Annotated in this window: 209 protein-coding genes and 3 tRNA genes (1 of these 212 only partly in view); 112 read left to right on the top strand and 100 right to left on the bottom strand. The window is 56.3% G+C overall.

Translation table 11 applies throughout. The features are described from left to right. Positions 1-3: 3 nt before the first annotated feature. Genes ACZ495_RS01555 through ACZ495_RS01545 form a run of 3 tightly spaced genes read left to right on the top strand, consistent with a single transcriptional unit; the run spans position 4 to position 1,452 of the window. Positions 4-291, top strand: coding sequence for a hypothetical protein (locus tag ACZ495_RS01555; RefSeq protein ID WP_464262521.1), 288 nt, complete (start codon positions 4-6; stop codon positions 289-291). Next, positions 281-967 carry a nucleotidyl transferase AbiEii/AbiGii toxin family protein gene (locus tag ACZ495_RS01550; RefSeq protein WP_407844079.1) on the top strand — a complete coding sequence of 229 codons (687 nt, stop codon included), beginning with the start codon at positions 281-283 and terminating at the stop codon, positions 965-967. Before ACZ495_RS01555 ends, ACZ495_RS01550 begins: the two co-directional genes overlap by 11 nt. Continuing rightward, the gene (locus ACZ495_RS01545) at positions 964-1,452 is read left to right on the top strand and encodes a hypothetical protein (RefSeq protein ID WP_407844078.1); all 489 of its coding nucleotides are present in this window, start codon (positions 964-966) and stop codon (positions 1,450-1,452) included. Before ACZ495_RS01550 ends, ACZ495_RS01545 begins: the two co-directional genes overlap by 4 nt. Before the next feature lie 5 nt (positions 1,453-1,457). Here ACZ495_RS01545 and traI (ACZ495_RS01540) read toward each other — a convergent pair whose 3' ends face one another. The 6 genes from traI (ACZ495_RS01540) to ACZ495_RS01515 all read right to left on the bottom strand — a co-directional run bounded on the left by traI (ACZ495_RS01540) (position 1,458) and on the right by ACZ495_RS01515 (position 7,083). Next, entirely contained in the window at positions 1,458-3,107 is a 1,650-nt protein-coding gene (gene traI, locus ACZ495_RS01540) for a TraI/MobA(P) family conjugative relaxase (protein WP_407844076.1), read from the bottom strand. Further along, positions 3,104-3,355 carry a plasmid mobilization protein gene (locus tag ACZ495_RS01535; RefSeq protein WP_464262520.1) on the bottom strand — a complete coding sequence of 84 codons (252 nt, stop codon included), beginning with the start codon at positions 3,353-3,355 and terminating at the stop codon, positions 3,104-3,106. The genes traI (ACZ495_RS01540) and ACZ495_RS01535 overlap by 4 nt, the downstream gene beginning before the upstream one ends. A 67-nt stretch (positions 3,356-3,422) precedes the next feature. Continuing rightward, positions 3,423-4,028 carry a hypothetical protein gene (locus tag ACZ495_RS01530; protein WP_407844074.1) on the bottom strand — a complete coding sequence of 202 codons (606 nt, stop codon included), beginning with the start codon at positions 4,026-4,028 and terminating at the stop codon, positions 3,423-3,425. Beyond that, positions 3,950-4,309 (bottom strand): Rha family transcriptional regulator, encoded by a 360-nt coding sequence (locus tag ACZ495_RS01525; RefSeq protein ID WP_407844073.1) that lies wholly within the window; start codon positions 4,307-4,309, stop codon positions 3,950-3,952. The genes ACZ495_RS01530 and ACZ495_RS01525 overlap by 79 nt, the downstream gene beginning before the upstream one ends. Before the next feature lie 401 nt (positions 4,310-4,710). Next, entirely contained in the window at positions 4,711-5,571 is an 861-nt protein-coding gene (locus ACZ495_RS01520) for a tyrosine-type recombinase/integrase (RefSeq protein ID WP_407844072.1), read from the bottom strand. Between the two features lie 327 nt (positions 5,572-5,898). Further along, positions 5,899-7,083 carry a hypothetical protein gene (locus tag ACZ495_RS01515; protein ID WP_072312161.1) on the bottom strand — a complete coding sequence of 395 codons (1,185 nt, stop codon included), beginning with the start codon at positions 7,081-7,083 and terminating at the stop codon, positions 5,899-5,901. A 331-nt stretch (positions 7,084-7,414) separates the two neighbouring features. Between ACZ495_RS01515 and ACZ495_RS01510 the strand changes: the two genes are divergently transcribed. The 5 genes from ACZ495_RS01510 (at position 7,415) to ACZ495_RS01490 (ending at position 12,909) form a co-directional block, all read left to right on the top strand. Next, on the top strand, positions 7,415-8,059 hold the full coding sequence (locus ACZ495_RS01510) for a GntR family transcriptional regulator (RefSeq protein WP_012625341.1): 645 nt from the start codon (positions 7,415-7,417) through the stop codon (positions 8,057-8,059). Then, positions 8,056-8,367, top strand: coding sequence for an apoptosis regulator Bcl-2 (locus tag ACZ495_RS01505; RefSeq protein ID WP_296983700.1), 312 nt, complete (start codon positions 8,056-8,058; stop codon positions 8,365-8,367). Before ACZ495_RS01510 ends, ACZ495_RS01505 begins: the two co-directional genes overlap by 4 nt. Before the next feature lie 33 nt (positions 8,368-8,400). Then, positions 8,401-9,804, top strand: coding sequence for a hypothetical protein (locus ACZ495_RS01500; protein ID WP_072312158.1), 1,404 nt, complete (start codon positions 8,401-8,403; stop codon positions 9,802-9,804). A gap of 19 nt (positions 9,805-9,823) precedes the next feature. Further along, positions 9,824-10,972, top strand: coding sequence for a twin-arginine translocation signal domain-containing protein (locus ACZ495_RS01495; protein WP_012625344.1), 1,149 nt, complete (start codon positions 9,824-9,826; stop codon positions 10,970-10,972). Between the two features lie 89 nt (positions 10,973-11,061). Beyond that, positions 11,062-12,909, top strand: a complete 1,848-nt coding sequence (locus ACZ495_RS01490; protein WP_072312157.1) for a CobW family GTP-binding protein — start codon at positions 11,062-11,064, stop codon at positions 12,907-12,909. A gap of 683 nt (positions 12,910-13,592) precedes the next feature. Here ACZ495_RS01490 and ACZ495_RS01485 read toward each other — a convergent pair. Further along, positions 13,593-13,787 (bottom strand): twin-arginine translocase TatA/TatE family subunit, encoded by a 195-nt coding sequence (locus tag ACZ495_RS01485; protein ID WP_012625346.1) that lies wholly within the window; start codon positions 13,785-13,787, stop codon positions 13,593-13,595. A 256-nt stretch (positions 13,788-14,043) separates the two neighbouring features. Here ACZ495_RS01485 and ACZ495_RS01480 point away from each other — a divergent pair, with 256 nt between their 5' ends. Both ACZ495_RS01480 and modD read left to right on the top strand, forming a co-directional pair. Continuing rightward, a complete protein-coding gene (locus tag ACZ495_RS01480) occupies positions 14,044-15,831 on the top strand; it encodes a DEAD/DEAH box helicase (RefSeq protein WP_012625347.1) in 1,788 nt (595 codons plus the stop codon). Positions 15,832-16,457: 626 nt separating this feature from the next. Beyond that, a complete protein-coding gene (gene modD / locus ACZ495_RS01475; RefSeq protein WP_464262519.1) occupies positions 16,458-17,330 on the top strand; it encodes a ModD protein in 873 nt (290 codons plus the stop codon). A 106-nt stretch (positions 17,331-17,436) separates the two neighbouring features. On the opposite strand, the gene ACZ495_RS01470 is transcribed toward modD, so the two are convergent. The 4 genes from ACZ495_RS01470 to ACZ495_RS01455 all read right to left on the bottom strand — a co-directional run bounded on the left by ACZ495_RS01470 (position 17,437) and on the right by ACZ495_RS01455 (position 23,516). After that, entirely contained in the window at positions 17,437-17,931 is a 495-nt protein-coding gene (locus ACZ495_RS01470; protein ID WP_012625349.1) for a hypothetical protein, read from the bottom strand. Between the two features lie 18 nt (positions 17,932-17,949). After that, positions 17,950-19,395 (bottom strand): vWA domain-containing protein, encoded by a 1,446-nt coding sequence (locus ACZ495_RS01465; protein ID WP_464262518.1) that lies wholly within the window; start codon positions 19,393-19,395, stop codon positions 17,950-17,952. 2 nt (positions 19,396-19,397) lie between these two features. Beyond that, positions 19,398-20,390, bottom strand: a complete 993-nt coding sequence (locus ACZ495_RS01460; protein WP_464262517.1) for a MoxR family ATPase — start codon at positions 20,388-20,390, stop codon at positions 19,398-19,400. A gap of 201 nt (positions 20,391-20,591) precedes the next feature. Further along, positions 20,592-23,516: a tetratricopeptide repeat-containing diguanylate cyclase gene (locus ACZ495_RS01455; RefSeq protein WP_464262516.1), complete on the bottom strand. Its 2,925-nt coding sequence runs from the start codon at positions 23,514-23,516 to the stop codon at positions 20,592-20,594. Between the two features lie 413 nt (positions 23,517-23,929). Between ACZ495_RS01455 and ACZ495_RS01450 the strand changes: the two genes are divergently transcribed. The 12 genes from ACZ495_RS01450 to ACZ495_RS01395 all read left to right on the top strand — a co-directional run bounded on the left by ACZ495_RS01450 (position 23,930) and on the right by ACZ495_RS01395 (position 36,363). Further along, entirely contained in the window at positions 23,930-24,556 is a 627-nt protein-coding gene (locus tag ACZ495_RS01450) for an MBL fold metallo-hydrolase (protein WP_464262515.1), read from the top strand. Then, the gene (locus tag ACZ495_RS01445) at positions 24,553-25,248 is read left to right on the top strand and encodes a flavodoxin family protein (RefSeq protein WP_012625354.1); all 696 of its coding nucleotides are present in this window, start codon (positions 24,553-24,555) and stop codon (positions 25,246-25,248) included. Before ACZ495_RS01450 ends, ACZ495_RS01445 begins: the two co-directional genes overlap by 4 nt. A 63-nt stretch (positions 25,249-25,311) precedes the next feature. Further along, positions 25,312-26,175 carry a ComF family protein gene (locus tag ACZ495_RS01440; protein WP_232088683.1) on the top strand — a complete coding sequence of 288 codons (864 nt, stop codon included), beginning with the start codon at positions 25,312-25,314 and terminating at the stop codon, positions 26,173-26,175. 145 nt (positions 26,176-26,320) lie between these two features. Beyond that, positions 26,321-27,460, top strand: coding sequence for a DUF4198 domain-containing protein (locus tag ACZ495_RS01435; protein WP_464262514.1), 1,140 nt, complete (start codon positions 26,321-26,323; stop codon positions 27,458-27,460). A gap of 72 nt (positions 27,461-27,532) precedes the next feature. Further along, positions 27,533-28,369: an aminoglycoside adenylyltransferase family protein gene (locus tag ACZ495_RS01430; RefSeq protein WP_464262513.1), complete on the top strand. Its 837-nt coding sequence runs from the start codon at positions 27,533-27,535 to the stop codon at positions 28,367-28,369. A gap of 412 nt (positions 28,370-28,781) precedes the next feature. After that, entirely contained in the window at positions 28,782-29,708 is a 927-nt protein-coding gene (locus ACZ495_RS01425) for a Tim44 domain-containing protein (RefSeq protein WP_012625358.1), read from the top strand. Between the two features lie 92 nt (positions 29,709-29,800). Continuing rightward, positions 29,801-30,196, top strand: a complete 396-nt coding sequence (locus tag ACZ495_RS01420; RefSeq protein ID WP_394027252.1) for a PaaI family thioesterase — start codon at positions 29,801-29,803, stop codon at positions 30,194-30,196. Between the two features lie 580 nt (positions 30,197-30,776). Further along, positions 30,777-31,043 carry a DksA/TraR family C4-type zinc finger protein gene (locus tag ACZ495_RS01415; protein ID WP_012625360.1) on the top strand — a complete coding sequence of 89 codons (267 nt, stop codon included), beginning with the start codon at positions 30,777-30,779 and terminating at the stop codon, positions 31,041-31,043. Between the two features lie 102 nt (positions 31,044-31,145). Further along, entirely contained in the window at positions 31,146-32,480 is a 1,335-nt protein-coding gene (locus ACZ495_RS01410) for a bifunctional folylpolyglutamate synthase/dihydrofolate synthase (RefSeq protein ID WP_464262512.1), read from the top strand. Beyond that, positions 32,473-33,900, top strand: coding sequence for an L-seryl-tRNA(Sec) selenium transferase (gene selA / locus ACZ495_RS01405; RefSeq protein WP_394027250.1), 1,428 nt, complete (start codon positions 32,473-32,475; stop codon positions 33,898-33,900). The genes ACZ495_RS01410 and selA overlap by 8 nt, the downstream gene beginning before the upstream one ends. Positions 33,901-33,960: 60 nt before the next feature. Further along, positions 33,961-35,346, top strand: coding sequence for an aminopeptidase (locus ACZ495_RS01400; RefSeq protein ID WP_296983724.1), 1,386 nt, complete (start codon positions 33,961-33,963; stop codon positions 35,344-35,346). Between the two features lie 246 nt (positions 35,347-35,592). Continuing rightward, entirely contained in the window at positions 35,593-36,363 is a 771-nt protein-coding gene (locus ACZ495_RS01395) for a DNA alkylation repair protein (RefSeq protein WP_072311643.1), read from the top strand. Between the two features lie 207 nt (positions 36,364-36,570). On the opposite strand, the gene ACZ495_RS01390 is transcribed toward ACZ495_RS01395, so the two are convergent. Beyond that, entirely contained in the window at positions 36,571-38,016 is a 1,446-nt protein-coding gene (locus ACZ495_RS01390; RefSeq protein ID WP_081428300.1) for a GNAT family N-acetyltransferase, read from the bottom strand. Between the two features lie 252 nt (positions 38,017-38,268). Next, positions 38,269-39,129 (bottom strand): PHP domain-containing protein, encoded by an 861-nt coding sequence (locus ACZ495_RS01385; protein ID WP_012625366.1) that lies wholly within the window; start codon positions 39,127-39,129, stop codon positions 38,269-38,271. Positions 39,130-39,262: 133 nt separating this feature from the next. Here ACZ495_RS01385 and ACZ495_RS01380 point away from each other — a divergent pair, with 133 nt between their 5' ends. The 4 genes from ACZ495_RS01380 to acs all read left to right on the top strand — a co-directional run bounded on the left by ACZ495_RS01380 (position 39,263) and on the right by acs (position 43,679). Next, positions 39,263-39,484, top strand: coding sequence for a Trm112 family protein (locus tag ACZ495_RS01380; protein WP_012625367.1), 222 nt, complete (start codon positions 39,263-39,265; stop codon positions 39,482-39,484). Next, on the top strand, positions 39,484-40,050 hold the full coding sequence (yfcE, locus tag ACZ495_RS01375; RefSeq protein WP_012625368.1) for a phosphodiesterase: 567 nt from the start codon (positions 39,484-39,486) through the stop codon (positions 40,048-40,050). Before ACZ495_RS01380 ends, yfcE begins: the two co-directional genes overlap by 1 nt. 45 nt (positions 40,051-40,095) lie before the next feature. Next, positions 40,096-40,827, top strand: a complete 732-nt coding sequence (locus tag ACZ495_RS01370; protein WP_012625369.1) for a Maf family nucleotide pyrophosphatase — start codon at positions 40,096-40,098, stop codon at positions 40,825-40,827. A gap of 803 nt (positions 40,828-41,630) precedes the next feature. Beyond that, complete coding sequence (gene acs, locus ACZ495_RS01365; protein WP_394027249.1) at positions 41,631-43,679, top strand: acetate--CoA ligase; 2,049 nt, start codon at positions 41,631-41,633, stop codon at positions 43,677-43,679. 137 nt (positions 43,680-43,816) lie between these two features. Here acs and ACZ495_RS01360 read toward each other — a convergent pair whose 3' ends face one another. Continuing rightward, positions 43,817-44,386, bottom strand: coding sequence for a hypothetical protein (locus ACZ495_RS01360; RefSeq protein WP_072311623.1), 570 nt, complete (start codon positions 44,384-44,386; stop codon positions 43,817-43,819). Between the two features lie 214 nt (positions 44,387-44,600). Between ACZ495_RS01360 and ACZ495_RS01355 the strand changes: the two genes are divergently transcribed. The 4 genes from ACZ495_RS01355 (at position 44,601) to ACZ495_RS01340 (ending at position 48,024) form a co-directional block, all read left to right on the top strand. After that, positions 44,601-44,849 carry a FeoA family protein gene (locus ACZ495_RS01355; protein WP_012625372.1) on the top strand — a complete coding sequence of 83 codons (249 nt, stop codon included), beginning with the start codon at positions 44,601-44,603 and terminating at the stop codon, positions 44,847-44,849. Positions 44,850-45,136: 287 nt separating this feature from the next. Continuing rightward, on the top strand, positions 45,137-45,391 hold the full coding sequence (locus ACZ495_RS01350; protein ID WP_012625373.1) for a hypothetical protein: 255 nt from the start codon (positions 45,137-45,139) through the stop codon (positions 45,389-45,391). A 211-nt stretch (positions 45,392-45,602) separates the two neighbouring features. Continuing rightward, positions 45,603-47,759: a heavy metal translocating P-type ATPase gene (locus ACZ495_RS01345; RefSeq protein ID WP_464262511.1), complete on the top strand. Its 2,157-nt coding sequence runs from the start codon at positions 45,603-45,605 to the stop codon at positions 47,757-47,759. Then, positions 47,737-48,024: an HMA2 domain-containing protein gene (locus ACZ495_RS01340; protein ID WP_012625375.1), complete on the top strand. Its 288-nt coding sequence runs from the start codon at positions 47,737-47,739 to the stop codon at positions 48,022-48,024. The genes ACZ495_RS01345 and ACZ495_RS01340 overlap by 23 nt, the downstream gene beginning before the upstream one ends. Before the next feature lie 253 nt (positions 48,025-48,277). Here the strand turns inward: ACZ495_RS01340 and ACZ495_RS01335 are convergent, their stop codons facing one another. From ACZ495_RS01335 to wbaP, 3 genes are read right to left on the bottom strand one after another with little or no spacing between them, the layout of a single operon-like run. Continuing rightward, positions 48,278-49,441 (bottom strand): aminotransferase class I/II-fold pyridoxal phosphate-dependent enzyme, encoded by a 1,164-nt coding sequence (locus ACZ495_RS01335; protein ID WP_296983746.1) that lies wholly within the window; start codon positions 49,439-49,441, stop codon positions 48,278-48,280. 59 nt (positions 49,442-49,500) lie between these two features. Continuing rightward, positions 49,501-50,661 carry a glycosyltransferase family 9 protein gene (locus ACZ495_RS01330; RefSeq protein WP_012625377.1) on the bottom strand — a complete coding sequence of 387 codons (1,161 nt, stop codon included), beginning with the start codon at positions 50,659-50,661 and terminating at the stop codon, positions 49,501-49,503. Next, positions 50,661-52,061: an undecaprenyl-phosphate galactose phosphotransferase WbaP gene (wbaP, locus tag ACZ495_RS01325; protein ID WP_012625378.1), complete on the bottom strand. Its 1,401-nt coding sequence runs from the start codon at positions 52,059-52,061 to the stop codon at positions 50,661-50,663. The genes ACZ495_RS01330 and wbaP overlap by 1 nt, the downstream gene beginning before the upstream one ends. Before the next feature lie 370 nt (positions 52,062-52,431). Between wbaP and ACZ495_RS01320 the strand changes: the two genes are divergently transcribed. The 5 genes from ACZ495_RS01320 to ACZ495_RS01300 all read left to right on the top strand — a co-directional run bounded on the left by ACZ495_RS01320 (position 52,432) and on the right by ACZ495_RS01300 (position 58,720). Beyond that, a complete protein-coding gene (locus ACZ495_RS01320; RefSeq protein ID WP_012625379.1) occupies positions 52,432-53,175 on the top strand; it encodes an ABC transporter substrate-binding protein in 744 nt (247 codons plus the stop codon). A 90-nt stretch (positions 53,176-53,265) separates the two neighbouring features. After that, positions 53,266-53,958 (top strand): amino acid ABC transporter permease, encoded by a 693-nt coding sequence (locus ACZ495_RS01315; RefSeq protein ID WP_012625380.1) that lies wholly within the window; start codon positions 53,266-53,268, stop codon positions 53,956-53,958. Positions 53,959-53,961: 3 nt separating this feature from the next. After that, positions 53,962-54,720 (top strand): amino acid ABC transporter ATP-binding protein, encoded by a 759-nt coding sequence (locus tag ACZ495_RS01310; RefSeq protein ID WP_012625381.1) that lies wholly within the window; start codon positions 53,962-53,964, stop codon positions 54,718-54,720. Between the two features lies 1 nt (position 54,721). Then, entirely contained in the window at positions 54,722-55,390 is a 669-nt protein-coding gene (locus ACZ495_RS01305; protein WP_072311627.1) for an amino acid ABC transporter permease, read from the top strand. A gap of 231 nt (positions 55,391-55,621) precedes the next feature. Next, a complete protein-coding gene (locus ACZ495_RS01300) occupies positions 55,622-58,720 on the top strand; it encodes a bifunctional diguanylate cyclase/phosphodiesterase (protein ID WP_464262510.1) in 3,099 nt (1,032 codons plus the stop codon). A 369-nt stretch (positions 58,721-59,089) separates the two neighbouring features. On the opposite strand, the gene ilvA is transcribed toward ACZ495_RS01300, so the two are convergent. Next, complete coding sequence (gene ilvA / locus ACZ495_RS01295) at positions 59,090-60,628, bottom strand: threonine ammonia-lyase, biosynthetic (protein ID WP_012625384.1); 1,539 nt, start codon at positions 60,626-60,628, stop codon at positions 59,090-59,092. A gap of 200 nt (positions 60,629-60,828) precedes the next feature. Between ilvA and ACZ495_RS01290 the strand changes: the two genes are divergently transcribed. From ACZ495_RS01290 to ACZ495_RS01245, 10 genes are all read left to right on the top strand, one after another. Then, entirely contained in the window at positions 60,829-61,527 is a 699-nt protein-coding gene (locus ACZ495_RS01290) for a class I SAM-dependent methyltransferase (protein WP_012625385.1), read from the top strand. 68 nt (positions 61,528-61,595) lie between these two features. After that, positions 61,596-62,012 carry a nickel-responsive transcriptional regulator NikR gene (gene nikR, locus ACZ495_RS01285; RefSeq protein ID WP_012625386.1) on the top strand — a complete coding sequence of 139 codons (417 nt, stop codon included), beginning with the start codon at positions 61,596-61,598 and terminating at the stop codon, positions 62,010-62,012. Next, positions 62,012-62,794, top strand: a complete 783-nt coding sequence (gene folE2, locus ACZ495_RS01280) for a GTP cyclohydrolase FolE2 (protein WP_012625387.1) — start codon at positions 62,012-62,014, stop codon at positions 62,792-62,794. Before nikR ends, folE2 begins: the two co-directional genes overlap by 1 nt. Before the next feature lie 141 nt (positions 62,795-62,935). After that, positions 62,936-63,337, top strand: a complete 402-nt coding sequence (locus tag ACZ495_RS01275; protein ID WP_464262509.1) for a flagellar basal body rod C-terminal domain-containing protein — start codon at positions 62,936-62,938, stop codon at positions 63,335-63,337. Between the two features lie 137 nt (positions 63,338-63,474). Then, positions 63,475-64,452, top strand: coding sequence for an NlpC/P60 family protein (locus ACZ495_RS01270; RefSeq protein WP_464262508.1), 978 nt, complete (start codon positions 63,475-63,477; stop codon positions 64,450-64,452). 319 nt (positions 64,453-64,771) lie between these two features. Next, entirely contained in the window at positions 64,772-65,767 is a 996-nt protein-coding gene (gluQRS, locus tag ACZ495_RS01265; RefSeq protein ID WP_464262507.1) for a tRNA glutamyl-Q(34) synthetase GluQRS, read from the top strand. Positions 65,768-65,883: 116 nt separating this feature from the next. Next, on the top strand, positions 65,884-66,264 hold the full coding sequence (locus tag ACZ495_RS01260; protein WP_041724234.1) for a hypothetical protein: 381 nt from the start codon (positions 65,884-65,886) through the stop codon (positions 66,262-66,264). 170 nt (positions 66,265-66,434) lie between these two features. Continuing rightward, positions 66,435-66,510 (top strand) — tRNA-Thr (locus ACZ495_RS01255). Between the two features lie 448 nt (positions 66,511-66,958). Further along, the gene (locus ACZ495_RS01250) at positions 66,959-67,441 is read left to right on the top strand and encodes a hypothetical protein (protein ID WP_464262506.1); all 483 of its coding nucleotides are present in this window, start codon (positions 66,959-66,961) and stop codon (positions 67,439-67,441) included. 331 nt (positions 67,442-67,772) lie between these two features. Further along, positions 67,773-68,579, top strand: coding sequence for a DUF1016 N-terminal domain-containing protein (locus ACZ495_RS01245; protein ID WP_464262505.1), 807 nt, complete (start codon positions 67,773-67,775; stop codon positions 68,577-68,579). Here ACZ495_RS01245 and ACZ495_RS01240 read toward each other — a convergent pair. Next, a protein-coding gene (locus ACZ495_RS01240) for an IS5 family transposase (protein ID WP_154511312.1) occupies positions 68,572-69,329 on the bottom strand; the annotation gives its coding sequence in 2 pieces (ribosomal slippage) (positions 68,572-68,996 and positions 68,996-69,329; 759 coding nt in all). The genes ACZ495_RS01245 and ACZ495_RS01240 overlap by 8 nt on opposite strands. A gap of 57 nt (positions 69,330-69,386) precedes the next feature. Between ACZ495_RS01240 and ACZ495_RS01235 the strand changes: the two genes are divergently transcribed. After that, positions 69,387-69,821 (top strand): PDDEXK nuclease domain-containing protein, encoded by a 435-nt coding sequence (locus ACZ495_RS01235; RefSeq protein ID WP_464262905.1) that lies wholly within the window; start codon positions 69,387-69,389, stop codon positions 69,819-69,821. Positions 69,822-69,861: 40 nt separating this feature from the next. On the opposite strand, the gene ACZ495_RS01230 is transcribed toward ACZ495_RS01235, so the two are convergent. The 5 genes from ACZ495_RS01230 to ACZ495_RS01210 all read right to left on the bottom strand — a co-directional run bounded on the left by ACZ495_RS01230 (position 69,862) and on the right by ACZ495_RS01210 (position 75,221). Continuing rightward, complete coding sequence (locus tag ACZ495_RS01230) at positions 69,862-71,766, bottom strand: UvrD-helicase domain-containing protein (RefSeq protein WP_336311077.1); 1,905 nt, start codon at positions 71,764-71,766, stop codon at positions 69,862-69,864. Beyond that, complete coding sequence (locus ACZ495_RS01225) at positions 71,756-73,978, bottom strand: ATP-dependent nuclease (protein WP_336311076.1); 2,223 nt, start codon at positions 73,976-73,978, stop codon at positions 71,756-71,758. The genes ACZ495_RS01230 and ACZ495_RS01225 overlap by 11 nt, the downstream gene beginning before the upstream one ends. Before the next feature lie 119 nt (positions 73,979-74,097). Continuing rightward, positions 74,098-74,331, bottom strand: a complete 234-nt coding sequence (locus tag ACZ495_RS01220) for a hypothetical protein (RefSeq protein ID WP_336311075.1) — start codon at positions 74,329-74,331, stop codon at positions 74,098-74,100. Positions 74,332-74,663: 332 nt separating this feature from the next. After that, the gene (locus ACZ495_RS01215) at positions 74,664-75,017 is read right to left on the bottom strand and encodes a competence protein CoiA family protein (RefSeq protein ID WP_464262504.1); all 354 of its coding nucleotides are present in this window, start codon (positions 75,015-75,017) and stop codon (positions 74,664-74,666) included. Between the two features lie 84 nt (positions 75,018-75,101). After that, on the bottom strand, positions 75,102-75,221 hold the full coding sequence (locus ACZ495_RS01210; RefSeq protein WP_464262503.1) for a hypothetical protein: 120 nt from the start codon (positions 75,219-75,221) through the stop codon (positions 75,102-75,104). A 704-nt stretch (positions 75,222-75,925) separates the two neighbouring features. Between ACZ495_RS01210 and ACZ495_RS01205 the strand changes: the two genes are divergently transcribed. From ACZ495_RS01205 to traI (ACZ495_RS01195), 3 genes are read left to right on the top strand one after another with little or no spacing between them, the layout of a single operon-like run. Then, a complete protein-coding gene (locus ACZ495_RS01205; protein ID WP_336311073.1) occupies positions 75,926-76,573 on the top strand; it encodes a lytic transglycosylase domain-containing protein in 648 nt (215 codons plus the stop codon). Next, positions 76,467-76,727 carry a plasmid mobilization protein gene (locus ACZ495_RS01200; protein WP_435375447.1) on the top strand — a complete coding sequence of 87 codons (261 nt, stop codon included), beginning with the start codon at positions 76,467-76,469 and terminating at the stop codon, positions 76,725-76,727. The genes ACZ495_RS01205 and ACZ495_RS01200 overlap by 107 nt, the downstream gene beginning before the upstream one ends. Then, positions 76,724-78,400: a TraI/MobA(P) family conjugative relaxase gene (gene traI / locus ACZ495_RS01195; RefSeq protein WP_336311072.1), complete on the top strand. Its 1,677-nt coding sequence runs from the start codon at positions 76,724-76,726 to the stop codon at positions 78,398-78,400. Before ACZ495_RS01200 ends, traI (ACZ495_RS01195) begins: the two co-directional genes overlap by 4 nt. 123 nt (positions 78,401-78,523) lie before the next feature. Here traI (ACZ495_RS01195) and ACZ495_RS01190 read toward each other — a convergent pair whose 3' ends face one another. The 6 genes from ACZ495_RS01190 to ACZ495_RS01165 form a co-directional block, all read right to left on the bottom strand. Beyond that, on the bottom strand, positions 78,524-78,715 hold the full coding sequence (locus ACZ495_RS01190) for a hypothetical protein (RefSeq protein WP_462513230.1): 192 nt from the start codon (positions 78,713-78,715) through the stop codon (positions 78,524-78,526). 242 nt (positions 78,716-78,957) lie between these two features. Continuing rightward, a complete protein-coding gene (locus ACZ495_RS01185) occupies positions 78,958-79,728 on the bottom strand; it encodes a TonB family protein (RefSeq protein ID WP_336311071.1) in 771 nt (256 codons plus the stop codon). Further along, entirely contained in the window at positions 79,725-80,192 is a 468-nt protein-coding gene (locus ACZ495_RS01180) for an ExbD/TolR family protein (protein WP_336311070.1), read from the bottom strand. The genes ACZ495_RS01185 and ACZ495_RS01180 overlap by 4 nt, the downstream gene beginning before the upstream one ends. A 2-nt stretch (positions 80,193-80,194) precedes the next feature. Next, positions 80,195-80,884 (bottom strand): MotA/TolQ/ExbB proton channel family protein, encoded by a 690-nt coding sequence (locus ACZ495_RS01175; RefSeq protein WP_336311069.1) that lies wholly within the window; start codon positions 80,882-80,884, stop codon positions 80,195-80,197. A gap of 202 nt (positions 80,885-81,086) precedes the next feature. Then, entirely contained in the window at positions 81,087-82,187 is a 1,101-nt protein-coding gene (locus tag ACZ495_RS01170; protein ID WP_336311068.1) for a hypothetical protein, read from the bottom strand. Positions 82,188-82,206: 19 nt separating this feature from the next. Next, positions 82,207-82,632 carry an FAD-dependent oxidoreductase gene (locus tag ACZ495_RS01165; RefSeq protein ID WP_464262502.1) on the bottom strand — a complete coding sequence of 142 codons (426 nt, stop codon included), beginning with the start codon at positions 82,630-82,632 and terminating at the stop codon, positions 82,207-82,209. 11 nt (positions 82,633-82,643) lie between these two features. Between ACZ495_RS01165 and ACZ495_RS01160 the strand changes: the two genes are divergently transcribed. After that, positions 82,644-83,401 (top strand): IS5 family transposase gene (locus ACZ495_RS01160; RefSeq protein ID WP_154511312.1). Its coding sequence is split into 2 segments (ribosomal slippage): positions 82,644-82,977 and positions 82,977-83,401, totalling 759 coding nucleotides; the frame shifts between segments, so codons are not numbered across the junction. On the opposite strand, the gene ACZ495_RS01155 is transcribed toward ACZ495_RS01160, so the two are convergent. From ACZ495_RS01155 to ACZ495_RS01120, 8 genes are all read right to left on the bottom strand, one after another. Continuing rightward, entirely contained in the window at positions 83,398-84,330 is a 933-nt protein-coding gene (locus ACZ495_RS01155) for an FAD-dependent oxidoreductase (protein WP_464262501.1), read from the bottom strand. The genes ACZ495_RS01160 and ACZ495_RS01155 overlap by 4 nt on opposite strands. A gap of 30 nt (positions 84,331-84,360) precedes the next feature. Continuing rightward, complete coding sequence (locus tag ACZ495_RS01150; RefSeq protein WP_302785522.1) at positions 84,361-84,621, bottom strand: hypothetical protein; 261 nt, start codon at positions 84,619-84,621, stop codon at positions 84,361-84,363. A gap of 685 nt (positions 84,622-85,306) precedes the next feature. Then, positions 85,307-85,954 carry a DUF6064 family protein gene (locus ACZ495_RS01145; RefSeq protein ID WP_291330933.1) on the bottom strand — a complete coding sequence of 216 codons (648 nt, stop codon included), beginning with the start codon at positions 85,952-85,954 and terminating at the stop codon, positions 85,307-85,309. Next, positions 85,911-86,588 (bottom strand): ABC transporter ATP-binding protein, encoded by a 678-nt coding sequence (locus ACZ495_RS01140; protein WP_462513229.1) that lies wholly within the window; start codon positions 86,586-86,588, stop codon positions 85,911-85,913. Before ACZ495_RS01140 ends, ACZ495_RS01145 begins: the two co-directional genes overlap by 44 nt. Beyond that, positions 86,585-87,337, bottom strand: a complete 753-nt coding sequence (locus tag ACZ495_RS01135) for an ABC transporter permease (RefSeq protein WP_291330935.1) — start codon at positions 87,335-87,337, stop codon at positions 86,585-86,587. Before ACZ495_RS01135 ends, ACZ495_RS01140 begins: the two co-directional genes overlap by 4 nt. Further along, entirely contained in the window at positions 87,324-88,142 is an 819-nt protein-coding gene (locus tag ACZ495_RS01130) for an ABC transporter substrate-binding protein (RefSeq protein WP_464262500.1), read from the bottom strand. The genes ACZ495_RS01135 and ACZ495_RS01130 overlap by 14 nt, the downstream gene beginning before the upstream one ends. A gap of 173 nt (positions 88,143-88,315) precedes the next feature. Next, complete coding sequence (locus ACZ495_RS01125) at positions 88,316-89,380, bottom strand: class I SAM-dependent methyltransferase (protein ID WP_336311067.1); 1,065 nt, start codon at positions 89,378-89,380, stop codon at positions 88,316-88,318. 1 nt (position 89,381) lies between these two features. Continuing rightward, a complete protein-coding gene (locus tag ACZ495_RS01120) occupies positions 89,382-91,454 on the bottom strand; it encodes a TonB-dependent receptor (protein WP_464262499.1) in 2,073 nt (690 codons plus the stop codon). Positions 91,455-91,597: 143 nt separating this feature from the next. Here ACZ495_RS01120 and ACZ495_RS01115 point away from each other — a divergent pair, with 143 nt between their 5' ends. Beyond that, a complete protein-coding gene (locus ACZ495_RS01115) occupies positions 91,598-92,542 on the top strand; it encodes a helix-turn-helix transcriptional regulator (RefSeq protein ID WP_291330939.1) in 945 nt (314 codons plus the stop codon). 242 nt (positions 92,543-92,784) lie between these two features. On the opposite strand, the gene ACZ495_RS01110 is transcribed toward ACZ495_RS01115, so the two are convergent. The 19 genes from ACZ495_RS01110 to ACZ495_RS01020 form a co-directional block, all read right to left on the bottom strand. Further along, positions 92,785-93,204 (bottom strand): DNA N-6-adenine-methyltransferase, encoded by a 420-nt coding sequence (locus ACZ495_RS01110; protein ID WP_302785533.1) that lies wholly within the window; start codon positions 93,202-93,204, stop codon positions 92,785-92,787. Continuing rightward, the gene (locus ACZ495_RS01105; RefSeq protein ID WP_336311065.1) at positions 93,201-95,432 is read right to left on the bottom strand and encodes a zincin-like metallopeptidase domain-containing protein; all 2,232 of its coding nucleotides are present in this window, start codon (positions 95,430-95,432) and stop codon (positions 93,201-93,203) included. The genes ACZ495_RS01110 and ACZ495_RS01105 overlap by 4 nt, the downstream gene beginning before the upstream one ends. Continuing rightward, on the bottom strand, positions 95,422-95,628 hold the full coding sequence (locus tag ACZ495_RS01100; RefSeq protein WP_291330942.1) for a hypothetical protein: 207 nt from the start codon (positions 95,626-95,628) through the stop codon (positions 95,422-95,424). Before ACZ495_RS01100 ends, ACZ495_RS01105 begins: the two co-directional genes overlap by 11 nt. Before the next feature lie 314 nt (positions 95,629-95,942). After that, on the bottom strand, positions 95,943-96,515 hold the full coding sequence (traF, locus tag ACZ495_RS01095; protein ID WP_336311064.1) for a conjugative transfer signal peptidase TraF: 573 nt from the start codon (positions 96,513-96,515) through the stop codon (positions 95,943-95,945). Then, positions 96,493-98,529: a type IV secretory system conjugative DNA transfer family protein gene (locus ACZ495_RS01090; RefSeq protein WP_336311063.1), complete on the bottom strand. Its 2,037-nt coding sequence runs from the start codon at positions 98,527-98,529 to the stop codon at positions 96,493-96,495. Before ACZ495_RS01090 ends, traF begins: the two co-directional genes overlap by 23 nt. Positions 98,530-98,606: 77 nt before the next feature. Further along, entirely contained in the window at positions 98,607-99,830 is a 1,224-nt protein-coding gene (locus ACZ495_RS01085) for a TrbI/VirB10 family protein (RefSeq protein ID WP_302785539.1), read from the bottom strand. A 7-nt stretch (positions 99,831-99,837) separates the two neighbouring features. Next, positions 99,838-100,386 carry a hypothetical protein gene (locus ACZ495_RS01080; protein ID WP_302785540.1) on the bottom strand — a complete coding sequence of 183 codons (549 nt, stop codon included), beginning with the start codon at positions 100,384-100,386 and terminating at the stop codon, positions 99,838-99,840. After that, complete coding sequence (trbG, locus tag ACZ495_RS01075) at positions 100,386-101,306, bottom strand: P-type conjugative transfer protein TrbG (protein ID WP_302785541.1); 921 nt, start codon at positions 101,304-101,306, stop codon at positions 100,386-100,388. Before trbG ends, ACZ495_RS01080 begins: the two co-directional genes overlap by 1 nt. An 8-nt stretch (positions 101,307-101,314) precedes the next feature. Then, entirely contained in the window at positions 101,315-102,043 is a 729-nt protein-coding gene (locus tag ACZ495_RS01070) for a VirB8 family type IV secretion system protein (RefSeq protein ID WP_291330947.1), read from the bottom strand. A gap of 10 nt (positions 102,044-102,053) precedes the next feature. Beyond that, positions 102,054-103,166, bottom strand: coding sequence for a P-type conjugative transfer protein TrbL (gene trbL, locus ACZ495_RS01065; RefSeq protein ID WP_291330948.1), 1,113 nt, complete (start codon positions 103,164-103,166; stop codon positions 102,054-102,056). A 9-nt stretch (positions 103,167-103,175) separates the two neighbouring features. Further along, positions 103,176-103,976 (bottom strand): P-type conjugative transfer protein TrbJ, encoded by an 801-nt coding sequence (trbJ, locus tag ACZ495_RS01060; RefSeq protein WP_291330949.1) that lies wholly within the window; start codon positions 103,974-103,976, stop codon positions 103,176-103,178. A gap of 12 nt (positions 103,977-103,988) precedes the next feature. Next, positions 103,989-106,415: a VirB4 family type IV secretion/conjugal transfer ATPase gene (locus ACZ495_RS01055; RefSeq protein WP_464262498.1), complete on the bottom strand. Its 2,427-nt coding sequence runs from the start codon at positions 106,413-106,415 to the stop codon at positions 103,989-103,991. Next, positions 106,409-106,705, bottom strand: coding sequence for a conjugal transfer protein TrbD (trbD, locus tag ACZ495_RS01050; RefSeq protein WP_291330951.1), 297 nt, complete (start codon positions 106,703-106,705; stop codon positions 106,409-106,411). The genes ACZ495_RS01055 and trbD overlap by 7 nt, the downstream gene beginning before the upstream one ends. Further along, positions 106,702-107,046 (bottom strand): TrbC/VirB2 family type IV secretion system protein, encoded by a 345-nt coding sequence (locus tag ACZ495_RS01045; RefSeq protein WP_302785545.1) that lies wholly within the window; start codon positions 107,044-107,046, stop codon positions 106,702-106,704. Before ACZ495_RS01045 ends, trbD begins: the two co-directional genes overlap by 4 nt. After that, on the bottom strand, positions 107,018-107,245 hold the full coding sequence (locus ACZ495_RS01040) for a Com family DNA-binding transcriptional regulator (protein WP_464262497.1): 228 nt from the start codon (positions 107,243-107,245) through the stop codon (positions 107,018-107,020). Before ACZ495_RS01040 ends, ACZ495_RS01045 begins: the two co-directional genes overlap by 29 nt. Beyond that, a complete protein-coding gene (gene trbB, locus ACZ495_RS01035; RefSeq protein WP_336311059.1) occupies positions 107,242-108,228 on the bottom strand; it encodes a P-type conjugative transfer ATPase TrbB in 987 nt (328 codons plus the stop codon). The genes ACZ495_RS01040 and trbB overlap by 4 nt, the downstream gene beginning before the upstream one ends. Beyond that, entirely contained in the window at positions 108,228-108,671 is a 444-nt protein-coding gene (locus ACZ495_RS01030; protein ID WP_464262496.1) for a hypothetical protein, read from the bottom strand. Before ACZ495_RS01030 ends, trbB begins: the two co-directional genes overlap by 1 nt. A 9-nt stretch (positions 108,672-108,680) precedes the next feature. Continuing rightward, complete coding sequence (locus tag ACZ495_RS01025; protein ID WP_291330956.1) at positions 108,681-109,406, bottom strand: nucleotide-binding protein; 726 nt, start codon at positions 109,404-109,406, stop codon at positions 108,681-108,683. A 19-nt stretch (positions 109,407-109,425) separates the two neighbouring features. Next, entirely contained in the window at positions 109,426-109,893 is a 468-nt protein-coding gene (locus ACZ495_RS01020) for a TraK family protein (protein ID WP_336311058.1), read from the bottom strand. 186 nt (positions 109,894-110,079) lie between these two features. Between ACZ495_RS01020 and ACZ495_RS01015 the strand changes: the two genes are divergently transcribed. From ACZ495_RS01015 to ACZ495_RS01005, 3 genes are all read left to right on the top strand, one after another. Next, entirely contained in the window at positions 110,080-110,370 is a 291-nt protein-coding gene (locus ACZ495_RS01015) for an immunity protein (RefSeq protein WP_291330958.1), read from the top strand. Between the two features lie 25 nt (positions 110,371-110,395). Further along, on the top strand, positions 110,396-110,608 hold the full coding sequence (locus ACZ495_RS01010) for a hypothetical protein (RefSeq protein WP_291330959.1): 213 nt from the start codon (positions 110,396-110,398) through the stop codon (positions 110,606-110,608). Between the two features lie 131 nt (positions 110,609-110,739). Then, positions 110,740-111,129, top strand: coding sequence for a hypothetical protein (locus tag ACZ495_RS01005; RefSeq protein WP_302785553.1), 390 nt, complete (start codon positions 110,740-110,742; stop codon positions 111,127-111,129). On the opposite strand, the gene ACZ495_RS01000 is transcribed toward ACZ495_RS01005, so the two are convergent. Then, complete coding sequence (locus ACZ495_RS01000; RefSeq protein WP_464262495.1) at positions 111,126-112,553, bottom strand: tyrosine-type recombinase/integrase; 1,428 nt, start codon at positions 112,551-112,553, stop codon at positions 111,126-111,128. The two genes, ACZ495_RS01005 and ACZ495_RS01000, sit on opposite strands and share 4 nt — an antisense overlap. 375 nt (positions 112,554-112,928) lie before the next feature. Between ACZ495_RS01000 and ACZ495_RS00995 the strand changes: the two genes are divergently transcribed. Further along, positions 112,929-114,209 (top strand): molybdopterin molybdotransferase MoeA, encoded by a 1,281-nt coding sequence (locus ACZ495_RS00995; protein WP_012625392.1) that lies wholly within the window; start codon positions 112,929-112,931, stop codon positions 114,207-114,209. 32 nt (positions 114,210-114,241) lie between these two features. Further along, positions 114,242-116,191 carry a molybdopterin biosynthesis protein gene (locus ACZ495_RS00990; RefSeq protein WP_012625393.1) on the top strand — a complete coding sequence of 650 codons (1,950 nt, stop codon included), beginning with the start codon at positions 114,242-114,244 and terminating at the stop codon, positions 116,189-116,191. A 138-nt stretch (positions 116,192-116,329) separates the two neighbouring features. Here the strand turns inward: ACZ495_RS00990 and ACZ495_RS00985 are convergent, their stop codons facing one another. From ACZ495_RS00985 to ACZ495_RS00945, 9 genes are all read right to left on the bottom strand, one after another. Continuing rightward, complete coding sequence (locus ACZ495_RS00985) at positions 116,330-117,385, bottom strand: HesA/MoeB/ThiF family protein (protein ID WP_072311634.1); 1,056 nt, start codon at positions 117,383-117,385, stop codon at positions 116,330-116,332. A gap of 13 nt (positions 117,386-117,398) precedes the next feature. Continuing rightward, on the bottom strand, positions 117,399-117,638 hold the full coding sequence (locus ACZ495_RS00980; RefSeq protein ID WP_012625395.1) for a MoaD/ThiS family protein: 240 nt from the start codon (positions 117,636-117,638) through the stop codon (positions 117,399-117,401). 230 nt (positions 117,639-117,868) lie between these two features. Continuing rightward, positions 117,869-119,608 (bottom strand): aldehyde ferredoxin oxidoreductase C-terminal domain-containing protein, encoded by a 1,740-nt coding sequence (locus ACZ495_RS00975; protein ID WP_464262494.1) that lies wholly within the window; start codon positions 119,606-119,608, stop codon positions 117,869-117,871. 469 nt (positions 119,609-120,077) lie between these two features. Then, complete coding sequence (locus ACZ495_RS00970) at positions 120,078-120,737, bottom strand: energy-coupling factor ABC transporter ATP-binding protein (RefSeq protein WP_296983774.1); 660 nt, start codon at positions 120,735-120,737, stop codon at positions 120,078-120,080. Beyond that, complete coding sequence (locus ACZ495_RS00965) at positions 120,734-121,429, bottom strand: ABC transporter permease (RefSeq protein WP_012625398.1); 696 nt, start codon at positions 121,427-121,429, stop codon at positions 120,734-120,736. Before ACZ495_RS00965 ends, ACZ495_RS00970 begins: the two co-directional genes overlap by 4 nt. Before the next feature lie 109 nt (positions 121,430-121,538). Continuing rightward, entirely contained in the window at positions 121,539-122,366 is an 828-nt protein-coding gene (locus ACZ495_RS00960; protein WP_012625399.1) for an ABC transporter substrate-binding protein, read from the bottom strand. Between the two features lie 312 nt (positions 122,367-122,678). Next, positions 122,679-123,674: a TOBE domain-containing protein gene (locus ACZ495_RS00955; protein ID WP_464262493.1), complete on the bottom strand. Its 996-nt coding sequence runs from the start codon at positions 123,672-123,674 to the stop codon at positions 122,679-122,681. Between the two features lie 26 nt (positions 123,675-123,700). Next, the gene (locus ACZ495_RS00950) at positions 123,701-124,816 is read right to left on the bottom strand and encodes a LacI family DNA-binding transcriptional regulator (protein ID WP_394027241.1); all 1,116 of its coding nucleotides are present in this window, start codon (positions 124,814-124,816) and stop codon (positions 123,701-123,703) included. Between the two features lie 524 nt (positions 124,817-125,340). Continuing rightward, positions 125,341-126,036: a hypothetical protein gene (locus tag ACZ495_RS00945; RefSeq protein ID WP_012625405.1), complete on the bottom strand. Its 696-nt coding sequence runs from the start codon at positions 126,034-126,036 to the stop codon at positions 125,341-125,343. A 381-nt stretch (positions 126,037-126,417) separates the two neighbouring features. Between ACZ495_RS00945 and ACZ495_RS00940 the strand changes: the two genes are divergently transcribed. From ACZ495_RS00940 to ACZ495_RS00870, 15 genes are all read left to right on the top strand, one after another. Beyond that, entirely contained in the window at positions 126,418-128,481 is a 2,064-nt protein-coding gene (locus ACZ495_RS00940; protein ID WP_012625406.1) for an elongation factor G, read from the top strand. Between the two features lie 672 nt (positions 128,482-129,153). Next, entirely contained in the window at positions 129,154-129,402 is a 249-nt protein-coding gene (locus ACZ495_RS00935; protein WP_012625407.1) for a helix-turn-helix domain-containing protein, read from the top strand. 377 nt (positions 129,403-129,779) lie between these two features. Then, entirely contained in the window at positions 129,780-132,470 is a 2,691-nt protein-coding gene (locus ACZ495_RS00930) for an ABC transporter permease (protein ID WP_464262492.1), read from the top strand. Between the two features lie 7 nt (positions 132,471-132,477). Next, positions 132,478-133,560, top strand: coding sequence for a 4'-phosphopantetheinyl transferase superfamily protein (locus ACZ495_RS00925; protein ID WP_464262491.1), 1,083 nt, complete (start codon positions 132,478-132,480; stop codon positions 133,558-133,560). 102 nt (positions 133,561-133,662) lie between these two features. Next, a complete protein-coding gene (gene trmD, locus ACZ495_RS00920) occupies positions 133,663-134,970 on the top strand; it encodes a tRNA (guanosine(37)-N1)-methyltransferase TrmD (protein WP_296983791.1) in 1,308 nt (435 codons plus the stop codon). A 76-nt stretch (positions 134,971-135,046) separates the two neighbouring features. Continuing rightward, positions 135,047-135,394 carry a 50S ribosomal protein L19 gene (gene rplS, locus ACZ495_RS00915; RefSeq protein ID WP_012625411.1) on the top strand — a complete coding sequence of 116 codons (348 nt, stop codon included), beginning with the start codon at positions 135,047-135,049 and terminating at the stop codon, positions 135,392-135,394. Positions 135,395-136,165: 771 nt separating this feature from the next. Then, positions 136,166-136,834: a ribonuclease HII gene (locus ACZ495_RS00910; protein ID WP_072311247.1), complete on the top strand. Its 669-nt coding sequence runs from the start codon at positions 136,166-136,168 to the stop codon at positions 136,832-136,834. A 65-nt stretch (positions 136,835-136,899) separates the two neighbouring features. Continuing rightward, positions 136,900-137,382: a YraN family protein gene (locus tag ACZ495_RS00905; RefSeq protein WP_012625413.1), complete on the top strand. Its 483-nt coding sequence runs from the start codon at positions 136,900-136,902 to the stop codon at positions 137,380-137,382. Continuing rightward, positions 137,324-138,175, top strand: a complete 852-nt coding sequence (gene rsmI / locus ACZ495_RS00900) for a 16S rRNA (cytidine(1402)-2'-O)-methyltransferase (protein WP_012625414.1) — start codon at positions 137,324-137,326, stop codon at positions 138,173-138,175. Before ACZ495_RS00905 ends, rsmI begins: the two co-directional genes overlap by 59 nt. A 108-nt stretch (positions 138,176-138,283) precedes the next feature. Further along, positions 138,284-139,033, top strand: a complete 750-nt coding sequence (locus ACZ495_RS00895) for a PTS system mannose/fructose/sorbose family transporter subunit IID (protein WP_072311237.1) — start codon at positions 138,284-138,286, stop codon at positions 139,031-139,033. A 1-nt stretch (position 139,034) separates the two neighbouring features. Further along, on the top strand, positions 139,035-139,433 hold the full coding sequence (locus ACZ495_RS00890) for an HPr family phosphocarrier protein (protein WP_464262490.1): 399 nt from the start codon (positions 139,035-139,037) through the stop codon (positions 139,431-139,433). A 1-nt stretch (position 139,434) separates the two neighbouring features. After that, positions 139,435-141,207, top strand: coding sequence for a phosphoenolpyruvate--protein phosphotransferase (ptsP, locus tag ACZ495_RS00885; protein ID WP_296983796.1), 1,773 nt, complete (start codon positions 139,435-139,437; stop codon positions 141,205-141,207). Continuing rightward, entirely contained in the window at positions 141,204-141,659 is a 456-nt protein-coding gene (gene smpB / locus ACZ495_RS00880) for an SsrA-binding protein SmpB (RefSeq protein ID WP_012625418.1), read from the top strand. The genes ptsP and smpB overlap by 4 nt, the downstream gene beginning before the upstream one ends. Before the next feature lie 243 nt (positions 141,660-141,902). Continuing rightward, positions 141,903-144,716 (top strand): ComEC/Rec2 family competence protein, encoded by a 2,814-nt coding sequence (locus ACZ495_RS00875; RefSeq protein WP_464262489.1) that lies wholly within the window; start codon positions 141,903-141,905, stop codon positions 144,714-144,716. A gap of 276 nt (positions 144,717-144,992) precedes the next feature. Further along, positions 144,993-145,643 (top strand): flavodoxin family protein, encoded by a 651-nt coding sequence (locus ACZ495_RS00870; protein WP_464262488.1) that lies wholly within the window; start codon positions 144,993-144,995, stop codon positions 145,641-145,643. Between the two features lie 322 nt (positions 145,644-145,965). Here ACZ495_RS00870 and mutM read toward each other — a convergent pair whose 3' ends face one another. The 5 genes from mutM to ffh all read right to left on the bottom strand — a co-directional run bounded on the left by mutM (position 145,966) and on the right by ffh (position 149,847). Then, positions 145,966-146,907 carry a bifunctional DNA-formamidopyrimidine glycosylase/DNA-(apurinic or apyrimidinic site) lyase gene (gene mutM, locus ACZ495_RS00865; RefSeq protein ID WP_394027233.1) on the bottom strand — a complete coding sequence of 314 codons (942 nt, stop codon included), beginning with the start codon at positions 146,905-146,907 and terminating at the stop codon, positions 145,966-145,968. Between the two features lie 135 nt (positions 146,908-147,042). Beyond that, positions 147,043-147,570 carry a ribosome maturation factor RimM gene (rimM, locus tag ACZ495_RS00860; protein WP_072311231.1) on the bottom strand — a complete coding sequence of 176 codons (528 nt, stop codon included), beginning with the start codon at positions 147,568-147,570 and terminating at the stop codon, positions 147,043-147,045. A 12-nt stretch (positions 147,571-147,582) separates the two neighbouring features. Continuing rightward, a complete protein-coding gene (locus ACZ495_RS00855; protein ID WP_464262487.1) occupies positions 147,583-147,813 on the bottom strand; it encodes a KH domain-containing protein in 231 nt (76 codons plus the stop codon). A gap of 155 nt (positions 147,814-147,968) precedes the next feature. Further along, a complete protein-coding gene (rpsP, locus tag ACZ495_RS00850; RefSeq protein WP_012625424.1) occupies positions 147,969-148,208 on the bottom strand; it encodes a 30S ribosomal protein S16 in 240 nt (79 codons plus the stop codon). A 118-nt stretch (positions 148,209-148,326) separates the two neighbouring features. Next, the gene (ffh, locus tag ACZ495_RS00845; protein ID WP_464262486.1) at positions 148,327-149,847 is read right to left on the bottom strand and encodes a signal recognition particle protein; all 1,521 of its coding nucleotides are present in this window, start codon (positions 149,845-149,847) and stop codon (positions 148,327-148,329) included. A gap of 356 nt (positions 149,848-150,203) precedes the next feature. Here ffh and guaB point away from each other — a divergent pair, with 356 nt between their 5' ends. The 10 genes from guaB to ACZ495_RS00795 all read left to right on the top strand — a co-directional run bounded on the left by guaB (position 150,204) and on the right by ACZ495_RS00795 (position 159,130). Beyond that, on the top strand, positions 150,204-151,661 hold the full coding sequence (gene guaB, locus ACZ495_RS00840) for an IMP dehydrogenase (protein WP_394027231.1): 1,458 nt from the start codon (positions 150,204-150,206) through the stop codon (positions 151,659-151,661). Positions 151,662-151,747: 86 nt separating this feature from the next. Then, positions 151,748-153,283, top strand: coding sequence for a glutamine-hydrolyzing GMP synthase (gene guaA, locus ACZ495_RS00835; protein ID WP_012625427.1), 1,536 nt, complete (start codon positions 151,748-151,750; stop codon positions 153,281-153,283). Between the two features lie 9 nt (positions 153,284-153,292). Beyond that, on the top strand, positions 153,293-153,874 hold the full coding sequence (gene tatB / locus ACZ495_RS00830) for a Sec-independent protein translocase protein TatB (RefSeq protein ID WP_464262485.1): 582 nt from the start codon (positions 153,293-153,295) through the stop codon (positions 153,872-153,874). Between the two features lie 605 nt (positions 153,875-154,479). Next, the gene (tatC, locus tag ACZ495_RS00825; RefSeq protein ID WP_049757423.1) at positions 154,480-155,277 is read left to right on the top strand and encodes a twin-arginine translocase subunit TatC; all 798 of its coding nucleotides are present in this window, start codon (positions 154,480-154,482) and stop codon (positions 155,275-155,277) included. After that, the gene (locus ACZ495_RS00820) at positions 155,274-155,870 is read left to right on the top strand and encodes an imidazoleglycerol-phosphate dehydratase (RefSeq protein WP_012625430.1); all 597 of its coding nucleotides are present in this window, start codon (positions 155,274-155,276) and stop codon (positions 155,868-155,870) included. Before tatC ends, ACZ495_RS00820 begins: the two co-directional genes overlap by 4 nt. After that, positions 155,870-156,529: a hypothetical protein gene (locus ACZ495_RS00815; RefSeq protein WP_012625431.1), complete on the top strand. Its 660-nt coding sequence runs from the start codon at positions 155,870-155,872 to the stop codon at positions 156,527-156,529. The genes ACZ495_RS00820 and ACZ495_RS00815 overlap by 1 nt, the downstream gene beginning before the upstream one ends. Further along, a complete protein-coding gene (hisA, locus tag ACZ495_RS00810) occupies positions 156,526-157,278 on the top strand; it encodes a 1-(5-phosphoribosyl)-5-[(5-phosphoribosylamino)methylideneamino]imidazole-4-carboxamide isomerase (RefSeq protein ID WP_296986280.1) in 753 nt (250 codons plus the stop codon). The genes ACZ495_RS00815 and hisA overlap by 4 nt, the downstream gene beginning before the upstream one ends. A gap of 379 nt (positions 157,279-157,657) precedes the next feature. Then, on the top strand, positions 157,658-158,092 hold the full coding sequence (locus ACZ495_RS00805) for a DMT family transporter (protein WP_012625433.1): 435 nt from the start codon (positions 157,658-157,660) through the stop codon (positions 158,090-158,092). Further along, on the top strand, positions 158,092-158,430 hold the full coding sequence (locus ACZ495_RS00800) for an SMR family transporter (protein WP_012625434.1): 339 nt from the start codon (positions 158,092-158,094) through the stop codon (positions 158,428-158,430). Before ACZ495_RS00805 ends, ACZ495_RS00800 begins: the two co-directional genes overlap by 1 nt. 148 nt (positions 158,431-158,578) lie before the next feature. Continuing rightward, complete coding sequence (locus tag ACZ495_RS00795) at positions 158,579-159,130, top strand: hypothetical protein (protein ID WP_012625435.1); 552 nt, start codon at positions 158,579-158,581, stop codon at positions 159,128-159,130. 75 nt (positions 159,131-159,205) lie between these two features. Here the strand turns inward: ACZ495_RS00795 and ACZ495_RS00790 are convergent, their stop codons facing one another. From ACZ495_RS00790 to ACZ495_RS00745, 10 genes are all read right to left on the bottom strand, one after another. Then, on the bottom strand, positions 159,206-159,787 hold the full coding sequence (locus ACZ495_RS00790; protein ID WP_012625436.1) for a histidine phosphatase family protein: 582 nt from the start codon (positions 159,785-159,787) through the stop codon (positions 159,206-159,208). 177 nt (positions 159,788-159,964) lie between these two features. After that, positions 159,965-161,236, bottom strand: coding sequence for a DVU_1551 family NTP transferase (locus tag ACZ495_RS00785; RefSeq protein ID WP_464262484.1), 1,272 nt, complete (start codon positions 161,234-161,236; stop codon positions 159,965-159,967). Beyond that, on the bottom strand, positions 161,233-162,630 hold the full coding sequence (locus ACZ495_RS00780) for a phenylacetate--CoA ligase family protein (protein ID WP_407844045.1): 1,398 nt from the start codon (positions 162,628-162,630) through the stop codon (positions 161,233-161,235). Before ACZ495_RS00780 ends, ACZ495_RS00785 begins: the two co-directional genes overlap by 4 nt. Continuing rightward, a complete protein-coding gene (locus tag ACZ495_RS00775) occupies positions 162,627-164,186 on the bottom strand; it encodes a radical SAM protein (RefSeq protein ID WP_296986264.1) in 1,560 nt (519 codons plus the stop codon). Before ACZ495_RS00775 ends, ACZ495_RS00780 begins: the two co-directional genes overlap by 4 nt. Next, positions 164,183-164,647 (bottom strand): DVU_1555 family C-GCAxxG-C-C protein, encoded by a 465-nt coding sequence (locus ACZ495_RS00770; protein WP_296986261.1) that lies wholly within the window; start codon positions 164,645-164,647, stop codon positions 164,183-164,185. The genes ACZ495_RS00775 and ACZ495_RS00770 overlap by 4 nt, the downstream gene beginning before the upstream one ends. Further along, positions 164,644-165,591, bottom strand: a complete 948-nt coding sequence (gene trsM / locus ACZ495_RS00765; protein ID WP_464262483.1) for a DVU_1556 family methyltransferase — start codon at positions 165,589-165,591, stop codon at positions 164,644-164,646. The genes ACZ495_RS00770 and trsM overlap by 4 nt, the downstream gene beginning before the upstream one ends. Then, positions 165,588-165,803 carry a DVU_1557 family redox protein gene (locus tag ACZ495_RS00760; protein WP_012625442.1) on the bottom strand — a complete coding sequence of 72 codons (216 nt, stop codon included), beginning with the start codon at positions 165,801-165,803 and terminating at the stop codon, positions 165,588-165,590. Before ACZ495_RS00760 ends, trsM begins: the two co-directional genes overlap by 4 nt. Then, positions 165,800-168,208, bottom strand: a complete 2,409-nt coding sequence (locus ACZ495_RS00755) for a pyridine nucleotide-disulfide oxidoreductase/dicluster-binding protein (RefSeq protein WP_012625443.1) — start codon at positions 168,206-168,208, stop codon at positions 165,800-165,802. The genes ACZ495_RS00760 and ACZ495_RS00755 overlap by 4 nt, the downstream gene beginning before the upstream one ends. A gap of 247 nt (positions 168,209-168,455) precedes the next feature. Continuing rightward, entirely contained in the window at positions 168,456-171,179 is a 2,724-nt protein-coding gene (locus ACZ495_RS00750) for a molybdopterin-dependent aldehyde oxidoreductase (RefSeq protein ID WP_296986247.1), read from the bottom strand. Between the two features lie 142 nt (positions 171,180-171,321). Next, a complete protein-coding gene (locus tag ACZ495_RS00745) occupies positions 171,322-172,347 on the bottom strand; it encodes a molybdopterin-binding protein (protein WP_041724959.1) in 1,026 nt (341 codons plus the stop codon). 318 nt (positions 172,348-172,665) lie between these two features. Here ACZ495_RS00745 and ACZ495_RS00740 point away from each other — a divergent pair, with 318 nt between their 5' ends. The 5 genes from ACZ495_RS00740 (at position 172,666) to hcp (ending at position 177,708) form a co-directional block, all read left to right on the top strand. Continuing rightward, a complete protein-coding gene (locus ACZ495_RS00740; protein ID WP_012625446.1) occupies positions 172,666-173,049 on the top strand; it encodes a DVU3141 family protein in 384 nt (127 codons plus the stop codon). A gap of 84 nt (positions 173,050-173,133) precedes the next feature. Further along, positions 173,134-174,684: a polysaccharide biosynthesis/export family protein gene (locus tag ACZ495_RS00735; RefSeq protein WP_012625447.1), complete on the top strand. Its 1,551-nt coding sequence runs from the start codon at positions 173,134-173,136 to the stop codon at positions 174,682-174,684. A 151-nt stretch (positions 174,685-174,835) separates the two neighbouring features. Continuing rightward, the gene (locus tag ACZ495_RS00730; RefSeq protein WP_012625448.1) at positions 174,836-175,525 is read left to right on the top strand and encodes a Crp/Fnr family transcriptional regulator; all 690 of its coding nucleotides are present in this window, start codon (positions 174,836-174,838) and stop codon (positions 175,523-175,525) included. A 65-nt stretch (positions 175,526-175,590) separates the two neighbouring features. After that, the gene (locus ACZ495_RS00725; RefSeq protein WP_012625449.1) at positions 175,591-175,932 is read left to right on the top strand and encodes a cupin domain-containing protein; all 342 of its coding nucleotides are present in this window, start codon (positions 175,591-175,593) and stop codon (positions 175,930-175,932) included. A 150-nt stretch (positions 175,933-176,082) separates the two neighbouring features. Further along, a complete protein-coding gene (gene hcp / locus ACZ495_RS00720; RefSeq protein ID WP_197971538.1) occupies positions 176,083-177,708 on the top strand; it encodes a hydroxylamine reductase in 1,626 nt (541 codons plus the stop codon). 363 nt (positions 177,709-178,071) lie between these two features. On the opposite strand, the gene ACZ495_RS00715 is transcribed toward hcp, so the two are convergent. The 7 genes from ACZ495_RS00715 to ACZ495_RS00685 form a co-directional block, all read right to left on the bottom strand. Beyond that, complete coding sequence (locus tag ACZ495_RS00715; protein WP_464262482.1) at positions 178,072-178,860, bottom strand: hypothetical protein; 789 nt, start codon at positions 178,858-178,860, stop codon at positions 178,072-178,074. Between the two features lie 107 nt (positions 178,861-178,967). After that, positions 178,968-180,080, bottom strand: coding sequence for a cyclopropane fatty acyl phospholipid synthase (gene cfa, locus ACZ495_RS00710; RefSeq protein WP_012625452.1), 1,113 nt, complete (start codon positions 180,078-180,080; stop codon positions 178,968-178,970). 295 nt (positions 180,081-180,375) lie between these two features. After that, positions 180,376-180,882: a metal-dependent hydrolase gene (locus ACZ495_RS00705; RefSeq protein WP_464262481.1), complete on the bottom strand. Its 507-nt coding sequence runs from the start codon at positions 180,880-180,882 to the stop codon at positions 180,376-180,378. 220 nt (positions 180,883-181,102) lie between these two features. Next, positions 181,103-182,017, bottom strand: coding sequence for an IS481 family transposase (locus tag ACZ495_RS00700; protein ID WP_464262035.1), 915 nt, complete (start codon positions 182,015-182,017; stop codon positions 181,103-181,105). 233 nt (positions 182,018-182,250) lie between these two features. Next, entirely contained in the window at positions 182,251-184,596 is a 2,346-nt protein-coding gene (locus ACZ495_RS00695) for a vitamin B12-dependent ribonucleotide reductase (protein WP_464262480.1), read from the bottom strand. A 423-nt stretch (positions 184,597-185,019) separates the two neighbouring features. After that, the gene (locus tag ACZ495_RS00690) at positions 185,020-186,999 is read right to left on the bottom strand and encodes a small ribosomal subunit Rsm22 family protein (protein ID WP_464262479.1); all 1,980 of its coding nucleotides are present in this window, start codon (positions 186,997-186,999) and stop codon (positions 185,020-185,022) included. Continuing rightward, positions 187,000-188,916: an ASKHA domain-containing protein gene (locus ACZ495_RS00685; RefSeq protein ID WP_464262478.1), complete on the bottom strand. Its 1,917-nt coding sequence runs from the start codon at positions 188,914-188,916 to the stop codon at positions 187,000-187,002. Between the two features lie 183 nt (positions 188,917-189,099). On the opposite strand from ACZ495_RS00685, the gene fliM reads away from it, so the two are divergent. Continuing rightward, complete coding sequence (gene fliM / locus ACZ495_RS00680; RefSeq protein WP_012625457.1) at positions 189,100-190,080, top strand: flagellar motor switch protein FliM; 981 nt, start codon at positions 189,100-189,102, stop codon at positions 190,078-190,080. Positions 190,081-190,296: 216 nt separating this feature from the next. On the opposite strand, the gene gmhB is transcribed toward fliM, so the two are convergent. The 3 genes from gmhB to purM all read right to left on the bottom strand — a co-directional run bounded on the left by gmhB (position 190,297) and on the right by purM (position 192,654). Then, complete coding sequence (gene gmhB / locus ACZ495_RS00675) at positions 190,297-190,902, bottom strand: D-glycero-beta-D-manno-heptose 1,7-bisphosphate 7-phosphatase (RefSeq protein ID WP_012625458.1); 606 nt, start codon at positions 190,900-190,902, stop codon at positions 190,297-190,299. A gap of 41 nt (positions 190,903-190,943) precedes the next feature. Next, positions 190,944-191,408 (bottom strand): YccF domain-containing protein, encoded by a 465-nt coding sequence (locus tag ACZ495_RS00670; protein WP_072311215.1) that lies wholly within the window; start codon positions 191,406-191,408, stop codon positions 190,944-190,946. Positions 191,409-191,586: 178 nt separating this feature from the next. Continuing rightward, a complete protein-coding gene (gene purM, locus ACZ495_RS00665; RefSeq protein WP_464262477.1) occupies positions 191,587-192,654 on the bottom strand; it encodes a phosphoribosylformylglycinamidine cyclo-ligase in 1,068 nt (355 codons plus the stop codon). A gap of 567 nt (positions 192,655-193,221) precedes the next feature. On the opposite strand from purM, the gene ACZ495_RS00660 reads away from it, so the two are divergent. The 4 genes from ACZ495_RS00660 to ACZ495_RS00645 all read left to right on the top strand — a co-directional run bounded on the left by ACZ495_RS00660 (position 193,222) and on the right by ACZ495_RS00645 (position 196,346). Continuing rightward, the gene (locus tag ACZ495_RS00660; protein WP_394027218.1) at positions 193,222-194,214 is read left to right on the top strand and encodes a hypothetical protein; all 993 of its coding nucleotides are present in this window, start codon (positions 193,222-193,224) and stop codon (positions 194,212-194,214) included. 1 nt (position 194,215) lies between these two features. Then, positions 194,216-195,238 carry an AmmeMemoRadiSam system radical SAM enzyme gene (gene amrS, locus ACZ495_RS00655; protein ID WP_464262476.1) on the top strand — a complete coding sequence of 341 codons (1,023 nt, stop codon included), beginning with the start codon at positions 194,216-194,218 and terminating at the stop codon, positions 195,236-195,238. Continuing rightward, a complete protein-coding gene (locus ACZ495_RS00650; protein ID WP_012625463.1) occupies positions 195,238-195,741 on the top strand; it encodes a cob(I)yrinic acid a,c-diamide adenosyltransferase in 504 nt (167 codons plus the stop codon). The genes amrS and ACZ495_RS00650 overlap by 1 nt, the downstream gene beginning before the upstream one ends. Positions 195,742-195,842: 101 nt before the next feature. After that, positions 195,843-196,346: a hypothetical protein gene (locus tag ACZ495_RS00645; RefSeq protein WP_012625464.1), complete on the top strand. Its 504-nt coding sequence runs from the start codon at positions 195,843-195,845 to the stop codon at positions 196,344-196,346. A gap of 262 nt (positions 196,347-196,608) precedes the next feature. On the opposite strand, the gene ACZ495_RS00640 is transcribed toward ACZ495_RS00645, so the two are convergent. Together ACZ495_RS00640 and murA are read right to left on the bottom strand one after the other, a co-directional pair. Continuing rightward, a complete protein-coding gene (locus tag ACZ495_RS00640) occupies positions 196,609-197,316 on the bottom strand; it encodes a BON domain-containing protein (protein WP_012625465.1) in 708 nt (235 codons plus the stop codon). 17 nt (positions 197,317-197,333) lie between these two features. Continuing rightward, the gene (murA, locus tag ACZ495_RS00635) at positions 197,334-198,587 is read right to left on the bottom strand and encodes a UDP-N-acetylglucosamine 1-carboxyvinyltransferase (protein ID WP_394027215.1); all 1,254 of its coding nucleotides are present in this window, start codon (positions 198,585-198,587) and stop codon (positions 197,334-197,336) included. Between the two features lie 269 nt (positions 198,588-198,856). On the opposite strand from murA, the gene ACZ495_RS00630 reads away from it, so the two are divergent. Continuing rightward, positions 198,857-198,932: transfer RNA gene (locus tag ACZ495_RS00630), tRNA-His, on the top strand. 434 nt (positions 198,933-199,366) lie between these two features. Next, positions 199,367-199,443, top strand: a tRNA-Pro gene (locus tag ACZ495_RS00625). 486 nt (positions 199,444-199,929) lie between these two features. Here ACZ495_RS00625 and ACZ495_RS00620 read toward each other — a convergent pair. The 4 genes from ACZ495_RS00620 to ACZ495_RS00605 all read right to left on the bottom strand — a co-directional run bounded on the left by ACZ495_RS00620 (position 199,930) and on the right by ACZ495_RS00605 (position 203,938). Continuing rightward, complete coding sequence (locus tag ACZ495_RS00620) at positions 199,930-200,502, bottom strand: hypothetical protein (protein ID WP_464262475.1); 573 nt, start codon at positions 200,500-200,502, stop codon at positions 199,930-199,932. Further along, positions 200,495-201,883: a hypothetical protein gene (locus tag ACZ495_RS00615; protein ID WP_464262474.1), complete on the bottom strand. Its 1,389-nt coding sequence runs from the start codon at positions 201,881-201,883 to the stop codon at positions 200,495-200,497. Before ACZ495_RS00615 ends, ACZ495_RS00620 begins: the two co-directional genes overlap by 8 nt. Positions 201,884-201,903: 20 nt before the next feature. Then, positions 201,904-203,154 (bottom strand): DNA cytosine methyltransferase, encoded by a 1,251-nt coding sequence (locus tag ACZ495_RS00610; RefSeq protein ID WP_464262473.1) that lies wholly within the window; start codon positions 203,152-203,154, stop codon positions 201,904-201,906. 511 nt (positions 203,155-203,665) lie between these two features. Next, positions 203,666-203,938, bottom strand: a complete 273-nt coding sequence (locus ACZ495_RS00605; protein WP_464262472.1) for a hypothetical protein — start codon at positions 203,936-203,938, stop codon at positions 203,666-203,668. A 156-nt stretch (positions 203,939-204,094) separates the two neighbouring features. Here ACZ495_RS00605 and ACZ495_RS00600 point away from each other — a divergent pair, with 156 nt between their 5' ends. From ACZ495_RS00600 to ACZ495_RS00550, 11 genes are all read left to right on the top strand, one after another. Next, positions 204,095-204,334, top strand: coding sequence for a hypothetical protein (locus ACZ495_RS00600; protein ID WP_464262471.1), 240 nt, complete (start codon positions 204,095-204,097; stop codon positions 204,332-204,334). A gap of 299 nt (positions 204,335-204,633) precedes the next feature. Continuing rightward, the gene (locus ACZ495_RS00595) at positions 204,634-204,969 is read left to right on the top strand and encodes an ArsR family transcriptional regulator (RefSeq protein WP_464262470.1); all 336 of its coding nucleotides are present in this window, start codon (positions 204,634-204,636) and stop codon (positions 204,967-204,969) included. A 494-nt stretch (positions 204,970-205,463) separates the two neighbouring features. Then, on the top strand, positions 205,464-205,856 hold the full coding sequence (locus tag ACZ495_RS00590; RefSeq protein WP_464262469.1) for a DUF6573 family protein: 393 nt from the start codon (positions 205,464-205,466) through the stop codon (positions 205,854-205,856). Positions 205,857-206,100: 244 nt separating this feature from the next. Beyond that, entirely contained in the window at positions 206,101-206,958 is an 858-nt protein-coding gene (locus ACZ495_RS00585; RefSeq protein WP_464262468.1) for a hypothetical protein, read from the top strand. Beyond that, entirely contained in the window at positions 206,958-207,917 is a 960-nt protein-coding gene (locus tag ACZ495_RS00580; RefSeq protein ID WP_464262467.1) for a hypothetical protein, read from the top strand. The genes ACZ495_RS00585 and ACZ495_RS00580 overlap by 1 nt, the downstream gene beginning before the upstream one ends. A 475-nt stretch (positions 207,918-208,392) precedes the next feature. Further along, on the top strand, positions 208,393-210,258 hold the full coding sequence (locus ACZ495_RS00575; RefSeq protein ID WP_464262466.1) for a P-loop NTPase family protein: 1,866 nt from the start codon (positions 208,393-208,395) through the stop codon (positions 210,256-210,258). Positions 210,259-210,975: 717 nt separating this feature from the next. After that, positions 210,976-211,389 carry a hypothetical protein gene (locus ACZ495_RS00570; RefSeq protein ID WP_209818696.1) on the top strand — a complete coding sequence of 138 codons (414 nt, stop codon included), beginning with the start codon at positions 210,976-210,978 and terminating at the stop codon, positions 211,387-211,389. Between the two features lie 236 nt (positions 211,390-211,625). After that, complete coding sequence (locus ACZ495_RS00565; protein WP_464262465.1) at positions 211,626-212,186, top strand: tyrosine-type recombinase/integrase; 561 nt, start codon at positions 211,626-211,628, stop codon at positions 212,184-212,186. Between the two features lie 204 nt (positions 212,187-212,390). Continuing rightward, the gene (locus tag ACZ495_RS00560) at positions 212,391-213,470 is read left to right on the top strand and encodes a tyrosine-type recombinase/integrase (RefSeq protein WP_464262464.1); all 1,080 of its coding nucleotides are present in this window, start codon (positions 212,391-212,393) and stop codon (positions 213,468-213,470) included. A gap of 731 nt (positions 213,471-214,201) precedes the next feature. Continuing rightward, positions 214,202-215,443 (top strand): type III sulfide quinone reductase, selenoprotein subtype, encoded by a 1,242-nt coding sequence (gene sqr / locus ACZ495_RS00555; RefSeq protein ID WP_464262463.1) that lies wholly within the window; start codon positions 214,202-214,204, stop codon positions 215,441-215,443. A 13-nt stretch (positions 215,444-215,456) separates the two neighbouring features. Next, positions 215,457-216,125: a DUF1641 domain-containing protein gene (locus tag ACZ495_RS00550; RefSeq protein WP_012625468.1), complete on the top strand. Its 669-nt coding sequence runs from the start codon at positions 215,457-215,459 to the stop codon at positions 216,123-216,125. A gap of 195 nt (positions 216,126-216,320) precedes the next feature. Here the strand turns inward: ACZ495_RS00550 and ACZ495_RS00545 are convergent, their stop codons facing one another. Then, a complete protein-coding gene (locus tag ACZ495_RS00545) occupies positions 216,321-217,256 on the bottom strand; it encodes a CYTH domain-containing protein (RefSeq protein ID WP_012625469.1) in 936 nt (311 codons plus the stop codon). Positions 217,257-217,498: 242 nt separating this feature from the next. On the opposite strand from ACZ495_RS00545, the gene ACZ495_RS00540 reads away from it, so the two are divergent. The 6 genes from ACZ495_RS00540 (at position 217,499) to ACZ495_RS00515 (ending at position 223,108) form a co-directional block, all read left to right on the top strand. After that, positions 217,499-217,963, top strand: coding sequence for a CYTH domain-containing protein (locus ACZ495_RS00540; protein WP_012625470.1), 465 nt, complete (start codon positions 217,499-217,501; stop codon positions 217,961-217,963). 14 nt (positions 217,964-217,977) lie between these two features. Then, entirely contained in the window at positions 217,978-218,616 is a 639-nt protein-coding gene (locus ACZ495_RS00535) for a hypothetical protein (RefSeq protein ID WP_464262462.1), read from the top strand. A gap of 108 nt (positions 218,617-218,724) precedes the next feature. Further along, positions 218,725-220,290 (top strand): SLC13 family permease, encoded by a 1,566-nt coding sequence (locus ACZ495_RS00530; protein ID WP_012625472.1) that lies wholly within the window; start codon positions 218,725-218,727, stop codon positions 220,288-220,290. Positions 220,291-220,327: 37 nt separating this feature from the next. Then, positions 220,328-221,257: a hypothetical protein gene (locus ACZ495_RS00525; protein WP_464262461.1), complete on the top strand. Its 930-nt coding sequence runs from the start codon at positions 220,328-220,330 to the stop codon at positions 221,255-221,257. 24 nt (positions 221,258-221,281) lie between these two features. Beyond that, positions 221,282-222,127, top strand: a complete 846-nt coding sequence (locus ACZ495_RS00520) for a hypothetical protein (RefSeq protein WP_464262460.1) — start codon at positions 221,282-221,284, stop codon at positions 222,125-222,127. A gap of 225 nt (positions 222,128-222,352) precedes the next feature. Then, the gene (locus ACZ495_RS00515) at positions 222,353-223,108 is read left to right on the top strand and encodes an inorganic diphosphatase (RefSeq protein WP_464262459.1); all 756 of its coding nucleotides are present in this window, start codon (positions 222,353-222,355) and stop codon (positions 223,106-223,108) included. Between the two features lie 349 nt (positions 223,109-223,457). Here ACZ495_RS00515 and ACZ495_RS00510 read toward each other — a convergent pair whose 3' ends face one another. Further along, positions 223,458-224,384 (bottom strand): LysR family transcriptional regulator, encoded by a 927-nt coding sequence (locus tag ACZ495_RS00510; protein ID WP_407844030.1) that lies wholly within the window; start codon positions 224,382-224,384, stop codon positions 223,458-223,460. A 323-nt stretch (positions 224,385-224,707) separates the two neighbouring features. Between ACZ495_RS00510 and ACZ495_RS00505 the strand changes: the two genes are divergently transcribed. After that, the gene (locus tag ACZ495_RS00505) at positions 224,708-226,339 is read left to right on the top strand and encodes an outer membrane homotrimeric porin (protein WP_012625477.1); all 1,632 of its coding nucleotides are present in this window, start codon (positions 224,708-224,710) and stop codon (positions 226,337-226,339) included. A gap of 167 nt (positions 226,340-226,506) precedes the next feature. Continuing rightward, positions 226,507-228,819, top strand: the 5' portion of a protein-coding gene (locus ACZ495_RS00500; protein WP_464262458.1) for a hypothetical protein. The gene runs 750 nt beyond the window's last position; the window shows 2,313 of its 3,063 coding nt (coding positions 1-2,313); the start codon lies at positions 226,507-226,509; the stop codon falls past the right edge of the window.

The raw sequence follows: 228,819 nt of genomic DNA, 5'->3' as shown, positions 1-228,819 counted from the left end.
CATATGAAACTCAAAGAGAAAAAATACACAGCATGCGCATTAATATCATGTAATGTTTCATATAAAAACGAAATCACAGAGAAAAAACTTTTAGATATCCTTTTGGGGAAAGAAATCCCAGGGAAGTGGATCGGGCATATAGATTGCTTTTTTAATGAGATACCAAAAAAAATTTTATTGGGCTTCATGAGTGAAAACAAAATCTCATATTCAGACCTTAAATCAACATATTATAGCCTTCCAAAGGTAGTACAAGGTAAGAACTTTCTGGAGATTAGCAATGCCCAATGACATCTGGAAGAAACTGTTTTCCTGCGCAATGGAGCAAATTGAGCAGGCAAATATCTCTCACACCTCATGGAGCTTTGGGGGTGGGACAGTTTTAATGCACAAATTCAATCATAGAATGAGTAAAGATATAGACATATTTTTCAGAGATAAACAGCTTTTTGCCTACATCTCACCTCGAGTAAACGATGCACTTGAAAACGAACTAATTGATTTTGTTGAACAGGATAACTTTACAAAAATATATCTACAACAAGGTGAGATTGATTTTATTTATTCACCACAAATAACTAACTGCATACCAACTCTGCAAAATATTAATGGAAAAGATATTTATGTTGATGATCCTGTAGAGATTATTGCCAAAAAAATTTACTATAGAGCTGAAGAATTTAGAGCTAGAGATGTTTTTGACATGTCTCTTGTATTTTTTAAATGCAAGGATGAGCTACTAAAGAATTGCCTTTTCTCGGAAGAAAAGATTCAAATTTTAAAAAGAAGGATACTCGAACTAAACGAGTCGGGAGTCCTTGAATCTGAACTTAATAATATTGCTACGCTTTCTGGGGCAAAGGAAGTTAGAGGGAAAGAAATTTTACTTTCGCAAGATTTTTTCAGATGCTTGGAGAGACGCTTTTTTCTTAAAAAAAAATCATTCGATGCAGGATTTGAGTTGTGAGGCACCCAAAAATAGATTGCCTTTCATTTGCCACGCATCTTCTCCTAATTTTGAAGCAGATTAACAAAGATAAAGACCTTCTACTCCTTCTTGCTGTAGAGGGCTTATCACTCACCCAAGAAAGAGAGCTTCGTGCAAACTCGCCCGAAGAGGTTAATAGTATAAATGCAGCACAGCTTCAGTTACAAGAAGCCAATAATGCATTAAATGTCGTCAAAGATCCCTCCGCTTATAAAGCTGCCACTGAGACCTATTCAAGCAAACAGCGTGAAGCCGGGCTTCCGCTTGATGCCTTCCGTGAGTTTATAAAAAGCCATACAACGAGGCTAAGTAATAGGCTTTCGGCTCCCCTTTCCGTGCAAGAAAAAAATATTTTGCGCCAGCGTAAAGAAAACTTAAGAACAGCCAAGGACATCTATATCGCTTTGCAGCGCAAAGCGTTAAGCCTGTCGACCCTTGAGACAGGACATGCATATGAGAGGTAGCTGTTTTAAAACTCCAGCACTGCCCCACTCTCCCGCTGAAACATATTCCCGGCTTCTTGAACATCACGCCCAAACTTCAGCTTGGCTAGCCTACGCGCGGCGGCTCTGGACACAGGATCACTGACGCTGTACGTAATTTCCGAGCCACTGTCCCGGATAAGCCCACCGGAGGGCAGCTTGAACAGTACCGTCCCCTTGGTATCGACCGTCCAGGTGAACCCATCCAGTTCAGAAGTCCCCTTCAAAAGCTTGTCCTCGGAAATAATTTGATACATCCGCGACGATGCCAAGAGTCCCTTTTTGTCCCCACTGGTCAAATCATAACGTCCTCGCGTCTTCCGCCGGTCTTCTTTCCAAAATTCGCGCATTTTTTTTAAGGCCTCGGCTTTTGGATTAAGTGGCTTGTCAGCCTCCCCTTCAGGTTTTACCTCTTCCCCACGAGATCGCAGGATGGCCAGAGCCATTTCGTCGCCCTCACGCGCTTTGCCCTGGAGAAAATCGGCCCAATTCCAAAAGGGAGCCTGCTTGCGAATTTCCTCCCGCCGGGCTTTCATCTCTCCCTGTAATTTCTTCAGCGCTGCGGCCTCACGCTGACTGGCGCTTATCAGCAAATCCATCCTGTCTTTTTTGATCAGCCCGTCCATTGTTTCAGCTCGATGCCGATGTCCCGCCCAAATTTTTCGAATTTGGGCTTCCCGTGTTTTTTGCTCTTCTGCCAGAGCGGCCAATGCGATTTTCTTTGCCTCCATCCGCTGCTGGAACTCTTGATACAACCCATCCCGGTCAGCGCCCTTTTGTAGCGGAGCTGCGATATATCGCTCCTTCTCTTCAAATGTTTGCTCCGGAGCGGTTTCAAATGGCCCAAGACGTTTCTCCATTGCAGCCTTGGAAAACTGACGATCAACACTGCTGGCCTTGGCAGCATGCTTGCCATGCTTGTCTTTAAAAATACAGCCATTGCCACGAAGAGAAAATGTGAGACCAAACCGAGCGCACAACTTATGAAAGTCTCGCCACAATTTAATTTTTCCCAACTCTTCAAGAAGCACCTGCTTTCTCTCCTTCAGGTAACTGTCAAATGATTGCTGGCCGGTATGGGCCTCGACAGTGCGGGCTTTGTCATTGCCGCGCACCGGCGCTCGTGGTCCCGGCTTTTCCTCTGTCGCTTCCTGCTCCTGGACATCAATGGCCAGACCGTATTTCTTCTCCAACTCACGACAAACCTGGTCTCGCTTGTCATAGTCTCGGTATGGCTCATGTCGGGTGAACTTTCCAGGATGAATCATATTATATGCAACGTGCATATGAACATTTGCGGTATTTTTATGCACACCGCAATGACGTTGATGCTCTTCAAACCCAAGCGCCTCAGCAAAAGAGCGCTCAATATCTTTAAAGACCTCCTCGGTCAGCTTGGATTCATCTTCAGGACGAAAGGAAACAATCATGTGATATGTTTTCTCTTTGGTTGTACGTGTGTTCAAATCCTGCACGGCCTCCACCTCACGTATGGCCAGATCAAACTCTTCACTCGCACAACCCTCATGCCAGCGAAACAGCAGCTTCTCTTCCTCGTGGTCCGCAGCGCCGACATAGAAGGCTAAAAGCCGATAATTATCATTCTCCTGCTTACGATCCACTTTTCTGCTGATCATAGTTGATCAACCTTCGCCACCAGGGCATCCTTGGCATCCATAATATCTCTGAGCAGTTTGCGCACATCAGTGGCATGCTGATCCGGCTCCGTGAGCCACAGCTTCAGCAGTCCTCCGAGTCTCCCCAGGTCGGCATTGATTTTAAGCAGGTCCAGTACCGCCCTGGAGTCAATCTTGCTCTCCACTACTTGCCCCAGACAGACACGGCGAACAAATTCAGACATGGACAATCCGGCTTGCTCACTCATTTGGACAACCCGGGTAAATTCCTCGGGCTGCACATATGCATTTAATCTGGCCGTGCGCTTAATTTTTTTACGCATTTTCTTCACTGCCTTTTGCTATTTTTTGGGTAGAACGACCAGGAAAATTCCCAATAAGCCCCCTGAAAGCAGCAAAAAATAATTTTCTCATATCCTTTGGAGCAACTTTTTCAATAGAGGTGGCCTGGCAGCTTCTGTAAACATAGTCTTCAAAACTTTCTGGATGTTCCCCACAAAGAAATCCAGACATTCTTATAAGTGACTTAAATGCATTGTAATCCCCATCATTTTTAGCTACATTTGTAAAGTCAGTCAGTTGAAATGTGAACCTCCAAACCATATTTACTGCTTCAACAAAATACTCCTGCTGAAGATGCTTTAATGATGGAAGACGTAACGCGCTTAACAACGTTTTCAGTGCATAATCGTGGGAACATCCTTCAACGTAGCACCAAAAAACAATCATGTCCTCCAATGCCATAATTTGTTCATCTGTGCAGGGACCAATCCCTAAATCCTTCAGGCAAGGATAGTCCCTCAAGGGCTCAGCAGAATCGTCTTTTATTTCTGCCTTTTTAGTTAAGGCGCACTCCATCGCATTGAAGGCTGCCAAAAACTTCTCTTTCCATGCCGCCGCCTTCTTCCCCGTGAAGCCCATTGCCAGGAAGGCGAAACCGTCACGGGGAGCTGGTGGGCAGGATATTCCCGGACGGTTCCATTGCCGGTTTGAGCCGTGTAGGACGAGAGCTGAAAATTGAGCCGATGGAACTCTGGCGAGCACTCCAGATTCTCAATCGCCTGAAGCACATTTTTATGGTCTTTCCCAAAGGCCTGAGCGACAATCAAAGATGTGGTGAACATTCCAGATTCATCATGCTGTACAAGGGTTTCAGGGGATTGAACTTCATTTTTCAAGGAGGAATTTTGCTTGTTTTCCATGACATTCTCCGTTTGCAGTTTGCGTTGAGCCGTAGGCGAATAAGCCTCGCCCCCGGCAGGGCAGGACGTAAACTACGCCACGAAGTGACGCGAGTTTACCTGTCCTGCTTTCTGACTCCATGAAAGAATAATACATTTAATGATGTTTTATGCAATAAAAAGAAATTCGAGTGATAATTTCATCTGAACTTCATTAAATATCCTTAAGTTTCATTAAGTATCCTAAAGTATCCTTAAGTTTCATAACTCACTACAGTTTAAATATGCCACTTAGAACTATGAACATAGTTAATAATTTATTTTTTACATTAAAAAAGACCGGACACAATTCATACCCATTGAAGCAACAGTCTATGCTTCAAATAAATATGAACCGAATCCGGTTTTTGTGCCTTTGGCGTTTATATCTGCGGCAGGATGTTTACAGCGTGGTGTCCTTGCTCAGGTGCTAAGTGCGCGTACCGTTCTGTGACTTTAATTGAGCTATGCCCCAAGAGCCTACTGACAACAAACAAAGGGGTTCCTTTCTGCACCAGCCAACTTGCAAATGTATGTCGAAGGGTATGAAAAACGACCCGATGTCTATTGTCCGTGATACCGTCATTCAATCCACTCTTCTCAACAGTTTGACGAAAAACTTTGGAAACTTTTTCATATTTTTTACTGGGTGAGCCTAACTGACCAAACAGCAAATTTTCACCCCCTGATACTTTACCCTTTACAATTTCCATAGCCTGTTCATTAAGAGGCACAATTCTTTGCTTTTTATTTTTTGTCTCATGAAGGATGATACTTTTTTGATGAAAATTTACATTTTTTCCTCTTAAACTGAAAATTTCACCTGAACGCATCCCGGTGTATAAAGAAAGAGATGCTATTTGATACCAAAATTCAGATGTATTTTTTAACTCTATAAACAAACGCTTTGCTTCATTTTCTGATAAAAACCTGTATCTAACACTCTCAAAATTTGGCATTTCAAAATAAGGTATTGGCCCGCTGTATAAGTCAAGTATTACTGCCCTTTTCATAATTCTTCTCATTTGTGAAAGACACAACTTAACTGTTTGATGCCCAATACCTTTCTTATAAAGATCAAAAGTAAATTTTTGAACATCCACTGTCCTTATTGACGCTAAATTTTTTCCATGCCAATATGGCCCCAGATGAACGCGATACCTGCTGACATCTGTCAGATAACCAGCTCTGGTCAACTGACGTGTCGAAAGATAAGAATTCCAAGCGTCATCTAAAGTAAGCATAGCATCCTCCAAGGCATTATTTTAATGGCCTTATTGGATACGCTTTTTTTATATCATATGCGAATTCCGGTCTTCAAAACCGGTGGCAGGCTTTACGGTCTGCGGTAGGTTCGACCCCTATACGTCTCCGCCAACTATCATACTGCCGGTTCCCCGATACAGTTGACCAGAAAAACCCCTTTGAGGCGCGGCTTCAAAGGGGTTTTTGCATACATTTTTTACCTGCCCGCTGCCAAAACACAAACCGCCCCGTCCGGCAAGCCGAAAGCAGCACGACGCTGGTCGGCAAGGCGCTTCGCAGCGCCTCCGGATCCTCCTGCAAGGCTGTCACCCCCGCTGCCTCCAGCGTTGCATCAGCCTGCCGAAAGATTCGGCTACACAGGCATAGCGCGCATCCGCATCCGTACCGAATGTTTTTGCCTTACGGCTGGCCAGGATGAGCACGGCATGCAGGCCGTGCTCCGCATAAAAAGGGCATGCATAATATGAACGTACGCCCAGGGGCGTAAACAGCGCCCAGTCTACAGATTTTACGCTGTCCAGCGTATCTTCGACCAGCAGCGAACTCAGATCAAAACGTTCTATGTCTTGCGCGATGGTTCCTTCGTAGGCATGAACGGCGCCCCATTCCAGACTGTCAAATGCGCGCCCCACACCGTAGACTGTTACCTTGCCGCTACCGGACTGAATGTGCGACAGCATAAGCCCGTCCACCTCCGGGCCGCATGTGTTCCAAAGTTCTTCCAGGGCGGGGCGCAGGTCGCCCGGGCGCAAGGCCCCATCGCTGTCTGTACCAAAGGGACGCATCATGGTTTTGGCGTCCACACGCACCAGGGCAGCCCGCACTACCCGGCCCTGTGCCCCGCCCCAGGGGGTCAGTCGCACGTAGGTTGAAAAAAGCCCGCGCTCCGCATTGCCCAGCATGAGTTTTCCCGACCACGCATCTTCCCGTACAGCCTGGCGTGCGGCACTGAGAAGCTGCTCCCCCAGATTCTGCGGCGCGATATCTTCCAGCGACAAAAGGCTGCAGCCCTGCCCCTGACGCATGAACAGCCTGCTCGCGGCCGTATTCGCTTCCTTGAGGCGGCAGTCTTCCAGATCAATGGTAAAGACCGGATAATCCACATCGCCCACACGCATGCCAAGCTGCGCGTTATAGCATGCCGATCCGTAGCCGCCGGGCAAAAAAGCGCTTTTAAGCAAGCCGCTGTACACGTCCTGCCCGGGTTCGGGCCAGCCCTGCAGAATGAGCGGCTTACGCCCCCCGTCCGCCCGCAGGCGAAAAATGGCCGCAGCAGGCCGCGCGGCATGAATCATATCCCAGAATTCCACCAGAAGAGGATAGTCTTCCGGCATGACAACCTGCTTGCGGTACGTGGCATTCTTCAGCAACTGAGGAGCATCCAGCCCCTCCACCTGCCAGCGCGTAAAAAGCTTGAGCCGAGACTCACGCTGCCGAATGCTCCACAACAATCCGGGAAATCCGCTCCGCCACTGCGAAAAACGCGGCATACAAACTCCTTCAGCCTTTTGGGCACAACCGGTTGCTGCCGGTCTGCTTGCCAGTAAAATAGATATATTTGCAGGGCAAGCCCTTTTTCACAGTATAATTGGTCATACCAATCTTTATTTTTTTCTGAAAATGCCACAAAAATCTGCATAATATACGATTAACTGTATACTTTAAAGCGGAATACAAATCTTTGGTATGACCAGAAAATATGGAAAAAACGTATAAATACAGTGCAATAAAAGAAATATATACAATATTTTCCGGAATATTGTCATAAAAATCCCAAAGGGACAGAATCAACACAACAAGACAAACCTGCAGGGGAAGGCCATGACTACACCTGCCACTACGGAACGACGTCTGGAACAGGCACTGCTGAAAGGGCACTGGAACCTTTTTGAACGGCTGCCCGCAGAGCGCCTGCTGGCGGAAAAGCTCGGCGTGAGCCGGGCCACACTGCGCACGGCGTTGCGCACCCTGGTGGGCCGCGGAATACTGGAAACCAGGCGCGGCAGCGGCACCTTCGTAAAAGCACTGCCCTGCCGCTCCGACAATGCCAGTCTGGCGGACAGCCTGCGGGCCTTCCGCATTGTGATGCCGCACCTGCTTATGACGGCACAGCCATCTTTCGCCCCTTCGGCCATATTCACGCTGGAGCGCCAGCTATCTGCTGCCGGCATGGCGCTGCATGCGGACGACATGCGGCTTTTCGCGCAATATCACCTGCAGTTTTTTTCCGCCTTGCTACAGGGACTTTCCAATACCCGTCTGGCCCAGGCCGGAGCGGCAACCCTGCCGGATGCCCACGCCCTCGCGCGGCTTTTGCAGGACTGCCCGCCCATACGCCTTGAGGAAATATTCAAGCATCTTGCCCGCACCCTGCATGGCCTGCGCCACGCAGATCCGCAGGCATCATCTGCCGCCCTGTCGGCTTACGCTGCCTGCCTTTTACAGGGCATGGGAGAAGAAGCATGACCGGCACGAGCAGAAGAAATTTCTTGCGGGGGGTGTGGCGCGCGCGCCCTCTGTCTGTGACGGATGAAGCCCCCTTTTCGGCGGCCGCTCCTGATGGGCCGCGTGCCCTCCAGGCTCTGCCGCCGGAATTTTCGTCCGCCATGCTGCGTATGGAAGGGCAGCGCCTGGGACTGCCTGCAGAGGCAATGGAAGAGGAAGAACTGGCCCGGGCCGTTTTGCGGGCCATGCACGCCGGAGCACCCCTGCCCCACGCGCCCTGCCCTGACGCACCGCCGCAAGGCGACGCCGACAGACACGGGCGCCCCTGATCCGGCAACGGCCATAACCCTGTGGAGGAAGAGATGGCTGATCACGACATCCCCTATCTTGAGGAACGCAAACTCCTCAAACGCTGGCGCGGCCCCCTGCCCATGCTGGCAAACCTGGCCCTTACGCTGGTCATTTTTGCCGTGACCTGGTGGGTGTTTCAGGATCCACGCGGCATCATGCGCTTCTACACGCCCTATGTGGGCTACAATTACTGCCGGTGGTGGCTGGTTATCCTGATCTGGATGGCCTATATTTTCGATTTCTGGCCCTTTAAAAAGAACTGGATACGCAACGCCCACCCCCTACAGAAAGGCATCGTGCTTTCCCTGGTCTCGGTGGGACTGATGATTGTGCTGATTCACGGTTTTTTTGAAGGCGTACTGGGCAATCTGGCTTTTGCCTATTTCAGTCCTGCCCAGTTGCAGAAGCTACCCGGACTCACGGAATTTTATGCTGTGGAGTACGCGGCCCAGGCCTGCATGATGTTTGCGGTCATCGCTTCGTGGATCAGTCCGGCCTGGCTGGTGGCCCTTGAAGGCCGCCCCTGGGAAAACCAGAAGCAGCCCGTCCGGGGATTCAGCATCTGGCTCGGCACGTTCTGCCTGAGCCTCGTCATCTATTTCATGACCATGCACAACCACATGGGCATCCTGTATTACCCCTGGCAATACTTCACCGCCATTACGCCGCCCTACTGGGAAGACTTCGCCCAGACTGTTTCTGCCAACTTCCATGTGGCATGGATCATGTGCTGCACAGTGGTGGTCTGGTTTATGGAAGGCATATGGGAACGCTATCCCTTCTGCCTGATAAAAACGCCGTGGCTGCGACGCTTCACCACGTTTTTCGGCATTATCGCCATTTCCCTCGCCCTGTGTTTCTTCTTCTGGTTCATGCAGGAACTGGTATGGGGTGATGCCATCCGCGGGCACAAGCGTGATGCCGCTCCCGACTGGCGCTGGCTGCACGTGGGTGAAACCGCGATATTCTTTCTTGTTCCGGCCCTGTTCCTTCAGTTTTATGGCGGCAACTGGCCCAACAAGTTCAGCACTCCGGTGAACGTGCTGCTTCGCACACTCATTGTCATCGTTGGCGGCATCGTCATTTACTGCCTGTATTATCAGTACGCCCATCTGGTGCTGGGTACGCAAAAGGGCTTTTCCCATCCGCAGCAGTTTCCGATGATTCCCATGATCTGGCTCATCAATATCTGGCTTATCAACTGGTGGTTCATGGATGGCTGGCCCGGCTGGCGGCGCGAATTCCGCAGTGTGGAAGAAATCAGGGCCGACGAGCACGCCTTTGAGGAGCGCAGCGCATGGAGCCCCGCCATGGTGCCGGGCCTTGTTGTGGGCATCGTGGCAGGCGTGGCTGTGTACTTTGCCATCGTGGCGGCGCTGCCCTGGTTCAGCGCGCACTTCACCCTGGTCCAGTAGAGGCCAGCAGGGGGATGATATGAACAGACGTGAATTCATCAAAGGAGCCGCCCTGGGTGTAGGCGCGGGAACACTGGGCGCCATGGGCATATATTCCTACTCGCCCATGCGCCGTGCCTTTCTCAAGGATGCGCAGCGCGGCTCGACGGATATCGGCATGTGCAAGGCCATACGCATTACCAACATTTCAGAAACAAGCTGGTTCGACAACGGCGTGCTTATGCAGGACGTCACCAGCGCCGGCGGCCTGCTGGTTGACCAGTATACCTTCAACTGGCCGCCTTTCGGCAACGGCAAAGGAGTCGGCAAGGGCAGCTATGCAGAGGGCATCAAACATATCAAGCATCTTTTGCCCAAAAAACTGGACGAGGCCTGGGAAATCACCCGTGAAAAAAGCGTGCATGCCGATAATGCAGGGGGTTTCTCCTGCCTGATCGAAGTGGAAGCCCTGGACGGCTCCGTAACCAAATACCTGTTTGACACCGGCTGGAACTATGTGTGGATGGACGCCTGCTACAAGCGTGAAGGCATAGATGTCATGCTTGCCAACAACGAGATCAAGGCTTTCATCCAGACGCACGAGCATATGGACCATTACTGGGGCCTGCCGGCTGTCACCAAATACAATCCCGATATTCCGGTATACATACCCAATACCTTCTATCCCGAAGGCAAGCAGTACCTCAAGGACTGCGGACACGTCGGAAAACTTACAGAAGTTCCCAAGGGGCTGCACAAGCTGGAAAACGGCGTGGCGCTGTATACCTTTGACTGCCCTATCATTTTCCGCGTTTTCGGCGAGCTTTCCATGTACTGCAACGTAAAGGACGTGGGCCTTGTAAGCATTACCGGCTGCTGCCATCAGGGTATCATCCTTTTTGCCGACACCGCCTACAAGGAACTGGCCTATGAAAACGACCAGTTCTACGGCCTCTACGGCGGGCTGCACATCTCGCCCTTTGACGACTGGGACCCCAAGTATGACGACCTCGTCATCGGATTGAAAAAATGGGATCTGCAACGGGTCGGATGCAACCACTGCACAGGACTCATTACGGCGCAAAAATTCGTGGACGCGGGCTATCCCGTGGTCAAGGGCACGGCGCGCTTCCGCTCCAAGACCACCAACTATCTCGGCAACGGCGACGTTATCACCTTCCCCTCCTGACTCTGAACACCCCTGCGGGACCAGGCATGCCGTCCAGGTCCCGCAGAGTCATCCGGTGCGCCACCACGCGCCACAACCAGGGAGCCGCCATGCATCTGCACAGCCTGCTGCCGCGCCCATTGAATCCCCAGGCCGGGGCGGAAAGCCCTTCCATACTGACGGCCCTGCTGTCGGGTATTCACCTGAATCGCAAACAGGCCCGCGCCCTGGGCTGGCGGGGTGTGCGCCCATCGGCCCTGAAAGGACCGGCATGGACCTGCAGGGTTGCTCCGCTGCCGCATGTTTTCGGCCTGGTTTTTCTTGATGAATATGTGGAAAAAAATGCCCTGCACGGCACGTTTGCCGCCTGTGTCTTCCCGGAAGCGCAAGACTCCCTGCTGGACAGTTTTCCGCTGCAGGCCCTGGCAATCGCTCTGGGGCCGGACTATGCACATGCCGTGCGCGAACTTTCGGCCCATGCCGAAGCCCTGTCTCCGTTCTGCCTGGGACACATCAGCATTACAGCAGCCCTGGACGGATCGTGGCTTTCCCTCAGCCTTTCCGCTCCGGCACGGCAACGCATTGTATCGCTGGAAGGCATTGCCGTTCCCGGTCATACCGGCAAAGCAGGCGCTGCCCATACCGCACATGAGCGGCAATGGATTGTGCCGCCCGGTGGCCTTGAGTGTGATATACCCGCCTTCCGCCTGCTGCTGCGTTTTTTTTCCGCTCTGGCCGGTACGGCATGCAGCCTGCTGGGCGAAACGCCGACCGTACACCTGCGCAGGATGCCGCTGGCACTTCAGGGCTGGTCCCAATCCGCCGATGCCAGCCCCGCAGGCGGACCATGCTGGCAGATGCGCCTGACAGTCGGCCTTGGCGGCGCGCCCTACTGTGCTGCAAGGGAGGACAAAAAACTTTCCCGGCTGCCGGGGCGCTACTCTCCCCGGCCGGATGAGCTTTCGTCCCTGCCTGTCATGCACATCCTTACCGGCTTTCTCGGCTCAGGCAAAACAACCTTTCTGCGCCGCTGGCTGGACTTTCTTAACGGACGGGAGCAGTACGCGGCGGTGATCCAGAACGAATTCGGCAAGATAGGCCTAGATGCGGCCCTGACCCGAAGTGAAACACATGTGGAGGCACTGGACGAAGGCTGCGTATGCTGCTCGCTGGCGGACACCTTGCGCCCGGGGCTGCAGCGCCTGCTGGACACGGCTCCGGCGGAGCAGGTCATTCTGGAAACCACAGGGCTGGCCAACCCTGCCAATGTGCTGCGAACCCTGACAGAACTGGCGGATCTTGTGCAGCCGGGGCTGGTTATTACCGTGACGGACGCTCTGGAATGGAGCACCGGCATTACCCCTGCCCGGAACTTTGACGGAGTGCGGCTGGTGCAGATCGAACAGGCCGACGTCATCATCGCAAACAAGGCTGATGCCGTGACGGAAAAATGCTTTCAGGAGTTTCTGCACGCCCTGCGCGCCGCCAACGGCAAAGCATGCATTTTACCCGCTGTACAGGGTAACATTGCCTTTGCGCGGCTTGATGCTTTTTTGACAGGCTGGCAGGACAGGCACAGCCCCGCGCCGTCACGCCGTCCGTGCCTTTATGACATGCCCCGGCTGCAGGAACGTTCCGGCACACATGCGGATGAAGGGTTTTCCTCACGTACCGTTCCCATGCCCGCCCCGGTGGATGAGCACAGCCTGGGGCAAATGCTGAAAGCCGCCGGAACAGGGCTGTGCCGGGCCAAAGGTATCGTGAACCTGCGGCACGAAGGGCGTGTTTTTCCCGTGGTGATACAATACGCGGCAGGCCGTCTGGCATTTGAAGATGCCCCTGGTGACGAAACCGAACGATATATGGTTTTTATAGGTATTGACTTGCCGGACAACATGGAAAACGCCCTTCTGGCTCCCGGGCCGGTTCAGGGACCGCCTCACGCATGCCCGGCCTGACCGCAGAAACGGAAAATCCATCAGGTTTTTATCATTTCTGCGCACAGATACAGCGGCCCGGCACAACAGCAATTGCACCACATGCGGCAGGCACTGCGGACCACAGGCGTACTGTATTCCATAATAAGCTGATTTACCGGCAAAAATATCGAGACAGTAAATCAGCACAGCGCTTTTGACGGCAATATGGCAGTCTTTATGCCATTCCCCCATGTGCCTCTTGTGATTGACGCCGGATACTTCTCGTGCCAATATACACCGAATAAACGATACACCGTCAGCATACGCCGGAAAACCAGCGCCTGACACATCGCGAAAGGCGGACCTTTACGGTGCGGCCCAGGGCGATGCCTGTTTTGCTGCAAGCTGCTCCGGCTGCCGGATACAGGATATACGGCATGGATATGTGCCGGTTTTTGGGCGCAGAGCGTTTTTTTGTCTGACGTGCGCAGCCGGACCCGTCCCGACCATCATCCAGGCTGTCTCCCCGCCTTGCCTGCCTGTCAGGCCGGCGGTCCGGCGCACCCGGGAGCGGGACGGAGGGTGGTGGCGCATTTCGGCGGCGGCCCGATGATGTACTTTCCCGCACAGACCGCACTGAAAATTACTGAAAAATAGAAAAGCCCCGGACTTCACGCCCAGGGCATACAAACAGCTGGAATTTTCAGAAGCCGAGATTTCGGCTACATGGGTTTACCGTTGTCATTCCCGTTATTTCGGGCGGTTATGTCAATTTCATCAGGTTCGGTGGTGGCTTTCTTAAAGTTTCTGATAGCCCTGCCAAGCCCGCCGCCGATTTCAGGCAGTTTTTTTGCGCCAAACAGCACCATGACCACAACCAACACAACCAGCAAATGCTGAATACTTAACGCTCCCATAGCAAAAACCATCCTTCCTGTTAAGGGCCCAAGTTGGCTGGCCTGAACAGGCCCGAAATTTCAGCCAATTTTGTTTATTATACGCTCTCCCGGCGCAAAAGCAACAATTAAGCGCGGCATGCGGTCCGTGACCGCACCAACGCCGCCGATGTACCGCGCCGCGACCGCACCATTTTCATTGTGCATTACACCGGATGGGGATATGTTCCGTCATCTGGAAAAATCCCTACCGAAAAATTTTATTTTCAGGAACAGCATGACCGCATCTTTTGAAGAATTGGGCTTGTCCCGCGAACTGTTGAAAGCCGTTGAAGACATGGGCTTTGAAGAGCCTTCCCCCATACAGGTTCTGGCCGTCCCCTGCCTGCTGGCAGGCAATGACGCCTTTGGCCAGGCGCAGACGGGTACCGGAAAAACAGCGGCTTTTGGCCTGCCCATTCTGGACAAGCTCACGCCCGAAAGAAATACACAGGCCCTTATATTGTGCCCCACGCGTGAGCTCGCCATCCAGGTAGCCGAAGAACTGAACAAACTTGCCGCCCACAAAAGGGGCGTCGCCATTCTGCCCATTTACGGCGGGCAACCCATCGAAAGACAGTTGCGCGCTCTGGCCAAAGGTGTGCAGGTTGTGGTGGGTACGCCCGGCCGTGTTATGGACCACCTCAAACGCGGAACCCTGCGCCTGAGCCAAGCCAGCATGGCCGTGCTGGACGAAGCGGACGAAATGCTGGATATGGGCTTTCGTGAAGACATTGAGGCCATCCTGGAACAGACCCCGGCAAGCTGCCAGCGGGTGCTGTTTTCGGCCACGGTTCCTCCGGCCATCCGCGAACTGAGCAAGCGCTTTCTCCGCGAACCGGAAATGCTCACCGTAGCCCAGAAAATGCTCACGGTTCCGGCCATTGAACAGATTTATTATGAAGTGCGCCCCCACCAGAAAATGGACGCCCTCTGCCGTCTGCTGGATTCCCGCGCCTTCCACAAGGCTCTTGTCTTCTGCTCCACCAAGCGTGGCGCGGATGAAGTGACCACGCACCTGCAGCAGCGCGGCTATCAGTCCGACAGCCTGCACGGCAACCTGGCGCAGTCGCAGCGCGACCGCGTGATGCAGCGCTTCCGTGCCGAAGGACTGGATGTGCTGGTAGCCACAGACGTGGCGGCGCGCGGCCTTGACGTGGACGACGTGGACGCCGTCATCAACTACGACATCCCCCACGATGTGGAAAAATATGTGCACCGCATAGGGCGCACGGGGCGGGCGGGCCGTGTGGGCAGTGCCTTTACCTTTGTGACCATGCGCGAACATTACAAAATGCGCGACATCATCCGCTGCACCCGCGCACGCATCACCGAAGGCCGTTTGCCGAGCCTGCGCGACGTGGACAATATCCGCACCTCCCGCTTGCTGGATGAAGTGCGCCAGACCGTTGAATCCGGCACGCTTGAACGCTGGCTCACCCTGGTGGAAGATTTTCTGGCCACGCAGTTTCCTGACGGTGAAATTACCAGCCGCGATGTTTCTGCTGCCCTTTTCAAGCTGCTCATGCAGCGGGATTTTGGCGATCAGGACAAACCGCTGGATCAGGACCCTCTGGCTCTGGAACCCCGCCGCCAGTACAAGGACAGGGACGGCGCCCCCGGCAGGCGTGAACCCGGCAAGCCCGGCGCACGCCCCCAACGGCGCGAAAATGACGGCCCCATGACCAGACTGCATCTCAATGTGGGCCATACGCACAAGGCCACCCCCCGCGAACTGGTGGGAGCCATCACCGGCGAAACCGGCATTTCCAGCCGCCACATCGGGGCCATCAGCATCAACAAGAACTTCTGTGTTGTTGAAATAGCCCAGGAGATGGCAGACGATGTGCTGGCCGTGCTTAACAGGGGCGTCTTTATTGCAGGCATGCGTGTGGCGGCAAAAGTGGACAGCGGCAAACCAGCCTACCCTCGCCCCCGCAAACCCTTTGCCCCCGGACCGCGCCGTCAGGCGCCCGGCAAATACGGCAAGAAAGGCCGTAACGGGCCGGAAGAGTACTACAGCTAAACTGCGCCCGGGCAGATGTTTTCTGCTCCCAACCCAGTCTGGCAAAAAAGGATTACTCAGGGTAGCCTTACGGCACAGCCCAACGCAGCACAGCAAAATGACAGTGTTGTCCAAAACAGGCACAAGCGGGACTTGCCCCGCCTGTGCCTGTTTTTTGCCGCTGCCGTAACCGCAGTATAATCCCGTAACCGCACGACACAAATATCCAGGCTACGTAGCGGGCATGCCCTGCTTTCAGAGCGGCCCTGCTTTGCCACTGCCCTAAAAATATCTTATGCTCGGCCTCTCTTGCACCACGCCGCCTTTCACCTGATACTCCCTCGCCCCTACAAAATCCGCCGACAGTCAAACAGTCTGCCGTGGTGGTCAGACAATGCACAAGCAGGCTGGGAACTATAGATCCCATTCACACATCTCAGCAAAATATCCGCTGTGTTGTAACAACATGCTTTCTTTCCATCAGGCCTTCCGTCCCGAATGTTCCTGCCTTGCACTGAACCTGTGAGTGTGTGACACTTGCAGTCCAAAGCTGCCCGCACCGGCAATGCGCTGCTGCCCCGGCAGAAGAAACACGCGGAGCAGCGACAGGGCAACGCCGGGTACGGCATAACAACAGGCGGTACTTCATGCATATTTTCAAGTCAGCATCATGGATTGACAGCCTTTTGACCGACGACTGTCCCGGCCCGGACCTGACCGTGGAAATGCTGGGCATCGGCCCGCAAAGCGGCGCAATGCGTTTCAGCCCCCGCGAGGACGGCATCATCAGCGGCGTGGAAGAGGCGGAGCAGTTCCTGACACGCTGCGGGCTTTCCGTCACACGCATGGCCGATAACGGAAACGTACTTCAGGCCGGTCAGGTCTTTCTTGACGCCAGGGGACGCGCCGCCGCCCTGCATAAGGGCTGGAAAGCGGCTCAGGTTCTTATGGAATACATGTCGGGCATTGCCCGCCGCTGCGCTTTCATGCTGGAGCGCGCCCGCGCCGTGCGGCCCGGAGTACAGGTGGCCGTGACGCGCAAGACCTTTCCCGGAGCCAAGGCCCTGTGCCTCGAAGCGGCCCTGAACGGCGGAGCCATCATACACCGGCAAAACCTTTCAGAGTCTGTTTTGCTGTTTGCGCAGCACCTGCTGTTTTTTCCCGGCAGTGAAAACCTGTCCGCACTGGAAGCCCTCGCCCGTCAGACACGGGACCTGCGCGCCCGCATGCCGGAAAAAAACATCGCCATCGAAGTGGACTGCCTCGATGACGCCCTGCTGGCGGCAGGAGCCGGGCTGGACATCATCCAGTGCGAAAAGTTCTCCTGCCAGGATCTGGCGGCCACCGTCGGCGCGCTGAAATCCGCACGGCCCGACATTCTCATTCTGGCTGCAGGCGGCATCAACGGCGACAATGCGGCGGAATACGCCGCAACGGGCGTGGATGTGCTTGTAACCAGTTGGCCTTACTGGGGCAGACCGGCAGACATACAGGTTGTCATGGAGGCTGATGCCCGGTAGACGAGGCGTCTTTACAGCGCCCCCAGGTAATTCCACTGCCGCGGACGAGGAGTTTTGCCGGCAGCACGGATGCCCCCGGTCGCAGGTCAGGCAGGCGGGGCTGCAATCAAAAAGCGGTGCCTTCCCGATGTGCGGCGGCCTTTGCCGCGATGCGCAGAAACTTTTCAGCCATCACGCCGGGCGCTATCCTCGCCTGTGCTCCGGCCGAGGTACGCACGCTGCCCTCAAGCTGCATGGGTTCACTGCCATAAGCCTTTTCCAGCGCATCCTCCATGGCGCGCCGCAGCATCTCAAACGAGGCATCCACTTCGGGATACAGATTGTCCTCCCGCCAGGGCAGCACAAGAGTGCGCGTCCAGGCATGCCCCTTGTGCGAGGGAGCCTCCAGCGTGTGGAACATTTCTGGCCTGTAGCCCGGCGCGCGTTCAAACAGGCCGGGGTAGCAGTAGTCCTGCCGCTCTTCCTCCGGCCGGGGAATTGTGGAAACAATGCTCACCACCGGCAGGGCCAGCGCCCGCTCGTGGTCTTCAAGCTGTGCGCAGTAACTGAGAACCGGCCGCAGGTTTCCTCTTTTTTTTGTGATCTTCCATTCTATACGCATAACTGCTCCGCTGGTTCTTCATCGATGTTGGGCCGCAGGCGTGGGCGGCCATGTCTGTGCCGGTCCGGCCATCAGGCTCACAAGTTCCCCAAACGGCGGCTGCTCCGCATCTGGCTCGCTGCATACCCACAACACCGGGTAGTCCGGCTCATGGGGGAAGCGGTTGCACTCGAGGTCTGTAAACCAGATGAGGCAGGTGGGATGCAGGTTTTGATCCGCAATATGGGCGCAGACCGGGCGGTAGTCGGTACCGCCGCCGCCCACGGGCATAAGGTCGGTCGGCATGCTCATGCGGTTAAAGGTTATTTCACCCTGAATTTTTGTATCGTGAAACAATACGGTCAGCGTGGTGTCATAGGCATCCAGCACTGAAAAAAGTTCCGTGCAGAATATGGACAGCACCTTTTCATCCACCGAACCGGAACAGTCCACAGCCAGAACCACATGCGGCAGGCGGGCCTCACGGCGGGCGGGCAGGTAAATGTTCTGGTACAGGTAACGCCTGTTGGGTGTGGACCAGGAGTAGTCGCTGTTGGCGCAATGCTCCAGAAAACGGCGCAGCAGATCGCGCCAGTCCAGTTCGGGCTGCCGTTCCTTGCGGAGCAGACGCGTCAGCCCCGCAGGCAGGCTGCCCATATGCCGCGCCCGCTGCACGGCCTGATTCAGGGCCACATCCGCCTCCTGCTCAGCCAGCTTGAGGGCCTGATCGTTTTCCAGCCCGCTCACGTCGGGGTGATCGCGCACCTCTCCGGTAAAGGAGGTCTTGCCCTCGCCCTGCACCGGGATGCCCCTGTCCTTGTTCGCGGTGGGCGTTGCACCTGATGCCCCCCGTTTGTCCTGCTCCTGCCCGTTTTTGTCCTTTTGTCCGCCGCCTGCCCTGGCGGCGCTTTTTCCGCCTAATTCCTTGCCGCCGTCAAAAGACATGGCTCCCGCGCCTTCCTGATCCTGCCCGTCGCCCCGGGCAGAGTCACCACGCGCGTCGCCTCTGGAGGCACTTTCCTGAAGAACAGCCAGCGCTTCATAAATATCGTCGGCCGACATGCCCGCATATGCCGGATCGTGGGCAAAGCCTTCGGGCAGATCAAAGCCGGATTCGAGCAGGATGTGGTTTATGGCCAGATCGCAGGCCCGATTCCACATTTTTTCTTCGCGCCCCTTGCGGCGCAGATGATGACCGAAAGCCAGATGCATGATCTCATGCGCCTGAGCCGCCACCAGCTGGGCTTCAGGCAGGGTGGCGGCATAGGCGGGATTAAAGCCGAGGTTCTTGCCGTCTGTCCACATGTCGCCGCAGGTTGCATCTTCCCTGAGGCGCAGCCGCAATGCCAGAGAGCCGAAAAACGGGTGGTCAAGCACCAGAGATGTTCTGGCCTTTTTCATGGCCAGTGCGGCCCGGCGTGAAAGGTCACCCTCCGGCGGGGAACTGTCGCAAGGCCCACGCAGCAGGCTGTCATGCTCACTCATGGCTACATCAGCACTTCAGCGTTTTTTTCCGCCCAGCGGGAGAAAGCCTCGGTGCGCACAAGCTCCGTGTCCTGGCACACGGCGTCACGCATGAGCAAAACGCCGAATTCCGAAGGCAGCCTTTCGGCATAGGCCGTAAGCGCATTTATGGTTTCGGCGCTGGCCCTGAGGCTCAGTGCCTCGCACATGGCATAAAGAGCCGCCGGTTCCAGCGGAACCACGGCCGAGGCCGGGGCCGCCAGCACTTCGTCCACTGTGGGCAGCTCACGCCATACAGCAAGAAAACCCATAAACTCCGCAGCCCCCGCTGTACCCACAGTACCCTGAAAAAGTTCGTATTCCACATCCGGGTCCGGCGCGGCATCAAGAATACGCGAAACAAATTCCCACGAACGGGGCGAAGCAAAGGCCTTTTCGGATTTTTGCGGGTCAAAGTCGTGCAGCAGCCGAGGCCTGAACCGCAGGAATGCACACACTTCAGGCCGTATGCCCGCGACCTGCGCCCAGGAGAGCCAGTCGTCCAGACTGGCGTCAAACTCCAGGTGCACCATACGGTTGGCAAGGGCCGAGGGCATGCGGTACGACACGGCCTTGTCCTTTTCGCGGTTGCCCGCGGCCACAATGGCCCAACCGTCAGGCAGGCGGTATTCGCCAATGGCGCGGTCCAGGATAAGCTGGTAGCAGGCGGCCTGCACAAGAGGCGGTGCGGCGTTCAGCTCATCCAGAAAAATTATGCCTTCTTCCGGATCTGAAGACGTGGGCAGGAATGCCGGCGGACACCACACGGAAAGCCCCTGTTCGGTAATGCGCGGCAAACCGCGCAGATCCACGGGGTCAAGCAGCACGGCGCGGATGTCGCGCAGGGCCACGCCTCTGGACTCTGCCACCTGGGCCACTATCTGGCTTTTGCCCACGCCCGGCGCACCCCATAAAAAAGCCGGCTGGCGGATGGAAATAAGGGAATTCAAGGCAGAAACAATCTGTAAAGGTGTCATGGCATTCCTGTAAGCCGCTGTCGGCTGGTGGTGGTGAATACATGAATGCTGCCCTATATGAAAATGAAAGTCAATGTCATAAAGAGATGCGACAAACGCCCCCCGCCATCCTTGTACCCCACGAACCGCGCCAACAGCCCAAACGCAAGCAGCCGCCCGGTATCGGGCGGCTGCTTGCGGTCATAACCCTATATTTTTTACTCAGCCAAGCACGGCTCTGGCTTCAGCCAGCCGGGCTTCATCCTCCCGGTCAAGAGCGCGCAGGGCGCGCGCCAGCGTCTGCCAGGCCTCTGGCCTGTCATGCAGACCAGCGCTTTTACGCGCCAGCAGCTCAGCCACGGCCGGGTCCTCGTTGCCGTCCAGATAAATATTTGCCAGCAACAGCATGGACGCCGCGTCTTGCGGGTTGCGCAACAGGGCCTCGTGCAGAAGCTCGCGGGCCTCGCCACCCCTGCGCTGGCGTGCTGCCACGCGGGCCAGATGCCGCCGGGCCACACCCGGTCTGCCGGGCGAAGCGTCTTCAATGGCTGCCGCCAGCTCATAGTAGCGTCGGGCGTCGGCCCTTCTGCCGCCCTGCTCACAAAGCTGCCCCAGCCGGATATGCGCAAAAAGGTGGTCAGGTGCGGCTTTGACGCACTGCCGGTAGTAGCGTGCGGCGGCGCGGCGCTCTCCCAGGCTCTGGCAAATATTGCCAAGATTGTAATAAATCTGCTTGGCCGCGCCTGCATCGGGATTATGCCGCAGCGCTTCAAGAAAATAGCGTCGCGCCTCGTGTCCGCGCCCCAGGGCCGCCATGCACACGCCAAGTGAGTTCCAGGCCATCACATTGGCTTTGTCCGCAAGCAGGGCAAGTTTGTACTCTTCCAGAGCACCAAACACGTCGCCCAGGCTGTAACGTCTGTCGGCGCTGATATTGAGCGCCAGGGAATTGCATATGCCGACCCGTGGCGGCGGCAAAAGAAGGGCGTATTCCAGAGCCTTGAGGGCGCAGTCCGGCATTTCTGCCTTGCGGTACTGCAAAAAGGGAAAAGCTGCCAGTCCGGCCGCAGCGTCAAATCCTTCGTTTTTCAGATCGGCACACAGGCTCTCATACAGGCCGGCAACATCCGGTGTTTCAACGCCGGGATGAAAAAATATAAGGCTGTTACTGCCGTACAAACCGGCGAGCGGTTCGGCCTGCTCCGTGTCAGGAGCAAGTTTGCGCAAAAGTTTTCTCCACAGGCGCAGGGCCGTGGCCGGAGCATGGTCTTCGGCATTTTCCAGTCGCACAATCGCCAGCACAAAACGGGCGCAGCGCTCGCTTTCATGCGCAAAGCGGTTAAGAAAATCGCCGTGCCCACACAGGTCGCACCGGGGGCTTTCCGCAGAAGAGGCGTTTGCCCCGTCTTTTTGTTCAGCATCCGGCGCTGTTGAGCCGTCAGCCGCCACTGCGGGAAACGGCACGGCGCGGACCTGCGCCTGCGGGTTTTCAGAATTTCCGGCGGCCCCGGAGTGTTCGGAAGCTGCGGCGGCGCAAGGGGCAGCCTGGGCCAGCACGGGGGCACGCGGGATTGCCGGCGTGTCGGCCGGTTCGCCACGCTCCTGTACCTGCCGCGCTGGCGCGGCGGGCGGCGTCAACAGGGCTTCCTGCACACCGGGGATACTCAGAGACGGGTCATGCCCGTCCAGATCCGGGCTGAGCACCGGGCTTTGCCCAAGAAGGGCCAGACTGTCGCCCGGCATTGGCAGAAAGGCCGCGTCCGCCAGATGCAGAATTTCGGCGACAGAATCCCTGTCGCCCACGCGCAGCAGCACAACCTCGCCTTTATAGCGCGGCTTCTGGCCTGCATCCGCGCTCCAGACCGCAAAACGCATGCCTTCACGCGCCTTGGCCTGACGCCCGAGGCTGATGCGCAAGCGCCCCAGGGGCAGGCTCTCAAGCACCAGCCCCCCTTCCTGCAGGATACGGGCAAAGGGCATGATGCGGCTTTCTCCGGCGCGGGTTCCGTCAGCTCCGGCGGCTTCGGCCGCGGCAGCCGTCTGGCCTGCCACATCTGCTGCCAGCCGGGCGCGAGCCATAAGCAGACGCGCCTGTTCATACATGCCAAGGCCCATTTCAGCACCCTGCATGTCTTGCGGGTACAAGGCATGCCCGGCGCACAGACGCGCATGCACGACCTGCCTGGTCAACGGCGAAGCAGGACGCTCGGCCTCCATACGCGCAAGTACCGCACGGGCCAGTTTGTGGCACGCGCCCCGCCCACTGGCTGAAAGCAGCAGGGCCAGCTCGTGCCGCCCCACCCGCGCGGCCAGCACGTCAGACGGCAGAACCGAACGACAGGCATCGGCAAACCTGCGCATGAAATTTTCGGCAAAGGCAAAACCGTGCCGCCGCACCACATCCGGGCCGTTATTCATGCGCAGGAGCACGATGCCCATACACATGCGATGCATGGGCGCGGCAAGCCCCTCAGGGGCAGACGGTTCTTCAAGGTGCGCCCGCACTCTTTCGGCCTCGCCTTCCATCCGGGCAAAAAGGCTTTCCTCCGTAACAAGGCTGGTAACCGCATCCGTGCGCACAGCCTTGGCGCGAGCCAGATTCTCAAGGATCAACCCGGTAATGGCGGGCAAAATCTCCAGCAGGGGGCGTACCTCACGGGCGCGAACACCATGCAGCATGACCATGCCCAAAAGCTGCTCTTTCCAGATCAGGGGCAGGAGCAGCTTGCGTTCACGCGCCAGCAGCTGCGGCTCATCCGAAGCCTGATTTCTGGGAAAATACAGGGCATGCCCGCTGAAGGAAAAAAAGGCTGCCAGTTGCCTGCACAGCAATCCTTCCATTTCCATAAGGTCTTCACGGGCCAGCTCGCGCAGGTCCCGCTGACCGGAGTAGTCACAGCCCTGCCCGGCTCCGTCCCGGGCCGGCACATTCCGCGAGTCTTCCAGCCGCCCGGCCCATTCGGGGTGCGCCGCGCCGCCCGGCGCTCCAGCCCGCCCGGAGGCGGCTTCCGGCACACTGGACGGTACGCCTTGAGCGGCCGCCGCTTCCACGCTGTTCGCCGCATTGCGCGGATACTGCTCCGCAGCGGAACGGGCGGCCGTCTTGCGGCCCGCCCCGGCTTTTTTGCGCGCTGTATGCTGTGCCATGTTTTGTGTATCCTCTTCGGGCTGAAAATTCTGTTTCATCCGTGAAGTGTAGTTCGGTGGTGGCCGCTTGTCTAGAAAATATCATGAAACCCGGCATCTCTTCAGAATTGAAGAAGCCTGATCAATGCGGCCCCGCGCCCCGTCCCTAAAAACGCGGCCCGCTACGTCAGAACATGCCGGCACACACATACCTTGCGCACAGGCCTGCTGCGGGGCAGCAGCCGCGCCCTTCCGCAGCCGCCGGAACGGCTCCAGGTTGATATTGCTTCACCCGGCGCCTGCTGCTACCACAGGCAGCACTTGCCCCCTGAAAGCGAAGAGGGTAATATCGGGCAGCCGAAAGATACACACCGCACTGCTGCAATGGGCACCCCCATTCTTGCGCGCAGATTCATACTCATAAGGAACTCATCATGGCCGTTGCCGTTTTTCCCCTTGGCCCGTTGCAGACCAACAGCTACATCATCCATAACGCCACCAGGGCCGTGGCTGTTGACGTGGGCGGCGACCCCGCGCCCATGCTCGAATACCTGAAAAGCCACCAACTCACCCTGGATGCCGTCTGCATAACCCACCGCCATTTTGACCACATGTACGGCGTGGCCGAACTGGCCGCCGCGACGGGCGCGCCCGTGTACATGCCGCAAGGGGACGACAGCCTTGCCGACACCGAATCGGGCAAGGGCGGCATATGGGGATTTCCTCCGGTGCCGGATTTCAAAAGCAGCCCCATGCCCTTCGGCAAGACAAGCATTGGCGGCATGGACTGTGAGGTGCTGGAAACCCCCGGCCATACCCCCGGCGGCGTTTCACTGTATTTTCCCGAAGAACAGGTGGTCTTTACGGGAGACGCCCTGTTTTACCGCTCCATCGGCCGCACGGACTTTCCCGGCGGCGACCATGACACACTGCTGCGCTCCGTGCGGGACGTACTGTTCAAGCTCCCCGCCGAAACTGTCGCTTATCCCGGTCACGGGCCCGCCACCAAAATAGGCGATGAAGCCGCCAACAACCCTTTTTGCGGTGAGTTCAGACCATGAGCAACCCTGTGGCACTTCTTTGCAGCCCGCGGCCCGGCGGCGTTTCAGATGCCGTGGCACATCTTGTTGCCGCAGGCGTGGCTGAAGCCGGGGCCGAACTGCAGCTTGTGCCTTTGCGCGACTATGCTTTTGACGGCTGCATCGACTGCGGCGGCTGTACGGCCCCCCCGCATCACTGCACCCTGGCAGGCAAAAACTGTGACGGCAGACTGGACAGGGCCGAAGAAATCTTCGCCCTCATCGAGTCCGCGCCACTGCTTTTCATCTCTGCGCCCATTTATTTTTACGCCCTGCCTGCGCATTTCAAGGCGCTCATTGACCGCACCCAGCGCTTTTGGGCGGCGCAGAACCACGCTCCCTCGGGCAGGCCGTCCCTGCCCCGGCCTCCGGTCAAGCCCGCCCTTGTCAGCCTTGTGGCAGGCAGGCCTCGGGGCAAACAGCTTTTTACCGGCTCCCTGCTTACCCTGCGCTACTTTTTCTCTCCGCTCAATGCGGCTATCAGCGAAACACGGCTGCTGCGGGGGCTGGAAAGAGGCAAGGACCTTGAAGAACGCCCCGCTGTGCGCGCTGCCCTGCACGCCTGGGGACACGACTGGGGCTGCCGCCTGATGGCGGGCAAGGTGCCGGGCTATGTTCCGGACTCCCACCCCGGCAAGGGCTGCGGCAAAGACAGACCATCGTCTGCAGGGTAACGCCGGACCGGCTTTTTTGTTTTCGTTATGAAAACTGGTGAAAACAACAGCCAGCATGGCTGTATGCCCGGCAAAGAAGGCCTGACCGCACGGCTGGGCATGGGGTTTACCGCGGCAGCCCGTTTTCTGGGTTTTGCGCAGGCACGCTGCTTTCACTGTTTGCGCCCCTTCACGCCCGGCGAAGAAATTTCACCTTTTCCCCATCACCCTGCCGCAGCACCGGATATTCCCGGCCCGCTGGCTCCCCTGTGTCCGCAATGCCGCATCCTGCTGGCCCCGTATGCAGGACCGCGCTGCCCGCTGTGCGGCCTGCCCTCCGCCCCTTCGCCTGAAGCTTCTGCTTTGCCCCACCTGCAAAGGGGCAGCCTGTGCGGACATTGTCTTACAACTCCGCCCCCGTGGTCCGGCGCTGCCTTTCATGGCCTTTACAAAGAAGCATTGCGCCACGTGCTTCTGCGGCTCAAGTTTGACGGGCATCTCTACCTGGCCCCCCTGCTCGGAGCCTTCCTGCAAGAGGCCGCCCGCTGCCTGCCCCGCCCCGACGCCCTGGTGGCTGTTCCACAATACCCCGACCATCTGCGCCACAGGGGGTACAATCAGGCGCACGAACTTGCCAGGGCATTGAGCGCGCAGACCGGGCTTGAACTCATACCCGGCCTGTTGTGCCGCACACGGCCCGGCCCGGCGCAGATAGGTCTCAGCGCCCGCGCGCGGCCTGACAACGTGCGCCACAGTTTTGCTTCTTCACCCGAGGTTAAAGGTCGCTGTTTGTGGCTGGTGGACGATGTGATGACCACCGGCAGCACCCTGCGTGCCGCCTGCCGCGCCCTGCGCCATGCCGGAGCCGCACGGGTGTATATTCTTGTGGCGGCGCGCACCCCGAAAGATGCGGCAGGCCATCCGGCAGATGCCCCGACGGGGCTGTAGACAAACCCTGAGGCCAGATGCCGGATACCCCGCCCCCGGCCACATGACAATGTCGGGGCGTTCTGCTATGCTTGCGTCAATAAAAAAGCCCGAATCCGTATGCCCGGCCAGCCGGGCAGCCATTTCCGGCAAAGCAGGAGCATTCATGCCGCGCATTTCTTTTTTGCATACGCTGCCGCGCACGGCGGCCGTCATTTTTTCCGCCACAATGTGTATGGCTGCCCTTTGCGGCCTCACGGCAGCTTCCGCCGGGGCGCAGGTAACCCTGCTCGTTCCGAGCCAGCCCAGCATTGAGGCTCCCGCCAAGACGGAAAAGGCCGAGCCAGCGGGCAAACGCGAAGACAAAAAGCAGGAAGGCAGGCAATCCGCCCCCAAAACGGAAAAAAATACGGACGCAGGCAAAAACAAGACCGCGCCTGCCAAAGCAGCCCCCCAGCCCGCTGCCCCGCCCCAGGGACAGGGCGCGTCCCCCACTGCGGAACAGGACCCCGGGCAGAGTACGGCAGCAACTGCCGGGCAGCCCGCTGCACAACCTGCGGAGGAGACACAGACTCCGCCTCCTGCTCCCGAGCTTCCTGCCATTGATGAACAGGTGGATGTACTTATCACCATGATGCGGCCCTTTCAGAACCAGGGGCTTGTCATGGATATGCCCCAGCTTTTCGCCGTATTGCGCTACGACAATGCCAGTCCCGTCAAGGATGGCCTTATTCAGCCCGAACGGCGCGACCTTCTCGGCGACGTGGAAGAGATAGGCTATCTTGACCAGAAGGCATGGGGCGCCAACGTGGCCCTCGCCCATCCCGGCCTTTACCAGTTCATCATTGAAGGACGCCCCTGGTGGGATGCGGCTCACGGCCAGTTTCTGCAGCACTACGTCAAGGCGGTGCTGCCCGTGCATGGCGTGGAACGAGGATGGGATCAACCCGTGGGCCAGACCTTTGAAATCCAGCCCCTTGTCCGTCCTTTCGGCCTCACCGCTCCTGCCCTTTTCTCCGGTGTGGTTCTGCTGCACGGCAAACCTTTGGCAAACGCCTCTGTGCGTATGGCCAGAATCAACACCGAAAAACGTATAGTTCCCACGCCGTGGCATGAAGAAATGGCGGCCCGCTCCGACAAGGCTGGGCAGTTTTCCTTTGTTCTCAACCAGCCCGGCTGGTGGTACTGCATAGCCACCGCACCCGGCGACCCCCTCAAAGGCCCTGACGGCCAACCCAAGGCCCTCAACCTGGGGGCAGTATTCTGGCTTTATGTGGACGGTGCCGCCGATGCCCGCAAACGCTGATCCGGGGCAACGCCAGGCCCCATTGCCGCTGCCTCCCGGCTCTCCTGAGGCAGGAGATTCAGGAGGTTTCTGGTGCATCCCGCTGCAAACAGCCTGCTGATCACCCTGCCCGAAGCGGCCGCGGCCCTGTCGGCCATGCAAGGACGGCTTGGGAGATCCCTGCATGCCGTCTATCTGCATGGTTCCGCAGTAACCGGCGGACTGCGACCTCGCAGCGATGTAGACCTGCTGGCGGTCGTTGACCAGCCCATCCCGCCGCAAGCCCGCAAAACCCTTGTGACCGATCTGCTGGACATATCCGGGCGCTATCCCTCCGACCCGTACGGGCGGCGGCCTCTGGAACTGATCGTTTTCCTGCAACCCGAGCTTGCGGAACTGCCGTATCCCGCCCCCGGTGAGTTCATCTATGGCGAATGGCTGCGCCACAGCTGCGAAGCAGGCAACGTTCCCCCACCCAGCGGAGACCCTGAGCTGACGCTGGTGCTGGCTCAAGCGCGGCACGAGGCGCTTGCCCTCATGGGTCCAGCCGCAAAACGACTTTTGCCGGACATCCCCAGAGCAGACATCCGCCGTGCCATCAAAGACACGCTGCCCGCCTTGATCGGAACACTTGAGGGCGACGAGCGCAACGTGCTGCTGACCCTGGCGCGCATGTGGTACACACTGGAAACAGACGGCTTTGCCCCCAAGGATATGGCAGCCGGATGGGTAGCGGCCCGCATGCCGGCTGAGCAGCGCCGCCTGCTGACCGCTGCTGCAGAGGCGTATGCAAACGGCTGCGACTGTGACTGGCGCCACTGCCGTCAGGAACTTTCGCGCACAACAAACATGTTGTACAATAACATTATAAAAAGAATACATCACAAACAAAACACAGCAGTTGTGCAGGATAACCATGTCAATGCATAACAATACATACTATTGCAACTGCTTTATTAACAGAAACACTAACATACATAGCTGGTATCATTTTTCGCACATTTTATATAAATTATGCCTGTAAAAATTCGTTTAAAAAATTATACCATTATATATTCAATATAAAAACAAAAACTACACCGCATATAAATGTACTATATATTTTTATCATAATTATTTTTACCTTTTTTACCATATTACGCACCATTTACATTAAAAATATCCTTAATATTTCTGTATTACATAAATATAGCACAGCTACTTATCTGCTATACATTTTATTTTCTGCAAAGTGGATTTAGCGGCCTTGCCTTTTTTGTCACAATGTTTATAGTCAGAAAGGCTGATCAGACCGTGCGACCAGCGCACCCTGCAACCAACAACCCCCTCCCGGGAGCTGTTCATGAAATTGAGTGCCTTTCTGACCGCTGCGTTTTTTCTCTGCTGTTCCATTATGCTTGCCATGCCCGATTGCGCCGAAGCCGCCCGCATGGGCGGTGGACGTTCGTTCGGCAGCAAACCTTTTATGAGCACGCCTGCGCAAAAACCTGCCATGCGGCAGGATACGCCCGGTGCCGCACGCCAGCCTTCAGCTCAGGCCCAGGCCGCGCCCCAGGCTCCCCGCGCGGGCATGTTCGGTGGCATGGGCGGCCTTTTCGGCGGCCTTCTGGCCGGCACACTGATCGGTTCGCTGCTGGGCGGCCACGGCTTTGCCGGAGGCGGCTTTATGGACATTATCCTTATCGGCCTGCTGGCCTTTCTGGGCCTCAAGCTCTTCGCCCGCTTTCGCAACCGGCAGGCTTCTGCAACGGCAGGGGCGCACGGGCAGCACTCCGGCGGTTACAGCGACCGCATGCAGGGCATGCAGCGCGAGTCCGCCGGGGGCAACGGCTGGGACGTGTTGCGCGGTGATGGTCAGGGGGCGGCAGCCCACATGGCGGCCGGACCCAACATTCCCATGCCCGAAGGGTTTGATGTTGATGAATTTTTGCGCGGAGCCAAAATGGCGTATACCCGCCTGCAGAACTCCTGGGACAAGCGCGATATGGACGACATATCCCAGTTCACAAGCTCTGCGGTACAGCACGCTGTCCGTGAACAGATGGAAGCCGACCCCAGCCCGAGCAGTACTGAAATACTGCTGGTGAACGCACAACTGCTTGGTGTGGAGAATGAAGGCAACGAGCAGTATGCCCAGGTCTTTTTTGATGTGCTGATGCGCGAAAGTCCGGACCAGCAGGCTCCGTCCACTGTTCGCGAAGTATGGCACTTCATGCGCCCGGTGCAGGGCGGTAGCTGGAAGCTGGACGGCATCCAGCAGGTAGAGTAGAATATTCATACCGCACTGGCGGATACACGTTTGTATACACTGTGCCGGAAGCCTTTGGCTTCCGGCTTGTTTTTGGCAACACTGGAGAATTTATGAAAAACTATGTCGCAAAACACGACAAACTCATGCACTACCTGCAAATGACCATTGAAAGCGCCAGCCCTGAGTTCGCCCGGGTGAGCATGCCCCTTACCGAAAACCACAGAAACGGCATGGGCTGCGCCCACGGCGGCGCCATCTTTGCCTTGGCGGACGTTGCCTTCGGGGCGGCGGCCAATGCGGGCAAAGATACGGGGGTGGTCAGCCTTTCCACCACCATCGAGTTCCTGCGGCCCGGCAAAAGTGGCCCGCTGGTTGCTGAAGCCCACGTGGTACGCCGCGGGCAGCGCATACAGAATTATGACATAAAGGTTTTTGACGGATCCGGCGACCTCATCGCACAATGCATGGCCGCAGGATACCAGACAGACATCCAGTTGCCGGAATAACATATTCCGAAGCATCATCTCCCGGCGGCTGCAAAGGCAGCCTCCCGGCAAAGAGGCGTAAGCGCAGTCCGCTTGCGCCTCTGCCGCTTTCGGCAAGCCGCAAGTCTACATAAAAAACGACCGCCCTGCAGGGCACCCCCCTCACGCAGGAAAACCGGCCCGGTCCCGCATCAGCGTGCTTGCCCACGCCATCCCCAGCCGACCGGCCAGGCCGGACCTTCGGGCGTCCGCCCACAATACTTTCACTGGCACAAGCGCGACATCCTGTCACAAACGCAACATGCGCCCTGCGTTACAGTATGGCAGTTCCCGCGGCTTCTGCCGTGTACGGAGGCTTCCATTTCACCCCGGGACATCATATACTGTGGTGAAGCCGCCACACCAGAACAGCCAACAGATGCCGCCCCTGCAAAACACAGCAGCAGCCTGAAAATACACACACCACACCATCGCGGCCGGAACTGAAGCACCCCGTAGTCACGCAGGCAGCGCTGCCTGCGAAAGGCCGTATTGCACGGCTATGCCCGGCAATACACCTGCATCCCAATAAGGCGTAGACAGCGCCGTAAAGGAGGACGTCATGGCAAGCGGTTGGGCCGGCGACAACGCCGTACAGGATCAGATTCAGGATTCCATCAACGATGAAATTGCTCGCGCCCGGCGCAGCCTGCCCAAAGGTGATAGCCTGAGCCATTGCGAAGAATGCGGTGAAGAAATACCTCAGGCCCGGCGCGATGCTCTCCCCGGCGTGCGCCTTTGCATCGCCTGCCAGCAGGAAGCCGACAAGGAGCAACAGACCGTTTCTCTTTACAACCGGCGCGGCAGCAAGGACAGCCAACTGCGGTAGATGCTTTGGTGAGACGGCCGGCGCAGACGCTCCGCCGCCGTTTCAGGATTGAACCGCTCTAAAACGCTGACAGTTGCGCGCCTTTGCGTTACCGTGCTGTGCATGAAGCACTTTTTCAGCGATTTTTCCCAGATTCAACGCCACCTTGACGGCCTGGGACTTTTCCATATGGACATGGGCCTTGACCGCATGCGGCGCGCCCTGTCCATTCTCGGCCTTGCCCGGCCCCCTTTTGTGACGGTGCAGGTTCTGGGCACCAACGGCAAGGGATCCACTGCGGCCTTTCTTTCCTCCCTTTGCCAATCCCACGGGCTGCGCACGGGCCTGTACACCTCGCCGCATTTTGTCAGCCCCACGGAACGCATCCGCATTGATGGACACCCCTGGCCGCCAGACCTGTGGCCCCCCCAGGCAGATAGCATCATGAATGCCGTGCCGGAGCTGACCTATTTTGAATTTCTTACGGTGCTGGCTCTACTGGCTTTCAGGGAAGAACAGGTTGATGTGGCCGTGCTGGAAGCCGGACTCGGCGGCAGCCACGATGCCACTACGGCCGTCAGCGCGGATCTGACCTGCTTTACGCCTATAGCGATGGATCACAAAGATGTGCTCGGCGCAGACCTTGCCGCCATCGCCAAGGACAAGGCAGGAGCCATCCGCCCGAATGTACCGGTCTGTGCAGCCAGGCAGTTTCCACAGGCCACACGTGTGCTTGAAAATGCCGCTGCCGCCTACAAGGCTCCGCTCGTCTGGGCAGATACTCTTGAGGCTCCTTTTGTGCCGGGCCTTGCAGGACCTCACCAGCGTGACAATGCCGCTCTGGCTCTCACTGCATGGCGGCGGCTGGCCCCCATGCTTGGTAAAAATCCCGCTGATGCCGCGCTGCAACAGCAGGGCCTGGCCCGCGCTTTTGTACCCGGCCGCCTGCAGGCAATTCCCGCAGCAGACGGCCTGCCCCCCCTGCTGCTGGACGGCGCGCACAATCCGCACGGCATGGCCGCTCTGGTCAACGCCCTGAACCAGACAGGCGTGCGGCCCGCTGCCGCTGTTTTTTCCTGCCTGGGGGATAAGGACTGGCATTCCGTTGCGGGCATGCTCAAAAAAACCCTGGGGCATACGCCCGTCTTTATACCAGCCCTGCACAATCCCCGGGCCGCCGATGTGCATGATGTTGCCGCATTTTTCAATGCCAGGCCCCCGGTCACGGCTCTGGCCGTACCGGCCCCGACGCAATCCACGCAGGATGCGCACGGCAGCGGGCCGCACGCCTGTCTGGCTCAGGCACTGGAACAGGCCGCCGCCTGCGCCCGGGCCGACGGCAACACCGGCCCGGTGCTGATCACAGGCTCACTCTACCTGCTGGCCGAATTTTTCAGTCTTTTTCCCCGCCACCTTTCGCCCACAGCCGACGCATACGGGAGAAGCACCCATGAATAATCTCTTCCGCTCCATCCCCGCCGTGGATCTGTGCCTTACGGCCCTCGGCCAGGCCGATCCGTCCCTGGTCGAAGCTCCGCGCGGCCTGATGCGCGACCTTATAACGGAGTTCTGGGACAAAAAACGCCACGAAATACGCGAAGGCCATTGCAAAAAAAACGAACAACTGACCCTTGATGCCTGCCTGCCCGGGCTCATGACGCATGTGCGCGCAGGTCTGCGCAGCCGCTTCCGGGCAACGCTCAATGCTACCGGCGTTGTGGTGCATACCAACATGGGGCGTTCCGTGCTTGCCAAAGAGGCGCGCGAAGCGGTCATTACCGCCGCCACCGGCTATTGCAACCTGGAGCTGGATATGCAAAGCGGCGGCCGGGGCAGCCGTCATGCCCTGGTTGAAGACCTGCTGTGCCGCCTGACCGGGGCAGAAGCCGCCCTTGTGGTCAACAATAACGCCGCCGCCGTGCTTCTGGTGCTGGACACCTTTTGCAAAGGCGGTGAAGTGGTTGTCTCACGCGGCGAACTGGTGGAAATCGGCGGCAGTTTCCGTATCCCCGAAGTGATGGAAAAAAGCGGAGCCACACTGCGCGAGGTAGGGGCTACCAACCGCACCCATCTGCACGACTACAGCGCGGCCATAAATGAAAACACCCGCGCGCTCATGCGGGTGCACACGTCAAACTACCGCATTGTTGGCTTTCATTCCGCCGTGCCGCTGCCCGAGCTGGCGGCCCTGGCGCGCCGGCATGATCTGCCCCTTATTGAAGACCTCGGCAGCGGCAGCCTGACGGACTTTTCTTCCTGCGGCCTGCCCGATGAGCCAACAGTCCCCTCGGTGCTGGCGCAAGGGGCGGACATCGCCACATTTTCCGGCGACAAGGTGCTCGGTGGCCCGCAAGCGGGCATTATCACAGGGCGTAAGGACATGGTCGACACACTCAAGCGCAATCCGCTCACCCGCGCCCTGCGCTGCGATAAACTCTGCCTGGCCGCGCTTGAGGCCACATTGCGCCTCTATCTTGACCCCGAAAAAGCCCGTCAGAAAATCCCCACCCTACGCATGATCTGCCGCCCGGCCGAGGAACTGGCGCGCGCTGCGCGCACCCTGGCCGCGGCGCTGCGCAAGGGGCTTGCCGGTTCGTCGGCGTCCTGCCTTGTAAGCCTGCGGGCCGACGTTTCGCGCGTGGGCGGAGGGGCATTTCCGCAATACGACCTGCCCACGACGCTTGTGTGCCTCAAGCCTGAAAACTGCAGTGCAACGGCTCTCAAGGCGGCCCTTCTGCGCACTGACCCGCCCCTTATAGGACGGCTGGAAGACGACAGTTTCTGCCTTGACCCGCGTACCCTGACCGCCGAAGACAGGCCCACGCTGCTGCGCGTACTGCGCGAGGCTCTGGCTTTGGCCGCAAAAGAGATTATATAGGCGGTACTGACCGCAAAAATGACAGGCCTGCCGTTCGGGCAGGCCGTAAAGGAAAACAGCATGGAAAAGACTCTGGCCTACAAACCCCAAAACGCCTGGGAAGGCGCGGACGCCAAAACGCGCAAAGAAATGGAAGCCCTGGCTGTTCGCTATATGGATTTTCTTACGCACTGCAAAACAGAGCGCGAAACCGTGAAGTATGTGCGCCAGCGCCTGGCGGAACACGGCTATACTGAAGACTTCAATGCTGACCGCGTTATGCGGCCCATGCGTGGCAAAGCCATTTTTGCGGCAAGGCGTGGCGTGCTGCCGCTGGAGCAGGGGCTTGCCCTCATTGCCGCCCATACCGACACGCCGCGCCTGGATTTCAAACAGCGCCCGCTCATTGAGCAGCCCGGCGTTGCTCAGGCAAAAACACACTATTACGGCGGCATACGCAAATATCAATGGCTGGCGCGCCCTCTGGCGCTGCATGGCGTGGTGGTGCGCGGCGACGGCTCTGTCGTTGAAGTTACCATTGGCGAAAAAGCCGGGGAACCTGTGTTCTGCATTGCCGACCTTCTGCCCCATCTGGCCCAGAAGCAGGTTACCCAGACCGTCAGCGATGCGTTTGAAGCCGAAAAGCTCAACATCATTCTTGGGCACAGCCCCAAGGCCGCAGGCAAGGGCAAAAAAGAAGACGCCCCCAAAGAACCGGTAAAGGCGCAACTTCTTGAAATTCTGAATAAAAAGTACGGCATTACCGAAGAGGATCTCATCACAGCCGAACTTCAGGCCGTTCCCGCCGGCCCGGCCCGCTTTGTGGGTTTTGACAAGGCTCTGGTAGGCGGCTACGGGCAGGATGACCGCATCTGCGTCTTTGCAGCCCTTGAAGCCCTGCTGGAGGCCGAAGCCACAGGCCGGAGCATGGCCGTCATTTTTTGGGACAAGGAAGAAATCGGTTCGGACGGGGCCACCGGCGCGGCCTCACGCTTTTTTCAGTATTGCGTGGAAGACCTGGCCCGCGCCTGGGCGCCGGATGTGCCTGCATCCCGTGTTTTTATGGAAACCCGCGCCCTGTCCGCCGACGTGCAGGCAGCCCTGGACCCCGATTTTCAGGAAGTGCACGAAAAACAGAATGCTGCCCAGATGGGCTACGGTCCCTGTTTTTCCAAGTTCACAGGCTCACGCGGCAAGTACGGGGCCAGCGAGGCCGATGCAGAGTTTTTCGGCGCACTGCGCAATCTTTACAACAGCAGAAACATTCCCTGGCAGGCGGCGGAACTCGGCCGCGTGGACCACGGCGGCGGCGGCACGGTGGCTCTTTTTCTTGCCGCCTACGGCATGCACGTCATTGACCTCGGCCCTGCGGTCCTGTCCATGCACAGCCCCTTTGAGCTGGCAAGCTGCGCCGACCTGCATACTACGGTGCGGGCATACCGGGCCTTTTTTGAATCAGCCGTCTAGGGCCGTTTCACTGTAAAACACTCCCACCCGATGCCGGGCCTACCATACACACAGGGCAGACCTGCCCGCACAAGGCCCGGCGGCATCGCTCTACTCCTTGCGCCGCCGGAGCATTTCAACGCAAATGCTCCGGCGCGATACAACGCGGCGGCACACCGAGCACATCCGGCCCCAGGCCGCCCTTGCGCCCGCCAAGGGGCAACATCCTGCCGCGCGGAGCCTCCACACCAACCTGCCGGAAAACATATGACAACGAACAGCCACAAACTGCACCTGCTCAACAGCGGGCAGGTCGCCTCAAGCAATCTGGGCGAAGTTCTTGCCGTGGACTTTGCCGCCCTTATGTCGGCGGCCCTGCCGTCCGTCTCCGCAGACGGAGTGGCAAGCCTGCAAAAAATGGCAGCCCAGGGCATTTCCAAGCGCATGCGCCTCGCTGCGGAGCTGGTGTATGCGGCCCTTGGGCCAGACGCCCTCGATCAGGCCACAACGCACATTTCAGACACCGTGCGCGGCTGGGGCTGCTTTGCCCAAGCGCTTATTCCGGGCCTGAGCATCGGGGAACGGCTCGAAAACATGCGCCCCCTGGCCGACGACGTCCATTTTGGTGTTCGGGAATGGGCATGGATGGCCTTGCGCCCGCACATTACAGAAAACCTTGAACCTGCCGTGGCGCACCTTGCCCAGTGGACCACCGACCCCTCGGAACGGGTGCGCCGCTTTGCCTGTGAAAGCATCCGCCCGCGCGGCGTCTGGTGCAGCCATATGGAAAGGCTCAAGCAGGACCCGGCCCTTGCCCTGCCAGTGCTGGAGCCGTTACGCGCAGACCCGGCAGCCTACGTGCAGGACAGCGTGGGCAACTGGCTTAACGATGCCGCCAAATCACAGCCCGCATGGGTGCAGGATGTCTGCGCCCGCTGGCTGGCCCAAAATCCTTGCAAGGCTACAGAGCGCATCTGCAAGCGCGCGCAGCGCAGCATCGGGGCGTCTTCGCCTCAAAAATGCTCCGGGGCTGCGTGAGCAGACGTCCGCCGTGAAAGGGGCCAGGCGCAACATATTTGCGCTGTTAAACGCCGGATCTGGCGTGTATCAACCTTTGAAAATATATCCTCTAAAACAAGCTGCCTAAAGCATCGCCATAAAAAAGGCGCACACAGTAGTGAGCGCCGTGAAAACTTGAGAATACATGTTCTTGAAACGACAAAACCTCCTGATGCGGCATCCGCATCAAAAATAGTCTGAAAAATAGGGTTTGTCCGGCGGAATCAGCGCCTCAAGAGTCTTGAGCAGGTGATAGTCCATATCAATGCGGTCATTGTTATAGAGATATGTCGGCCGCTTGTACCCCATAAACATAGTGGTAAGCGTCTGGATATCCAGGCCGATGCGGTGGCCCGAACGGAATGTGGAGACCTGCTCGCAAACAGCCTCTCCCTCCTGCCAGCTCATATGGAAGATGCCGTTATTCCAGGGGGCAATGGGGTCCCTGACTTCAAATTCCAGCGTAAGCCTGGGGTCACTGAACTGGTAGGGGTAAAACTCCATAAAACGCTGCACGTCCACTATGCGGGCCATGCCGTAAGGCTGGATGGTCTCGTCAATCTCACTGTCTTCAAACTGAAAGGCGATGGCCTCACCCGTATAGTTGACGCCCTCGACTCTGGTAATCATGGAAAAGTGCGCGCTGATGTAGTTCCAGATGCCGGACTTGGCCTCCTGATTCAGGTAAACCATCTCCTTGATGCTGAACACCTCATTTTCAATGTAGTACACAACATAGCCCAGCGGCTTGCGATCAGCGCCATAGTACACCGCCGCCATAACGTCATCCGAATCCCAGCGCCAGTATTCTTCCCACTCCAACGCGCCGCGTATGAGCGCGCCGTGCTCCTGCAGGGCAAAATATTTGTAGACCCTGTGCAGGTCTTCATTTTCGATATCCACACGCTCTATGAGGCCATCCACGGCTCGCCGCGCCGGAAGCTGTGTATCCTTGATGGCGAACGTCATCTTGTCCGAAACAATTTCCCAGCCGTGCTTGCGGTACAGGGGAATGGAATAGGGACAAAGATAGGAAATGATCTGCTGCTCTGCGCGCATGTGCTCGAGGCTCTTGCCCAGAAGCGAATGGATGAGGCCGCGGCCCGTATATTCGGGATAGGTAGCCACCCCCGTAATGCCGCCCATCTTGCATATTTCGCCCTGCACGTTCACTTCCATCGGATAGATGACGATCTGGGAGGCCAGGCGTCCCTTATAAAACCAGCCCATAACGTGCGAGGCTTCAAAAATGGGCTTTTTGGACTGCTTCATTTCTTTTTCCGACCAGCCGATGCGGGCCATCTCGGACGAGCTTACCTGAAAGGCATAGCGCAACAGCGCCTCGAACTGTTCAAAATCTTCTTTGCCGAGCTGCCGGAATTCAAAGGCGTCATGAAGACCGGAGCCTTGCTGCTGGCCTTCACCCACAGCATTGGCGGCATCAGCCTTTCCACGGGCTTCTGCGGCCAGGGCCGCGCGGCGGGCCTCAAGCCCACGTTCGCGGCGGCTGCCGGGTACCAGCGGCGCGCCGCTGTTTTTGTCGGATGCAGCGCCCGCGGTGCGGAACGGATGAGGCTCAAGACGGGGGCCGTCAAGGGGCGGCAAGTGTTGTTGCTTGTGTAAAATTCGCATGTCCGAGTGTCCCGGTAAAGACTATGCATGAAACCGGCCAGTATGGGGGCGGTCTGCCGCGGGTTCCGGCCGGAAAAATACGGCAAATGTATAACGGCTCTTATGCCCGCTGTAACGCGCCGGCCGTTTTTTCGCAAGGCATGAGAAAGAGTGGTGGCGGCAGAAAAATGAAGATACTGGGTTCTGTTCGTCGGCGCAGACGGCAAAGACACAGGCTGCCAGTGTCGCGCCAGTGCGGCGCAATGCTCCAAATCAGACAGGCAGGCCCATCTTTATGCGGCGCTCGCGCAGGTCATCCAGCACGCCAATGCCCACACGCAGTCCGCCGTAGCCACGCCCAAGCTGAATGGCGGGTTTGTTGACGCCATGATAGTCCGACCCGCCGCTGATGCCGAGGTCAAAGCGCCTGGCCAGGGCCAGACATGTGCGTGCATCCGCTTCTGAATGTTCGCTGTGCCACGCTTCAATGGCGTTCAGGCCGCAATCCTTGAGGTGGGCTACCTGCGCCTCAAGCCAACCGGTCGGCGCTTTCCATAACAGGGGATGCGCCAGGCTCACGGTAGCGCCAAGGTCTGCCAGCAGCCGCACGATTTCCTCCGGCTCCAGCACTTCTTTGGGCAGATAGGCCTTGCCGTGGTTGCCCAGATATTCCTTGAAAACTTCACGTATGTTTTTGGCGTACCCCTTGCGCAGCAGCACATCGGCAATGTGGGGCCGCCCCACGCTTTCGCCCATGGCTGCAGCCAGCACTTCCTCCATGCTGACATCCAGCCCGAGGTCTTGCAGCTTGCGCACAATGCCTTCATTACGCTCACCGCGCTTTTCACGCAAAAAGGCAAGCTTTTGCAGCAGGGCTTCGGGCTGTTCGGGCAGCCACAGGCCCAGAATATGCAATTCGCCCAGCTCTGTGCTTGTGGAAATTTCGCAGCCGCGTATGAGTTCCACCCCCAGCTCACGTCCGGCGGCAGCGGCCTCGTCCAGACCGGCAAGCGTATCATGGTCTGTTACGGCAACGGCTTTGAGACCAGCCTCAGCGGCTTTGGCCATCAGTTGCGCCGGAGAATCAGTACCATCGGACGCTCTGGTGTGGGTATGCAGATCAACCAGTTCCATAAAATACTACCTTGAGGGATGACTGTTATTGATAGCGCAAAATATCAATAGGGTGCAAGCCTTGAACTGGGAGGGGCATCACGTTACACTGTCGGGCCATAACGAACCAAGCCCATCTGAAAAGGGAATGCATATGCCCATCAATACAGAAGAACTTTTGCGTATCCTGGCCTGCCCCAAATGCCTGGGTGGCCTCACGGCCCTGGAAGAAAACGCAGCCGTGGCAGGTTTTGCCTGCGCAGCCTGCCAGGTGGTGTACCCCGTGCGGGAAGACATCCCCGTCATGCTGGTGGAAGAAGCCGAAGACAGGCCCACCTGGAACGCCCGCCACCCTGAGGCCAGGGAGCGCTCCTGATGCGCCTGCTTGTTGCCTCGGACCTGCACGGTTCCATTGAAAGCCTGCGCTTTCTGATAGAAAAAGCCCGCCAGACAAAGCCCCACCTGCTGGTGCTTCTGGGCGACCTTGTCTATCACGGGCCGCGCAACCCCCTGCCTCAGGGGTATGACACCCCCTCGGTTCTGCGCGAAATGCCCGACCTTTCGTCCCTGCCCTGCCCGGTCAGCGCCGTACGCGGCAATTGCGATGCCGAGGTGGATCTGGCCCTTCTGCCTTTTCCAGTAACTGAAACCGCATGGCTTGAAGCTGACGGACTGCATATTTTCGCCAGCCACGGGCATCACCTGCCGGAAAATCCGCCCTGCCCCGGGCTGAAGCCCGGCACGGTCATTCTGCGCGGGCACACCCACATCCCCAGGGGAGAAACCCTGGACGGCCTGCACTTCTGGAATCCCGGCTCCCTCTCGCTGCCCAAAGGCGGCTCGCCCCGCAGCTACGGCTTTTATGAGGACGGCCTTTTCCGCGTGCTGGACATGCAGGACCGCGAAGTGCTCCGTCACGTCCCGGCCGCCAACGAGGCATAAGGCCCCCGTTCGCGCCTTCAACCGGGCATAAATACAGACAGTCACATGGCAGAAAACCACGCCCCACGCCCCGCTCTTTTTTCCCTGGCCCCAGACTGCAGGCTTGTGCTGGCATCGGCTTCGCCGCGGCGGCGCCAGTTTCTCGCCGAATGGGGCCTTTCCTTTGAGCTGACCAGCCCCGCCGGGGCTGAGCCTTCGCCCTGCCCCGGAGAATTGCCCGATGCCTATACGCGGCGCGCGGCCCTTGCCAAGGCCCATGCGGCAGCCGGCCTCCTTGCCGGCAAGGCCCAATCCTTGCTGCACGGGAAAAACATCATTCTGGCTGCCGATACCGTGGTGGCCGTGGACGGCGACATTCTGGGCAAACCCCGTGACAGGCAGGATGCGCTGAACATGCTTACCCGCCTTTCCGGGCGCGGGCATGAAGTCATCAGCGCCGTCTGCCTGCTGCTGCCCGACACACGGCAGGCGGCTACAGGCGCAACGCAAACCGGCAATACAGGAAGCGCCGCCCTCAAACCGGAAGAGCTGGTGTTCAGCGACACAAGCCGTGTTTTTTTCCATCCCTGGCCAGAACCTGTGCTACGGGCCTATGTGGCGACAGACGAACCGTGCGACAAGGCCGGCGCCTACGCCATTCAGGGGCAAGGAGCTTTTCTGGTAGACAGGGTGGAAGGTTCGTGGAGCACGGTTGTGGGCCTGCCCGTTACCCAACTGGCAGCCCTGCTGCTGGAGCGTGGCCTCATACTGCCCGTCGGTGAACCAGAAACGGAGTAAAAATCCGCGTACAGGCCGGCAAACACCACGCACCAGGGCTGGGCCACGCAAAGCCCGCGCACAGGACAGTTTTTTGCAGGTCTGCCGGCACACCTGCCCACCTTGCCGCCGGGCGAAGCAACCCGGCACTGCCATCACCCGAGCACCTGACGTCATCCGGGCAGCCCTGCCATTGAAATGCCTCACACCGCCACCTTGCTGTTTCCGCCGGGCGCAAATACTGCCCGTGTCCCAGGCCCGCATTCCCCATGTACCGGGCCGCATCCCGTTCATATGCCAGCCGAATACCTGGCGCACCTGTTGCGGCTGACGTGCCACAGCGTAAACAGACCGGCCCGCTTCTGGCTTCTGCCAGCCTGCAGGCACCGCGGCATTATTCCCTTTCCGGGCATCCTGTGCTGAAATTTTCCGGACCTCCCGCCTGTCGAGGACGGCTCGCCATCCAGGCTGTCCGCTCCGTCTCGCCTTTTCCGCTCAAGGTACAATGCTTCACGATGCGTGAAATAAAACAGTATTTCCGGCAGAAAAATTTTTTACTTGCCTTCACATGGTTGTTTAAAAAAAGTTATAATTTTTTTGGCCCCACATTGTGAAAAAAATCTTCAATTGTAATGGCGTTACAATCGGCCAGACTCCGTAAAAAATATCAATTTTTTGCAATATTGATATTTTTTTCACAACTATGACTGAAAGCACAAACAGGTACTCGCCTCTTGACGGTTATTTAAAATCTCTTTACGCATGTATCATGGCAAAGTCTTAACTTTTCATTTTACTGTTTTATGCATTATGGAGGCTGGATCATGTCTCAGGAACGGATCACTACACTGTTGAATGAAAATCGCAGCTATCTTCCACCAGAGCACGGCAAGACGTCTGCCTGGGTTTGCGGTCCGGAAGAGTATAATGCACTATGCCGCCGCGCTCTGGAAGACCCCAATGACTTTTGGGGAGCGCGAGCATCGCAGTTGATCCATTGGTTCAAACGCTGGGACAAAGTATTGGAAGCTGACGAAGCAAACCATAAATACCAGTGGTTTACCGGTGGAAAACTCAATGCTTCCTTTAACTGCATCGACAGACATCTGATTTCGGGCAGACGCAACAAGGCCGCCCTTATCTGGCAAGGCGAAAAAGAAACAGATGTGCGCTGCTACACTTATCAGATGCTTTATACAGAGGTCTGCCGCGTAGCGCATGCCATGAGTTCACTGCGCATTCGCAAAGGCGACCATGTTGCCCTGTATATGCCAATGATACCTGAGCTTTTTATTGCCATGCTGGCCTGCGCCCGCATAGGCGCCATACACACGGCCATCTTTTCCGGCTATGCGGAAGGGGGCGTGCGCAGCCGCATACAGGGTTGCAAGGCCCGCGTGGTCATCACGGCCGATGCGGCAGTGCGCGGTGGCAAGTTCAAACCCCTCAAGGCCAACCTTGACCCCATCCTGGAAAAATGTCCTTCGGTGGCCCACGTGGTGGTCGTCAAGCATGCGGGGCTTGAAAACGTCAATATGCAACGCAACCGCGATATCTGGTGGCACGACCTTATTGACGATTTTACCCTTAACCCCGACTTTCCCTGCGAACCAATGGATGCCAATGACACGCTTTTTCTGCTGCACACCAGCGGCAGTACGGGCAAGCCCACCGGGGTAATGCATTCCACTGGCGGCTACCTGACCTATGCGGCCCACACCACCCAGTGGTGCTTTGACATGCGCGATGACGATGTGTACTGGTGCACGGCCGATGCCGGATGGATTACCGGCCATACCTACGGTGTGTATGGCCCGCTTGCCCTGGGTGCCACCACGCTCATGTTTGAAGGCATACCCACATGGCCCTACCCCGACAGATACTGGCGCATCGTGGAAAACTTCCGCGTCAATATCCTCTATACAGCGCCCACGGTTGTCCGCTCCCTCATGCGGATGAACGAGGCGTGGACAGAACGTTACGACCTGCGCAGCCTGCGTATCCTGGGCAGCGTGGGCGAACCCATCAATCCCGAAGCCTGGCACTGGTACCACAAGCACATCGGCGGCAGTGAACTGCCCATAGTGGACACGTGGTGGCAGACGGAAACCGGCGGAGCCATGATCGCCCCCATGCCCTACGCCACAAAGCTCAAACCCGGCTCCGCCTCAAAGCCGCTGCCCGGTATTGACGCCACCGTTATGGGGTCGGCCGCACGCGACGGCGAAGAACCCGAAGCAGGCTGCAAGGCGGGCCATCTTGTCATTCGCCGCCCCTGGCCGGGCATGATGCAGGGCGTCTTCAATGATGAAGAGAAGTACCAGTCCTATTTTTCGCGCTTCGGCTGCTATTCTTCGGGCGACGCCGCCGAAATCGACCAGGACGGCTACTTCTGGATACTCGGCCGTATTGACGACTCCATCAACGTTTCCGGCCATCGCCTTTCCACCGCCGAAATAGAAGCCGTGCTGGCCGCCTGCCCCGAGGTGGGCGAAGCGGCTGTGGTTCCCATGCCCCACGCCCTTAAAGGCGAAGGTATCTATGTATACGTGGTCACGCGCGATGAGGTCCCCTGGAGTGCGGACCTGCGCGCCAAACTGCGCGAGGCCGTGCGCAGGGATATCGGCGCTCTGGCAACGCCGGAATACATACAATTCGTGGAGGGCATGCCCAAGACCACATCCGGCAAGATCATACGCCGCATGCTGCGAAAAATAGCCGGAGACAGCTACGAAGATATCGGTGATACCACATCGCTGGCCGAACCCGATGTCATACCCAGAATCATCTCCGGGCACCGCAACCTCATGGCCGGACGTCATGAAATGGAAGACGCCCCCGAAGGGGAAAATGGCGCCAAAACAGACGCCTGACCGATAATGCTGCGCTAGTACCACAAGGGTCTGAGGCCGGAACAACTGTGCACTCCGGCCTCAGACCCTTGTCATGACAACACGGCACTGCCCTCAATCGGGCAGCGCCGCCTTCCGCAGGTTCCTGAAAAGCGATCCTACAGGGCCTTGCGGCGTACCCACACATGACGGGTTGCCAGCGCCGCCCAGGCCAGTCCGGCAGCCACATGCAGGGCCTTGCCTCCGGCCAGTCCGGACAAAAGGCACAGGCTGCCCGCACCAAGCATGGTGCGCACCTCAAACTTGCGCGGACTGACACCCATAATCCTGGTTTTGCCGTTGCCCTTGCCCAGGACCTGCAAAAAACCGGGAAGGCGCACGTCTCCCAACATATCTCCGCATCCACGGCTTTCTTTTCTGCGCCCCCGGCCTTCGCCCTGGGCAGCGGCAAAACACGCGCGCCTTTCGGTCCTGCGGGCCGCGGCGGCCTCGGCCCTGGGCGTCAGAAGCCCCGGCATTTTTTCTTCCAGCCGCAGACAGATAGCGGCAAAGTCCGTGCCGGAATCCATAAGCAGCAAGAGGGATTCCTTGCCGGGGCGCACTTCGCAAACGCCGGCCTCATCCAGCAGCAAGACCCGTGCGATCTCACGCGCACCAGCATCGGCCAGAGCCGGATGGCGCAACCGTGCCCTGCCTTCCATCAGATGTGCAACATATGGTCGCTGCATGCTCTCTCCTTGGCAAAATACGGGGCTTGAGGACTCCGGTTGAAATTGACTTTCTTTTCTCTTGACACCTCTCCCTATTGGGAGCAAGATCGCTGCCAAGCCTGAAAAAACGCCAGATGGCGCAAGCGCCGCATCAGGTTGCGGCATGGGCCTATACGGCCTGAAATGCTATTCAGATGCATTACCCGGTAATGCTAAAAAAGAGAGAACACGCATGAGCCAGATTGTCAATCTGCGTCAGATGCAGGTAGGCCAGAAGGGCAGAATCGCCGCTGTGGAAGCCCTTGGTGAAATGAACCGCCGCATTCGCGACATGGGGCTTATCCCCGGCACGACAGTTTCTGTCGTCGGGCGGGCTCCCCTCAAGGATCCGGTGGCCCTGCGCCTTTCCGGGGTAACCATTTCCCTGCGCAACAGCGAAGCGGACTACATCAAGGTCGACCTGGCGGCCTCCGGCAACTAAGCACTTTTTTTTCACGCGGCGCTTCTGAAAAGCCGGGCCTCCGGTCATGCCGTAGCAACATATGGCTGAAACCGCGTCCGGCGCATCAGGCGCCGCCCCGGCGGCATGCGAAGCCGCCGCCACAAACAGCCGTTTTTGCGGCCAGTTACAGACTTTTCATCGGACTTCTTTTATTATACCATTTTTTACCTGCCGCATTTTTCGGCAAGGACACGAACAATATCCGGAGGGTGGGCACCTGCCCGACGGAAGAGACGGCATAGTGCAAACACGTAAAGGAGATAGTTATGAATAGCGGTTTCAAGTGCGGCCTGTGGTTCCTGGGCGGCCTGATTGTCGGTGCTGTGGGCGTTGCCGCCGTTAACCGCGGCAAGGTCGATTTCAAGCCCCTGGCTACTGACCTTATCAGCCGCGGCATCGACGTCAAAGACGCTCTGCTCACCAAGGTCGAGGCCCTCAAGGAAGATGTGGAAGACCTCACCGCCGAAGCACGTCTGGCCTCTGAAAAACGCAAGGCCGGCAAGGACGCTGCTGAAGCCTAACGCAATCGGCCTTGCCTCCGGTAAGGCGCTTGCCCTGCGCGGACCTTACGTCCGCGCACTTTATTACTGTTCGTCCAAAACATCCGGTCAAAAAACGCCCGACGCGCCCCGGCCTGTCCGGCTCCCTTCAGGCGATACCGCCCCTTCTCCGGGCGATGGCCCACATCCCGCAGTTTGCAGCCTTTGCTTTATGTATGGAACAGGAGCGCGCATGCGTTTTTATATTGTCCATGAGTTACGTGGCCTAGCCACGCCCGATTCCGGCAGAATGCGCGTGCGCGCCTCTTGCCCCCTCAACCTTGCGCAGGCCGAAGCACTGGCAGGCGCCCTGGCTACCCTGCCCGGCATCATTGTGGCGCGCGTTACGCCGCGCCTGGGCAGCCTGCTGTTTTTTTATGAAGACCAGCAGAGCCGCGAAAGCGCCCTGACCCTGCTTGTAGGCGCAAGCGACGAACAGGGACCCCTGACCCATATGGCCGCAACTGCCGATGACGGCACGCCCGGCCCCGGGGAGGCCACACTTACCGAAGGCCTTATGCCGGTCTTTCAGTACGTTTTTGTGCGGCCCCTGCTGCCCATGGCCCTGCGCATCGTCAACAGCGTGGCCAGCGCTGTGCCTTTTCTTTTCAAGGGCATACAGGCCGTCCTGCGTGGAGCGCTCAACGTGGATGTGCTTGACGCGGCGGCCATTGGCGCGTCGCTCATCATGCGCGACTTCCGCACGGTGAGCCTGCTCACCCTTCTGCTTGGCCTGGGCGAAACTCTCGAATACTGGACCCGCCGCCGCTCCATGGCCACACTGACCGAAAGTCTTGCCCTTAATGTGGAAAACGTCTGGCTGCTTGTTGATGGAACGGAAGTATCCGTTCCCCTTGCCCAGGTAAAAGAAGACGACCTTGTGGTTGTGCGCGACGGCGGCAGCATCCCCGTGGACGGCGTGGTGGAAGAAGGCTGCGCGGTAGTCAACCAGTCCTCCATGACAGGGGAGCCGCTCGGCGTCAGAAGGACGGTGGGAGCGTCTGTTTTCGCAGGCACCGTGGTGGAGGAAGGTCGCCTTGTCATCCGCGCCAAGTATGTGGGCGATGGTACGCGCTTGCGTCAGGTTGTCAAATTTATTGAAGAATCAGAAACGCTCAAGGCGGGCATACAGGGCAAATACGAACGTCTGGCAGACATGGCCGTACCCTTTACCTTTGGTCTGGCCGCCGTGGTCTGGCTGCTCACGCGGGACTTTCGCCGTGCGGCCTCGGTGCTGCTTGTGGATTACTCCTGCGCGCTCAAGCTGGCCACACCGCTGGCGGTGCTGGCATCCATGCGCGAAGGCGCGCGCCACGGCATGGCCATCAAGGGCGGACGATACCTTGAAGCCCTCAATGAGGCCGACACCGTCGTCTTTGACAAAACCGGCACGCTTACCCAGGCCAGCCCCAAGGTTGTGGAAGTTTTCCCCGCCCCGGGCTTTGACCGCACCGAGGTTCTGCGCGTCATGGCCTGCCTTGAAGAGCATTTTCCCCATCCTGTGGCGCGCGCCGTGGTGCGCAAGGCCGATGAGGAAGGGCTTAAACACGAAGAAGAACACGCCCATGTGGAATATCTTGTGGCGCACGGTGTGGCCTCTTCCCTTTATGGCAAAAAAATGCGCGTGGGCAGCCGCCACTACATCGAGCACGACGAAGGCGTTGACCTCTCCCCCCTGCAGCATGTCGTAGAAGAGCAGGCGGCCCTGGGGCGCTCGCTGCTTTTCATGAGCGAAGACGGCAAGCTCGCCGGCATGGTCTCCATTGAAGATCCCCTGCGTCCGGAAGCCGCGCGCGTGGTGGAAGAGCTTCGTGGCCTGGGCTTCGGGCGCATACTCATGCTCACCGGAGACGATGAGCGCACCGCACGTGCCGTGGCCGGCAGTGTCGGCATCAGCGAGTACCGTGCCCAGGTGCTGCCCGCAGACAAGGCCCGCATTGTACAGGACCTCACCGACCAGGGCTGCAAGGTGCTCATGGTAGGCGATGGCATCAACGACGCCCCGGCCCTTTCAGCGTCACATGTGGGCGTTGCCATGAGCGACGGCACCGATCTGGCCCGCGAGGTAGCCAACGTGCTGCTGACCCATCCCAGCCTTGAAGGGCTTGTCAGTGCCCGTTTGCTGGGCAGACGCACCCTGCGCCGCATACACTTCAACTTTGTATCCACGCTGGCGCTCAACAGCGCATTTCTTGTGGGCGGGCTTTTCATGATCATCGGCCCCGGCGTTTCGGCCCTGCTGCACAATGTGACGACTCTGGGCGTAGCGCTCAACGCCATGCGCCCGCATTTGCCTAAAAAGGCCCTTCCGGGCGAGGAGAGCCATTTTGAACACCCTGCATCTTCTTAGATATGTACGCAGTTTTGTGGACGGAAGAGTGCGCATACGCCACCCCGCCCTCCGCAACGGATCCGTGGCCGCACTTGCTGAAACCCGCCTGAAAGCCATTGCCGGAGTAAACGCTGTGGAATGCAATCCCATAAGCGGCTCCGTGCTTATCCTGTATGACAGCAAGGCCATACCCAAAGAACGGCTTTTTGCCATCGGCGAGGCCTGGGCCGTCTATCTTGATAAGGTCAGGGGCGGAAAACCCGCGGACGTACCGGAATTTTAGGACTGGGGTATTTAAAAAACCTTGTGAGGGAAGAACCCGGATTGTTTGAAGGTGAAATATCTTGTGGGGGAGGGACCCTTTTGCAAAAGGGTCCCTCCCCCACCCCCTAAGACTCTTATTTCTTATGGATGGTTGGTACAAAAGCTCTCCCAACCTGAAAGGGAAAGGTACGACAAAGGCCCCGGAGCTGTTCCGGGGCCTTTGTCGCGTGATCAATGCGGCCTTGTCCTTAAGCGGTGGCGCCGTAAAAATATCAGCCTGTTTTTTGCCTTTGCAGCCAGCCGTCCAGCACGTCAAGATTTGCGGCAAAATTTTTACGTCCAAACCCCATACGCACATAAGGGGCTGTAAGGCCGTACACACTGCCGGGCAGCAACAGTACCCCGGCCTCGCGCGCAAGACGGATGCAGAAAGCCTCAGAAGATTCATCCCCGTGCAACAGAGGAAAACCTATGGGACCGGCCAGTGGCCGGTTATAGGTAAAAAAATCCGCATGGCGTGCAAAAAATGCATCTGCAACACGCAGATTTTCCTGGATGATATTTCTGCTGCGCTGCAAAAGCGCAGAACCGTGTGCCAGAGCCGTGCAGGCCAGCGATTCTGACGGCGCGGCTCCGCAGATACTCAGATAGTTCTTGTAGCGGCTGATGCCGCCCATAAGCCCGGCATTGCCGCAGGCCAGCCAGCCCACCCGCACGCCGGGCAGACCGTAGGCCTTGCTCATGACGCCCAGGGAAATGCCGCGCTCGTACATATCGCACAGCCAGGGCGCAATTTCTTCACAGCCGCGGTCTTCTTCCCCCGGAAGCGCATTCCAGCCCAGCCCCCGGTAAACCTCGTCGGCGAATATCCAGATGCCGTGCTGCCGCGCCAGAGCGCAAAGCTCTTCAGTCTGGCTGGCATCAAGGGCAAAGCCCGTGGGATTATGCGGTGAATTGATGACAACAAGCCTGGTTTCGGGGCGGATCAGGCTTTTGAGGACGTCCAGATCAAGCCGCCAGCCGCCGTCGCCTTCAGCCTCTTGCCGCCAGAAGTCCACATGGCAGCCCAGCGCGCGCGGCAGATCATACAGGGACTGATAGCCCGGAAACTGGCATATGACATGATCGCCCGGCTCCAGCAGCACATTCATGCAGGCGAATATGCCTTCCTGCGCGCCGGTAAACAGCAGCACATCCTTTTCAGCCATGTGCCTGTACAGCCCCGAGACGGCCTGACGCAAGGCAGGGCTGCCGTCATTGGGACTATAGCCGAGACGGGTTTGCAAAAACTCGTGCCGGGCTTTTTCCGGGTCCGGCTCCAGAGCCAGCAGGTCATCAATACTCAGGCTTTCGCAGTCGGACTGCGCCAGCAGGCAGGGCGTGGAAAATTCGTAGCGGCTGAAAAATACCTCCAGCTCAAAGTCGGGCAGACGCATGGCTACTCCTGGGGCATCTCTGGTGAAATGGAATGCTGCGGTCCCGCAGGCCGAAAACGTCAGTCAGCAGCTAATGCTGGCCCGCACACACCCATGCGCGCCAGAGCATCCAGCACATCACTCACGGGCAGATTTTCCATACATGTCACCGGTGGCTGGGGATATTCAAAGCCAAGGTTCAGATAGGCACAGGCCCCCGAATGCGGCAGCAGGCTCTGGACCTTCCTGCCCCAGGGGCCCCAGCGGAGCGGATTGGTAGGCCCGTGCAGCCCCACTGTGGGCGCGCCGGCAAGGGCCGCCAGATGCATGGTTCCTGTATTGACAGAAACAGCCCCTGCCGACCTGGAGAACATCCAGGCAAGCCCGGCAAGCGACAGATCGCCCGCAAGGGATACGGCGGGACAGTCCGCGTGAGCCACAAGAAAGGCCGCATTTCGCGCCGCGTCGCCCTGCGCCCCGGTGAGGCAGACCTGAAAACCGCGCCCGGCCAGTTCCCGGGCCAGGGCCGCCCAGTGGCCCGAAGGCCATTCCTTGAGCCGGGCATGGATGCCCGACGGCCACATGTGCAGATAAACACGCGGCAGGCACGCCCCCGCAAGCTCTGTCAGCATGTGATCAGCCCTGACGGCATCCGCCGGAGCCTCGACGGGCAGGGCAAGGCATGGCTCGCCCTCCAGATCGTCATAAACCGCTTTGCCCAGGGCCAGAAAATTTTCCACCTCGTGCCTGTCCGCGCAGTGCGGCACCCGGTGCGAATAACCGCAGGCCCTGCACTGCCCGGGGGTATCAAAACCCACGGTGCAGGGCGCTCCCGACAGGTTGCTCAGCACAGCCCCGAGCCGGGGCCACTGGCTGCTGTCGAAAAGCATGTCCAGCTTTTTTCTGCGCAGCCAGTCCAGCATGGCCGGGACCTTGCGTACGCTGAAAGAGGCGCTTTCATCAATGCCCGGAATCAGCGACGCCGTGGCGGCGTTTCCGCTGGTGGTCAACAGGTAAAAACGTGCATGGGGAAGACGCCTGCGCAGGGCCGTAATCAGGGATGACAAAAGCAGCAGGTCGCCAATGGCACCAAGACAGAGAAACCCTACCCGCTGCGGTTCGGCCGGCATGTTCAGCCGGGCTGTTCCGGCTGCGGCCCGCAGCCCCGCCGTGCAGACAGTCAGCGGGATGCCTGCCCACCGGTCGAGAAAACGGTTCAGCCTGTTGCCGCGCTCACCCATCAGTAGGCTCCATGCCCCAGAATGACCACAGGCACGGTTTTGCACATAATCCACAGATCCATCCATACAGACCAGTTGTTGATATAATACTGGTCAAAATTCACGCGCTCCTCATAGGTGGTATTATTGCGGCCGGAAACCTGCCACAAGCCCGTAATGCCGGGCCGCACCATGCAGTATTCGTCAAATACAGGGCCGTATTTTTTCACTTCGGCCCTGACGATGGGGCGCGGCCCCACAAGGCTCATATCGCCCGTCACCACGTTGATGAGCTGCGGCAATTCGTCAAGACTGAGCTTGCGCAGCAAGCGCCCTACGCGGGTAACGCGCGGATCGCACTTGAGCTTGCGGTCACAGGCCCATTCTGCGCGCAGGCCGGCATCGCTGCTCAGCATGTCCCTGAGCACCCTGTCCGCGTCACACACCATAGTGCGGAACTTGAATATCCGGATCTCCCTGTCGCCTCGACCGATGCGCGTCTGGCGGTAAAAAACCGGCCCGGGGCTGTCCAGCTTTATTATAAGGGCAAGAACAGCCCCAAGAGGCAGTAAAAGGGCCGAACCAAGCAGGCACAGACCGATATCCAGGCATCTTTTGACAAAAAGGCGGCGCCTGTCACGCAGATTTTGCCGTACCAGAAGCCCCACGGCATTGCCCAGATCGCGCGGCGTCAGCCAGTGGACACGAAAATTGCCGCCAAAAGCCGGGACCACCAGGGTGCTGCTGAAGTACCGGCTGGCCTCGGTGATCACGTCCACATCCTGCGCCTTGCCCACTCTTTGCAGCAGCAGGGCCATAGCCTTGGGCTGCCGGGCAGCAACAGAGGCAAACAGGCAGCGCATGTCCTCCGGCGCATCAGGCAGATCGTAGATGGCCACCGGGTTAAGCCCCCTGTCGGGGTGGCGCTTCAGATAGTGCCACAGTTCGCGCCCTTCACTGCAATGGTCAAAAATAACGAGGGGTTTGCCCCACCAGCGCCGCCGCGCGTAAAGACGGCGGCACAGGCTGCGCATGAGCGGCATGCTGAAAAGAGTGGCAGCCCAACTACCCATAATGACAATGCGTGAATAGGCGTCGCCGGTTTTGGACAGAAAAAGAACCGCCAGAATAATGGCGTACAGAAGGCTTGTCAGCTGAAACAGCGCCTTGAGTTCACGGTGTGGCGCAAGGCTTACGGTCTGGTACAGCCCCAGCCCGGCGCCAAAAACAGGGCCGAGCAGGAGCATGGGTACAACCCAGTGGTACAGTACGGGATCAAGGCCGCCAAAAGTGGCTCTGACAAGAAATACAGCGAGAGCGGTTCCCAGAAGGGCCAGCAGGTCAAACAGACACAGCAGGAATTTCTGGGCTGAAATACCAAAAAGAGAAGCGAGATGAACCCAGCGCGAAGTTTTTTTCATGGTATCCATCCCGGAAAAAATAGTGCCGCTTGCGCGGCAAAACCACCGGGGCTGATTGGTTTGGCCTGCAACAGGCCGGAGCATTGCACCATGCTTTAAGCCATATAATTATACTATATTCGGTCCTTCTGCAAACGGCAAAAAACAATCCATCCCGGCCGGCTTGCGTCACGGCACAGCTTCTGTTAGATAAAATCCTTGTTTTGCCGTAGCCAGCGCGGTGGCAGGGCATGCGCCCTGCCTGTGCGTGCGCTCGCGTGCTCCCGCGGCCTGCCCGGGTGCGCGCATCCACTTTTTCAGCGGCTGCCGCATGCTATTCCGCGGTTTTGCCGTACAAAGGCCACTGCTATTTCCGAGGGGGAAAACGAGCATGAAAAAACTTCTTGTCTGCGCCCTGCTGGCTGCCGTCATGGCCGCTGTGCCCGCTTTTGCCAAAAAAAGCTATGTGAACGGCATTGACCCCAACTATCCGCCTTTCGCCTATATGGACGAAAAAACCGGCCAGCCCGCCGGCTTTGACGTGGATTCTCTCAACTGGATAGCCAAGACCATGGGCTTCGAAATCACGCACAAACCCATGGCCTGGGACGGTATCATTCCCGCCCTCGTGGCCAAGCAGATCGACATGGTGGACTCCGGCATGAGCATCACGCCCGAGCGCGCCAGAGTCGTGGACTTTTCTGAACCGTACTGGACGGTTTCGCGCGTGTTTATCGTGCCCGCAGACTCCACGCTGACCCCGCAGGACGTACTGACCAAAAAAGTCAAGCTCGGCGTGCAGCGCGGCACATCCGAAGCCAACGCCATCAAGCAGGAACAGCAGGAAAAAGGCTATCCCTTTGAACTGCGCTTCTACGAGTCCGCCCCCCTGGCTGTGGAAGACCTGCTCAACGGCCGCATTGAAGTGGCCCTGATGGACGAACTGCCCGCCGACGACGCCATTGCCAAGGGCCGGGCTGTCAAAAAAGCCGGAACCCACGGCGAACCCGACAAGTTCGGTGTAGCCATGCGCAAGGGCGATAAGGACCTGCACAAACTGATCAATGAGGGCTACAAAAAGCTCATGGCCGATCCGTACTGGCAGGAACTGCAGAAAAAATATCTGAATAAATAAGCAACGCGAAAGCGCTGAACGGCAGGCGCGGACCGCCGGTTATTCCGGCGGTCCGCGCTGTTATGCCCAACCTACGGCAAAACCCCGCATATGGACTCACTTTCAGTAGTTTACCACGCCCTGCCGTCCATGCTGGCCGGCTGCATAGTCACGGTGGGCAACGTGACCATTTCTCTCGCCATGGGCCTTGTGCTCGGCGTTCCTATGGCTGTGGCCCAGGTTTACGGCGGCCCCTGGCTGCGCCGCCTGGTCGCGGTCTATGTGTGGTTTTTCCGGGGAGTGCCCATTCTTGTGCTGCTCTTTCTGTGCTACGGGCTTTTCATCAGCCTCGGCCTGCCGGCAGACCCGTTTCTTATATGCTGCCTGGTGCTTGGCTGCACCAGTACGGCCTACCAGTCGCAAATTTTCCGGGGAGCCATTGAAAGTCTGCCTCAAGGGCAGCTCAACGCGGCACGCGCTCTGGGCATGGGTGAAGGCACGGGTATCTGCAGCATCATACTGCCCCAGGCCATGCGCTTGTCCATCCCCGGCTGGGCCAACGAATTTTCCATTCTGCTCAAAGATTCGGCCATCTGCTACGTTCTCGGCACACAGGATATCATGGCAAGAACGTCTTTTGTGGCCGCACGCACGCACGAACATCTGGCCCTTTACGCGGCAGCGGGCTGCATTTATTTTCTGCTGACACTGGCGGTGCTGAAGCTCCTGCGCCGCCTGGAAAAAAGAGTTCATGTACCGGGATACTCCACGGGCATGGGCATGGAAGGCACGGGTGCGGGATAAGCCATGAATGTGGACGAACAAGCGATTCTGCGTGTTGAGGGTATCTCCAAGAAGCTGGGTGGCAAGCCCATTCTGGACAATTGCAGTCTTTCGGTGCGCCGGGGCGAACTCAAGGTGCTCATCGGGCCTTCCGGCGCCGGCAAAAGCACCCTGCTGCAAAGCATCAACTGCCTTATCCCCCCGGACAAAGGCGATATTTACCTTGAAGGCCAGCGCCTTGACCGCACCAGCAAGGCCGCCCTGTGCACATTTCGCGCTCAAGTTGGTATGATCTTTCAGGATTTCAACCTGTTTGACCACCTTACGGCCGAGGAAAACGTGGCCATCGCCCTGCGCAAGGTGCGCGGCATGAACCACAAGGACGCCAGAGCCCGCGCTCACGAAGAACTGGCGCGTGTCGGCCTGGCCCGCCGTGCCCTGCTTTACCCGGCACAGCTTTCCGGCGGCCAGAAACAGCGTGTGGCCATGGCCCGTGCCCTGGCCATGGACCCCAAAGTCATTCTGCTGGACGAACCCACATCAGCGCTGGACCCGGAACTTGTGGGCGAAGTACTCGCCGTCATACGCGACCTTGCCAGCGGGGGCATGACCATGATCATGGCCACCCATCAGATGGAATTTGCCCGCGCTCTGGCCACAGAGATTATTTTTATGGAACACGGCAAGCTGATTGAACAGGGCGCGCCCGATGTGCTCCTGGCCGAAGGCTCCACCACACGCACCCGCGACTTCTGCCAACGCCTGCTGGAGATGGGGGTTTAGCGTGCTGGATACGGCCTTTTTCAGCCACGAGCTTATTCCCGCCCTTAACAGGGGGCTGCTCGTATCCCTGGCGCTCATCATTCCTGCAGGCAGCCTGGGCTTTGTGGGCGGTGTGCTGCTGGGCTGCGCCCGCGCCTTCGGCCCGCGCTGGATGCGCCGCCTGGGTGACTGGTTTACCGCCATCGTACGTGGTGTGCCGCTGCTCGTGCAATTGATGATGATCTATTACGCCCTGCCCAAACTCGGCATTTATTTTCCGCCATACGGGGCCGCCCTTACAAGCTTTATCCTGTGCACGGCAGCCTACCAGAGCGAATATGTGCGCGGGGCGCTGCTCTCCATCCGCCAGGGGCAGATACGGGCCGCCCAGGCTCTGGGATTCAGCACCTGGAAAACGGTGGCCTGGATAGTCGTGCCGCAAGCGGCGCGGCGCGCTCTTCCCGGCTGCGGCAACGAGATCATCTACCTTATCAAGTACAGTTCACTGGCCTACTTCGTCACCTGCATGGAACTTATGGGCGAGGGCAAGGTTGTGGCGTCAGACACATTCCGCTTTACCGAAGTGTTCATAACAGTGGGGGCCTACTACCTGGCCATGGTCACCCTGGCGACATTTTTTCTCCGCTGGCTTGAACGCCGCTTTCATGTCCCCGGCTTTGGCGCACGATAAAAAGCCCTTTCTTTCCCGCAACGGAAAGGCTCTCCACTGGTGTACGGTGGAGAGCCTTTTTTGACAGCACAGGGCAACCCCTGCAGGCATGACATATTCTATGTCTGGAATATTCAAAAATAATTCTGTATAGGTTTTGTATGGTATATTCTTCTTATACAGAACACCGCGCATGCCAGACTTTCGGCAACAAGACGTCTAAAAACATCAGCCGGATACAATGAGACAGGAATGAAAAAAAACATAGACTTCCTGAAAATGCGCTCTACTGCCTGCGCACAGCATGAATGGATAAAATATCTGCCTTCTGTTTCATTAATATTCCTGTCCATTCTGATCGTTTATGTTTTCAGTATCCCCAATCCCATGATCATCCTGATGATCCCCATTGTGTACGCCACATATTCCAGCGGCTATCTTGGGGGCGCTCTTACCGGCTGCGTGGCGTTTGCGTACAGCGCCCATTTTTTTCTGGTCAAAACCAGCGATCCGTCCGGCGCTTACAAATCCGTCACCATTGCCCTGTCTATCTTCGCCATTGTCCTTCTTGTGGGAAAACTCAAATCACGGGAAGAAAAAAACATCCAGGAACTTAAGCGTTACGGTGATGCGCTGGTTCACATGGCCACCACCGACAAGCTGACGGGAGCCTCGAACCGGCACGCTTTTTTCAAGAAAGGGGCCGCCCTGCACGAGCACAGCAAAAAATTCAACATGCCCGTCTCTGTTCTTTTTATTGACATTGACCACTTCAAGCAGGTGAACGACCTCTATGGACACGCCTTCGGCGATGCTGTGCTGGAGCGTATTTCAGGTGCCATCAAGCGCTGCCTGCGCGGCAGCGACATCAACTGCCGCTATGGCGGCGAAGAGTTTGTGGTTCTGCTGGCCCACGCGGACAGTGATGCGGCACATCTTGTGGCGCACCGCATCATGAACATGGTGCAGTGCATACGCTTTCAGGAGTATCCCGACCTGCGGCTTTCTGTCAGCATCGGCCTGTCCAGCATGCAGCCTGCGGCCCCCCGAAGCCTTGAGCACCTTATCCGCAGCGCAGACAGCGCCATGTACCAGGCCAAACAGGACGGTCGCAACCGCGTGGTTGTGGAACATCCCCAACCGTATACAGGTCCCCCCAGAGAAATTCCCCAGGCCACCCTTCAGACTGCCGGGCCGACAAGCCCAATGGATCAGGGCCTGTTCTCCGGCATGCCGGAAGAAGAAAAAGCATTGATGCAAGACACCCTGCTGAGCACCCTTGAGCAAATGCTCGAACTGGTCTATGTGGTGGATGTCGCCACGCATGAAATCCTTTACATCAACGCCTCGGCACGGGAAAAATACGGAATCGGCAATCCGCGCGGCGCCAAATGCCATCAACTGCTGCAAGGGCTGGACGCTCCATGCTCCTTCTGCCTCAACGACCGGCTCACATTTGACAGCGTGTATTCCTGGGAATTTACCAACAAAATGCTGGGGCGGCACTTCATCCTGCGCGACAGGCTCGTGAACTGGAACGGCAGAAAAGCACGGATGCAGATCGCCACAGACATCACAGAACGGGAAATGGAACGCCACGCGCTGCAATACGCGCTGGCGGGCGAACATGTCACCAGAGATTGCATTGCCCTGCTCTACAATGCAAAAAGCCTGTCTGAAGCTTTGGAAGACCTGCTGGAGCGAGTAGGCAAACACTTTGACGCAGACCGCGCCTATTTCTTCCGGCTTTCCGGCGAAACCTTCGCACTGAACAGCGAATGGCGCGCCTCCCGCCTGACCCAGAGGCGCTACCAGACGCTGGACATGGCCCGCTTTCACCAGTGGGAAATATCTGCGGATACCAGTGAATACCTCGTTATCAAGGATATGGAACAACAGGCGGATGCCTATAAGGACCTGTATGACCAAGGCATCCGTAATCTTGTGGTCATGCCTCTGGAGCAGAACGGAGCGCTGCTGGGCTTCTGGGGCATGGAAAACGCTGCTTCCGAAAAGATCCGCGAAATCGCGCCTCTGCTGCTTTCGCTGCGCTACTTTCTGCTCTCAGCCATACGTCGCATCAACTACGAAAAGCTTCTGGTCAAACTGAGCTTTGAAGACAGCCTCACGGGCCTGCACAACCGGAACTCTTACCTGCAAGGCATTTCCGGCGCTAAAGAAGTGCAGAATGCGGGCATCGCCTATCTTTCCATCAACGAAATGAAACGGATCAACAACGTGTTCGGCCAGGCTCACGGTGACAGGCTGTTGGCTGAATGTGCGCACTGCCTCAAAAATGCTTTTCCTTCGGGCACGGCCTACCGCGTGGGTGGGGACGAATTTCTTGTCATGTGCAAAAACATGCCCCGGAAAGATTTTGAGCAGTGCGTGCGGCTGCTCAAGGTGCACTGCTCCACCTTTCAGGACTGCCGCGTGGCCATCGGCCATCAGTGGTCCGAAACAGCAGCCGACATGCAGAACCTGGCACATGCTGCGGAAAAACGCATGTATCAGGACAAGAAAAACCACTATCGAAAAAACCTTCCCAGTGACCGTTACCGCCACTATAACGATGACGTGTTCTGCCTGACCGAACCGGGCATGCTGGAAAAAAGCCTGCGCGAAGGCGCTTTTACCGTTTACCTCCAGCCCAAGGTGTCTTCTGCCGACCGCAGGGTCAGCGGCTGTGAGGCTCTGGTGCGCTATCTGCAAAAAGATGACACGGTTACGCCCCCGGCACAATTTCTGCCAGTTCTTGAAGACACAAAACTCATCGGTATACTTGATTTTTATGTTTTTGACATTGTCTGCGCCAGCATAGCCAGATGGTTTGCCGAAGGCAGGCAGGCTATTCCCATATCAGTAAATTTTTCGCGCTACACTCTGGCGGAACAGGATTTTCTCACGCGCCTGCAGACGGTTTTCAACGGCTACGGCATTGATAAAAAATGGGTGATCGTTGAGGTGACGGAAAGCGTGAAAGGCGTGGAGGGCATGAATCTGCTTGCCCTGATTGACAGTATCCGCGAACTGGGCTTTGCCGTGGCCATTGACGATTTTGGGGTAGATTTTGCCAACCTCTCACTCTTTTCGCTGGCAAACTTCGACGAACTCAAGGTGGATAAAGCCCTTGTGGACAGCATCGTGACCAATCAGAAAACCCAGATGGTCATTGAAGCCGTGGTGGACATGTGCCGCAGAATGAACATCCGCGTGGTGGCCGAGGGGGTGGAAACAGAAGAACAGTTCGCCATCCTCAGGCAAAAAGGCTGCGAACAGGTTCAGGGCTATCTGTTCAGCAAGCCGTTACCCATGACGACATTTGAAAAAAAGTATCTGCCCGGTCAATAGCCTTCCGCTGCCGAAAAGGCCCGTTTCCGTTCAGATATGGTACCCAGCCAAAGGGTACTCCTGAACGGAAACGGGCCATACTGCGTGTAGTGTAAGCAGCGCCATGCGCCTTCGTTTCCTCCGCTGAGGGGGCGGAGCGTGCATCCCTGTTTTTTTACCTTTTGAACTACTTGCCCGACGGCAAACCACGTTCGTCTTACAAGTATTTGGTGGCACGGATTTTCTGAAAATCCGCACTGGGCAGTCAGCCATTTTTACCGCTGCCATTCTGCTAAAAATATAATCTTCTACAGAATGCACAACGTGTTACAACGCGCTGCACTCTCGTGCAGCGTGAGCGCATGTAACTTTTTTCAAAGGTAAAATGTGCTAGTCGTCGTGCCATCCCAGAAACATCTGGTAGGCGGGATTGCCCGTTTCTTCCACATGCGGGTAGCCCATGCCTTCAACCCGCTGCAAAAACTCCTCGAAAACCCCGCGCTTTTCTTCCGGAACCTCAAAGCCCACCAGTACGCGGCCAAAGTCTGCGCCGTGATAACGGTACTGGAACAGGCTGATACTGAAATCCACGCGCATGGCGTCCATAAAGTCCAGCAAAGCGCCGGGCCGTTCGGGAAAGGTAAAGCGCAGCAACCGCTCATGTAGCACCTGCGGCGCGTTGCCGCCCACCAGATGCCGCAAGTGAACCTTGGCAAACTCGTTATCTGTCAGATCAACGGCTCCAAAGCCCTTGCTGTGCAGTTCTGCCAGCACTTCGGCCACATCTTCCCGCCCGCTGATCTTTATGCCCACCAGCACACGCGCCTTCACCGGGTCGGAAAAACGGGTACAAAGCTCCGTAATATTGCGGCTGCCAAAAGAAGCGCACAGGGCGCGAAAGCTGCCCACGGCCTCCGGAATGGTCACTGCCAGCAGGGCTTCGCGGTGTGCGCCGATTTCAGACCGGTCCACCACATGGCTCAGACGGTCGAAGTTCATGTTGGCCCCGCTGACCACTGCCACCAGGGTGGCGTCCCGCTGGCCGCTGGCCGCAGCGTAGGCGCGCAACCCGGCCAGGGCCAAAGCTCCCGCTGGTTCGGCAACCAGGCGAGTATCTTCAAAGATGTCCTTTATGGCCCCGCAGATGGCGTCTGTCTCCACCACAATGATGTCGTCCAGGAGGTCCCGGCACAGGGCAAAAGTGTGTTCGCCCACCAGCTTCACGGCAACGCCATCGGCAAAAAGCCCCACGTCGTGCATTTCCACCCGGTGTCCGGCCATGACCGAACGGCGCATGGCGTCGGAATCCACAGGCTCCACGCCGATGACCCTGATTTCTGGCCGCAAGGCCTTGATATAGGCCGCAACGCCCGCCGCCATGCCCCCGCCGCCAATGGGAACAAAAACAGCGTGTATATCGCCGGGGTGTTGCCGCAGAATTTCCATGGCGATGGTTCCCTGCCCGGCAATGACATCGGGATCGTCAAAAGGCGGTACATAGATACAGCCGCTTTCCTGAATAAGTTTAAGCGTATGCTGCCAGGCATCGCTGAACGATTCGCCTGAAAGCACCACCTGCCCGCCCAGACGGCGCACAGCCTCCACCTTGATGGCGGGGGTCGTCACAGGCATGACGATGGTAGCTTCGCAGCCGAGCTTGCGCGCCGCCAGGGCTACGCCCTGGGCATGGTTGCCCGCCGAGGCGGCAATAACGCCGCGCCGCAGGTCTTCCGGCGAAAGGCGGGCCATCTTGTTGTACGCGCCACGCAGCTTGAAGGAAAAAACAGGCTGATAATCCTCGCGCTTGAGCAGAATTCGGTTGCCGAGGCGACGCGAAAGGGTCTTGGCTTCTTCGAGAGGCGTCTCCACAGCCACGTCATAAACGCGGCTCAACAAAATGCGGTTCAGGTATTCGCTGTGCTTGTGCATGCATGTGTCCTTCGGCTGCAAAAATGACACGGCCGTCCTGCAGCCGTGTAGAAAAAGGCTTGTTCGTCAGCGCAGATTCTTATATACCCGGCGTCCGCTCACCTCAAGCCCCCAATGACAGCACAAATGCGCCCGCGGCGGACAAGGCGTACGCCCTGTACAGCGGCAGCCCATTAGGATAAGCTCGCGCCGGAGAATATATGCCGCCAGAATACCCGCAGCAAGAAGACAAGGCCCTGCGCGCCTACCAGCCGCACATCACCGTGCGCGCCGCCGGGCGGCTGTGGCAGCTCAGCCGCGCCGCCGACCTTGAGCAACTCTGGGAGGCCATGACTGCCGATTCCCACGACTTTGAAGATGAGCGCCTGCCCTACTGGACGGAGCTTTGGCCGTCAAGCGTGGCTTTGGCCTCATGGCTGCATGAGCACCGCCATGAGATCGCGGGGCGGAACTGCCTTGACCTGGGCTGCGGCCTGGGCCTCACGGCTATGGTTGGTCAATGGCTCGGTGCCCGGGTACTGGCGGTGGATTATGAAAAAGAGGCCCTGCGTTTTGCCGCCCGCAACGCGACCCTCAACGGGGTTTCCCAGCCCCTGTGGGCAGTTATGGACTGGCGCAGCCCCGCAGTTCAGGCCGGAAGCATGCACCGCATATGGGGTGGCGACATCATGTATGAAAAACGCTTCGTAATGCCGGTTTTGCGCTTTCTGGGGCACGCCCTGGCCCCGGGCGGGGCTGCCTGGGTAGCCGAACCGGGGCGTTCGGTTTACGATACGTTCCTGCACGCCCTGCAAAGCGGCGGCTGGCAGGGCAGGCGGGTTTACGCCCAAAAGGTTGAGGCCCTCTACGCCCAGCCCGTCCCTGTCACCGTGCAGGTATGGGAAATCCGCCGCGTCTGACGCGGCCGCAACACAAACAGAACAGCGCGCCGCCCTTATTCAGGCGGAAAGCGCCGCAGGACACTGCTATGGGAAATCTTGCACGCTTTGGCGTTTCACTGGATCAAGACCTGCTGGAACCCTTTGACGAACTTTGCCGGCGCAAAAGCTATCCCAATCGCTCCGAAGCCATACGCGACCTTATCCGCAAGGCCCTGGTAGAGGAAAAGTGGAACAGCGACGCCCACGGCGCAGGTACACTCACCCTGGTTTACGACCATCACAAAAACGATCTTTCCCGCCGGCTCGTGCAAATTCAGCACGACGACCATGACCTTATCGTCACCACCCTGCACGTGCACCTTGACCACTACAACTGCCTTGAAGTGCTGGTGCTCAAGGGCGAGCCCAAGCGCATGCGCGCTCTGGCCGACAAGCTGATCGCCTGCCGCGGCGTCAAGCACGGCACGTTTACCGGCACTACCACAGGAGAGGATCTGGCATAATGGAAGACGTGCAAAGCCATGCCCCGCAAATCCCCCTGAACATAGACCGCGTGGGCGTGCGAGAGCTTCGGCTGCCCCTGCTCGTGCGCGACCGTACCCGGGGCACGCAGCAGACCGTGGCCAGTGTGGACCTTGGCGTGGACCTGCCCTCCGAATTCAAGGGTACCCACATGAGCCGCTTTGTGGAAGCACTGGAACAGTGGAATGATGAAATCAGCTACCAGTCGGTACGCCGCCTGCTGCAGGACATCAGGCAGCGCCTGGAAGCCCGGCGGGCTTACGCGCGCTTCTGTTTTCCCTACTTCATCAGCAAGGCCGCCCCGGCTTCGGGCAGTCCGGCGCTGGTAAGTTACCAGTGCCGCCTCACCGGCGAACTTGACGATGCGGGACAGCATTTTATTCTAGAAGTAGACGTGCCCGTCATGACTGTCTGCCCCTGCTCCAAAGCCATCAGCAACGAAGGCGCGCACAGCCAGCGGGCCATGGTACGCATGCGTCTGCGCATGAAAGCATTCTCCTGGCTCGAAGACTTCATAGACATAGCCGAAGCCTCCGGTTCATCGGCCGTCTACACGCTGCTCAAACGCGAAGACGAAAAATACGTCACCGAGCACGCCTTTGCCCATCCCACATTTGTGGAAGACGTAGTACGCAATGTAGCGCAGCGGCTGTCGGAACACGGCCAGGTGGAGTGGTTCAGCGTGGAGGTGGAAAGTATGGAATCCATACACAATCATAACGCCTTCGCCCGCATTGAGCGGCATATCAGCGACAGGAGCTGAAACCGGGGCTGTCCGCCAAGGCAAAAAAATTTTGCAATCGTTTGCCGGTTGTGCTAGTGTAGCGCTAAGGGTTGTTTTTACATGCGCCGCCCGCGCCAAATCATCGCGGGCAGAAACGCAAAACGGCCTCAGGGTACAGATATGAGCGGCATAAACACAAGCATGCAGATGGGCGCTTCAGCCATGAACACCCACTCTTGGGGCATGGCTGTTTCTGCGCATAATGTTGCCAATGTCAGCACCGCGGGTTTCGAGCCACAGCGTGCTGTTTACGCCACCGGCCCGGCGGGCCAGGGGGTGCGCCTTGATGCCGTGCTGCAACGCAACGGTCCGGTCGGCACAGGCGGCACGGCTTACAACGCCGCCCAGGCAGTCTATGACGTAACCGCGGGGCTGCCGCTTGAAGCGGCAAGCCCCAGCGGCACCAATCTGGCCCGTGAAATGGTTTCGATGATTTCTACCCAGCACGCCTATAAGGCCAATGCAACCACAGTGCGCACCGCTGACGCCATGCTGGGCACACTGCTGGATATCAAAGCCTGAACCGCAGGCCCATACGCCCGGCCCGCAAGGCCGGCACAGACACCGGGGCCGGAAGCCCGACAGTTTACGCCGGGCATGGCCCGTTTTCCGACTGACCTGCCGCCACCTTCTGGCCGGCATAACATTGTGGAGCGCTGATGGGAAAATGTCTGAAACTGTGCGCGTTGATGATGGGCTGCGTGTTGGCCTTTGGTTGCGCCGCCAAAAAAGGTCCACAGGAAGACAGCATTGACAGCCTGCGCGCCGAGCGGTTCCGACGCTCCTATGAGGCGGCTTTTGATTCCAACCAGCAAGAGGCCGGCCAGCAGCTCCTTCGCAAGGCCAGGTCAGCCATCGGCACCCCCTATGTGCGCGGCGGAACTACCCCGGACGGTTTTGACTGTTCGGGTTTTGTCTGCTGGACGTATAAAAGCGTCGGCGTACAGTTGCCCCGCACCGCGCGTGAACAGTCTGTCATCGGGCAGCGCATCACCAAGGTGGAAGACATGCGTGCCGGAGATATCGTGGCCTTTCGCCACCCCCGTCGGGGCTATCATACAGGCATCTATGTGGGCGACGGCAAGTTTATCCACAGCCCACGCAAACGCACCAAGGTGCGCATCAATTCTCTGGACGATCCCTATTTCAAAACCACGTTTCTCAGCGCGCGCCGCGTAAAAGTTGAAGGCGGCGAAACGCTGACGGCCCAGGCCGAAAGCCGCCTCAGCGATTTTACCGAAGAAAAGGTCATACGCGAACTGGCCCGCGACAAGAAAAAACCGGCAAAAAGCCGGGCCGCTGCCACACGCGACAACAAGCGCACGAACACGCGAGAGAAAAAACGGGATGCGACCATACAGGTCGCCAGCAACGACAGAAAGGGCGCCGCCCCGGCCCGCGCTGCAGAAGCCAGAAACAGCAAAAATGCCAAGCAGGCCGCGCAGACCGCCAAAGCGCCAGCCAAAACTGCCGGCAAAACCCAAAGCAAATCACAGAACAAGGCCGGAGCAACAGCCAAAAAACCCGACAATAAAAAAACCGAAGCCAAAAAGTCCGCACCCGCCAAAACCTCGGCAGCCAAAAGTGACTCCGGGAACAAGAAGAATCAGGGCAAGGACAAAAACAACAGATCCTGACGCGATCAGGGCCGGTCCGGCAGCAATTGACAGCAAGCCGATGCCGGTTCCGGCAAGGCCGGACGGCAGCCGGGTAAAACCGGGCAACGGCGGATGCCCGCAGCAACCGCACCGCTTCACGCTGCAAACCCGCTGCCCGCCACTGGTGTACAAGGCGAAAACTGCGATATCCAGGCACACGGTGCATGCCGCCGAACGGCAACCGACCGGAGACGGCTCGGCCACCTGATGCCCCGGGGGCGGGGCAAGTGCGGCCATGATGTTCCGGTTCCGGCACAACTGCTGCCCTGCGTCAGTATAAAGATCAAGCCGGCGCGGCATGCATATTTCTGAACGTCCCATGCAGCATTCATCCATCCCTTGCGGCAGGCTGGCCCCAAGCCCCACCGGGCATATCCACCTGGGCAACGCCTGGGCCTTTTTGCTGGCTTGGCTTGCCGCCCGCTCACAGGGTGGACAGGTGCTGCTGCGCCTTGAAGATATCGACCCGCAGCGCTCCCGGCCGGACTATGCCGCAGCCATACTGGAAGACCTGCGCTGGCTCGGCCTTGACTGGGACTATGGGCCGGATACTGGCGGCCCCGGCGGCCCGTATGTGCAGAGCCTGCGCAGCGAGATTTACGACACGGCGCTGACGCAGCTTGAACAGTCCGGACTGACCTATCCCTGTTTCTGCACCCGCAAGGAATTGCGCCAGCTTGCCGCCGCGCCGCATGTGGACGATACAGGCGCACCCTATCCCGGTACCTGCCGTCATCTGAACGAAGAACAGGTTCAAGCCATGCTGCAATCGGGGCGCAAAGCCTGCGTGCGCCTGCGCTGTCCCCAAACGCCCATACGCTTTGACGATGCCGTCGTGGGACCACAGAGCTTTCTTCTTTCCCGGTGCGGAGGCGACTTTGCCCTGCGCCGTTCCGACGGTGTTGTGGCCTACCAGCTGGCTGTAGCCGTGGACGACGCCCTTATGGGGGTCACCCAGGTGGTGCGTGGACGGGACATTCTGCCCTCGACCCCGCGCCAGATTGCTCTTCTCGAACTCTTGGGCTATGGTGCGCCTTCCTATGCCCATGTGCCCCTGCTTCTGGATGCAGAGGGAGAGCGCCTGGCAAAGCGCCACAACAGCCTTTCCCTGCGCTGCCTGCGGGAACAGCGGGTTGATCCGCGCCGCATCACAGGTTTGCTGGGTCACCTGGCTGGCCTTACTTTTTCCGCCGCAAGCGCAAGCCCGGCGGAGCTTATGCCCGCTTTTGACTGGAGCCGCCTGCCACGACAGGATGTGCGCCTTGAACACAGGCACCTGCGCGGGCTGCTGTGACAAAACCGGCACGGGTGAAATCGCGTAACCGGGCGGCCCCCACGATGGCCGCTGAAAACCGCGCTCCCGGTCTCTTTTTAACGACAGCATATCTCACAGCCTCATGGGGGAAGTGCATGACTTCGCAAAATCTGGACCAAGCCTTTCTGGACGAGATCTTTCCTGCTACCCGCGCGGACGATTTTTTTGACGCCCTTTTTGGCGGCGCAGAAGAAGGAGCCTACGACATCTGCCTTGTATGCCGCGAGGCAACACCCGAGGCAGTCCGCCTTGCCTTCGAACTGCGGCAGCGCCCCGGCAAATGCCTGGTCTGCAATCTGACCTACGGCCTGCCGCAGGTTTTCCAGCGCCATCCCATCCTTAACGTGGCCGGGGTTGCCCGCGACGTGGCCCAGCGCCTGGGCTGGCCTGTGGAGAGCCTCAAATGGAAGCTGGGCCATACCGAAGAAGTGAGCAGTGAAGTACACGCCATTCCCCTGACCCTGGAAAAGGCGTAAGGCTCAGGCAAAGCGCCTTGACAGCCCGGCTCTTTTTTGGCAATAGAATCCGGTCGCCAGCTTAGCTCACTTGGTAGAGCAGCTGATTCGTAATAGACCAGCTTGTCAACTGGCTAAAAGTAGAAAGTCGCTGCAAAAGTGACGAAAAAAGTTTTACAAAACAGGTATTTGCCAGCTTAGCTCACTTGGTAGAGCAGCTGATTCGTAATCAGCAGGTAGCGAGTTCAATTCTCGCAGCTGGCTCCATAAATTACAGGGGTTTAGGTGCAAAAAAAGCACTTAAACCCCTGTTTTGCGTCCAAAGGGCTTTTCTAGCCTATTTAGAGCATGACAGCGGAATCGCTTTTCGAGCGTATTTCGAGCATCACCGGGTTTCCACCCCTTGCGGGGTAGAAATATGACCGGAAACCGTTGCGGCCATGACCCGAAGAACCCAAGGCTTTCCCCGGCAAAACCCATCCGAAAAGGAAAAGGCGGCTTGCCGCGCATCCTCTCCCTCGCCGCCGAACGGGCAAAGGCTTGGTATTTTCATCCTAAAAAATGCCCGCCCCTGCAAGCGCAGCCAAACAGGCGAACCAGGTCAGAACGCCGGGAAGCCTGCCAGATTGTCCTGGAAACGATCCTTTCCTACCTTGACTTGGCTTCCATGTGTTTGGGCACTCCAACGGCGGCCAGCGGCTTCATAGACATCGACATGCGGACTATCGTGCGGGATTCGGGTATCGGCCAGCGCCGCTGTGAGCGGGCCATTGCCCTCTTCAAAGAAGCCGGTTTCATGAAAGTGACCCAGCCCCGCACACAGAACGACGAAGGCATGTACTTCGGCTGCCGGGCCATCCGTGTGGTGACGGAGGCGCTTTTTGAATGGTTGGGGCTTGGCCCCATGCTGCACCGGGAACGGGCCAGAGCGTCCGAAAGCCTACGCCGTAAGGCACAGAAGGCAAACCGCAAAGTAACGGACTTCATGCGCCGGATAACCAAAGGGCTTCGCAACGCCTTCACATTCAGGCCCCAACGCTCACGCGCAGAGCAGGAAAAGCGCGAGGAAGCGGCGCTACGCTGGAACAGGGCTTGCGCGAAATACATGCTTGCCGATCTCGCTCCAGACGAGTGCCGACGACGAACAAACGCGGAACTCGGATTGCCAGCCGACTACAGCCCCGGCAGATACGCATAACAGAATTCGCGCATATGGCCGCATGGGGTTTTTCTGAATTTTGGGCCTATCCCGGCCCTGCCTCCCCCTCTAAGATCGACTTCCCCGGCCTGAATTTCTCCATGAGGGGGATTTTCCGTTCGGTATGCCATGACCGGAAAAAATAGGTGTCGCATGGTTAGCCTGTAGGTGTCGCGCATAAAACCAAAAGACAAAAAAATTAAGAAAAAAGGAAGGAGGCCGGTTTTATTAAGACTTGTTCTGTCTCACGCATTTCTTAATCACGGCGAATCAGCCATAATTAAAGGGTGCGCCAGCAGAGAGTGAAAAACACGCGCCTCCGGCGCGGCCAATGAACAAGGGAAGCGCGTTTTTCCCCTACGAGCAACTTTGCAAACCAGCCGGACTAGCGTACATTTCCGCAATGCCAAAACAATCCATCATAGTCGCCAGAGATCTCACCGATCTTGTTCAGCAAGTGCGGGAAATCATACTTTCTGCCCGTGCAGTTGCCGCCCGAAGTGTTGATACCGTTCAAGTCGCCATGAATTTTACCGTAGGTCAACGTATTGTCGAACATGAGCAGAGAGGAGACAAGCGGGCTGCCTACGGCAAACAGGTGATGGAACACTTGGCGCAGTCAATGACTGCCGAATTTGGGCGAGGTTTTTCCAAAAGAAACCTGGAGCTTATGCGTCAATTCTACATTATGTATGCGCCACGCTTGAAGAATTTTCCAAGCGACCTCATGCCGTTCCCGCAAATTGCGCAGATCGTGTCTGCGCAATCCATTCAGGAAAATAGCGGCAAGATTGCGCAGACATTGTCTGCGCAATTGCCAGGTTTTCCCTTAATTAGCTGGTCTCATTATGTTTTTCTTATGAGCATCGCCAACCCGGAAGAACGGATGTTCTATGAAATAGAAGCTGCCCGCCATAGCTGGAATTTGCGCACGCTCAAGCGTCAGGTGGAATCCTGCCTGTATGAAAGGCTCGCTCTTAGTCGGGACAAGGAAGGGGTGGCGCGTCTGGCCAACGAGGGCGACTTGCCGCAAACCCCGCGCCAGTTGATCAAAGATCCGCTGGTGCTGGAATTCCTCGGTCTGGAGGAAAAAGCCCATTACTCCGAACATGACCTAGGGTCAGGACTCGTTAATTAAGGTAGAAGAGAACAGTGACAGCAAGACAAATGGCTGAGAAAAAAGTATGGGCACAGCGGTCATATCGGGTTGCGATACGTCGCCAGTCCTTCAACTTGCTGAATGTATTTTCAATAAGATGGCGACCTTTATACAGCGTCTTGTCGAAAGGAAGTTCTTCATTTCTGGTTTTCCGCGGTGGTATGCAGACGGTTATCCCTTTGGCTTTTAGAGATTCCCGCAACCAACTCGCGTCATAGCCTCCATCTGCCAGAAATATGCTGTTATCGGGAAGCAAGTGCTGGAGAATGGCCGCCCCCTTGTAGTCGCTGACCTGTCCTTCCGTCAGCAAAAGCAGGACAGGACGCCCGTGCCCATCACAAACGGCATGAAGTTTGGAATTCAGGCCACCTTTTGTTCGTCCTATGAGGCGCGAAGAATCCCCTTTTTGAGCAGGCTTGCCGCCGTGCGGTGAGCCTTGAGGTGAGTGGAGTCGATCATCAGTGAGCCATCAAAAGACGTTTTGTTGGCCAACTCAGTGAAAATTTTATTGAAAACACCGAGTCTGCTCCACCTGATGAATCGATTGTACAGCGTTTTGTGCGGGCCGTACTCATCAGGTGCATCCTTCCACTGAAGCCCGTGCTTGATGACGTATATGATGCCGCTGACGACGCGTCTGTCATCGACACGCGGAGCACCGTGAGAACGGGGAAAGAACGGTTTGATACGCTCCAACTGGCTTTCGGAAAGATAAAACAGGGTACGCATGCGACACCTCCATGCCCTCTGCATACCCTGTTTTTGTTCCTTTGAAAATAACGAGTCCTGACCCTAGAAAGCGCCATTATTGATCGGCTTGAATCCTTCCTGCTGGAACTCGGCAAGGGGTTTCTTTTTGAAGCCCGGCAAAAACGTTTTTCTTTCGGCGCTGATCACTTTTATGTCGATCTGGTCTTTTTCAATCGCCTGTTGCGCTGCTATGTGCTGATAGACTTGAAAATCGGGAAGCTGGCCCATCAGGACCTGGGCCAGATGCAGATGTATGTGAACTACTTTGATCGCCATGTGAAATTGCCGGAAGAAAATCCGACAGTTGGGATTCTCCTTTGTAAGCTCAAAAATGACGCCCTGGTCGAGCTAACGCTGCCGGAGGATGCCAACATTTACGCTTCGCAGTATCAGTTATATTTGCCGTCCAAGGAAGAGTTGCAACAAAAACTGCGTGATTGGAGTGAAGAAAACCAATCAGAAGATAGGTAGATATTGGATTTCAGTCTGATAGGTTATAATTGGGCCGCATTTAGTTTAAGATAATAATTTCATCATCGTTAAACCAGCCATTTCCAGACAGCCCTGCCTTTAATCCCGCCGGATTATCAGTATAGGCTACGACTGCCAAGCTTTTCTCTGCACGACTACAGATGACATAGAATAGGCGACGTGTTCTATCTATCCCTGTTTCTTTTCCTTCTCTCTCGTTGTTGATGTCAGTCGCAGTTTTACTTTTTATCCCGAACAACTTGTCGTAGGAAAATAAAAACCCTCGCATTTCAGAGTCATCAATTATGGCCATTACTCTTGGAAACTCCAATCCTTTCACTCCTTGATGCGTGAAAAATGGAGATTGTCCGTTGATATATGCAGCATAATTCTGTATTTGCGAAAATTTTGTGTTTAGAAAATTATCCAAACAGTCTATTTTATCGACTGATGGCTCTTCAGTATTATCTACTTCATCCTCAAATGCATTGACTACAGCTTGTTCAATAGGTGTTCTCATTAAAATCGGTTTATACCCATTGGGAATTTTGAATACACCACCCTCATAAACCATTTTTAAGAGTTCTCCAAAATTTATATCTGGATTAGCATCATATGCTGTGCATAATTTTTCTATGTTGGTTTTCGCTATTTCCAAAATATTTTTAGATCTAGTCTTATTTTCGAGCATATAGCGTTTCTGAAATAGTCGTGACATTTTTTTTACGACATTGGTCAATGCGAACTTATCACCATTTTTATGCGCTTCCAGTATCGGCAAAATGACCTCAGAGAATATCCGAATTTCAGGCAACGTGCCATCTAAAAGTCCGAGCCGGAATTCATCGGATGGATATAGGGCGCTAAACATCTCGCCAAATCCCATCCGGTTTGCAGCCATGTGGTGTTCAAGAATCAAAGAAACAACAGATTCGCGCTTATCCCAATCACCATCTCCCGTTATCGCCGCCATTTGTTGCATAACAAGCGCTTCGGCTGCTTGTTTGTCCTTGCTGGATTGGATAGCAAAAAGCCTAACGATCCCACCTTGCTTATCATGTCGTTCCTGTTGTTTTTGGGAATCGACATCGGAGCGGATTTTATTTATCAATTCAATGATCCGCGTTGGTGAGCGGTGGTTCATTTTCTTGGCTGGCCTTGCCCAATCCGCAGGCAATCCAATTCCTAGGTCAGCTTTTCCGTCGCCATAGATGCGTTGCATGGTGTCTCCAAGCAGCCCAAGCGCAAATTCATTTTTATGACGCTGCTGCACCAGCAAAAATGCCTCCATAAGCCCCTTATTCGTGTCTTGACTCTCATCTATTAGCAGTATGGGGAATTTTTTTATCAAAATACGTTGCATAAGGGGCTTTGCAGTTAAAAAATATGCCCCAATTTGCAATACTTCTGTATGGCTCAAAGATTCCCGATCTGTATTGTTTGAATTTGGATTATATGTGAATTTCTTGATGCCATCCAATTCACGCAAACGCTCCTGTTTGCTTTCAATTTTATGAACTCTATCGGCTTCCGCTTTTGTTCCTTGACGCGAGGATTTACTTTGCAATTCTACAATATCAGCGGTTAATCTTTCCTTTAACCATTTACTTATATCCGCGTTAAACGCACGGATTAAATCCCAAGTAAAGCTATGTATAGTTGAAACATACACAAGTGTATCATTGTTCAATCTGCGCTTAATTTCGGCGCAGGCGTTATTTGTATAAGTGATAACTCCGACTTGCCTACCATGTAGGCGCATTTTTTCGCTAATAGAAGTATTTATATTTTCTAACGCCTTTACAAGCGATCGTGTTTTACCAGATCCAGCTCCGGCGAATAGGAAGAAGCTCTTTGGATCGTCTAAATTTAGGCACTCGGCAATTTTTGCGTCAACACCATCGTCAATATGATTGTCATCTAGCATAACAGATTCATTCGGCATTGCTGGCCTCCGCGCTATCTTCATCTAAAGTTACTTGCGCCAGCCTTGACTGTAATATACTTTCTAGCCATTGCAATCCTTCTGATATGTATGTAGGTATTCTGATTTCATCAAAATTTTCAAGATACAGTAAATCTAAAGCGAATTCAGCCTTCTTAAATCCACTGTCTCGTATAATCTCAAACGCACTTAGCGCATCTGTAATATTTTGTGCTTTTTTTATCATGCCTTTTGCATTGGCTGTTCCATCAAAAATGGCCTTGTTCTCAAAAATCAAACTATCCTCAAATGTGTACGGTAACACTTCCGCGTTGCCTATAGTGATTGGTATTTGGTATGCAACCCGCAAAGCAAAGGGCTTGTCTTGCTTTTTATCGTTAGCCCGTAGTCCGAGCAAATCGTCAATGCAGTCCTTTTTGGGAAACCAAAATTTTAAAGTATCATTGTTCGTTTTTTGACTCGCTCCGCGCGCCACCGGTGCAGATTCCCACTTCTTTTTTTCATTTTCTCTTGTTGCGTCTAAATCTGTTATGATAAGCGTTGGGATTCCCAATGTTTCCATAAATGTCTTTAATTTATGAGCATGGCTACCACCAATATTCAATATGCTAATATAGGACTGAGTTAGGCAATCATACTTACGTAAGAAATGGGGAAGCAAAATACGCTCCGCGTCGCCTTCTATTAAAATAGCCGCATCCGCGAAGAATAAATCACAATGTGTAAGCTTGATATATCGCGAAACGAATTGCTGAGTATTTTTATCACCTCCAAACACATTGGATAGATTGATAATCTTGCTACTTTGAACTTTTCCAGTAGCAGGCTGAATGCGCCTAAAATAGCGCAGATTTGCAAACTCGCATTCGTGAGTTATATGGCTTGAATGTGTAGAAATGATAAGTTGCGTTGTTAGGTTACCAATTTTAACTTCATCTCTGCTTGTAAGGATTTTGTAAGCCTGCTTTATAAATACTTGCTGGGCCTGCGGATGTAAGTGGGCTTCCGGTTCCTCCACTAACACAAGATGTATTGGCGGGTATTCAAGGTTTGTTCCAGCTGGTGGGGACGCCTTTTGCTTGCCTATTTTCAACCAGGAATCCCTAAATCGAATAAGTCTAAACGCCATGAATATTAAATTTTGATAGCCCAATCCATTATACGTTTCTGGAAGGAATGAATCCTTACACCCGTCGAGCTCGTATTGAAGCGCGGAATTATGGTCAAGCCCGTCTGTCGGTTTCAGTTGGGGGGTTATCTTGATATTTGGGTTGTAAAATCCAGGGTACCCCAAAGTACCAAGTTCTTTCAAAGCGGGCTGGAAACCTTGCGACATACTATCGGTGAAAGCCTGTTGCGCTTTGTATATAGCGTCCAGGGCCTTAATATCTTTTTCAGTCGGCTCCTTGGTCGGATCAAGATGCTGGTTATAATATTCCGCAAGTTGTTGCGATAACCGTCGCTTGTCGCTGACTGAAATATCTAGCGCTTCATCATTTAGCCCGCGTTGGGCGTTTATTTCGTCTATTTGTATAAGTCCAATCAGGGGATTTTCTTCTATCGGCTCACCAATGGTTTCTTGCTCTTCGTCTTTTTGGGCGGGATCTAGAACATAAAATTTCATAGTGAAATATTTCTGCAAATCCCGTTTTAGGAACTCAAACATATCCTTCGGGAATAAATCTACGTTGCAGGGCGTGGAATTCGCTCGCGCTTTTTCTTTCAATTTTTCAACATGAGCACGCGCTTCCTTATATGCGCTGTAGAAAGCTGCGACATCTTTTGGCTCATACCGTAACCGTATGCCTAAATGGCCTCCCGTCCAGTCAAGCGTTGGTAACATGTGACTGACATAGTGAATATCGTCATCTCCTACATCAAACCAAAGGTCAAACGATGGCAAAATGGTTTTCCACACTGAGAGATCCCGCTTTTCCGGCTCTCCTAAAGTGCCAGTAGTATCGGATGCTTTTTGCTCTTCATTTTCCAATCTTTTGCCGATTTCTTTTATTTTTGCGTGATTGGAAATTGTGAAGTCGTAAATATTGAAGTTTTTATAACCAACCGGATTCAGGAAATACCGCATAGAAGCCATTGCAGACGTTTTTCCGCTATTGTTCGCTCCGATAAACACGGTCGTATCGCCGCGCAAGTCCACGGAAACCTCTTCGAGCTTGCGGAAATTAAGTATCTTAATGTCTGCTATGCGCATATTCTGTTCCTTTTGTTTAATGTCCGATTTCCTTTACCCTGGAAGGAATGTCAAAGCCTAGGGGATGTAATGAATGCAGAAATATTTGCTGTTAGAGGAAGTATATACACGTTGTCGTTTTAATCCTCATTCCCCATATCATCAAAAGCATCTGATTGTTCATAGCGGCCATCCCAGATAAATTGAGAAATATGGCTTTTGGCACACGAAAGCACAATTTCAGCTATGTGCCCTTTTAGGTCAAATCCTGGAGCAAACTCAAAAGTGCAAAGGCAAGCCTTTGAATCATAAAACACTTCTTCTAATACGCCTGCCAAACTCTCACGGACCAGATCCTCAACAAACCCGAGCATCTCGGCGACCTCGCTATCATGCCCATACCTACTCGACACCGAAACGCCAAATGCCTCAAATTTGCCAGAAGATACTTAGGGCTTGTCACCACCAAACCACTTTTCATCACTATCCCGTTGAGCATTATCAACTATATTATCTGGTACATGATTGTCGTAGTTCACTTGGGTAACATGAGAAGCAGTTTTCTTTTTAACTTCCCACCAACTCTTCATGGAATCGCGCCATATAAGGCATGACGGCAATGAATATTTTTTGGTATAGAAACAATCTCTTTTAGCAGAGTAAAAATCAGTTCCAATATCAATAATTTTTCTTGGAGCATTGTTTACTATTTTTTATCCTTCAATGCTTTGTCATATCTCCCATTTATCATATATTCACCATCAGAATTATAAAAATATGTTTCATGAACATAGCGGGTAAATTTGCTAAAATGTAAAGGAATAACATATTCCCTATTGCCTGACCAAACATATATGCGTCCAAATCCCATGGCATGAATACACTCAAGCCACTTTGGAACTCTGCACACATCTTGATTGTCTTCTTTGAAAATTTTCAACTGATTGATTGAGGGGATAACCCAAATCACGCTCAAGCCGTTCTTGTGACGGGCCACCGTCCTATCATACACGTCTTGGACGGTCATATTGCTTCGCTGAATCTCAATAGCTACCGGCACTTCTTTTATGATTGCATAAATATCAGGAACTACGTTGTTTACCTTTTGTTCGAGTTCACAGTAGGAGCAGTTTGGATTAGTTTTTTAGAGCCTCAAAAATTCCTTTTTTCGCCTTATGATGAGCATCCGTTTCCCAATGCCATACTGGCATGTCACGGGCGATTTATGGGCAAAATGGTGGGCGCGAACTCGCCCTTTTTTCAAGACAACCTCTTTCAAGCAGTCTTTACAAAAAAACGGAGCCTCTGTTCTTTCTGTTGTCCATGCATAGCAATTTCCGCGATGATTGGATCATGCCGTTAGCATTTACAAAAGCCCTCGTGTTTGTTCTCTCCATTCCAAGGTGCGCGATGTCGCGCAACCCTCACGCCAAAGCCCCGTTCATACGCGACTTGTGAACAAGCGCTTTCAGGTCTTTCAGGAGATCGTCATACCCATGCGGCAGCAGAGTTAGTTTGTCATTTTACCGTGTTATGCAATTTGGCAATAGGCTATTGCCAAATTGGCGAACCATGCCTGTGTCTAAAAGGCAGCTTTATCAAACCTTCAAGGATTCTTGAGATTGTTCATATTTCTGTAAGCCAGCAGCAAAACCCCGTCAACAGAGGGCGCTTTTTACAAGCAGCCGCCCAAAACAATACGGAGGTATATTTTTCCATACGCAGATGGAGCGCAGCAATAATTCTGCATCCCCAAGCATAGACAGTAATCCACAGCCATAGCGAAGAATAAGTAAGCATAACTTATGTATTTGTATTCTTAAATGTTTTTGTCTGTGCTACTGTATTGGCATTTCAGAGGACAGGACAGAGGAAGTGTACCCACCTTCCGGCGGCTCCATTCCTGTCCTGCCCTGCGGGGCTGCTTATTCGCGGTTCCGCTCAACGCCAAAACAAGAGGCAGACCCCATGAAGATGGCATTCACGCTAGCCGTTCTGCTTTGTCTGTATACACCAGCAGTCGCAGCGGAACTTTACGCCACGCCAGAGCCGCCCGCCCAACTGGTAGAAGCTATCGCCCTTCAGGAATCCGGCCTAAACCCTTTTACGGTCAATATAGCCGGAAGATCCTACTACCCTGCCACGCGGGAGAAAGCGAAACAGCTCATACAAAAGGCGATTGCGGCTGGCTTGTCTTTTGACGTTGGTAAAATGCAGATAAACTCATGGTGGATGGAGCGATACGGCATAGACCCGTTATCACTGCTCGACCCGGCCATCAATGAGAGTTGGGGTACATGGATACTTGCGGAAGAGATCGCCCGCTACGGCCTGAACTGGAAAGCTGTGGGCAAATACCATTCCCCAGACCCAGAGCGTGGCAGGCGCTACGCTTGGCTCGTTTATCGTCACTATGCAGGCCTAAGAGCCTCCAAAATTCAGGAGGCTCCTTGTGCCGAGCAAAAAATTGATTCTCAGAACCTATCTGACCCCAGAGGAACACGCACAGATCAGAGCATCGGCCAGCAAGGCAGGGCTGTCCCTTTCCACGTTCAGCAAAAGGGTGTGCCTTGGATTTTCCGTCCCAAGTCTGGAACATCAGGAGGCAAGGATTGAATTACGACGGCTCAAAGGCGACCTTGGCAGACTTGGCGGGCTGGTGAAACAGGCATTGGCGAATGGCGCGGACAGGCTGACAGTTCACCGTCTTTTACATGAACTGGACGTCCGGCAGCGGGAAGTTCAGCAGGCCATAGCGGGCATACGATGATCAGCAAAAAAGTGGACATCAGCCCCCAAAATGACAACTACGCCCGTCTTGCCGAGTACATTGCCGATGCCGGGCATGAAGGCGAAAAAAGTCTCATGCGCTGGTGCGCCGGATGCCTTGGGGATGATGATTACCAGAACGGCATTGCCGAGGCCATGGACGTTCAGGTCATAAACGTCCGCACCACGAAAAACAAAACCTACCATCTTGTGATCAGCTTTCGCCTGGAGGACGAGGCAAAATTGACGCCGGAGGTGTTCATGGCCATTGAAGAACGCTTTACCGCCGCGTTGGGTTATACCGAGCATCAGCGGCATTGTGGCGTCCATAAAAACACCGCCAATCTCCATATGCACATAGCCTACAACATGATCCACCCGGAAAAACATACCCGACATGAGCCTTTCCGCGATTACTGGAAGCGGGACACTTTATGCCGGGAGCTGGAGCAGGAATACGGTCTTGTGGTTGATAATGGCCGAAACAAAGAGAAACAGCGGTCAGTGGGCGCAAAAGCTGCCCTCATTGAAGCCCACACAGGCCAACAATCCTTTGAATCGTATGCTAAGGACCAGAGAGACACCATCTTGTATGTTTTGGCGACAGCAACGGATTGGCAAACGCTCCATGAGGGGCTTGCCCGGCATGGTTTGGTGATAAAACCACACGGGAACGGTCTGATTTTGGCTGATCGCCATAATCAGCAGCATACCGTAAAAGTCAGCGCAGTAGACAGAGCCTTCTCACTGAAAAAGCTGGAGGGAAAGTTCGGGAGGTACCTTCCAGCGCGGGACTTGGAAAAAATACCAGAGCAAAGCCGGTATCAGGCGACCCCCTTGCATCGCGCTCCAGAACGAGGCGCTTTGTACGCGGAATATCAGCAGGGCATTAAAGACCGGAAAACCGGACTGGCTACCATCAAAGAAAGGGAAAACGCAGCACTTGCGGCAATCAGGGAAAAGTGGGCGGCCAAACGCAGGGAATTGGAACGGCTGAACATAGCAAAAAAGAACCGCCTTGGTCTGCTGCAACTGGCCCGCAAGCATGAGGCAGAAGAAATCGCCAGAGCCAAGCTGCCGTTTCAATCTACTTGTGAGGACATACGTGAAAAGGTTCCTTTCACTTCATGGAATGGTTTCCTACAATATAAGGCTGGTCAGGGCAATGAAATCGCTTTAGCCATTTTACGTTCCAAGCTGAAGATAGCGGAGCCGGATCGCGTTCCGCAAGACTCCGCGATTAAGGAATGGGCACTGCACGGTAAAGAGCAACCAACAATGAGTCGTGCGGAAATGCAGGCTAAATACGCAGCCAAGGAATTAGCTGCCTTGGATAATAAAATCATGAGCGGCAAAGGAAAGAAACAGCTTTTGGCTCTGTTACGTATGGAACAGCTTGCCGCCGAGGAAATAACACACATACGTGGTTTCTCGGCAACAGTAGATCACAAGGGAATAATTGTTTTTTTCCTACCTGGTGGAGGGAGGATTCTGGACAGCGGAAAGGAACTCTTCTTTTCAAACAAAAATGCCTCCATCCGGCATGTCGCCCTCCGCTATGCTCAAAAAAAATGGGGGAACAGTCTGTGGATAAAGGGGAATAAAATTATGCGTCGAGAAAAAAAGTTGGATGAAGAGCACATTCAAAAACAGCAGAAAAATATGGAGAGATGACGAGATAATGCAGTTTTCATTGTCTATATCGATATGATAGTATGGTATAAAAATATTTTGTGGCCTAGGTTGAGAGCAGTGCAATTTGATGTGCCTACCTCCGTAGGCACTGTTAGGAGCTATTTACGTTTTTTTAGAATTAATTAGGGCCAAAAATGTCAAGATAGATTCTTTCACAGCCATTGCAGCGAATGGTAGAGCTTTTACTTCATCATTATTATTGAGAAGTTCCAATTCGCATGTGTGTAGAACTCTACTAATGACTTCACGGCAAATTTTTTCCAGATCTTCAAATTCAAGATTGCTTTTGTCCATGAAAAACTCCTTTTGGAGTTTCTGCATACCGCAACAATGCTGATACTCACAAAAAAACCGCCAGTATTACTACAAGCGGTCATTAAGGGCACAAGCGAGAAACAGCCCGTCCGTTTCTCCCATGGCTGCCGCACAGAGGCACCAAACGCATTTACGATGCGGGATGCTTATGAGATGCCTTGCCGTGCGCAGCAGCTTGGGCGATAGATAAGATGCCTTATCAGGCTATATTCATTAAATTTTCATCGTAGAGAAAATTTATAAGGAATCAGAACAATTGTATTAACCGGTTGACCTCTGACCTTTCCTGGAAGGAATCGTGTTCGCCGGGCCGCAGCCAGTGCCGCTTCATCAAAGACGCCTGTGGGGCTAGAAGAGTAAATGGTACATTGTTGTGGCTTGCCGGAAACATCCACGACAAGTTGAACCACCACCTGTCCCTGCATGTTCATCCGTCGGGCCTTGTTCGGGTATTCGGGCATCACTCTGCGAGAAATGGACGGACGTTGATCCACGACGTCTTCAGCGTATACGCTCAGGTCACCCATGGTACGCGCTGCTCCCTGCGCCGTACCGCCGCCAGTTTCTGTCGAATTTTGTGACATCGTGGCTGTTTGTGACTTCTGGGCGGAAGCTTGTTCTGTTCGGTTCTCTGTGTCCTGCGTCTGCTTTATGGTACGATTTTGGGGCTTAGGCTTGGGGCGCGAGGGAGTCACTGGTTTCGCAGGAACTACCGGTGCCGGTTTGGGCGGAGTCGGGGCGACTTCCGGCTCCACTGGCCTAATCGGCATTTTAGGTTGAGGTTCCGCAGATGCTGAAGTTGTCTTTTTTTCCTGTCCCGGAGCAATAGAGGTCTGAGCCGGAGCAAACTCAGCGAGTGAAACGCGATAGGCTTTCTCTTCCGGCAAGATTTCGGTGCTTGCGAAAAAGAATCCGGCTATGGCTATGAAGCCATGTAGAAGTAGGGAAAATACTACGGTCGCGGCACGTTGGAAAAAGCTCATAGAGGTCATTGCGAAGTCATGCCCGTTGCAGGTTTTATGTCGGACTGCACCTTCTCGGCATCTTCGGATGCCAGCCCACCCCCAGATTCCGCCACCATGCCCAAGTTAGTTATGCCGACTGCCCGGATGCAGCCCATGACTTCCATCACCACACCGTACGGAACTGCCTTGTCAGCACGCAGGAAAAGCTGTTTGTTCAGAGCAAGTACGGTACGCCTCAGCAGAGAATCCAAGTCGGCCATGGTCGTGGGATATTCATCCAGGAACAGCGCTCCGTCGCTTTTGATACTCAAAATCATGTGATCATCTTCCGTGGGCAGTACCTCCGCAGCTTGTACTTGCGGCAGATCCACATCTAGACCTTCAGTCATCATGGGAGCCGTAACCATAAAAATGATTAACAGTACCAGCATCACATCCACAAAAGGAGTCACGTTGATATCGGCCACAAAATCGTCATCAGAGGAAGACATGGCTACCTTTCCCCCGCAAATGAGATGCCGTCTTGATAAGCGTTAACCTCATGCTGCATGCGGTTCAAAAGCTGTCCCGCGTAGTTGATACACACGCCTTCAATGTTTGTAAGGCGCGCACGGAAGATGTTGTAACCACACACCGCAGGGATGGCGACGAACAACCCCACCGCCGTAGCAATGAGCGCTTCGGCAATGCCGGGAGCGACTGTTGCCAAGGAAACGCTTTTCAGGGAGGCAATTGCATGGAAGGAGTGCATGATGCCCCACACCGTACCGAAAAGGCCGATGAAGGGAGCAGTGTTGGCCGCAGTAGCTAAAAGCGCCAACGAAGATTTGAGGTGTGCCATTTCTTCGGCAATACCGAAGTGTAGGGCGCGGCGGACGTTGTCGTTGAGCAGGCGCTCAGCATCGCCAGTGCGGGTGATGCGATTGAATTCTCGTACAGCTCGGCAAGTGATGCCATACAGGGGGGAGCGTTTATCGCTCTCCACCAAAGGCAAGGCAAAAGCCAATGCACCTGCATCGTCAAAGGCGCAGAGTCCCTGTCTGGTACGCCGTCGTGCAGCACGCAGGGTCAACCACTTGGCGGCCATATATGCCCAGCTCGCTACAGACATAAACAAAAGCAATACTAATACGCACTTAGAAACAATACTGGCCTGCAACACGGCCTGAAGCATGGAATCCATCCGCTGTTCCTCACCCAATTGTATTTTGAAGTCCCGCGAGCATCTCTAATACTGCGCTGCGTTTTCTGATGATACGGCTCAATAATTACGATTTTAAAATTCGTGTAAGGGGTCTTCCGCGCGCTGAACGCAGTCAGCTATGACGGTCAAAAGCCATCCGGCAGGGCGCGAAGCCCTATGCCGGATGTAGCTCACAACCAAGTTAGTTTGCCTGTCCAGATACGCTCGCCTGCCGTGCAATGGAGTCTATGGTTGCGGCAAGGCGCTTGCTGACCCCGTCAAAATCCATGCTGTCAATGTAATATTTTTCAAGAACGCCATGTTCTGCTTTGATCTGCGCCAGGGTTTGCATTGCAAGGGAAAGAGTCTGTTCATATCGGGCCATATTTTCCGAAATTTCGTCCTGAAGCCCGGTTGGACGTTTGGTATTCTTTCCCTGAAGCGTAAAGGATTCTTTGATAACCTGCGTCGGCAACTCGTCAGGTTGCGTTGTCACCAGAAGGTTCAGTGCGGGAATGTGCACGTGATCCAGCAGATGAGGGTCAATGGGTCTGTGGTAATACTCCACATCAAAACCACGGAGTTTCGCTTTTTCGGCCACGTCCGCCAGAATTTTTGTCCGGCCCATGCCCGCTTCTCCCTTCACAGCCAAAGCCGTAGTTTCTGGGCGCAGCAGGCTGGCGATGTTGTGAATGGCTCCTTCCGGTGTATTGGAAGAAATGTAGGCATGGCGTTCCGCTCCGTACATTTCCGAGTTGGAGCGAAGAAGAGCGTCTGCAATGAGATGCTCTGCTACAGCGGACAGCTCTCTAGGATCTTGGTGGGCAATATGAATATCTTCCACATTGGCAAGGAACTGTCTGGCTGCGTTCAAGACCCGGAAAGCTTTACGGAAAAGCCTCTCCGCTTCCTGGTTGATTTCTATAATTTCTTTGGAGTGCTGACGGATTCTTTCGGTGTCCCAATGGTCGCCAAGGTTGAGAATTTCATCCACTGCACCGGGATTTCTGGGATCAAAGACATGGTGACCGGTGGCAGCAGTGACTACGGCTTTCAATGCCGGAACGACAACGGCGTCATACGACTGAGGGTCAAGGGAGCAATGCTGATACTCCAGATCATAACCCTGTTGAGCAAAAGTCTCTCCAATGGCACTGATGAACGTAGATTTTCCCGTCCCTGGTCCACCTTTGACAATAATAATACGTGCTCCTTCAAGCCTGGGTAAAAAGTTAAAAAAGGTGTGAAAACCACTGCCTGCATTGCAGCCGAAAAAGCAGCGTGTTGTGTGTTGACTCGTCATGCTCAAAACTCCTATTCTATTAAGGTCTGTTTACAAATATTCCGTAACAGTCCGCCTCACGAACGCGATTAGCAATCTCACTCATCTGTGTTGTGTAAAGACCTTTTACTTTCATTCTGTCGAAATACTCTCCTCCAGAAAATGTATAGCGTTTTACGAGGCCCAACTCAGAAGAAAGGCCTTCCTGTTCGGCATGAATAATGTCCCCACAAGCAAGAATTTGCGGTAGCGTGATTGCGTGTTTTCCCCGCAACGTCCGCACTGCGTTATGTCCGGCAAGAGAGCCTGTCGCTATAGCTTCGGTGTGCCCCACAAAAAATCCAGATTTTTCACCGGCGCAGAAAAGATTATGAAAGCCGTCCACTTTTAGAGAGTTATTCCGAGGGGCTCTAGGGTCAGGACTCGTTATTTTCAAAGGAACAAAAACAGGGTATGCAGAGGGCATGGAGGTGGCGCATGCGTACCCTGTTTTATCTTTCCGAAAGCCAGTTGGAGCGTATCAAACCGTTCTTTCCCCGTTCTCACGGTGCTCCGCGTGTCGATGACAGACGCGTCGTCAGCGGCATCATATACGTCATCAAGCACGGGCTTCAGTGGAAGGATGCACCTGATGAGTACGGCCCGCACAAAACGCTGTACAATCGATTCATCAGGTGGAGCAGACTCGGTGTTTTCAATAAAATTTTCACTGAGTTGGCCAACAAAACGTCTTTTGATGGCTCACTGATGATCGACTCCACTCACCTCAAGGCTCACCGCACAGCGGCAAGCCTGCTCAAAAAGGGGATTCTTCGCGCCTCATAGGACGAACAAAAGGTGGCCTGAATTCCAAACTTCATGCCGTTTGTGATGGGCACGGGCGTCCTGTCCTGCTTTTGCTGACGGAAGGACAGGTCAGCGACTACAAGGGGGCGGCCATTCTCCAGCACTTGCTTCCCGATAACAGCATATTTCTGGCAGATGGAGGCTATGACGCGAGTTGGTTGCGGGAATCTCTAAAAGCCAAAGGGATAACCGTCTGCATACCACCGCGGAAAACCAGAAATGAAGAACTTCCTTTCGACAAGACGCTGTATAAAGGTCGCCATCTTATTGAAAATACATTCAGCAAGTTGAAGGACTGGCGACGTATCGCAACCCGATATGACCGCTGTGCCCATACTTTTTTCTCAGCCATTTGTCTTGCTGTCACTGTTCTCTTCTACCTTAATTAACGAGTCCTGACCCTAGACAAAAAGCGTACCGAATTTGCATATCCGCTCCCCGTGGCGATCATGGCGTTTTCAAATCCGGCAATGTGTCGCATATCTTCCAGTGACAAAAACGGCGTCATAATTTTAGCCGTGTCTCCGGTATCCAAGAGGATCACGTTAGCTGCATATTCTTGCAGAGCGTATTGCTGGCAGGATTTGCTCCGCAGCTTCTCCCGGTTGATCAAGGTGTTGGGCAACGGAGCAATGACAAGCCCTCGCGTATTCAATGCCTTTTGGATGTCCGCAGACAGAGAGTTCTTACGGAGTTCAAAAGAACCGGAAAGAGAGCCTACTTCGCCGTCGCGTCTCATACCCACGTAATCAGTCAACCCAGCGCAGGCCGTCAGGCTAATCCTAGGTCCAAACATTGGACAACGCAGAACGCACATAGCGCAACCGTTTCCGTATCGTGTGCAATTGCTCAACGAACCCGCCGAGCCTGTAGCGTCTACAAATACGTCACCTTCGAGCCTTGACTCTGCCAGATCATGCAACGCCACGCCGCAAATGGTTGAGCCGCTCGTCAGAAATTCAACAACACGCGAGCGGAATCGTATCTCAATGCCACACGTTTCCAGAAAATTCCGCACCGCCGGTTCGATTTTAGTAGTAGAATAGAGCCAAGCATGCGCATGCCCCGGGAAATTAACATTTTTATGCGTCGCGACACTGTCGGTGATGCTGAAAAGTCCTCCCGCACCCATGGCTGTCAATTCTTCCGCCGCCGTCTGCCGACCATTATTTCGCATGATTCCACCTGCCAAACCGCAGCCAAGAAGCATGTCCGTACGCTCCAGAATGACGACCCTGTCGGCTCCAGCTTGCTTTGCAGCAAGCGCCGCCGCAGAACCTGCCCACCCGCCTCCGATAATAATCACCGTACTTTTCATGTTCTGCCCGTCCTTACCGAGTATCACACCTTAGCGCAGTGTTTTGCACACTCTGATGGGTTCACAACCAATTACATCAAGGCATGCTCCACATATGCCTTCGCCGCAGCACATGGTTCGGCTAACAGCTCCAAAAAATAATGCAGTCACACCAGCACGAGCCGAAATATCCGCCGTCATTTTGGTCAAAAGCTCACCTCCAGCACAGAACACCATCTGGCAAGATATTTCCTTCATCAGTGTATGGAGAGCTTCTTTTTCGTCAGGAAAGGTCATTTCGAGAATGCGCATCTCAGATTCCGGCAAAAATTCCCTTATAAATGCGCATTCTGGTTTTCCAAGCACCACAGTGACTTGATTTCCGCCACGTAGCAGTGAATCAGCGACATTGGGAAGGACAGAAGCTGCGATGCCACCGGACACAAGAAGGCAGGATTCGCCCCTCGTCGCTGTAATACGCCTACGACCCGTTATTCCATTCCAGTACGGGCCACGTATCCACAATTCAGTTCCGGATCCACGCAGACTTCTAGTCTTCGGCCCGATTACCCTATATGCAAGTATGATAGTTTGTGTTTCTGGGTATGCTCTAACAACGGCAATAGGGGTATCAAAATGCGGATTTTCGTTACCACGAGCGAAAACAAAGCTTCCTGGCGCACGCAGCTCAGCCGCTAGGGACGGCGTAACTCGTACGGCAACTATTATTGCACCTTCATGGCGCTCCCATTGCTGAAGGATTGGAAACTTGCAGCTTTGCCGGACCTTACCTCTACCCCATTGGCTGTGAGACAAAATGCACGATCCGGCCCAATGGCAACGGCATTCGCCTTCACCGCGTAGTAGTGAGCACTCTATACATTGTCCAAGTTCCGCGAGTTGGCACGGGCAATAGGCGCTTCCGGCGTCCACACATTCTACAGGCCGTTTCACCATGGAGCGTGGGGTAACTTCGAACTTCGGTTTTGATAAGAGCTCATGTCGAAGCATGTTCGTCTCCGATGTTTTTCTCTGGCATGATTCTGTTCAGGCCAAGCACGTACGCACCAGCCAGAATGAGGATTATTTCTTCGTAGCATCCAACATGTCCAAAAATCTTAGGAATATTGACCAGAACCCAGGCAAGCAACATAAAAACAATGATATTATCCACACGTGGCATTGCCGCACTGAGAAGAGCCAGTGTAAAGATTGCTAATGGGCACGGCACTCCAGGTAGTGCAATCATGCCATGCCCACTGAGCATACCGAATACTGGAAATAAAAAAGCAAGAATGACAAAGATGAATGCTAAGAATCGTCTCAATGGAGAAACATTGAAGGTAAAATGAATTCTTCTAGCCATAATATCTATAAGAAATAGATAACCAATAGCTAGATACAGAGGGCCAGCAAAAAACTTCGCCATGGGTAGTTCACTGAAGTACATCAAAAAGCAGGCGATACCGTTAAAAATAAATATACTACTTAATATGACCTTGACGATAGCATCAGTTCTGGCTCCCTCTCGCTTGGCAATCAGAAACAATATGCCCAAGTACGCAACGATGATCAGCATCTGCACGATAAATGTGTCATCTCTAAAACTCTGAAGCGTCATCCAGAACGGTTCCATGTTTTTCATATTTGTGTCCTTTTTGACGGCATTCGACACCATGTTGATCCAACGTCATAATGCGTGCCGTTTTTATGAATATATCTTCAGGATCATGTGCAATCTGCATCATTCCAGCTCTAGATCGGAAAAGGAAATCAGCCAAATATCGTTTCATTTCGGCGCGTAGAGCGGGATCAAAACCGACAAACGGTTCATCGAGAAGCAATAGTTCCGGATCCACAGCTAGCGCTCGCGCCAGTGAAACGCGCTGTTTCATGCCGCCGGAGAGTTCCTCGGGCACCGCCTCCAGAAAATGGGCTAACCCCATATGTTCCAGCATATTCGTCGCCTTTTGTCCGGCTTGGGCGGGATCCATCCCCAAGCTGAGTAAAGGTAGCATGACGTTCTGGAGTGCGGTTCTCCACGGCAGCAGACGGGGTTCCTGAAAGACAACACCAATGCGTTGCGCTCCGATGTGGACATATCCACTTGTGGGACGCAAAATGCCCGCCGCCAGACGCAATAAAGTTGACTTGCCTACTCCGCTGCAACCTTGCAAAACTATTACTTCTCCAGGATCCAGCTGTAGGGAAAGGTCACGCAAAACATCATGTCTTGCGTAGGCAAAACCCACCTGAGAAAAAAGCACCAGAGAAGTCATCTTGCCTTCCTCTGAGATGTGTTGTGTCTGGTCAACAACAGCAGAGCCGCCTCAAGAACACCCACCAGAAGCATGCTGACCAGCGCCAAAGCGTAAAGCGCCGCAGTATCCAGATTGGTTCTGGCGATAGCTAAAGCATGGCCTAGCCCACAGGTGGCACCTATAGTTTCCGCCAGAATGGTTACACGCATCCCTCCCCCGAGGGCGATAATGGAACTTGAGAGTAAGGGTGCTGTGATAGCTGGAAGATACACATGCCAGAAGCGTTGTAAGCGGGTAATGCGGTAAACGGCGATCATTTCTTGCAGCCCGGAATCCACGGATCGGATACCTTCCACAACACCTACGTACACCGTTGGCACTACCGTTAGGGCCACAACGAAAATCACCATTTCAGAGTCAATACCGAACCAAAGCATGCCGAGCATGACCACAACTACGCCAGGCACGCTGGAAAGCATCCAGCGGGCGGGGGTAAGCGCCAAACGCAGCTGTTTGTAAAACCCAGCTGCCAGCCCTAAGCAGATCCCCGCACCTCCACCTAAAGCGATACCGCACACAAAACGCTCAAAACTGATGCGGAAGTCATCGCGCCAGAAGTCTGACTGCGAAAGGATGTCGCACAGGGCGATAAGCGTCGCCGCTGGCGATGGCATAACAAATCCCTGACAGCCCCGCGCCGCAACCTCCCATGCTCCTATAAGAACACCGCAGCCCAAAAGCCCCCAGAACATATCAGTGGCGCGCATCGGACAACCTCAGGAAGTCTTCTCCAGGCATACGCCCTCCAACAGAGGCCGGAGAAACTTCAAGTAACCGGGTGAGGAAAAAAGTCGCCATCATCGCTGCGTGGTCGCTGTCCATAATGCGTATGTCGCAAACCCGCTCTACATTCATTCCTTCAAGACTCCTGCCTAAAACAGGAAAAACATCGCCCGTAGTTTCAAGTGCCATGCGGGGGTGCTCCCTAGCATGGCTCACTCCCTCTACATAACTCGTACGGATGGCAGTTAGAGCCTCTTGACTGTCCGCCAGTGAACCAAAGACGGTAAGCGCCCCCAGCGGCATACATGGTGACTGAGGAAACGTTTCGGCCCACAGTGCACGGATATCCAGACATCCCAAAACGGGAATTCCTGAGGTATCAATCTGAATTCCAAGGGCAGACATGGCCTTTCCTGCCGCCGGTTCCACCAAGAAGGCATGCTTTGCACGACCACTACGCAGCATACCCACGGCCTCTAGAGCGCTACCCACATGGCGGGGCATGAAGCTCAGCCCGTGTTTTTTCATGAGTATGCGTAGCACAACTTCCGGCATTTCCCCTGGCCCGAAAGGCAACAGAATCTCCTCCCCATTCAGCATGTCCACGCTAGAAAATTCCTGATTCGTGGAAACAATCCAGGCTGGACCGGAAAATACGGCCACTACAGTGCAGTGCACTCCCTTGTTGTACAACGCGGCGGCGGACGCCACCGTCATGAGTGCCACGTCCACCTTACCTTTGGCGATGAGAGCGCGAAGCTGCTCCGGTGAATTCCAGGGCGTGAACACGGCCCCTTCCCTTCCTGGTACGTGAGGAGGTAGAGTGCGCATTAACACTAGCGGAATGGCCTCGCGCACGGGCGGACCAGCAAGGCGTAGCGGAGGTTGCGCCGCGACAGAGATAGTCCAGCCCCCGCAGACCACCCAAGCAAGAAGAAGAGCGAACGCGCACGGACGGATGTTCATACCGTGCCTTCCGTCAATGTCCCGGACTTACGCAGGATTGCTACTTCATTTTCACCAAAAAGCATGTTGATAGTTCGCCGTTCCAGAGAGGCGAAACCAGCCTCAAGTGCCAGCCTAGCTATGCGCCCCTCCTCAAACGAAACATCTTGGCCTTCCAACGCCAGAGAGAGGCGGGAAATAACCACCTTCTCCGGAGCGGTGCGCTCTCGGTTCAGTCCCTCGTGCAGACTGACAAAGACTCCACCGGGGTTCAGGGCGTCCAGCAGCTTTTTCATGAATGCAGGGAGGTCTTTCACAAAATACAGGCTCTGACCGGCCCATATGCAATCATAGCCGCATCCAAAGTCGATCAGATTGTAATCACCGGGATAGAACTCCGCACGCTCTTCCATGCCCGCAGCCTCGACCTCCTTTCGGGTCAACTCCAGTACAGGAGGCAAATCGCAGAATGCTCCCCGTAATGCCGCATTACGGCCCATAATAGATAAACCAATAATACCTGGTCCGCATCCAAGATCGAGAATATGGCGGAAATGCCGAAATTCCGGCAGCGACACCGCCATGTCCGCCAGTCTGCGAGATACCTCGCCCTGTTGGTAAGCAATCATGTCACGACTAGATTTTTTCCACAGATCTTTTCCGTCAATACGATCATCTTCTTTTACCGGCTGCGGCCCAGAATAGAGCAGTTCCTTCATCTTGCTGAGATTCCGGTGCTGCATGGCCTGGAGCCTACGCATCAGGTGACCTAGGTAGGTATTGGTTTCTTTGCGAAGATACATTTCGGCAAGTGCAGAATTGGCGTAGACCCCATTCTTTTTTGAGGTAAGGCCGAGAGCTGCCATAGCATCAAGGACATGGGCGAGATTTCCAGCATGCGGATTACCGAGGTGTGCCGCTATACCTTCCAGCGTACCCGTCTTGTGCAGAATATCGGGTAATTCCAGCTCAAGGGCCAGATCAAGCAACGCTGTGCGCACTGAGCCGAGCATCCAGTCTGTGAGGATTGAAACATCCGGTGACGCAGAATGTCCGGATGCAATTTTTTTTTCATCGTGCATACTAAAAACTCCATGAAACAGTTGTACCGAAACTGAACGGATTGCCGTCTTCCACAATTTTGTTGCCATTAGCCACAAGTTTTTTTGTTATATAGTGTGTATCAAAGACATTCTTCCCCCAAATAGCCACGGTAAGATTTTCGCCACGGTATCCGAATTGAAGATTGACTGTATTGTATCCAGGATCGCTAAGTGTATTTTCAGCGTCGAAATACTGTTTTCCAGATCCGAGATATTCCGCTTGCGCAAAAAAGCCGGATGGATGTGTATAACCAACGCCTAGGTGATACGTGAGGTCTGGTGCCCAAGGCAGACGATTGCCGCTATAGTTTTTTCTTCCACCACTGGGAGTGGACACCGTCCACTCGTCAATTTCAGAACGGGCATATCCAACGCCACCATGCAACTCCCAGCCCTCAAGTGGGTATGCCCTGACCTCTAGTTCGACGCCGGAGGTATGAGCCTTTGCAGAATTGGTGAATTTCCATGTACCGATGCCTGCAGATGGAACTTCTTCCCGAACCTGTTTGTCTCTGATGTCAGAATAAAAAGCGGAAACATTGGCTTGTAATTTGTTATCCAGCCAGTGTGTTTTCAGCCCAAGTTCGTAGTTGGTGCTGTATTCCGGTTTATAATAAAATGTATCTTTTGAACTGGCTGAAAAAACATTAAAGCCTCCTGGCAGATAGCCTTGGGACCATGATGCATACGTGGTCAGGTTGTCTGTAACGTCGAGAGAGGCGGAAGCCATGGGAAGGAACTCCGTGTAGCGAAAACCTTTTTCATACGCACGCCGCTGCCCTGCACCGGTTTTATATGTTTGTTCACCGTCTAAGCCCGTATATTCAGCCCGTAGACCTGCCGTCAGCCGAAAGGCATCCGTAATGGCATAGGTGGCCTGCCCGAAAAGTGCCCCCGTTGTTTCCGTGTAGTCCGTATGCAGATATGTGGTTGCAGCGGCCCGTCGGCGAATTCGGTTCATATCCGTATTCATGGAGGTTTTGCCCAAAAAGAGCCCGGCTACCCAAGAAAGCCTCTGCTTACCTACGGAAGAAAAACGCAGCTCTTCTGAGATATTGCGCTGATTAATGCTCATGTCGGACACGCCCAGAGGTAACGGCGTTCTGTCAAGATCAGACAACATCTTGTATTTGTAATCTAAATAGCTGGTTATTGATGTTGTTCTAACATGCTCGCCAGTATGTGTGATGGTGAACGCAGGAATCACAAGATCAGACGAAGCCTCGTCTGGGGCGTCGGAGCGAATTTTATACCGTCCGCTACGGTATGGCCCGGTGGACAAGCGCATACTGCCTATGCCATCGTCACTGTGTGTGGCATCCAATGACATGCGCACATCCAACGCATCCGTAGGGGTGAGTCGTAAAACCACTCGTCCCGAATCAGCCTTGTGTCGTGCCGCTTGATCTTTCTGTTTATATTCGTTGCGGACAAAGCCATCCGTTTGATGGCGAAGATAGCTTCCTGAAAAGTACACCTTGTCCTCAAGCAATGGCCCAGCCGCAGAAGCCCCCAGACGAAAGGTGTTATGATTCCCAAATTCCGTAAAAAGTGATCCCCGTAACTTGTTGTCCGGTGTGCGCCGCACAAGGTTGATCACCCCCGATTCACTGTTTCTGCCATAAAGAGTTCCCTGCGGACCGCGCAACACCTCAATGCCTTCCATGTCATGCAGGTAGATGTTCTGCATGTAGGACAAAGGATACGGCACCCCATCCACATAAAGCCCCGCTGGAGAATGTAGCGCCGTATCCCAGGTGGACATGCCGCGAATGACAATTTCATTACCGGAGCTAGTGCTTTTCATATGGACGTTGGGAAACATTTTTGTAGCGTCCTGCAAGGTTTCAGCCCCCTGATTTTCCAGATCGATATCCGAAGCCGTGGAGACGCTGCCTGCAATCTCCCGGAGCGCCTGTTCACGCTTAGTGGCGGTAACGGAGATCGCTTCCAGCGTATAGGTATCAGCGGGCTGCGGTTGTGATTCTGCCGCATGGGCGCTTTCGAATAGAAGAAAATAACTTAGGATTCCTCCTAAAATGTAATGACGCATGGCGTGTCACCTCTCCCCGGCGTGTGCTACTTTTAATTGAATTTGATTTTCCTTTTCATTAAACTAGAAAAAAGAGTCTTGCTAACCGTGGAAAGGTCAAAAAATATCCCCAGCGGGGTATCGCCGGGGTCGTTGAGGAATGTATGGGATTAGGACAAGATTTGACGCTTTTCGCCGGTCCTGGTTTTTACCGAACCTGCGGAACAGATTCTTTTATGCTCAGGCCGGGCCTTGTGTTGCAGCTTTCTCAACTTTCGCCCACAGATCCGTTGCATATGGAATTTGAAATTCAGAGTTCTCCGCTCATATTCGGGTTTATGCTCACTGGATCGAACCATTGTAGCTACAAGCATGGAGCGCTGAGCGGAACAACGCAGTTGCACACCAGCGGAAGTAATAGCATCACATATCTTTCAGACACAGTAGGGAATATGAGGTGCAAAGGTGGCATGCGTAGATTAAGTATTATTATGGATAAAGATTTCCTTTATCCCTATCTTGTGGCGGAACATACCAACATACCAAAGCAACTGGAACGTGTGTTTGAAGGCCGCAAAACAGCATTTCAGTGGATAGGCAAAAACAGCGCTCAAAAAATCCGTCTTATAGCAGATATTGTAACAAGCGCCTATGCGGGAACCCTGCGCAAACTGCATATGGAAATTCGAACACTTGAACTAATAGAAACACAGCTTATCGAATATCTTGCCACCCAAAATGGCTACGAACGGACAGTATCCCTATCGCCATCAGATGTACGACGCATAAAGGAAGCCAGGGAATTATTGGTGCAGGATATGGAAAGTCCACCAACACTTGCGCAATTGGCGAAGATGGTAGGTGTCGGTGAAAAAAAACTGAAGGTGGGCTTCAAGCAGGTCTTCGGTCTACCTGTGTTCGAATACTTCAGGAACTATCGCATGGAGGTTGCTCGCGAACTGCTTGCCGCAGGTGACATGAATGTCACAGAGATCGGTGTGCATATCGGCTACCAGAGTCTGAGTCATTTCAGTCATGAATTTTTCAAGCGCTACGGTGTGACACCTAAAAAATTTCAAAGTGGAAAAGGCAATAAAAATATTCTTTGAGCATAGGGATCGCCTTGTACAATGGTTATCTATTGAGTGAGTGTTTAGAACACAGCCCTACCTTTCTACCTTCAAGGTAAAAGACATGAAGATAGGGGCTGCTTCCGACCAGAATTGAGGCCCCCCTGCTCTTTTTCGCGCTACGGAGAGGCTCCTGAGTAAACAGCCCCGCATGCATGATGCTTTCTTAAAGACCGTCAGATAGAGCGAGATCGGGGCGCGTGGCCCGCAGAATTTCTGAGTTATCTAAAAATGACTACGGCACTTGGGAATGGTGCAGGATGCTTCGCGCCTTCAAAACGTACCCGTCCACGCAAAAAATGAATGTCGCCGTAGGGCATTACAAACGCATGCCACCAAGCGGTATCTGTTCTGGCCGGGAGAAGGCAGACAATGCGCTCTGCGTTTCTCTGGTGTATTTCTTCCACCGCCTTGGCTATCCAGCGGCCAATTTCACGGCCATACGGGGGATTCATCCAACATACTCCATGCCAACACTGTATCAGGCCGTTGGTTGCTGGCGAAAAAAACGTCCTGCACTTGGCATTTTCCCAAGTGGCGCACACATCCAGGGTAAAAGGCCCGTGAGAAATATCCCACACGTGGAACAGTTCCCAAGGCGTTGCCCACTCCATTTTTTTACTGGAGAAATGCACGTTCATAAGGACAACTCCCGCGCTTTCCCACGTTCCTGGCCTTTATCCTGCGCAACCCCCTTTTGCAAAACGATCCCCACTTGCCGTTTCACCTCATCCAGCCCACGGGACTGGTGCAGATCGTTAAAATCCGTCAGTCCCCTGGCCCGCTCTTCATCGGTGAAGATCGGAGCCACGACCTTGCCGCCGACCTCTTGAGCGGCCTTCTGCGCCAGTTCCACGCCCTTGTTCCAGGGTTCCACGCCGTCCGATGTGCGGCGTGTGTGTTTGTGGTCATTGTCCGCGCAGATGATAATAGCGGCATTGGGGAATTTTTCCCGCAGCTTTTTGGCTACAGGTTCCAGATTTCCCGCGTCAAAGGCCACAGCCACGGGTTTTTCCGTTGCCATGTGCAGACTCGCGCCGGTTGCATAGCCTTCGGCCAGGATGATATCCCCTTGAGAAAGGTCTTTCCCCGGCTCGGCAATCAGGTGGAAGTTGCCGTTTTTCTCCATCCCGTACATGAAGCTTTTTGCACCTTCCGGGGCAATGGTTTGCAAGCCACGCAACTCCTTGTCCACAGTCATCACGGGCACAAGAAGGTTGCCGACCACGTCCTCACGCACCCCGAAAGGCTGAACGCCCTTGGCTTGTAGATAGGGATTCTCGTTTGTGGCCCAATCATAAGCGATCCATTCCGTATACGCTTCCCGCGCCGCTCTTTGCTGGCGCTCCAGAATAAGCCGCTGCCGCTCCTCGCTTTTTTGTGCAATTTCGTCGTGTTGGGCTTCCAACTGCTCTTTGGTCAGCGTATGGCCCGTGGCAACCCAGGTTGTTTTGCCGCTGGTGCTGAAATTCTGCATCCAGCCGGCAGGCCGTTCATCCAGATAGCCGCAGTATGCGCCGTCCAGGTCACCGCCGCTTCTGCCGATGAGTGGCACACGATGGATATGCCCGTCCATAATCGGAGCTTTGCCGCGCAGATCAAGCCCGGCATTTTCCAAAGCCCGCGCAAATTCCTCTTGTGGAAGCATGAACGGTTCCGGCACGGGAGCCTTTTCCAGCGTCATTTCAGGAACCCAGGTCGCCAACGGAGCAATGTCAGTGCCTTCCGGTGCGTACCAGAGCTTGTTATCCTTGTCCCACTTCGCGCCGAACTTCTTTGCCCGTTCCTTTTCCTTGTAGGGAACGGCGAGAAAAGTTTTCTCCTTGGCTGGAGCCGTAGGAACGCCCATAGCGGCTATGCGCTCATCCTTTTCAAGAGATTTGCCGCGTTGCGCGGTCTTTTCCAGCTGCACCGTCTGTCCCGGGGCCTCCTGCTGAAGTTCCTTTTTCCGCTCCAGGTCAAAGACGTATTCTTTGATCCTTTCCGCGTCGCGGCAGGCCCGCACAATTTCGTAGGGGTCTTCTTTCAGGGCTTGAATCCATGACTGCACATAGGCGGCATGTTGGCCGGGATCGTGGCCGATGCCGATTTCCTGTCCGAGCATCCATGAGGCGATTTCCGCCCGCAACTCTTCCCGCGCATACGTTTCCGAACCAAAGGGGCCAAACTCGCGGTTCAGGCGCTTTTCTTCGCCTGTCCAGTGGCCCAACTCGTGCAGAGCCGTTGCGTAGTATTTATCCGGCGCGTCAAAGTTTTCCTTGGGCGGCAGATGAATGGCGTCTTCCATGCGCCGATAGAAGGCCCGGTTACTCTGGTCGTGCTTGATCGCCGCGCCGGAGGCGGCAAGGATGTTTTCCGCCTTTTCTATGGGCTCCCACGCATAGGCTTTATCTGTCAGCTGGAGCGGAGGAATGCCGTCAACCTGTTCAGCGTTGAAGACATAGGCGAAGCGGACAATGGGCTTGTCCAGCTCCACTTTTTCTTTTTCCGGCTTGCCGTCCGCACCAAAGACGGGTTTGCCCTCTTTATCTAGCTTGTCCTTTTCCGCAATGAACTGAAAATAGACTACCGGTGTGGCCTTGCTGCCGGGCAAAATGCTGTAGCCGTGGTCATTGGCCTGTTTCAGCGTCATCCAGCGCGGGTCGTCATAGCCGGAAAGCGCCAGATGCACCCGGTTCATGCCCCGGTACACCGTGCCGGAGACGGGATTGTGGGGAACCAGGGAGGCTTTTCCCAGCGTCCAAGGTACTTGCCACGGGGCCGTTCCTTCCTGAAGGCGCTCAATGATCTTGCTAGCAAACTCTTCATGGAACGGGGGCCGCTTCGGCTTCTGCGGCTTCTGAGTGCCGGTTTTGGTGTTAGCCGACATAGACCACCTCCCCGGAATCGGTGACGGTCAAAAGGCCGTCTTCCACCATGTCGGCCAGCGTAATGGCCTCTTCGGGGAAAGCGCCCATGTAGTCCGCAACGTCAGGGTCAAGCGGGACGCCGTAAATCACGGAATCGCCTTCAATCTGCTGCGCAATGGCCTTTGCCGCAGCGCGTAAATATTCTTTGTTGTGCATGGTCATTTTCCTTTTTTAAGACGGCTAAACCTCTTGCTTTTTATAGAGCTGTGCTTAACTATTAAGACAAGTTTGTTCTTTTCAGCATCCCTGGATGAGTAACCCCACCATAGTGAGAGAAAGGATTGTTGAAGCAGCGGTTAGAGATTCGTTTTGGAAATTCACCTTTAATGCCCGATGGGAGGGTCAGATGAAGAAGACTATTAAATTCTTTACAGGCCTGCTCTTCGTAGGCCTGTTGGCAACTGGACTGTCTGTTGAGCATACAACTTGGCAGGCACAAACAATCACAACTAACAGCATGACTATCTCTCCTAGGGGTGCTTAAAAGAGCGAACACAAGGACTCCTTTCAAGGCCCGCATGTTTCAAGGCATGATGGCCTTTTTCATTTTCGGGCCAGAGCCAAACAGCCTCCACCCGCTGGAGTCTGTCCAACGGAACGAACCCGAAATAGCGGCTGTCAAAACTGCCGGGATGATCGGCCAGCACCAGGGCCATGCCGGGAGGAACGACGCCCGGCATCAGAACTGGCGATATGGAGCGCCCTTGGCTGTCCACGGAACGGATCGGGAATGCGGACGGATCAACAGACTCCCCCGGCAGCGCGGCCAAACGCTTGAGCAGGGGCCGCAGGCCGGAGGGGCAGGAACCAGGCTCCAGATAGCCACGTTCCAAAGCCAGCTCCGCGAACTCACCTTGCAGACAAACACTCACCAGATCGTTTTTCTCTGGAAGGCCGGGAGCAAGGCGGTAGATGCCCATGGGCAGTGACGGCGTGGGATTGAAGCGCAGGCCCACGCCGGAGGCCAGGGCAAACGTCAGCGCGAGCCACACCCCAATGAACAGCGCCCGCCGCGTCAGGCTACGCAACGAAGTACTGTTCACTGAAAGCCTCGTTCTTTTCAGGGGGAGCCGCGACAACAGGCGTTGCCGAGTACCACGCCGCAGGGCGCGGCTCGTAAAGAGAATCCGTTATGCCGCTTTGGTATTGGGGTGTGAGGCCGGGAACCGGAATCTTTGCGCGGGCCGAGAACACAGGGTCAAAGAAATAGAGAATTTGCCGACCGTAGATAGGCGATTGCCCGGCTGTGAAAATCAGCATATCGCCGGGCTTTACTACCTTGCCTTGAGAATCCTTCTCCGGGCCGGGGAGCCTCATGCACTCATCCGGCGTAAGCAGAGGCCGGGCTGTTTCGGAGACGTTGACCGAGGCGTTTTTCATATGCCCGGTTCTGGAGCCAGAGAGAGAAACCTTTTCTTCCACAACAGTGGTTTTGCCCGTCATGTCGGAAAGGGTTTTGGCCGTTTCAATGGTGTTCGGCGCGTAGGCAATACGGACATGGCAGTTTGCCATGAGCGCGTTGTCCTTGCCATACACGGCATTGAGTTGGGCAATGTCTTGAACGATGATGTAGACCTTGCCGCCGTATCCGGCGATATAGGCCAGCGCCTTCTCCATAATCGGGAGTTTTCCCAGGCTGGTGAATTCGTCCAGCAGGAGCAGCAGGCGGTGTTTATACCCGACCATGCTTCCACCGTCCGCAAACTCCATCTTGGCGCAGATGCGGCGCACAATCATATCCACCATGAGCCGCAGCAACGGGCGCATCCGGTCAATGTCCGCAGGAGATATGACAAGATACAGATTCACTGGTTTTTCATGGTTCATCAGGTCATGGATGCGGAAATCACAGGAAGCGGTGTTTAAGGCCACAACCGGATCGCGGTACAGCGCCAGATTGGTCAGCGCAGTGGAAACCACGCCGGAAGCTTCGTTTTCCGCCTTGTTCAACATCTCCCGCGCTGAGCTGGCGATAAAGGTATGGGCCTTGGCTCCGGCATCCGAGCCTTCAGCCTTGGGGAATATCTCCCGCAGCAGGACGGAGTGATCCGTGCCCACCATTTCCTTAAACAGGTCTTGGATGGTGCGGCTCTCGTCAGCCAACATGCTGGAAAGGTCATAGAGGGTTGCCGTGCGCTTTTGCGCGTGACGGGTCATTATGCAGCAATGCAGGATAGCTCCACCGAGCATGCCAAAGGCCGCTTTGCTCCAGTGGTCTTCAAGCCCCTTACCCGTGGGGTCTACCAGCATGGCAGCCATGTTCTGCACATCCGGTATCGCTAGCAGGGTATCAAGGCGGATTTCTTCCAAGGGATTGAACCGGGCGGACGCGCCGGAAGGATCGGAGGGGTCAAAACGCAAGACAAGCTGATCTTGCGATTTGCGCCACCCGGCAGTTAAGGCCCAGTTTTCTCCTTTTATATCAAGAACAATGCTAGAACCTTCCCAAGCCAGGAGCGTAGGCAGGATGAGGCCCACGCCCTTACCTGAACGAGTAGGCGCGAAAACCATTATGTGTTCCGGGCCATTGTGCCGGAGGTAGAGTTGTATTTCTTCGGGCCTGGATTTGAGCTTGCGCAGCAGGAGCGCGGTCCCAGCATACCTTTTCAGCCAGCCGCCCACATAGACGCCCTTGCCCTCAAAGTAGCCCATCGTGCGGATTTCTCGCTCTTCCGCCCAGCGGGCCGAACCGTGCAAGTTGGCATTGGAACGCAATTCTTTCTGAAAGCAGAGCCAGAAGCCGATAATGACAAATTGCGGAAGCAGGAAAAGAACCTGGCTGTGAGCAATGGCCTGCTCAATAAACCCGTAGGTATCGTTTGCCCCGACCCCCTCTTGCCAGACAAAGGCCGACCACGGCGCATACCAGGGAAGGCCGAAGGCGATTCCCCACGGCTGGCCGAGAGCGGCCTGATACTCAAAAAACGCCGCGATGCGCTGAGTCGCCAGAGCCATGCTGCCAAGACCTAGCAGCAGTATGAACGGCAGATACAGCCAGCGCAGAGTCGTTTTAGGAGTTTCTTCCCCCAAACCGTATTGAACCTTTTTCGCAGCCATAACATTCTCGAAATGAGGCCGCCCGCTCACATGAGGACGGCGCGAAGTCGGGGCGCAAGGCTCGCAGAGGGGAAAGATTATCGCTGTGGCCGGTAAGGCCGCTCAAAAACCAAATCTTTTGTCACAATGACGTTGAACTGGTAGCCGGGTCTGATTTCTAGTGTAGGCTTGATGTTCAGGTTTTTTTGCAGGAGTTGAAGCGTGGCCTGTCCAAGTTGTGCGGCCAAGGCGGAACCCATTTCATTCTGGAGGGTCGGTTTGTCGCTTTCGGAATTGCTGTTGTCCAGTGAATCCATTGTGTAGGCCATGCCGCCGGACATCAGGCTCATGAGCACGGCGGAACCGAAAATACGGAAATAGTGGTTATTCACCTCATCCGTGTATCCGGCATTGCCCGCCATATCCGAGCCGGGCATGGCTCCAAGGGTAATGGACGAGCCGTCAGGAAACACCACGCGGTTCCAGGCCACCAAAACCCGTTCCTGCCCGTAGATCACGCGGGAATCGTACACGCCGAAGAGCTTTGCCCCTTGCGGCAGCAGCAAATGCTTGCCTGTGGCCGAGTCAAAGACGTTTTGCGACACCTGGGCAATGATGTTGCCGGGCAGGTCGGAATTGATGCCCGTCACCATGACACCAGGGATCACCGCGCCTGTTTTGAGTTCAAACTGTTGCCCGACCATTCGGGAATACGGTGAAATCCAGCTTGCGTCTTTTGCCGCTCGATCAAAGAACGCCTCTTTGTCCTTGTCCGCAGCCAAGTCATAGGATCTTTCATGCAGTCCGGAAGCATCGGACATGGACATGGAAGGCTTGCCAGGAGCAGAGCCAGAACCGTCAGCAGAGCCCGGAGCCGTGTTTGACTGGCTGGCCTTTTTCACGCCAAGGGGAGCAGAAAGCGCGGCCAGGTGAGCTTGCGCCTTCATGCGCCGGAGGTTTTCCAATTCCTGCCGGTAACTGTCGGATTGCCTTTTGTCGGATTGTACCACGATCAGCGGTTCCCGCTTCGCGCCGTTCTGCGCGGGCGTGTCGGGCTGTACCGCAGCGAGCGAGCCCTCAGGTGGAGCCAGGGCGAGGCCACGCCCTTCGACCATGAGCAGCGGTTTTTCTTCCTCCTTTATATCCACCTTGGGAGTGCCGCGTTGTTCTTTTCCCTGGTTGTGGGCAAAGTTCACGCTGTAAACCAGCACGCCGAGCAGAAACAGCCCGGCGAGCAACACGGCGTAGAGAGGCCATTTACTCATGCGGGCGACATCAACCTTTTTTATCGGCTCCAGACTATTGGGGGTAACGTCAGACATGCGCCCCCTATTCCGTAAGGAAGCTGCGGGGGGCGTTATAGGCTTCTCCCGCCGCTTCTTTGCTTTTGGTCACGATCTGTCGCGACTTTTGTAGCAGGGAGCGTTTGAATTCTATCTCCGTGCGGCTTTGCCCGGCTTCCGGCTGGCCGCTGGCGGTGTAGGCCCGCGCAATGGATTTTCCGTTATCTTCACTGTCCAAAATACGGAGATGCAGATACCACGAGGATTTTTCACCTTTCTCGAAAATGGCATCCAACGTGTAGGCTATTGCCAGAGTGTCAGTTTGCGCATCGGGAATCAGGGTGAAGCCCTTTGTGCGCAAACCATTTTCAAAGGCTTGGGCAAATTTATTGCCCTCGTCCTTGGCCGGGACGAGGTGAACGGAGGTATGCCCCGGAGGGTACAGACTTGAGAGGCAGTCCACGGCATCGGCGGCGATAGCGGCAACGGCGTTACCCTCCGGCAAAGGCCCGCAATAGGAACCCATAGGCTCGCGCCCTGCACAGCCCGAAGCCAACAACACCAGAAGCAGCAATGGGAAAATGACTATGCGCATCACTTTTTTCCCCTTATGACTTCCACTTTTTCCTGATCGCCATCCACGCCGACAATGAGCGCGATCCGCTCAAATAAGCCGTCCACAATCATGGCCGAATTCTTCACCCGGTAATTGACCAGCACTTCACGGCTCCCTTTGCGGACGAGCAAAACGGGCATTTCCCCGGACGCGGTTTTCTCCGGCAGCCGGATAACGGTTTGCCGTCCATCATCATATACCCGCTCTGGCTTCCAAGCGGCTTTGCCCTTCACCTCATAACGAAAATTGAGTTTAGATAAATCCGCCTGCTGGCCATCCACAGTGGTGGAGTTCCATTCGCGCTCTTTGGTTTCTTTCTCTTGCCGGGCCGCGCGTTGACGGTTCAGCGAGTCCGCATAGAGGAAGCCGACATAGGGCGTGTGGCCTTTGCGCTGTGATACAAGACGCAGATGGTACACGCGGCGGTTTGTGGTGATCACCGTGGAGCTTTCAAGCCCCGCATCCACGGGCTTGATGAACAAATGCACCCTGGCGTCAGGGCCGGAACCCGCTGAACCCGATTCCACCATCCAGCGGGCCGAATCGCCCACCACGATTTCATTGACCACCTCTCCGGCTTCAAGCTCCACATCCGAAACCTGCATGGGCGTTGCCACAATGGTGGGCAGGCTGGCCCCGTGGACGTACACCACCTTGCCGCCGCCGGACAGAACCGGATCAACATTCTGCCGCGCCCAGTCATCGGAAAGGCTGAGAGCCTTTCTTTCCTTCGGGGTCAGCGGCACGACCTTGGGGCTAATATAGTCGATTTCCTGTACGGATTGGCTGGCGCTCATGCCGTCCAGGGGCGGCGGGTAGCCGGGGGGAATGTCCTGGGCCGCCAACGCGGTTCTTGCGCAGAGCGTAAAGGCAAGAAGCAGAAACAGTATCTTTTTCATGAGAAGCCTCATTCCTGATTGTTTTGCGGTTTGACGGGAGCCGGAGTACCGACCACTTTGCCAGCCGACAGCGCCGTAATGTAGACGCCGCCCGGATTGCGGAGCAGAACAGCGTCCACCGTGGGCGGGTTGATCTGGATTGTCACCGTGGCCTCATAATTGTGGGAATCCAGCATGACGCCCGCATGACTGCGGACGGTTTCAACCCATTCCACCCGGTAGGAATCGGTACTGACCGGCAGCGGCAGCCCCTTGATTTCCACATGCACCAACTTGCCGCTTTTGGCGATTTCATAAGGATTATTTGCTTCGTACCATTGACGCAAAACGCCTTTAGCGCTTCCGGCCATGAAAAAGGAAAGCCGCTCGATCATTTTTTGCTGGAGTTCCACGTCCGCCGTGACCGTGCGCCAATCACTGACGCACTTGGCAATTTCCGCTTGGATCAGCCGCTGCGGGGTTTTGCTAGCCACATCCGCCCGCGCCATAACCGCCGCTTTGCCGAGAGCGTCCACTTCGATAATGTAGGGAATGGTCTTTGTCTGGCTTGCCTGTATGACGTTGCCAGTGATGGAAACGCCGGTGATGAGCAGACAGAGGAAGGCGACCATACGCCATTGCGCGGCACGGTTGATATAAGATCCGTAGCGTTCAAGCCACTCTTCGCGTCCGTCCAGGTAGGGGCTTCCCCCTTTTTCCCGCACGGGTAGTTTCACTTGTGATTTGAAAAAAGGCATAGATACCGCCTTATGTGTCGTTATTCATCTTGGCACGTTCAAGCCGGTCCTGCATTTCAGACCGGGTACGGGTACTGAGGGCTTTTTCGCCGGAAGCCTTAGCATCCTGCCGCGCTCCCCATAGCGATTTCGCCATGTGCGCCGCTTTGCTCAGGCCCCTAGCCCCGTCCATGCTTGCCACCTTGGCCGCGTCTTTCACGCTCTGAACGGTGTTGCTCCCGGCGACCATCGTGCCGAGAGTCGCCCCTCCCACGGCGGCAGCCGAGGCTGTAAGCGCCGCGCCGCTGGAAACGTGGGAACCGTTGATAATGCCCGCACAGACATCTGGCAGGGATTTAACCAGGGCCAGCAGCACCACGGACGCGCCAATGACCACAAAAATATCCTGCAATTCCGCAGTGGACGTGGAAAAACTCTCGATAAAGGCAATGCCCACCCCAAGCACGAGCTGCATAACAAAGAGTTTGAAGGCCACGGCCAGAACGTAGCGGATCGCGTTGACGGCATAATCCTTGAGAAAGGCGCTACCGCCGAAACCGACCAGGATAACAGCCGCCGCCATTGCCACCATTGCTTCGCACTTGATGAACACCACTTGCGCGGAAATGAGCGCGAAGCAGACAATGATCACCAGGGCGGCAATGAGCAGGGCTATGGAGTTGCCCGGCGACCAGACGGAAAGTTTATCCAGCACCAGTTTGACGAGTTGCATTCCGGTCAGGAACGGAGACTCTGAAGAATAGTCGCCGGGGGTCAGTTCCCTGCCGATTGCGCCGAGGCCGTTGATCAGGTTCCACGACCATTCCTTGTAATAGGTGATAACGGCCATGAAAAACCCGGCCATGAGCAGGAGCATGACAAACTGTTTCAGAATGTCGCCAAGCTGATCGCGGTTGAGCGCTGCTTTGATGCCAAGAAAGCACACCTCCAGAATGACCAGCCCGCGGAACACAACCAGGGCGTACCGCTTCAAGGTCGGCTCCCAGGTGCTTGTTTTGTTGTAAAACTCATGCACCAGCTTGGAGACGAAATCTTCATCAGCGGCATGGGCCAGTTCCGGCAGGAGCAGAATCGCCAGCGGAGGGAGGCAGAGCACGGCCAGAAGCAGCAAATATTTTTTCATGGCCGCCGCCTAAAAAGGGTCTGGCTTGGCTTTCGCACTGCCGATCCGGTTTGTTTTCAATGTGTCCCGCCATGCCTCTTGGGCCATCTGGCTTTCTTTCTCCGCCTTCATCTGACTGGCTAAGTTGGACTGCACCTGTGTGGCCATGAGTTCGCGGAGCTGCCGGGCCTCCTGCACCTGGAGGGCGGAAAGCTGGTTCCCCGCCATGATCGCCTTTTGCTGGCCGTCCGGCGTGGAAAGCAATTCCTCAAGATAGGACTGGAAGCGCCCGGCATCCTTTTGCAAATCGTCAAGCTGGTGGCCGGAAAGCTGAAACGTGGCCTGTGAAGCCTGATCCACGGTTGCAGACCACTTGTCCCACTGCTGTTGATATTGTGCGTTGGCGGCTTCAACCTGTGCCGGGCTGGCCCCGGCCAGCTCTTCGAAAAGCGCCTGTTCGGGAAACAGGGAATTGAACACCTGTCCAAGCCCCACAATATCGCCGCGCAGCGTCTTGAGGTTGCCGGAGAGGTTGGCAAGGCGGGTCAGATTGCCTTTGAGTTCATTCACCAGATTGGCCGGGAGTTGCGCGGTGTTTTGCAGCATATTGGCGTACTGCTCGATATTCTGCTGCACCATGCGGATTTGCTGGGCCGTTTGCGTTACGGACTCGTGGTATTCACTGATAAGCGTGGAAAGTTGCTCCATGTTTGTGGCGCGATCCAAAGCCTGCAACAGACTGTTGCTGCAATTCACGCACGAAACAGTCAGGGCATGGGCTGGCGTGGCGAACATGCACATGAGGGACAAGACGGACAGTAACTTTTTCATAGAAACTCCTTGTTATGCCGCGCCGCGTTCCCGCAGCCATTCGTACTGCCAGCCGCCGGAACCATATTCCGCAGCAAGCGCCTGAATCCGGGCAAGGTTCTCCTTGTCGGAGGAGCCGACAAAGGCCAGCGTCTTGGGGCCAAGGGCAAGTTGTACTTGTCGCCTGCCGAGGGGCGAGACAACGTAATAGTCGCGCTTGGGCGTGGCGCGGGCGATAATGTTGATCTGGGTTTCGTTTAGGCCCATGCCCACATAGAGTTCGCGTTGCGCCTCTTGCGCGGCGGTGATGTTGGGCAGGAAGATTTTTGTGGGGCAGGATTCGGCCAGTACATCCAGAATGCCGGAGTTTTTGGCGTCCGAGAGGCTTTGCGTGGCGAGGATTACCGCGCAGTTGGCCTTACGCATGACCTTCAGCCATTCGCGTATTTTCTCCCTGAATATAGGGTGGCCGAGCATGATCCAGGCTTCATCCAGCACAAGGATGGTCGGCGTTCCGTCCAGTGACGTTTCAATGCGGTGAAAGAGATAGGTCAGAACCGGAATCAAGTTTTTGTCGCCCAGGCTCATGAGTTCTTCAATCTCAAAGACCATGAACGGTGAAAGCGTCAGATCGTCCGTGTCCGCATCCAGCAGCCGCCCCATTGCCCCTTGCGCGGTATAGTGCTGGATAGCATCCTTAATCTGGTGTTCCTGAACGATGTGGAAAAAGCTGGTCAGGGAACGCAGATTGTCTGGCTGTGCCGACAAATCCAGCATGGCCGCGTGAATGGCGTTGCGGTGCGTGGGCATGACCGTGATGTGCTGCAACTCCATGAGGGAAGCGATCCACTCTTCCGCCCAGGCCCGTTCCGCTTCGGAATCAATGCGCAGGAGCGGCGCGAATGCCAGACCTCCCGCAAGGCGGTCAGCGTTGCCGAGATTGTAATGCGTCCCGCCGGAGCCGAGGCAGAGCGGAAACATGCTCATACCCTTGTCAAAGACAAAAATGCGGGCGTTTGCATAGCAGCGGAATTGTGCGGCCAGTGTTGCCAGCAGTGTGGACTTGCCCGCGCCGGTCGGCCCGAAAATCAAGGTGTGGCCGAGGTCGCCCACATGGATGTTGAACCAGAACGGCGTAGATTTATCCGTTGTCAGCACAGCCAGGGGTCGGGAGTTGGACGGATAAAACGGGCAGGGGCAGACGGGAGAACCCGTCCAGACCGAGGCCAGGGGCAAAAGATCAGCCAGGTTCAGCGTATTGACCATAGGCCGCCGCAGATTGGCGTAGCCGTTGCCCGGATGCGTTCCAAGCCATGCTTCCAGGGCGTTGATAGTTTCAACCCGGCAGCCGAAGCCAAGCGTCTGGATGTTCCGGCGCAGTTCCCGCGCCCAATCTTGGAGCTGCTCCTGATTTTCGTGCATCAACACAATGCAGGAAGTCAGGTAGCCAGCCCCAACATAGCCGCCCTGCACTTCGGTCAGGGCGTTTTCCGCGTCTTCGGCCATAAGCAGCGCGTCACGATTGGCGCGGGCGTTGGGGTTGTTAAAAAACTGGTCAAGAAAGCGATACACTTGTTGCCGCCACCCCTTGCGGTAGGAGTCTATTTCCTTGGCTGCATCGTACTGGTCAAGGCAGATAAAGCGGGTGGAAAAGCGGTACTCCAGCGGAAGCGATTCCAAATCCGCGAACATGGCCGGGAAGGATTCTTGTGGCAGCCCGTCAATGGAAAGCAGCGCAAGGTGTTTTCCGCCAAGCCGGGGAATGACGCCACCGACCAGATCATTGCTGGCAAGAAGGTGATCCAGATACATGGCCCTTTCCGGTACGCGCAGCGGGTGCAGATCTCCGGAAACGCATTGCTGGATATGGGATAAAAGGTCAGATTGCGTCCAGGCTTCGCCATCATCGCCATACGCTTCATATTCCGAGAGCCGCTGCATGTGCAGAACGGAAGACAAAGCGTCTTCCAGTTCTTCCAAGGTGTTTTGGAACTGGCCCAGTGCTTTTTCCAGAATCGGAGAAGAAATAACACCCGCCTGAACCTTTCCGACTAGTTTCGCAGTTTCAAAATTCGGCCTGTAGGTGACGGAAAAAATGGTGCTGGTGCTGAAACAGCGGTTTCCACTGAAAAAGGCCCGGCGTTCATCGTCAATGAGCTGCGTCACCGGATCGGGGAAATGCCCTTTCTCCGGCGCGGGGTAGGCCCGATGGCTGCTGCGAATGGAATCCACATGCAGCATCCAGCCCGTCCCGAGCAACCGAATCGCGTTGTTGAACTGTGCGGACACGAAGGCCAGTTCATCAGGCGTGGAGCTACCCGTGTCCTGTCCCCGGATTTCCCAGCTAGCCAGAAACGAGCCGTCTTTATTGAGGATGACGCCCGGTGCGATCAGAGCGGCATAAGGGAGCAAATCCGGCAAGCCTTTGGCTTTGGAGCGGTAATCTATGAGTTTCAGCATGTGAACCCCCCTACAGCCCGCCAGCGACTTGCCTTTGCCGGGTAAAACTCCTGTTGCTTGATATGCCGTAGCCAAACCCGGCTCATAATCGGATCAGCCTTTGCCATGCGCCGGAGCACAAACACGGCAACAATCCAGAAAACGACTGCGGAAACTATGGAAACAGCCGTCAGACCGCCCACGCCCACCAGCAGCGCGATAAGGGCGCTGGTCATCACCAGTTCCCTTTCCGCGCCGAGGATATGGGCGTGACGGTGCAAGGATTGATGGATAGGAAGCGGCCTGCTCATATGACCGCCCCGGAGAAAGAGAAGACACTGTTAACGATGCTGGCAGCAAACGCGATGAAAGAAATGCCAAAAACCACGGATAAAAGCAGCTTGAAACCGCCGCTGATGTCGTCCTTGTTCATGATAAAAATGACGCCGCAGAGGGCCATAGCTACAATGGAAATCCATTTACCCGCAGGCCCGGTAATGGTGTTTACCACCCGTTCCAGAGGGCTGGAAAATTCCGTGATGCCGCCCGATGCCAGCGCCAGTTCAGGGCAGGCCAGCAGGCAGAGGGCCAAAAGGCCGAAGAGGGAAGGGAAAAAAGACAGTTTACGACCGGAAGTCTGAAGGCTGTGCATGACGATCTCCATTGTGGAGGCCGTCATTTCCCGATTGGGGCGGCGCGAGGTTGGGGCGTACAGCCCGCAGGACGATTCTGCTTTTGCAGCGAGGGCAGAAAAGCTCGATTTCTCCAGCTTCAATGTAGCCCTTTGCCAGAAGTTTTTTGCACTTGCCGCAGCGAAAAGTGCCGGGGCCGTGCGTCTGTTCGGTGCTCATGCGCCATGTTCCGCCTTTACGTTGTACAAATACTCTGTGTGATAGGTGTCCGTTTTCGGGTCAAAGCCGTCCACACGCAGGATGTTGGCTATTTGCCGCCGATTGTCCGGGGTCTTTTCCATGAAGACCACCAGATCAACCGCCCGGCCTATCAACTTTTGCTTGGGGCCAAGGCCCGCTTCCTCAACCAGTTCTTCCAGCCGGGGAAGGGCTTCTTCCGCGCTGTCCGCGTGAAACGTGCCCACCCCGCCCGGATGCCCCGTATTCCACAGTTTCAGGAGTTCCAGGGCGGCGGCGTCCCGCACTTCGCCTATGAGTATGCGTTTGGGAGCGTAACGCATACTGACTTTCGCCAGCTTCCGCATATTAACGTCGGCAATGACCGAAGTACGGAAAAACACGGCATTGGGGCTTTTGGATTGCAGTTCCGCCGTATCCTCTATGATGATCAGGCGGTGTGACGGCGTGAGCGTGGAAACTGCGTCAATGACCGCATTGACGAAGGTGGTCTTTCCGCTGGAGGTTCCCCCCACCACCACGATATTCCAGCGCCGGAGCACGGCGTCATGGATGATTTCAATCACCCGCGCCGTGATGGAGCCGGAGTCCAGGTATTCCTGGAGCGTAAACACGCGGCTGGCCTTTTTGCGCAGCGAGAATGAAGGCCCAGGCCCGACAATGGGCGGAAACGTCCCTTCAAAGCGGGAACCGTCCAGCGGAAATTCGCCTTCCACTATGGGACTCTTTTCATTGACCGTCAGATTGAGGCCACTTGCCACCTGAGAAAGAATCAACCGACTTTGAGCAGGCGGAACCGTGCCGACACATTCATGGTCTTGCCCGTACTTTTCAATCCAGAGTGTACCGTCAGGGTTGAGCATGATTTCTATGACTTCCGGGTCTTCCAGCGCGTCCATAAACACAGGCCCGCAGGAATGGCGCAGCCCGGCCAGCAGCCGGGGATCATCACAAGCCCGTAGCATCAGCGCACCGCCTTCAAAATGAACATAGCCACATTCAACAGCGCGGACAGGCCCACAACCACGGCAGCAAGGGTCACATTGCTCTTGAAGGTTGCAAGCCGGGCCGCATGGTCGTCAAAAACCTTGCGGATGCCTTCAACAGAAGCCGAGGATAGGCTTGTGGAAAGCTGGTTCACCGCCGTTTGCACACCGGCAACATAGGCGTCCGTTTTTTCGGCCATGAGCCGGGTCAGCCCCTTTTCGTGCCGGGCCTGGAGCTTGTCCACTTCCGTCAGATAGGCGTTGAGTATTGTAGCGATCATCAGCGTGGCGTCATCTTTCGGCAGCATCACGTCATGGGCCTTGGACACCACGGAACGGATTTGTTCCAGGGTGAGGCCCACTCCCGGTGCGTTGCCCAATTCCGCTTCAAGAGGCGTAGGAGCGTCAGCTTCTTGTGACATGGCCCCCCCTCACGCGATAGCCGCGTTATTCACGGCTTCCACCAATTCGTTCCGGTAGCGTTGCAGGCGGGAGCGCACCACTATGGACTGGCCGGAATTGATAGCAGTCTCAAAGCTCTGGCGCTTGGCGAACAGAGTTTCCAAGTCTTTGCCGATGGTGGCCTTGTTGCCTTGAGGGATGGTGATTATGGCGTGGAATTGCCCAGCGAACTCCTGATAGACCTTAAATTCCTCAAAGGGGCGGCCATCCATGACGATTTCCCCGAAATAGGGATTCAGCCAGACCACAATGGGCGTTGTCGGAAAGCCGAGGGCCAGGGAACGCAGGCCGAGAACCGTATCTCCAATGGCCTGCCCGCCCGTGATGACCGAATGAAAAAATACGGCGTGTCCGCCTTCTTCCAACATGCCGATAATGCTGTTTTCTTTGATATAGCCGTTGAGAGCTAGGAAAGAGGACGCGCCGTTGTCCACAATGACGTGGGTTTCCGGCTTTTGCTCCATGATCGTGTCGATCAGCGTATCGAACTGGCGGGGGTCAATGTCACCGTTTTTCAAAATATCAAGGCACGTCACCTCAAATTCCTTGAATCCGGCCAGTGTCGCGTTCACCGGGTCGGTATCGAAGGCAGCGACCTTTTTACCGAGCAGGCGCAACACCTGATACAAAATCGACGCAATCATGGATTTGCCCACGCCGCCCTTGCCCTGCTGAATGAAATGCACTGTTGCCATCGCATAGACTCCTATGGGGTTAAATGCCGTCTTCCAGGCTCATTTTGCGCGGGTCGGGAAACGGCTCTTTGACGGCATTGACGATCCGGGGGCCGGTCGGAAGCGTTTTTGACGCTGACGGTTCTGCGGCATTGGCTGATCCTTGATCTTTAGGGACGCTTGGAGCACCAGTCTGAATTTTTTTCTGCATGATCTGGCAAAACGTGACATAGGCCATAGAAATGTGCTTTTTTCCTGTCAGCCGTTCATGGATCAGCTTTTTGGAATAGCCTTGAGCCAGAAGCAATTTTATCTCTTCCAACTGCGCCAGAAATTGCACATAGGCCATTGAGCGCCGCAAGGGCTCATTCTTGGGCATGGCCCGACTCGCAGCCGCGTTGAATTTCCCGCAATTTTGTGTCCAACAACACCTCAATGCGTGAGGGGAGTTCTTCCCCTCTTTCGATTTTTCGCCGTATTTTCCTGTAGTGTCTTGATGTGTATCCAAGTATTTCAGCTACTTTTTCATGCGAGCCAAACTGAATAAAAAGCGAATTGACCGCGTCACACATAGGATTTCTCCTAATTTTTATAACAAGAATTTCTTTTGCAATATACCTTTATTTTCTTGTAGACAAGGTCAAAAAATCCGGGTAGAAAAAACACGCACTATTGCAATTTTTAAGGAGCTGCCATGAATGGCGATCATTTTTCCCAGAAGGTAGAGCGAGCATTTGTAGAGATTGTCATCGAGAGAGCCGAAAGAAAGGGCTTCAAGAAGGGCGAGTTTGCGGCGCAAATTTGGCCGGAAATGTCACCAAAGGCAGCGGCTTCGCGGTGGACTTCCATACGACTCAAGGCGTCCAATACCGGGAAGCCTCAATCGGTATCGATTGCGGATGCTCAGCGCATGGCAGCAGTAATAGGAAAAGAGTTAAGCTACTTGTTGGCGATTGCGGCAGAGCGGGCCAGCGGACAGAAGTGAATATACTGACAAAAGGAGTTGGGTCATGACACGGCAGCAGACGGAAAAAATGAAGGCATACGAGGAAAAGGCGAAAGAATTGGTATCCCTGACCCTCAACGTATGTGAGGAGAGATTGACGCAGCCTGTGGAGCCTACCACGCTCCAGGGGGATGCTTTGGCGTCCGCCGCAATGAGTGTTCGGGAGTCCGTGAATACGTTTATTGCCGTTTCTCGGCTTTCCGTCGAGGAAAAGTAGGTATATTTTTTTGGTCTACTTCACAAGAAATTCTTGTAAAATAAACCATGTTTTCATGACGTAAAATCTGCCACTGTTGCGCTATCAAACACCGGCGGAGCCTTTACCGCCTGCTCGTCTGGAGGAATCAAATGCAGCCTGAAGATTTTTTCCCCTCCCATGAGGACGAATTGGAAAAATATTTGACTGTAGAGCAGATGAAAGCCCGTATTCAAGCCGAACTCAACGGGAAATTGAGCACCGTCCTAGCCCGCATGGACTCTATGCAGGAAACCTTTGAACGGACGCTCGGACCGCTGGCAGCTTCCGTGCAGGAAATTGAGGAAATAAAGCGAAAGGTCAATCTCACGCCCGAAGAGGTTGAAAGGGTCTATAGCCTGAACGCTGCGACCTTGGCTAACAAAAGAGCCAAGGCCGCAGGGCCGCGCTACATCAAGGACGGGGGCAAGATTCTATATCCTCAGAAGGATCTGCAAAAATATCTCAACGAGCGCGAGATATTGACCCGTGATGACGATTAACCGGCTTGGTCGACCCAATCCAGAACCGATTGCGGAACTTGCTCAATCCCTTTCTCTTTAATGAGGTGAGTCAGAATGGCGTTCAACTGTTCTATTGTGGAGTCAGCATCCTTGCTTATCAGGTTTTGCGATTCGGTAATCGGGCACAGGTGGGCATAGCGTTCCGTCATGGTAGTGGTCTTATGGCCGACAAGGCGGGCGATCTTGAACAAGGGAGTGCCCTTGATGGCCTCCCAGGAACAATAGGTATGCCGCAGCGTATGGAAAACCACCTTATCGAGCGGGTCAATCCCGGCAGGATTGAGGCCGCATTCGCTGGCGGAGCGGTCAAACGTCTTATTAGTGCTGGAACCTACCGGGATTCCACCCCGGCCAGTGAATATCAAATCGGAAGAGCATTTACTTACCCATTCTTCAAACACCGGCCTGACAGCCTCCGTAATCCGGTAAGTGCGATACTTCGCGCTGTTCCTTCTCCGATAGATGATAACCCCACGCTCCATATCAACGCACTCCAGATGCAAATACTTCACATCCGTTGGGAAAAGGCCCGTTTCCTGGGATACGAAATTGATAGTGTCCTGATCAACTTGCCCACTGGTGAAGATGATAATTCTTTTCCGCCGCTCCAGGGCTTCCGTAAAGGCGTTCCAGGCTGCATCGTTCAAGGTAATGCTGCGCCGTCCGGTTTTGCCCCGGATCTGCCAGACCCGCGTTTCAGGTTGCAGGTCATGGATCTTCGTCCCGGTGACTTCGCTCAACCGAGCGCCAGTATTCAGAGAGATAGTGGAGATCAAAAACCATTTACGGCTGTGCCGGTTGATGGTTTCCAAAAGCAGATCCGCTTCACTTCTGGACAGAAACCTAGTGCGGGCGTTGTCCACCTTGGGCATATCCACTTGTTGAAAGGGGCTCTCCCCCTTGAACAGCCCCCATTTCTTGAGTTTGTTGATCACGTTCCGCATGTCGCCCAGGATGAGGCGCACGGAGGCCGGAGCAAGCCCCTTTTTGAGCAGAAAAAGTTTGTAATCCTCCAGTTCCAGAGGAGTGATTTTGTCCACGGGTTTGTTAGCGAACAGCGGAGCCGTATGAACGCGGTATCTAAGCGCAATGTCATACCCGCCATTTTTCAGGTTCGGGAACCATTTCTCCTTAAATACTTCATAGCCTTGGCCGAAGGTGATCCCGTTGCTCTTCTTGGTTCGCTTTGGCGTTTCGCCGTTTCGTGCGGCAACCATGAATTCGCTGCGCTTATCCGCCGCATACTGCGCGGTAACTTTTTCGCTGCGCCATCCGACCTTGTGCCAGCGGAATTTTTTGTCCTCATCTCGGTAACTATAATAAAAGCATTCGTCAGGCTTGCCGTCGAAGCGTTTTGTATCGCTAACATATCGATATACCCCGACAAACTTGGTCTTAATCATGCCTTTCATTTTTCTAGCTCCCTTATAGCTAGAAACGTATTTCTAGCTTTTTCTAGCACGTTTTCGAGCATGCTGCGGGGTAAATTATGACCCGCTGTGAAAAACATGAACTCGAAAGGTCTTGTAATAGCAACAAAAATGAGCCACTATTATATCTAGTGACGTGCTGTGATGGTAAGGGAACTTTATTCGTAATCAGCAGGTAGCGAGTTCAATTCTCGCAGCTGGCTCCATAGGAATCAAAGGGTTTACGCATGTCGTAAGCCCTTTTTTCGTGTATGCTCCCGCCAGTTGCGCAAAAGCCGCACCACTCAATCGTTTCTGTTGCACATCAAAGCGGCGGGCAATATTGGAAACGCAGTCCGGAGGCCAGGCATGAAAGCTTTTTTGACCTTGCAGTCCGTGGAATCCGTTCTTGAACACATCCACCAGTTTCCTGTGCTTGAATATGAAAACGTTTCTCTGGACAACGCCCTTGGCCGCCGCCTGGCACACGATTTTTGCGCTCCGGAAAACCTGCCCGGCTTTAACCGCTCAACCATGGATGGATACGCCGTGCGGGCGCGCGATGTGTTTGGCGCACAGGAGGGCAGCCCCGCCCTCGTGGAATGTGTGGGCGACTGCCCTATGGGGGCAAAGCCCGATCTGACGCTTGCAGAAGGTCAGGCTGCCCGCATAGCTACCGGCGGCATGCTGCCCGAAGGCGCGGATTGTGTGGTTATGGTGGAGTATTCCCGCCCTGCGGGCGGCAAACTGGTGGAGCTTACCCGCAGCCAGGCTCCCGGCGACAATGTTATTTTCCATAATGACGATGCAAGCACGGGCGACAGGCTTTTGCCTGCGGGGCATTGTCTTCGCCCGCAGGATATCGGCCTTCTGGCAGCCTTTGGTGCCACCGGTGTTGCAGTGCGGCGCAAACCGCGCGTAGCCGTGCTTTCCACCGGCGATGAAATTGTTTCCGCCACAGAAACACCGCCGCCGGGCAAAATCCGCGATATCAATGCCCACAGCATCACTGCCCTGTGCTGTCAGGCCGGGGGCCGTGCCTCACGGGCAGGGCTTGTGCGCGACAATGCGCGCGAGCTTGAAACAGCTCTTGCCGGCCTTGCGGCCGCACATGACATCATCGTTGTTTCAGGCGGCTCATCGGCTGGCGCGCGCGATCATACTGTCGAGGTTTTCGCCGCTCTGCCCCAAAGCGAAATCATAACGCACGGTGTCGCTCTCAGCCCCGGCAAGCCCTTCATCCTGGCCCGCGCCGGCATAGACGGACGCACCGTCTGCCTCATGGGCCTGCCCGGCCATACAGTCAGCGCGCTCATCTGTGCGCGGGTTTTTCTCGTTCCTCTGCTGCACCACCTTCAGGGCGGGACCGGGACGGAAATAGCCGCCTGTGTTCCGGCAGTGCTGAGCCGCTCCATTGCTTCCGCCCAAGGCCGCCGCGACTACCTGCGAGTACGCCTGCAGCCCTTGCCCGCAACCTCCCCCTCCTCTTCTGGCGCCACACGCGGACAGGCCCTGTACACCGCCGAACCGATAACGGGGGCTTCCGGCCTGATCACGGGTCTTGCCGCGGCAGACGGCCTGCTGGTCTGCCCGGAAAATCGTGAGGGATTCAGCATGGGCGATATTGTTATGGTGGAACTTTTTCAGTAGTAATAACGCATACGCCAAATATGGAGGCCGCCATGAAGCGCAATACCTACCTGACCCTGCTTGCGCCCGAAGAGGCGCGGAAACTCTGGTTCGCGCGTCTTCAGGCAGCTTCCCGTGCTCTGCCGGAAGAAAACATCCCTCTGACCACAGCCCTGCACCGCGTCCTCAGTCGCCCGGTAGCGGCGCTTCGTTCTTCGCCCGCCTTTCACGGCGCAGCTATGGACGGCATCGCTGTCAACGCCGAAGACACGTTCAGCGCGTCCGTTCGCAATCCCTTGCGCCTCGAACTGGGCAGGCAGGCTCACTGGATCAACACCGGCCACCCCCTGCCGCCGGGTTGCAACGCGGTTATTATGGTGGAGCACATCAATACCGAAGGCTCCGGCGAAACCCGGTGGGCGGTGATCGAAAAGGCCGCTTTTCCGTGGCAGCATGTACGTAAAATGGGTGAGGATATGGTGGCTACAGAAATCATCCTGCCACCCGGAACGTGCCTTGGGCCGTATGATCTGGGCGCTCTGGCGGCAGGAGGCGTTCTGCAGGTCCCTGTCTTTGCCCGCCCCCGCGTCACCATAATCCCCAGCGGTTCTGAAATCGTGCCTCTGGCCCTGGCACGCGAAGAAGACCTGCGTGCCGGACGGGTGCTGCCCGAATTCAATTCCCTGATTTTCTCGGCCATGATTACAGAAGCCGGGGGTGAATCCGTCACCCTGCCTGTGGTTCCCGACCAGCCGGAGGTCATTGCTGCCGCCATAACCGGTGCTCTTGACGCAGATGCCGACATGGTGCTTATCAATGCCGGTTCTTCGGCGGGCAGCCACGATTATACGGCGCATGTGCTGGAATCTCTGGGCGAGGTGGTCGCGCACGGCATTTCCGTCATGCCCGGCAAACCCACTGTATTGGCCGTAGTGCGCGGCAAACCCGTTATCGGCGTGCCGGGTTATCCCGTTTCGGCGGGTGTCGCCATGGAGGAATTCGTGCTGCCCCTGCTGGCGCTCTGGCAAAAACGGCCCGCGCCGGAGCGGGAAAAGGCTACGGCTGTTCCCTGCCATGCCCTGCCCTCGCGCCCGGGCATGGAGGAGCGCCTGCGCGTAAAACTGGGCCGTGTGGATGGAAATATTATCGCCGTGCCGCTGCCCCGGGGCGCGGGAACCATCACCAGCCTGAGCCGCGCCGACGGGATCGTGCGTGTTTCGCGCGACAGCGAAGGCTGCGACGCCGGAATGGCCGTTACCGTAGACCTGCTGCGCCCGCGCAATGCGCTGGACGGCGCGCTTCTTGCCATCGGCAGCCACGACAATACGCTGGACCTGCTGGACAGCCTGCTGCGCAAAACCCACCCCCGCTTTCGCCTGACCTCAGCTCATGTGGGTTCTCTGGGCGGCCTCATGGCTCTCGGCCGCCGCCAGTGCCATCTGGCAGGCTGCCACCTGCTTGATGCGGAAACCGGTCTGTACAACCGCAGGGCCATTGAAAACAATCTTGATGAGCCGATGATCCTGCTGCGCCTTGTGGACAGGGAACAGGGCATTGTTGTGGCTCCGGGCAATCCGCTGGGCATCACCGGCATCAGTGATCTGACCAGGGAAGGCACGCGCTTTGTCAATCGCCAGCGGGGCAGCGGAACCCGCGTACTGCTGGACTACAAGCTGGCCTGCCTGGGCGTGGCCCCTGCGAGCATTTCCGGATACCGTGATGAAGAATACACGCACATGAACGTAGCTGCCGCCGTGCTCTCCGGCCGGGCCGATGCCGGGCTTGCCGTGCGGGCCGCGGCCAATGCGCTGGGCCTGCCCTTTGTACCCGTGGGAGTTGAAGAGTACGATCTGGTGATTCCGCGCCGCTTTTACGAAAGCGCGGCCATGCAGGCGCTGCTGGATGTCGTCCGCGGGCCGGAATTTTTGCAGGCCGTAACGGAAATGGGGGGCTATGGCACGAAAAAGACAGGACAGGTCATCTGGGAATACAATGGAAAATAGCGCAACCAGCTCTTGAGACAGCCCCTGGCTTATGCCTGGAACAGATACAGCACAATGGGCTGACACCGTATTCTGCAGTTTATTGTCCAGACCCCGGCCGATCCCGCTGTCGGCATCGCGCAGCGCGGCTGAGCGCCGTCACCCCCAAAAAAAGCGCTCCAGTTCGGGAATGGAGAGGTCCAGATGATAGAGGGGGGAACGGAGGCCATGCGCCTGCCCGCCCTGATGCTTGTCTGCCGCTTCGCTGCCGGTATCAGCGGCTCCTGCGGCAGCATGTCCGCCAGCCGCTGTGACAATGTCCGGAACGGCCGCGGCAACGGTATTTGCGCCGACAGTCAGGGTATCACTGGCCCCGGCGCGAGCATGAACGGACGCGGGAGCCAGCAAGGCACGCAGGCACAATTTTACCATCAGGCAGGCCACGGCTGCCGGGGCAAGGGTTCCCATGGCTTCATGCCGGGACACCGCCAGTTCTTCCGTTCCCTGTCCCCCTGGATAAAGCGTGTTCAGGCACGCATCCGGCCCGGAATTCACATAGGCAAAGCCTTCTTCACGCAGGATGGAACCGTGGACAAAAGGGCTGCCCGCAGCCAGCGAGGCTTTTTCCAGCGCCAGCTTGGCCCCGATACTGTCCAGGCAGTCCACAACCGCATCCATCCCGCGCACAAGTTCCGGCATGCTGCTTTTATCGGCGGCCAGTTGCAATGCCTCGGCCTCCAGATGAAAGGCGATGTCCGTCAGAGCATCGCGCACAACCTGCGCCTTGGGACGGCCCAGCGTACTCTGGGCGCAGAAACGCTGACGGTTGAGATTGCTCTCGTCAAAGACATCATTGTCCACAAGGCGCAGAAAACCGATACCCGTGCGGGCCAGCAGTTCTGCCACATGCCCGCCCAGGCCGCCGCAACCGAGCACAAGTACCCGGCAACGTAACAGGTGCGCCACATCATGCACGGCAAACAGTCCATAATTGCGGCGAAAACTCTCGGGCCAGATGCCGGCTGGCACAAGACGCGCCACAGCCTCGCGCGTGGACAGGCCTTGTCCGGCCGCCCAGGCCCGTATGCCCGCAATGGCTGTAAACCAGATTTCTTCATGGGTGTCGCGCCCGCCGGACGCCGTAAAGACAGAATGACCGGGATAGACGGTACGCAGGTAGGGCCTGAAAAAAGCCCGCAACCGGGATGCTGTCATGGCCAACGGACGCCTAGCCTCCACCGACAGCCGGGAAGAAGGCAACGCGATCGCCGTCGCGCAGGAGATCGTCCGCCTTGCGCTGGCGTCCGTTGATCATGACAATCTTGATGTCTTGCAGCGGCAGGCCCAGACGGCAGGCCAGACGTTCCGCAGTGCTTCCTTCAGGCATGTCGACCCGCAGGCCCTCTTCGGGATTGTAGCCGGGTACATGATCGCGCAGCGTGGTGCTCAGCTTTACGGTCAGGTGCATAGGAACTCCTCGTCCGCATTGGCGGCTGCTCTTTATATGGGCATGCCGCCGGGCCGCCGTCAAGCCGCGCAACCCGTTACAACGGATCTGCCGTGCCTGTGCCTGATACAGGCCCTGCCCGACCGTGTGACCTCCTGCCGCCCGTGCCTGTCCCCGGCTCTGCACACAAGACAAAATCCCGGGACCGCCGCCCGGGACTATCCGGAACGGCGGTCTTTGATTGCAGGCTGCTATTTTTCTTCGATCCAGTTGAACACGGTCTTGAGTTCATCGTGGGTGATGTCAAACGTGGTATCATGCGGAGGAAACTTTTCATCCGTAAAGAAATCGGGCAGCACGTCCGCGGCCTGGGTAATGCCAGCACGATGGTTGAAGTCGATTTCTGTAGAAAGGATGCGCTGCCCCAGGGTCACCACATCGTCGCCCGTGAGCTGCCAGCCGAACTTGGCGTTGAGCATGTCCACAATGGCGGGCAGAGCGTCCGGTACGTCCAGAATGGCAAAGGCCGTGAACAGGCAAAGACCCACCGAGTCCACCGAGGCTGTCGCCACCTGAAGATTGCGTGAAAGCTCGATCTGGCCTTCTTTTTTCAGGGGATCCACCGTGCCGCCGCTGCTCAGGATATTGGCCGTGACCGCATAACCGGCGGTATGGTCCGCCCCCATGGGCGACGTGGCGTAGGTGACGCCCTGCCCCTTGACCGCACGCGGGTCATACGCGGGAAGGCTCTGCCCCTTGACTGTGGGTACGCGCCGCACACCGAACACCCGGCCCGTGGTCGCCGTGCCGCAGCCGATGATACGCCCAAGGGGCGTACCTTCGCTGATGGCATGCATGGCATCCATAACGGCCATGGCGTCTCCGTAAGGGATGGCTCCCCCGGCCATGGCCACGCCCATGGCGACACCTACGTCAATGGTGTCCACGCCGATGTCGTCGCACATGTAGTCGTATTTGGAAATGGCATCCATATCGCCAATACCCGAGTGCGGCCCAAAGGCCCACAGGGTTTCGTATTCAGGCCATTTGCTTTGGAACTTGCCCTTTTTGTCCGGCAGGATGCCGCTGCAACGGATCATGCAACCGCTCATGCAGCCGTGGGCCACCGTGCCGCCGCGCTCCTTGGTCATCTGGTTCAGCAACTCACCCGAGACGCTCTCGTGCTGGTCAAAGCGGCCTACGGTAAAGTTGGCGGTGGGCAGGCCCCCGGCCTCATGCAGGATGTTGACGAGCACGGCTGTGCCGTAGTCTGCAAGGCCCTTGCTGGTAATGGGATGCTCGGCCAGGGCCTTGGCGAAACGCTTGGAGGCCTCGCGAAAAGCTTTTTCATCCTGCAGAGGCTGGTTTTTACCGCCCTCGGGATTGATGATGATGGCCTTGAGGCCCTTTGACCCCATCACCGCCCCCACGCCGCCGCGCCCGGCATGGCGCATGGGTCGCAACTCACGGTCCGTGCAGGCAATGGAGGCCGCGGTAAGCTTGAACTCTCCAGCCCGGCCAATGCTGATATAGCTGCACGTCTCGCCGTGCTTTTCCACAAGTTTCGCCACGGCGTCAAAGTTGTTCAGCCCCGCCACATCCGACGGCACGAGCCTGGCATGGTCTTTGCCTATTTCAAGCTGCCACCACTGCCCTTCTTCGGCCATGTTTTCAACAATCACGGCAAGAATGCCCAGGCGGGCCAGATGGCCGCCGGGCTGGCCGCCGGCGTTGGATTCCTTGATGCCTTCGGTGAGCGGGCTTTTACAGCCCACGGAAATACGGTTGGCATTGGGGCTGTTGGTCGCACCGAGCAGGCCCGGAGCAAAAACCAGTTTGTTGTGCGGCCCAATGGCCGTGCAGGTGGGCGGCACTTCGCGCGCCACAATGGTTGAGGTCAGCGCACGGCCGCCAAGGCCCGCGTATTCCTGGGGTATTTCTTCAAAAACACAGGTTCTGGTCGCCATATTGACGCGCAGGAAACGAAACATGGAGCCTCCTTCAAAGCGCGCTGCCGCGCCTGTATGTGTTTATTACCTTTTACCCCGTGCAGAAAAAAAACAGCAAGCCCGCGAAAAAATCGACACGCTTTTCCTGCCCACGGCAAAGGGAAAAGGGAAAAAGGGGATAATCCGCCCCAAGCGCTGCTTTTGAATAAAAAATGTTGCGCCAAGGGCAAGAAAAGACGCTCTTTATGGAGCAAGCGTGATTTTGCTGCACAGGACTGGCGCGAAAGCCCCTGGACTGGCCCTCTGCCCTGCGCGGGCGGCCCAAACGAGGACAAGACGAGCACAGGAGCACAACGACAAACCGTCTACGGCCGGTCAGCGCAGCGGCGCAAGTGACCCAGGAATAATGTGCAGCACAGCACGGCAACGCTATGCGCATGTAGGGCAGCTTTGCCGACTGTTAAGCAATCATTTGAAGCAGTAATTCCTCTAGACATGGCACGACGCGACGTCAGGATGCCGGAAATCCCTTCGCCGCCTCATTCCAGTGCCTGCCGAGCTGTAGTTCGCGGGCAGCGAGTGTGCGGATCAGCGCCGGATCATGCGTGGCGCAGATCACGGTTACGCCTTTGTTCCGGCAGGCCTCAATAGCGCTCACCACCGCCAGGGCGCTGGCTGCATCCACATTGGCGGTAGGTTCATCCAGCAGCAGCACCCCGGGGCGCAGTGCCAGACGCGAGGCAAGGGCCACGCGCTGGCGTTCCCCGCCGGAAAGTTCCGCAGGGCCGCGTTGCGCGAAATCCCAGGGCCTGTCAAAACCCACGGCCCTCATGCTCTGCTCATAGACACAACGTGCCGCAGCAGTGTCATGCCGCAGGCGCAGGCCGAGCACCACATTATTGAACACGCTCATGCGCAGCAGGTAAGGTTCCTGAAGCAGCAGCGTGACCTCCTGCCGACTTGCTGCGGCGTTGCCGGCATAACGCAGTGTTCCCGATACCGGACGCTCCAGAAAAGCCAACAGGCGGAGCAGCGTGGACTTGCCGCAGCCGTTTGGCCCGGTGAGCGCCAGGGTTTCGCCCTTTTCAACCTCAAGGCAGGGCAGGTTCAGGGCAATGCGGCCGCCATACATCTGTACCAGATTGCGGCCCTTATACTGTATCGTCTTCACGCGCGCCCCCTGTGCCTGAAAAAGGCCAACGCCAGATTGATGACAAAAGCCATGAGCAGCAGGACAAGCCCCAGAGCTATGCCTTGGGCAAAGTCTCCCTTGCTGGTCTCCAGCGCTATGGCTGTGGTCATGGTTCGGGTGGCATAGCGGATATTGCCGCCGAGCATCATGGCCACGCCCACCTCGGTAATAACGCGCCCAAAAGCCGTGATGCAGACCATGCCAATGGAGTAACGGCATTCCCACAGCGAAAACACCGCCATTTGCCGGGTATTGGCCCCAAGGGTCAACAGGGTGTCGCGGCAGCGCGGGTCCAGACTTTCCACAGCCTGCGCGGTCCATGAGACCACAATGGGCAGGGCCAGAAGGGCCTGGCCCACGGCCATTCCCGGCAGGGTAAACAGCAGACCATACTGTCCGAGGGGACCACGCGCCGTTATGAGAGCATAAACCAGCAGGCCGATAAGAACCGTGGGAAAAGCCAGAAGCGTGTCGGAAACAAGGCGCAACGCCCTTTTACCGGGAAAGGCGCAATACCCGAGTATAAAGCCCAGCGGCAGCCCCAGCAGCAGAGAGGCGGCCATGGCATAGCAGGTGGAAAGCAGCGTGGCGCGCACGGCGGAAAGGGTGACCTCATCCATGTGGATCAAGAGGGAAAATGCGCCGGAAATGCCGTTGACAAGATAGTCCATATGCGCCCGCAACCTGACGGCGAAAATATGCTGGTAAAACGCGATGACAGACGTTCCGCGGGGGCGAAACCGGCGCAATTGCCGTCCCGCCCCCTGCGGCTGTTTTTAGCTACTTGCCCGCATTGGGAAAGAAAAGCTGTTTGCCCTTCAGCTTGTAATCGGCGATTTTCTGCTGTGTGGATGGCGAGACCCACCAGTCTTCAAACTTTTGCGCCAATGCCTTGTCAACCTTGGGGCAACGATCGGGATTGACCGTGATGACGCTGTACTGGTTGAAAAGTGCAGTATCTCCTTCCATCGCTATAGCCAGGGGATTATCTGCCCCCGCCTTGTCGGCAAAGGTGATCCAGGTTCCCCTGTCCGTCAGCGCGTAGGCCTTTTTTTCCGCAGCCATGTTCAACGTGGCCATCATGCCCTGCCCTGCGGAAAAATACGCCGGATCCTTGTCGGGCGTAATGCCCGCCTGCTGCCAGAGCTTCTGTTCGGCCTTGTGCGTGCCGGACTGGTCGCCACGGCTCACAAAACCCGCCTTGCTTTTCAAGATACGCCCGAGAGCTTCAGCGCTGCTTTTTCCGGCGATCTTGGCAGGGTCGGCTTTCGGTCCCACAATAACAAAGTCATTATACATGATCTGGCGGCGGTCTGTGCCGTGTCCGGCCTTGATGAACTCCAGTTCGGCGGCCGGGGCGTGCACCAGAAGCACGTCCGCATCACAGTTTTTGGCGATTTCAAGCGCCTTGCCGGTTCCCACGGCCACCCACTTAAGCTCCATGCCGGTTTCTTTTTTGAAGAACGGCTCAAGATATTCCAGCAGACCGGAATCCTGGGTGCTGGTGGTTGTAGCCATCATAAGCACATCTGCGGCACGCGCCACAGGGGCAAGGGCCAGCAGGCCCATAACACAGGCTGCCAGAAACAGCCGGGACATACGGAACATCGTGACACTCCTGTTAAAAACGTTAACAACACCGCATAGCTGGAACAGGCTGCGGGCATGATGTTCACGGTATCACAAGAAAGCGTGATATAAAAGATGCCCGCCGGGCAGAAAGCTTCTGGCGGCCGGTGTGGCAGCACATGGCGGCCACACACTGCCGGGAGTACGGGCAGACTGTGCGCAAAAACGGGCAAAGCGCCGACTCGCTCGGGGCCGGCAGTGCTGCGGGCATGAAAGAGAGCGGACGCCCGGCGGCGTAGTTGCTGTGCTTGGCATAGTTGAGGCAGGAGAGCAAAAAAAGGAACGAAAAATTCAGTCGGCCAGCAGACGTACCGCCCCGGCAGGAAAATAGGCAAAAACTTTTTTATCTTCAACAAGATGCAGTTTGCCCACGGCCCGTGTGTCAAGAGTGGCCCGCAGGGTCGTGCCGTCGGGCAGCCCAAGGCAGACAAATGTTTCCACCATGTCGGCATGCAGGCTTTCCACCACGCCGTGCAGGCAGTTGACAAGGCTGGCGGACATTTTTTCCGCACAAACCACAATACGCGCCGGGTCCACATGGGCGCTCAGCACCTGATTTTCATGCAGTTCAAGCAGGCCGGCCTCTTCGGGAGAACAAAGAGCGGTAAGTCGCACATCGGAAAACGTGGTCAGCTCAACCTGAATTTTGCGCATTCCAGAACTGATGCCGCTGACAACGCCGAAAAACAGGTTTGTTCCGTCATCAGCCGCAGCAGCCGGGCCATTATGCCCCGCACTTTCCAGCCCGGCCTTTTGCCCGGCCAGAAGGCGGCACGCCTCGCCGCCGGAAAACTTCAAAAACGCTCTCAGTTGCGCGGCCCCCTGCTGGCCCAGAAATTTCTGCACCAGCGGCATGGGTACATGCAGGGCGAGCAGTTCAAGCCCGCGGGAATAACGGATGGCGCGCGGCCCCACCATAGCGGCAGGCAAATCCATTGTTTCGCCCACGGCATAAAACTTTTTACGCACAAAGCCCTGGTCAAAACGCAGAAACCCCGGCTTCGCCGCCTGCGGCAGACTGAGGATACGCCGGATGTGGCGCATGGCGCTCAAAGGCAGCAGGATTTCACGCGCATTGGCACCGGATACACGCATCATGCCCGTAACAGTATCAATGGCGCGGCACGGCTCAAGGCTCAGGGCTTCGCCAAGGCGCAGCCCCCCGTAGCGGAACACCAGAAAAAGCAGGTGCAGACGGGCGCGGGCGATTTTTTGCGCCCTGGTGGCAGCCTCGCTTTCCCACTGTTCCCAACGCAGGGTAAGGGCTTCCAGTTGCTGACGAGTCAAATGGCTATGCATAGGCAGACAGGCCGTTACGATCCTGAGCCGGAAGGTCCGGCCCAGGATCGACGCGGAGCGCCGGTAGAGGCGCGCGCAATAAGTTTGTGGCTGACCTCGACCCTGGTTATATTCCGGTTCGAGAGCTGCCCGCTGATTCTGGCATGCAGCAGGTCCAGGGCATTATGCCCCTTGTCATTGATATAATGCTCGATGGTCGTCAAAGACACACGGGCAAAATGCGAGGGCCAGAGATTGTCGAATCCGCAGACGCTGTAATCATCGGGGATGCTCAAACCGGCTTCAATCACGGCATCCATGACCCCGTAGGCCACCATATCGTTGACGGCCACAAAGGCCGTGATCTTTTTGTCGTCAAAACAGCCCCGGGCCAGTTCGTAGCCCACGGTGTGCTCGATAAGCAGGTTTTCCAGTTCCGTTTCAGGCGAAATATCGCGGCTTTTGACCACAAGGCGGCCTTCGGGGCAGAGCCGGGCCAAGGTGTCCTGCAGGCCCTTGAGGCGCTGCACCCTGATGGGGTTGCAGGTGTCCAGCGATGTGGAAATATAGGCCATGTGCTTATGCCCCAGTTCGCACATGTGCTGGGCAATAAGACTGCCCGCATCGTAGTTGTTCAGCTCTACCGTATCTACATTAAGGCCCACGCGCCGGTCGCCCATAACCACCAGGGGCATCTTGCGCCCGGCGCGCGCCAGTATGGCGTCAGGGTGCGCCAGCATGGCGAATATAATACCGGCCATGCCTGTGGAACGGGCCAGCTGCAAGGCCGCCAGCTCATTTTCCAGGCTGCGGTAGGTGGCGCTTACGCAGGTGGCGTAATTCTTTTTTTCCGCTGCCTGCTGAATGGCCTGAATAATCGTGGCGTAATAAGGGTTCGTTACGTTCGGCACGGCAATCAGTATGACGGGCCTGCTTCCCGGGGGTACCCTGCCGCGTCTGCCGCCGGTGTAGTTGAGCTTTGCTGCCGCGGCCAGAACCGTCTTGACTGTATCCTCGGCAAAAGAAACTCCTTCACGGCCATTGAGAATCATTGAAACCGTGGCGGGTGACACCTCCGCCGCCTGGGCCACATCCGCAAGGGTTGCCTTTTTTGTGCCCGTTTCGGCCTGCTTTCCGCCATCAATCGTCATCTTTTCTTTCCTTCCGGCATTCATATCCTGTTTGTACGGACGCATAACGCCTGAAGCATTCTTACCTGCAATACGCGGGACACACAATGCCGGCATTTCGCAAACATGGCGCAGAGCAGCGCTCCCTCACACAGCCGGGCGGGCGGATCAATGCAATGGGATTCATTAAAAATTTAATAATATTTTAATTGACATTAAATTCTACAGCATGCTATCCGGACTTTCATACCGGCATATCACGCCTATTTCTTGCGCAATATATTAAATACTATATTTTTTTAGTATAATATTTAATAGATAAAACAAAATACTCCTGCACGCAATTAAAACTTTTAACAGAGCAGCGTTCTTGCAGCATCCTGAACCCCATTCTTCAGGCACAGGGGATCAGAGCGCCCTGCGGCGGTGTCACCCTGCCCAATGCGGCAAGCGAGGGGTTGCACAGGTCAATGGGCTTTCGACTTATTGACATATTGCTGTTTCATAAGAACTTCAGACACAGGCCAAGGACTGTTTTTCAAGTATTACTTGTCCTGGTGTCTGCCCGGCTTGAGCGGCGGAGGAAGGGATTTTTTCCGTATGGCAACGTGGACGGCCCGGCGAGCAAAACGCCGAGCCAGATGGGGCTTTTCAGGGGGAGCATCGGATAGGGGGCTTGCAGCCCCGTTTTCGTCCCTGACGGCAAATGCTGTAGGTACGGCAAGGGTGCCGGGGGTATTGAACCCGGCGGCCGCGCTGCCGTCCCTTTGCCGCAAATGCGTATGCAGGGCGCACATCAGCGGGGCCAGTTCAGTGTATTCTTCATGAAGCTCTGGCCCGTACAGATGCCAGCGCCCCTGCCCGTGGGCCACCTTGCGCACGGCGCGCAACTGCCGCTCACGCATGCTCAGGCTTATGCGCCAGTCTCCGCCGGGGGTGTGCAGCAGCAAGGCCTCTCCCCTGGCTTCTCCCTGCCCGCGCGCGGTCACCTCAATCCAGAATCCGCGAGGATACCCCGCCAGACGCAGCAGGTCACGCAGGCCCGCCAGGGCGATACGCAGATGCTCGCTGGAGGCCATATTCTTCTGATCCTGGCGCAGTTCTTCTTCCATAAGGCGTATGCGCTCCTCACACAGGGCGCGCTCGTCCTCCAGGGTAAAAAGACCACGCTTCATCAGGCGTACGCTGAATACCACCACCAGCAAAAACACAATGCCGGCCGCGGCCCATTCCCAGGTCATATATCCTCCGCCACAGGGCTGCCGCCCGGTATATCCTGTAAAGTGTCACTGCAGCGGCCCCGGCTGTCAAGCTGCTTCTGCACGCTTTTATGGCCGGCCGTATCTCTAAGCTTGTCCGGCTCTTCCCTTTTTTTGGGCAAGTATGTATCGTGGAAAATAATAGCATATGGAGCGCACGTTTCCCACAATGGCGGGCATGGCCGCGCCTGCGGAAAACGCCCGTCCCTCGTGCCGCACAGCCGGAATTTTTCGGCAGAACCGGCAGACCGGGCATAGCCGCATCCCCTGCCCCGCCTTCGCAACACCGTGCTCCTTCCCTGGTTTCGTTCACCCGGCCCGCGCCGCGCGCGCCAGCCACATCGCTTACTAAGGGAGAAAACCATGCCTACCCCACTGGAAATGCAACGCACCTTTGCACTCGTCGGCACCGGCGGCTGCGGCAAAACCTCTCTTGCCGAGATGCTGCTGTTCAATGCCGGAACCACCACCCGCATGGGCGCCATTGAAGAAGGCACCACAAGCCTCGACTACGAGCCGGAAGAAACCCGGCGGCGCGGCTCGGTGCAGCCCGCCTGCGCGACCTATATGTGGAACAAAAACCGGCATTTCCTGCTGGATATCCCTGGTGACGGCAACTTTACGGGCGATATGGAATGCCTGCTCAAGGGTGTGGACAGCGTGGTTTTTGTGCTGGACGCCGTGGACGGTGTGCGGCCCCTGGCAAAAAAATTCTGGAGCATGGTCCGGCAGGCCGGTCTGCCCGTCATGATCGTGATCAATAAGCTTGACCGCGACCGCGCCGACTTTCAGATGACCTTTGACGGCCTGTCCGCCCTGGGCATCCGGCCTGTGGCCCTGCAACTGCCCATCCGCCAGGGTGAAACATTTTTGGGTGTGGCCGATGTGCTCTCCGGCAAGGCACACATGTTCAAGCCCGACGGCAGCACGGCTGAAGCCGAAATTCCTGCCGGGCTTGCCGATGATGTGAGCCTTTTACGCGATATTACCGTGGAAAATATCGCTGAAAGCGATGAAATCCTTATGGAAAAGTATCTTGAAGAAGGCAGCCTGCCACTGGAAGACCTGCACGACGGCCTGCGTGCGGGCGTTATCAAGGGAGAGCTGATTCCCGTCCTGACCTGCTCGGCCCTTGAAAACAAGGGCGGTGCGGCCTTGCTTGATGCCATAGAAGCCCTGCTGCCCTCGCCTCTTGACCGCCCGGCCTTTGAAGGTGAAGGCGGCGCCAGCCGTACCGCTGACCCGGAAGGTCCGGTGGCCTGCTTTGTGTTCAAGACCCTGGCCGACCCCTTTGCCGGGCAGCTCTCCCTGCTGCGGATTCTTTCCGGCACCATCAGTGGCGATGTAAACCTTAAAAACATGCGCAGCGAAGACAATGAGCGGCTGGGCAGCCTGCTGTTCCTGACGGGCAAAAACCAGACCCCCTGCAAGGAACCGATAGGCCCCGGCGCCATTGTGGCTGTGGCCAAACTCAAAAACACCCGCACAGGCGACACCCTTTGCGATGAAAAGGCCCCCTTTGTGCTGCCCATGCCACACCTGCCGCCGCAACTCATTACCTACGCCCTGGCTCCCAGGGAAAAAGGCGAAGAGGACAAGGTTTACGCGGCCATGCAGCGGCTGCTGGACGAAGATATTACCCTGAAGCTCGGCCGTGACGGAGAAAACGGCGATATCCTGCTCTCGGGCATGGGGCAGTTGCATATCGAGCTTTCTGTTGAAAAGGCCAAGCGCCGCTTCAAGGTGGATATCGTGCTCAAGACCCCCAAGGTTCCCTACCGCGAAACAGTGCGCGGCAAGTGTCAGGTCCAGGGCAGGCACAAAAAGCAGTCCGGTGGCCGGGGCCAGTTCGGCGACTGCTGGATAGAAATGGAAGGGTTGCCGCGCGGCTCCGGTTACCAGTTTGAAGATGCCATTGTGGGCGGCGTCATCCCCCGCCAGTACGTTCCCGCCATTGACAAGGGCGTGCAGGAAGCTGCGGCGCGGGGTTTTCTGGCCGGATGCCAGGTAGTGGATTTCCGCGTCAAGGTTTATGACGGCAGCTATCACACTGTGGACTCTTCAGAAATGGCCTTCAAGGTGGCAGGCTCACTGGCGTTCAAAAAGGCTATGGAGAATCTCAAGCCGGTTTTGCTGGAACCCATTGTGCTGCTGACGGTTTCTGTTCCCGATGAAAGCATGGGCGACGTTATCGGCGACCTCTCCTCCCGCAGGGGCAAGGTGCTTGGCTCCGATTCGCAGGGCGGCAGCACAGAAATCAAGGCCCATGTACCCATGAGCGAAGTGCTGCGCTACGCTCCCGACCTGCGCTCCATGACTGGAGGGCAGGGCTTTTTCACTATGGAATTTGCCCACTATGAAGAAGCCCCGCAGCCTGTAACAGAAAAAATTGTGGCTGAATACCAGGGCGCAAAGGCCGCCGAGTAATCACAGTCTTCCCTGCCGGACCGCCACGTGTATTCAGAAACTGGCGAACCGGCAGGGCTTTCGCCACAACCCTCCGGACGCGCAGGCCTTTTGTCCTGCCCTGGGGGCAGCGCACCACAAAGCACACAGTCATATCCTGTCAGTCACAGCCGCCACCCGCACATTATTTTGTACGGGTGGCGTTTTTATTAAATCAACACACATGAACAACATAAAATGCTAACTATGTAATAATATTATTTTATTATATAAATAAATCATAAGCATTATATACTATTCGTATTTATATCAATATGTACTGATCTGATAGATCCATTTTTTATCATACTCATTGCAAAACAATTAATTTCTTTAACCAACTATCCTCTTTATATATTTTTTTATAAAAGCGTTACAGTTTTTTAATCTGTTCAGTCGCCAGAAAGCTGCCATTGCGTTTAACAAGACAGAGCCGGCGCTTTCTTGCTGGTACATCCTGATAAGAAAAAAAATAACTTTGCATGTAAAATGAAATTGTTATAAAAATCTATCCCCTTGAACAAGGGTGCCGCTCCATAACTGAAAAGGCCCTGCAAATTACTGGCATTACAGTTTGATCAATGAAAACAGCGCCTGTAAATTTTGTATGCAATCGCATACCAAATTTATGTTTAAAAGCTTTACATATAATATATGCAAATTTTACCAGGCCTGGATGTAGCCATTGCCAAGACTGTGCGCAGCCTTCGTACACGCAGTGGCTTGTCGCAAGAACAGTTTGCCGACTTTGCCGGACTGTCACGCGTATATATCGCGCAGCTGGAAACCGGGGAGCGGGGAGCCTCTCTCAACGCCCTCATCCTTATCGCGCGCTCTGTGCGCATGACCGGTTCAGAGCTTGTAGCCCTTATTGAAGAAGAAATAAAAACCCCGTCCCACTAAGCCGGACCTGAAAGACCATTCTCCGCCGCTGTCATGAGCGGAAAAAACCTCCTGCCCGCCAGCGGCCCGTATCCTTTCCCACAGTCAATACGTCCCGCCAACCCCGCAACGCCCCTTTCACATATTTTCGCAAACAGTTCCGGGGACACACCCAATATGGGCTTCTAGCGCTCTTTCGTGCGCAGTAGCCGCATCGGGCCTCGACCTCGGGCATCTTCTTTGATAGTATCAATCATCAATAAGGGCAGCTCCCGACAATCGGCAAAGATATGGCGTGGGCAGCCCGCACACGTTAAACCCGGCTCATCGGCCGTAGCGTAGCGTGCCGCGCGCAACATATCCGGAAAGCTGAATTTCCTACTCCAAGGGATGACCTGATGACAGCACACAATGCCCACCCCCCGGCAGATATGAAACAAATTACCGCCGCATCTGGAGGTCCTGCATTCACATTTCGCCGCATGGCGGGCCTGGACCAGGCCCTGCTGGCCGAAGACGCCGAATGGCAGGGCCTCAAGCGCCTGGACCCGAAACTCTGGATGGCCATGAGCTGCCCCGTGCACGGGCTGGAATTTGATCCACAGACCCTGGCCCTTCTTGATGCCGACAATGACGGGCGCATACGGGCCAAAGAAATTCTGAACGCTGTGGACTGGGTATGCAGACGTGTGACCCGGCCTTCGCAACTCAGGCTGCGCCGCCCGGACCTCCCCCTGGACATTTTGCGCGATGACACGCCCGAAGGCACGGAACTGCTGGCAGCCGCCCGCCTTGTGCTGGAAAAAACCAAAGCTGAAAATACAAACAGCGTCAGCCGGGAGCAGGTCGCTACCGCCCTCAGCGCCGCCGCCGGATACGCCTTCAACGGCGACGGCGTCATCCCCGCCGCCTCTGTGGACGGACAGGACGCAGCCGTGACGGCCTTTATCACCACTGGACTCACCGTGGTGGGGGGCATGCGCGATGATTCGGGCGCGCCAGGCCTGGATGCGAAACTTGCCGCAACATTTCGTGAAAATCTGCAAGCCATACGCCAGTGGCGGCACAAAACCCGTCAGGCAGACCTGCCCCTGGGCAAGGACACTGCCGAAGCATGGAGCCTGCTGCAGCGGCTTGGCCCCAAGCTGGATGATTACTTTGCCCGTTGTCGCATGGCGGCTTTTGCGCCGCAGGCTGTTGCCGCGCTTAACGAAGAAAGCGAACTGAACCCGCAGGACGCTGGCGGAGCGGAAATTTTTTCCATGGAAAATCTCGCCCGCCGTCCCCTTGCCAGAGTTGCCGCCGGGCGCGCCCTCAACCTGTCTGCGGGTATCAACCCCGCATGGGAAAAAGACCTGCGGGCCTTCCGCCGTCTGTTTGCCCCGCTGCTGCCGCCCCCCGCCGACACCGGCCAGGCACTTCAGATGGACGAGGACGGCTGGCACGCCATCCGCGACCGTTTTGCGCCATATGCCGCGCTGCTGGCAGAAAAACCCGCCTTTGCCCGCGCGCCGGAAAATGCCGGGCAGTTTGCTGCCCCCGGCCTTCCGGCTCTGGCCCTGGCCCCCGCCGACGATGCCCTGGGCAGGGCTTTTTTACCCCTGAATCCCGAAGAGGTGGCCGACAGGCTCCCGGATGACGCCCTGGACGCCCTGCTGGCCCCTGCCACAGAAGAGGCTTTCGCCGCGTATGTAGCGCGTGATCTGGCCGCTCCGCGTATGGACGCCCTGCGCGACCTTGAAAAACTCATCCTGCTGCATGCCAATCTGTATACCCTGCTCATGAACTTCGTTTCTTTTGCGGATTTTTACGAGCCGGGCAACAAGGCCATTTTCCTGGCCGGAACACTATATATAGACAGCCGCTCCTGCTCGCTCTGCGTGCATGTGGAGGATGTGGACGCGCATATGCGCCTTGCAGCCCAAAGCCACCTCTGCCTGCTCTATTGCCTGTGCAGCCGCAAGGATGAAAACGGGCAGGAGCAGACCACAACCATCGCCGCCGCCCTTACCGCCGGTACAGCGGACGATCTGGTCAAGGGCCGGCACGGCATTTTTGTGGACAATGCAGGCCGCGTATGGGACAGCACCCTGCTGCGCGTGGCGCGCAATCCCATCAGTCTGCGCGAGGCCATGTGGGCGCCCTATGTGCGTTTTGCCGCCCTGGTGGGCGAACAGCTGCAAAAACTGGTGTCCACCAAGGATGCCGCCATCGCCAATGCGTCCTCAAAAATGGCAGGTTCGCTGACTGACGGCAAGGTTGAACCGGCCAAAGCCACAGCAGCCAAACAGCCTTTCGACATTGCCAAAAGTGCGGGCATCTTCGCCGCCGTCAGCGTTGGCATAAGCATGGTCAGCGCATCTTTTACCTATATTGCCAAATCGCTGTTTTCTCTTGGCTGGTGGTGGCCCATGGCCCTTTTTGTTATATTTGCCGTCATTTCAGGCCCTTCTATGATCATGGCCTGGTTCAAGCTGCGCAGGCGCAGCCTGGGGCCGCTGCTGGATGCTTCGGGCTGGGCCGTCAACACGGGTGCTCCCATCAACCTCACCATGGGAAAAACCCTCACGGCTGTGGGCGAAATGCCCCCCGACGCCCAACGCTCGCTCGATGATCCCTACGGCCTGCCCGCTCGCCTTGGGCACCCTGCCGCACGCAAATTTCTTGTGGCTGTACTCGCAGTGCTGCTTCTGACGGCTGCTGGCATTGGCGGCTACTGGGCCTGGCGCGGCGAACTGCCGTTCGGTATTATCCTTGGGCAGCAGGAAACCGGAATGCCCAAAGCCGGAGCAGACAGCGGCAAACAAAACGGGCAACCGGCCAGGACCAGCCAATCCGGGCAGGCCGGGCAAGATACTGTAAAAACGCCGCCCGCATCGGCAAGCCCCTCCCCCGAAGCGGAAAAAGATAAAAAACAGAGCCACGGTCAGGCTCCTGCCGCAGAGACCGAAAAAAACTCCAGCACAAGCGGGCAGCCACAGCCCGCAGCCAAACAGACCGGGGGGCCGCTTTCAGAGCTTGAAGCACTTTTACCGGGCAGGCCCGCTTCCGCTACAGCGCCGCAACCACCGGAAACACAAAGCAAATAAGGCCCACATGCACAATAAAAATTCCTGCAAAACCTTTGCACCCGCAGCTTCCGGACAGAACATCCCCCGGAAACAGACCGGGTGCGACAGCAAGCCGGCCGATCATCCTCCGCCACAACGGCAGGGGCACAGCCACAGATGGATGCATGCAGCCCAGACCGCTGAACAGCATATTGTGCTCCTTTACGCACCTCTGCCCCTGCTCGCAGGCCACGTGCTTGCCGACTGGTGCGACTACCTGCAGGCAACCTTGCTGCCCTGGCTCGGCCCCCAGCAACTGGCGCATCTTCAGGCCTTCCATGCGGGCGAGGCGGCCCTGAAAGCCCGAGGCAGCCGCCTGCTGGCACGCGCACTGCTGGTGCGCCTTGTTATGGGCGCAACGCAGGCCGCCCTGGCAAAACCGGGAACATCTGCCGCGCCCCCGCTTTCGGGCATGCTCAACCATCCCTATCTATCCTGCCTCGGTTTTGCGGGCCTTGGCATGGACCATCTGGGCCGTCCGGTGCTGCCCGGATGGCGCATCGCCTTCGGCCACAGCGGGCTGGCTGCCTTTTGCGCCGCGCGCCGCCTGCCGGACGAATCGTCCGTGGCCTCATGCCACCAGATTCATGACCCGGAAGAGGCCGCACAACCCCGTGAAGAAAGCCGCCCCTGCTTGGCGCTGGACGCCGAAGCGCTGGACAGCCCCCCTCCGGCCAGACGCGCTTTTACCGCCAGAGAAATGGCTGCACCGCTGGCCGAAGCATTTCATGCCCGCGAAAGCCTGCGCCGCTGGACCGTAAAAGAAGCCCTGCTCAAGGCCGCAGGACTGGGCCTCACCCGCGACCCCTACCTTGTGCACAGCGGCCGCTACGGCCAGCGTCAGGGGCAGTCGCAGTTCTATCACAAGGGCGACACGTTTCATCCCGCCGGCGGCGACCAGACCGGCACGACGACTCCTTACAGACACATCAACTGGCAGCTTGTGCCATGTGCGGGTCATTGGGTCTGTGTGGCGGCTCCGGCACAGCCCGGCCGGGTCATGTCCGTGGCAAGACGCCCCTTGCGCGCGCACTGGCGTACCATTCTTGCGGGCATGCCCCAGCCGTAAGCGCGCCCTTGCGGCAGACCCGTCCGGCAAAACGGCAGAAGCAGTTTCCGATCCCGCAATCCTTTCCTTGCAAGGCGGGGCGATTTGCGGCACTCTCCGCCCATGCCGCGTTTTCATATTGTTTCGCTCTTTCCCGATTTTTTCAGTTCGCCCCTGTCAACGGCCCTTATGGGACGCGCGCGCGAGGCGGGCCTTGTGGATTTTTCTTTTCATGATCCGCGCGATTTCAGCACCAGCAAACACCGCCACGTGGACGACCGCCCTTACGGCGGCGGGCCTGGCATGGTCATGCAGGGTGAACCCCTGGCCGGAGCGTTGCGGTCCATTGAAAGCCCGGGACGCATCCTGCTCATGGCTCCCGGCGGCCGCCCCTTTACCCAGGACACGGCGCGGCAGCTGGCCGAAGAGCAGGACCTGACCATTATCTGCGGGCGCTATGAAGGCATTGACGCCCGCTTGCTGGATATTTTTGCCATTGAACCCACAAGCGTTGGCGATGTGGTGCTTAATGGCGGCGAAACGGCGGCTTTGGCCGTTGTGGAGGCCGTTGCACGCCTTATGCCCGGCTTTATGGGCAAGGAAGAATCCGGTGAGGACGAAAGCTTTTCGAACGGCCTGCTGGAATATCCGCACTACACCCGGCCTGAGACACTGGAAGGCCTGCCCGTCCCCCAGGTGCTGCTTGGCGGTGACCATGCCCGCATAGCGCAATGGCGGCGGCGGCAGTCCGTGCAGACAACGCTGCGCATGCGACCCGACCTGCTCGACTCTGCCCCGCTTACCGGCGAAGACGTGCAGACGCTGGCTGAAATTCCGCGGGAAAGGCCGGGGCGCAACCTTTCTTTCTGTCTTGTGCACTATCCTGTGGTGCTCGGCGAAAAAAAATCCGGCGCTTCCTCTTTGACAAATCTCGACATACACGATATAGCCCGAATTTCCCGCAGCTATGCGATGGGTTCTTTCCATGTGGTAACCCCCTTGCAAGACCAGTTGCGGGTGCTGGATGAAATTTTGCGCCATTGGACGCAGGGTCCGGGCGGTTCAGGTAATGCCGACCGGGCGCAGGCTCTCGGTCTGGTTTGCCCTGCGGCCTCCCTGGATGAAGCAGTGGCGCATATGACCGCACGGCACGGTGTACGGCCCAGGCTGGTGGCAAGCTCCGCCGTCTGGCCCGGCAAGGGTAAAAAGCAGGCTCGTACAGAACCGCTCATGACCCCTCAACAGGTGCGGCAATGGTGCAGACAGGGACCGGTCATGCTTTGCCTTGGCACAGCGCGGGGGCTTGCCCCCGAAGTGCTTGAACAGTGTGACGGTCTGCTTCGTCCTGTGCGTTTTTTGGGCTACAATCACCTTTCGGTGCGCAGCGCCGCCGCCATTCTGGCAGACAGAATTTTAGGCGACTATTGCTGATAAACAGGCGGCCTGAGCGCATCGGCGCCGCTACGCAACGACGCAACAATCCGCCCGGATTTGCAAGGAGTTCACGATGGATATCATCAAAAAGATTGAACGGGAAAACATGCGCTTGGATGTACCCGCGTTTCGCTCCGGCGACACGGTGAAAGTACACCTGCGCATTGTGGAAGGCGAAAAACAGCGCATCCAGATTTTCCAGGGCAACGTCATCCGCGTCAAACGCGGTACGACCTGCGCCACCTTTACAGTGCGCAAAATTTCTGACGGCGTGGGTGTGGAGCGTATCTTCCCCCTTAACTCGCCCTTTATCGACCGCGTTGAAGTGGTCACCCAGGGCCGCGTTCGCCGTAGCCGTCTGTACTACCTGCGCGCCCTCAAGGGCAAAGCCGCACGCATCAAGCCGCGCGGCCGCTTCTGATAGCCCTGCGGCATCAGAAAAAACACAGCGCCTTTTTTACGGCGCGCCGTGGGATGGCGGGCAACCGCCCTTCACGGCGCGCCTCTTGTGCGTTTGGGCGTTCAACTTCAACTCGTTCTGGCCTGGTCGTCCTATGTATCCAACGTTGAGCACGCACACCTTCAAAGCCGAAATGTCTGCTACGGCGCTTAACCACTAAAAAACATTGCGCTTGCGCCTTCACTGCGACTGCTCACGCAGTCGTCAGGGCAATTTAAAAATTACCGTGCTCTAAGACTTGAAACAGCCTCGGGTTCATGCCTGTAACTCTTACGGAACAAAACGGCCCAACGTGTTTTTGCTGTCCCTTTGCCCAGTCCCCAAACCGGCCTCACTGACGGCACTGCGCAGCGCGAAGCGGAAAAGTTCCCGCGGCATACCCCGGGCAGCCCTCGTAACTGCGCGGCAATTGAAAATCCAGAGGATGTGTTTAGGGGACAACCCCTGGCAGGCTCCTTTGTGCGCGCCGCGCAGGCGTCCCCAATAAAGGAACGGGAGCATTTCAAACGCTACCGGTGCACTGCCGGCTTGCAGCGGCTCGCCCGGCGACGCAGGCCGACGCCGGAACAGGCACAAAAACAACCCGGCATAAACGGTCAGGCATGTTGTGCCACCCGCGCAAATATTCCACAGCTGCCGGCCTTCCCGCGAGCACTTCACACTCGGCAAGTGCCGCAAAGCCGCACCAAACAGGAACATGGCGTGAAAAAACATCCCTCCCACCAGCAAGGCCTGCTTGAACTGCCGGGCACGCCTGCTATTCCGGCCGCCGGGCAAACAGCCGGTATTGATGAGGCCGGACGCGGCTGTCTGGCCGGGCCGGTGGTAGCCGGAGCCGTAATCCTGCCGCCGGAGTACGATCTGCCGGGCCTTGCCGACTCAAAGGCCTGCACAGCCCGGCAACGCGACCTGCTCGCCCCGCGCATCAAAAAATCTGCGCTGGCCTGGGGCCTGGGAATCGTCTGGCCCGACCGCATCGACCGCATCAACATTCTTCAGGCCACCTTTGAAGCCATGAGCATGGCAGTGCGCCACCTGCGCATCACGCCGCAAATCCTGCTTGTGGACGGTAACAAGGTCATCCCCGAACCGGCACTCGCGCCGCAGTGGCTACGGGCACATGGCGATACCCTGCCGTTGCAGCGGGCCATTGTGGGCGGCGATGCCGCAGAGCCCGCCATTTCCGCAGCATCCATTCTGGCAAAAACCTGCCGTGATACCCTCATGACAAGCCTGGACAAACGCTGGCCCGGCTATGGTTTTGCCATCCACAAAGGCTACGGCACAAAGGAGCATTACGAGGCTCTGCGCCGCCTTGGCCCCTGCCCGCAGCACAGGCTGACCTTCCGGGGCGTCTGCAAAGACTGTACGGTGGAACAGGAACAGGGCTGCCTGTTATGAATCTGCGCAAGTTGCTGCCCGCCTTTTTTGCCGGAAAGTCAGGTAAAATTTCTCCGGAAGGCAAAATGCCTTCCGGTTCCGGAAACACGGCGAAAGACGCAACAGCCTCCGAATCCGGCAAATCCGTCAGGCCCGCTACCGCTCCTGCAGCCGCCCACCTGCGACTCGGCAGCGCGGGAGAAGACGCCGCAGCCGAACTGCTGACTGGCGCGGGCTGCACACTGCTTGCCCGCAACTGGCGACAGGCGCGGCTTGAGTTGGATATGGTCTGCCTTGACGGCGACACTATTGTTTTTGTTGAAGTAAAAACCCGCAGCAGCGAGCGCTACGGCGGACCGGCGTACGCCGTCGGCCTGTCCAAGCAGCGCGTCCTGTGCCGCGCCGCCCGCGCCTGGCTGGCCGCGCACGAGGCATGGGACAAACCCTGCCGCTTTGACGTCATCTGCGTTCTGCGCAATGGCGACACCCTGCACCTGGAGCATTTTCGCCATGCCTTCGACTGCCCCCCGGCTCTGGATAGTAGCCACACCTCTTGGCAACCCTGGTGACCTTTCTCCCAGGGCAAGCGCCGTACTTGCCGGGGCCGACCTCGTGCTGGCCGAAGACACGCGCCGCGCCGCCCGCCTGTTCCGCGAATGTGGCATCGAGGTCCACCGCCTGCTGAGCTTTTACGACCACAACGAAGCCGAAAGGCAGGAGCAGGTACTACGCGCCCTGCGTGACGGGCAGACCGTGGCCCTCGTGTCCGACGCGGGCACACCGCTGCTGGCAGACCCCGGCTATCGCCTGGTACGCGCCTGCCGCAAGGAAGGTCTGCCGGTCTCTCCCCTGCCTGGTCCCTCGGCTCCGGTAGCCGCCCTTTCCGCAGCGGGGCTGCCCCCCCTGCCGCACAGTTTTCTGGGATTTCTGCCCCGCGACGCCTCCGGACGGGATGCGCTTTTTACCGCCTTTGCCCATGTGCCCGGCTCTCTCATATTTTTTGAGCGCAAGGACAGGCTCAAGGAAAGCCTCACCCAGGCGGCCCGGCTGCTTGGCCCCCGTGAAGTGGCGATTTGCCGGGAATTGACCAAGGAGCACGAGGAATTTATACTGACCAGACTGGAGCACAGCGCCAGCTTGCCCGATGACCTGCTCGGCGAGATAACCGTTGTTGTCGGGCCGCCGGAACAGGTGGAGCGCAGCCCTGAAAACGATGTTCTCGCCCTGCTGCGCCAGGAGGCGGAAGACGGCGGCAAGCCCCGGCAGGTGGCCCGGCGGGTGCAGGAGCAGGTGCGCGGCTGGAGCGTCAAAGAAATTTATGCCCTGCTTACATCGCCTCAGGGCAGCCCACACAACCATTAACTACCGCAACGCCACCGGGCCTGGCAAAAATCCCGGAAACGGCGGCGTCAGGCCACGGCACGGCGGTATCCCAAACCGCGCCGGGCGGCATGCGGGCAGGATTGCCACATGTACCCCACACGCATCGCACTTGCCTGCCTGAGCCGTACCTGCTGCATCAACGCGGGTACAACCGCCAGAGGCATGCAGCAGGTCGGCCTGCTTTTTGTGCTGAGTCCCGCCCTGTGCTGGCTCTATCCCGAAGGCGAAGCCCGCGCCCGCGCCTTTGCCCGCTATGGCGGGCACAGCAATACACATCCCTTCATGATTCCGCTTTTTGTGGGTATTCTACTTTCCCTTGAAGAAGAAATAGCCAAAGGAGCCTTGCCCGAATTTGCCGTGTCATCGGTGCGAGAAACCCTCGCCACCACGCTTTCTGCCCTGGGGGATTCTTTTTTCAGCGGCACACTGCTGCCCTTGTGGGCGCTTCTGAGTGTAAGCCTGCTGCTGTCGGGCCATACGGCGCTGACATGCATGGCTGCCGCGGCGTTTTTTCTCATCCTGCTGCTTTTCAGGGCCGGCAGCTTTTTTTCCGGCCTGCGCCACGGCATGCCCGTGCTGGTGCGCCTTAAACGGCTCAACCTCATCAACTGGGTGGACAGGCTCAAGATGGTCAATGCCGTGCTGGTAGCCCAGGTGATCTGGCATCTGCCCCTGAGCCGCATCAAGCCCTTCCCCTGGGATGTTTACATACTGGGGGCGCTGGCGGTACTTATGGCTTCATGGATGGTAGCCCGGCTGCGGCTGCCGCGCCTCCTGCTGTGGGCCATGACTCTGGGCGCCCTTATTCTCATGGACGTTGACCTGATAGGTATGTAGTATGTGCCTGACCGGAAAAACGCAAAAGATTACATCAGGCGAAGCCGCCGTGCTGCGCCGTCACGACCAACACACCTCGTCCGGCCCTATGGCCCGAGAAGGTGAGGAAATGGAAGAAACCATTGAAGAAACGCCACGCGGGCTGTCCCTGAAGCTTTGCCTGGGCCTGCGCAACGGCCTGCATGCCCGGCCGGCGGCGCGCCTGGCGCAAGAAGCCCAGCGCTATGCCTCAACCATACAGCTTATCAGCGATACCGGCGAAGTTGACGCTAAAAGCATGCTTGATATTCTTTCTCTGGCCCAGCCCGCCAATGCGGAACTGACCCTTCTGGCGCAGGGGCAGGATGCCCGCGAGGCCCTTTACGGCTTGGCCCACCTTCTTAACACCATGCAGGACTGACATGGCCCGCGCGGTACTTTTCGGTACTCCCGTTTCTCCCGGCATTGCCATTGGCCGGGCGCGCTTCATGCACAAGCTGCGGCAGGATGAAGAACGGCATATCATGCCCGCCGAAATTGCCGCCGAGCAGGAGGCCCTGCGCGCCGCGGCTGAAAGCGTACGCGCTTCGCTGCAGACCACCATGGACAATGTGCCGGAAGACCTGGCCGAATACCGTGAAGTGATCGCCGCACAAATGGAAATGGCCCGCGATGCCAAACTCCTCAATGCCGCCCTGTCACGCATAGAGCACAAACTTATTGCGGCCCCCTGGGCCTTGCGCCTCACCGTGGAAGAACTGTGCGCCCTCTTCAGAGGCATGGATGATCCTTACCTGCGTGACCGCGCCCAGGATATCCGCGCCGTGGGCCTGCGCCTGCGCAAGCACCTGGTCATGGGACCGGTGGATGCCCCGGAAACTGCCGCCCCCGGCGTTCTGGTGGCTGAAGACCTTTCCCCCGCTGACGTTATGGAGCTTAACCTGGACTGCGTGCTGGGCATCCTGACCACAGAGGGCGGCCCCACTTCACATACGGCAATTCTTTCACGCAGCCTGCATATTCCTTGCCTGGCGGGCGTTACCGGCCTTGTGGCCGTAGCCAGGGAAGACGAGCAGGTCATCGTGGACGGCCTTGGCGGCTGCGTGCTGCTGGACCCGGATGAAGCCGATCTGGCCCGCTATGAAAGCCGCCGCCGTGAATACATGGCGTGGGAAGAACTTACCTTGCAGACAGCCCACTGGCCTGCCGAAATGTGCGACGGTGTGCGCGTGGTGGTGCAGGCCAACCTGGAAAGCAGCGACGAACTTGCCTCGGCACCGCGCAGCGGCGCGGACGGCGTAGGCCTGTATCGCACAGAGTTTGCCTACCTCAAAGGGCGTTTGCCCGATGAGCAAGACCTGCTGACAGAATATGCCACGGTGGCGCAAAAAATCGCTCCGGAGCGCGTGGTATTCCGCACGCTGGACGTGGGCGCGGACAAGATGCTGCACGCCCAGGCTGCACTTAAAGAGCCAAACCCGGCCCTGGGCCTGCGCGGCATACGCTTCTGCCTGCGCCATCAGGGGCTTTTCCGCACACAGCTGCGGGCACTCATGCGGGCAGGTGTGCAGGGCAACGTGGCCATCATGCTGCCGATGATTTCAGGTCTGGACGAAGTACAGCAGGTGCGCGGTATCATGCAGGAGCTGCATCAGGAACTGGCGGCACGGGGCCTGCCGCACGCTCCCACCCTTCCACTGGGCGTCATGATAGAAACCCCGGCGGCGGCCATCATCTGCGATGCGCTTGCCAGGGAGTGCGATTTTTTCAGCATAGGAACCAATGACCTTATTCATTATATCATGGGCATAGACCGCAACAACCATCATGTGGCCTATCTTAACGAGCCGCTGCACCCCGCCGTGGTGCGCTCGCTCAAACATATTATTGATGCCGCCCACCGTGAGGGCATTGGTGTTTCGGTCTGTGGCGAGCTTGCCTCCGACCCGCTGGGCATGGCCCTGCTGCTCGGCATGGGGGTGGATACCATCTCTGCCGCGCCGCGCTTTGTGCCGGGCCTGAAACACCTTATCCGCCAGCTCAAGTCCGAAACCTGCATGGAACTGGCCCACAGCGTGCTCATGAGCACAGATGTGGCCGCTTCCCGCCGTATGGTGCGGGAAACCCTGCACCAGACCCTGGGACCGGAACTGGCTTTTCATACCACAAGCCTTTTGACCCACAGCCAGCCATGAGCCAGAAAACATCTCCTTCCACCATTGCCGTCAATAAGAAGGCCCGCCACCTTTATGAACTTTCAGAGTTCACCGAGGCGGGCGTTGTGCTTACCGGACCCGAAGTTAAAAGCATACGCGCGGGCAAGGTCAACTTCGTCGACAGTTACGTGGACTTCCGCCGGGGCGAAGCCTGGCTGCTGTCACTGCACATCGCCCCCTATTCCAATGCGGGCTATGCTCCGCAGGAACCGGAACGCGCGCGCAAGCTGCTGCTGCACCAGCGCGAGATCGCCAAGCTGTCGGGTATTGTGGCCCAAAAGGGCCTTACCGTGGTTCCTGTTCGGCTCTACCTCAAGCGGGGAAAAATCAAGGTTGAAATAGCCGTGGGCCGGGGCAAAAAGCTGCACGACCATCGCGAAAGCCTGAAACGCCGCGCTGAAGAGCGCGATCTGGCCCGCGAGCTGTCGTAAACGCCGTTCCTGCGCAAAAACTGCCCGGCGTGACCGATCTCCCCGCGGCAGGGCGAGTACACGCTGTTACCGCCGGATCTCGTCTGCGCACAGCCGGCCGCGCCGTATGAGGACAGAAAATATTTTCGCGCAGCGGGTGGCACAAGCGCCCGGCGTCAATCGTGCGGGCGTTGCGACGCTTCGCATTGCAGAGCATCTCGTCCGGCAGATAGCGGAATGCTGCATGCTCCACAGAGCAAAAGCATGCGCCATCCACCACTGCAAGCCCCGCTGTTATGGCAACTCTGCCTTTGCTTCTGGATAGGAGGCATAGCCGCGGCCGTATGGCCCTGGCAGTCTTTGCTGTGCCTGCTGCTGCTTGTTCTCGCAGACCGCCGCCTGTGGAAAGCGGGGCGCATTGCCTTCTGTACCCTGCTGGTCCTGGCCGGGCTGTTCACAGCTCGATGGCAACTTTACGGCAGCCCCTGGCACGGCGGTCTTCCTCCAGCTTCTCCACCCTTCTGGCTGGCTGAAGCCCCCAAAGATATCCGCGTCTGCGGCACAGTGACCGACAGCCAGGGCCTGCCGGACCAACGCCTGCGCCTGATTCTGTCTCACATGGCTCCTGACGCGACAGCTGCGGCAGACGATGCGTCGCGCCGCGCAGACCTGCGAGCAGCCTTTGCCGCGCCCTTGCCCGGCCTTGTGGCCTTTACCTGGGAAAATCCCACACTGCGCCCGTTACCCGGCCAGACATTTTGCCTGGCACGCCGCCCCATGCCCATGCAGGGCTTCGCCAATGAGGGACAATCGGCCTGGGAGCTGTGGTGGGCCGCGCAGGACGTACGCTGGCGTCTATGGACGCAGGCGGAACGCGGCGAGCCGTTCGTCTCTGGCGAAGGGGGGCGTTCCGCTCGCTGGCGAGAATCCCTGCGCGAAAAATTCCTGGCAGCCCTGCAAGCTCCTGCGCAACCGGGCGATCTTCTTCCTGCGGCCCGGAACGGCAGCCCCACGACGCATGGAGGGCATACAACAGCCTCGGGGCAGATAAAAGAACTCTCCGGCGGGCATGCCGCATCCGGTGGCGAAATGCCGCCCGGCCCAAAAAGCCTGAGCCAGGGCAAAGCCATTGTACTGGCCCTGCTCTTTGGCGACAGGCAATACCTCGCCCAGGCGACCCTGAACAATTTTGCCGCAGCCACCTTGGTGCACAGCCTGGCCCTTTCGGGCCAGCACCTTGTGGTAGCAGGCATGATCGGGCTGTTCTGCGTACTGGCGGCATCACGCCTGCGGCCGGGAATCTATCTGCGCCGCCCCAAAGTCCTGTGGGTCATGCTGGCCTCGCTGCCGCCCGCCCTGGGGTATCTGTGGCTGGGCAACGCCCCGGCATCCTTGTTGCGCGCCACAGTCATGATGCTTGTGGCGGCCCTGTGGATGGCTTCCGGCCGTCCGCGCACAACCCTGGACGCACTGGGCGCGGCACTTCTTTGTATCACGGTATCCTTTCCCCTGAGCGTGCTGGATACCGGATTGCAGCTTTCAGCCCTGTGTGTGGGGGCCATCGGCCTGAGCCTGCCCTGGTTGCGGCGCATCATTCCCCTGCCGGACCGTGGTGCGCCCGACTCGCCTTCGCGCGTCACGGCGTGGCTGCGCGCTCTCATGCGCATTTTTCTTGTTTCACTGTTCATACAGATCGCCCTGCTGCCGCTCAATATGCTGCTTTTCGGCAACGCGGGCTTCTGGTTTCCCCTTAATGTGGCATGGCTGCCCGTAGCCGACCTGATTGTACTGCCCGCAGCCGTACTGGGCCTGCTGTGCGCGGCCCTTGGCCTTGAATCACCGGCGCGCCTGATTCTGGATGTGGCCGCCATGCCCTGCCAGTGGCTGGTGGACTCTCTGGCCTGGCTGGCCGAAAGTGGCCTGCTGGCTGCCCCGGCCATGCTGCGTCCCCACTGGACGGCCCTGCCGGCCTTTGCTGCCTTGCTTACGGCTCTTGCTTTCATGGCCGGGCGAAAAACCATGCCTGCGGGAGCAGCACGGCTGCTGCTGGCAGGGGGCGCGTTATTGCTGGCAGGGCCGCTGCTGCGCGTGGAACAGCGCCTTTCACCGGAAATACGGCTGGATGTGCTGGATGTGGGGCAAAGCCAGGCCGTGGCCCTGCGTTTGCCGGGACATGTGCGCCTGCTGCTGGACGGCGGCGGCAGTGCCTCACCGCGCTTTGATCCCGGCCAGGCGCTGGTGGCTCCAGTCCTCCTCTATAATGATTCGCCCCGCCTTTCAGCCGTACTGAACAGCCATCCCGACCTTGACCATATGGGGGGACTGGTACATATTCTTGAGCATTTCAAGGTAAACACCCTGTTTGACAACGGGCAGGACGGACGCAGCGACAGCGGCTGGGGCGCCCTGTGGACACAGGTCAGGCAACAGCACAAGGCCCGCCCCCTTGCACAGGGCGATGTGCTGCAACTGGGCGACCCGATCCACCAGCTCCAGTTGGAAATACTGCACCCCCCGCGCAGCGCCCGTGCTGAAGCACATTCGCCGTGGACCGGAAACAATGCTTCGCTGGTGGCCCGTCTGACCCACAAGGGCCGCGGCCTGGCCCTGATCCCCGGCGATGCCGAACGCCGTTCATTGCGGCACATGCTGGATCAGGGCATTGACCTGCGTGCCGAGGTTCTGGTTTTGCCGCACCACGGATCAGACAGCAGCTATCTGGCTGATTTTTACAAGGCGGTGCAGCCCCGTGTGGCGGTGGCTGCCTGCGGCTTTGAAAACCGCTATGGCTACCCCGGTAAAAAAGTGCGCGCATGGCTGGACAAAGCAGGCATTCCCCTGCTGTTCACCGGGCGTGACGGACAGGTGCAGCTGACCTGGCCTGGACGTGGCATGCAGTGGCCCCCTACCGACGCTGAAGAACGCGCGGTGCTGCATCTACGGACACAAAGAGGCACTGCCAGGGTAAACAGTGCCGCGCCGGGCGGCACCAGGCAGGACCATGAAAAAATGCCCGCCAAAGAGCATAAAGAGGAAGGCGAACTACGCGGCAAGGCTGATAGCGGACAGACCGAATAGCGGCAGCCCGTCCTTTTTTCTGACCGTCGCGCCTGCACCTTCACAGCGAACGTTGCCCGCGCCGCCGCCAGAACATTCCCAACGTGAAAATGCTCTGGACTGGTTCCAGGCTGCAATGCCGGCACAGGGCATTCCGCCTTGTGGCATTTCAGTGCAGATTTTTACAAAAATCTGCGTATGGCGGAATACGTTTCGCCCCATCATCGGAATACATATCCCCCTGTGATGGCAGGGCGCCGCGCGCTCCATTTCAACCATTTTCCAAGGAGATAAGTCATGCAGTTTTATGCTGTTAACGGAAGCCCCAGAAAAAAACACAATACCGCCACGGTGCTCGGCAAAGCGCTTGAAGGCATAGCCGCAGCCTGCCCCGAAGCGCAGACAGAGATGCTGCATCTCTATGACTACACTTACAAGGGCTGTATAAGCTGTTTTGAATGCAAACGGCTTGGCGGCAAGTCTTACGGCCGCTGTGCCGTGCGCGATGAACTGGCGCCGGTGCTGGAAAAACTCTCTCTGGCGGACGGCATCATTTTTGGCTCGCCCATCTATTTCCAGGGCATCACAGGGGAAATGCGGTCATTTTTTGAGCGCTTTCTTTTTCCCTACCTTGTGTATGACGCCGAATATTCTTCCATAGCGCCCCAAAAAATGAAGACGGCCTTTATCTATACAATGAACGTTACGGAAAGTTTTATGCGCGAGATGCACTATCCCGAGCACCTGGGCGGCATGGAATACTTTACGGGCAGAATGCTGACCCCGCCCGCCGTACTCTACATCAACGATACCTATCAGTTTATGGATTACAGCAAATACAAGGTGGAGTGCTTTTCTGAAGAAGCCAAGCTGAAACGCAGGGAAGAAGTTTTTCCGGAAGACTGCCGGAAAGCCTTTGAACTGGGCATGAGCATGGCCCGGGCCTGAGCGGTCTTTGCTGCCGGGGGTGGACAGCACTGCCGGGACAAGTAGAAGGCCACGTCTACATGTTACGGACCGGAGTGCAGCTGGCCAGAGCAGGTTTCGCCCTGAAACTGTTCTGGCTGCTGCGCGAATGCATGCCTGCCACAAAGGCGTAACACTGCATCGGCCGTTGCCGGCACGGCTCACGTTAAAGGCAGCAGAGCCGGATACTTGCGCTGCCAATCACCGTAATGGATGTCATGCTGTCTTGAGATGACATATCCCCATAATTAATGCGCCAGCCAGAAACAGAAAAATCCGGGTAAAGGCGCGAGCGCACATGGGGCTAATGCTGACACTGCGGGCAAAAAACTGTACTCCTGCCAGCCACTTTGGCCTTTTCCAGAAGGCTTCCGCAAGTCTTGCACTTTTGCCCGCCGCGCCCGTACACGGCAAAGGTATTCTGAAAGGCCCCCACATTGCCGTCGGCATCCCTGTAATCACGAATGGAACTGCCGCACTGGGAGATGGACAGTAAAAGCACATCCCGCAGGCATTGCAAAAGGCGGTCGGCCTGAAGCCGCGTCAGCTCAGAAGCTTTCCGGCGCGGGTCAATGCCTGCGGCAAACAGGCTTTCGTCCGCATAGATATTGCCGACCCCGGCCAGCATTTTCTGATCCAGCAGCACAGCCTTGATGGCAGACCTTTTTGCGGCAATGCTTGCGGCAAAGGCCGCTTCCGTAATATCCAGAGGCTCGGGGCCAAGCTCCCGCCAGAAAGGCCAGCGGGCAAACATCTCCGGCGTGCCTGCCAGCATGGTTCCGAAGGCGCGCACGTCGTCAAAAAACAGGCGACGCTCGCCGGACGTCAAACAGTCTTCAGCCCCGGGCACGCCTGCTCCTCCGGCAGGCCCACATTCCGCCGCGGCCTGCCCGCCAGCGGCGGCGGGCAATGCTTTCAGATCAAGGATACAGCGGGTATGCGTGCCTGGCGACGTTTTCGCCGCATAGGTCATAAGACGCCCCGTCATGCGCAAGTGCACGGCCAGACGCAGGTTTTGCATGCCGCGTACACACGTTTTTTCCGCTTCGGTTGGGTCAAGCAGCAGCAAGAGCAGTTTGCCCCGACGCACTACGTCAGCGATGCGGCATCCCCGCAGGTCCTGCAGGGGCAGGCTCAGGGGATGCTGGCTGGTGGGGCGCAAAACCTGCGCGTCAGCAATAATGCGACCCTGCACATGGGGCCGCAGGGTGCGGGCAACAGTCTCCACTTCCGGCAGTTCAGGCATGGTCATCCTCTGATTGGGCAAATAACATGAACTAACTATAAGGCGCGGCAACTGCATGGCAAGGCTGGGCAGCAAAGGTTCGCAAGTAAAAAACCCGCTTGCGCGGGTTTATATACAGCATGCCCCACATACGGGCTATTTTTCAGAAAGATAGATATCCAGCAGACCTTCCGGCGGATCAATAATGACGGCCGGACCTTCCAGATCAAAGCCCGCAATAAATTCTGGCCTTGCAGGAAAGAGCACTTCGCGGTTGTCATCGGTCACGATGACCCACATCTCAAGCCCCGCGGGATATTCAAAGTGGTCGAGTGTACCCAGGCGTTTTCCGTCCGGCAGAAAAACATCGCCCCCCAGCAGGTCTTCCAGATAGACTTCGTCATCTTCCGGTTCCGGCAGGGCTTCGCGTTTGGTCAAGAGTTTGCAGCCGCGCAGCCCTTCAACGGCATTGCGGTCAACCACGCCTTCAAGCTGAAGCAGCGGACGCCCCTTGTGGCTGCGCACAGCCACCTGACGTACCCGGCGCGGTTCGCCATCGCCCGCCTGAATCCAGAGCGGGGTTGTCAAAAGCAAGGGGGAGTCCGCATACCAGTCGATGCAGATCTCCCCTTTAATGCCGTGGGGCCGCGCAAGCGTACCCATATGAATCCAAGAATCGGCCATAACTTCCAGACGCTATTCCAGTATTTCCAGCACAGTGCGTTTTTTGCACTTGATGGAAGCGGCACTCAGAATGGTGCGCATGGCACGGGCCGTGCGGCCCTGCTTGCCAATAACCTTGCCCAGGTCTTCCTTGGCAACCTTGAGTTCCAGCACGGTAGTCTGCTCGCCTTCCACTTCGCTGACCTGCACCTCGTTGGGGTGATCCACCAGGGACCGGGCAATATATTCGATCAGGGCCTTCATTGTACACCTCCAAGGGGCCTGCGCCGGAAATATCCGGAACAGTAAAGGCCGCGCGCAGTGCCGATTTGCCCACAAACGGCCATTCCCGCCATGTGTTACTATATGCGGGAGGCCGCAGGGCATCTGCCGCCGTGGCGGAAGCGTAGCGGAATGCGCTAGGCCATGTGTTTTTTAATCAGGGCGCGGACGGTGTCCGTGGGTTCTGCGCCACGGGCCAGCCATTCCTTGATTTTGTCCGCATCGAGCTTGACTTCAACCGGATCAGTCATGGGATTATAGTAGCCCAGAAACTCCAGCGGACGGCCATCACGACGGGTTTCGTCAGTGGCGGCCACCACCCGGTAGAAGGGGTGCTTTTTGCTGCCGAGGCGGGTCAATTTCAACTTTACAGCCATGAGTCCAACTCCCTTTGAGGTGTTATGTTATCGTTGCGCCCGGGAAAGGGCAAGGGCGGAAAAGCCCTGGCGCAAAGAGGTGTTGCCGCTACGGCGGCGCTCCTTGCCGCGAAATGCCTTATTTTTTCTTGCGCTTCTGGCGCTCTTTTTTCTTGCGCTTTTTAGCCGCAGCCGACTTTCCGGAACCGGCACGCCCGCCGGGCATGCCTTCCATACCGGGCAATCCCCCCATTCCGGGCAGGCCGCCCATGCCGGGCATACCGCCCATGCCGCCGGGGGGCATCATGCCGGGGGGCATGCCACGCATGCGCGGCATTGAGGGCATTTTTGCGCCCTTGCCGCCCATCATGCCCTTCATCATCTGGCGCATCTGCTCAAACTGGCGCACAAGCTGGTTCACCTGGGCTACGGTTACGCCCGCGCCCTTGGCAATACGCGCCCGGCGGCTGCCGTTCAGAAGGTCGGGATTGCGCCGTTCGGCCATAGTCATCGAATTGATTATGGCCTCGGTGCGCGCCATTTCCTTTTCGGGCATGGCTCCGCTGGCTTCGGCCAGCTTGTCGCGCAGACCGCCCAGGCCGGGAATCATCTTGAGGATGCTTTCCAGCGAACCAAGCTTTTTGATGCGGCGCATCTGGGTACGAAAATCTTCAAGGTCAAAGCTGGCTTTTTTCATCTTGCGGGCCAGCTCTTCGGCTTCTTCGGCATTGATGGCGCCCTGTGCTTTCTCCACCAGAGTAAGCACGTCGCCCATGCCCAGAATACGCCCGGCGATACGGTCGGGGTGGAAGACCTCCATCTCCGACAGCTTTTCGCCCATACCCACAAATTTGACAGGCGCGCCTGTCACCGCGCGGATGGAAAGGGCCGCACCGCCGCGCGCATCGCCGTCCATCTTGGTCAGCACCACGCCGGTGACGCCCAGCCGCTCGTTAAAGCTTTCGGCCACGGTCACGGCATCCTGACCGGTCATGGCATCAGCCACGAACAGAATTTCCTGCGGCTGCACAGCAGCCTTGATGGCCTCAAGCTCCTGCATGAGCGGTTCGTCAACATGCAGGCGGCCCGCCGTGTCAAGCAGCAGCACCGTGGCCTGCTCGCGCCGAGCCTCTTCAAGCGCGGCCTTTGCTATGTCCACGGGGTTCATGTCCACGGTGGAAGGATAGCAGGGCATGTCCAACTGCTTGGCAAGCACCGTCAGCTGGTCAATGGCCGCAGGGCGGTATACGTCGGCCGGCACAAGATAGGGGCGCATCTTTTGCTTGCGCAAAATATTTGCTATCTTGCCTGCGGAGGTGGTTTTACCCGAGCCTTGCAGGCCCACAAGCATGATGACAGCCGGCTCACGCCCCTGAAGGTCAAGCGCGGCGGTTTCACCGCCAAGCAGGCCGACCAGCTCATCATGAACGATCTTGACCACCTGCTGTGCCGGACTTACCCCTTTGAGCACTTCCTGGCCGAGACACTTCTCGCGCACGTTTTCAACAAAGTCTTTAACGACCTTGAAGTTAACGTCCGCTTCCAGCAGGGCCAGCCGCACTTCGCGCAGGCCGGCCTGCACGTTTTCTTCGGTAAGCTGGCCGCGTCCGCCGAAAGAACGGAATACGCCGGAAAGTCTGTCTGAAAGGCTTTCGAACATGCAGTCTCCACAGGGGCCGCCAAGCGGCAAAAAAGCAGTGCTGTCGCCTGCCCCGCGCAGACATGCCTGCACGCGGCCGCCGCACGGCGCATACGCCCCACAGGGGCGAAGTGGTGATTCATAGGATGTTTGCCGCCTCACGTCAAGTCTTGAACAAAAAAGCGCCCTCCGGGACTTGCCAAGGGCGCTCAAAAACTGTACGCGCAAGCACCCGCTCCGCACAGGAGCGGCCAGCCCGGCCCGTGCCCCGACTGGCCCGGCCGCAGAGCCACAGCCTACATTGACATACGGCCCGCAAGGGGATACCCTGTTAGACTACAATTTGAACAATTATTCCAGCATATTACGAGGATGCCATGTTCACCAATCGCGGCAAAGCGCTGACCTTTGACGACATTTTGCTCATTCCCGGCTATTCGGACATTACCCCTGACGCCGTGGATATAGCCACCTGGCTTACCCCTTCCATTCCCCTGCGCATCCCCCTGCTTTCCGCCGCTATGGATACCGTAACGGAATCGGCCATGGCCATTTCAATGGCCCGCATGGGGGGCATCGGCATCATCCATAAAAACATGCCCGTGTCCCGGCAGCGCCTGGAAGTAGAGAGAGTCAAAAAAAGCGAAAGCGGCATGATTCTCGACCCGGTGACCATTTCGCCCAACAACACGGTACAGGAAGCCCTTGACCTCATGTCGGACTTTCGCGTTTCCGGCCTGCCCGTGGTGGCCGATGACCGCCTGGTGGGCATTCTTACCAATCGTGACGTGCGCTTTGTCGAAGACGGCCAGGCCGTGCGCGTGGCCGATGTCATGACCAGCGAAAACCTTGTTACCGTTCCCATGGGCACATCCCTTGCCGAAGCCAAGCAGCATCTGCACGAGCACCGCATTGAAAAACTGCTCGTGGTGGATGAAGAAGGGCACCTGCGCGGCCTTATCACCATGAAAGACATCGACAAGGTGCAAAAATATCCCAATGCCTGCAAAGACTCCGCCGGACGCCTGCGCGTAGGCGCGGCCATCGGCATCGGCAAGGATTGCGAAGCCCGCGCCGAGCAGCTGCTTGAGGCCGGAGCCGACGTGCTGGTGCTTGACTCCGCCCATGGGCATTCTGTCAACGTCATCAAGGCCATCCGTATGGTCAAGGCGTCGTTTCCCAACTGCCAGCTTGTGGCCGGCAACGTGGCCACCTACGACGGGGCCAAGGCCATTCTTGAAGCCGGAGCCGACACCGTCAAGGTGGGCATCGGCCCCGGCTCCATCTGCACCACCCGCATTGTGGCGGGCGTGGGCGTGCCCCAGGTCACGGCCATTATGGACGGCGGCCGCGCCGCCCGCGAAATGGACCGCTGCTGCATTGCCGACGGCGGCATCAAGTTTTCCGGCGATATCGTGAAGGCCCTTGTGGTGGGCGCGCATTCTGTCATGGTCGGTTCGCTTTTTGCCGGCACGGAAGAAAGCCCGGGCGAAACCATCCTGTACCAGGGCCGCACGTACAAAATCTACCGGGGCATGGGTTCCATTGATGCCATGAAGGAAGGCAGCTCTGACCGCTACTTCCAGGAAAAGAGCAAAAAACTCGTGCCTGAAGGCATTGTGGGCCGTGTGCCGTACCGTGGCCCGGTTATGGAAGCCGTGTACCAGCTCATGGGCGGCCTGCGCTCGGGCATGGGCTATGTGGGTGCGCACAACCTCACGCAACTGTTTGAAAATACTACCTTCTGCGAAATTTCCCCGGCGGGCCTGCGCGAAAGCCATGTGCACGATGTGGTAATCACCAAGGAAGCCCCCAACTATCGCATTGAGAACTAGGGCCGCTGCGCCGCAAGGCGTACGCCGTGCAGACAGGCAACCGGCGCGTCCCGGCGCGCGAAGCTCATACAGATCGTGAGGACACTATGCCCAGCAAGGTCATTATAATAGACTACGGCTCACAGGTTACCCAGCTTATCGCACGCCGTGTGCGTGAGGCCGGGGTATACTCCGAAATTCATTCCTGCGTGACCACCGCCCAGCAGGTGGCCGCCATGAAGCCCCAGGCCATCATCCTTTCCGGCGGCCCCGCCAGCGTGGGCGAAGCCGACGCACCGGCGCTGGACCCCGGTTTTCTTGAACTGGGTGTGCCCGTGCTCGGCATCTGCTATGGCATGCAGCTTCTGGCCCGCGAGATGGGCGGGCAGCTGGCCCAGTCTCTCACGCGCGAATACGGCCCGGCCGACCTCAATTTCACCGCACCCTGCGCCCTGTGGGAAGGTATCACCGCACCCACCCGCGTATGGATGAGCCATGGCGACAAGGTGATGGCCCCGCCGCCCGGCTTTACGGTTACTGGCAGCACCAGCACCCTTGAAGTGGCCGCCATGGCCGATGAGACCCGCAAAATCTACGCCGTGCAGTTCCATCCCGAAGTGCACCACAGCGTGGACGGCGAGCGCATGCTGCACAACTTCCTGTTCAAGGTCACGGGCATCAAGCCCGACTGGACCATGTCCTCCTTTGTGGAGCGCGTAGTCAAGGAAATGGCCGAGCAGGTGGGCGACAAGCACGTGGTCTGCGCCCTTTCGGGCGGTATCGACTCCACAGTGGTGGCCGTGCTGCTGCACAGGGCCATAGGCAAGCGCCTGCACTGCATCTTTGTGGACAACGGCCTGCTGCGTCTTGGCGAAGGTGATGAGGTGGTCAGCTACCTGCGCGAGCATTTTGACCTCAACCTCAACTTCGTGCAGGCGCAGGAGCGCTTTCTTTCCAAGCTCAAAGGCGTGGAAGACCCCGAAAAGAAACGCAAAATCATCGGCCACACCTTTATTGAAATTTTTGATGAAGAAGCCAACAAGCTGGATCAAGTGGACTTTCTGGCTCAGGGAACCCTGTATCCCGACGTCATTGAATCCATTTCCCACAAGGGACCCAGCGCCGTCATCAAGAGTCACCACAATGTGGGCGGCCTGCCCGACACAATGAAGCTCAAGCTTATTGAACCCCTGCGTGAACTCTTCAAGGACGAAGTGCGCAAAGTGGCGGCCGAACTCGGCATGCCCGACTCCATCGTGTGGCGGCATCCCTTCCCTGGTCCCGGCCTTGCCATCCGTGTGCTTGGCGAAGTGAGCGAAGAACGCCTCAACATCCTGCGCCAGGCCGACAGGATCGTGCAGCAGGAACTGCGCGAATCCGGCTGGTATCGTAAGGTCTGGCAGGGCTTTGCCGTGCTGCTGCCCCTCAAGACCGTGGGCGTTATGGGCGACGGGCGCACCTATGAACATGTGGTGGCCCTGCGCGTGGTCGACAGCGTTGACGCCATGACAGCAGACTGGGCGCGCCTGCCCGCTGATCTCATCGAGCGCATGTCGGGCCGCATCATCAATGAAGTCAAGGGCGTCAACCGTGTGGTTTACGATGTGTCCTCCAAACCGCCCAGCACCATTGAATGGGAATAGGAGAACCGCATGTTCGGTATAGGCAGCACGGAACTTCTGGTCATCCTTGTGGTGGCCCTGATTGTGTTGGGTCCCAAGAGCCTTGCCAATGTGTCGCGCACGCTGGGCAAGGCCATGGGCGAATTCCGCCGGGTTTCCACCGACTTCCAGCGCACCCTCAATGCCGAGGCTGAAGAGGAAGAACAGAAAAAACGCAAAAAGGAAGCCGCCAAAGCCGCCAGAGAAGCCGCCAGGGCCGAAGCCGATGGGACGCAGGCGGCGCAGCAAAGCACAGAGCAGGCAGCAGAGCAGCCTGAACCCCGTGCCGCGCAGGGTATGACGGCAGCCAAGGATGCCCCTGCATCCGAAGCTGTGCTTGATACCACAGTTGTGCAGCCCCCTTCAGAGGCTCCGCAGGCTGAAAGCGTCCCCCAGGCCGCCCCTGCTGCTGAAGCCGCTCCGGAAACTGACACCACAGCTTCCGGCGTGCCGGTTCCTCCTGAAGGCAGCCCCCTGGCTGAAGCCCTGGCCCGAACTGAAGCTGAAGCGCGCGCTGCAGAAGCCCGCATTACTCCGTCCACCCCTGCTTCTGAAAACGGCGGCAAGGCATGACTGAAGAAAAAAAAGTTTCACTGGAGCAGGCCGCGACAAGCGTTTCTGACGCCTCCCGTTCCGAAGAATCCGGCGCCGGGCCGGAAGCAGCCGCTGCACTGTCCGTCATCGGCAACGTGAATCTTGAGGCCGCCAGCCATCTGGCGGCCTCTGCCGCACCAAACGGCGGCCAGACGGAAAACAGGGCGAAAGACACGCCCGGTAACAGCACGCGCGCCACCCCCCCCCCGACAGAAGACGGCATAAAAAGCCATGTCGCTGCCGGGGATGCGCAGGCCGCCCCTGACGGCAACGAAGCTGCCACCGTGAAAAGTCCGACACAGAATACACAGCCGGATTCGGCTGAAAATGCCGACACGACTACAGGCACACAGACCTCGGGTAACACGGCATCCGCCGAAGCTGCGGCCGAAACTTCTGGCAAAGCTGCCGCCGCGCCCGCCGTTGCCGCTGGTTCGGGCGGGCAGCCGCCCCTGCCCCCGGCCAGTCCGTTTCCGCCCAACGCGTCGGAAGAGCCTGCCCCCGTTCCGGCGGTTTCCGGTGGTCAGCCCCCAGCCACGCCCGATGAGGACGATGACGAAGAAGAAGGCGGTCCGGACAAGCCCATGGGCCTTATGGACCACCTTGGCGAACTGCGCATGCGCCTTGTGCGCTGCTGTATCGCTGTGATCGTGGGCTTTTTTGCCTGCTGGGCCGTGGTGGATCCCATTTTTGACGTGCTGGTCAATCCCCTTCTGGCCGTTTTGCCCAAGGGTTCACACGCCATTTACACCACCTTGCCCGAAGGATTTTTCACCCGCATGCACATTGCCTTTGTGGCGGGTGTTTTTGTATCCAGCCCGGTGATTTTCTACCAGATATGGTCATTCATCGCGCCCGGCCTGTATGAAGAAGAAAAAAAATACATCATCCCCATTGCGATAATGTCTGCCCTGTTCTTCATCTGCGGCGGCGCGTTCTGTTATTTTGTGGTTTTTCCCTATGCCTTCAGTTTCTTTGTGAGCTTTGCCACCGAAGAAATCGTGGCCATGCCCAAGGTGAGCGACTATCTGAGTTTTGTGCTCAAGCTCATTCTGGCCTTCGGCATTATTTTTGAAATGCCGCTTTTTGCCTTCTTTCTCGCACGCATGGGCGTTGTCACCGCTGCCATGATGCGGCAGGCGCGGCGTTATGCGATTCTGGGCATCTTTATTGTAGCGGCCATTCTTACCCCGCCCGATGTGGTCTCACAACTGCTCATGGCCTGCCCCATGCTTATCCTGTATGAAATAAGCATCTGGGTGGCGGCAGCCTTTGGCCGCAAACCCAAAACTGAAAAAGATGCCGATGACGGCGGGCAGGAAAAGACAGACGCAGACGCTGCATCGGATGCAAAAACCGCCAACGCTTCGGAGAAAGCATGACCACCGCCCCGCGCACTTCTACGCAGGCGCGCACCAGCGCCGAAACCGACATCCGCCTTGAACTGAATCTGGACGGTCAGGGCAAGACAGACATCCGAACCGGATTCGGCCTGCTGGACCATATGCTCACCCTCACGTTCTTCTGGGCAGGCATGGACCTGACCCTTGTCTGCGAGGGTGACATGCAGGTGGACGCTCACCACACGGCCGAGGACGTGGGCATGACCCTTGGCAAGGCCCTGCTCGAAGCCCTGGGGGACAGGGCGGGCATTGCCCGCGTGGGTTACGGCCGTGTGCCTATGGACGAGGCCCTTGCGGAAGTTACCGTTGACCTTTCAGGCCGCCCCTGGCTTGAGTGGCGTGGCGACGAACTGTTGCCCCCCGTACTCGCCGGAGAGGAAAAAGACCTCTGGCGTGAATACTATAAAGCCCTTGCCAGCGGCGCGCGCTGCAATCTGCATGTGGACATGCGCTACGGCAAAAACGGGCATCATTTGCTGGAATCCGCCGCCAAGGGCCTGGGCCTTGCCCTGGCTCATGCAGTGCGTCGGCACGGCACAACCATACGCAGCACCAAGGGAGGTCTTGATTAATGCATAACCGCCTGAATATACTGCTTCTCGTCATACTGAGTCTTGCCGTGGTCCTGGGCGCGTGCAGCAAGCGCCCGCGCAGTACCGCCGATGTGCCGCGCAACCTTTCCTCTGCCTACACCATTACCGTGGTTCCCTTCACCCAGCCCGTCAATGCCAGTCAGCTTATCATGGGGCGCATTCCCGAAAACCAGGGGCGCATTCCCGATGATATGCTCACTGCCCTGGACATGCGCCTGCGCCATGTGCTGACCACACAGACCAGCAGGCAATACAAGTTCATCAGCCAGCGCACCCTGCCCAAAAATGCGACCGCATTTCACAGCTCCGAACAGCCGCAGGCCCTGCCCCTTTGGGTAGCCTACGGCAAGAAGCAGGGAGCGCAACTGCTGCTGATCCCTCAGGTGCTGGACTGGCATGAGCGCGAAGGCTCCAAAGCGGGCGTTACCCAGTCGGCCCATGTGCGGGTAGAATTTTTCCTGCTGCGCGTGGATGCAGGCAGCATCATGGACCGCTCTGTCTTTGAGGAACAGCAGGTCGGGCTGACAGAAAATCTGCTCAACGTGGGTTCATTCCTCAAGCGCAAGGGGCAGTGGGTCACTGCCGAGGAACTGACCGTGGACGGCATAAGCAAGGCAGTAAAGGACTTGGGTCTATGATTATTTTTCCCGCTGTTGACATTCAGAACGGCAAGGCCGTGCGGCTTAAGCAGGGCCGCGCTCACGAAAGCACGGTTTTTGCCGAAAGCCCCGTAGATGCCGCCAGAGCTTGGGAAGAAGCCGGAGCGCGCTGGCTGCATGTGGTTGACCTGGACGGCGCTTTTGACGGTGCGGCCCAAAGCCGCCGCATCGTGCGCGACATCTGCGCGGCTCTTGCCATTCCTGTACAGCTTGGCGGCGGCATACGCGACATGCATACGGCCGAAGCCTATCTGGAAGCCGGAGTCAGCCGCCTTATTATCGGCACCCTGGCTCTGGAGCAGCCCACCCTGTTTGCGGACATGTGCCGCGCCTTTCCCGGCCGGGTAGGCGTTTCTCTCGATGCCGAAGGCGGAAGGCTGAAAAGCCGCGGCTGGGTGGAAGACACGGGCATGACCGTGGATACGGCCTTGCCCCGCCTGCTTGACGATGGGGCTGCGTTTGTCATCTATACAGATATTGAACGCGACGGCATGCAGTGCGGCGTCAACGTAACCGCGCTGGAGCATCTGGCCCGTCTTTCCACCGTGCCGGTCATTGCCGCCGGGGGCGTCGCCACCCTTGAAGATATACAGAAACTCTACCCTCTCACCCTTGAAACCAGCCTTATGGGCGCGGTGAGCGGGCGTGCCCTCTACGAGGGAACCCTTGATCTCAAAGAAGCCAACGCCTGGATAGACGCCCGGAAAAACACGCCCGAAAGCGCCTGACCAGACCGCTCGAACAGTTCACCAAGACAGTCAAAACAACGCAAAGAGCGCGTCACGGTTCAGTCCGGACGCGCTCTTTGCGTACACAGGCACAGCGCAGTCTGCCCCCATGCAACATCCGCGCAAGCCAGCGCAACCGTGCGCCCTTGCCAAGCCCGGTTGCAGAACATATACTACAGGCATGAATTCGACGTCCTGTTATTGGTCCCGCATACGCAGCCGCCTCTTTTGCGGCTACCCTGAAGAACGTTACTGGCGTTCATTTCTTTAATTCCCCGTCTGCAAAAACTGTCTGATGCATGGCCCCTGCGGGCGGCCAGGGCTTTTTCTGTTTCAAAATCGGGCTGAGGCATCAGTCTGACAGCGCAGCGAGGATACAATGCTTGAGACCAAACCCTATCACTGGCTCTGCCTCATGGGGGCCATCATTTTTGAAGTGGCCGGAACCACAGTCATGAAGATGGCCCAGGGCTGGGGCTTCGCCCATGCAGCCATGCTGGGCCTTGTACTCATGTGGCTGGCCATCGCTCTTTCCTATTACATGCTGGCAAAAGCCACCACCGGCCTGCCCGTGGGCGTTGCTTTTGCCTTTTGGGAAGGCCTGGGCCTGACCTTCATCACCATATGCAGCGTGCTGCTGCTCGGCGAAAGCATGACCGTGACACGCGGCCTCGGCCTTGTCTGCGTGCTGGCCGGAGCCTTGCTGGTACACCACGGCACAGGGCACGGCAAAGAAGACATACACCCGGCTGCCCGCCCCACGTCCAGCCTGAATGCGGGCGGCAATGCCGCTGGTGAACGGGGGAACGCATAATGCAGCCCCTTACCTCTTTTTTCAGCCTCTCCCTTTTACTGGTGGTGATGGCGGCGGCACTGGACGTACTGGCAAACCTGCTGCTGGCAAAATCCGGCGGCTTCAGGCGGCGCTGGCTGGGATTTTTCTCTCTGGTGCTGGTGGGCCTTGCTTTCTATTGCCTGTCGCTGGCCGTACGCCATATGGATCTGGCTGTGGCGTATGCCATGTGGGGCAGTTTCGGTATTCTGGGCACGTCGCTGGGTGGCTGGCTGTTTTTCAGCCAGAAGCTGCGCCCCTGCGCTTTTGCGGGCATGGCTCTGCTCATGACGGGCATGGCTCTTTTGCATATGAGTTAATTACTGCCCTGCAAATAAAAAACATACCCGCCGGACAAGGCAGAGCAGCGGAAAATGCACGCAGCGGCCTCGCCCGGCCAATGCACTGCAGACGAAAGAACCACAGTGTGAACCGCCCTGGCGCGGCCCGCACGCTCCGGAGGCAAGCATGAAAAAAGGATTCTGGAATTATCTTGAGAAATGGCGCGGCCTTTTCCCGCGCCGCAGGGTACTGCGCTGGCGCGGCGGCTGGCTGCAAAACGGCTATTGCCGTGATTGCCGCTATTGCTGTGGCCCACAGGATTCCAGCGAGCCTTTTCCTATGGCCCTGCTGCCCCGGCAACTGCATGAGGGCATGGAAGAAGACTTTTATATGCTTGACGGCCACACCGCCTATATGGACGGGCGCGGCTGCAAGGCCTGTACACGCACCGGCTGCGGGCTGCCGCGCGAGCAGCGGCCCGTGGCCTGCGGACTTTTCCCTTTTGTGCTTGCCAACGGCAGCCTGTACGCCTACAAGACCTGCCCGGCTGTCCTGCTGACGCCTCCGGCGGAACTGGCCCTTCTGGGACTTGAAGCGGCCCGCTGGCTTGCTGCCTTCAACCTTGAAGACCTGCGCCGCCTTTCGCTCGACATTGCCACCCCCGTGCTGGCAGAAAAGTACATTTCCCTGAGCATACAGGTTTTTGACAGCGAAGGCGTCAACCTGCAACTGCGCTGAGCGGATGCGTCCGGCCAATGCCCCGCAAGCCCTGCAAACCATATGCCCGCAAAAATGCGGCCGACCGGGGCATCATTACCATTCCGGCACAAACGTCCGGCAGCCGTATTCCTGCGGGATGTTCAGCGCCTCTTCAAGCGGCAGCGCCATATAGTGGGCCAGCAAACAGCGTATGACGCCCGCATGCGCCACCACAAGCACAAGCCCGTCAGGATACTGCCGTCGCCAGCGCTGCACGGCCTCAAGGGCCCGCTCCTGAAGGCAGGCGAAGCTCTCGCCGCCCTCGGGCCTGAAGCGGGCAAAATCCTTGCCCCGCACAGCGTACTGACCGGGAAAGCGCTGTTCGATCTCGTTCCGGGTCAGGCCCTGCCACTGCCCCATGTCTATTTCCCGCAGGCCCGGCTCGGCATGTACAGGGGGCGGGCTGGCGGCCCATTCATTTCCGGTCAGAAGAATGGACGTGGTTTCACGGCAACGCCCCAGGTCCGAACTCACCACTGCCGCCAGTCTTCCCGCCAGGGCAGGCATGAAGTCGCGGGCCAGACGGCGTATCTGATTTCGCCCGGCATCGCTGAGCGGGATATCGCGGTTGCCCACAATCCGCCGCTCGGGATTGGGCGGCAAAGCGCCGTGCCGCACGAGCCACATGCCGTTCATTGAGATATCTCCTTTGCTCCCTGCAGCGCGGGGAAACAACTTTATTCTGGAACTGTGCTGGCGGTTACGGGCATACGCTCGCGCAGCCGCCATGAAAAACCGCGTGCAATGCGCTGGTCCACCTGGTGCGGAACAGCCTGCCTGTTTTTATTTCCGTCTCAAGGCCCTGACGGCCTTTTACCCAGCCGCGACATTTTTTTCTGAGGCCAGCCGCTCCAGAGCCGCGCGGGCGACATCTGCCGGAAGGGACCGGCAATGCGCCTTCCCATATGCCTGATCGCACACCAGCTCTCGTGCCAGCCTTTCTTCCAGCGCCAGAGCGCGCCCAAGGCGGCCCCTGATGGCCGTGGCCGCCGCCGGATCAGCGCCAAAGATTTCCAGCTTTTGCTCAAATCGTCGCTGCACAGGCACAAAACTTGCTCCATAACAATATTTGTCCGCCAGAAAAACCAGTTCCCGTTCAGTGATGGGCAGATCGTCCGGCAGGTCCAGATCACGGTGATCCTCCACCAGACGTGCCATTACAGGCAGTTGCAGACAGCGCAGCAGGCGTCCGGCAGCCGATTCATGGCCTTTTTCTCCTTTACAGATATCATGCAGCAACCCCCCGGCCAGAGCAAGGCCGGAGTTGAGGAGCGCCTGTCCACTGCGGCAGGCTTCCGGCGTCTGCCCCATCTGCCGCGCCTGTGCAAGAGCTTTTGTCAGGGCAGCGGCAACAGCACCCACAGCCTTGCCGTGGCGCACGCCTTTTTCAGGCACCTTGTGCAGGCGCAGCAATTCCACAGCTTCGCACGGCCACAGGGCATTTCTGTGCGGCGCCAGAAGCCGCAGGCTTTCGTAGTCTTCCGGCCTGTCCATATCAGGCAGCACAAGACTGTCCGCCACGGCAACCAGCCGCACGGGCAAGCCCGCCAGAGCGCCGCGCAATCCCCCTTTGCCGCCCGCATGCCCATGCCCCAACACCTGACGCAAACAGCGGCCCGGCAGCAGCGGCGGATGTCCCTCTTCACCAGCAAAGGCTGGAACAAGCACACTTTCCTGATCGGTTGCGTGGGTTTCAAGCAGGGCCTGCAGCGTCATGGGCCGCACAAGAGACACATCCACGGGCTGCACCAGAACCGGGCCTTCCATAGCAAAGGAGCCTGAAGCGCCGTTACGGCCGCAAAGCGCCCGAAGCCCGGCACATACGGAAGAAAACATGCCGTCTTCAGGGCGGGGATTACGAGCAACCGCAAGGCCGAGGCCCCGTGCCGCCGCCTCGACGTATTCCGCATGAAAGCCCGTAACAACAGTGACCTGCGCAATACCTGATACGTGAAAAAGGCGCACCAGCCCTTCCAGGGCTGTACAGTCGCCACCGCCGGGGCCAAGCGCCAGGGGCAGAAGGGCCTTGCAGCGCCCCATGCGTGAAGCCTGTCCGGCGGCCAGAATAAGCGCGTGGCCGTTCATGCCCAGTCTCCCAGAAGGCAATGGGGCGCATCTGCCGTATCCGGCTGGCGGACCGGACCGGAAGCCGGATTACGTCCGCCTTTTTGCAGACTCACCACCCGCACACGCCCGCCGCAACGCTCCAGTCTGCCGCGCACCGGACCAAGACGCGGCAACGGACTGCCGCAGGCGCAGGGACCGGCCAACAGGCTTGCCACATCACCCGTACGGTAACGGACAAGAGGCATGGCTTCACGTTCCAGTGTGGTAATGACCACCTCGCCTGCTTCACCATGCGGCAAAGGCTCGTCGCCACAAAAATCAACAATTTCCACAATCATATCCAATGCTCTCAAATGATAACCGTCGTGCGCGGGGCATTCCACAGCCCCGCCGTAGCCCACTTCCGTCAGGCCGTAATGGTCGAGGACAGTGCAGTTCCACACGCTGGCAAGCACATGGCGCAATACCGGATCAAGCCTGTCGGCGCTGCTGAGCAGGCCGCGCAGGCCCGGTGGGCCGCTGCTGGGAAAATAACGCAGCAATCCCTCAAGCTGACCCGGAGCCGCCACCAGACAATGTGCACCCGCTTCAGCCAGCCAGTGCGCCAGTTCGGCACGTATCCCACGCGCAGCAAAAACGGATGCGGGCGCGGCAGCGGGCGAACATATTCCCGGCATGCCCGCGGCATGGGGCTGCGCACCTTCCCCCATATCCTGCCCTGTGCCGTCTGCACTTGAAGACTCTTCGCCCTGGGCGCTTTCACCGGAAATTTCCCCATCTTGAGGGGCATGAGCCGCCATTTCCACTGCCGGCTCCACTGCGGCAAGCAGATGCTGCGGCGGGCAGCAGACCTGTACCCCACAGGGTTGTAAAGCCTGCCGCAGCAGGTCTGCCACGCCGTTGGGACGCTCCGCCCCGGGCAGTAGCACGGCCAGAGTCTGCCCCGCACTCACCAGTTGGGACATGCCCGCGCGAAAGAAATCCTGCGTGCGCGCAAGGTCCGCATCTGTAAAGGCCAGACGCTTGGGCTGCCCCGTTGTGCCTGACGTATGCAGCGTAACCATGCGCCGCACAGCCCCCTGCGATACGCACAGGAAATCCTGCCAGCGGGCGATGTCTTCAGCAGTGGTGAAGGGCAGACCGCACAGGTTTTCAGGACGATAGGCCTTCAGATCATGCCCGGCCAGGCGGCGGCCATAGAAAGGGCTGCGGGCCGCGGCGTAGGTCAGGGTGTGTGTCAGAGCGTCCGCGCGCGTCTGCGCAAGGGCCGCCATAAAGGCTGCCGTATCACTTTCCTGCGCGCCGCACAGACCGGCCAGCCATACGTCCACCGGATTGCGGCCCCCCACGGCACAGCCCGGGGCCGGTTTTCTGCCCCCGCGTACGTTGCTGAAAACATGCCGGGCGCTCATGGGGCATCCTCCGCGTACAGGCGTGTGCCGTCACGCGCCGTGAGATTATGCAGGCAAAAAGGAATCATGCGGCCGTCACGCCGCAGCACATGTATGCAGCAGCCCCGCACACGCTCGACATCAAGGCTCAGCGCATCCTGAAAAGCCATGGCCGACAGGGTAAAACGCTGCCCTGCCCCGGCGCTGGATAAAAAGCGGCTGAATCCATCCTGATCCGCCGGAGCTGAACCGTTTTTGCCACAGCAGCTTTCGCTGCCTTCGCCCATACCCGTGGCGGACGCCGCGTCAGCAGAGCTGTCGCCGCGCCAGTGCAGAGCCACAAACTGCCTGGCCTTGCGCGCGCCCTCATGCGCCGCCGGCGGCACAGGGGCAACTCCGGCGCTTGCACCGGAAGCGGACGGAGTCCGGGGGGAGCAGCACGGCTGGCCCTCGTGCGCCAGCCATTGCAAGGAGGGCGCTGCTGTGGCATCCGCGCCGGATAGGGCTGCATCCGGCTGAGCGTCCCCCGCAGGGACGCCATCCGTGCGACGGTACACGGCGCTGAAAGAGCACAGTTCGTTTTCGCAACCCGGAGGGTGAAAGTGTCCGGCGCGTACCAGCTCCGGAGCCTGTTCTGTAAGGCAGGCCATAACTTCGGGCAGGGTGAGCCTGGGGGCTTCCTCCAGTTGCCAGGGGTAACGGCCGAAAAATGCGGCGGGCTGCATGTGCAGCCCCCGCACCGCGGGGCCAAGGCGCAAGGCCAAACGCAGCAGGTCCCCCACTTCGCCGTCATTGACGCCCCGCACAAGAGTCGCCACCAGCACCACTCCCAGTCCGGCAGCGGCACAGGCCGCCACGGCGCGGCGTTTGAAATCCAGACAGGGCCGACCGCGCAGTTTCATAAAAGCCGCGTCGCTTACACCGTCCCACTGCAGATAGACCGAATCCAGCCCGGCCTGCCGCAGGCTTTCGGCATAGCCTTTTTCTTCGGCCAGTCGCAGACCGTTGGTATTGACCTGCACAAGACCGAAAGCCCGCTCCCGCGCAAGGGCAATAATGGCAGGCAAGTCTTCGCGTACTGTAGGTTCGCCGCCGGAAATCTGCACATTACACGGTCCGGACGCTGTTTTAAGCGCATCCATCTGGACCGCAAGGCAATTGAGGTCCGGATCCGCCGACAGGGTTCCGCTCACATTTCCGGCTCCGGCGTAGCAAACCGGGCAGGCCATATTGCAGCGCATGGTTACTTCCACAAGACCCGTACAGGTATGCTGGGCATGCGACGGGCACAGGCCGCAGTCAAAGGGACAGCCCTGGTCAAGGGCCGTGCGCGGGCGCAATGGATAGGAAGGGGTTTTGGGCCTTGACCAACCCTCGAAGTCAGGCATGGCATACATATCCGATCCAGCCCAGGCGGCCGCCTGAGGTATCCGCCAGACAGGCACGCTGAAGCCGCCGTGATCAGGACAGGTCTTGCGCAGTTCCACACAACGGGGATCGCTTGCGGACCGCGCGTACACAGCATCCACCCTGCGCAGACAGACCGGACACAGGCTTTGTGTGCGGCGCAGGATCATGACGCGGGCGTGATATCCAGATCATAGCTCTGGACAAGTTCCATGATCTTTTCCCAGCAGTCGGCCAGCAGGTCGCCGCATGCGACGGGATTGGGCATTTCGCCTGCCACGCCGGAAAGCGCCCCAAGCCCTGCGGCCACCTGTCCGCAGCTTTGGCCGCCGTAAGGGCCGGTGCGCTCATAAAACCAGGTGGCATAGTCATTGAGCAGGGGCGCCAGCATGGGGTGAGGCGTTTCGTGGGCCGCCCCCTTGCCCGCAGACAACGCCAGTGCGCATGCTCCGCCCGTAAGCAGACCACAGGGGCCGTCGGACTGCCCGATACCGTGGCACAGGCCGTGAACAGCCCGCACCAGGCCGGGATTTTCCTCGTCGCGGACCTGAAGCATGAGCAGCACCAGCAACTGACTGCAACAGTAGCCCTCATGCACCAGAGGCAGAAGTTCCATCATCATTGGATTCATGCTTGCTCCTTTTGCGCTATCCACAATCCATAGCCGAACTTGCGCCCGTTGCCGGAAAAAGAACAGGCACAGCCGGCGGAAGAAACGGAGGCGGCGGAACGGGGAAAAGATGCGGAAGAAACACCATCGACACCGCCAGCCCCAATGCCGAAATCCGGCATACAGGCCGCCTCGTCCCCGCCGTACCAGAGCATACGGGCGGCCAGTTCCACCAGTGCACGGCTATGGTCTTCATACCGCACAACGTGGAAGCCGGCTTCACCCAGGTACGCATTCCACAACAAGACGCTACGCGCCCCGTCCATACAGGATTTTCCATATGCCCCGTATGCGTCACATGAAACGGATGAGCAGGACACACCGGATGAAGCAGGCATGCCAGGCGAAACGGATACTTTCCCCGAACCGCCCGGGCCGGACAGAAACGCACCACGTGCGCATCTGGCCGCAGCGGCAGGCTCTTCGATGGAAGCAACGCAAGCGCCCTCATCCCGCCGCGTGAGATCGCTGAACAGCAGCACACCGCCGGGGCGCAACACGCGCAGGCAACCGTGCAGGGCCTGCACCGGGTCCGGCAGCAGGGAAAGCACGCATTCGCACACAAGGCCCTGAACGCAGGCATCGGCCAGGGGCAGGCGGGCAATATCCGCCTGCGCAAAACGCCAGCCGTCCTGACCGTTTTCAGACGCCTGCGCCAGGGCGTTCTTGCAGGCAGCGGCATGGTTCACCTGCCTGTCCAGTCCCAGAACGTCATAGCCGGATTGCTGCAAAAGTCTGACGGTTCCGCCCGGGCCACAGCCAAGGTCCAGCACCAGATGCCCCGGCGAAAGGCCGCAAAGCTCCCGGCACAGGATGAGTCCCCGCGCGGTCAGGTCAAGCCCGCCAGGCCGCCAGGCATGACCCGTCGCACGGCGAAAGTTTTCGCTTTCCCACAGGGCCCTCATTTGTCTTCCAGCAGGGCTTCCACCTCTGCCATCTTGCCCTCGGCCAGCGACTTGGGCACAAGGGTCAGCCCGCACTGCGGACAACGCGGCAAAAATACGTCAAAGGCGCTGTTGAGATAAAAAACCGGAACCTTGCCCTGCTCCAGCGGCACACGGCAGCGACCACACACCCACTGGCCGCCGTCCGGCCCGTAACTGGGTCCCATGCTCATGACTGTCCTCCGTTCTGTCCGCCGCGTCGACCGTCTGTGCAGCACTGGTGACTGTTAATCACGTCCGCCGCCTCCTGCCCGCCGGAACCCGGCACTACCATACGGTGGCACCACGCATCGTGCAGGATGAAACCATCGCCATGCGGCTGGTACTCCACCCAAAAGGTCACCTGCCGGGGCCGCCATGAGCCGAGCACATGCCCGTTTTCAAGATTTTCAAACCGGTGTCCGGCGGCCTCTGCCCCGGCCACGGCCGCCTCCACATCCTCCAGCAGGATATGGCGCTCTTCCAGCCGGGCCAGCATTTCGTCAGTCACAAGCACGCGCCCCTTGTCCGGCTCCGGCTCGCCCTGCCCCTGCCACTCGCGTAGCAGGTGGCGGCGCAGGGCTGCCCGGTTGGCGCGACGGGCAGACAGGCCCGGGCCTTTTTTTTCTCCATCCCCCCCGGTACTGCCGGGTACAAGCAGGTCAAGCAGGTGCCAGCACTCCTTGCCGCCTGCCGCCAGCCTGTCACGGCACATGATGCATGAGGCAAGGCCCGCATGGGGCAGTTCCGCCGCGCGGTGCGCCGCCATTTCCGCCGCCGGGCCGGGCTGGGCACACCACACGAGGCCGCCGTACCCACAGCAGGCCGTGGCCGCACCCGTAATGCGCGGTTCTTCCACACGCGCTCCGGCACGCGTCGCCAGCCTGCGCACAGCAGCAAGCCATGCCCCGTCGTACCGCGCGGTACAGGGATCGTGGATAGAAAAAACCTCAGGCAGAGCTGCGGATGCGGCGGGCGGCCCCTCGGGCAGTCCCATGCCGTCCAGCACTTCCCACAAAGACAGCGCCCCTGCTTCCGGCAGGGCCTGACGCAGTGCCGCAAGACAGGATGAACAGGCAGCCATGATGCGCGGCTTGCCAAGGCTTTCCCACGCGGCGCGCAGCTTGTCCACATGTTCGGCAAAAAGCGCGGCACGGCCAGCCCATTGCGCTGGAATGCCGCAGCACGAGAGCATCAGGGCCACCCCGGGAGTGACGCTTGCAGCCATTTTTTCGCGCAACAGAGCGTATACCCGCGCTACCTGTTCCCCGCGTGAGGCTGCAAGCTGGCAGCCGGGAAAAAACAGCCAGGCCGGGGCAACGCCGGGCGGCAGGGAAGCATCGGGCAAAACCAGGGAGCATTCCGGGCCGGAGGCATTTTCCATATCTTCCAGGGCAAATTCGTGTGCTGATGGCGGCATATAGCCGTTTTCCACCATGTCCTGCCGGGCCGACAGGCACAGCTCGGCCATAGAGAAATTTTCCGGGCAAAGCTCCTCGCACTGGCCGCACAACGTGCAGCCGTTAATAAGCGCATTGGCCGTGTGCAAGCCCTTGACTATGGAGGCGTTATTGTGGACCTGGCGTGCATAAACCCTTGGGTAACCTTTATATTTTTGCAAATACACACATTCTCGCACACAGATCATGCACTGGCACTGCAAACAGCGCGTGGCCTCGGCCACGGCTTCTTCCGCAGCGTAGACAGCTCCGGCCGGTTCCACGCGGGGCACGGGAGCAATACCGCTCACATCTGTATGCAAGGGGCCCTGAGTCTTGTCGCGTGCAGCAGTGAGAGAAAGACCGGCCACCACACGCTCCAGTGTCTGGGCCGCGCGTCGCCCCTGCCCCGCCTGCTGTGATGAAGAAAAAAAACAGTGTCCCGTGGGCGTCACGTCGGGCCAGCCCGCGCAGCAGATATTGTCCCGCCAGTGCAGAATATCGGCATCCAGGCCTTCACAGGGGGGGGCCAGATGCGGAACGGCCCCGGCGTCCACCAGCACCCCCTCATACTCGGCTGCCGCCTTGGCCAGCAGGGCCTGGTCAAGCTCTGCGGGGATGAACTGCACTTTCCTGCGGGCCAGCATTTCCATATCTTCAACCAGAAAATCCTTGGCGCAAGCTGCCCCGCCCTTGCCATAAAGCGCCGGGTAGGCCTCTGCCAGGGCCTGACCGGGGGTACCTGCATGAAAAACCGTTACAGGATACGCCTTGCCGGAAAGGTCCCAGGCCGCTGCAAGCCCCGCCAGGCCAGCACCCACCACAGCCATGTGAAAACGCTTGGGCGGCAGGGGCAGGGGGCGGCTCTGCGGGCCTGCGGCCAGCATGCAGGCAAGCTCAAGGCCGTGCATGGCCACGCTGCCGCCAAGGTCTCGCCGCAGACAAACATTTTCACACGGGGCATCGCAGATGCGCGCCATAATGCCGGGCAAAGGCAGATGGCGCTCCAGAAGCTTGCGGGCCTCACCGGTTTTGCCCTCGGCCATGCGAGCCATAAAAAGGCGCACGTCCAGATCAAAGGGGCAGGCCGCCCGGCAGCGCGCAGGGCTTTCCTGGGTACAGCGGGCTTCGATTTCATGCAGACGCTTCTGATCCATCATACGACATTTCTCGCTGGGGTCGAACTTTTGCGGACAGGCCGCGCCAATGCCGTTTCACTGCAAATGCGGCCGGACCAACCGTAAAAAAACATGTGACGCGGCATGCGGCGATACCGCTCCCGCGTCACAAGAAAAGATACAGTCAGGGAGCGGAATACAGGAGAAAGAGGTTCTTCAGTTGCCGGAAAGCAGCGCCCTCCGGCAACTGAAGTCTCCTCCCCCATATTGCTTTTACCTTACACCTATCTTACCTGGGCATGGCCTCCAAGACCTTTTCGGGCCGCGCAGGCAGATGCCGGACACGCGCGCCGCAGGCATTGTAGATGCCGTTGATGATGGCCGCATGCGGCGCGGTAAGGGGCATTTCGCCCACGCCCGAAGCGCCGAAGGGGCCATCCTTGCGGGGTGTTTCCACATAGACGATCTCGATATCGTCAGGAATCATCTTGATAGAGGGAATGCCCGCTCCACCCATGGTGCTGTGTTTCTTGAGGTCTTCGTAGTCTTCACTGAGGGCCAGCCCCACACCCTGGGCGAGGCCGCCGTAAATCTGGCCGTCCACCACAAGCTTGTTGCAGATCTTGCCAATGTCGGCCACGCAGACCATTTTTTCCACCGTGGCTTTGCCCGTGGCCACTTCCACCGCCACTTCGGTGAGGAAAAGCCCGTACATGTAGCAGGCAAAGGGTGAACCCTGCCCCTTGGCGTCACAATCCTTGGCCGGGGCGGTCCACTTGCCGTCATAGCGCATGGGGCGACCTTCGGCCTTCATTTCTGCAGGCGTGAAGAAACCGCCGCCGGGCTTGCGCATGCCCTCGATGAGCATTTCGCAGGCCACGCGGATGGCGTTACCCGTGACCACCTGTGAACGTGAACCGCCCGCAGGCCCGGAGTTGGGGGTCTTGCTGGTGTCGTTCATGACCAGATGGATGTTTTCAGGCGTGATGCCCAGGGGCCGCAGGGCTTCATGGGCCGTACCCAGGCTGCCTGCGTCAGCGCCCTGCCCGTGGTCTTCCCACGAGTTGCCCAAGGTCACGCTGCCATCGTCATTAAGTTCCACCCAGGCTTCGGAGGTGTCCGGCCCGTCCAGACCGGCACCGTACACACCAAGGGCAACACCCACACCGCGCTTGATTTCGGCAGTGGAACGCTCTTTGACGCGCTTTTTTGATTCTTCGTAATAGGGACGCATCTTATCAAACATTTCCGGCAGACTCATGACTTCAGGAATCTGCCCCGAAGGAGTGGTGTCGCCCTCTCTGTAGCAGTTGAGAGCGCGCAGCTCGAAGGGATCCATGCCGAGTTTTTCGGCCAGTTCGTCCATGAGCACTTCGGATGGGAATTCCGACTCCGGTGCGCCATAACCCCGGAAGGCCGCGCCCCAGCAGTGGTTGGTAGCCACAGTGCGGCCCGTGCCGCGGATATTGGCAATACCGTAGCCCGCGCCGATATACTGCGCGCCGCGCAGGGTCAGCAGGTCGCCGAATTCGGAGTAGGGGCCGTGGTCCACGCTCCAGTCCGTTTCCATAGCGAGAATCTTGCCCTGCCTGTCAGCGGCATAGCGCATGGTGGTCCAGAAAGGTGAACGTTTGCCGGTGTAGTTCTGCTGCTGCTCGTAGTTATAGCGCAGGTGGCAGGGACGGCCGGTAGCCATAACGGCCACGCCCACCAGCGCTTCCATGGTGGGGCTGAACTTGTAACCGAACGTGCCGCCCGTGGTGTTCTGCACCAGCACAAGGTCCTTGGGGAATTCCAGACCAAGACCGGGAGCGATCATGAGGGCGTGCAGATGAATGGCTACAGATTTTGAGTGGATGACAACCTGCCCCTGCTCGTTGATATAGCCGTACCCCACGTCAGGCTCGATGGGCAGATGGGGCTGACGCTGGGTATAGTAGCTGCCTTCGGCAACCACATTGGCAGGATCATTGAAGAACGGGGCCGTGTCTTCGCCCTTTTCTTCAAGCTGGTCGTAATAGACGTTGGGTGTGCCGGGGTGGATTTCAATGGCGTCCGGAGCCATCGCTTCGGGGGCGCTCATGTATTCTGGCAGAAGCTCCAGGTCAAACTTGACCTTTTCGGCAGCGGCGCGGGCATTGGCCTCGGAATCGGCACAAACGATGGCGAGGGCATCGCCATACTGGAATATCTTGCTGTCATTAAGAATAGGCCGTTCCCAGCCGTCACCCTTGTTGGTGGGGAAGGTGATAAGCCCTGTAATGCGGTTTTTGCCCTTCACATCCTTATGGGTCAGCACCTTGTACACGCCGGGCATTTTTTCGGCTTCGGACGTATCAATACCCTTGATAAGGGCATGCGATACCCTGGCCTGGGCAAGAGCCAGATGCAGGGTGTTTTCAGGCATGCGCAGGGCGGCGTCCGCGCCGAACTCGGCCAGACCCGTCACCTTGGCCACGGCGCTGGGCCGCGGGATACTGCTGCCCCAGATGCGGCCATCGGCAGGCATCTTGAAGCTGATTTCCTCAACGGTTTTTTCGCCGCGCAGTATGGCGGCCGCGTCCATGACGGCGTCCACGAGGGGCTTGTAGCCCGTACAGCGGCAGATGTTGTGATGCTTCTGGAACCAGTCGCGCACATCTTCGCGGCTGGGAGCGACATTTTCGTCCAGCAGGGCCTTGGCCGAAACAATGAAGCCGGGCGTACAGAAGCCGCATTGTGCCGCGCCGTGCTGGATCCACGCATGCTGCAGCGGATGCAGACAATCGGGAGCGCCGATGCCTTCAAGTGTGGTTACCGAAGCATTTTCAGCCACCCGGCTCATTTTGATGATGCAGGCCCGCACCACCTTGCCATCCAGAATAACCGTGCATGCACCGCACTGGCCCTTGCCGCAGCCCACCTTTACGCTGGTGAGCTGCAGCTGGCTGCGCAGCACATCTACCAGAAGATCATTGGGACTGACCAGCAGGCGCCGGGCCATGCCGTTGACTATGAGGGTTTTGGTTTCCATGCGCGACTCCTTTGCAATGATAAGTGCCTGGATATATGCCGACGCGGGATATCCGCGCTCAAGGCCGCAATTTTCCTGCGCGCACCGCAAGGCGCCGCGGGAATCCTGACACGTTGACTGTGATACCGGTACGGGTACACCTCTACTTGCCGAACGGACAAACGGGATAAGCGCACTCCGGGCAGCCGGCGCAAAAACCGCCGTGTCCCAGAGCTGCGACATCTTCAGCCGTAACTTCGACCCCGGCCAGCAGACGCGGCACGATGAGGTCAAAAATGCTGGCCTTGTGGTACATGACGCAACCCGGCAGCCCCAGTACCGGCACGCGGCCGCCGGGGCCTTCCGCATAGGCCAAAAGAAACATGGCGCCCGGATAAACCGGCGCGCCATAGCAGAGAATTTGCGCCCCTGAGGCGCGTATGGCCGCAGGCGTGCGGTCGTCAGGATCAACAGACATGCCACCCGTGACCACAATCATGTCCGCGCCCTGATGCAAAAAATCCGCAATGGCCGAGGCAGTCATGCTCACTTCGTCGCTGGTCAGGGTCTGCCCCATGACGGAACTGCCCAGCGCGGCAAATTTTTTACGCAGCACCGGGCCGAAGGCGTCACGGATGCGCCCGTAGTATACCTCGCTACCCGTGGTCACCACGCCCACTCTGGCGCGCGCAAGAGGCAGCACCTCAATGACGGGCCGGCTTACCGCAGCTTCAAGACATCGCAGCTTGTCCTCGCCGATCATAAGGGGAACCACCCGCGTACCCGCCACAGCGCGCCCTTTTGTCACGAACTGCATGCCGTGCAGGGTGGCCATGGTGATCTCGCCCAAGCCGTTGATCCTGTTCAGGGCTGGCACGTCTACCCGCAACAGGCCGTCACAGGCGGCTACAAGGTCGATACGCCCTTCTTTGGGATCACCGGGCACGAGGTTGGACCCCACGACCGCGGCCACGATGCGGGCGGCGGCGTCATTTTCGTGTACCATTCCGGCAAGCGGTTCAAAAACATAAAGATGCTCCTTGCCTGTTTCGAGCAGCACCTTGATATCTTCGGGCCGCACAATGTGCCCTTTGCGAAATACCGGTCCCTTGCTCTCGCCGGGAACAATTCTGGTTATATCGTGACAAAGAACACTACCTACCGCATCATGAACGTGTATGACCTTCATACAAAGTTCCGCCATGGTTGCTCCTCGGATGATGCATGACCTGATACCCAGATTGTGCTTAGCGTAACATTCCCACAACTAAATGCAAAATAAAATTCAGGATTTATAAAGTGTGGTCATGATAACTTGACGTAATCTCACGCATTTGATTTTTATTTTCCCTATTTTAGCAAAAAGCGTGACTTTTACACCCTGTGACAGCAGCGGCAACAATTGACAGAGCAGACATTCTCTGCGAGATGGAGGGGAGAAGAACTACTGTACCGCAACCACGTCAGACAATGATGGCGCTACGGTTTACCCCCGCCAGGAGCCAGCATGAACACAGCTTTCTGTCCCGCGCGCGCATCGCGCATCAGCCGTCTGGCGGCCTTGGCAGCCGCCCTCCTTCTTGTCCTGCCTCTGGCCGCATGCGGCCTTGGCGAAGCCCCGCAAAGGGAAGAAACACCCCCGGGGCCCGTGGAAAGCTTCATGATCATTTCCACCCCCGGCCAGACCACCGTGCTGGACGATGTGCAGTTCGGGCAGGGTGTTAATGTAAGCGTTGATGAAGTCTTTACTTCGGCCAAAGGCGAAAACTGCAAGCGCGGCACGGTGCTGGCCGGGCAGAAAGAGGCCGAAGTGGTCGTCATCTGCCAGGATGACCAGGGCCGCTGGACCATGGCCCCCAGAGTATGGGGCCAGGGCATTTCCAAACCGTAATTGCACGGGGCCAACTTCCGAAACCATAGCAGGCGCGCGGCGCGGCACAGCCGCGAGACCGCGCGTCGCATACTTTGAAACACCATGCTGCAACAAAAATATCTTCTTGCCGTTCTGGCGCTGCTGGCTCTTTGCGGCTCCGCCCATGCCGCCGACACTGTACAACCCTATGCGGCCAACCTTTTTCAGGGCAACTTTGCCCAGAACAAGGAAGGCGCGGTCATTGCGCCCGGCGACCGTGTGGTGGTGCGCCTGTGGGGCGGCGACCTCAATGTGGACCGCACCCTCGCAGTAGGGCCGGACGGGCATATGAACCTGCCCGAAGTGGGCGACATGCCCGTGGCCGGCCTGGCCTACGACAAGCTGGCCGATGCCCTGCGCAGCAAACTGGCCGCCAACGGGCATGCTGATGTGCAGATTTACGCAGCGCCACTGGACGCGCGCCCCGTATCCGTTTTTGTAACGGGCGGCGTAAGCCGTCCGGGACGCTATACCGGCGGCCCCAGCGACCCCCTGCTCAGCTTTCTGGACAAGGCGGGCGGGCTTGACCCGGTGCGCGGCAGCTACCGCGACATCCGCCTCATGCGTGACGGCACAACCGTCACCAGCCTCGACCTCTATCCCTTTGCCCGCAAGGGCGTGCTGCCCGCCGTGCGCGTGCAGGAAGGCGACACCCTTGTGGTGGGCGAAAAAGGCCCCACCATCACGGCCACCGGGGCGGTCCGCAATCCCGCGCTCTTTGAGTTTCCCAAGGGGCAGGCCACCGGAACCGCACTTATGGACCTGGCCGACCCCGAGGGGCGCGCTTCGCACATAGCCCTGAACGGAACCCGCAACGGCGCGCCGTACAGCACCTACCTGCCCCTCAAGGATCTGCGTGCCCTGCAGCTTGAAGACGGCGACAAGGTGCAGTTTATCGCCGATGCGCCGGGCAATACCATCATGATTGAAGTGCAGGGAGCGGTGCGCGGGGCTTCACGCTTTCCCGTGCGTCAGGGCGCGCGCCTTCGGGACGTGAAAAACTTCATCGCCGTGGAACCGGAACGCGCCAACCTTGAAGCCATGTACATCAAGCGCAAAAGCGTGGCTGCCAGACAAAAAAAGGCCATTGCCGATTCCCTGCGCCGTCTTGAAGAAACAGCCCTTACCGCCTCGTCGGCCAGTACCGAGGAAGCGCAGATACGCGCCAAGGAAGCCGAAATGGTGTCCAAGTTCGTGGAGCGCGCCAAGGCTGTCGAACCGGAAGGAGTGGTGGTGCTGGACGGCGGCCCGGACAAGGCAGATCTGAGCCTTGAAGAGGGCGATGTCATCGTTATCCCCACCAAGAGCGATGTGGTACTGGTAAGCGGCGAGGTTATGGTTCCGCAGGCCATGCTCTGGGGCAAAAAGAAGGATGCCGACGACTATATCAAGGGTGCAGGCGGCCTGACCAGCCGCGCAGACAGCGGCAAGATTCTTGTCATGCACCAGAACGGTTCTGTAACTCAGGGCGGGGGCGACATCTCCCCCGGCGACCAGATACTGGTGCTGCCCAAGGTGGAATCCAAAAGCATGCAGGCCGTCAAGGACATCTCGCAGGTGCTCATGCAGGTGGCGGTATCTGCCCGGGTGCTGCTGGGGCTGCCGACCCTGTAACAGAAATTCCCTGGGGCTGTTTTCAGATATTGCGTATTTGGAAGCAGCCCCTCATAGGCATTGTTGCCGTTTTTATGTATACTGCTCTGGACGGCACTGCCGCCCGGCAACATTTCCGGCGGCTTCTCCACCCCTGACGCTGGAAGAACGCATGAATCAGGCCCTGAAAAGCTGCGATCTTTTCGCCCACATGAGCCCGGATGAGGCAAAGCTTTGCCTGGGGTGCAGCGGCGCGGTGGAAGAAAAATACGGCAAAGGGGGCATGGTTTTCTGCGAAACAGACGCCCCCACCCGGCTTTTTGTCCTGCTGGAAGGCGCCGTTTCCGTAGGCCGTGACAGCGCCGACGGCAGACGCGCCGTGATGGCCCGTATTGACCGCCCCGGCGACCTCTTCGGCGAAGTCTATGTTTTTCTTGATCAGGCCAGCTATGGCTGTAGCGTCCAGGCCGAAAGCCCCGTGCGCGTGCTGGCCATACCGGCAAAATTTTTCTATTCCACCTGCGAAAAACGCTGCAGCATGCATGCACAGATCATACGCAACATGCTTTCGGTATTCGCCCGCAAGGCTTTTTTTCTGACGCGCCGCGTATCACTGCTTTCATCGGGCAGCCTGCGTCGCAAGATCGCCTCTTTACTGCTTGAGCACCGCAACCCTGACGGCTCGCTGAATCTGCTCATGAACCGTGAACAGATGGCCGACTTTCTGGGCGTCACGCGGCCCTCGCTTTCACGCGAGCTGGCAGCCATGCGTGATGAAGGCCTGCTGCACATCAACGGAAAAAACATCTCCCTGCCTCATCCCGACCGCCTGAAAGAATTTTACGATTATTCTGTTCCGTAACAATTGTTACGGACGTCCACACTCCCCCTTGGTATACAGGAATCATCAAAAGCAAGGAGGGAACCATGCAACGCCTGCTCAAGAATCTGGATTACGCCACCGCGCTGCCCCTGGCCGCGCAGGTGGATTGCCAGCCGGGCCAGGTAGCCAGCAAGACGCTTGTTCAGAATGATGCCGTGGGTATAACCCTTTTCGCCTTTGACAAGGGCGAAAAAATCAGCGCCCACACCTCCACGGGCGACGCCTTTGTGCTGGCCCTTGAAGGACAGGGGCAAGTGACCATCAACGGACAGACCAGCCCCCTCAAGGCCGGAGAGTCCATCATCATGCCCGCAGGGCAGCCCCATTCCGTCAGCGCTGTGGAGCGCTTCAAGATGCTGCTGGTTGTCATTTTTCCGCCGGAGTAACGCCAGCCCGCCCACCGGCGGCACAAAAGCGGCCCGGACAGCTTTCATACCGTAAACATTTTTTCATCCCCGATGCCCGCCCGCTGCGGGTTTCACCCAAGCCTCCGCCGCAACGGAGCCATATAAGGACAAGACACCATGAGTAATGCCATGTTCTGCTACCAGTGCCAGGAAACCGTGGGTAACAAAGGCTGCACCCAGGTAGGCGTGTGCGGCAAAAAGCCTGAAACAGCCGCCCTTCAGGACGCGCTGATCTATGTGACCAAGGGCCTCGGCCAGATCGCCACGCGCCTGCGCGCCGAAGGCAAGGCCGTTGACCACAGGATAGACCGCCTGGTTACCGGCAACCTGTTTGCCACCATCACCAATGCCAACTTTGACGACGACATCCTTGCCGAGCGTGTGCGCATGACCTGTGCCGCCAAAAAGGAACTGGCCGCGTCCCTTACCGACAAGAGCGGCCTCAGCGATGCAGCCTTGTGGGAAGCATCCGAAAAGTCCGCCATGCTGGCCAAGGCCGGAACCGTAGGCGTTATGGCCACCACCGATGATGATGTGCGCTCCCTGCGCTGGCTCATCACCTTTGGGCTCAAGGGCATGGCGGCCTACGCCAAACATGCGGATGTGCTTGGCAAGCATGAAAACAGCCTTGACGCCTTCATGCAGGAAGCCCTTGCCAAAACCCTGGATGACAGCCTGAGCGTGGCCGACCTTGTGGCCCTGACCCTTGAAACGGGCAAGTTCGGCGTATCGGCCATGGCCCTGCTGGATGCTGCCAATACCGGCACCTACGGCCACCCAGAAATTACCAAGGTCAACATCGGCGTGGGCAGCAATCCCGGCATCCTCATTTCCGGGCATGACCTGCGCGACCTTGAAATGCTGCTCAAGCAGACCGAAGGCACAGGCGTTGACGTGTACACCCACTCTGAAATGCTGCCCGCCCATTACTACCCTGCCTTCAAGAAGTACGCGCACTTCAAGGGCAACTACGGCAATGCATGGTGGAAACAGAAAGAAGAATTTGAAAGCTTTAACGGCCCCGTGCTGCTGACCACCAACTGCCTTGTGCCGCCCAAAGACAGCTACAAGGACCGCGTGTACACCACCGGCATCGTGGGCTTTACGGGCTGCAAGCATATCCCCGGTGAAATCGGCGAACACAAGGACTTCAGCGCCATCATCGCCCATGCCAAGACCTGTCCCGCGCCTACGGAAATCGAATCCGGCGAAATCATCGGCGGCTTCGCGCACAATCAGGTACTGGCCCTGGCCGACAAGGTGATTGACGCGGTCAAATCCGGCGCCATCAAAAAGTTCGTGGTCATGGCCGGCTGCGACGGCCGCGCCAAGTCCCGCAGCTACTACACCGACTTTGCCGAAGGCCTGCCCAAAGACACGGTCATCCTTACCGCCGGTTGCGCCAAATATCGCTACAACAAGCTCAATCTGGGCGACATCGGCGGCATCCCGCGCGTGCTGGACGCCGGGCAGTGCAACGACTCCTACTCTCTGGCCGTCATCGCCCTCAAGCTCAAGGAAGTATTCGGCCTCGAGGACGTCAACGACCTGCCCATCGTCTACAATATCGCCTGGTACGAGCAGAAGGCCGTTATCGTGCTGCTGGCCCTGCTGAGCCTCGGCGTGAAGAATATCCACCTCGGACCGACGCTGCCCGCCTTCCTTTCGCCCAACGTGGCCAAGGTGCTGGTGGAACAGTTCAACATCGGCGGCATCACCAGTCCGCAGGACGACCTCAAGGCGTTCTTCGGCTAACCCTTCCCACAACACACCCAAACAAGCAGAAGGCGCGCACTCCGGTGCGCGCCTTTTATTTCTTTGGTCCAGATTAACGCTGGAATGTGAAGTATTTCAACGTGGTTATTCTGCCCAAACTTGCAATATCCGGCAGAATCCACGCCGTATTGCGGCGAGCTGCACTCTCGTGCAGCGTTAGCCCATGTAAACTTTTTCATAAGGTAAACAGCGCTACCGCAGTTCACCTTGCAAATAACCGACGATTACACCCAGACAAGGCACACCTGCGCCAATCCGCCGCAAGGCCTTGCCCTCAAACCCGTGCGCGCCCTTCAGGCATAGCATGCTCTGCGGCCAAACATGCTGCAACTCTACGCGCTTTCAGGATGCCGCATTTCCGGCTTTGCGTTTTTGCACAATACTCACAGCCGCACCGGCTCCCAGGGCCGCGACCACGGCCAGAGCGTAACAGAGCCACAAGGGCGTAATTTCCACAAGGGCCATGACAATGGCAAAAAAAGCTATGCAGCCGAACCAGCCCGCCATAAGCCCGCGGTACACACGCACTACGGCCCAAGGTCCCTGGGTGGCGTGAATAAAAGGGACCATGGCGCAGATCATAACGGGAAAAAACATAAGGATGCCGCTCCAGCCCGCCCCGAGCCAGTGCGCCACCCCAGTGACCACGTAGACCAGCAGCGAGCCAAAAACCATCTGCACAGGCATGAGCCAGCGATGCGACTGCGGCTGCGGCACGGCTCGGGCCTTCTGCCGGGGCAGGCAGACCAGCACAAGCAAAGGCGAAAGCAGGGAAAGCCCCACCGCGCCCAGGGGCCAGTGCGGCAAAAACTGCACAAACCAGCCGCCCAGAAAATAGATGCCCAACGAAAGCACAATCGCCAGATACCAGGGCACACCAAGCACGGCCAACCAGGGGTAGGCCACGGCTGCCAGACCGTTGGCATCAATGCCGAGCAGGGTATTATATGATGCCTGGGCAGAAAAGGCCGCGCCCTGTTCAAGGGTAAGAAAAAAAGAAAGCGAACCGGACACCACCGGCAGCCCTGCCGCCACTCCTCCGGCAAAGGTTCCCCAGCGCCGGGTGATGAGCATACAGGCAAGCACAAGCAGTGGGGTAAGCGTCAGCTTGAAGATAAGAATGCGGTCCACGGCGCTCTCTCTGAAGGATAAAACGGGCGCCGTACAACATGCGTCACGGCGTGCAGCAGAAGCCATAACGCCCTACCTGCTGCAAGGCAAGGGCGGGCATGGCTGTATTATATCTTCGGCCGTCTATATCCCCCTTCAACACCTCTTGGCGAAAGGACGATCTGCCATAACTGAAGGTCACGGGCGCGGAAAGCCCCGGCGCAGCTTAACAGATAGTACAGAAACATGCGGCTCTGTGCCTCGCTGCACTGGAATCTCCCCTCTTTTCTGCCCCGGGCGAAATTTTCGGCCCAACACATGAGGGTCTTATCATAATACGCGCCGAAATTTTCCCAGTCTTCCATCACCATACGGCCTTCAACACAGTTGCCGACCAGATGGATGCTGGGCAGGATGCCGTTTTTGAAGATGTATTTTTCAATCCAGGGGTCCACGCAACGGCGCGCCTTGTTCCCTCCTATGGTGTGCAGTAAAAAAAGGCCGTCTTCTGCCAGAAGACGGCGAACGGTGTCCATATAAACAGCATAGTTCTTGCGCCCCACATGCTCGAACATGCCCACAGAAACAATACGGTCAAACGTGCCGGAAAGCGTACGGTAGTCCTGCAACAGCCAGCGGAGGTCCTCGCCTTCGCCGTGTTCTCGTGCATAACGTGCCTGTGCCTCGGAAACCGTCACTCCAGTGACCCGTACGCCGTATTCCCGCGCCATGTAGCGTCCAAGCCCGCCCCAGCCGCAACCGATGTCCAGCACGTTCATACCCGGCTGCAACTGTAGCTTGCGGCAGATCATATCCATCTTCTGCCGCTGTGCTTCCTCCAGATTCGTGGCATTTTCCCAGTAACCGCAGCTGTACTGCATGGCCGGATCAAGCATGGCCTCAAAAACGTCATTGCCGAAATCATAGTGGTGCACCGCCACCATACGCGCCCGCTCAGGGCTTTGCAGATTGCGGAATGAATAGGCAAGAACCTCCAGCAGAACAGGCAGGGTAAAACGGAAACGCTTTTCCAGACCACCCCGCAGCACACGGTAAAAAAACTGGTCAAGGGCCGTGCAGTTCCACCAGCCTTCCATATACGCCTCACCCAGACCCAGGTTGGCGAAACACAGGACACGGCTGTAAAGTTTAGTGTTATGAACCTGAATATCCCACGGGCGGGATCCACCAATCTCCACATCTACTGAAGCCAGCATTTTTTTGATGTCCGATTCAAACATAACTGATACTCCTGATCGATCTTGACGCAAAAACATGCGTAAGCCCTTACAGAAAGCAAATAATTTTGCTAGTTACGTAAGTCAGACTCCTCCATATAACCTCACATGCCAACAATGGTACTGCTGTGCTTTAAAAAACACAACATCCCTTAATATACTCATACATGGTAGGTAAAAATATCCCCCATGCCAGATGTGCTCAGGGTGCGTACAATAAAAAACGCGGCGAACGGTCACGGCAGGGCCGCGCGTTCGCCGCGCCCGGATGTCCGGCGGGCAACACTGTCAGTGCAGTCTACAAAATTTTCATACGGCCGAGGTGCCGTGTCATGTGCAGCAGGTCTTCGCCGTAAAACCACCACGTCAGCCCGACCACACAGGCCAGAAAACAGTATTCACCAAGGCTGCCGGTGGAACAGAGCCTGAGCGAAACCCTGTTGCGGCGTGAAAACGGCGTCAGCGGAACCCCGGAAGGCGTCAGCATGTCCAGAGCCACATGGCTTAAGCCGCCAAATCCCAGGCCCAGCAACACATCACGCCCTATGGGGCCAAGCTCGGCCGCCGGCAAAACAAAGGCAGCCACGCACAGGCCCAGCCACCAGCCAAACCAGTGTGTAATGCCCCGGTGCACGGCATTGAATATTCTCTGTCTTCCCCGTCTGGTGGGGGCCAGCCCCGCCATGCGCTGATCCAGCACATCGGGCAATACGGCTCCGGCACAGGCTGCCGCCACTCCGGCGGCAGGCAGGTGCAATGCCAGGGCAGCGGCCACGGCCGTGGCCTGATGGGTTATCCACTTCATGCAATTCCTTCAGAACCTTTGACCTAAACATGCATTCCAAAGGTTCAAGACGCTCCTACGGCGCGCAACGCCGCCAAGGCACAGCGCTGCCGGCTTCAGCCGGTACCGGGGGGCTTGCGGCTGAAGCCGGTTTACGCCTGAACGGCGAATATCTGCTCACGCAGGCATCAGGGCTGTTTCAAAGCAGCATCACTCTAGATGTAGAGTGTCAACACGTTGTTCACCCTCCTAGCCTTGAAGCTGGAGGTTTTCTGCCAAGAGCCGAGTGTGGTCGCAAGAAATTATACCGATGCGTCCATATCGACAGATAAGCTGTTCTTTTCCATGAGTGGGTATACGTTTCGGCGTATGCCCACTCATTCAATGCTGTTCGAATGAAGCGTTCTGCCTTGCCGTTGGTTTGTGGTCTATAAGGCCGTGTGCGTTTATGCGTTATTCCAAACTCACGGCAAGCGTCTCGAAATTTCCAAGACCTATAGCAAGCGCCATTGTCCGTCAGAATTCGTTCTACTTTGATGCCGTGCGAAGCATACCACGCGATGGCAAACCACAAAAACTCTATGGCAGATTCCGCCGTTTCATCCGGCAGTACTGCCGTATACGCGGCCCTGGAAGCGTCATCCACACATACATGTAAATATTCCCAACCTGGTCGATGCCGACGGACTTGCCGTGTCCCCGTCTTCCTATGACCAACTCCATCAATCTTGCCGAGACGCTTGATGTCCAGATGAAGCATCTGCCCCGGCTTCGCCCATTGATAACGCTGTACCGGCTCTTTTTCTTCCAAAGAAGAAAGCCGGGAGCAGCCGAGTCTGCGCAAGGCACGAAACACAGTGCTGCGGCACAGGCCAAGGCGTAATGCGATTGCGTCGCCAGTCTGTCGCTTTTTCCGCAACTCAAAAATTCTGGAAACGTCCAGCTCCGTCAGCCGATTTCTGCAATGTCGAGGCCGGGAAGAGGCGTCTGCTAAAGAAGCAAGACCTCCTTCACGGTATCGCTTCATCCATTTTCTGGCGGTTCGCAGGCTTACTCCAAATCCTGCCGCCACCGTAGCGGCAGGATTGTCCAGCATCCGCTGTATCATTTCTTCTCGACCTCTTGCGGTCAGTTTGGCATTCTTATGGCTGTTCACCTTCTCCCTCGATCGGTTTGCTGTTGTCTGTTAACTCCAGCTTTACCGACTTGGGGGAGGGTGAACAACCTATTGGAACACTACATCTAGAGCAGATACCTTTGAGAACATATACTCTCAAAGGTTAAAACACGCTTACCTCGGCGTTTAACCGCGCAGACAAGCTGCACTTACGCCTCTGTAGTGAACGTCTGCTCACGCAGCCGTCAGAGCAATCTAAAAATTAAACTGCTCTAGCCGCAGCGGGAAAAGCCACAGGCCGGGCAAATGAGGCAGCCTTCCTGAAACACCAGCTTTTCGCCACAGTCCGGGCAACGGCTGACGGCAATATCACTGACTGTATCCACCACTTCGTCCTTGAGATAGCGCTGCTCCAGCACCCAGGCGATGGCATCGGGTATGGACAGCAGCAGCCCCTTGCCCCGAAATACAGGATGCTCGCCGCCGATGCCCTTGATCTGCGCCACCACGTCACGCACATGCACGCCGGAGCGCAGCGCAAGGGACACGAGCCGCCCGATGGCCTCTGCCTTGGCCGTGATGGAACGCCCGGACTTGCCGATGGTGGCGAACACTTCAAAAGGTCTGCCGTCCACCTCGTTCACCGTAAGATACATGGCCCCAAGGCCCGTCTGCACCTTGCGGGTGAAGCCCTGAACCTCATCCGGCCGCTTGCGCACCAGTGACGGCACAGCGGCAATGGGGCCGTCTGCCGCAACCGCATGCGCGCCAGCCCGATGGTCTGCATGCTCGGGCGCATGCCCGTTCTGGGCACTGCCGCCCGCCACTTCAGCGGAGCCGCTGTCCATTTTTTTCTGCCCTTCGCCGGTAGCCAGCACCTGAATGCTCTTGCAGCCGTCGCGGTACACGGTGACGCCCTTGCAGCCTTCCTGATAGGCCAGCCAGTAAATCTCGCGGATGTCCTGCTCTGTTGCGCTGTTGGACAGGTTGACGGTTTTGGACACGGCATTGTCCGTATGCCGCTGAAAGGCCGCCTGCATGCGCAGATGCCACTGGGGCGCAATATCCATAGCGGTCACAAAAGTCTTGCGCAGCGGGGCAGGCAGATAGCCCATATCCTGAATGGAGCCTTTGGCTACTACGGCATCCATCAACTCATGGCTGAACAGGCCTCCGGATTCCAGCGCTGCCTCAAAATGCGGATTGATCTCCACCAGGCGCTCGCCGTCCAGAATATTACGGGTAAAGCAAAGGGCAAAAAGCGGCTCCACGCCGGACGAGCACCCCGCGATGATCGACAACGTACCCGTGGGCGCAATGGTGGTTACCGTGGCGTTGCGGTAAGGCCCGAGTTTCTTGCGGGCAAACACAGAAGATCCGTAGGCCGGGAAAGGCCCGCGCTCCAGAGCCAGTTCCGCCGATGCCCTGTGCCCTTCTTCCTGCACAAAGGCCATGATGCGCTCGCCAAGATCAAGGCCCTGCTGCGAGTCATAGGGCACGCCGAGCTGAAAGAGCAGGTCCGCAAAGCCCATAACGCCCAGACCGATCTTGCGGTTTTTGCGTACAGTTTCGCCAATGCGGTCAAGCGGAAAACGCGAAGCATCGATGACGTTGTCAAGAAAACGCACAGACAGATGCACCACGCGGCGCAGTTCGTCCCAATCAATGCCCGCAGCGGGGTCAGCACTGTTCTCATGCCCCGGCACATGAAAGCACGAAAGATTGATGGACCCCAGATTGCACGCCTCAAAGGGCAAAAGCGGCTGTTCGCCGCAAGGGTTGGTGGATTCGATCTCGCCTTGATCAGGCGTGGGATTGTCGCGATTGATGCGGTCCAGAAAAACAATACCCGGATCGCCGGACTGCCACGCCTTACGCACCAGAAGGTCAAAAACATCACGCGCGGGCAGACGCTTCATGACTTCGCCGTTATTGGGCGAAACAAGGTCATACTGCTCGTCGTTTTCCACGGCCTGCATGAAAGATTCTGTCAATCCGACGGAAAGATTGAAGTTATTGAACTCTCCCTCTTTTTCCTTGGCCCGGATGAATTCCAGAATGTCCGGATGATCCACCCGCAGAATGCCCATATTGGCCCCGCGCCGTGTGCCGCCCTGCTTTATCTGTTCAGTGGCGGTATTAAAGATGCGCAAAAAGGATACCGGGCCGGACGCCACGCCCCCGGTGGAGCCTACGCGGCTATCTTTGGGCCGCAGGCGGGAAAAGGAAAAGCCCGTACCACCGCCGGACTTGTGTATCATGGCGGCGTATTTGACGGCGTCAAAAATTTCTTCAATGGAGTCGCCCACGGGCAGCACAAAGCAGGCCGAAAGCTGCCCCAGTTCCGTACCGGCATTCATGAGGGTGGGCGAATTGGGCAGAAATTTCCAGCTGGTCATGAGGTCGTAAAAATCACGGGCCAGTTGGTTCGGCGTACGGCTCGAATTTTTATAGTTTTCTTCCTGGGCTGCAATAGCGGCGGCCACGCGCCAGAAAAGATCGCGCGGCGCTTCGATGATTTTGCCGTCCAGATTTTTACGCAGATAGCGCTTTTGCAAAACAACTTCGGTATTGGGCTTCAGTTGCGGATGGGGCAGATTTTTGGGCATTGCAAGCATGGGAGCAGTAACCTTTTCTTGAAGTTACAATGAGTGAAAACGGCCCTGCGGGCCAAAAGCCACTATACACGCTTACGGAACAAATAAAAGCCGTCAAAGCATGACATTGTGATAACTATTTGGTTTTTATTATTTTTTATAACGATAAAACATACCATTAAGCAACGCTTGACAAAAATCCGCCCCGCGTTCCATACGGCGGTACGCGGGGCGGTAAAGACGGGCAGGCACGACAAACCGTAAATATCAAAAGTTGACGCAACCTTGCCTTGCAACGGCCCTGGCCCACTGGACGGACGGCGGCGCGGGCAGCCCCCTCGCCACAGTGGCCGGCGCTGTACGCATGCACGGTTGCACGCCATAAAAGGCGGCCTGCATGCGTTGAGAAGACATTTTTTTAGTCTTGCAACACCTGGGGCCAGTCTATCTGCCACCTCTTTCATTACGCCCCTGCCCACGCCGGGGAGCTTGCACCGAAGAAGAGGTGCCGGGCCGCCGCACAATGCGTGCGCCGCTTTTGGCATCGCGCGCCGCATCCGGGGGCACGTTCACGTCAAGCATATGCCCGGAGGGCAGCCCGTCGGCATCTTCCAGCAGCAAAAGGCCGCAGGCTGAACAGGCGTAGCGTCCCCGCCCCGCCAGACCGGGGACCGCAAAGGGGGCCGTGAGCACACGGGCTTTCATGACGCCCGAGCGCGGCGGCCGGCCATGCCCGTGCGGCCCTTCAGGAGCCATGCGGGCGGCTTCTGCCGGGGGTACGGGTGCAAGCAGCAGGGGCGCCAGGCTCAGGCCGCTCTTGGCAAGACCGGAATCCGCAGAAAGCCCTTCAAGCCAGCGCGGCGCACCTTCGCTGCCAAAAGTGAAGTGACACCAGGTACGCCCGCCCTGACCACCGGACAGCGGGCAGGCTGCCTGATGAGGGCAAGGGGCCAGCGCCGTAAGCCCGCCTTCCACAGCAAGCTGCCGCAGATCCATGATGGTGGAGCCGCCGAGGCGCGTACCCGGCTCCACAAAAAGCAGGGCCGGGCCTTGCGGGGCCGCGTAACGGCTGTGGAACAGGGGTGCCAGAGAGTCCAGAAAGCGCACCAGTTTTTCCTGGCGGCAGTCTTCAGGCCGCTCGCCATCAGCAGCCTCGCGCCCGCGTGCACGGCCAGGCCGCAGCATGTGGCTGCCCCCTGAAAATCCGTCATCGCCCATATCTTCCACATCGTCGGCACTGCCGAAGTCATCCGGCGCGTCGTCGTCCAGCAGGCCGAGCCGCTCTTCAAGGGAACTTCCCCGCCCGCTGCGCTTGCCGAAGCGCAGCTCATTAAGCACATTGGCCGCACTGACCAGCCAGGGCCGAGCCCCCCCCCCGGCAAGCAGGGGTGCGGCATGCCGGGCAGCATGCTCCATCTGGCCCCGGGCCACCTGCACGGCCCACGGCTCATGAAAGGTAAGTCCGGCCAGCTCTTCAAGCAGGGCGCGGCCCAGATCCAGCGGCTGCGACGAATTGTCCAGCGCCAGCACCTGAATGGGGGCTTGACGCCATTGGGGCCGGGCCAGCCACAAGGCCAGGGGCAGCGTCAACGGGCCTGAACCCACGTCCAGCAGCAGCGCCTTGCCGCCCTGCGGCGCGGCAAGATGCGGGTCGGGCAGCGGCATGGCCGACAGCAGCCGGGTGAGCCGCACGAGATTCCAGGGCAGAAAATAATACAGATAAGCGCTGACGAATGCCGGAGAACTCCAGTACGGACGGTCCAGCGCGGCGCGCTCGGTGGTAAGCAGGCGTGAAAGACGGGCCACGTCGTCAGGCAGGGTCCGGCGGTGCGCCTTGCTCAAAGGCCACACGCGCGACAGGGCCTGCGGCAGTTGCTCAAGGATATGACGCGCTTCTTCCATCAAAGGCGGAAACAGGGCCTCGGCTCCCTGCCATGCGGTTCCGTATGCGCCGTCGCGACGCGGGGCACGAATTTCGCGGGCATCACGCAGGCCACGCCCGGGCGTGTGCTCCTGCCTGCTCTTGCCGGAAGGCCTGGCCGCCCCCCTGCCGCCAGAACGATTATCATCCGGCCCTTTGTGGCCCGGCCGACCACGCCCGTCACGCCCGGCCTCGCCGGGTTTGCCGCCGGGAGCCGGTCTTTCGGCGCGTTTTTTGTCCGCTCCGGCACCGCGGGACGTACCGCCCTTCTCCGGACCGGCAGGTCTGCCGCCCCGGGAGCGGCCATTGCCCGCCGTATCGCCGTGGCTGCCCTGATCGCTGCGGCCGCCGGTTTTGTCCTTGCCCGGTCTGCGCCGCTCCGCCTTATCCGCCCCGGCTCCTGCGGGTTTTCCGGGACGGGACGGCCTGTCGCCTCTGCCGCGCGTTTTTTCGTCCTGCTGCGGACGGGGAGGCCGGGAATCCTTTTTGCTCTGATCAGACATTTATGCTCCGAAGCGCATGTGGCGCAAATAGTTCTGGTGAAAATTCTTTTCGTCTACAAGAGAAAGCACGTTGGCCCGGGCGCAGAGCCGGGCCAGTTCCTCACGATGACGCGGGTGCACGGCCAGAAGCGCCGCGCCGTCAAGTGAGGCATTGCCCACAGCGCGCAGGCGCGGCGCCAGGGCTGGCGAAATTAAACCAATAGTTTGCAGGTCATGCGCCCGCACATGTTCGCCAAGGGCGCCGGCCAGACACAGGGAGCTTACGTCCTGCGGGGCAAGCCCCGCCGCTGCGAGCAGACTCTCAAGAGCCAGGGCAAAGGCCGCCTTTACCTTGAGCAGTTCCTCCACATCCGCGGCGCACAGCCACTGTCCGTAAGGCAGGCGCAAACGCGCCCCGCCGCTTCCGTTTCCGGCCTCCAGCGCAACGGCCAGCCTGCGGGCCAGCGGCATGGCCGGGTCCGGCACAAACGCTCCATCTTCGCGCAACAGACCGACACGCAGCAGCACCGCCAGCAAAGACACATAGCCCGTGGCGCTGATGCCGCGCACCGGGGGCAAGGCCCCTTCCGCCGGATCGCGTCGTTCGGTTTCGCCAGTCGCAGTCTGGCAGGCCGGACAAGGACAATGCCCGCCATGTGGCACTGTCCCCCACACGGTATCCGGCATAGCATCCGGCACAGGCCCCGGCTTTGCTGCGGCATGCGGCTCCGGCATAAAGAAATGCGCTTCAAGCCCGGTGGGCGCCAGGCTGAAATCCGTGATCACCCCCGGCCCGGCAAGCTGCCCGCACTGCGGGCCAATACCTTCAAGGGCCGGGCCAAGAGGCACGCTGGCAAGCAAGAGGCCGCCAGCCTCGTCCATCAGGGCCAGTTCGCCGTTGGTGCCAAGGTCTGCCAGCACAAAAGGACGCGGCACATCAGCGGCAAGCAGGGCCGCCAGCCCCGCGCTCACATCGCCCCCGGCAAAGGGCGCGGGCAAGGGGGGAATATACACGGGGGGAAAGCCCGGCACGTCCGCCCATTCATGCCCTTGATGCTCAAGGCGGTAGGGCGCTGCACAAAGGCCCTCCACCGGGCGGTCGAGAAAAATATCCGTCATGGCCGTATTGGCCGCCACGCACAAACGCTCTACACGGCCCATGCCACCGCGCTCAAGCGAGTCCGCCACCCGCAGCAGGCTCTGCCGGGCAAGACGGGACAGCACGGCGCGCCCCGGCTCGTGCCTCGCCACGGCCAGACGGGACATGACATCAGCCCCGGCCCCGGCCTGCGGATTCAGAAAATGCCCCTGCCCCATAACCTCCGGCGCACCGCTGTACTCTCCGGCAGCAATGCCGCACGGAGCAGACCGGGCAGGCACGCAACCCCTGACAGGCAGGCCATTGCGAGCCTGGCCGCAAGCATCGCTTTTTCGGCATGCTTCTGGCAGGCGCACGGCCCGCCAGTACACGGATGTGGTCCCAAGGTCCACGGCCAGCGCCAAAGGGACAAGCCCTGCCGGGAACGCCGGAAGTGCACCTTCGCCTGTGGGTGCAGACGCGGGCTGCGGGTACTCCCCGTCCGGCCTGACCGGAAGTTCCGCATGCCCTGCAAGATTTTCCGGCGGCAGGGCAATATCCAGTTGCGCGGCGTCAGGCACTTGACGGCGGCAGGCCAGCCGCCAGCCCTGTTCCAGTTCCCATACGGAAAAAACCTCCGCCTCAGCAGGCAGGGGCGGCACAGGACTGGAAAAACGCACCCGGCAGCGCCCGCAGCGGCCAAGCCCTCCACATAGCGGCAGGGGGGGCAGCAGCCCCGAAAGCCAGATGGCCCGCGAAAGACTGTCGCCCGGTGCAGCCGCAAGTTCCAAAAGCGGTACGGATGCACCTTCCACAGGGTTAGCCTTGCCGGAGGCGGCAGAAAATATTCGTAACAGCATGGGCTTTGCTCCGGCTGTAGACTGCCTCAAGGGGCCGTGGTTGGCAAGAAAAAGGGCATGTATGAACGGCCCGCCGCCCTGTGGACGCATTCCACAGCTTGTCAAAATGGCCTTTTTCTTGCATGGTTGCTCTTGCTGACGAAGAATACCAAGAACCATCACAGGATGTTTGTCGAGGCTGGCATGAACAAAGTTTTGGCGCAAGATGAAGTGGATGCCCTGCTGCGCGGGCTTTCAGGCGGCGAAATCGAAAGCGAGGTTGAAGTGCCGGAGGACGATTCCGGCATAGTGGCCTTTGACCTTGCCAATCAGGACCGCATCATACGCGGGCGCATGCCCGTGCTCGAAATCGTCAATGACCGTTTTGCCCGGCTGTGCACCAACGCGCTTTCCAACTCTGTGCGCAAACGCGTGGAACTGAACCCCATATCCATTGATATGACAAAGTTCGGCGAATTCATGCGTTCCCTGCCCGTTCCCACTTCCATCAACATCTTCAAGATGGATCCGCTGCGCGGCAATGCCATCATGGTGGTGGACTCACGCCTGGTCTTCGCCCTTGTGGAAAGCGTCTTCGGCGGCGCAGGCTCCCAGCCCAAGGTGGAAGGACGCGAATTTACCCGCATTGAACAGGCCGTGGTCGACAAGATCGTCAAAATTGCCCTGGACAATATGGAAGAATCCTGGCGACCCGTGCACGATGTCAAGCTGGAGCTGGTACGCAGCGAGATCAATCCGCAGTTTGCGGCCATTGTGCCACCCAGCGATGTTGTGGTGGTCATCACCTTTGAAGTTGAGCTGGACACGGCCCTCGGCTCCATGATCATCTGCCTGCCCTACGCCACCATTGAACCCATCCGCTCCAAACTGCACGCCAGCTTTCAGACAGAACGGCTTGAGGTGGACCATGCCTGGGTGGCGCGCCTTAAAGAGCGCCTTATGGAAACTCCGGTAGAACTCAAAGTATGCTTCGGCAAGACCACGATTACGGGCAACCAGCTTCTGCGCATGCAGGTAGGAGATATTCTGGTGCTGGACAAGGATGAGGAAGACATGCTCGACTGCACTGTGGCGGGCGTGTGCAAGTATCAGGGCATTGCCGGAACAATCAAGGCCATGAAATCATTTCAGATTATCAAAGAAAACGAGCCACAGTACACCTGATCATACAAGCACGGCAACCTGCACAGATGGGCTGCCACAGACGGGCTGTACATGAACCGCCCTTGCGCTCTGGTGGCTTTGCCGCCAGCCCGGCAACTGCCAGAACAATGCTGCAGCACAGCATATCCGGCCGGCAGCCTGCCATACCGGCGGAGCCTGCCGTGACGGGCCGCCCTTTTTGCCGGACCTGTTTGCGACAAGGCAACCCTGCCCGACTCACTCCTTCATCTTTTCCAGCAGACGGGCCGCGCGCAGTTCACGCATGCGCGGAGCCAGAATGTGCACCCCCGCCGCAGGCAGATGCGGTGCTACGGACACGCCGTCCGGCACGTCCCCGTCATCCTCATGGCCGCCGCTTTCAGGATGCAGCAGAATGCTGCGGCAGCCCGCCGCCAGCCCGGCACGCACGTCGCGCACGCGGTCGCCGATCATCCACGAGTTGGCAAGGTCCAGATCCAGATCGCGGGCAGCCCGGAGAAGAAGCCCGGGCTCAGGCTTGCGGCACTGGCATGGGCCGGTAATTTCAGGCAGGTGCGGGCAATAGTACCATGCATCAATGGCGGCATTTTTGGCCGCAAGGTCGGCATTGACCCATTCTTCCAGACGCTTCAGGGCGTCATGGTCAAACATGCCCCGCGCAATCCCCGACTGGTTGCTTACCACCACCAGCACATAGCCCACGGCGCGCAGACGTTTGAGCGCCTCGGGCACGCCGGGCAGCCATTGCCAGTCTTCCTTGCGGTGTACATAGCCCGTATCCCTGTTCAGGGTTCCGTCGCGGTCAAGAAAAATAGCCCGGCGCAACGCCGTTTTTTCCGTCATGATTCTGCTCCTGCCCCTGTGTTCTCTGCCGTATTCCGGCGCTATTTCTGCTTTTGGTAACCGCGCAGGGTGGCGGCCTCTTCTGCAGCCTGGGCCACCGCAGCGGGTACAACGGTTTTGCCGATGGGGCAAAGGGCCAGGGCCGCCAGCTTGACGTGCTGCCAGGCAAAGGGAATGCCGATAATGGTCACGGCGCAGGCCGCCGCAGATACCAGATGCCCCAGGGCTATCCATATGCCCGCAAAGACGAGCCACAGGATATTGCCCACTGTTCCCAGCACCCCGGTTCCCACATCGGGCTGCCCGGTGAGCACCTCGCGCGAGACGGGCATTTTGCCGAAGGGAAAAAAGGTGAAGTTGCCCATGACAAAACAGGCACGGCCCCAGGGAATGCCGATGATGGAGATAAAACAGAGCACGCCGAACATCCACCACACAAGGCCCATGACAAAGCCACCGAGTATGAACCACAGGGCATTGCCAAGGCAGCCCAAGGTACTGTTCATGTTTCCCCCAGTCCGGCGGCAGACGCCAGAGTAGCACCGCAAACGCAAAGGAACATGGGACACAACGCTTTCGTCCATCGGCGTGTCCCGGCCATACGACATGAAAACAGCCCGCCCGCGAAACCGGCGCAGACGGGCTTTGGCCGCCCGGGGCGGCTGTAAACTGATGCGCCGGAAATCAGAAGTTTACAATAACCTGTTCATTTTCGCCGCCCGCATCATTCTTGCCACGGCGGGCCACATTGCCGATATGCCAGGCGCGCAGGTTGAACGCCTGAATACGGCTGATGGCTTCTTCGCTCTGGTCAGGGGGCAGCACCAGTACGTAGCCGATGCCGCCGTTGAATATCTGCAGGATTTCAGGCCAGGAAAGGTCGCCCGTTTCCTTGAGCCACCTGAAAACCGGAGACATCTGCCAGCTGCCGAAATTGATGCGGGCCTCCACCTGCGCAGGCAGGACGCGGGGGATATTGTCATAAAAGCCGCCGCCCGTAATATGGGCCATGCCCTTGACGTTAAGGTCGCGCAGGAGGGAACGCACGGCCTCCACATAAATGATGGTGGGGGCAAGCATTACGTCGCGCACTGTGGCGCCGTCCGCGCCAGGAAAAACATCGTCGGGGGCAAGGCCGCTCTTTTCCAGCACCTTGCGGGCCAGGGAATAACCGTTTGAATGCAGGCCCGACGAGGCAATGCCCACGATGTGGTCGCCCACCTGAATGCTTGAGCCGTCAATAAGTCTGGCATTGTCCACAATGCCTACGCAGAAACCGGCCAGATCATACTCGCCGGGGGCGTACATGTCGGGCATTTCCGCTGTTTCGCCGCCCAACAGGGCGCAATCGGACTGGCGGCAGCCTTCGGCCACGCCGCCGATGACGGTCTGGGCCGTGTCTACGTCCAGCTTGCCAGTGGCAAAATAGTCAAGAAAGAACAGGGGCGTGGCCCCCTGAACAAGAATATCGTTCACACTCATGGCCACCAGGTCGATGCCCACGGTGTCGTGCTTGTCAAAAGCGAAAGCCAGTTTGAGCTTGGTGCCCACACCATCGGTGGAAGAAACCAGCACAGGCTCGCTCATACCGCTGAGATCGGGACGGAAAAGGCCGCCGAAGCCGCCTATGTCTGAAATGACACCCCTGGTCTGGGTGCTCTGCACCATAGACTTGATGCGCGACACAAGGGTGTTTCCCGCCTCAATGTCAACGCCTGCCTGAGTATAGGCTTTCGCGCGATCGCTGGACATCCGTAGCCTCCTTTGGATTGCGGTTCTTTAGCAGATTTTGCCGCAAAGCCCAAGCGACTTTTTTGCATGGCCGAAGCAGTACCCCGCGCATGGCGCGTCGCGCCGCGCCCTTGCTGTTGCCGGATATTTTTGCCCGTCTTCAGGCCGATGCGGCGCCTCAGCACAGTTTTTCCGCCAGTGGGTACCTCTTTGCATAAAAAACGTATGGGCCGACAGAGGCCGCTGCATCGGGCTTCATCATTTCAGGCAAACCATTCCCGGCAAAAAATCCCGCCAGGTCCAGCTTCTTTATGGACCGTCAGGCCCGGCGTTGCTAGACTGACAACGCGGATAGCGCCAAATCCGGCCAGCACCGTGCCATTCCAGACACGGGCAGCCGGCATGCGCATCGCGAAAAAGCACCGCCTTTCCGCCGGATGCCAGGCTTTACCCGCGTGGCATAAGGCATAAAATTTGCTACTGTCTGTTCCGGAAGCACTCGCGGGCCAACCGTGCGGCCGCCTTCTGCCTGCAACAAGACTGCATCGGAAGCCCCCTCCCGAACACGTGCTCCAAGTGAGGACAATCATGAAAAATATCGCTGCCATATGCCTGCTGTGCGCATCTTGCTGCCTGTGGGCCTTACGCCCGGGTGCATCCCTGGCGGCCGGACAGGAAAATTACGTTCCCCCGCCCGGCCAGCAGGGCGGCGCACAGGTTTGGGGGACGCGGGATCTTGAAGCGGAAGGACTGGAACGCCGGGGGCATACCCGTACATGGCGTGACAGCAACGGAGACATCATCACGTCGGTAACGCCGCCACCGCCACCGCCGCAGCCGCAGCAATGGAACGGCTCCATCTACGTAACTCCGTGGGTATCCCCTGACGGCAGCTACGGACCGGGCGGACAATGGGGCGGCGTTACGCCGGGCATACCCCTGCCCGGCGGACCGTACCCGGGCATGCCCGGTCCCGGCTCACATCCGGGACAACATCCAGGTACATATCCGGGACAGCATTACGGAGGCCAGCGCCCCGAACACCGCCCCGGTCCGGGCGGTATGCGGCCCACATATCCCCACCAGCGGCCCGGTCCCCAGACAGGCGCACCCGGCTACAACTGGCAGCAGGATCCCTATTTCAACAGCAATCCGCAGCCCGGCGGCCCGACATGGCCCGACGGCGCCGCCCGACCGGGTGGCAGTTACGGCAATCAGGGCTACGATCAGGGCTATACCCAGGGTTTCGGGCAAGGCTATAATCAAGGCTACGAACAGGGGTATGACCGAGGCTACAGGCAGGGCAACGATGGGCTGCCCCCCCAGAACTCTCCGCCGCAGTACGCTCCCCCCACCCTCAATCAGCGGGCCAATGACCAGGCTGACACCCTTGCCGACGAGCAGGCATGGCGGCAGCAAGGGGCGCCGCCGACGCCGCAGTCCTTTGGGGTTCCCACAGGATCGTCCCCGGCCGCCCCGCCGCAAAACGGCATACAGTCTGCGCCGGGACAAGGCGGCACGGCCCGTTCCATGCCATTCAGCAGCATATACCCACCCGGTTCCGGCACGGAGGAACGCTGACATGCAGACACAACTCTGGCAGCCTCTTCAAGGGCACGATCAGGGCAGCGTGCTGTGCCGCCTCTGCGCACATGGCTGCCGCCTCAAAAAAGGGGCCAAGGGCCTGTGCGGTGTGCGGGCCAATATCAATGGAGAACTTGTCTCGGTGGTGCGTGATGTGGTCACCGCCGTCAATCTGGATCCGGTAGAAAAAAAACCGCTCTACCACTTTCTTCCGGGCAGCCGGACTTTTTCTGTCGGCAGCGTGGGCTGCAACTTTTCCTGCAAGTTTTGCCAGAACAGCGACATTGCCCACATACCCGCCAACGGCGTAGTTCCCGGCAGGCGCGCCACGCCCGAAGACCTGATACTCCTGGCCCAGGAAAACCACGCCCGCAGCATGGCTTTTACCTACAACGAGCCTACGGTTTTTTTTGAGCTGGTTTACGAAACCGCTTCCCTTGCCGTGGCCCGGGGCATGCGCAGCCTGCTGGTGACCAACGGCTATATGTCGACGGATTGCCTGACGGTTCTGAGCCGGAGCGTTCAGGCAGCCAATGTGGACCTCAAGGCTTTCAGCGACAGCTTCTATCGCCAGTACTGCGGCGCGCGCCTGCAGCCGGTGCTCGACAATCTCAAGACCATCAGGGCCATGGGCTGGTGGCTCGAAGTGACAACCCTCGTCATTCCCGGCGTCAATGACAGCCCGGGCGAACTCAAGGCCGCCGCGTCCTTTATCCGGCAGGAACTGGGGGCCGATACCCCCTGGCATATCTCAGCCTTTCACGGTGCGCACCTCATGGCCGACCATCCTTCCACCCCGCTGGCAAAACTTGAAGAAGCCTGGGCCATAGGCCGTGATGAAGGCCTGCATTTTGTATATATAGGCAATGCGCAGAGCGCGTTGGGCGGCAATACGTTTTGTCCCCAGTGCGGCAACCTGGTTATAGAGCGCCGTGGCTACAACATACGGTCACTCATGCAGGCAGACGCGCCCGGCGCGTGTCCTTCCTGTCACGCGGCCCTGACAGGAGTGTGGAGCTGATGATTCTTGTTTATACGGGTGACGGCAAAGGCAAGACAAGCGCCTGCACTGGGCAGGCCGTACGCGCCATGGGCCAGGGCATGACCGTGGCTTTTGGTCAGTTTATGAAACGCGATGGACAGGCAGGTGAGCAGGCCATGCTGGCTCAATGGCTGGGGCCACGCTTTCTGGCCGGGGGCTGCGGCTTTCTGCGCCGTGACGAAGACCGCCCCGCCCACCGTGAGGCCGCATTGCAAGTGCTTGCATGGGCGCGACGACAGATGGCCGAAGCCGATATGCTGGTGCTGGATGAAAGCCTTTACGCCTTTGGCGCGGGCATTCTTTTGCGCGAGGAGATTGAAGAACTCATGGCTCTGGCGCGGCAGCAGGCTACGCACCTGGTGCTTTCGGGCCGGAACGCGCCGGACTGGCTGGTGGACGCGGCGGACCTTGTGACCTCCATGACCGAAATCAAGCATCCCTGGCGCGCCGGCATCAAGGCCGCGCCCGGCATCGAATATTGAGGGCCGCGCCGCATGAAAGCCTTTACCCTTTCATGCGAGACAGCACGCCCCTTGCAGCAACACGTTCCCACACTCTGTGAAAAAACCGTAAAGGACTGTTCATGGCGGCATTTACCATCTACGTGGCAGGCTCTTTCAAGCATAAACACGGTGTGCGCCTTCTGGGCCGCGAACTGCGCGGCATGGGCTGCCGTATTCTGGACTGGACGGAAAAAGCCGTGCCACCCCCGGGCCTGACCCCGGCTGAACGCCGCATCTGGATGGATACAGACCGGGACGGCGGCCAGGTGTATACCTTTTGCCGCGATGCCTGCCTTGAGGCGGACATGGTCATCTATTACGGAGCCTCCGGCCAGGATGCCGGTGTGGAAGTGGGGCTGGCCGCCGGAGCCGGGGTCCCCGTGCTCGGCATATGCGGACCTTTGGAAGGCCCAGGTCTCATGCTGCACGGGGCCGTGAGTCACTGGGTGGATAGCGCCGAAGAAGCTCTGGACGCGATCGCCGCTCTCGTGCGCCACAAGGAGGCTGACTGGGAAATGCTGCCCGCCGAACCACAGGAAGGCATCCGCCGTATGGGGCTGGCCCTGGGCCGTAAAAAATCCTGAAACGACGCACAACAGCCTATCCGGCGGACTTGCAGCCCGCCTCTCAGGCGGCCAAGTACGCACATAGCCTGACGGCCCGAACCGCAACCCGTTGCCGTCTTGTTTTCCAACAACGTTTCAGACGCAGCAGAGGCCGCCCGCGCCATGTCATGCGCCGTGCGGCCCCTGCTGCGTAAACCTCAAAGTTCCACCGGAAAGGCGCTGCACAAAAATCCGGGGATGCCTTTCGCCGGATCTTCGGACATGCGACAATCCGCCCGAATCAGGGCAGGTCGCGACTTTCTACATTGCCGGAAGCGCCCGGCGTTCCGCCCGAAGATGCAGGAGAGGTATTCATGCCCCCCGAACTGCCCGAAGCGCTGTCAGGCACAAAACCGCCATCGGCCGGTCCCATGCCTTCATGCTGCTCGGATGCACCCGCGCCAAGCTGTCCGGCTTTTTGCGGCAGCATAAGGTAGCTTGTTACCGAGGTTACTCCCGGTACGCTCCGCGCCGCCTGTATGGCAAGCTGCTTTTCAGCGTCATCCTTCACTACCCCCAGCAACACCACCCTGCCCGCGTTCACTTCTGTATCTATACGGGTGGAAGAAAGCCCCTTGGTTCCGATAAGGTCCTTGCGCAGCCTGGTTGCCAGTACAATGTTGCTGGTATCGCTCCTGCCCGGGGTAAACCAGTGCGGCGTTACCGAAAGCGGATTATACCGGCGGGCAATGGCCAGGGCCTTGCCCTGCATGTCCGGCGGAACCTCACCCACCAGAAAAACATGCCGGTAAAAACTGTATACCGCCACAGACCAGCCCCCGGTAAAGCTCTCATTCATAAGGGCTGTCTTGATTTTGGTCGCCATTCCCTTGTCGTCCGAAATGGTATCCATAAGGCGCTGGTCGTCATACAGGCCATACCCGCTGTAAGCGCAGCCGTTAAGACCGGCCAGCATGAACAAAAGCAAAATAAGCGCCAGGCGTTGCATGGTTTCTCCTTGGCTGTTTACTGCTTTTCCCGCCGGATGCGCGCGCCCACGGCGTTAAGCTTGTGCTCGATATGCTCGTAGCCCCTGTCCAGGTGATAAATGCGCCGCACCTCTGTTACGCCCTGGGCAGCAAGGCCCGCAAGCACCAGTGAAGCACTGGCCCGCAGGTCTGATGCCATAACAGGCGCGCCCGTAAGTTTCTGTACGCCGCGCACCATGGCCGTATGGCCCGAAACCTTGATCTGCGCGCCCATGCGCATCAGCTCAAGAACATGCATGAAGCGGTTTTCAAAAATGCTTTCTTCCACCACGCTGGCCCCCTGCGCCAGGCACATGAGCGCCATGATCTGGGCCTGCATGTCTGTAGGAAAGCCGGGGTATGGCTGGGTTTTCACGTCCGTGCCGCGCAGGGGGGCCGCGCAGCAGCGGGCCAGCACGCCGCTGCCCTGCTGCGTGATCTCCATCCCCATGCTGCGCAGTTTGAGGATAACGGACTCAAGCTCGTCATAAGGGCAGTTGTGCAAAAGAAGTTCGCCACCTGTAATGCCCGCCGCCGCCAGAAATGTTCCGGCTTCAATGCGGTCCGGCATGACGGGATACGTAGCCTGATGCAGGGAGGTGACGCCCTCAATACGTATGCACGATGTGCCCTGCCCGCTTATGCGCGCGCCGCAGGCGCACAGGAAATTTGCCAGATCCACCACCTCAGGCTCAAGAGCCACGTTTTCCAGCACGGTCTTGCCCTCGGCCAGTACAGCCGCCATGAGCAGGTTTTCCGTGCCGCCCACCGTGGGCATGTCAAACGTGATGTGCGCGCCCGTGAGCTTGCGGCAGCGGCCGATGATATAGCCTTCTTCCAATTGAAAGCTCGCGCCCATCTGCTCCAGCCCCTTCAAGTGCTGGTCCACGGGGCGCGCGCCGATGGCGCAGCCGCCGGGCAGCGCCACACGGGCCTGGCCTATGCGGGCAAGCAGAGGCCCCAGGCAAAGCACCGATGCCCGCATGGTGCGCACAAGGTCGTACGGGGCTTCGGGCAGCAGACTGCCCGGAACGATACGCACATGCCCGTTTTCGTACTGGCAGTCGCAACCGAGCACCTTGAGCAGATTGAGGGTGGTGTGAATATCGCGAAGATCAGGAACATTGGTAATAGTAACAGGCTCTTCAGGCAAAATTGCAGCAAAAAGGATAGGCAGCGCAGCATTTTTTGAGCCGCTCACCTCAATACTGCCCGTAAGCGGCACACCGCCCTCAATGACCAACTTGTCCATATATATCCCCGAAATATTTTTTTATGCTTGTGGCCGCGAAAATCCGGCCCCGGTCACCAGGCTTGCCCGAAAGGGACGAAAAGCAGCCGGGCAGACAGTGGCGGACGGGACGGCAGACCTGCCGTAACAACGGTCGAAAAAGTGGCTGCAGGCCACCCCTTGCGGCGGTTGGCGCAGTGTAGTTTTTTTTCTAGATAAAATCCAGAGCCGCAGCAATGTAAAAAAAGCTTGCCAAAAGGAATTATCCTGCTTATAAGAATTTTTCTGTGGCGGAAGTAGCTCAGTAGGTAGAGCACCTGGTTGTGGCCCAGGTGGCCGTGGGTTCAAGTCCCATCTTTCGCCCCACAAATTTCTTTTTGCGGAAACGTCTGTGAGGCCTGCCTCCCGGACGTTTCTTCCTTTCCCGCCCTTTCCGGCACAGGCGTAAACCTTTCGAGCCACCTGAACGCATGATCTTTGGTCAGGCACATGCTATGAACGGCGGCCCTAGCGGGACCGTTCCCCTGACCCGGCACGAATCGGCCCGGAGCCGCTAACAGCCGGAAGGGCAAAAATGCCTTGCCCGTACGCCCCACCGGAACCCAAGGCAGGGCTTGACACGGGGCATGGCAAAATGGTTAAACCGACAGCGCAATGGTCCCGCGCAAAAAATGCGCTTTTATGGGGACAACTTTCAGGCAGATCGTGGGCATGTCGGGGCAGACGCCCCGCCGGGATGGCAAACAACAGTTTGTTTCCCCCACTGATTCCGCGCCGGCATTTGCCACGGCGCATTCCTGCGGAGCGTGGCGCAGCTTGGTAGCGCACCTGCTTTGGGAGCAGGGGGTCGAAGGTTCGAATCCTTTCGCTCCGACCATATATCCAAGAAAAAGGGATAGTTAGGTGAAAACCCGACTATCCCTTTCTTGCGTTGAATGGGATCGCCAAAAGTGGCGTGTGGTAGAATTTTGGGAGAAATTGCTGTAACTATCTGATATATATTTAAAAAAATCGCGCCACATGGCCACAAGTTAAAAAATTGCATCAACGATACAAACGCTTGCGGACATGGGATCGATTGGCGTGTGATTTGATGTGGAGTGAAGCTGGAGGATCAGCCCCTAAGTGATCTGTTGGTGTGCTTTTCGGAGGTAGAAGACGGTTTGCTCCGAACCAAAGGGAGAAATGGAACCAATCTCGCGGCCGACAGAGTTATCGGTCATACAGAAGCAATAGAAAGGGCAGAAGCATGGCAATGTTTGAATTGTGGGGCAAAAATAAATCAAAAAGAGAATTTGGACATTGCTCAATTTGTGAAATGAAAGAGAATTAGTTTATTGCAAAATAGTGTGTAACATAAATGTTAAACTGAAAATTCAGATATAAGCCTATTGCTTAAGTCTGACAAAGAACTGATTTCGCCAAGGTTACTATATTCAAAATTTTGCGTTAAGCTATCCCATTGCATAAAAGAAAGGAAATGATTTCGTTGTTTATCATCAACGATTGTTGTTACATGCGAAAGATGCTTTTCTGTCGCTAACATTTGTGTTAATCTCTGGCTCCCCCCACGGTCGATATTTACAAGCAACCCGTATTTTGCCCCTGAAACAAGGCAATACCCCACAAGTTGTGACCATTCGCTCAGTCCTGCACTTTTAACAAGTTTAATTTCCAATATGAGAAGCTCAAATTTATTTCCATCTGTAATTAAAGCAAATATGTCTAAATTTAATGGAGGAACTTTTTTTGTGAAAGCATGCGCGCATGCACATTCTACAGGGTGCTCATCCAAAATTCTTTGTAGGTTGGTTTTAAGTTCACCAATCCCCCAAAAAACATGCACATTCATGCATTTTTTTGCACGAACATTGCTTAAAATTTGAGTCTCAATAAAATTTTGTATTTCAGGGTAATAGGAAACTTCATTACGCATTGCGCAAATCTTCCTCAGTTATATTGCGGACACACAGTTTATATTTATTCTCAGCAGAGCGAGAAACCAATTTTTTATAAACTCGTGGGTTATCAGCCCCAACTAGAGCACCTCTACCATTCCCAATAAGAATTAACGGGGTGAGCAACTCAGGCTGTCTAATTTTTATAGAGATACCTGGCTCCCGATCAATATGATTCTGGACTACGTCAGAATATTTACGTGGACGTTTTCCAGACAGTTCACTGTCATCTGCAATAATATAAGCAATTGCTTGGATTACTTTGCGAATGGGATATCCATTGTCATCAGAATTGCCATATATTTTACAATTTTCATTTTTTTGAAATACTTCGAATAGTGACGATACACTGACATCAGAGTCTACATACTCTCTTTGTGAGAGAATTGGATCAATTTTAACAATCTCTTTGATTTTGTCGCTAGTATCTTTGCATAAGATAGGGAATGGATTAATCAGTTCGCCGACCCTTGCAAAATGGCGTTCAATTTTTTCATATGGTGCATGCTCACAGCCTAATACCGCGCAAAAATGTCGAAAGTGAATGTAGTGTCCACCGCGAATAACTTTTGGCAACCGCGAATCGTGTTCAGCAGGGTGGACAGTCGCAGGGACAATGCTGATTTCACGTTCTTCACACTTTTCAGCAGAATGTACTTGTTGTTGTAGGCTACGATTTTCAATCGAAGATTCAGCTTTTGTACGAAATGCAAAAGCTCCAAATTTTGCATATTGATCAAGCAATATGCGCAATTTAAATCCTTTATTCCAGGATGTATAATGAGGATCACTGGTACAGTGAATATTCGGATGATTCCAATTTACTTGGTCGGCGATGCAGTTGACGCTATAGAGTAGTCGGCATAAATTACATACAAATTTAAAATTATAGCCTTTAATTTCTAATGAAAGAATTTGATGTTCATCTGAAAATCTGCGTTGAGATTTTGCCATGCTTCCAATAGTATCAGCAAGTCCAGCGATAAATCTTCTTTTAAGGTTATCATCAATCAAGTCCTCAACAATCTTGCTGATGTCAGCATTTCCACGGAGTTCACCTTCACAGGCAATTTCATATTGCAATAAATCTTTTCTAATTACAGTCGAATCGCCTTCGCAGTATATATACCATATTCCTCCCGGCATTGCTTCGTATTGAACAGAAAGTCCATAAACCGCACGAAACATTTGTCCGACTTTTCGAAGTATATCCCCTGCAATCTGGCCTGCTCGTTGGGGGTTGCTTTCAAATGATCCCCATTTATTGTATGGAAGCTTGATTTTGAAGACATCTTCTGCATTTCCAAAAATTCCGCCCCCAATAATTAATCCTAAAAGATATGCTTTGTCTGTATTCATTGTGTAAATTTGCCTAAAGGTCACCTATGGAAAACCTGTTCCATAATGGCGGTTGCGATTACACGAGCGAGTGTTACAGGAACGGCATTGCCAATAACTTTATACATTGCAGTAATGTTGCGCGGTGTGTCAGTTATAAACCTAAAATTGTCTGGAAATGTTTGAATCCGCGCTATTTCACGAATGGTATAGCGCCGATCTTCTGTTGGGTGTATGATGCCACAATTCTCTGGTTGCGCAGAAGCTGTCACAGTGCCACATATCTCATCACGAGAAAATCGTCTATAAAAATTTGGAGAATGATATTTTTTCATATCATCTCGAATTTTTTGAAATCGAGGTGCTAAGTGATCATAGGGCACATCTTTCCAAGAACCACCCTCCGGAATAAATTTGATCATGTCTAGAGCCTGGGGAGAAAAACCCCAGTCAATATGATCGGGCGCATCTGTCGGTACATCCAATATATGTCGAAGGGTAAGTTTATCCTTTGGCTGTTTATTGGGAAATTCAAAAGAAATGCCTAAGTCTTTTCGCACTCCAACAAAAAAAACTCGTTGCCGATTCTGAGGAACACCATAATCCGAGGCATTTACGAGTTGACATACGACCTCATAGCCCACTTTATTCATAGATGACAAGTCTTCAATAATGACTTCAACTAAATTTCGTCCATCAATGTATTTTGTAGACAATAATCCCTTAACATTTTCAAAAACAATAACTTTAGGCATCTTAGTATTAATTATTCTAAGACATTCCTTGTATAGCATGCCACGAGAGTCATGAACGCCCTTTCTGTTTCCGGCATTTGAAAACGGCTGGCATGGAAATCCTGCGGTCAGAATATCTCCATTGGGGATATCCTCTACCTCAACATCAAGAATATTTCGTTTGTCAATTGCCCCTAAATTCAATGAATAAACAGCTTGAGCATCGGTATCAAAATCGTTTGCCCAAACGCTGCTAAATCCAGATTGTCTGAAGCCAAGATCAAGTCCCCCGCAGCCTGAAAAAAGGGATATTAAGCGAGGAGCACGAGTTTTGATAGGAGTAGAATCTAGGGTTGCAGGCATTATGGTATCGTTTGTTTTTTTGCCGTTAGAGTTGGCTTGTATATAATCATCAATGTCACAGTCGCGAATTCTCCACGAGCGGTTCCCAAGCTTAGATGCCTGCAAGCGACCATCAGAAATAAGTCGGCGAACAGTTTTTTCTGAGAGCTTAAGATAAGTAGCCGTTTGAGACACGGTAAGCAGTTCAGAATTCATAATGTCCCCTAGAGGTTGATCATTTTTGTTTTGGTAAACTACGGGACTAATTTTATCAAGTAAATAAACGACAATTTGCGAAAATTTAGGACAAAGATGGACATTATTGCCGTTTTTTCATATACGAAATTAATGTTGGAACAAATATGCATGCTAAATTAACTGCTACACACCTAACGCTTCTCAAAAGAAAAGGCCCTGCCTTCCTCCTGCCTCGCCTGTTCCTGAAGTTCAGCCAAAATCAAACCAATCTGATCAAAAATGTCCAACTGGCATTTCAAAATTGCTTTGGTAAGCTTAAATGTATCTTGCAGGCAATAAGCAGCTTCATCTTGAAATGTTAATGATGTTGGAATGCAATGCTAATCCCCCCAAAAGAAGTAGCGTTTATGAGTAGGATTTCCAATACTGAACCGAACAGAAATTTTACATGAAGGCGTCCAGATTTTCTGATTGCTACTCCAGTAGCTAAACAATCATCCTAACAGGCTAATTTATCACTACAATATCACTATTTAAACTCAAATTCACATAGCTGCTCATGGAGCTTAAGCAATTCTTCATCTGATAGATTTTTTATTTCTTCACGGGCCAGATTTTCTGCATATGGTAACGCGATATCATTCATGAATCTTAACATTTTTTGTAGACTATTGTACATTTGAGACATTGAATTCGCATGTTTATTTAAGCATTCAGTGAGATTTATATCTTTTTCGGCGTATCTACTCTCTTTAACGGCACTATTGACATCTGATAGATAAAATTCACATATTTGGCCCATCCTAAGGCTCCATTTTACTTGTTTAAGTCTCTGCGTAGTTTTAAATTCCTCGACCAGAGTAATTTCCCCTGCTTTATCCGCTCCATCAGTTTCTCCAACTAGGTACAGATATAGTCAAGTAACATTGGAATATCACCTAATTGGAGGAATAAAGGGATGTATGTAAAGCAATCTGATGTGAGCAATGGAATTTCAGAAGCACACATGATAGCGATCCAGAGCGTGGCTGCGGCCATGCACATGGAGCTGGACGAATTTTTGACAGATGAAGTTCGGGGCGTATCCCCTGATCAAGCTCGTGGGTTTATGAAAGCGTTCGTGAAAGAAGCTGATGATCAAAAAATTCTAACTGCCTACTACCTGATCAGGGCTGTGACTGAACGGCATAGCAAATAAGCAGTTCGGGTCCAGCATAACGATCCTGCATAAGCGGGGTCGTTTTTTTGGAAATTCCATACCCCATTCAAGTCAAGTACAATGAGTGTAGACCCGATGAATCGTTTAACAACTGACACTTAAATAATTTTCCATATCGATAAACACCAAATTCCACAACCATATTGGGCACATAATTAGCTAAGTTTAGAATTAATCTAGACTATAAAATCAGTATAGATACTTATTGAAAAATATTGTAACATTCGATCAGTCTAATTTTCATTTTCTTTAACACCCAAAACTTATTGGAGGATGAAATGGCTGGAAAATCTTCATTTGACGCAGACAAACTGCGTGGACTGATTGAAAAGGGCAAAGATTTTTCTGAAATTAAAACTGAGCTTGGAGTCAGTAAAACTACCCTTAACAGCTACCTGTTGAAACTTATTCAGCAGGATAAGAAGTTTTACACAATTAAAGGGATTAGCACTCGTGATATAATACCTAAAGTAACTAAGAATGGATTTAAAATCTCATTGGCTAAGATGGAAGAATATGGGTTCACCAATGGCTCAAAGATCAAGATTGAAAAGACAGATGATGGTGAGATAAAAATCATAAAAATTGCAACAACAGGTGAGCAATCGAACTAGCTGTGCAAAAGGATGCTGATGATTTCATTAAACATGATTAAATTGTACTTTTTTAGATAACTAAAAAATATATTACTACAAATATTAATACCTATAGATATAATACTAATAACAACATTATTGACATATAAAATATGGATAGCTGCTGATTTAAAACAAATTGTGATTTAATGATAATGCATGTAGCTTTCTACTGCTAAGTATAATGACCCTGCACAAGCGGGGTCTTTTATTTGTCTTCCCCGCCATATAATTCAACATATTCATATTATTGGAAAAACCCCACCCTGAGACAAGAACGCCCTCTCCTGCGATTTTTCCCCTTGGGCTAAAGGTTGGGAAAGGTTTTTGAAAAACGACCCTTAGAATTGAAATATGGCCCAAAGTCCGTTTTTGCATCTTGTAACGGCAACATGCGGTTGCGCACTTAGGCTATAATATTCTGTAAGTTCAGATAGATATACTTCTATATCACACTATTATGGAGGTATGCTATGGATTACTCAAATTGGAACATCGTATACGCTTACACACGAGCACAAGCGATTAAAGATGGCGTCTTGGTGGATGTGACTGAGGAAGCGCGAGAGCTTGGTTTTAAGGTTCCTGTAGCAATCACCGCTAACCTGCTTAACCTGTACGTCAAAGCAAGCGAGGGATTGATTGCTGCGGGGCAGTCCACCGAAGCTCGTTTGCGGGATGTGCTTATGGTGTTGCTGTTCCGAATAAAGCAGCGCCCTCGGACGGATCGGATCACCTTCAATGTGAGCTTTGCGATGGGACCAACGCAACGGAACATCAGCAGAACAGTAGAGCTTACTGCCATTATAGGTCCCGGTGACATGGCCGAGCCGGTGTTAACCATCATGCTGCCAGAAGACGAATAAGAATTATTAACTAACATGAATAAGGGTAGACCCGCATACGTCTGCCCTTTTTTTGCTCATTACTTATGTAACATTCCTTGAACAAAGTTTGACTTTTGGAGCTACTTTTTTATATAAATATTAGCGAAATACAAGTGCGATGCCTTGGCGCGGATTGCCAACATAGATTAAATTGTCTTTAATTTTAGCTAGTTGTAAAATTATTATCAAAACCGTTAAAAAACAAATAGTAGGCTGAAATAACATGGAAAATTGTCAAAGTTTAGAATTGCCCTGCCCAGTCAAAGTCATACTAAATGAAAAACAAGATATACCTGAAGCAGTGAACAACCTTGCTGATGCATTTGTTGATATGGAAGCCCAGTATCAAACAAACAAGGCTGAGATTTTAATTTGCTTAGGTAGAGAGTTTGCGCGCCTAAAGGAACAAGATAGGCCATTTCAAATCAGATTTAAAATGAATATAAGCCACAAAGAAATATCCGCAGCTATTCAGCTCTCAAAAATTGTCGGTATCGAGAAGTTATATAACTTTGGATGGGACAAACTGCATTATTTGTACGTAAATGCTAAAGGAGTTTCGTTAAAAGACTTATCGCTTGAAAAAATCTCCAAAGAGTATGGAGGAATTAACTTACAGACAATTGAAGCATCTCTTATTAGAAAGGTGCTAGCAAAAGCAAAAACATTTGAGCCACTGAAAGTTATTGAATTCATGAAGCATGGATTAAGACTTGAGCATATTAGCGATGAGCAAAATATGAAGCGTATTTGTGAAAGTAATAATATCACAATAACAATATATTCAATCTCAAAAAGATTGAATATTGACGAACTAAATAAAATAAAAAATCGCTTAAAAAGTCCCAGAGACTCTCAAATTTTAGAAAAGCTTTTAGCTATATTAAATGAAATATTAAAGCAAGAAGGAAGGTTAAAACATCTTGATGAAGTCGTTTTAATTGACATTTGTCAAAAGTCTGAAAAAATTCTTGATAAGCTTACTAATGCCAATAAATGGGAGTATTCTAGGGGCATTTGGACAGATGAAGATGCAGCGGGTGTTGATGAACATTATAATAAATTTTTCGGAAATAAATAATGAGAATATATATTTCAGCATTTAATATCCCATCTATTCGCAAAATTAAATCACTTGATGAAGGGTTTAATCCTAATGTCTTAAAAGCGTACGAGTTGGATAAAACAAAATCAAACAACGAATTAATTGAGCTATTAGAAAATAGAAATTTATATAACTCTTTGATGGTGGATTCAGGGACATTTGTAGCAAATGCTGGCAGATTAGTAGATAGTAAGGATTTTAATGAGATTGAAAGTTTCAAAGAATACGCTTCATTTATTGCTAGCTTCAAAGAAAACATAGATTTTTATGTTAACTATGACGTCCTATTTTCTGGAGAAGATTCTTTCGCTGTTAATAATAGCTATCAAAAGTTAATGGAGGAATATGGGCTCAATCCGATATTTGTCATGCACTCATTTAATGATTATGAAATTGAGTATATCCTCAACAAGAAGCCAAGATTAGTTGCAATTGCGTCTGCAATGCTTAAACCATCACAATTTAAAGAAGCAATAAAAATAATCGATATTTTCTATAAAGAAGACATAAAGGTTCATCTTCTTGGCTGCGGAAGCTATAAAAATCTATGTAAAACAAAAGCATGGTCTGCTGATGCCTCATCATATGGGCAGTATGCATCCGCTGGTCAATTAAATTACTTTACCAATATTGAGAGTACAGTTGTAGATGAAAATGGCATTAAACATAGAATATGCAAAGGTGAAACAAGATTGAGCCTAAGCAGAACTACAGACAGTGGAAAGATCAATTTTAATTTTTATGATGCTCCATACATGCAAGAATACAGAATGGAGTATGAAAATTTCATCTATGAAAAATTAGGCATTGGATTACATGAAATAATTGCAGATTCTACTTTAGTTGTTCTTTCCAATGCATATCACATGTACTGTATGGAGAAAAAAGTAACGGAATTTCAAAAAGCGAATGGTGTTAATTTTAATGTATGGTAGTCGCTTTTATCACCCTAGAGATAGTTAGTTTGAGGGTATTTTTAACGGCGATGGTTTGAATAATTCTATAGCTATTGGTGATTTTTAGTCGCTTTTATTTTAACTCTAATTGCAAATATCTAGTTTTCAATCTTTCATATCTAAAGTGCATAAACTGAAATCAGGCAGGTAAAAATCAAGGAACGGGGTAGCTAATCCCGTTCCTTTTTTAGTGCATGGTTTCATGCTGTCGGCTCTATGCCGCTCATAAGTTTGATCTACCTGCGCCTTACTCGTCCAAGAATTTTTGCATGAATATAATTACAACATGATTTGATGATACTTTGTCCATGTGCAGAAAATAAAACGTCCATGGCTCAGTAAAATCGTCCTTGCTTATCTGGTAATCATAGTATCCTAGCGAAATTATATTTCGATAGAATTGCTACGATCCAGATGTCACTCAATAACCCTTTAAAAAGAAGCGAGGTTTAAGATGTGTTCCGATGATGAAGATTATCAAAATTTTTCGTATGAAGATGATGACAATACTGTCGATCAAACTCATGAAGACAGGAAAGCCCCATGGGGTAGCCCTGATTTTGAAGATGATGTCCCACCACCAGCAGGCATTGTCTTTTCACCAAGGCCACCAGTACCCCCAGTAACACCACCAGCATCCTTTCCGAGTGAAAAGCAGGCAAACCCGTTCGCGCAATCCACACAGCATATGCCAACGTTTACAAGCTCTAATCAACCAGCAGCACCGCAAGATTCACCAGATTTAACCGCTCCTCCGAAAAAGAGAAAACCCAAGAAAGAGAATATTCAGCGTAAGGTACTTAATGAATTAAATAAATTTCAGTTTTTTTGCCATAAGAATACTGAATACTACGCAAAGGTTTTAAATGGAGGGCTTGAGCAGTTCCTTGATATTGCAAGCGAGGACTTCCAGGGTTTCGTATTGGACAAATACATGGATGATCCCGCTGGACCATTAAGCTTTATGACTCTCAAATCCATTATTTTACCACTCAAGCATCATGCAAAGAACAACTCTAAACCCATTGAAAGATTTTGCCGTTTTGGAATGCTTAATAACGCGCTTGTTTGGAACCTTGGATTACCTACCCGTCAATGCGTCATCATCAGACCCGATGGATACGAGCCTGGTCAACCGGGTGATGTGCTTCTTGCTAATAATGAAAAGATACACCAAATACAAATCGATCAGATTGCCGCTTCTTGCTCAGGGACAGAGGCTTGTGATCGGTTTATGGATGTGCTTGGCATTAAAGAAGCTCATACCCGGCATATGTTTCTCATGGTTCTTGTGAGCTATTTGTTTCCCAACATTTCAACCCCAATTTTGTATCTGCATGGTCCTGCTGGAAGTGGTAAGACAACCTTGGGTAAAGCTCTTAAATCAGTGTTTGATCCTGGTGATGGTGAATTTCTGCATAACAATTCTCTTGATTTGGCTCTTACTCTGAATCGCTCAGGGGTCGTTCTTTTTGACAACTTTTCCTCATTGAATGGAACAGCTTCAGATCAATTTTGCCTTGCATATACGAGCGGTATTTATACAAAAAAGAAGAATTATACCGATGCTGAAACACTCGCAATTGATATGAAGTGCCCACTCATCTTGACCTCTGTCGATATCCCAAACATTAAAGATGATTTTAAAGCTCGTTGCATGTTTATCAAAGTCAATAGATCAAATGCATTGAAATCTGAAAATGAAATTAAAAATGATATAAAAGAATTATTACCTATTGTTCGTGGTGAACTTTGCGCGTTAGCGTCAAAGGTATTAGGCAATTATCACTCTTTCAAACCACTCAGTATCACCCGTCATGCTGATTTTGATATGCTCGGTCAAGCATACTTTGAAGCGCTTGGATTAAACAGTTCTATTTATGAGCAGATTTTACTGAACGTAAAAGAAAATGAGTCTGTTGATCTGATTCGCAGCCGTGGACCTCTCAAGGATTTTGCTAACTATGTTCAACGGCAAGGTCTCTGCGCCTTCACCATGAAAGACTTACATAACCTGCTGATAAACTCTTCTGAAAATCCCACTTACTACTCCTCAAATCCAGCTAGCTTTGCCAAGCTCATTAACCAGAACAAAGCATTGCTCAGAAATGTGGGTATCCACATCTTTGACGGATCAAAGCTGAGTACTGGTCGTCCTTATATCGCTTTCACAACGGACTACCTGAAAACAGAAGGAGCTTTGGTCACTCAGATTGATCTTTCAAGGCTGGATCAAGATAAAAGTTTTGTGACTGAGGTTTATACAAAACACACTGGAATTGTAGCTGATCATCTGACTGATCTTATTGACCGCTTCTAGTTCTTATGCCTTTCTCTTCCTCTCCCCCTCCTAAAGAATATTCTGCATTTAAATTTTAATTACTATTATAAACTCTTGTTTAATTGATTGATAATGGCTGATCTATTGGTCTTGAGCAAGAACACCAGTAAGATTGATAAAAATCTAATATATATTATATATTATAATTTTTTTAAAACTATATAATATAAAATGGTTTTAACTTTTACTGGTGTTCGTGCGGATCAAGCTAGAGATCAAATGAATGATGTATGGTCCTTTCAAGATCAAGCATCAGAATCTTGCCGTTAATTTCAATGAAAGCTTATCATGAATAATTTAAGATGCAGATAGTTCTTTTTGGAGGGGGAAAGGAAATACATATCTCATTAAGAGCGAGTTTTTAAACGTTCCGCTAAAATTAGAAATAATATGATTTCCTTTTCGCATTGTTCATACAGATATTTAAAACCATACACATTCAAAAGCTTGAGCAGTAGTCAACAACCATTGGCTACTGCTCTTGTTTAACAAAGGAGGTGATGATGTGAATGTCGTGTTCGATTTATGGCGATTGCAGTATCTAGCCCGCAATTCGAGGTTAGTACGCAAGATTGTTATTGAAATCATCGTGACGCTGCTGAAAAGCAGAATATGAATGAAAGAGGGTGCAAGCCCTCTTTTTCTTCAATGATATATAGATATTGTCCATGAATATCAAAATAATGGAGATATATCATGAGCAAAAAAGCTATCGAATCAGAGCAAATGAAAGGAAAGAAACCCGAATCCAAGTATGACGCCGCTACCCTGCGAACGCTCATCAAGTCGGGCAAAACCGCTTCCGAGATCATGACCGCTATGGGGATAACCCACAAGCAAATCCTCAAGCATCATGTGCTGAAGCTTATTGCCACAGATAAAGACTTTTACGAGGTACCCGGTTTATATGACCGGAACCGCAGAAAAGCCTTCGTGAACAGCAGGGGTGAAATACGCTTGCGCATGTCCAATATCGACTTCAAAGGTATGCCCCTGAAGCCTGAAACTGAATTCGATGTAATCGTGGTTGGGAGCAAGGTCATCTTAACCAATCTGAGCATGGCCCCGGAAGAGCCATCGCCCGATGCTCCCACCGAGAGCAATGAGTAACAGCAAAGAGCCACCTCCGAAAATGAGGTGGCTTTTTCATTACAAGCAAGCGGAAATACTTAAAAAAGGAACGACCGATTTGTACCAGAAACGGACATTCAAATGTTTGACGGGTTGAAATCAAATAAATTCAGCTTGTTATATGGAGTTCCAAGGGGAACCCTATTTCTGTCCCCAAAATGAATGTCCAAATTCTTGGACTTTTCATAACGAAACGTAGATTGGAGTGCATAATCATGAAAGTACAGCCGATTACTGATCTGAAGGATATTAAGCGCATCAAGCGATTGTTGTCATCAAATCCGAGAAACATGTTACTATTTATAATGGGTATCAACGCAGGATTACGAGTTCAAGACATTTTGGCATTGCGCGTAAGTGATGTTGAAAATGCTGTTGTTGGAGATCGCATAACTGTGATTGAAAAGAAAACTAAAAAGGAAAATGTGCTCATTATTAATCAGGAAATATATGATGCCGTTCAAAGATATCTGGCCTTTCATAAGAAGCGTGTTCCAAGGGAGTTCCTGTTTAAGAGCCGGAAAGGTTGGAACTACCCACTGAGCACATATGCTGTAACCCACATGGTGCAAGGTTGGTGTGATGAGATCAATCTGGCCGGCAATTACGGTGCGCATACCCTTCGTAAGACCTGGTGCTACCAGCAACGAAAGCTCTATGGTGTGTCGTGGGAGTTACTCGCTAAGCGAATGAACCATTCGAATCCCGCAGTAACTCGCCGTTACCTTGGCATCCAAGCCGAAGAGGTGGAAGAGGTGCTGCTGAACGCTATTTGATCAAAAATATTTTCAGGGCTTCGCTACCCCTCATGTATGAGGCATGATTGAGGGAGTGCATAGCATGATGAAGCTGTGTATGAATATCTGTATATAGCTGAAAACAAAGAGACAAAGTTTGCCATATTTTCATGGGGGTGCTATGGTCTCTTTAACCCATCGAAATGGTGGTAAACTTTTGTCAATAATTTTTGGAGAAAGAGTATGTCTGTTCACCAACGTGATGATGGTCGCTGGATTGTTGTTTTCAAAAGTGTAGATGGCAAGCGTAAGGAACGTTCTTTTGGGCGTGGGCCTGATGCAGAAGCCTCCGCAAGGGCTTTTGACGAGGCCATGCGCTCTCGCGATATAGCTCCGGTTGTGCAACAACCCCTTGGCCCAGTATTGCGGCAAGCTGTGGATAGCTACCTTGACCACTTGCGTGCTCAAGGTAAAAGCCAGTCGCACATAAGCAATGTGCAGTACATGGCAACAAGCCTGCTTTACAAGCACTTTGGGCCGTTGATGCCATTGGATTTGATCAACTATGCAGACGGGATAGTTCCATTTATTAACCATATGCGTACTGTGCCAAGCAAAAGAACTGGAGCAGTGCGTTCACAGGCAAGTATAAATCGCTACTGCTGCTTTCTGAGGACGATATTCAATTTTGCTGTGGTCAATGGTCTGATGTCGCACAACCCTATGACACAGTGGCATAAGACGAAGGAACCACCGAGGCAGTTCCAGATAACGCTTGACGAAGTTGCTAGGATCATGAAGCATGCAGATGCCCATGTGAGATGGGCCATTGAAGTGTGCTTTAATCTTGGTGTGCGCTCTGGCGACTCAGAGCTGCTCTCGCTGCGCTGGATCGATGTGGATTGGGAGCGGAAGCAGGTGCGGGTTTTCGGTCGTAAAACCCAAACCCTTCGGGTAATTCCAGTGAAGGATGCATTCTTTGAGCGTCTGAGGGAGATGCGGGCAATCAGCCGGACGGAATTCCTTATCGAGTTTCGCGGGAAGCCTGTCAGGCGTATCCAAAAGGCCTTCAGAATGGCTTGTCGCAGAGCAGGGATTGAACATTCTGTGAGGATGTATGATCTGAGGCATATGTTCGCGACTTACATGCTCTCCAATGGTGCAGACCTTGCCGCTGTATCAAAGCTCCTGGGCCACTCCAGCGTAACAATGACCGCCAACGTGTATTACCAATACCTTGAGGGCGAGAAGGAGCGGGCTGTGACCTTGCTGCCGGACCTTCCTCAGCTTGGGCAAGCACCATCTGCGCAACCATCTGCATAGAAGACGCGGATCGATAGATGGCCCTGGACAAATAAGTTCAGGGTCATTTTTTTTGTATGAACGCTGGTTAGCAGTTTTTAACGCCAAAAATGATGCAGCTGATGTTCCATGAAAAGAACGCCAAAAACACCAAAGTGTACACCAAATATGCCAAACAATTCACCAAAAACACCAAAAGATACGCCAAAAACGCCAAAGTGTATGTGGCGTGATTGGTGCGAGCCACATGAACTTGTATGAGCGTATAAATGATGTATAAGTATTTGTAATGATTATAAATGAGGTTGATTTTTTGGGAGCAGGGGGTCGAAGGTTCGAATCCTTTCGCTCCGACCAGATTTAAAAGGCATTGCCGTCCAAAGGACGGCAATGCCTTTTTCATTTGCGATGCTTTTACAGTTGCCCGCATGCCCCAACCGACTTTTAGGGTAATCCGCCGCGTGTACGGTCTTTGCAATTTGCGCGCACCGAGCACCCCGGTTCCCCTTATACTTGCCGGGCAGTATTGTAGCGCGAGGATTGAATGCCTTTTTATAAACATACTAGTTTAGTATTAATTAAAGCATACTTTACTGGTTTAATTGATTTATATGGTGCACATTAAAAATTTTTATGCTAGGACGAAAATAATACCCCACAACTAGGATATCCGCCGTGCCAATATCGGTCATCCATAGTGGGTGAGGCTTGTTCAAGACAAACCGCTCTATATCTCAATTGGAGTCAACTAGATGAAAAAATTGCTTATTCTTGGTGCTGGCGCTGGTGGAACCATGATAGCCACGAAGATGAGAAAACTGTTAAGCGAAAGAGAGTGGCAAATCACTCTTATAGATAGAGACCCTGTCCATCATTATCAGCCGGGCTGGCTGCTGGTTCCGTTTGGTGTAGACACGCCGCAGGGCTGCGTTCGCCCCAAAAAAGATTTCATCAGCCGCGGCGTCAATTTTGTCATCGACACCATCAATTCCCTTGATCCCATCGCCCGTAAGGTTGAATGCAAAAACAGCACGCACACCTACGACTGGATCATCATTGCAACAGGCGCAAGAATTGCCCCCGATGAAGTGCCCGGCCTTCTGGATGACTGGGGCGGCAAAATCCACAATTTCTACACCCATGACGGTGCAGAAGCCCTTTACGGCAAGATGAAGCATTTCAAAAAGGGAAGACTGGTTCTTCATATTTGCGAAACGCCCATCAAGTGTCCTGTCGCGCCGCTGGAATTTGTGTACATGGCTGACTGGTATCTGCAGAAAATGGGCGTGCGTGACAACGTGGAAATTGAGCTTGTCACTCCCCTTACGGGCGCATTTACCAAACCTGTGGCAAACAACATCCTTGGCGCGCTTTGCGAGCAAAAGGGCATCAAGGTCACCACCAACTGGACTGTGGACAGCGTTGAAGCCGACCGCTCTGTTATCACCTCGGTCACCGGCGACGAAATCAACTATGACCTGCTGGTGACCATTCCCCCCAACCTGGGCCAGGAATTTCTTATTGAGTCCGAAGTGTCCGACGTGACCGGCTACGTTGATACGGACAAGGAACTGTTGCGGGCAAAGAAATTTGAAAACATGTACATCATTGGCGATGCCACCAACGTTCCGGCCTCCAAGGCAGGCTCTGTAGCCCACTTTGAAGTGGATGTCATCGCCCAGAACATGATGTCCGACATTGAAGGCACAGACAACTACTACAAGTTTGACGGGCACCCCAACTGCTTTATTGTTACGGGCTTTGAAAAGGCGTCGCTCATTGACTTCAGTTATGCCATCGAGCCGCTGCCGGGCATGTTCCCGCTCCCCGGGGTTGGCCCGTTTGAACTGCTGGGCGAAAGCCACATAAACTACTGGGGCAAACTCATGTTCAAGTGGGTATATTACAACCTTATGCTGAAGGGCCACGAGCTGCCGTTTGAACCCAACATGTATCTTGCAGGCAAAGACACCTCCTTGCTGAGAAACAAGTAGGCTGGGGGACGCTATGACACCTGAAGAAAAAATTCTCGAACGGCTGAATGCCATTGAAGACAGGCTTACTGACCTTCAAGCTGCCAAAGAAAACAGCAGCATGCTCATCGAACAGCTCACGCCCATCGGCAATCATGCGTTCCGCCTTGCAGTTGAAGAGCTGGAAAGCCTCAATGGCCGGGTCACGCTTGATGACATACTGGACCTGGTCAGAAAGGGACTGCTGACTGTCCCCAGGATTACGTGGCTGCTTGATCAGCTGGAAAATGCCACCGACCTGTGGCATGTCCTTCACCCGGCACTTGGCCCGACATTTCCGCATATCGTCGAGAAAATGGGCCAATGGGAACAGGACGGCGTGTTCGCCAAAGCTTCTGCCCTCAAAAACGCGGGCGGAAACATGCTGGACGCCCTGAGTCCCGAAGACATTGCAAAAACAGGAGAAGGTCTCACCTTTGCCATCGGCCTGCTGCAACGCCTTGCCGATCCCGGATTGCAAAGCAAGATAAACTCGCTGATCGACCTCATGAGCGTGATCGATACATCCAATGTAAAGCCGACAGGCATATTGGGCCTGGCCGGAGCGCTGCGCAGCGACGAAGGCAAACAGGCTCTGGGCCTGATCGTGGAGCTGCTGAAGGCAAGCGGAAAACTTCCCGCAACGCAAGGTGCATCCAGGTAACAGCGACAGTCTGCAACAAAAGACAGCGCGCCCCGCAGCCTGAAAATTCCGGTACGCGGCGGCCCTCTTGCAACGCGGCCAAAGCCACACAGGCTACGGCCCAAAGAAAAACATCCGGCCATCTGCCACAATGTAAAAAGCGGGGACTACCCCGCTTTTTACATTGGCCCCGAAGCTCGCCCGGCCAACAGGCGCTTACTGCATATCCCGCAGCATCTTGAGCTTGGAACCGCCGAACTGGCCGCCATCAGGCAGCTTCATGTGGGCAAGCCCCTGCACGAGCACCTTGCGGTAAAACTCGTCCCCGGCGGCCACAACCTTGGGAATGGCATAATAATCCTGATCTTCAATGCCCACAGAAACTTCCAGCGCAATCGGCTCTCCGCCCCAATGCTGCGTCCATGCCTCGAAGGTTATCTCCGCCTCAACTCCGGCCAGATCCACAAACCCCATCTTGGCAGAATAGGTGCAGACAGTTACGGGTTTAAGGGGTGTTTCAGGGGCCAGCCCGCTCCTGGCCAGCGCTGGCACGAAACGAGAAAACTGCTGCAACTGCGGCCGGTCGAGATCGCCGAAGGTATGCTCTTCGCCGCGTATGTTCACGCTTTTTTCCAGACGGCTGCCCATAGTACCCTGGGTGTCAAGATACGGGTGGTCTTCAGCGGCGATCTCGCCCTTGATGCCCACCGGGTCCAGCGGCGTGCCCAGAATAAAGGCAGGATCCTTGCCGGATGTTTTTACGGTCAGTCTTCTGCCGTCTTTGGCGCTGCCGTCCTTCTTGTGGTTGGTGGTAATCCGCACCACAAAGCCCGCATCGCGCAGGGCGAGATTTTCCGTGTCATAATAGCTTCTTGCACGCAGGCGTAATTTGTCTTTTTCCGATTTTATCAGCACGAAACCGTTTTTTGAAGCTGCGGCAGACAGGGCATCCCAGAGTTTTTTAAACGATGCCTTGGCCTTGTCCGTATTGAACAGGGCGGGGTTCAGGGCCATTTTGTACTCAAGGCCGTTCACGGCCCCGTGGGGCTTCCAGGCCGCCACATTTTTTTCATAATGGCCCGGCCCGGCAGCCAGCGCCATAGATGCGGAAAGCAAAAGCCCCATTACCAGCAGAGTTGTCAGTCTGTACATAGGAACTCCTTGCGGCTACTGAAATTATTTGGCGTAACCATGCCACACGCACCACGCCCCTGTACAATAAAATCGGTGGATGCAACGCATAAGAGCATCTTATGCAAAACCGCGCACACGCGCGATCCATAAGTATAGCTTATGGACAATGCAGGCACTTCTGATTTTTAACTTTTGCCCGCCAGCGATACGTTAGCACAAACGTCAACGGGACGTTTTCATGAAATCCAAGGAGAACGACAGTGGCTAAAGAAATTGAACGCAAGTTCCTCATAAAGGGAGAAGCATGGCGCGCTCTTGCCGAGGGCACCATGTACCGCCAGGGTTACCTCAACAGCGCCAAGGAACGCACCGTGCGCGTACGCACCGTGGGCGACAAGGCCTTTCTGACCATCAAGGGTATCACGGTGGGCGCCACCAGGGCCGAGTATGAGTATGAAATTCCCTTTGCTGACTGCAATGCTCTTCTGGACGACCTGGCCGAAAAGCCACTGATCGAAAAAAAGCGCTACAAAATCAGGCAGGGCGAATTTACCTGGGAAATCGACGAATTTTTTGGCGACAACCAGGGGCTTATTGTGGCTGAAATCGAGCTGACCAGCGAAGACCAGCAGTTCGGCAAACCCGACTGGATCGGTGAAGAAGTAACCGGCGATCCCCGTTACTTCAACTCCAACCTTATCAAACATCCCTTTACCCGCTGGTAGGCAGGAGAATCTTCATGGCTGACGTCTTTGCTAAAAACGTATCCACCTCTGCGGCTGAAGCCGAAAAAATCGTTCCGCGCGCCGAATTCCGCGTTTTTGGCCACGGCATTATCAACACGGTCAGAAAAAAAATGTGGGACTGCGGCGCGGTGCTTTTCAAGGCCCGCAAAATGCCCGCTGAAACATATTTTCTTTCAGTGCATACCACCGAAGCCAACGTCAAGGTGCGCGACGGGCTGCTGGATATCAAGACCAAGGTGGGCGAAACTCCTGAAGGATACGAAATCTTTCAACCACGCGGCAAATTTCAGTTCCCCGTTCCCAAGTCCGACCTGGCGCTGATTCTTTCCCATCTCAAAGTCGACATGCCCCTTGCCAAAGAGCAGTACGATATTGAAGAGTTTATCGAAATGGTCCGCAAGCACCCGGACATGACCGCCGTAAGCGTAGAAAAGATGCGCTACGGCTTCACGGTCGACGGCATTATCTGCGAGTACGCCCAGGTCTGGTTTAACGGCGCCCTGCTCGAATCGGCCTGCTGCGAAAGTGAAAATTACGCGGGCATGAAAAAGGCCGTGGAGGCTCTGGGCATCGCCGAACTTCCCAATACCAACTATCTCAAGGCCGCGCGCCGTGTTGTAGGTATGGAGTAATCTGCTGGAGCATCCGCCGGTTTCTCACTTCCCGGCGGTGTTTCAGCACCTTCCCAAAGGCCCGTCTCTCCCGAGGCCTTTGGGAAGGCCGCAGATCAAGGAGGCAACGTGTCGCAAGCAGCAAGCACCAAGGCCTTTGACCCCTTGGATATCAGCAATTACTCCCTTGAAAAACTTCCGGAACTCAAGGGCGGCGTGTGGATGGACCGCATCAAGTTTGCGGGCGTTCCACTGGGCATCATTTCCTTTCTTTATTTCTACCTGCAATGGTGCGGTCCCATCGGCGTTTTTGAAGAGCAGGCAAAAGTTCCGCCGGAACATTGCTATGCGGCGCTGGGCATCTTTGTTTCTTCTCTTGTTCTCTGGCTTTCCGAGGCCATACCCAACTATCTGACTTCGTTTCTGATTATCGTGGCAACCATACTTACCGGTGTCATGAAAATGCGCCCAGCCTTTGCCATGCTGGGCGAACCCGTGATGATCCTCAACATCGCAAGTTTCATCATGGCCAGCGCCCTTGTGGTCACGGGCCTTGCCAAGCGGATATGCCTTTATGTCGTTCTATCCATGGGCAATAACGTCACGCTTATCCTGGCCTGCTTTATCGCGCTGAACCTGCTTCTTGGCGCATTCATCAGCGCCACATCGGCAAAAACAGCCCTGCTTCTTCCGCTCTTTATGGTCATTTCGGCCATGTACGGCTCTACCGGTGGCGAAAGCCGCAATAATGTGGGCCGCAACATGGTGCTTCAGAACCTGCTGGCAAACAATGTTTCCGCCTCCGCCTTCATCACTGGCTCGGCCGCCAACCTGCTGGCGGCGCAACTGCTCGAAAACGCGGGCTACAAGGTCTATTACAGCGACTGGCTCATGGCGCTTCTGCCCCTTTCCATCATCCAGTGCGCCTTTGCCTGGTACACAGGAACCCGCTGGATATTCCCCATCCGCAAGGAAGACTCCAAACCCAGGCTGGCCGGGGGCCACGAGCGCCTGCAACAGGAACTTGGCAAGCTTGGCCCGGTTTCGTCAGCGGAAATCCGCGCGGGCATCGTTTTTCTGACCGTGCTGCTGCTCTGGGGTACTGACCGCTACCACGGCATCCGGGCCGAGGTTACCGCGCTTATGGGGGCCATTGCCGTACTTATGCCTGCCGTGTGCAAACTGCCGCGCATCGGCGTCATCAAATGGAACGATGCAGACATCCCCTGGCACATGCTCATGTTCAGCTGGGGGGCCTACGTGCTGGGCGGCCTTATGGACAAAACAGACATTGTGGGCCTGTGGATGCACTATTCGCTGGACACGTGGGATGCGGCATCCCTGCCCAAGGTGGCAGTATTCGCCCTGCTGGCATCGCTCTTTGCCCTGACGACCCTGGTGAGTGAAAGCAAGACCGCCCGCACCATCGTGCTTTTTCCCATCATCATCAGCGTGGCAAAAAAATTCGGATGGGACGTCATAGGCTTCTGCCTGCCCATGGCTTTTCTGATCAACCAGGTTTACGTGCTGTATTTCAACTCCAAACCGGCCAACATCAGCTATCTCACAAACCAGTATACCAGTTGGGAATCGTTCAAGTTCGGCATGTTCCAGCTTGTGGCCTGCGTACTGATGCTCATTCTGTGGACGCAGTACGTCATGCCTCTCATGGGTTTTGACAGCAGGCTCTGGTAGCGCGCTCCGCGCGCGGCAACCTCCAACGGAGGCACTTATGCGCAAGATATTCGGCTTACTGTTCCTGTTGGGTCTTATGACCGCCCTTCCGGCAGGCGCGGCGGACCTGTACCAGCAGAATCTTTCACAGTGGAAGGGGCAGGTAAAAGAAATCACCGGCCGGGAGTACAAGTTTCTTGTGGCTCCTGAAAAAGTGAATGCCGACGTCACCGAGGCATTCAGGGAAATCTGGAACCAGACAAAAGCTGTGGCGGATTCACTCCACATTGTCATGACAGAAAAAAAGAAAGATCCCTTTGCCCTGGCCCCGACAGTCAAAACCTATTTTGACACGCCGGACCTGACCCTGTGGAAAAAGGGCTACCTCATCCGCGTCACCACCAACTACCAGCGCGGCTACCCCGCAAGCCCGGTGCGCGTTTCGGTCAAAAGCCTCAACGGTCCTTTCGCCAAGGTGCTCGCTGCCAGGCTGGAAGCAAAAGGCGTGAAAAGCAAAAACACGGTAGAGGACAATATCGGCATCGGCAAAGGCGGCCAGCTTGTCAGCTATCTGGACAAGTCCGCCAACTTCAGCCTCACGCGGGGCGAACTGGGGCACATGAACCTGGCCGACTTCGGCGCGTATGTGCCGGAGTTGCTCCGGCTCGGTCTGCCCGCCGACACGAAGCTGACAGCCCACGTGGCCTACGGCGTGCGCTGCCGCCCGGGGCATATGGAACTGCCCGGTCTGGACAGGCCCCTGTCCGTTTCGATGGAGGCATGGTCGCGCACCGAGGGCGGCGCACCCTTTGTGTACGATTTTTCCTTTGGCTATGACGGCGACTTCAGCAAGCAGATCGAAGCCCACAAGGCCGGTGAAAAACTCATGCAGGCCCTGAACGCCCGACTGGGAGAAAAGCTGGCCATGAAGGACGTACACAGATGGCTCGGCTCCAAGGTACGCGTACTGCTTGACCAGCCGCTGTAGGGGCTAACCACAAGGAGCAATAAAATGAAAAAATGCCTGATCCTTCTTGGCGCACTCTGCATCATGCAGGGAACAGCCCTGGCCGCAGACAATCTTGACGCCCTTTACGGCATTGCCAACAGACCGTCCTACATCAAGCACTACGAGGCCGACAAAGAGCACAATGTGCTGCTCAACCCCTACCTTCAGGTAGCCACCAAGGATTTTCACGCCGTACTTGACGCCAAAAGGCCCGTTTACAACTACGTCATCACCCTCGAAGGCGGCGTGGCCCTTATTGAAGAAGCCCCGCATCCCTACGGGCGCACCTATCCCAACGGTTTTTTCCGCCCCGAGGACAAGTCGCAGCGCAAAGCCGGCACCACAGAAAACTACGGCCATGTGTCCGGCACGGCGGGCGGCCCCGGCCGCATCAGCGGCGAAATAATCAACGACCGCAAAAACGGGTGCTGGCTCGTCAACAACAAGTCCGGGCGCTATTCCAAACGCAATATTGACCGCACGCCGGAACAGCTGCTCAATGCCTTTGTACTCATGCAGGAGACCATTGATCCCGGCAGCCAGCCCTGGTGCAAGGGAGCGGCCTACCTGCTGGGCTATGCCCCGGACTACGTGAGCGAACCTCTGCGCAAAAGCCCAGATATGCGCTATGAAGACCCGGAAAACAAAAAAAACGCCCACATTCTGGTCGTTCCCGGCGTCAAGCCTCCCCATTTCGACATACCGCAGTACCAGCATCTTTCGCTTGATGCCGTTGCCCCCGGGACAAGTTCCGGCACAGCGCCCGCTGAGGCTGCCAAACCGGCGGGCAAAACCACCAAGGGCGTTCCGACCCCTGAAAAGGCCGCCTACAATGACGACCCGTCCTAGGACGTTCGGTTTAAAAACATATAATCTCAGAGTGTTACTACGCTCGCTACGGCGCTTAACAGCGCAAGTAATTCGCGTTTACGCCTTTGTGGCGGCCGCCTGATGCGCAGCCTCCAGAAGAATTTAAAAATAAAATTGCTCCAGAACATATGACTTCTGCAACCATTTAACCTGCCTATTAAGATGTCGTGGTTCACCGCTATTACCATTCAGGAGCGTGATACAATGAAAAGATTCATATTCCTCCTTGCCATATGCCTTCTTGCCATGCCCGCAGCGTCTTTTGGCGAAACCGCGACAGCGCGCGCCCAGCAGGCTGTGCTCAAAGGAGAAAAAAACTATCTTACCGGCTATCCGGCGCACAATGCTGACGGAACCGTCAATGTGATCATTGAAATACCCGCCGGAACCACGGCCAAATACGAAGTGGATCATGCCACCGGCCTTATGGTTCTTGAGCAGAAAAACGGTCAGCCCCGCTACGTGCAGTACCTCCCCTATCCCGGCAACTACGGTTTTGTGCCACGCACCGTTCTCGCCAGAGAACTGGGCGGCGATGGAGATCCGCTTGACGTCATAGTTCTTGGCGATGCCGTACCCAGAGGCAGCATCCTGAAGGCCCGCCCCCTGGGCGTACTGACCCTCAACGACAGCGGCGAGGAAGACAGCAAGATCGTCATGGCCGCCGTGGGTTCGCCCTTTGAAAAAGTACGCGGCGTCAAGCAGCTCGACGAGCAGTTTCCCGGCGTGACAGACATACTTCAGACCTGGTTCACCTCATACAAGGGCAAGGACAAGAGCGGAAAACCCTATCTGAGCAGCAACGGCATGCTGGACCGCACCGAAGCCATCCGCATTATCGGCGATGCGGCCCTGCAGTTTGAGCGCTCCGTCATTACCGAGGCCGACAAACCCGCCCTTGACCCCGACGGCAATCCCCGCGTGTATTTTTCTCCGCAGGCTCGCAACATCAGCGACTAGGCCAAGTAACTCTTGAAAACGTCCTTGGCCTATGCCCGAGACGGCTAGAGCCGTTTACGAATGAAATGAGTTAACTGCTCTGCAAGGATTTTCAGGAAAATCCTTGCCACGAAATGCGGGCAGGCAGGCTTTGCCTGCCGTACGTGAGTATTTCAAGTGTTAAATGCTCCAGGAAACAACGAGCCGACAACGTTTTTACTGTCCATTGCCCCCGCGCGGGCATCAGCCGTTGCCTGTAAAAAAGCGCCCCGAACGGGGCGCTTTCAATGTAGTGTATCAACAGAAAGCAGTCTGACTCGTGTCCACTGCCGGGCGCGGCTGGACCGGTGCAGGAAGACGGCAGACAGACCTATGGCAGGCGCGACAGAATTTCTTCGGGCAAAGGTACGCCAAGCTCAAAAAGCAGCGCCAGAAAATGCGTTACCGTACGGCTCAGGCGCTGCCCTTCCATATAGACCAGCGAATAGTTCACATGCAGGTCAAAAGATTCCAGCCGCAACTGCGTCAGCTGTCCCGCGGCCAGTTCCAGAGCGGCCGCGTACCGCGGCAGGGCCGTAACCCCCAGCCCGTTGATCACCAGTTGCTTGGCAACCTCCATATTGTCCACGGTCATGAATGACGGCCGTTCGGGACGACCGGCATGTGTCTTGAACCATTCCTGCACCTTGTTGGTCACGCGGGTTCCCTGCTCCCGCAGGATAAAGGGGTGCGCCAGCAGGTCATCGGCACAGACCGGGCCGGTGTTTTGCGCCAGGGTGGATTTGCGCCCCGCAACCACAATAAGCGGCTCACGGTGCAGAAAATGCGCGCGAAGATTGGGATGCGACGGCGATGAGCCGCAAAAACCGATTTCCAGCTCTCCCCGGTATACTTTTTCGGCAATGACGTGCGAATTATGCACAGCCAGATCCAGAGTGACGCCGGGATGACGCTGATGAAAAAGTACCATATAACCGGGCAGATAGTAGGCGCTCATAATGGCCGATGCGCCAAGCACGAGGCGGCCGGTATCAAGCTGGCTGAGGCTCTGGAATTCGTCCTGCATCTGGTTGACAAGACTGAATATACGCTGGGTGTATTCGTAGAGCACACGCCCTTCGCTTGTGAGATTCACCTTGCGTCGCGACCGGTCGAACAGGGGAACGCCAAGACTGTTCTCAAGGCTCTGTACCTGCATGCTCACTGCGGGCTGTGTAAGAAAAAGGTCACGCGCGGCCTGGGTAAAATTGCCGGTTTCGGCAATTTTATGAAATGTTTTCAAGTGATCAATGTTCATGCGGGCATCAACCGGCCTTGTTGAAAAATGCTCAATGTTCGCAAATGCTCGTGCAGATGACGGTGATTGTCAACCGCGTCGCCGTGGTACGCCTTTGCCGCCACGCCAAACCAGCCAGTTTTATTCCGGTAAATTTTATGGATAACGTTTCATTATCTTCCCCATTGGCAATTCTGATTTACATGCCATCGATGAAACATTGTAAACTCCGTGCAAGACACCAAAAAGCGTAAAGCGACTGAACAGGGTCAACCTACTGCCGGGCAGAGGGTAAAACCTGACACTGGATAAACCACATCCGCGTCATTGCATGGAGAATGCCGATGAAAAAGCTGTCCTCATTGATTCTGGCTGCCGCACTTACGCTTGGAGGGGTAAGCACCGCCAGCGCCATTGACTTCAAAATCAGGGGCTACTGGAGTTTTTCCTACGAAGTTGCCACCAACAGCGCCTTTGTAAACAGCCGTGCCGGCGGCAGCACCGGAGACGACTTTTCTGCCGGTGAACGACTGCGCCTTTACCTTGAGGCCAAAGCCTCCAAATCCCTTTCCGGCACGGTGGGCATTGAAATCGGTGATATCTACTACGGGCAGGCGGAAAAAAACAACCGTGCCATGGGCGGCGCCCTGGGGGCCGACGGCACCCTCATCAAGCTCAAGCGCGCTTTTCTTGACTGGCAGGTTCCCAGCAGCGATATCAAAGTGCGCATGGGCATTCAGGGCATGAAGCTGCCCCTGTTTGCCTCCAGCGGCAACTTTGTGCTGGATGACGATGCCGCGGGCATTGTGGCCTCTTCGCGCGTTAACGAAAACTTTTCGGTCACGGCCATGTGGGCACGCCTGCTGAACGACAGCCCCCTTGAAACAACGCCGTCATACTATAATGGCACCGCCTATGACCCGGACCATCCCGACAACGATGCGCTCGACTTTTTCGCCCTGCTTTTTCCCGTGCGTTTTGACGGTTTCAACGTGACCCCCTGGGTGGGCTTTGCCGCCATGGGCGACGGCATCGGCCGCAACCCCAACAAGGATTACAGTGAAAATTTTATCAAAACCTCACGTAAAAAACTTCAGGAAGGCATGGGCGTTTACACAGGCACGGGCAAGGCCCCCATGCTGCTCGAATACGGCGGCGGCGAAACCTACACCTGGTGGGGCGGGCTTTCCGCAAACTTCAACCGTTTCGACCCCTTCATACTGAAATTTGACTTTATGTACGGCAACAAGCAAGGTAACGGCATGTACCGCGACGAGACCTATACCAAGGATAACGGCAAGGTCAAAAAACTGGGCAAGCACGGGCCTCTTGATGCCGACCGCTATAACCGCAGCGGCTGGTTTGCAAGCATACTTGCCGAATACAGGTTTGACTGGGGTACGCCCGGCATCTTTGCCTGGTACAGTTCCGGCGATGACGACGACCTCAATAACGGTTCGGAACGCATGCCTGCCATGTCAGGCAACTGGGAGTACACACACACCGGCTTTAAGGGAACCACGGCTTCAGGCGCGTATGACGGCATTTTCGCCTACCAGCCCCTTGGCCTCTGGGGCCTTGCGCTGCAACTGCGCGAAATCCCCCTGATGGAAGACCTTACAAGCCATATCAAGGTACTCTACATGCGGGGAACCAACTCCGCAAATATGCCCAAAAAGATCGCGGAATCACAATATCTGTTAAAAGAAAACATCAACGGCATCTCGCCGGCCGGGGCCATCGGTTCCTACCTGACCACCAATGACTGGGCCATGGAAGTGGACTGGAATACCGAATACAAGATTTACGAAAATCTCAAGCTCGTTGTTGAAGCATCGTATCTTTATGTGGATTTCGACAAGGATACCTGGAGCTACACGGCCCCCGACGGGGTAAAATACGGGCGCGAATGGGCGCAGCGCCCCGACAACCCCAACGTGTTCAAGGTGGGCCTCAACTTCCACTATTCGTTCTAGTATCCTCCCCGGCCTTTCCGCATTTCCTGCGGCAAGGCATTGCAGCCCCTCTTACGCAAAGATAAGGGGGGCTTTGCATCTCGCTGGCGAAGGCCAAGGCCGCCGCGTTCAAACATGGCGAACGCGCGAAGCATCTCTTGATAGCCGGTGTAAAGAACTGCAATATAATGAATACCTCCATAGCTGAAAAAGAAAATACCCCGCACACCCCGCAGCCGGGCATGGATTCTGCCCCCCCGCACTGCGCACCGTGGCTTTTTGATCCCCAGGACCATCAACTGGTCCGCCTCGTCAACGATTTTTCTGCCGCCCGTGCGCGCAACCAGTCCCTGCCCCAGCCGGACCCGGCCCTGCACCCCAACGGCGTTATCGAGCTGACCTCCGAACCGGGCCTGCGCATGGCCCGAGCCGTCATCATCCTGCTTGAAAGCCTTGAAGACGGCGGTCCCCAGGAAAGACTGCACGCCCTGCGCCGCCTGCATGACGAAGTGCTGTATTCCGTGCGCTCTCCCTTGCAGAAAAATACCGCGCGCGTACTCATCCAGCTTATGAAGGATCTTGTGCGCTCCAGCCCGCACACCCATCTGCAGCTCCCCCTGGCCCACGAATTCCATCAGGCCGTGCGCGGCACGCCCCGCATCATACGCAAGCTGCTGTGCCGCTATCACCTGCTGGAAATGCCCGAGGCCTGGAACCAGCAGGCATTTGACCATCACGTGCACGACGCCAACACCAAGGGGCGCAAAAGCCCGACACATCTGGTCATGGACGCCTGGGTCAAGGGCATCCGCTTTTTAACGGTCATCTACTACAATACCGTTGACCCCGAGGCGGCCAGCGAACTGCTGCGCGCCGCACGCATCATGGGCATTACGGTGCGTATCGGCATAGAATTTCGCGCGTCCTTTCGCGACAAGATGGTGGAGTTCACCTGGGTTCCCCTTGACATCAACAGTCCCAAGGCCTTTGCGGACCTGCTGCACAGGCCCGACATCGCCGGGGCGCTGTCGGAATACGCCGCCGTGAATACGTGGATGCAGGAGCATGTGCTGCGCCTGCTGCGAGCCTGGAACACCATTCACGCCCCCCGCCTGGCCGGACAACTGGGCATCCCCGTGCCTTCGCCGCTGAAAGAAGGGGGGTTTCTGGCTTATGTGGGCCACCGGCAGCCTTCATCCCTGCATCTGGCAGAGTACATTTTTTCCCAGTGGGCGCCGCTGGCGCATGAGGCGGCGGGCAACCTGCGCCGGCAGATGGAACAGCAGCACGGCGACGCGCGCGCCGCAACCAGAGCCCTTGTGGAAAGCCTTGAAGACTTCGTACCTGACACCATCCGCGCGGAATGGCTGAGCCCGGCCGCCAACCCGGACATGGTCTTTCCCTACACGCCGCACAAAAGCCTGCCCGACGTGCTGCTGCGTGAACCGGAAGCGCTGCTCGAAACCCTTACCCCCCTGCATCCGTGCCAGATGGTACTCAACCTCGCGGGCCTGACCCCCCAGGATGTCCTGGAACTGCTGTGGCGCGGCAAGGGGCATATCACCCACCTTGAGCTGTTCAACCTGCGGGAATGGACCGGCGGACAGCTCGACCATGTGGAAGCCATCAACTGCCTGCAACGGGCCATTAATGAAGGCAGCATACTGCGTCTTAAACAGGTCGTTCGCCAGATCGTGCGGGAAAAACCGGAAGACTCCGCCCGCCGTCCGCTGTTGCAGGCCATACTCGACCAGTTGCCGCGACTTCAGGAATTCTATGCGTCCGCCCAGCTTGGCTCGCGCATTGGCACAGATTCCACAAGCCGCTCGCACCACACCCACGGCATGGGGCTTGTCTTTGTTGAAACCCTGCCGCAGCAGGCCCGCGACGCCCTTGCCCGGGAAGACAAGGAGCAACGGCTGCTTCTGCCGGTGCATACGGACATTTACAGCTTCGTGCAGCACCACGAACCGCCGTATGCGCAGCCGTGGTGGATAAAGCGCCTGCGCCGCCTGCCCGGGCTTCGCCATCTTGGCTGCCACTGCGTACACGGGTGGGGGCTTGAAAAAAAGACCACCACTGTGGGGCAGGATGGCAACCTCGTTACTCTGGGCGGCGTTGACGCCAAGGGCATGAACAGGGAAAATATCAAGGACAGCGCCAAACCCGCCTTTGATGTCAGCCCCTGGAACCCTACCTACATGAATAGCGATGTGGTCAACCTGCTCAAGATTCTGGTGGGTTTTCTGCCCGCGCAATGGGCCTTCTGGTATGTGGGGAGCTGGTGGGTGCTCACCTGGTTCGGCGCGCTGCTCTGGTTTGCCATCACGGCCGTGCGCAACGTGGCGCAATCTATGGTGGGCGGCGGAGCCTTCAGCCGGTCCATGCTTGTGCCGTGGAACCGCTATGTGAGCTGGAGCCGCATGGCAGATTCCCTCATGTATACGGGCATATCCGTACCCCTGCTTGAAGTGGCCGTACGCCTGTGGCTGCTTGAAGAC

Source organism: Desulfovibrio sp. GTC20076, from assembly GCF_055385905.1.
The sequence above is the reverse complement of the archived record's forward strand: the minus strand, read 5'-3'. Positions and strand labels throughout refer to the sequence as shown.

What these genes read in the sequence shown, in the direction of transcription:
- ACZ495_RS01555 (WP_464262521.1), top strand. Translation starts at nt 4, where the DNA reads ATGAAACTCAAAGAGAAAAAATACACAGCATGCGCATTAATATCATGT.
- ACZ495_RS01550 (WP_407844079.1), top strand. Translation starts at nt 281, where the DNA reads ATGCCCAATGACATCTGGAAGAAACTGTTTTCCTGCGCAATGGAGCAA.
- traI (WP_407844076.1), bottom strand. Translation starts at nt 3,107, where the DNA reads ATGATCAGCAGAAAAGTGGATCGTAAGCAGGAGAATGATAATTATCGG.
- ACZ495_RS01535 (WP_464262520.1), bottom strand. Translation starts at nt 3,355, where the DNA reads ATGAGTGAGCAAGCCGGATTGTCCATGTCTGAATTTGTTCGCCGTGTC.
- ACZ495_RS01530 (WP_407844074.1), bottom strand. Translation starts at nt 4,028, where the DNA reads ATGGGCTTCACGGGGAAGAAGGCGGCGGCATGGAAAGAGAAGTTTTTG.
- ACZ495_RS01525 (WP_407844073.1), bottom strand. Translation starts at nt 4,309, where the DNA reads ATGGAAAACAAGCAAAATTCCTCCTTGAAAAATGAAGTTCAATCCCCT.
- ACZ495_RS01520 (WP_407844072.1), bottom strand. Translation starts at nt 5,571, where the DNA reads ATGCTTACTTTAGATGACGCTTGGAATTCTTATCTTTCGACACGTCAG.
- ACZ495_RS01515 (WP_072312161.1), bottom strand. Translation starts at nt 7,083, where the DNA reads ATGCCGCGTTTTTCGCAGTGGCGGAGCGGATTTCCCGGATTGTTGTGG.
- ACZ495_RS01510 (WP_012625341.1), top strand. Translation starts at nt 7,415, where the DNA reads ATGACTACACCTGCCACTACGGAACGACGTCTGGAACAGGCACTGCTG.
- ACZ495_RS01505 (WP_296983700.1), top strand. Translation starts at nt 8,056, where the DNA reads ATGACCGGCACGAGCAGAAGAAATTTCTTGCGGGGGGTGTGGCGCGCG.
- ACZ495_RS01500 (WP_072312158.1), top strand. Translation starts at nt 8,401, where the DNA reads ATGGCTGATCACGACATCCCCTATCTTGAGGAACGCAAACTCCTCAAA.
- ACZ495_RS01495 (WP_012625344.1), top strand. Translation starts at nt 9,824, where the DNA reads ATGAACAGACGTGAATTCATCAAAGGAGCCGCCCTGGGTGTAGGCGCG.
- ACZ495_RS01490 (WP_072312157.1), top strand. Translation starts at nt 11,062, where the DNA reads ATGCATCTGCACAGCCTGCTGCCGCGCCCATTGAATCCCCAGGCCGGG.
- ACZ495_RS01485 (WP_012625346.1), bottom strand. Translation starts at nt 13,787, where the DNA reads ATGGGAGCGTTAAGTATTCAGCATTTGCTGGTTGTGTTGGTTGTGGTC.
- ACZ495_RS01480 (WP_012625347.1), top strand. Translation starts at nt 14,044, where the DNA reads ATGACCGCATCTTTTGAAGAATTGGGCTTGTCCCGCGAACTGTTGAAA.
- modD (WP_464262519.1), top strand. Translation starts at nt 16,458, where the DNA reads ATGCATATTTTCAAGTCAGCATCATGGATTGACAGCCTTTTGACCGAC.
- ACZ495_RS01470 (WP_012625349.1), bottom strand. Translation starts at nt 17,931, where the DNA reads ATGCGTATAGAATGGAAGATCACAAAAAAAAGAGGAAACCTGCGGCCG.
- ACZ495_RS01465 (WP_464262518.1), bottom strand. Translation starts at nt 19,395, where the DNA reads ATGAGTGAGCATGACAGCCTGCTGCGTGGGCCTTGCGACAGTTCCCCG.
- ACZ495_RS01460 (WP_464262517.1), bottom strand. Translation starts at nt 20,390, where the DNA reads ATGACACCTTTACAGATTGTTTCTGCCTTGAATTCCCTTATTTCCATC.
- ACZ495_RS01455 (WP_464262516.1), bottom strand. Translation starts at nt 23,516, where the DNA reads ATGGCACAGCATACAGCGCGCAAAAAAGCCGGGGCGGGCCGCAAGACG.
- ACZ495_RS01450 (WP_464262515.1), top strand. Translation starts at nt 23,930, where the DNA reads ATGGCCGTTGCCGTTTTTCCCCTTGGCCCGTTGCAGACCAACAGCTAC.
- ACZ495_RS01445 (WP_012625354.1), top strand. Translation starts at nt 24,553, where the DNA reads ATGAGCAACCCTGTGGCACTTCTTTGCAGCCCGCGGCCCGGCGGCGTT.
- ACZ495_RS01440 (WP_232088683.1), top strand. Translation starts at nt 25,312, where the DNA reads ATGCCCGGCAAAGAAGGCCTGACCGCACGGCTGGGCATGGGGTTTACC.
- ACZ495_RS01435 (WP_464262514.1), top strand. Translation starts at nt 26,321, where the DNA reads ATGCCGCGCATTTCTTTTTTGCATACGCTGCCGCGCACGGCGGCCGTC.
- ACZ495_RS01425 (WP_012625358.1), top strand. Translation starts at nt 28,782, where the DNA reads ATGAAATTGAGTGCCTTTCTGACCGCTGCGTTTTTTCTCTGCTGTTCC.
- ACZ495_RS01420 (WP_394027252.1), top strand. Translation starts at nt 29,801, where the DNA reads ATGAAAAACTATGTCGCAAAACACGACAAACTCATGCACTACCTGCAA.
- ACZ495_RS01415 (WP_012625360.1), top strand. Translation starts at nt 30,777, where the DNA reads ATGGCAAGCGGTTGGGCCGGCGACAACGCCGTACAGGATCAGATTCAG.
- ACZ495_RS01410 (WP_464262512.1), top strand. Translation starts at nt 31,146, where the DNA reads ATGAAGCACTTTTTCAGCGATTTTTCCCAGATTCAACGCCACCTTGAC.
- selA (WP_394027250.1), top strand. Translation starts at nt 32,473, where the DNA reads ATGAATAATCTCTTCCGCTCCATCCCCGCCGTGGATCTGTGCCTTACG.
- ACZ495_RS01400 (WP_296983724.1), top strand. Translation starts at nt 33,961, where the DNA reads ATGGAAAAGACTCTGGCCTACAAACCCCAAAACGCCTGGGAAGGCGCG.
- ACZ495_RS01395 (WP_072311643.1), top strand. Translation starts at nt 35,593, where the DNA reads ATGACAACGAACAGCCACAAACTGCACCTGCTCAACAGCGGGCAGGTC.
- ACZ495_RS01390 (WP_081428300.1), bottom strand. Translation starts at nt 38,016, where the DNA reads ATGCGAATTTTACACAAGCAACAACACTTGCCGCCCCTTGACGGCCCC.
- ACZ495_RS01385 (WP_012625366.1), bottom strand. Translation starts at nt 39,129, where the DNA reads ATGGAACTGGTTGATCTGCATACCCACACCAGAGCGTCCGATGGTACT.
- ACZ495_RS01380 (WP_012625367.1), top strand. Translation starts at nt 39,263, where the DNA reads ATGCCCATCAATACAGAAGAACTTTTGCGTATCCTGGCCTGCCCCAAA.
- yfcE (WP_012625368.1), top strand. Translation starts at nt 39,484, where the DNA reads ATGCGCCTGCTTGTTGCCTCGGACCTGCACGGTTCCATTGAAAGCCTG.
- ACZ495_RS01370 (WP_012625369.1), top strand. Translation starts at nt 40,096, where the DNA reads ATGGCAGAAAACCACGCCCCACGCCCCGCTCTTTTTTCCCTGGCCCCA.
- acs (WP_394027249.1), top strand. Translation starts at nt 41,631, where the DNA reads ATGTCTCAGGAACGGATCACTACACTGTTGAATGAAAATCGCAGCTAT.
- ACZ495_RS01360 (WP_072311623.1), bottom strand. Translation starts at nt 44,386, where the DNA reads ATGCAGCGACCATATGTTGCACATCTGATGGAAGGCAGGGCACGGTTG.
- ACZ495_RS01355 (WP_012625372.1), top strand. Translation starts at nt 44,601, where the DNA reads ATGAGCCAGATTGTCAATCTGCGTCAGATGCAGGTAGGCCAGAAGGGC.
- ACZ495_RS01350 (WP_012625373.1), top strand. Translation starts at nt 45,137, where the DNA reads ATGAATAGCGGTTTCAAGTGCGGCCTGTGGTTCCTGGGCGGCCTGATT.
- ACZ495_RS01345 (WP_464262511.1), top strand. Translation starts at nt 45,603, where the DNA reads ATGCGTTTTTATATTGTCCATGAGTTACGTGGCCTAGCCACGCCCGAT.
- ACZ495_RS01335 (WP_296983746.1), bottom strand. Translation starts at nt 49,441, where the DNA reads ATGCGTCTGCCCGACTTTGAGCTGGAGGTATTTTTCAGCCGCTACGAA.
- ACZ495_RS01330 (WP_012625377.1), bottom strand. Translation starts at nt 50,661, where the DNA reads ATGGGTGAGCGCGGCAACAGGCTGAACCGTTTTCTCGACCGGTGGGCA.
- wbaP (WP_012625378.1), bottom strand. Translation starts at nt 52,061, where the DNA reads ATGAAAAAAACTTCGCGCTGGGTTCATCTCGCTTCTCTTTTTGGTATT.
- ACZ495_RS01320 (WP_012625379.1), top strand. Translation starts at nt 52,432, where the DNA reads ATGAAAAAACTTCTTGTCTGCGCCCTGCTGGCTGCCGTCATGGCCGCT.
- ACZ495_RS01315 (WP_012625380.1), top strand. Translation starts at nt 53,266, where the DNA reads ATGGACTCACTTTCAGTAGTTTACCACGCCCTGCCGTCCATGCTGGCC.
- ACZ495_RS01310 (WP_012625381.1), top strand. Translation starts at nt 53,962, where the DNA reads ATGAATGTGGACGAACAAGCGATTCTGCGTGTTGAGGGTATCTCCAAG.
- ACZ495_RS01300 (WP_464262510.1), top strand. Translation starts at nt 55,622, where the DNA reads ATGAAAAAAAACATAGACTTCCTGAAAATGCGCTCTACTGCCTGCGCA.
- ilvA (WP_012625384.1), bottom strand. Translation starts at nt 60,628, where the DNA reads ATGCACAAGCACAGCGAATACCTGAACCGCATTTTGTTGAGCCGCGTT.
- ACZ495_RS01290 (WP_012625385.1), top strand. Translation starts at nt 60,829, where the DNA reads ATGCCGCCAGAATACCCGCAGCAAGAAGACAAGGCCCTGCGCGCCTAC.
- nikR (WP_012625386.1), top strand. Translation starts at nt 61,596, where the DNA reads ATGGGAAATCTTGCACGCTTTGGCGTTTCACTGGATCAAGACCTGCTG.
- folE2 (WP_012625387.1), top strand. Translation starts at nt 62,012, where the DNA reads ATGGAAGACGTGCAAAGCCATGCCCCGCAAATCCCCCTGAACATAGAC.
- ACZ495_RS01275 (WP_464262509.1), top strand. Translation starts at nt 62,936, where the DNA reads ATGAGCGGCATAAACACAAGCATGCAGATGGGCGCTTCAGCCATGAAC.
- ACZ495_RS01270 (WP_464262508.1), top strand. Translation starts at nt 63,475, where the DNA reads ATGGGAAAATGTCTGAAACTGTGCGCGTTGATGATGGGCTGCGTGTTG.
- gluQRS (WP_464262507.1), top strand. Translation starts at nt 64,772, where the DNA reads ATGCATATTTCTGAACGTCCCATGCAGCATTCATCCATCCCTTGCGGC.
- ACZ495_RS01260 (WP_041724234.1), top strand. Translation starts at nt 65,884, where the DNA reads ATGACTTCGCAAAATCTGGACCAAGCCTTTCTGGACGAGATCTTTCCT.
- ACZ495_RS01250 (WP_464262506.1), top strand. Translation starts at nt 66,959, where the DNA reads ATGCGGACTATCGTGCGGGATTCGGGTATCGGCCAGCGCCGCTGTGAG.
- ACZ495_RS01245 (WP_464262505.1), top strand. Translation starts at nt 67,773, where the DNA reads ATGAACAAGGGAAGCGCGTTTTTCCCCTACGAGCAACTTTGCAAACCA.
- ACZ495_RS01230 (WP_336311077.1), bottom strand. Translation starts at nt 71,766, where the DNA reads ATGCCGAATGAATCTGTTATGCTAGATGACAATCATATTGACGATGGT.
- ACZ495_RS01225 (WP_336311076.1), bottom strand. Translation starts at nt 73,978, where the DNA reads ATGCGCATAGCAGACATTAAGATACTTAATTTCCGCAAGCTCGAAGAG.
- ACZ495_RS01220 (WP_336311075.1), bottom strand. Translation starts at nt 74,331, where the DNA reads ATGCTCGGGTTTGTTGAGGATCTGGTCCGTGAGAGTTTGGCAGGCGTA.
- ACZ495_RS01205 (WP_336311073.1), top strand. Translation starts at nt 75,926, where the DNA reads ATGAAGATGGCATTCACGCTAGCCGTTCTGCTTTGTCTGTATACACCA.
- traI (WP_336311072.1), top strand. Translation starts at nt 76,724, where the DNA reads ATGATCAGCAAAAAAGTGGACATCAGCCCCCAAAATGACAACTACGCC.
- ACZ495_RS01190 (WP_462513230.1), bottom strand. Translation starts at nt 78,715, where the DNA reads ATGGACAAAAGCAATCTTGAATTTGAAGATCTGGAAAAAATTTGCCGT.
- ACZ495_RS01185 (WP_336311071.1), bottom strand. Translation starts at nt 79,728, where the DNA reads ATGACCTCTATGAGCTTTTTCCAACGTGCCGCGACCGTAGTATTTTCC.
- ACZ495_RS01180 (WP_336311070.1), bottom strand. Translation starts at nt 80,192, where the DNA reads ATGTCTTCCTCTGATGACGATTTTGTGGCCGATATCAACGTGACTCCT.
- ACZ495_RS01175 (WP_336311069.1), bottom strand. Translation starts at nt 80,884, where the DNA reads ATGGATTCCATGCTTCAGGCCGTGTTGCAGGCCAGTATTGTTTCTAAG.
- ACZ495_RS01170 (WP_336311068.1), bottom strand. Translation starts at nt 82,187, where the DNA reads ATGACGAGTCAACACACAACACGCTGCTTTTTCGGCTGCAATGCAGGC.
- ACZ495_RS01165 (WP_464262502.1), bottom strand. Translation starts at nt 82,632, where the DNA reads ATGCCCTCTGCATACCCTGTTTTTGTTCCTTTGAAAATAACGAGTCCT.
- ACZ495_RS01155 (WP_464262501.1), bottom strand. Translation starts at nt 84,330, where the DNA reads ATGAAAAGTACGGTGATTATTATCGGAGGCGGGTGGGCAGGTTCTGCG.
- ACZ495_RS01150 (WP_302785522.1), bottom strand. Translation starts at nt 84,621, where the DNA reads ATGCGCATTCTCGAAATGACCTTTCCTGACGAAAAAGAAGCTCTCCAT.
- ACZ495_RS01145 (WP_291330933.1), bottom strand. Translation starts at nt 85,954, where the DNA reads ATGAAAAACATGGAACCGTTCTGGATGACGCTTCAGAGTTTTAGAGAT.
- ACZ495_RS01140 (WP_462513229.1), bottom strand. Translation starts at nt 86,588, where the DNA reads ATGACTTCTCTGGTGCTTTTTTCTCAGGTGGGTTTTGCCTACGCAAGA.
- ACZ495_RS01135 (WP_291330935.1), bottom strand. Translation starts at nt 87,337, where the DNA reads ATGCGCGCCACTGATATGTTCTGGGGGCTTTTGGGCTGCGGTGTTCTT.
- ACZ495_RS01125 (WP_336311067.1), bottom strand. Translation starts at nt 89,380, where the DNA reads ATGCACGATGAAAAAAAAATTGCATCCGGACATTCTGCGTCACCGGAT.
- ACZ495_RS01120 (WP_464262499.1), bottom strand. Translation starts at nt 91,454, where the DNA reads ATGCGTCATTACATTTTAGGAGGAATCCTAAGTTATTTTCTTCTATTC.
- ACZ495_RS01115 (WP_291330939.1), top strand. Translation starts at nt 91,598, where the DNA reads ATGGGATTAGGACAAGATTTGACGCTTTTCGCCGGTCCTGGTTTTTAC.
- ACZ495_RS01110 (WP_302785533.1), bottom strand. Translation starts at nt 93,204, where the DNA reads ATGAACGTGCATTTCTCCAGTAAAAAAATGGAGTGGGCAACGCCTTGG.
- ACZ495_RS01105 (WP_336311065.1), bottom strand. Translation starts at nt 95,432, where the DNA reads ATGTCGGCTAACACCAAAACCGGCACTCAGAAGCCGCAGAAGCCGAAG.
- ACZ495_RS01100 (WP_291330942.1), bottom strand. Translation starts at nt 95,628, where the DNA reads ATGCACAACAAAGAATATTTACGCGCTGCGGCAAAGGCCATTGCGCAG.
- ACZ495_RS01090 (WP_336311063.1), bottom strand. Translation starts at nt 98,529, where the DNA reads ATGGCTGCGAAAAAGGTTCAATACGGTTTGGGGGAAGAAACTCCTAAA.
- ACZ495_RS01085 (WP_302785539.1), bottom strand. Translation starts at nt 99,830, where the DNA reads ATGTCTGACGTTACCCCCAATAGTCTGGAGCCGATAAAAAAGGTTGAT.
- ACZ495_RS01080 (WP_302785540.1), bottom strand. Translation starts at nt 100,386, where the DNA reads ATGCGCATAGTCATTTTCCCATTGCTGCTTCTGGTGTTGTTGGCTTCG.
- trbG (WP_302785541.1), bottom strand. Translation starts at nt 101,306, where the DNA reads ATGAAAAAGATACTGTTTCTGCTTCTTGCCTTTACGCTCTGCGCAAGA.
- ACZ495_RS01070 (WP_291330947.1), bottom strand. Translation starts at nt 102,043, where the DNA reads ATGCCTTTTTTCAAATCACAAGTGAAACTACCCGTGCGGGAAAAAGGG.
- trbL (WP_291330948.1), bottom strand. Translation starts at nt 103,166, where the DNA reads ATGAAAAAATATTTGCTGCTTCTGGCCGTGCTCTGCCTCCCTCCGCTG.
- trbJ (WP_291330949.1), bottom strand. Translation starts at nt 103,976, where the DNA reads ATGAAAAAGTTACTGTCCGTCTTGTCCCTCATGTGCATGTTCGCCACG.
- ACZ495_RS01055 (WP_464262498.1), bottom strand. Translation starts at nt 106,415, where the DNA reads ATGCTGAAACTCATAGATTACCGCTCCAAAGCCAAAGGCTTGCCGGAT.
- trbD (WP_291330951.1), bottom strand. Translation starts at nt 106,705, where the DNA reads ATGAGCAGGCCGCTTCCTATCCATCAATCCTTGCACCGTCACGCCCAT.
- ACZ495_RS01045 (WP_302785545.1), bottom strand. Translation starts at nt 107,046, where the DNA reads ATGCACAGCCTTCAGACTTCCGGTCGTAAACTGTCTTTTTTCCCTTCC.
- ACZ495_RS01040 (WP_464262497.1), bottom strand. Translation starts at nt 107,245, where the DNA reads ATGAGCACCGAACAGACGCACGGCCCCGGCACTTTTCGCTGCGGCAAG.
- trbB (WP_336311059.1), bottom strand. Translation starts at nt 108,228, where the DNA reads ATGCTACGGGCTTGTGATGATCCCCGGCTGCTGGCCGGGCTGCGCCAT.
- ACZ495_RS01030 (WP_464262496.1), bottom strand. Translation starts at nt 108,671, where the DNA reads ATGTCACAAGAAGCTGACGCTCCTACGCCTCTTGAAGCGGAATTGGGC.
- ACZ495_RS01025 (WP_291330956.1), bottom strand. Translation starts at nt 109,406, where the DNA reads ATGGCAACAGTGCATTTCATTCAGCAGGGCAAGGGCGGCGTGGGCAAA.
- ACZ495_RS01015 (WP_291330958.1), top strand. Translation starts at nt 110,080, where the DNA reads ATGAATGGCGATCATTTTTCCCAGAAGGTAGAGCGAGCATTTGTAGAG.
- ACZ495_RS01010 (WP_291330959.1), top strand. Translation starts at nt 110,396, where the DNA reads ATGACACGGCAGCAGACGGAAAAAATGAAGGCATACGAGGAAAAGGCG.
- ACZ495_RS01005 (WP_302785553.1), top strand. Translation starts at nt 110,740, where the DNA reads ATGCAGCCTGAAGATTTTTTCCCCTCCCATGAGGACGAATTGGAAAAA.
- ACZ495_RS01000 (WP_464262495.1), bottom strand. Translation starts at nt 112,553, where the DNA reads ATGATTAAGACCAAGTTTGTCGGGGTATATCGATATGTTAGCGATACA.
- ACZ495_RS00995 (WP_012625392.1), top strand. Translation starts at nt 112,929, where the DNA reads ATGAAAGCTTTTTTGACCTTGCAGTCCGTGGAATCCGTTCTTGAACAC.
- ACZ495_RS00990 (WP_012625393.1), top strand. Translation starts at nt 114,242, where the DNA reads ATGAAGCGCAATACCTACCTGACCCTGCTTGCGCCCGAAGAGGCGCGG.
- ACZ495_RS00985 (WP_072311634.1), bottom strand. Translation starts at nt 117,385, where the DNA reads ATGACAGCATCCCGGTTGCGGGCTTTTTTCAGGCCCTACCTGCGTACC.
- ACZ495_RS00980 (WP_012625395.1), bottom strand. Translation starts at nt 117,638, where the DNA reads ATGCACCTGACCGTAAAGCTGAGCACCACGCTGCGCGATCATGTACCC.
- ACZ495_RS00975 (WP_464262494.1), bottom strand. Translation starts at nt 119,608, where the DNA reads ATGTTTCGTTTCCTGCGCGTCAATATGGCGACCAGAACCTGTGTTTTT.
- ACZ495_RS00965 (WP_012625398.1), bottom strand. Translation starts at nt 121,429, where the DNA reads ATGGACTATCTTGTCAACGGCATTTCCGGCGCATTTTCCCTCTTGATC.
- ACZ495_RS00960 (WP_012625399.1), bottom strand. Translation starts at nt 122,366, where the DNA reads ATGTTCCGTATGTCCCGGCTGTTTCTGGCAGCCTGTGTTATGGGCCTG.
- ACZ495_RS00950 (WP_394027241.1), bottom strand. Translation starts at nt 124,816, where the DNA reads ATGACGATTGATGGCGGAAAGCAGGCCGAAACGGGCACAAAAAAGGCA.
- ACZ495_RS00945 (WP_012625405.1), bottom strand. Translation starts at nt 126,036, where the DNA reads ATGACCTGGGAATGGGCCGCGGCCGGCATTGTGTTTTTGCTGGTGGTG.
- ACZ495_RS00940 (WP_012625406.1), top strand. Translation starts at nt 126,418, where the DNA reads ATGCCTACCCCACTGGAAATGCAACGCACCTTTGCACTCGTCGGCACC.
- ACZ495_RS00935 (WP_012625407.1), top strand. Translation starts at nt 129,154, where the DNA reads ATGCAAATTTTACCAGGCCTGGATGTAGCCATTGCCAAGACTGTGCGC.
- ACZ495_RS00930 (WP_464262492.1), top strand. Translation starts at nt 129,780, where the DNA reads ATGACAGCACACAATGCCCACCCCCCGGCAGATATGAAACAAATTACC.
- ACZ495_RS00925 (WP_464262491.1), top strand. Translation starts at nt 132,478, where the DNA reads ATGCACAATAAAAATTCCTGCAAAACCTTTGCACCCGCAGCTTCCGGA.
- trmD (WP_296983791.1), top strand. Translation starts at nt 133,663, where the DNA reads ATGCCGCGTTTTCATATTGTTTCGCTCTTTCCCGATTTTTTCAGTTCG.
- rplS (WP_012625411.1), top strand. Translation starts at nt 135,047, where the DNA reads ATGGATATCATCAAAAAGATTGAACGGGAAAACATGCGCTTGGATGTA.
- ACZ495_RS00905 (WP_012625413.1), top strand. Translation starts at nt 136,900, where the DNA reads ATGCCTTCCGGTTCCGGAAACACGGCGAAAGACGCAACAGCCTCCGAA.
- rsmI (WP_012625414.1), top strand. Translation starts at nt 137,324, where the DNA reads ATGCCTTCGACTGCCCCCCGGCTCTGGATAGTAGCCACACCTCTTGGC.
- ACZ495_RS00895 (WP_072311237.1), top strand. Translation starts at nt 138,284, where the DNA reads ATGTACCCCACACGCATCGCACTTGCCTGCCTGAGCCGTACCTGCTGC.
- ACZ495_RS00890 (WP_464262490.1), top strand. Translation starts at nt 139,035, where the DNA reads ATGTGCCTGACCGGAAAAACGCAAAAGATTACATCAGGCGAAGCCGCC.
- ptsP (WP_296983796.1), top strand. Translation starts at nt 139,435, where the DNA reads ATGGCCCGCGCGGTACTTTTCGGTACTCCCGTTTCTCCCGGCATTGCC.
- smpB (WP_012625418.1), top strand. Translation starts at nt 141,204, where the DNA reads ATGAGCCAGAAAACATCTCCTTCCACCATTGCCGTCAATAAGAAGGCC.
- ACZ495_RS00875 (WP_464262489.1), top strand. Translation starts at nt 141,903, where the DNA reads ATGCGCCATCCACCACTGCAAGCCCCGCTGTTATGGCAACTCTGCCTT.
- ACZ495_RS00870 (WP_464262488.1), top strand. Translation starts at nt 144,993, where the DNA reads ATGCAGTTTTATGCTGTTAACGGAAGCCCCAGAAAAAAACACAATACC.
- mutM (WP_394027233.1), bottom strand. Translation starts at nt 146,907, where the DNA reads ATGCCTGAACTGCCGGAAGTGGAGACTGTTGCCCGCACCCTGCGGCCC.
- rimM (WP_072311231.1), bottom strand. Translation starts at nt 147,570, where the DNA reads ATGGCCGATTCTTGGATTCATATGGGTACGCTTGCGCGGCCCCACGGC.
- ACZ495_RS00855 (WP_464262487.1), bottom strand. Translation starts at nt 147,813, where the DNA reads ATGAAGGCCCTGATCGAATATATTGCCCGGTCCCTGGTGGATCACCCC.
- rpsP (WP_012625424.1), bottom strand. Translation starts at nt 148,208, where the DNA reads ATGGCTGTAAAGTTGAAATTGACCCGCCTCGGCAGCAAAAAGCACCCC.
- ffh (WP_464262486.1), bottom strand. Translation starts at nt 149,847, where the DNA reads ATGTTCGAAAGCCTTTCAGACAGACTTTCCGGCGTATTCCGTTCTTTC.
- guaB (WP_394027231.1), top strand. Translation starts at nt 150,204, where the DNA reads ATGTTCACCAATCGCGGCAAAGCGCTGACCTTTGACGACATTTTGCTC.
- guaA (WP_012625427.1), top strand. Translation starts at nt 151,748, where the DNA reads ATGCCCAGCAAGGTCATTATAATAGACTACGGCTCACAGGTTACCCAG.
- tatB (WP_464262485.1), top strand. Translation starts at nt 153,293, where the DNA reads ATGTTCGGTATAGGCAGCACGGAACTTCTGGTCATCCTTGTGGTGGCC.
- tatC (WP_049757423.1), top strand. Translation starts at nt 154,480, where the DNA reads ATGGGCCTTATGGACCACCTTGGCGAACTGCGCATGCGCCTTGTGCGC.
- ACZ495_RS00820 (WP_012625430.1), top strand. Translation starts at nt 155,274, where the DNA reads ATGACCACCGCCCCGCGCACTTCTACGCAGGCGCGCACCAGCGCCGAA.
- ACZ495_RS00815 (WP_012625431.1), top strand. Translation starts at nt 155,870, where the DNA reads ATGCATAACCGCCTGAATATACTGCTTCTCGTCATACTGAGTCTTGCC.
- hisA (WP_296986280.1), top strand. Translation starts at nt 156,526, where the DNA reads ATGATTATTTTTCCCGCTGTTGACATTCAGAACGGCAAGGCCGTGCGG.
- ACZ495_RS00805 (WP_012625433.1), top strand. Translation starts at nt 157,658, where the DNA reads ATGCTTGAGACCAAACCCTATCACTGGCTCTGCCTCATGGGGGCCATC.
- ACZ495_RS00800 (WP_012625434.1), top strand. Translation starts at nt 158,092, where the DNA reads ATGCAGCCCCTTACCTCTTTTTTCAGCCTCTCCCTTTTACTGGTGGTG.
- ACZ495_RS00795 (WP_012625435.1), top strand. Translation starts at nt 158,579, where the DNA reads ATGAAAAAAGGATTCTGGAATTATCTTGAGAAATGGCGCGGCCTTTTC.
- ACZ495_RS00790 (WP_012625436.1), bottom strand. Translation starts at nt 159,787, where the DNA reads ATGAACGGCATGTGGCTCGTGCGGCACGGCGCTTTGCCGCCCAATCCC.
- ACZ495_RS00785 (WP_464262484.1), bottom strand. Translation starts at nt 161,236, where the DNA reads ATGAACGGCCACGCGCTTATTCTGGCCGCCGGACAGGCTTCACGCATG.
- ACZ495_RS00780 (WP_407844045.1), bottom strand. Translation starts at nt 162,630, where the DNA reads ATGAGCGCCCGGCATGTTTTCAGCAACGTACGCGGGGGCAGAAAACCG.
- ACZ495_RS00775 (WP_296986264.1), bottom strand. Translation starts at nt 164,186, where the DNA reads ATGATCCTGCGCCGCACACAAAGCCTGTGTCCGGTCTGTCTGCGCAGG.
- ACZ495_RS00770 (WP_296986261.1), bottom strand. Translation starts at nt 164,647, where the DNA reads ATGAATCCAATGATGATGGAACTTCTGCCTCTGGTGCATGAGGGCTAC.
- trsM (WP_464262483.1), bottom strand. Translation starts at nt 165,591, where the DNA reads ATGAGGGCCCTGTGGGAAAGCGAAAACTTTCGCCGTGCGACGGGTCAT.
- ACZ495_RS00760 (WP_012625442.1), bottom strand. Translation starts at nt 165,803, where the DNA reads ATGAGCATGGGACCCAGTTACGGGCCGGACGGCGGCCAGTGGGTGTGT.
- ACZ495_RS00755 (WP_012625443.1), bottom strand. Translation starts at nt 168,208, where the DNA reads ATGATGGATCAGAAGCGTCTGCATGAAATCGAAGCCCGCTGTACCCAG.
- ACZ495_RS00750 (WP_296986247.1), bottom strand. Translation starts at nt 171,179, where the DNA reads ATGGAAACCAAAACCCTCATAGTCAACGGCATGGCCCGGCGCCTGCTG.
- ACZ495_RS00745 (WP_041724959.1), bottom strand. Translation starts at nt 172,347, where the DNA reads ATGAAGGTCATACACGTTCATGATGCGGTAGGTAGTGTTCTTTGTCAC.
- ACZ495_RS00740 (WP_012625446.1), top strand. Translation starts at nt 172,666, where the DNA reads ATGAACACAGCTTTCTGTCCCGCGCGCGCATCGCGCATCAGCCGTCTG.
- ACZ495_RS00735 (WP_012625447.1), top strand. Translation starts at nt 173,134, where the DNA reads ATGCTGCAACAAAAATATCTTCTTGCCGTTCTGGCGCTGCTGGCTCTT.
- ACZ495_RS00730 (WP_012625448.1), top strand. Translation starts at nt 174,836, where the DNA reads ATGAATCAGGCCCTGAAAAGCTGCGATCTTTTCGCCCACATGAGCCCG.
- ACZ495_RS00725 (WP_012625449.1), top strand. Translation starts at nt 175,591, where the DNA reads ATGCAACGCCTGCTCAAGAATCTGGATTACGCCACCGCGCTGCCCCTG.
- hcp (WP_197971538.1), top strand. Translation starts at nt 176,083, where the DNA reads ATGTTCTGCTACCAGTGCCAGGAAACCGTGGGTAACAAAGGCTGCACC.
- cfa (WP_012625452.1), bottom strand. Translation starts at nt 180,080, where the DNA reads ATGTTTGAATCGGACATCAAAAAAATGCTGGCTTCAGTAGATGTGGAG.
- ACZ495_RS00705 (WP_464262481.1), bottom strand. Translation starts at nt 180,882, where the DNA reads ATGAAGTGGATAACCCATCAGGCCACGGCCGTGGCCGCTGCCCTGGCA.
- ACZ495_RS00695 (WP_464262480.1), bottom strand. Translation starts at nt 184,596, where the DNA reads ATGCTTGCAATGCCCAAAAATCTGCCCCATCCGCAACTGAAGCCCAAT.
- ACZ495_RS00690 (WP_464262479.1), bottom strand. Translation starts at nt 186,999, where the DNA reads ATGTCTGATCAGAGCAAAAAGGATTCCCGGCCTCCCCGTCCGCAGCAG.
- ACZ495_RS00685 (WP_464262478.1), bottom strand. Translation starts at nt 188,916, where the DNA reads ATGCTGTTACGAATATTTTCTGCCGCCTCCGGCAAGGCTAACCCTGTG.
- fliM (WP_012625457.1), top strand. Translation starts at nt 189,100, where the DNA reads ATGAACAAAGTTTTGGCGCAAGATGAAGTGGATGCCCTGCTGCGCGGG.
- gmhB (WP_012625458.1), bottom strand. Translation starts at nt 190,902, where the DNA reads ATGACGGAAAAAACGGCGTTGCGCCGGGCTATTTTTCTTGACCGCGAC.
- ACZ495_RS00670 (WP_072311215.1), bottom strand. Translation starts at nt 191,408, where the DNA reads ATGAACAGTACCTTGGGCTGCCTTGGCAATGCCCTGTGGTTCATACTC.
- purM (WP_464262477.1), bottom strand. Translation starts at nt 192,654, where the DNA reads ATGTCCAGCGATCGCGCGAAAGCCTATACTCAGGCAGGCGTTGACATT.
- ACZ495_RS00660 (WP_394027218.1), top strand. Translation starts at nt 193,222, where the DNA reads ATGAAAAATATCGCTGCCATATGCCTGCTGTGCGCATCTTGCTGCCTG.
- amrS (WP_464262476.1), top strand. Translation starts at nt 194,216, where the DNA reads ATGCAGACACAACTCTGGCAGCCTCTTCAAGGGCACGATCAGGGCAGC.
- ACZ495_RS00650 (WP_012625463.1), top strand. Translation starts at nt 195,238, where the DNA reads ATGATTCTTGTTTATACGGGTGACGGCAAAGGCAAGACAAGCGCCTGC.
- ACZ495_RS00645 (WP_012625464.1), top strand. Translation starts at nt 195,843, where the DNA reads ATGGCGGCATTTACCATCTACGTGGCAGGCTCTTTCAAGCATAAACAC.
- ACZ495_RS00640 (WP_012625465.1), bottom strand. Translation starts at nt 197,316, where the DNA reads ATGCAACGCCTGGCGCTTATTTTGCTTTTGTTCATGCTGGCCGGTCTT.
- murA (WP_394027215.1), bottom strand. Translation starts at nt 198,587, where the DNA reads ATGGACAAGTTGGTCATTGAGGGCGGTGTGCCGCTTACGGGCAGTATT.
- ACZ495_RS00620 (WP_464262475.1), bottom strand. Translation starts at nt 200,502, where the DNA reads ATGCGTAATGAAGTTTCCTATTACCCTGAAATACAAAATTTTATTGAG.
- ACZ495_RS00615 (WP_464262474.1), bottom strand. Translation starts at nt 201,883, where the DNA reads ATGAATACAGACAAAGCATATCTTTTAGGATTAATTATTGGGGGCGGA.
- ACZ495_RS00610 (WP_464262473.1), bottom strand. Translation starts at nt 203,154, where the DNA reads ATGAATTCTGAACTGCTTACCGTGTCTCAAACGGCTACTTATCTTAAG.
- ACZ495_RS00605 (WP_464262472.1), bottom strand. Translation starts at nt 203,938, where the DNA reads ATGGGCCAAATATGTGAATTTTATCTATCAGATGTCAATAGTGCCGTT.
- ACZ495_RS00600 (WP_464262471.1), top strand. Translation starts at nt 204,095, where the DNA reads ATGTATGTAAAGCAATCTGATGTGAGCAATGGAATTTCAGAAGCACAC.
- ACZ495_RS00595 (WP_464262470.1), top strand. Translation starts at nt 204,634, where the DNA reads ATGGCTGGAAAATCTTCATTTGACGCAGACAAACTGCGTGGACTGATT.
- ACZ495_RS00590 (WP_464262469.1), top strand. Translation starts at nt 205,464, where the DNA reads ATGGATTACTCAAATTGGAACATCGTATACGCTTACACACGAGCACAA.
- ACZ495_RS00585 (WP_464262468.1), top strand. Translation starts at nt 206,101, where the DNA reads ATGGAAAATTGTCAAAGTTTAGAATTGCCCTGCCCAGTCAAAGTCATA.
- ACZ495_RS00580 (WP_464262467.1), top strand. Translation starts at nt 206,958, where the DNA reads ATGAGAATATATATTTCAGCATTTAATATCCCATCTATTCGCAAAATT.
- ACZ495_RS00575 (WP_464262466.1), top strand. Translation starts at nt 208,393, where the DNA reads ATGTGTTCCGATGATGAAGATTATCAAAATTTTTCGTATGAAGATGAT.
- ACZ495_RS00570 (WP_209818696.1), top strand. Translation starts at nt 210,976, where the DNA reads ATGAGCAAAAAAGCTATCGAATCAGAGCAAATGAAAGGAAAGAAACCC.
- ACZ495_RS00565 (WP_464262465.1), top strand. Translation starts at nt 211,626, where the DNA reads ATGAAAGTACAGCCGATTACTGATCTGAAGGATATTAAGCGCATCAAG.
- ACZ495_RS00560 (WP_464262464.1), top strand. Translation starts at nt 212,391, where the DNA reads ATGTCTGTTCACCAACGTGATGATGGTCGCTGGATTGTTGTTTTCAAA.
- sqr (WP_464262463.1), top strand. Translation starts at nt 214,202, where the DNA reads ATGAAAAAATTGCTTATTCTTGGTGCTGGCGCTGGTGGAACCATGATA.
- ACZ495_RS00550 (WP_012625468.1), top strand. Translation starts at nt 215,457, where the DNA reads ATGACACCTGAAGAAAAAATTCTCGAACGGCTGAATGCCATTGAAGAC.
- ACZ495_RS00545 (WP_012625469.1), bottom strand. Translation starts at nt 217,256, where the DNA reads ATGTACAGACTGACAACTCTGCTGGTAATGGGGCTTTTGCTTTCCGCA.
- ACZ495_RS00535 (WP_464262462.1), top strand. Translation starts at nt 217,978, where the DNA reads ATGGCTGACGTCTTTGCTAAAAACGTATCCACCTCTGCGGCTGAAGCC.
- ACZ495_RS00525 (WP_464262461.1), top strand. Translation starts at nt 220,328, where the DNA reads ATGCGCAAGATATTCGGCTTACTGTTCCTGTTGGGTCTTATGACCGCC.
- ACZ495_RS00520 (WP_464262460.1), top strand. Translation starts at nt 221,282, where the DNA reads ATGAAAAAATGCCTGATCCTTCTTGGCGCACTCTGCATCATGCAGGGA.
- ACZ495_RS00515 (WP_464262459.1), top strand. Translation starts at nt 222,353, where the DNA reads ATGAAAAGATTCATATTCCTCCTTGCCATATGCCTTCTTGCCATGCCC.
- ACZ495_RS00510 (WP_407844030.1), bottom strand. Translation starts at nt 224,384, where the DNA reads ATGAACATTGATCACTTGAAAACATTTCATAAAATTGCCGAAACCGGC.
- ACZ495_RS00505 (WP_012625477.1), top strand. Translation starts at nt 224,708, where the DNA reads ATGAAAAAGCTGTCCTCATTGATTCTGGCTGCCGCACTTACGCTTGGA.